The organism is Novosphingobium sp. Sphag1I (genome assembly GCF_056279125.1).
Genome location: NZ_JBWBQS010000003.1, coordinates 169704 through 358179, shown reverse-complemented (window position 1 = coordinate 358179; position 188476 = coordinate 169704). Strand labels below are relative to the sequence as shown.

Annotated in this window: 152 protein-coding genes, 2 tRNA genes and 1 other RNA gene (1 of these 155 running past the window's edge); 97 read left to right on the top strand and 58 right to left on the bottom strand. The window is 61.6% G+C overall.

Annotation, left to right across the window (positions count from 1 at the left end; all coding sequences use genetic code 11):
- Window positions 1-299: 299 nt before the first annotated feature.
- Together ACZ9HU_RS05155 and ACZ9HU_RS05150 are read left to right on the top strand one after the other, a co-directional pair.
- Window positions 300-2087, top strand: coding sequence for a transferrin-binding protein-like solute binding protein (locus tag ACZ9HU_RS05155; RefSeq protein ID WP_476103057.1), 1788 nt, complete (start codon window positions 300-302; stop codon window positions 2085-2087).
- A gap of 137 nt (window positions 2088-2224) precedes the next feature.
- Window positions 2225-3451 carry a surface lipoprotein assembly modifier gene (locus tag ACZ9HU_RS05150; RefSeq protein ID WP_476103055.1) on the top strand — a complete coding sequence of 409 codons (1227 nt, stop codon included), beginning with the start codon at window positions 2225-2227 and terminating at the stop codon, window positions 3449-3451.
- An 828-nt stretch (window positions 3452-4279) separates the two neighbouring features.
- Here ACZ9HU_RS05150 and ACZ9HU_RS05145 read toward each other — a convergent pair.
- Window positions 4280-4507, bottom strand: coding sequence for a hypothetical protein (locus tag ACZ9HU_RS05145; RefSeq protein WP_476103053.1), 228 nt, complete (start codon window positions 4505-4507; stop codon window positions 4280-4282).
- Here ACZ9HU_RS05145 and ACZ9HU_RS05140 point away from each other — a divergent pair.
- The 4 genes from ACZ9HU_RS05140 (at window position 4464) to ACZ9HU_RS05125 (ending at window position 15138) form a co-directional block, all read left to right on the top strand.
- Complete coding sequence (locus ACZ9HU_RS05140) at window positions 4464-9683, top strand: hypothetical protein (protein ID WP_476103051.1); 5220 nt, start codon at window positions 4464-4466, stop codon at window positions 9681-9683. The two genes, ACZ9HU_RS05145 and ACZ9HU_RS05140, sit on opposite strands and share 44 nt — an antisense overlap.
- A 547-nt stretch (window positions 9684-10230) precedes the next feature.
- Window positions 10231-13008: a methyl-accepting chemotaxis protein gene (locus ACZ9HU_RS05135; RefSeq protein WP_476103049.1), complete on the top strand. Its 2778-nt coding sequence runs from the start codon at window positions 10231-10233 to the stop codon at window positions 13006-13008.
- A 23-nt stretch (window positions 13009-13031) separates the two neighbouring features.
- Window positions 13032-14480, top strand: a complete 1449-nt coding sequence (locus tag ACZ9HU_RS05130) for a chemotaxis protein CheW (protein WP_476103047.1) — start codon at window positions 13032-13034, stop codon at window positions 14478-14480.
- A gap of 157 nt (window positions 14481-14637) precedes the next feature.
- Window positions 14638-15138, top strand: a complete 501-nt coding sequence (locus tag ACZ9HU_RS05125; RefSeq protein WP_476103045.1) for a DsrE family protein — start codon at window positions 14638-14640, stop codon at window positions 15136-15138.
- 39 nt (window positions 15139-15177) lie between these two features.
- Here ACZ9HU_RS05125 and ACZ9HU_RS05120 read toward each other — a convergent pair whose 3' ends face one another.
- Both ACZ9HU_RS05120 and ACZ9HU_RS05115 read right to left on the bottom strand, forming a co-directional pair.
- Entirely contained in the window at window positions 15178-16683 is a 1506-nt protein-coding gene (locus ACZ9HU_RS05120) for a hypothetical protein (protein WP_476103043.1), read from the bottom strand.
- A gap of 45 nt (window positions 16684-16728) precedes the next feature.
- A complete protein-coding gene (locus tag ACZ9HU_RS05115) occupies window positions 16729-18720 on the bottom strand; it encodes a putative bifunctional diguanylate cyclase/phosphodiesterase (RefSeq protein WP_476103041.1) in 1992 nt (663 codons plus the stop codon).
- A 318-nt stretch (window positions 18721-19038) separates the two neighbouring features.
- On the opposite strand from ACZ9HU_RS05115, the gene ACZ9HU_RS05110 reads away from it, so the two are divergent.
- Complete coding sequence (locus ACZ9HU_RS05110; RefSeq protein WP_476103039.1) at window positions 19039-20040, top strand: LacI family DNA-binding transcriptional regulator; 1002 nt, start codon at window positions 19039-19041, stop codon at window positions 20038-20040.
- Here the strand turns inward: ACZ9HU_RS05110 and ACZ9HU_RS05105 are convergent.
- Genes ACZ9HU_RS05105 through ACZ9HU_RS05095 form a run of 3 tightly spaced genes read right to left on the bottom strand, consistent with a single transcriptional unit; the run spans window position 20037 to window position 23145 of the window.
- A complete protein-coding gene (locus tag ACZ9HU_RS05105; protein ID WP_476103037.1) occupies window positions 20037-20669 on the bottom strand; it encodes a TadE/TadG family type IV pilus assembly protein in 633 nt (210 codons plus the stop codon). The genes ACZ9HU_RS05110 and ACZ9HU_RS05105 overlap by 4 nt on opposite strands.
- A complete protein-coding gene (locus ACZ9HU_RS05100) occupies window positions 20666-21253 on the bottom strand; it encodes a TadE/TadG family type IV pilus assembly protein (RefSeq protein WP_476103035.1) in 588 nt (195 codons plus the stop codon). Before ACZ9HU_RS05100 ends, ACZ9HU_RS05105 begins: the two co-directional genes overlap by 4 nt.
- The gene (locus ACZ9HU_RS05095; RefSeq protein ID WP_476103033.1) at window positions 21253-23145 is read right to left on the bottom strand and encodes a TadE/TadG family type IV pilus assembly protein; all 1893 of its coding nucleotides are present in this window, start codon (window positions 23143-23145) and stop codon (window positions 21253-21255) included. The genes ACZ9HU_RS05100 and ACZ9HU_RS05095 overlap by 1 nt, the downstream gene beginning before the upstream one ends.
- A gap of 277 nt (window positions 23146-23422) precedes the next feature.
- On the opposite strand from ACZ9HU_RS05095, the gene ACZ9HU_RS05090 reads away from it, so the two are divergent.
- Window positions 23423-23794, top strand: coding sequence for a hypothetical protein (locus tag ACZ9HU_RS05090; protein ID WP_476103031.1), 372 nt, complete (start codon window positions 23423-23425; stop codon window positions 23792-23794).
- Window positions 23795-23811: 17 nt separating this feature from the next.
- On the opposite strand, the gene ACZ9HU_RS05085 is transcribed toward ACZ9HU_RS05090, so the two are convergent.
- Window positions 23812-25017: a patatin-like phospholipase family protein gene (locus ACZ9HU_RS05085; RefSeq protein WP_476103029.1), complete on the bottom strand. Its 1206-nt coding sequence runs from the start codon at window positions 25015-25017 to the stop codon at window positions 23812-23814.
- A gap of 191 nt (window positions 25018-25208) precedes the next feature.
- On the opposite strand from ACZ9HU_RS05085, the gene ACZ9HU_RS05080 reads away from it, so the two are divergent.
- From ACZ9HU_RS05080 to ACZ9HU_RS05020, 13 genes are all read left to right on the top strand, one after another.
- Window positions 25209-26285: a PLP-dependent cysteine synthase family protein gene (locus ACZ9HU_RS05080; protein WP_476103027.1), complete on the top strand. Its 1077-nt coding sequence runs from the start codon at window positions 25209-25211 to the stop codon at window positions 26283-26285.
- A gap of 34 nt (window positions 26286-26319) precedes the next feature.
- Window positions 26320-28326 carry a M3 family metallopeptidase gene (locus ACZ9HU_RS05075; RefSeq protein ID WP_476103025.1) on the top strand — a complete coding sequence of 669 codons (2007 nt, stop codon included), beginning with the start codon at window positions 26320-26322 and terminating at the stop codon, window positions 28324-28326.
- A 3-nt stretch (window positions 28327-28329) separates the two neighbouring features.
- Window positions 28330-29403 carry an alpha-hydroxy acid oxidase gene (locus tag ACZ9HU_RS05070; RefSeq protein WP_476103023.1) on the top strand — a complete coding sequence of 358 codons (1074 nt, stop codon included), beginning with the start codon at window positions 28330-28332 and terminating at the stop codon, window positions 29401-29403.
- A gap of 1 nt (window position 29404) precedes the next feature.
- Window positions 29405-30088: a Fe2+-dependent dioxygenase gene (locus ACZ9HU_RS05065; RefSeq protein ID WP_476103021.1), complete on the top strand. Its 684-nt coding sequence runs from the start codon at window positions 29405-29407 to the stop codon at window positions 30086-30088.
- 21 nt (window positions 30089-30109) lie between these two features.
- Complete coding sequence (locus ACZ9HU_RS05060) at window positions 30110-30751, top strand: FABP family protein (RefSeq protein WP_476103019.1); 642 nt, start codon at window positions 30110-30112, stop codon at window positions 30749-30751.
- A 105-nt stretch (window positions 30752-30856) separates the two neighbouring features.
- Window positions 30857-32029, top strand: coding sequence for a urate hydroxylase PuuD (locus tag ACZ9HU_RS05055; RefSeq protein ID WP_476103017.1), 1173 nt, complete (start codon window positions 30857-30859; stop codon window positions 32027-32029).
- A gap of 116 nt (window positions 32030-32145) precedes the next feature.
- Window positions 32146-34080, top strand: a complete 1935-nt coding sequence (locus tag ACZ9HU_RS05050; RefSeq protein ID WP_476103014.1) for a potassium transporter Kup — start codon at window positions 32146-32148, stop codon at window positions 34078-34080.
- Window positions 34081-34098: 18 nt separating this feature from the next.
- Entirely contained in the window at window positions 34099-35511 is a 1413-nt protein-coding gene (locus tag ACZ9HU_RS05045; protein ID WP_476103012.1) for a sensor histidine kinase, read from the top strand.
- Window positions 35508-36182 carry a response regulator transcription factor gene (locus ACZ9HU_RS05040; protein WP_476103010.1) on the top strand — a complete coding sequence of 225 codons (675 nt, stop codon included), beginning with the start codon at window positions 35508-35510 and terminating at the stop codon, window positions 36180-36182. Before ACZ9HU_RS05045 ends, ACZ9HU_RS05040 begins: the two co-directional genes overlap by 4 nt.
- Before the next feature lie 51 nt (window positions 36183-36233).
- Window positions 36234-38243, top strand: coding sequence for an acyltransferase family protein (locus ACZ9HU_RS05035; protein WP_476103008.1), 2010 nt, complete (start codon window positions 36234-36236; stop codon window positions 38241-38243).
- 69 nt (window positions 38244-38312) lie between these two features.
- Window positions 38313-39089: a molybdate ABC transporter substrate-binding protein gene (gene modA, locus ACZ9HU_RS05030; RefSeq protein WP_476103073.1), complete on the top strand. Its 777-nt coding sequence runs from the start codon at window positions 38313-38315 to the stop codon at window positions 39087-39089.
- Entirely contained in the window at window positions 39070-39774 is a 705-nt protein-coding gene (gene modB / locus ACZ9HU_RS05025; protein ID WP_476103006.1) for a molybdate ABC transporter permease subunit, read from the top strand. Before modA ends, modB begins: the two co-directional genes overlap by 20 nt.
- On the top strand, window positions 39764-40387 hold the full coding sequence (locus ACZ9HU_RS05020) for a molybdenum ABC transporter ATP-binding protein (RefSeq protein WP_476103004.1): 624 nt from the start codon (window positions 39764-39766) through the stop codon (window positions 40385-40387). Before modB ends, ACZ9HU_RS05020 begins: the two co-directional genes overlap by 11 nt.
- A 4-nt stretch (window positions 40388-40391) precedes the next feature.
- On the opposite strand, the gene ACZ9HU_RS05015 is transcribed toward ACZ9HU_RS05020, so the two are convergent.
- Entirely contained in the window at window positions 40392-41720 is a 1329-nt protein-coding gene (locus tag ACZ9HU_RS05015; RefSeq protein WP_476103002.1) for an amidohydrolase, read from the bottom strand.
- 128 nt (window positions 41721-41848) lie between these two features.
- On the opposite strand from ACZ9HU_RS05015, the gene ACZ9HU_RS05010 reads away from it, so the two are divergent.
- Together ACZ9HU_RS05010 and ACZ9HU_RS05005 are read left to right on the top strand one after the other, a co-directional pair.
- Window positions 41849-43216: an L-serine ammonia-lyase gene (locus ACZ9HU_RS05010; protein ID WP_476103000.1), complete on the top strand. Its 1368-nt coding sequence runs from the start codon at window positions 41849-41851 to the stop codon at window positions 43214-43216.
- A gap of 94 nt (window positions 43217-43310) precedes the next feature.
- The gene (locus ACZ9HU_RS05005; protein ID WP_476102998.1) at window positions 43311-43994 is read left to right on the top strand and encodes a hypothetical protein; all 684 of its coding nucleotides are present in this window, start codon (window positions 43311-43313) and stop codon (window positions 43992-43994) included.
- 49 nt (window positions 43995-44043) lie between these two features.
- On the opposite strand, the gene ACZ9HU_RS05000 is transcribed toward ACZ9HU_RS05005, so the two are convergent.
- A complete protein-coding gene (locus ACZ9HU_RS05000; protein WP_476102996.1) occupies window positions 44044-46101 on the bottom strand; it encodes a tetratricopeptide repeat-containing sulfotransferase family protein in 2058 nt (685 codons plus the stop codon).
- Window positions 46102-46511: 410 nt separating this feature from the next.
- Between ACZ9HU_RS05000 and ACZ9HU_RS04995 the strand changes: the two genes are divergently transcribed.
- On the top strand, window positions 46512-49175 hold the full coding sequence (locus ACZ9HU_RS04995) for a TonB-dependent receptor (protein WP_476102994.1): 2664 nt from the start codon (window positions 46512-46514) through the stop codon (window positions 49173-49175).
- 100 nt (window positions 49176-49275) lie between these two features.
- On the opposite strand, the gene qhpE is transcribed toward ACZ9HU_RS04995, so the two are convergent.
- From qhpE to ACZ9HU_RS04950, 9 genes are all read right to left on the bottom strand, one after another.
- Window positions 49276-49938: a subtilisin-like serine protease QhpE gene (gene qhpE, locus ACZ9HU_RS04990; protein WP_476102991.1), complete on the bottom strand. Its 663-nt coding sequence runs from the start codon at window positions 49936-49938 to the stop codon at window positions 49276-49278.
- Complete coding sequence (locus ACZ9HU_RS04985) at window positions 49931-51550, bottom strand: ABC transporter ATP-binding protein (protein ID WP_476102989.1); 1620 nt, start codon at window positions 51548-51550, stop codon at window positions 49931-49933. The genes qhpE and ACZ9HU_RS04985 overlap by 8 nt, the downstream gene beginning before the upstream one ends.
- Before the next feature lie 74 nt (window positions 51551-51624).
- The gene (locus tag ACZ9HU_RS04980; protein WP_476102986.1) at window positions 51625-52506 is read right to left on the bottom strand and encodes a hypothetical protein; all 882 of its coding nucleotides are present in this window, start codon (window positions 52504-52506) and stop codon (window positions 51625-51627) included.
- Window positions 52507-52654: 148 nt separating this feature from the next.
- Window positions 52655-53767 carry a YncE family protein gene (locus ACZ9HU_RS04975; RefSeq protein ID WP_476102982.1) on the bottom strand — a complete coding sequence of 371 codons (1113 nt, stop codon included), beginning with the start codon at window positions 53765-53767 and terminating at the stop codon, window positions 52655-52657.
- A gap of 85 nt (window positions 53768-53852) precedes the next feature.
- Window positions 53853-54191: a quinohemoprotein amine dehydrogenase subunit gamma gene (qhpC, locus tag ACZ9HU_RS04970; protein WP_476102979.1), complete on the bottom strand. Its 339-nt coding sequence runs from the start codon at window positions 54189-54191 to the stop codon at window positions 53853-53855.
- Window positions 54188-55639 (bottom strand): quinohemoprotein amine dehydrogenase maturation protein, encoded by a 1452-nt coding sequence (gene peaB / locus ACZ9HU_RS04965; protein WP_476102976.1) that lies wholly within the window; start codon window positions 55637-55639, stop codon window positions 54188-54190. Before peaB ends, qhpC begins: the two co-directional genes overlap by 4 nt.
- Window positions 55636-57435, bottom strand: a complete 1800-nt coding sequence (peaA, locus tag ACZ9HU_RS04960; protein ID WP_476102974.1) for a quinohemoprotein amine dehydrogenase subunit alpha — start codon at window positions 57433-57435, stop codon at window positions 55636-55638. The genes peaB and peaA overlap by 4 nt, the downstream gene beginning before the upstream one ends.
- Before the next feature lie 213 nt (window positions 57436-57648).
- Window positions 57649-59859, bottom strand: a complete 2211-nt coding sequence (locus ACZ9HU_RS04955; protein WP_476102972.1) for a xanthine dehydrogenase family protein molybdopterin-binding subunit — start codon at window positions 59857-59859, stop codon at window positions 57649-57651.
- Window positions 59856-60344: a (2Fe-2S)-binding protein gene (locus tag ACZ9HU_RS04950; RefSeq protein ID WP_476102970.1), complete on the bottom strand. Its 489-nt coding sequence runs from the start codon at window positions 60342-60344 to the stop codon at window positions 59856-59858. Before ACZ9HU_RS04950 ends, ACZ9HU_RS04955 begins: the two co-directional genes overlap by 4 nt.
- 219 nt (window positions 60345-60563) lie before the next feature.
- On the opposite strand from ACZ9HU_RS04950, the gene ACZ9HU_RS04945 reads away from it, so the two are divergent.
- The 7 genes from ACZ9HU_RS04945 (at window position 60564) to ACZ9HU_RS04915 (ending at window position 66145) form a co-directional block, all read left to right on the top strand.
- Entirely contained in the window at window positions 60564-61232 is a 669-nt protein-coding gene (locus tag ACZ9HU_RS04945; protein ID WP_476102968.1) for a TetR/AcrR family transcriptional regulator, read from the top strand.
- Between the two features lie 69 nt (window positions 61233-61301).
- Window positions 61302-62552, top strand: a complete 1251-nt coding sequence (locus ACZ9HU_RS04940) for an MFS transporter (protein WP_476102965.1) — start codon at window positions 61302-61304, stop codon at window positions 62550-62552.
- A gap of 128 nt (window positions 62553-62680) precedes the next feature.
- Entirely contained in the window at window positions 62681-63859 is a 1179-nt protein-coding gene (locus tag ACZ9HU_RS04935; protein WP_476102963.1) for an amine dehydrogenase large subunit, read from the top strand.
- Window positions 63859-64431 carry a MauE/DoxX family redox-associated membrane protein gene (locus tag ACZ9HU_RS04930; RefSeq protein ID WP_476102961.1) on the top strand — a complete coding sequence of 191 codons (573 nt, stop codon included), beginning with the start codon at window positions 63859-63861 and terminating at the stop codon, window positions 64429-64431. Before ACZ9HU_RS04935 ends, ACZ9HU_RS04930 begins: the two co-directional genes overlap by 1 nt.
- A gap of 4 nt (window positions 64432-64435) precedes the next feature.
- Window positions 64436-65035: a thioredoxin domain-containing protein gene (locus tag ACZ9HU_RS04925; protein ID WP_476102958.1), complete on the top strand. Its 600-nt coding sequence runs from the start codon at window positions 64436-64438 to the stop codon at window positions 65033-65035.
- Window positions 65036-65078: 43 nt separating this feature from the next.
- Window positions 65079-65621 carry a methylamine dehydrogenase light chain gene (locus ACZ9HU_RS04920; protein ID WP_476102956.1) on the top strand — a complete coding sequence of 181 codons (543 nt, stop codon included), beginning with the start codon at window positions 65079-65081 and terminating at the stop codon, window positions 65619-65621.
- 17 nt (window positions 65622-65638) lie between these two features.
- Window positions 65639-66145 carry a c-type cytochrome gene (locus ACZ9HU_RS04915; RefSeq protein WP_476103071.1) on the top strand — a complete coding sequence of 169 codons (507 nt, stop codon included), beginning with the start codon at window positions 65639-65641 and terminating at the stop codon, window positions 66143-66145.
- A gap of 238 nt (window positions 66146-66383) precedes the next feature.
- Here ACZ9HU_RS04915 and ACZ9HU_RS04910 read toward each other — a convergent pair whose 3' ends face one another.
- The 4 genes from ACZ9HU_RS04910 to ACZ9HU_RS04895 all read right to left on the bottom strand — a co-directional run bounded on the left by ACZ9HU_RS04910 (window position 66384) and on the right by ACZ9HU_RS04895 (window position 70653).
- Window positions 66384-67400, bottom strand: a complete 1017-nt coding sequence (locus tag ACZ9HU_RS04910; RefSeq protein WP_476102954.1) for an inorganic phosphate transporter — start codon at window positions 67398-67400, stop codon at window positions 66384-66386.
- 29 nt (window positions 67401-67429) lie between these two features.
- Window positions 67430-68572, bottom strand: coding sequence for a DUF47 family protein (locus ACZ9HU_RS04905; RefSeq protein ID WP_476102952.1), 1143 nt, complete (start codon window positions 68570-68572; stop codon window positions 67430-67432).
- 92 nt (window positions 68573-68664) lie between these two features.
- The gene (locus ACZ9HU_RS04900; protein WP_476102950.1) at window positions 68665-69042 is read right to left on the bottom strand and encodes a winged helix-turn-helix domain-containing protein; all 378 of its coding nucleotides are present in this window, start codon (window positions 69040-69042) and stop codon (window positions 68665-68667) included.
- Window positions 69043-69093: 51 nt separating this feature from the next.
- A complete protein-coding gene (locus ACZ9HU_RS04895; protein WP_476102948.1) occupies window positions 69094-70653 on the bottom strand; it encodes a CYTH and CHAD domain-containing protein in 1560 nt (519 codons plus the stop codon).
- Between the two features lie 142 nt (window positions 70654-70795).
- Between ACZ9HU_RS04895 and ACZ9HU_RS04890 the strand changes: the two genes are divergently transcribed.
- Both ACZ9HU_RS04890 and ACZ9HU_RS04885 read left to right on the top strand, forming a co-directional pair.
- Window positions 70796-72337 (top strand): bifunctional aminoglycoside phosphotransferase/ATP-binding protein, encoded by a 1542-nt coding sequence (locus tag ACZ9HU_RS04890; protein ID WP_476102946.1) that lies wholly within the window; start codon window positions 70796-70798, stop codon window positions 72335-72337.
- Window positions 72338-72388: 51 nt separating this feature from the next.
- Window positions 72389-73243 carry a tetratricopeptide repeat protein gene (locus ACZ9HU_RS04885; RefSeq protein WP_476102943.1) on the top strand — a complete coding sequence of 285 codons (855 nt, stop codon included), beginning with the start codon at window positions 72389-72391 and terminating at the stop codon, window positions 73241-73243.
- 12 nt (window positions 73244-73255) lie between these two features.
- Here the strand turns inward: ACZ9HU_RS04885 and ACZ9HU_RS04880 are convergent, their stop codons facing one another.
- The 3 genes from ACZ9HU_RS04880 to ACZ9HU_RS04870 all read right to left on the bottom strand — a co-directional run bounded on the left by ACZ9HU_RS04880 (window position 73256) and on the right by ACZ9HU_RS04870 (window position 76736).
- Window positions 73256-74296: a sigma 54-interacting transcriptional regulator gene (locus ACZ9HU_RS04880; RefSeq protein ID WP_476102941.1), complete on the bottom strand. Its 1041-nt coding sequence runs from the start codon at window positions 74294-74296 to the stop codon at window positions 73256-73258.
- A gap of 386 nt (window positions 74297-74682) precedes the next feature.
- A complete protein-coding gene (gene rpoH, locus ACZ9HU_RS04875; RefSeq protein ID WP_476102938.1) occupies window positions 74683-75588 on the bottom strand; it encodes an RNA polymerase sigma factor RpoH in 906 nt (301 codons plus the stop codon).
- A 47-nt stretch (window positions 75589-75635) separates the two neighbouring features.
- Window positions 75636-76736, bottom strand: coding sequence for an RluA family pseudouridine synthase (locus ACZ9HU_RS04870; RefSeq protein WP_476102935.1), 1101 nt, complete (start codon window positions 76734-76736; stop codon window positions 75636-75638).
- On the opposite strand from ACZ9HU_RS04870, the gene ACZ9HU_RS04865 reads away from it, so the two are divergent.
- The 3 genes from ACZ9HU_RS04865 to ACZ9HU_RS04855 all read left to right on the top strand — a co-directional run bounded on the left by ACZ9HU_RS04865 (window position 76729) and on the right by ACZ9HU_RS04855 (window position 78634).
- On the top strand, window positions 76729-77148 hold the full coding sequence (locus tag ACZ9HU_RS04865) for a M67 family metallopeptidase (protein WP_476102932.1): 420 nt from the start codon (window positions 76729-76731) through the stop codon (window positions 77146-77148). The genes ACZ9HU_RS04870 and ACZ9HU_RS04865 overlap by 8 nt on opposite strands.
- A 66-nt stretch (window positions 77149-77214) precedes the next feature.
- Window positions 77215-77871: a histidine phosphotransferase family protein gene (locus tag ACZ9HU_RS04860; RefSeq protein WP_476102930.1), complete on the top strand. Its 657-nt coding sequence runs from the start codon at window positions 77215-77217 to the stop codon at window positions 77869-77871.
- Window positions 77872-77899: 28 nt separating this feature from the next.
- Window positions 77900-78634 carry an N-acetylmuramoyl-L-alanine amidase gene (locus ACZ9HU_RS04855; RefSeq protein ID WP_476102927.1) on the top strand — a complete coding sequence of 245 codons (735 nt, stop codon included), beginning with the start codon at window positions 77900-77902 and terminating at the stop codon, window positions 78632-78634.
- Window positions 78635-78901: 267 nt separating this feature from the next.
- Here ACZ9HU_RS04855 and ACZ9HU_RS04850 read toward each other — a convergent pair whose 3' ends face one another.
- Entirely contained in the window at window positions 78902-81853 is a 2952-nt protein-coding gene (locus tag ACZ9HU_RS04850; protein ID WP_476102925.1) for a TonB-dependent receptor plug domain-containing protein, read from the bottom strand.
- A 362-nt stretch (window positions 81854-82215) separates the two neighbouring features.
- Between ACZ9HU_RS04850 and rnpB the strand changes: the two genes are divergently transcribed.
- Window positions 82216-82630, top strand: an RNA gene (rnpB, locus tag ACZ9HU_RS04845) — RNase P RNA component class A.
- A 174-nt stretch (window positions 82631-82804) separates the two neighbouring features.
- Here the strand turns inward: rnpB and infC are convergent.
- Both infC and pdeM read right to left on the bottom strand, forming a co-directional pair.
- On the bottom strand, window positions 82805-83323 hold the full coding sequence (gene infC, locus ACZ9HU_RS04840) for a translation initiation factor IF-3 (protein WP_476102923.1): 519 nt from the start codon (window positions 83321-83323) through the stop codon (window positions 82805-82807).
- Between the two features lie 131 nt (window positions 83324-83454).
- Window positions 83455-84141 (bottom strand): ligase-associated DNA damage response endonuclease PdeM, encoded by a 687-nt coding sequence (gene pdeM, locus ACZ9HU_RS04835; RefSeq protein ID WP_476102921.1) that lies wholly within the window; start codon window positions 84139-84141, stop codon window positions 83455-83457.
- 69 nt (window positions 84142-84210) lie between these two features.
- Here pdeM and hemF point away from each other — a divergent pair, with 69 nt between their 5' ends.
- From hemF to ACZ9HU_RS04820, 3 genes are all read left to right on the top strand, one after another.
- Complete coding sequence (hemF, locus tag ACZ9HU_RS04830) at window positions 84211-85071, top strand: oxygen-dependent coproporphyrinogen oxidase (protein WP_476102919.1); 861 nt, start codon at window positions 84211-84213, stop codon at window positions 85069-85071.
- A gap of 60 nt (window positions 85072-85131) precedes the next feature.
- Window positions 85132-85668, top strand: coding sequence for a superoxide dismutase family protein (locus ACZ9HU_RS04825; RefSeq protein ID WP_476102917.1), 537 nt, complete (start codon window positions 85132-85134; stop codon window positions 85666-85668).
- Between the two features lie 281 nt (window positions 85669-85949).
- Window positions 85950-88043: a RelA/SpoT family protein gene (locus tag ACZ9HU_RS04820; RefSeq protein ID WP_476102915.1), complete on the top strand. Its 2094-nt coding sequence runs from the start codon at window positions 85950-85952 to the stop codon at window positions 88041-88043.
- 176 nt (window positions 88044-88219) lie between these two features.
- Here the strand turns inward: ACZ9HU_RS04820 and ACZ9HU_RS04815 are convergent, their stop codons facing one another.
- The gene (locus tag ACZ9HU_RS04815) at window positions 88220-89065 is read right to left on the bottom strand and encodes an XdhC family protein (protein WP_476102913.1); all 846 of its coding nucleotides are present in this window, start codon (window positions 89063-89065) and stop codon (window positions 88220-88222) included.
- Window positions 89066-89075: 10 nt separating this feature from the next.
- Window positions 89076-90716, bottom strand: a complete 1641-nt coding sequence (locus ACZ9HU_RS04810) for an alpha-glucosidase (protein ID WP_476102911.1) — start codon at window positions 90714-90716, stop codon at window positions 89076-89078.
- A gap of 338 nt (window positions 90717-91054) precedes the next feature.
- On the opposite strand from ACZ9HU_RS04810, the gene ACZ9HU_RS04805 reads away from it, so the two are divergent.
- The 10 genes from ACZ9HU_RS04805 (at window position 91055) to ACZ9HU_RS04760 (ending at window position 104685) form a co-directional block, all read left to right on the top strand.
- Window positions 91055-93496: a glycogen/starch/alpha-glucan phosphorylase gene (locus ACZ9HU_RS04805; protein ID WP_476102909.1), complete on the top strand. Its 2442-nt coding sequence runs from the start codon at window positions 91055-91057 to the stop codon at window positions 93494-93496.
- 31 nt (window positions 93497-93527) lie between these two features.
- Window positions 93528-95711 carry a 1,4-alpha-glucan branching protein GlgB gene (glgB, locus tag ACZ9HU_RS04800; RefSeq protein ID WP_476102906.1) on the top strand — a complete coding sequence of 728 codons (2184 nt, stop codon included), beginning with the start codon at window positions 93528-93530 and terminating at the stop codon, window positions 95709-95711.
- A gap of 1 nt (window position 95712) precedes the next feature.
- Complete coding sequence (gene glgC, locus ACZ9HU_RS04795; RefSeq protein WP_476102904.1) at window positions 95713-96978, top strand: glucose-1-phosphate adenylyltransferase; 1266 nt, start codon at window positions 95713-95715, stop codon at window positions 96976-96978.
- 15 nt (window positions 96979-96993) lie between these two features.
- Window positions 96994-98520 (top strand): glycogen synthase GlgA, encoded by a 1527-nt coding sequence (gene glgA / locus ACZ9HU_RS04790; RefSeq protein WP_476102902.1) that lies wholly within the window; start codon window positions 96994-96996, stop codon window positions 98518-98520.
- Window positions 98517-100169, top strand: coding sequence for an alpha-D-glucose phosphate-specific phosphoglucomutase (locus tag ACZ9HU_RS04785; protein ID WP_476102900.1), 1653 nt, complete (start codon window positions 98517-98519; stop codon window positions 100167-100169). The genes glgA and ACZ9HU_RS04785 overlap by 4 nt, the downstream gene beginning before the upstream one ends.
- Window positions 100169-101950: a glycogen debranching protein GlgX gene (gene glgX / locus ACZ9HU_RS04780; RefSeq protein ID WP_476102897.1), complete on the top strand. Its 1782-nt coding sequence runs from the start codon at window positions 100169-100171 to the stop codon at window positions 101948-101950. Before ACZ9HU_RS04785 ends, glgX begins: the two co-directional genes overlap by 1 nt.
- Before the next feature lie 42 nt (window positions 101951-101992).
- Complete coding sequence (locus ACZ9HU_RS04775) at window positions 101993-102709, top strand: PadR family transcriptional regulator (protein WP_476102895.1); 717 nt, start codon at window positions 101993-101995, stop codon at window positions 102707-102709.
- A 279-nt stretch (window positions 102710-102988) separates the two neighbouring features.
- Window positions 102989-103387 carry a c-type cytochrome gene (locus tag ACZ9HU_RS04770; RefSeq protein ID WP_476102893.1) on the top strand — a complete coding sequence of 133 codons (399 nt, stop codon included), beginning with the start codon at window positions 102989-102991 and terminating at the stop codon, window positions 103385-103387.
- Window positions 103388-103495: 108 nt separating this feature from the next.
- Window positions 103496-104191, top strand: a complete 696-nt coding sequence (locus ACZ9HU_RS04765) for a TonB family protein (protein ID WP_476102891.1) — start codon at window positions 103496-103498, stop codon at window positions 104189-104191.
- Between the two features lie 41 nt (window positions 104192-104232).
- Window positions 104233-104685, top strand: coding sequence for a DUF2721 domain-containing protein (locus ACZ9HU_RS04760; protein ID WP_476102889.1), 453 nt, complete (start codon window positions 104233-104235; stop codon window positions 104683-104685).
- Window positions 104686-104709: 24 nt separating this feature from the next.
- Here the strand turns inward: ACZ9HU_RS04760 and ACZ9HU_RS04755 are convergent, their stop codons facing one another.
- The 7 genes from ACZ9HU_RS04755 to ACZ9HU_RS04725 form a co-directional block, all read right to left on the bottom strand.
- On the bottom strand, window positions 104710-105726 hold the full coding sequence (locus tag ACZ9HU_RS04755) for a type II secretion system F family protein (protein ID WP_476102887.1): 1017 nt from the start codon (window positions 105724-105726) through the stop codon (window positions 104710-104712).
- A 13-nt stretch (window positions 105727-105739) separates the two neighbouring features.
- Window positions 105740-106711, bottom strand: a complete 972-nt coding sequence (locus ACZ9HU_RS04750) for a type II secretion system F family protein (RefSeq protein WP_476102885.1) — start codon at window positions 106709-106711, stop codon at window positions 105740-105742.
- Between the two features lie 51 nt (window positions 106712-106762).
- The gene (locus ACZ9HU_RS04745) at window positions 106763-108049 is read right to left on the bottom strand and encodes a CpaE/TadZ family protein (protein WP_476102883.1); all 1287 of its coding nucleotides are present in this window, start codon (window positions 108047-108049) and stop codon (window positions 106763-106765) included.
- Between the two features lie 3 nt (window positions 108050-108052).
- Entirely contained in the window at window positions 108053-108709 is a 657-nt protein-coding gene (locus ACZ9HU_RS04740; RefSeq protein WP_476102881.1) for a CpaD family pilus assembly protein, read from the bottom strand.
- Between the two features lie 20 nt (window positions 108710-108729).
- Window positions 108730-110412, bottom strand: a complete 1683-nt coding sequence (locus ACZ9HU_RS04735) for a type II and III secretion system protein family protein (RefSeq protein ID WP_476102879.1) — start codon at window positions 110410-110412, stop codon at window positions 108730-108732.
- Between the two features lie 17 nt (window positions 110413-110429).
- On the bottom strand, window positions 110430-111524 hold the full coding sequence (cpaB, locus tag ACZ9HU_RS04730; protein WP_476102877.1) for a Flp pilus assembly protein CpaB: 1095 nt from the start codon (window positions 111522-111524) through the stop codon (window positions 110430-110432).
- Window positions 111525-111606: 82 nt separating this feature from the next.
- Window positions 111607-112080 carry an A24 family peptidase gene (locus tag ACZ9HU_RS04725; protein ID WP_476102875.1) on the bottom strand — a complete coding sequence of 158 codons (474 nt, stop codon included), beginning with the start codon at window positions 112078-112080 and terminating at the stop codon, window positions 111607-111609.
- Window positions 112081-112273: 193 nt separating this feature from the next.
- Between ACZ9HU_RS04725 and ACZ9HU_RS04720 the strand changes: the two genes are divergently transcribed.
- Both ACZ9HU_RS04720 and ACZ9HU_RS04715 read left to right on the top strand, forming a co-directional pair.
- The gene (locus tag ACZ9HU_RS04720; RefSeq protein WP_476102873.1) at window positions 112274-113185 is read left to right on the top strand and encodes an alpha/beta fold hydrolase; all 912 of its coding nucleotides are present in this window, start codon (window positions 112274-112276) and stop codon (window positions 113183-113185) included.
- An 18-nt stretch (window positions 113186-113203) separates the two neighbouring features.
- Window positions 113204-114292: an NAD(P)/FAD-dependent oxidoreductase gene (locus ACZ9HU_RS04715; RefSeq protein WP_476102870.1), complete on the top strand. Its 1089-nt coding sequence runs from the start codon at window positions 113204-113206 to the stop codon at window positions 114290-114292.
- A gap of 154 nt (window positions 114293-114446) precedes the next feature.
- Here ACZ9HU_RS04715 and ACZ9HU_RS04710 read toward each other — a convergent pair whose 3' ends face one another.
- The 3 genes from ACZ9HU_RS04710 to ccmA form a co-directional block, all read right to left on the bottom strand.
- Window positions 114447-114887 carry an NTF2 fold immunity protein gene (locus ACZ9HU_RS04710; protein WP_476102868.1) on the bottom strand — a complete coding sequence of 147 codons (441 nt, stop codon included), beginning with the start codon at window positions 114885-114887 and terminating at the stop codon, window positions 114447-114449.
- A 101-nt stretch (window positions 114888-114988) separates the two neighbouring features.
- Entirely contained in the window at window positions 114989-115651 is a 663-nt protein-coding gene (locus ACZ9HU_RS04705; protein WP_476102866.1) for a heme exporter protein CcmB, read from the bottom strand.
- Window positions 115648-116250, bottom strand: coding sequence for a heme ABC exporter ATP-binding protein CcmA (gene ccmA, locus ACZ9HU_RS04700; protein WP_476102864.1), 603 nt, complete (start codon window positions 116248-116250; stop codon window positions 115648-115650). Before ccmA ends, ACZ9HU_RS04705 begins: the two co-directional genes overlap by 4 nt.
- 52 nt (window positions 116251-116302) lie before the next feature.
- Here ccmA and ACZ9HU_RS04695 point away from each other — a divergent pair, with 52 nt between their 5' ends.
- Window positions 116303-116581, top strand: a complete 279-nt coding sequence (locus ACZ9HU_RS04695; protein ID WP_476102862.1) for a 4a-hydroxytetrahydrobiopterin dehydratase — start codon at window positions 116303-116305, stop codon at window positions 116579-116581.
- Between the two features lie 104 nt (window positions 116582-116685).
- On the opposite strand, the gene ACZ9HU_RS04690 is transcribed toward ACZ9HU_RS04695, so the two are convergent.
- Window positions 116686-117303, bottom strand: a complete 618-nt coding sequence (locus ACZ9HU_RS04690) for a DNA-3-methyladenine glycosylase family protein (protein ID WP_476103069.1) — start codon at window positions 117301-117303, stop codon at window positions 116686-116688.
- A 128-nt stretch (window positions 117304-117431) separates the two neighbouring features.
- On the opposite strand from ACZ9HU_RS04690, the gene ACZ9HU_RS04685 reads away from it, so the two are divergent.
- The 27 genes from ACZ9HU_RS04685 to obgE all read left to right on the top strand — a co-directional run bounded on the left by ACZ9HU_RS04685 (window position 117432) and on the right by obgE (window position 145684).
- Window positions 117432-117749 carry a 2Fe-2S iron-sulfur cluster-binding protein gene (locus ACZ9HU_RS04685; protein WP_476102860.1) on the top strand — a complete coding sequence of 106 codons (318 nt, stop codon included), beginning with the start codon at window positions 117432-117434 and terminating at the stop codon, window positions 117747-117749.
- 83 nt (window positions 117750-117832) lie between these two features.
- Entirely contained in the window at window positions 117833-118840 is a 1008-nt protein-coding gene (locus tag ACZ9HU_RS04680; RefSeq protein ID WP_476102858.1) for a cysteine synthase A, read from the top strand.
- Between the two features lie 19 nt (window positions 118841-118859).
- A complete protein-coding gene (locus ACZ9HU_RS04675; RefSeq protein WP_476102856.1) occupies window positions 118860-119183 on the top strand; it encodes a hypothetical protein in 324 nt (107 codons plus the stop codon).
- Between the two features lie 497 nt (window positions 119184-119680).
- A complete protein-coding gene (locus tag ACZ9HU_RS04670) occupies window positions 119681-120184 on the top strand; it encodes a division/cell wall cluster transcriptional repressor MraZ (protein ID WP_476102854.1) in 504 nt (167 codons plus the stop codon).
- Window positions 120181-121152, top strand: coding sequence for a 16S rRNA (cytosine(1402)-N(4))-methyltransferase RsmH (rsmH, locus tag ACZ9HU_RS04665; protein ID WP_476102852.1), 972 nt, complete (start codon window positions 120181-120183; stop codon window positions 121150-121152). Before ACZ9HU_RS04670 ends, rsmH begins: the two co-directional genes overlap by 4 nt.
- On the top strand, window positions 121149-121673 hold the full coding sequence (locus ACZ9HU_RS04660; protein WP_476102850.1) for a hypothetical protein: 525 nt from the start codon (window positions 121149-121151) through the stop codon (window positions 121671-121673). Before rsmH ends, ACZ9HU_RS04660 begins: the two co-directional genes overlap by 4 nt.
- A gap of 98 nt (window positions 121674-121771) precedes the next feature.
- Window positions 121772-123484 (top strand): peptidoglycan D,D-transpeptidase FtsI family protein, encoded by a 1713-nt coding sequence (locus ACZ9HU_RS04655; RefSeq protein ID WP_476103067.1) that lies wholly within the window; start codon window positions 121772-121774, stop codon window positions 123482-123484.
- The gene (locus ACZ9HU_RS04650) at window positions 123481-124947 is read left to right on the top strand and encodes a UDP-N-acetylmuramoyl-L-alanyl-D-glutamate--2,6-diaminopimelate ligase (protein ID WP_476102848.1); all 1467 of its coding nucleotides are present in this window, start codon (window positions 123481-123483) and stop codon (window positions 124945-124947) included. Before ACZ9HU_RS04655 ends, ACZ9HU_RS04650 begins: the two co-directional genes overlap by 4 nt.
- A complete protein-coding gene (locus tag ACZ9HU_RS04645) occupies window positions 124947-126434 on the top strand; it encodes a UDP-N-acetylmuramoyl-tripeptide--D-alanyl-D-alanine ligase (RefSeq protein ID WP_476102846.1) in 1488 nt (495 codons plus the stop codon). Before ACZ9HU_RS04650 ends, ACZ9HU_RS04645 begins: the two co-directional genes overlap by 1 nt.
- A gap of 13 nt (window positions 126435-126447) precedes the next feature.
- On the top strand, window positions 126448-127521 hold the full coding sequence (gene mraY, locus ACZ9HU_RS04640; RefSeq protein ID WP_476102844.1) for a phospho-N-acetylmuramoyl-pentapeptide-transferase: 1074 nt from the start codon (window positions 126448-126450) through the stop codon (window positions 127519-127521).
- Window positions 127518-128888 carry a UDP-N-acetylmuramoyl-L-alanine--D-glutamate ligase gene (gene murD, locus ACZ9HU_RS04635; RefSeq protein WP_476102842.1) on the top strand — a complete coding sequence of 457 codons (1371 nt, stop codon included), beginning with the start codon at window positions 127518-127520 and terminating at the stop codon, window positions 128886-128888. Before mraY ends, murD begins: the two co-directional genes overlap by 4 nt.
- On the top strand, window positions 128888-130126 hold the full coding sequence (locus tag ACZ9HU_RS04630) for an FtsW/RodA/SpoVE family cell cycle protein (RefSeq protein WP_476102840.1): 1239 nt from the start codon (window positions 128888-128890) through the stop codon (window positions 130124-130126). Before murD ends, ACZ9HU_RS04630 begins: the two co-directional genes overlap by 1 nt.
- On the top strand, window positions 130123-131304 hold the full coding sequence (gene murG, locus ACZ9HU_RS04625) for an undecaprenyldiphospho-muramoylpentapeptide beta-N-acetylglucosaminyltransferase (protein WP_476102838.1): 1182 nt from the start codon (window positions 130123-130125) through the stop codon (window positions 131302-131304). Before ACZ9HU_RS04630 ends, murG begins: the two co-directional genes overlap by 4 nt.
- On the top strand, window positions 131301-132710 hold the full coding sequence (gene murC / locus ACZ9HU_RS04620; RefSeq protein WP_476102836.1) for a UDP-N-acetylmuramate--L-alanine ligase: 1410 nt from the start codon (window positions 131301-131303) through the stop codon (window positions 132708-132710). The genes murG and murC overlap by 4 nt, the downstream gene beginning before the upstream one ends.
- The gene (gene murB / locus ACZ9HU_RS04615) at window positions 132710-133609 is read left to right on the top strand and encodes a UDP-N-acetylmuramate dehydrogenase (protein WP_476102833.1); all 900 of its coding nucleotides are present in this window, start codon (window positions 132710-132712) and stop codon (window positions 133607-133609) included. Before murC ends, murB begins: the two co-directional genes overlap by 1 nt.
- A gap of 23 nt (window positions 133610-133632) precedes the next feature.
- The gene (locus ACZ9HU_RS04610) at window positions 133633-133827 is read left to right on the top strand and encodes a hypothetical protein (protein ID WP_476102831.1); all 195 of its coding nucleotides are present in this window, start codon (window positions 133633-133635) and stop codon (window positions 133825-133827) included.
- Window positions 133824-134765 (top strand): D-alanine--D-alanine ligase, encoded by a 942-nt coding sequence (locus ACZ9HU_RS04605; protein ID WP_476102829.1) that lies wholly within the window; start codon window positions 133824-133826, stop codon window positions 134763-134765. The genes ACZ9HU_RS04610 and ACZ9HU_RS04605 overlap by 4 nt, the downstream gene beginning before the upstream one ends.
- Window positions 134766-134768: 3 nt before the next feature.
- The gene (locus ACZ9HU_RS04600; protein ID WP_476102827.1) at window positions 134769-136085 is read left to right on the top strand and encodes a cell division protein FtsQ/DivIB; all 1317 of its coding nucleotides are present in this window, start codon (window positions 134769-134771) and stop codon (window positions 136083-136085) included.
- Window positions 136085-137371: a cell division protein FtsA gene (ftsA, locus tag ACZ9HU_RS04595; RefSeq protein WP_476102824.1), complete on the top strand. Its 1287-nt coding sequence runs from the start codon at window positions 136085-136087 to the stop codon at window positions 137369-137371. The genes ACZ9HU_RS04600 and ftsA overlap by 1 nt, the downstream gene beginning before the upstream one ends.
- 146 nt (window positions 137372-137517) lie before the next feature.
- A complete protein-coding gene (gene ftsZ, locus ACZ9HU_RS04590) occupies window positions 137518-138993 on the top strand; it encodes a cell division protein FtsZ (RefSeq protein ID WP_476102821.1) in 1476 nt (491 codons plus the stop codon).
- A gap of 50 nt (window positions 138994-139043) precedes the next feature.
- Window positions 139044-141023, top strand: coding sequence for an SPOR domain-containing protein (locus ACZ9HU_RS04585; protein WP_476102817.1), 1980 nt, complete (start codon window positions 139044-139046; stop codon window positions 141021-141023).
- 217 nt (window positions 141024-141240) lie between these two features.
- Window positions 141241-141750, top strand: coding sequence for a type III secretion system chaperone family protein (locus ACZ9HU_RS04580; RefSeq protein WP_476102814.1), 510 nt, complete (start codon window positions 141241-141243; stop codon window positions 141748-141750).
- A 2-nt stretch (window positions 141751-141752) separates the two neighbouring features.
- Window positions 141753-142571 (top strand): pyrroline-5-carboxylate reductase family protein, encoded by an 819-nt coding sequence (locus ACZ9HU_RS04575; protein WP_476102811.1) that lies wholly within the window; start codon window positions 141753-141755, stop codon window positions 142569-142571.
- 166 nt (window positions 142572-142737) lie between these two features.
- A complete protein-coding gene (locus ACZ9HU_RS04570) occupies window positions 142738-143481 on the top strand; it encodes a Bax inhibitor-1/YccA family protein (RefSeq protein ID WP_476102808.1) in 744 nt (247 codons plus the stop codon).
- Between the two features lie 265 nt (window positions 143482-143746).
- Window positions 143747-144316, top strand: a complete 570-nt coding sequence (locus ACZ9HU_RS04565; RefSeq protein WP_476102806.1) for a hypothetical protein — start codon at window positions 143747-143749, stop codon at window positions 144314-144316.
- A gap of 121 nt (window positions 144317-144437) precedes the next feature.
- Window positions 144438-144513: transfer RNA gene (locus ACZ9HU_RS04560), tRNA-Ala, on the top strand.
- A 94-nt stretch (window positions 144514-144607) separates the two neighbouring features.
- Window positions 144608-145684, top strand: a complete 1077-nt coding sequence (obgE, locus tag ACZ9HU_RS04555; RefSeq protein WP_476102804.1) for a GTPase ObgE — start codon at window positions 144608-144610, stop codon at window positions 145682-145684.
- Window positions 145685-145701: 17 nt separating this feature from the next.
- On the opposite strand, the gene ACZ9HU_RS04550 is transcribed toward obgE, so the two are convergent.
- From ACZ9HU_RS04550 to cobA, 7 genes are all read right to left on the bottom strand, one after another.
- Window positions 145702-146628 (bottom strand): NAD-dependent epimerase/dehydratase family protein, encoded by a 927-nt coding sequence (locus ACZ9HU_RS04550; protein ID WP_476102801.1) that lies wholly within the window; start codon window positions 146626-146628, stop codon window positions 145702-145704.
- Window positions 146628-147761, bottom strand: coding sequence for a glutamate 5-kinase (proB, locus tag ACZ9HU_RS04545; RefSeq protein WP_476102799.1), 1134 nt, complete (start codon window positions 147759-147761; stop codon window positions 146628-146630). Before proB ends, ACZ9HU_RS04550 begins: the two co-directional genes overlap by 1 nt.
- A gap of 63 nt (window positions 147762-147824) precedes the next feature.
- On the bottom strand, window positions 147825-148613 hold the full coding sequence (locus tag ACZ9HU_RS04540; RefSeq protein WP_476102796.1) for a phosphoadenylyl-sulfate reductase: 789 nt from the start codon (window positions 148611-148613) through the stop codon (window positions 147825-147827).
- Window positions 148614-148617: 4 nt separating this feature from the next.
- Window positions 148618-149055 (bottom strand): DUF934 domain-containing protein, encoded by a 438-nt coding sequence (locus tag ACZ9HU_RS04535; protein ID WP_476102793.1) that lies wholly within the window; start codon window positions 149053-149055, stop codon window positions 148618-148620.
- Window positions 149048-150703 carry a nitrite/sulfite reductase gene (locus ACZ9HU_RS04530; protein WP_476102790.1) on the bottom strand — a complete coding sequence of 552 codons (1656 nt, stop codon included), beginning with the start codon at window positions 150701-150703 and terminating at the stop codon, window positions 149048-149050. The genes ACZ9HU_RS04535 and ACZ9HU_RS04530 overlap by 8 nt, the downstream gene beginning before the upstream one ends.
- Window positions 150703-150993, bottom strand: a complete 291-nt coding sequence (locus ACZ9HU_RS04525) for a DUF2849 domain-containing protein (protein ID WP_476102788.1) — start codon at window positions 150991-150993, stop codon at window positions 150703-150705. The genes ACZ9HU_RS04530 and ACZ9HU_RS04525 overlap by 1 nt, the downstream gene beginning before the upstream one ends.
- Window positions 150990-151766, bottom strand: coding sequence for a uroporphyrinogen-III C-methyltransferase (gene cobA / locus ACZ9HU_RS04520; RefSeq protein WP_476102786.1), 777 nt, complete (start codon window positions 151764-151766; stop codon window positions 150990-150992). The genes ACZ9HU_RS04525 and cobA overlap by 4 nt, the downstream gene beginning before the upstream one ends.
- A 213-nt stretch (window positions 151767-151979) precedes the next feature.
- Between cobA and ACZ9HU_RS04515 the strand changes: the two genes are divergently transcribed.
- From ACZ9HU_RS04515 to ACZ9HU_RS04495, 5 genes are all read left to right on the top strand, one after another.
- A complete protein-coding gene (locus ACZ9HU_RS04515) occupies window positions 151980-153044 on the top strand; it encodes an ATP-binding protein (RefSeq protein WP_476102783.1) in 1065 nt (354 codons plus the stop codon).
- Between the two features lie 182 nt (window positions 153045-153226).
- Window positions 153227-153382, top strand: a complete 156-nt coding sequence (locus ACZ9HU_RS04510) for a hypothetical protein (protein ID WP_476102781.1) — start codon at window positions 153227-153229, stop codon at window positions 153380-153382.
- A gap of 38 nt (window positions 153383-153420) precedes the next feature.
- On the top strand, window positions 153421-154491 hold the full coding sequence (locus ACZ9HU_RS04505; RefSeq protein ID WP_476102779.1) for a sensor histidine kinase: 1071 nt from the start codon (window positions 153421-153423) through the stop codon (window positions 154489-154491).
- The gene (locus ACZ9HU_RS04500) at window positions 154484-154906 is read left to right on the top strand and encodes a response regulator (protein ID WP_476102777.1); all 423 of its coding nucleotides are present in this window, start codon (window positions 154484-154486) and stop codon (window positions 154904-154906) included. Before ACZ9HU_RS04505 ends, ACZ9HU_RS04500 begins: the two co-directional genes overlap by 8 nt.
- A gap of 18 nt (window positions 154907-154924) precedes the next feature.
- On the top strand, window positions 154925-156949 hold the full coding sequence (locus ACZ9HU_RS04495) for a response regulator (protein ID WP_476102774.1): 2025 nt from the start codon (window positions 154925-154927) through the stop codon (window positions 156947-156949).
- 47 nt (window positions 156950-156996) lie between these two features.
- On the opposite strand, the gene metC is transcribed toward ACZ9HU_RS04495, so the two are convergent.
- The 3 genes from metC to ACZ9HU_RS04480 all read right to left on the bottom strand — a co-directional run bounded on the left by metC (window position 156997) and on the right by ACZ9HU_RS04480 (window position 160775).
- Window positions 156997-158229, bottom strand: coding sequence for a cystathionine beta-lyase (metC, locus tag ACZ9HU_RS04490; RefSeq protein WP_476102772.1), 1233 nt, complete (start codon window positions 158227-158229; stop codon window positions 156997-156999).
- Window positions 158230-158346: 117 nt separating this feature from the next.
- Window positions 158347-159210, bottom strand: coding sequence for a 3-mercaptopyruvate sulfurtransferase (gene sseA / locus ACZ9HU_RS04485; RefSeq protein ID WP_476102769.1), 864 nt, complete (start codon window positions 159208-159210; stop codon window positions 158347-158349).
- A 140-nt stretch (window positions 159211-159350) separates the two neighbouring features.
- Complete coding sequence (locus tag ACZ9HU_RS04480; protein ID WP_476102767.1) at window positions 159351-160775, bottom strand: hypothetical protein; 1425 nt, start codon at window positions 160773-160775, stop codon at window positions 159351-159353.
- Window positions 160776-161022: 247 nt separating this feature from the next.
- Between ACZ9HU_RS04480 and queF the strand changes: the two genes are divergently transcribed.
- From queF to ACZ9HU_RS04450, 6 genes are all read left to right on the top strand, one after another.
- Window positions 161023-161505: a preQ(1) synthase gene (gene queF, locus ACZ9HU_RS04475; RefSeq protein ID WP_476102765.1), complete on the top strand. Its 483-nt coding sequence runs from the start codon at window positions 161023-161025 to the stop codon at window positions 161503-161505.
- Window positions 161506-161616: 111 nt separating this feature from the next.
- Entirely contained in the window at window positions 161617-163818 is a 2202-nt protein-coding gene (locus ACZ9HU_RS04470) for an RNA degradosome polyphosphate kinase (RefSeq protein ID WP_476102763.1), read from the top strand.
- Between the two features lie 11 nt (window positions 163819-163829).
- Window positions 163830-165347, top strand: a complete 1518-nt coding sequence (locus ACZ9HU_RS04465) for a Ppx/GppA phosphatase family protein (RefSeq protein ID WP_476102761.1) — start codon at window positions 163830-163832, stop codon at window positions 165345-165347.
- Between the two features lie 166 nt (window positions 165348-165513).
- Window positions 165514-166392, top strand: a complete 879-nt coding sequence (locus ACZ9HU_RS04460) for a UDP-2,3-diacylglucosamine diphosphatase (RefSeq protein ID WP_476103065.1) — start codon at window positions 165514-165516, stop codon at window positions 166390-166392.
- Window positions 166389-167456, top strand: a complete 1068-nt coding sequence (locus tag ACZ9HU_RS04455) for a glycosyltransferase family 4 protein (protein ID WP_476102759.1) — start codon at window positions 166389-166391, stop codon at window positions 167454-167456. Before ACZ9HU_RS04460 ends, ACZ9HU_RS04455 begins: the two co-directional genes overlap by 4 nt.
- A gap of 73 nt (window positions 167457-167529) precedes the next feature.
- Complete coding sequence (locus ACZ9HU_RS04450) at window positions 167530-170919, top strand: PAS-domain containing protein (protein ID WP_476102757.1); 3390 nt, start codon at window positions 167530-167532, stop codon at window positions 170917-170919.
- Window positions 170920-171184: 265 nt separating this feature from the next.
- Here the strand turns inward: ACZ9HU_RS04450 and ACZ9HU_RS04445 are convergent, their stop codons facing one another.
- Both ACZ9HU_RS04445 and acs read right to left on the bottom strand, forming a co-directional pair.
- On the bottom strand, window positions 171185-171814 hold the full coding sequence (locus ACZ9HU_RS04445; protein ID WP_476102754.1) for a LuxR C-terminal-related transcriptional regulator: 630 nt from the start codon (window positions 171812-171814) through the stop codon (window positions 171185-171187).
- Window positions 171815-171996: 182 nt separating this feature from the next.
- Window positions 171997-173946 (bottom strand): acetate--CoA ligase, encoded by a 1950-nt coding sequence (acs, locus tag ACZ9HU_RS04440; RefSeq protein WP_476102752.1) that lies wholly within the window; start codon window positions 173944-173946, stop codon window positions 171997-171999.
- Window positions 173947-174190: 244 nt separating this feature from the next.
- Between acs and ACZ9HU_RS04435 the strand changes: the two genes are divergently transcribed.
- From ACZ9HU_RS04435 to ACZ9HU_RS04415, 5 genes are all read left to right on the top strand, one after another.
- Complete coding sequence (locus tag ACZ9HU_RS04435) at window positions 174191-175675, top strand: DcaP family trimeric outer membrane transporter (protein ID WP_476102750.1); 1485 nt, start codon at window positions 174191-174193, stop codon at window positions 175673-175675.
- A 51-nt stretch (window positions 175676-175726) separates the two neighbouring features.
- Window positions 175727-177457: an MFS transporter gene (locus ACZ9HU_RS04430; protein ID WP_476102748.1), complete on the top strand. Its 1731-nt coding sequence runs from the start codon at window positions 175727-175729 to the stop codon at window positions 177455-177457.
- Window positions 177458-177594: 137 nt separating this feature from the next.
- Window positions 177595-178116 (top strand): GNAT family N-acetyltransferase, encoded by a 522-nt coding sequence (locus tag ACZ9HU_RS04425; protein WP_476102746.1) that lies wholly within the window; start codon window positions 177595-177597, stop codon window positions 178114-178116.
- Window positions 178117-178157: 41 nt separating this feature from the next.
- Window positions 178158-180047, top strand: a complete 1890-nt coding sequence (locus ACZ9HU_RS04420) for an AMP-binding protein (protein WP_476102743.1) — start codon at window positions 178158-178160, stop codon at window positions 180045-180047.
- A 388-nt stretch (window positions 180048-180435) separates the two neighbouring features.
- Window positions 180436-182745 (top strand): TonB-dependent receptor, encoded by a 2310-nt coding sequence (locus ACZ9HU_RS04415; protein ID WP_476102741.1) that lies wholly within the window; start codon window positions 180436-180438, stop codon window positions 182743-182745.
- A gap of 169 nt (window positions 182746-182914) precedes the next feature.
- Here the strand turns inward: ACZ9HU_RS04415 and ACZ9HU_RS04410 are convergent.
- From ACZ9HU_RS04410 to ACZ9HU_RS04390, 5 genes are all read right to left on the bottom strand, one after another.
- Window positions 182915-182989: transfer RNA gene (locus tag ACZ9HU_RS04410), tRNA-Thr, on the bottom strand.
- 40 nt (window positions 182990-183029) lie between these two features.
- The gene (locus ACZ9HU_RS04405) at window positions 183030-183899 is read right to left on the bottom strand and encodes a hypothetical protein (RefSeq protein ID WP_476102739.1); all 870 of its coding nucleotides are present in this window, start codon (window positions 183897-183899) and stop codon (window positions 183030-183032) included.
- Complete coding sequence (locus ACZ9HU_RS04400; RefSeq protein ID WP_476102737.1) at window positions 183900-185228, bottom strand: replication-associated recombination protein A; 1329 nt, start codon at window positions 185226-185228, stop codon at window positions 183900-183902.
- Window positions 185229-185514: 286 nt separating this feature from the next.
- Window positions 185515-186687 carry a glycosyltransferase family 4 protein gene (locus tag ACZ9HU_RS04395; protein ID WP_476102735.1) on the bottom strand — a complete coding sequence of 391 codons (1173 nt, stop codon included), beginning with the start codon at window positions 186685-186687 and terminating at the stop codon, window positions 185515-185517.
- 229 nt (window positions 186688-186916) lie between these two features.
- The gene (locus tag ACZ9HU_RS04390) at window positions 186917-187360 is read right to left on the bottom strand and encodes a hypothetical protein (RefSeq protein WP_476102733.1); all 444 of its coding nucleotides are present in this window, start codon (window positions 187358-187360) and stop codon (window positions 186917-186919) included.
- 268 nt (window positions 187361-187628) lie between these two features.
- On the opposite strand from ACZ9HU_RS04390, the gene ACZ9HU_RS04385 reads away from it, so the two are divergent.
- Window positions 187629-188476, top strand: partial view of a sulfotransferase family 2 domain-containing protein gene (locus ACZ9HU_RS04385; RefSeq protein ID WP_476102731.1) — the 5' portion only. 364 nt of this gene lie beyond the right edge of the window; only the first 848 of its 1212 coding nucleotides appear in the window; its start codon is at window positions 187629-187631; the stop codon falls past the right edge of the window.

The window sequence follows — 188476 nt, the reverse complement described above, 5'->3', positions numbered from 1 at the left end:
CTTAAAATCTTCACTATGCTTCATCATCTCGTCGGTCTCCTGTTGCGAGCATAAAACGCTCAGGTGACCGGCACAAATCCGTTACAAGTCCATTCCTTTGGGAGGCAAAAAGCGATAAGTTGATGTTCTCGCTGGCCGACGCTACCGTCAGCAACGCGCCCAAGCTCGAACCCACCGAGTGCCCCCTATGGTGAGGCCTCACTATAAATGAGGGGCATTTTTTCAGACTTTAGCCGCTGAGGAATAATTGCTAAGCTGATGATACGCTAGCTTAAAGGCTTTAATAAATTTGGGGATTTATGGGGCGTCAGGTATTTTCGGTTTCGATGGTGGCTACATGGGCAGGCTTGAGCATGGCTCTTGTAGGTTGTGGCGGTGGCGGCGGGGGAGAGGTAAATTCCACACCCGCCCCTGTTCCATCCAGTACTCCGACACCTGCGCCGACACCGCTTTCCTCGATCCTGCCATCTGCGGTTCAAAAGGCGCTTGCGAGCGGATCTCTGGCCACCTATGTGGCCTTCAACGACGGCACGGTGCGCTATGCCAGCGGCGCGATATCCTATAACCAATCGAACAATACTTACACGTTGTCAAACGTCTATACGTCCCCTGTGAGCTTCGGAGATGCAAATGCTACGTCGGGGTCTGCGGCAGGCTACAAATATTACAGTGTGACGGACCCAGTAAACGGTGCAGTCAAAGATACTATTCTTGTTTATGATAACACGCTTGCAGCATCGCCGCTGAAATACACCAGCCTAGCCTTTGGGATCGTGCCATCTTCCTCGACCCAGCCGCTGATGGCGATAGCGTTCGGTACACCCACCCAGACCTTGCCGACCACAGGCACCGCCTCTTATTCCGGCATTGTCGGCGGGCTGGCCAGAGATAGTTCGAACACCTATGCCTTGTCAGGGAATTCCGGTCTTTTGGTCGATTTTGGCAGCGGTTTTGTCACGACCACGCTGAGCTATAGCGGCACGAATATGCAATCGGGTGGCGCCGCGCTTGCCAGGCAGAATTATTTCGGGACAAGCACTTCCGCGATGATTGGCAATCAGTTCACCGGTAAGCTGAGCAGCGCTGACGGCACATCCAACTCAGGTGTGTTCGCGGGTCGTTTCAATGGCCCCAACGCCGATGAATATGGCTATACGTTCAGCATAGCGGGCAATGGCCTCTCGGTTGCCGGGGCAGCGGCCGGTTCGCTGCAATCCTCTGCTGCGCCCGCGTCGCTCGTGCCTCAACTGCCCGCTGGTCTACTGGGGGCGAATAGCTCCTACAATATCTCCGTGAACGGCAACGCTCTGACCAATGTGTTAGATGGCTATACCGCTATAATGCAAGGATATACCCTCTTTGGAAGTGGTATAAATAGTTCAGGGACAACGCTGGGATACAATGCCACGACTGGAGCCTATGTAACAGGCGATCAATATCTTAGTCAGGGACGTAACGCTCAAACCTTCGGTTCCTATACGACGCAAGATTTGAAAAGCTTTGACGGAAATTACTCCACCTACACAAAAAACGACCCGACTTTCAGCGGATTGAAAGACTTGTTCGTGTTGTACACGCCGCCCTATAATACGCCCTTGTCTCTAACTTATACCGGTTTCAGTTTAGCCACCGTGCCGGGCGATCAGACATCAACGGTTTATTCAGTGAATGTTCTTACCGGAAGAAATATCGTCGTCACATTGCCAACATCGGGCACAGCCACCTACAACGGCACTGTTGCCGGATTTGCTCGTGATGCGGCCAATACCTCCTATAGCCTGTTCGGAAATGCCTCATTGTCGGCCGACTTTTCCAATAGGACCTATTCGACAAACCTGTCCTTTTTTGGCGCCCCCGCAAACGGCACAACGACAACGACCCAGAATTATTCAGCAAATGGCAATATCACGCCCTCCGGAAGCGGGCAGATTTTCAGCGGAAATCTCTCCGGGGCAAACGGAACGACCGGATCGGGATTCTTGACAGGCATGTTCACCGGCCCGAACGCTACAGAATTTGGCTATATCTTTTCGACATTGGGCGGCGGGTTGCAGGCTGTTGGTGTCGCCGTTGGCAAGAAAAACTAAGTCCTAGCCGACGATTCTGGATCATGCCTATTCCAGCCCCGCCTGCACTGGAGACCAGCGTCAATGTGCCCGTCTCTGGCTTGGCCCAATGCCAGCCCGAAGAGGTTGGATGCCCGCAAAACATCCAGCTTTCAGCTGTGCAGGTCTTTGCCATTGCCGAACAGTTAGCTCAGAAAGATAAAGTGGATGAGGCAATTCGCGTGCTCAAGGTCGTCAATCAGGACAAGAATCCTGATTACCGCGCCGAAGCCCGTGTCCGCATCGCCCGCCTGCTGGTACGAAAGGGCGACCTGTATAGCGCGGCGCAATGGTATCGGCGCTTGCTCGATGAAAAACCCGGCGCAGCCTCTGTGCGGATAGAATTGGCTCAGGTGCTAGCCAAGCTAGGCGACGAGCGAGCAGCTGCAGCTCAGTTACGCCGGGCGCAGTCTGCGCGCGGCTTGCCCGAACCGGTTGCCCAAGCCTTGCAACGCTCGGTCAGCTACTTGCGCTCACAGGCCCCGGTCAGCCTCGATGTTTCGCTCGGGCTGGCGCCCGACACAAACATCAACGCCGCCACCAGTGCCGATACTGTGACCATCTGGGGCCTGCCCTTCACGCTCGACAAGGCGGGGCAGGCAACTTCGGGCATTGGCGCAACCTATTCGGCACAGATAACCTCAAGGATTGCGATGGCTCATGGTGCGCGCTGGGTCACGCAGGCTGGATCAAGCGGCAATATCTATCTTCATCATCAGTTCGACGACCTTTCTTTTTTTGCCAGCACCGGGCCTGATATCAGTCAAGCTCTCGGCTCGATCCGCCCCGCGTTGACGGTCGGCCAACGGCTATATGGTGCGCATGTGCTCTACAATTTTTATGGCGGTAGCATAACCGCGCTAATCCATCAGGGGCGCAAGGGGCAATTCACTTTGAACGGCTCGATTCTTCAGTTCAACTATGCCCACGCGCGCTCCTATCAATCGGGTATCACCCGCAGTGTCAGCCTGTCCTATGACCGCGCACTCAGCCCGGTGCTGACAGCTCATGCCGGAGTGAGCACCAGCCGCGCCAATGCGCAATATCCCAACTATGCTCTTTCCAGTGCTTCTACCGAATTGGCCTTGTCGCGGGATTTCAAGCCCTTCACCTTATATGGTCGCATCGGCTACACCCATGCTTGGGGAGATGCCGAATATCCTCCTTTCGCTGTTCCTCGCAATGATAGCACTTATGAGGGCAATGCAGGGGTCATCTTTCGCCGGATCAGCTTTCGCGGTCTCTCGCCCCAAATCAAGGGCAGCTATGTCCGTACGGACAGTCCGATCACTCTATTCTCCTACAGTCGCCTGCGCGGCGAAATCTCGCTGGTCGGCAGTTTCTAATCGGAAATTCTGCAATCCTGTCGCCCAGTTCCACCCCGCAAGCTGGAAAAATCTATTTCGATCCAAGTCCCATCATGTTCATGTGAAGAATGGGCCGTAAGTGGTAACTGCAATCAACTGAGCCCGGCGCGTGGAATGGCCGTTGTTGGCGTAGACCGACACCCCCTGCGCTGCATCGGAACGTCATAAGCTGGTCGGCCGCTGCCTTTATGCTGCGATATGACACATGCTGCTCTGCTCCGACACTTCGAGTTCAGATGATGCTTGGTAGATCTTCCCCCTTGCATTCCCAAGGAAGGAGCAATCGCATTTCTCCCCTGCTCCGCCCCTTGGGCCTTTGCGGCCCGATGCGGCTTGAAGCGGCCCGCAGGGGCGGGGGAGGGCGGAAGAAAATCGCACCAAGCGGTTCTGATCGTTCACAAAAGTGCTGCTGCGTAGCTGAGCGGGGCAGGGATACACGGGCTTTTAATCAGTAGGTCGCTGGTTCGAATCCAGCTGGGCTCACCAAAGAACATATTTCATGAATTTGGTGGTTTGATCTGGCGGACTTTTGAAAAGTTTCGCCATAAACGGATTGCGAGGGCGGCCGTGGTTTGCGGTGCCGCCAGCCTTTTCAATGCGGAGGCACTGGGCATTGCGCAGGCCGTGGCTGCTGCGTTCGTTCCGGTCCGCCAAGGCGCCGCGTGTGCGGCACCAAAGCTTAAGCCGCAGACCATCTTTTATTGCATCCAAAACCTATCCTATTTTTGGTGACAGGGATTTTCACTTCAAATATCACCTTATGAACATTGAAGAAATGGGGTGATTAGTGATTCAGGGGCAGAATTTTCACCGCTCGCGCAGAGCGGTGTTTTTGGGTGCGCAAATCAGCTTGACCGCTTTGACTTTTGCAATTCCGGCGCAAGTCTGGGCGCAATGCTCCCCCGATCCCCCACAGGCCAATACATCCGTCACCTGTTTAGGCGTCGACAGCAACGGTATCACGATCAGCACAAGCAATTCACCACTCACGGTGAACGCCGGTGCCATCGTCACGAATTCCGGCGCGGCGGCCATCACGGTTTCGATCCCGGCAAACAACAGTTTCAGCCAGCGATCCGCCTCGATCACCGTCAACGGTGCGGTGTCGGGTAGCGGCGCGCCGGGGATAGTTGTCACCTCTGGCGCAGCTTTCGGCTCGATCTATGACCCTTCCGGATCCTATGCCGGCATCACCGTCGGTCAGGGAGGCTCTGTTTCAGGCACCACCGGCATAACCCTGTCCCAGACGCCGGGGATCTATTCCGCTTTTGCGCCGGTTACCGCCAACATCGACAATGCCGGATCAATCACGGGATCGAGCGGCATCGCGGTCAGCGCCAGCATCAGCAATGCCAATATAAATTCCATCACCAATCGCTCCACCGGAACAATCGGGGCCATCGTGGCCAATTTCGGCACCATCGCCAATGATGGCGTGATCGAGGGGGGAAGCCTCTCGGCGATAAGCCAGACCAACAGCGGGGCAAATTATAGCATCGGCAACACCGGCTCGATCCATAATAATGGTGCCGCCGCCACGGTTTCCGGCGCACAAAGCGGCAATTCCTACGCCTATGTGATCAATACGATTACCAACACCGGCACCATCGCCAATGACGGCTCGGGCGCGGCGATTTCGACCGGTAATCAGACGACGCTGAACAACAACACCGGTGGAACCATTTCCAGCAACGGGGCGATCACAATCGCCAACAGCCAAGCGCTGACACTGGCCAACACCGGCACCATCACCAATGGCAGCAGCGGCGGCTCTGTCATCCAAGGCGTGTACCTGTCCGTTGCCAACGCAAAGACCGGCCTCATCAGCGCCGCGTCCGGCAGCGCCGCGATCAACGCTTCCTCCACGCTGAACCTGACCAATGCGGGCACTATCAACGGCAATATCATAAGCACGTCCGCCACCAGCGGCGCCAGGATCGATTCCACGGCGGGCACCATCAACGGCAATGTGACGCTTGGCGCGGCCAATGACATATTGGTTGCGACATATGCGAATGGCGCTTTGACCACCGGCATCACCGGCACGATCGACGGCGGCGGCGGCACAAATGCGCTGCTGGTGAATTTCAACGCTAATACCACGCTGGCCAATGCTTTGCCGCTGCCCACCAATTTCACGGTACTTGATGCCAATATCGCCAGCGGCGCTACCCTCACGCTGAACAATGGTTTTTCCTCCAGCAACGGGCTGGGCGTCGATGGACCCGGCTCGCTGGTCAACAACAGCGCCCTGAACGGCACGGTACAGATCGGTGCTCAGGGTTACAATCTGGCCTCGTTCACCAATAATGGCACGATTACGTCATCGGACACGGGCGTTTACGATCTCAACGCAAAGAGCCTGAGCAACACTGGCACCATCCGTTCCACCGGCGGCATCGGTCTGGTGTTGTCCCAAACCAATGGCGTTCCCAACCGCAGCAACACCAACAGCGGCGCGATTGTCGGCGCAACAGTCGGGGCCAGCCTCTATTCTTCCTCGCTCGTCAATACCGGGACCATCAGCGGGGCGACCGGGGTCTTGCTCGATGCCAATTCGGTGATTAGCAATGCCGCCGGGGGGGCAATCAGCGGATCAGGCGCGGCTATTTCTGCCGCCAATGGCAGCTATCTTCTCTCGGTTGTCAACGCCGGCACCATCAATGGCAATGTCAATCTCGTCTCGGCCAATCCGGGCTATTACGGCTCGTATAACAACTATTGGGCGCAGACAGGGGGCGTCCTCAACGGCAATCTTTCGCTGGGTTCAGGCGATACGCTGATCACCTCAATTTCGGGCAGCGGCACCAGCGGCTATGCCGGGATAAATGGCACCGTCAATGCGTCCAATTCGGCCCTGCGTTATGATGTAACCAGCAACCAGAGCGATATAGTGACCAGCCATGCGGGCTTCACATCGCTTGGCTATCAGGTGGGCAGCGGCGCAACGCTGACTCTTGGCACCAGCGGCACCATGAACACCACGCTCAATCTGGCCGGGCAGGGGACCATCGTGTTCAACGGGGCGATCGCGACCATGAATGTATCGGCGGTCAATACGCTTGGCGTGCTTCAGCCGGGCGTGAGCAGCGTGGCGCCCTCGACCTACACTCTGGTCAATAACGGGACAATCGCCGCCACGCGCAGCAATTCGACAACTTCGCCGGGGGCCACTCTCTATCTGACGCAGGCCAACGATGTGATCAATAATGGCAGCATCGCCTATGTCGATCCCATCACCGGCGCAGGCACATTCTATGCGGTCTATACCGTGGGCGCTGTCACCAACTCTGGCTCCATCAACTCAAGCGGCTATGGCGTCAGGGCCTCACGCGTGACCAACAGCGGCACGATCCGCGCAGGCAATTACGCGGTGCTGGTCGACAGCGGTGCGATCGTGAACAGCGGCACGATTACCAGCACGGGCACGGCCGCCATTGGCGACACCAGCAATTTTGGCACAGGCTACACGCTGACCAATCTGGCAGGCGGGGTCATCACCGGCCTTGGCACCGCCATCCAGACCATTGGCGGCACGGTCGACAATGCCGGGACGATCAACGGCAACGTCAATCTGAACTATTCGGACTATGGCTACAACGGCAGATCCGGCACCTATATCGCCAATGGCGGTGTGCTGAACGGCAATCTCACTTTTGGCAGCGGCACCGACTTTCTGGTGGAAACCGGGTCGGGCTATGGCGTGACCGGCACGATCAATGGCGGGGCGGGCAGCAACTGGATCGGCCATCAGCGCAGCGGCACCGGCACAGTAACGTTGGGCGGCGCGCTGCTTACGGGCTTTACCCGCGAACTGACGCTGGCCGCAGGCGCGTCCTCGCAAGTGACGCTGACGGGGCCGTCGGCCTATACCGGCAATCTTTACGTGGGCGGCGACGGCGTGATCATCAACCAACTGGCCACCACCGGCGGCGTTTATGGGGTGAGCGCGATTGGCTATACGCCTTATGCGACGACCGAAATGGCCGGTTTTTCGAACCGGGCCAATGTCGCCAGCGTGTCATTGACCACCAGCGCGTTTGATAATTCGGCTTCGATCGGTTCATCGGATCTGGTCAATGCCGTGGCGCTGACTACCGCCAAGGGCTTTTCTTTCAGCAATTCCGGCACCATTACCAACAGCCGCAGCGCGGCGGCCGTATCTCTTTATGCGGCCAGCACCAACGCCAGCAGCAACGCCAGCAGCACTATCACCAACAGCGGATCCATCAATGGCGGCATCGGCGCCTCCATCACTGCTGCCTCTGGTACAACTGTTGATTTCGCCAATTCCGGTTCGATCACCAGCTATACTACCAGAGGGTATGTTTTCGATCCCACGACTTTTACTTACCGCCTCGTCACTTCCTCCTACGCCCTTCGGGCCTCGGTCGACGGCGCCAGCAGCCTCAACCTGACCAACAGCGGCACTATCAGCGGCGATGTCTGGCTAAGCGGCACCAATGTCGGGCTGGTCAACACAGGGTCGATCACCGGCAATATCATCACCGGCGCCGGCAATGACAGCTTTGCGATGAGCGGCGCTTTTGCAGGCTCGCTCGATGGCGGATTGGGCACCAACACGCTCTCGATCAGCGGCGGCAATCAGAGCTTTTCGGCCATCAGCAATATGGCCACACTGACGCAAAGCGGTGGTTTTGCCTCGGTATCGGGTATCGCCACCCTTGGCGCGGTCAGCATGACCGGCGGGCGGCTGGTCGGGCTGGGCGGCTCAACCATCAATGCGTCCGGCATCACCGTGGGCAGCGGTGCGACGTTCGGATCGGCGGGCACGGTCAATGCCAACCTGTCTGTCAGCGGTATCCTGAGCCCCGGCGCATCGCCCGGCACGATGACGGTCAATGGCAATGTGATGCTCAACAGTGGTTCGACCGCGCTGTTTGAAATCACGCCCACTGCGCAGGACAAGCTGGTCGTCAACGGCAAACTGGCCATCGCTTCGGGCAGCACGCTGCAGATTGCCGCCACGACCCCGATCAAGGCGGGCACGACGCTGAACCTTATCAGCGCATCGGGCGGGACCAGCGGTAGCTTTGATTCCGTGACGGGCCTGCCCGGCGTGGTCAAGGTCAAGGCCAATGGCGATCTGGACCTGCTGGTGCAATTCGCCAATCCGGCCAGTTTCAATCCACAGGTACAACGCGCCATCGGCTATGTGAACAATGCGATGGTTTCAAGCAATGCGCCTGCTGCGTTGTTCCCCGCGCTTTCTGCGCTGCAGGATGGCAATGGCACACCCATCGCATCCAATTTTGCGCGGCTGACGCCCGAACCCTATGCCGACGCGATGGAAATTGGCGCTGAAACTGCGCTTTCGCTGGCCGCAACGGCGCGCACGCTGGGGGCCGGTGAAGATCGCGGCCCGGACCATTTCTTCAGCTTTGGCCAGGCGCTGGGCAGCCTGCGTCAGTTTGCCGGGAATGATCGTCAGGGCATCAGCCGGGCGACGATCAATGGCTATGGCGTGCTGGGCGGGCTTGGCGTTGCGGGTGAAGGTTATGCATTGGCCGGTTATGTCGGCTGGGTCGATCAGACCCAGTCGGTGGCGGCCATTGGCGCGTCGGCCAAGGCGCGCGGCGTTGTCGGCGGTGTGGCGCTGCGGCTGGGCAATGCGGCAACGCATATCACCCTGTCGGCGGCCTATGATGCGGCGCGGGCAACCATGCAGCGTTCTGTGCCCGATGCGGGCCAGATTTCGGCCAGCTATACCTTGCCGACCGTGTCGTTCGATGCCTCGATCAGTCACGCCATTGCGCTTTCTCAAAGCTGGCTGTTGCGTCCGCATCTGGGCGCGACATGGGTAAAAACGCGTCATGGTGCCTTTACCGAAAACAGCGCACACCCGTTTGCGCTGAGCCTTGCCGAGGCGGATCGCAAGCAGGCATTTCTGGACGCGGGGCTGGGCTTTGAAAGCCCGGAAAACGCCAAGGGGGCCTGGCGCCGCTTTCTGACGCTGGGCATGCGTTATCGGCTGCAAAGTGATCCGGTAAGCGCCACGGCGGCGTTTGCGGGCGGCGGCTATAGCCTTGTCGCCTATGGGGTTGGCCGCAATCGGTTCAGTGCCACGGCGGCCATTGGCGCGGAATATCGTTTGGCGCCCGGCGCGGCCCTGTTCTTCAGTGCTTCGGGCGAACTGGGCGAAGCAGGTAAGCGCGAGAGCATGACGACGGGCCTGCGCTTGCGGTTTTGAGTGCCGGCACAGCGGTAAAGTTGAAGTCATGCGCCATTTTTGTTTCGGCGCATGGCTTCGTCAGGCATTCATGCGGAGCCGATTTTCCGGCCACGCTTTCGAAACTGAAAGCGCAGTGCGGGTGAGCCTCGCGCGCTGGTTCTCCTGCTCCAATCACCATCGGTTCGATTCAGCCTTTGCCGGTAGAACCCCGGCAGAGGCATTTACGCGCCCCGTCTGAGGCATGAACATGCCCCGGCGCGCCAATTCATAAGCAATTGGCCGGATGCATGATCCAACGGAATGCAATCACGTGAAGTGTAAGGAGGGACCGTGACGGGGAGCCGTCATTGTGGGGGATGGATTTCTTCATCAGTATTTCCAAAGATGCTGCCAGCATGGTTGCATGGTCATTTCATCAAATAATTATTTAACAATTTCTCATTGTTCATGTGATTAAGATATATTCCGTATTAAAAGGAAATTTTCTTAAACCATCTGAATAAATTCAAAAATTATTCGGTGAAAATATTTTGTGCAAATTCTGATGTAAAGCAAGGTGAGGGGGATGACGATGCAACCTGTTGGCCTTGATCTTACGAGCAAGACCATGGCGCTGTTGGCCGATGACGCTTTTATTTTGTCCTTTGACGCCAAGAGCGGCGTTGCGGTTTGTGCCAATGATGCCGCCCAATCGACATTGGGCGAAACACAGCTTGCCTCGATTGCCTTTGCCACCACATTTGCCAATGGCGCGATCGCGTGGGAAAAGGTGGTTGCGGGCGAAACCGTGCATATCAGCGGCGGCATCCCACAGTCGGACGGCTCGTTCATGGGCATCCATGGCATCGTCAAAATGGCCGACGGACGGGGCGGTCAGGTCCATTTCCTTGGCGTGCGCAGTTGCCGCGGCGAAGGCGATGTGGCCCTGTTGACCCATCGTTTCGAAGCGATCAACCATGCGCTGGCCATTTGCCAATACAGCCCGGACGGTTTCATTCTGGCGGCCAACGAACGCTTCTCGAACAGTGTTGGCGCCCAGCTGGATCAACTGGTCGGCAGACCGTTTACCGCGCTTTGGCATGGCCCGGATCGGCCTGCGGACCCGGCGGCCTATTGGGCGCGTTTCGCCACCGGACAACATGACCTGCTGGTGCGCAAACACCGCAATACGGCCGGACAGGATATTTGGCTGCGCGAAGTCTTTGTGCCGACCATGGACGGGGACCGGCTGGTTTCGGTCCTGTCCTATGCCATCGACATTTCCGAAGAACAGAACGCCCGCGCCGACAGCGCCAGTCGCCTGTCGGCCATCGATCGCGCCTTTGCCCTGATCGAATTCGATCTGGAAGGGCGCATCCTGACGGCCAACGACAATTTCCTCAACCTGATGGGCTATACGCTCGAAGAATTGAAGGGCGCGCATCACCGCACCTTCTGTGATCGCGATTATATCGGCAGCCCTGCCTATCGCCAGTTCTGGAAAAAGCTGGGCAGCGGTGAATTTGATCAGGGCGAATACAAACGCATCCGCAAAGATCGCGCAGAGGTTTGGATTCAGGCCAGCTATAACCCGATTCTGGATGCCGACGGCCACCCGTACAAGATCATGAAGGTGGCGATGGATGTCACCGAACAGCGCAAGGCGGCCATCGAAGCCGAAAGCAAACTGAACGCCATCGATCGCAGTCAGGCCGTTATCGAATTTGATCTGAGCGGCAATATTCTGTCTGCCAATGGTAACTTCCTGAACGCCGTTGGCTATCAGGCCGACGAAGTTCTGGGACGACATCACTCGATGTTCTGTGATGCCGGATTTGTGGCCAGCGATGAATATGCCGCTTTCTGGCAAAAGCTGGGCCGGGGCGAATATATCAGCGGCGTGTTCCGCCGCAAAGGGCGCGGGGGCCGCGATGTCTGGATCCGGGCAACCTATAATCCGGTGCTGGATCTGGACGGTCAGGTGGCCAAGATCGTCAAATTTGCCACCGACATTACCGAAAGCCACGAACTGGCCATCGAACAGGCGGAAAAGATCGCCGCCATCAACCGCAGCCAGGGTGCGATCGAATTCGATCTGGATGGCAATATCATCTGGGCCAACGAGAATTTCCTCAACGTAACTGGCTATCGGCTCGATGAAATTCAGGGCCGACATCATCGCCTTTTTTGTGACCCCAAGGACGTCGGAGGCGCCGACTACGCCAATTTCTGGGAACGCCTTGGTCGCGGGGAATATGTGTCGGGCGAATTCAAGCGTCGCCGAAAAGGGGGCGAGGACTTCTGGATTCAGGCCTGTTACAACCCGATCATTGGCGCGGATGGCAAACCGATAAAAATCTGCAAGATCGCGACCGACATCACCGACGCCAAGGTTTCGGCCAATGAATATCAGGCAAAAGTGTCAGCCATCGGTCGGGCGCTGGCGGTGATCGAATTTGATCTGGACGGCAATATTCTGTCGGCCAATGACAATTTCCTTTCCACCATGGGTTATTCCCTGCGTGAAGTGGTGGGCCAGCATCATTCGATTTTCTGTTCGCCTGATTATGTGCGCAGCCGTGATTATGCCGATTTCTGGCTGAAACTGAACCGCGGTGAATTTCATGCGGGGCGGTTCCACCGGGTGGGTAAATATGACCGCGATGTGTGGATTCAGGCGACCTATAACCCGATTCTTGACCTGCATGGCAATGTCGCGCGGATCGTCAAATATGCCTTTGACATCACCGATCAGGTGCAAATGGAAAAGGAAATCAGCGAGCGCGCTACCGATCTTGGTGGGTTGGTCGACAAATTGTCGACCTCGATTTCCTCGATCATGGCCGCGACGACGGCGGCCTCTACCCTTTCGCATTCCACGCGAACGGACGCGGAAAAAGGGAACGACTCGCTGGGCAAGGCGATCGAGGCGATTGAGCTGATCCAGACATCGGCGGCAGGCATTGCCGAGATCGTCGGCATCATCGGCGAAATCGCCGGACAGACCAACCTTTTGGCCTTTAACGCCGAAATCGAGGCCGCGCGTGCGGGCGAACATGGCGTCGGCTTTAGCGTGGTGGCGGGCGAGGTTCGCAAACTGGCCGAACGTTCCAGCACCGCGGCGCGCGACATCAGCCGTCTGATCGAGCAATCCATCGGCCGGATCAGCATGGGCACCGATCGCTCGCGTGAGGCATCGCACGCCTTTGCCGGGATTGTCGATGCGGTCCACAAGACCGGCGGCGCGATTGAGGAAATCAGCGCTTCGGCCCAATTGCAGGATCAGGTTTCGGCCCAGGTCGTCACCTTGATCCAGCGCTTGGCGGCGACGGCGGCCAAACCCTCGTCCGGCCTGATGAACTGAAGGGCAGGGCGGCGATGGGCACCATGGAACAATTGATCCCGGGGCTAGGGGGCAAGCAGGTTCATGACCAGTTCGGCCTGGCCCGCATGGGTGCCTTGTACCTTGCCTTTCCGATCAACAGCATCCGCGAGGTGGTGCCCTATCCCGAAACACTGACCGCGATGGCGGCCACCATGCCCAAGGTGCTTGGCTCTATTGATCTGCGCGGGGCGATTGTGCCGGTGCTCGATCTTGCCGCGTTGCTGGGCACGGGTGCGCAGGATCAGGACCGACCGGGCATCATCATTGTCCTTCGCGTAGAGGGCAAAGTTATTGGCGTGGGTGTCGATGAAATTTGCGGCGTGGTGACTTTGGCGCCGGAAAACCGCACCGAATTGACCATTCAATCGGGCGGTTCCTTGGCCACCAGCGGTATCCTGAATGCAGGTTTTTCACGCGATGGACGCAGCGGAATCGTCCTGCGCACCGATGCCTTTGCCAATCTGCCCGGCATTCCCTTGGCCGAGGATCGGATGGTCGCAGCGATCAGCCGGAATGTGCGCGGCGCACCATCCTTGCTGGTGACGGTGGGGGATTTTCATCTGGGCCTTCCCGCATCGATCATCGAGGCGACCGTGCCGCTGCGCCCGATCAAATCCAGCCCGGTGGACGATGGCCTGTGGGTGGCGCGGGTCGATTACAATGGCGCGGTCATTCCGGTGGTCGATACGCTGTGCCTGCTGGGATTGGGCCGATTGCCAGAGGCGCGCGAAATGGCCTCGGTTCTGGTGCGGACGGGGGAAGGGCGGCGGGTCGCGTTGCGGATCGATTCGGTGCTGGACATGCTGCGCATCGCCCCGGAACAGACTGCCGCGATGCAGGGCTGTCATTTCGGCAATGGCAATCTGATCGGCGGCATGTTGCCCACGGCCAAGCCCGTCCTGCTGCTTGATGGCGATGCGTTGCAGACTTGTGATGATCTGCTCCGCCTTTCGCGGCTGGAGGAAAAATCCGGAACGTCATCGGTCCAATCACGGCTGGTCACGGCCCAGGTCGAAGCGGCCAAGACCATCGGCAAACCCTATCTGATCTTCAATATGGGCGAAGGGCAATATGCCGTCCCGCTGGAACAGGTGACCGAGATCCTGAATTATTCCCAATGCGCTTTGGTCAATTTGCAGGGCAGTTATGGCCTGTGCGAAGCGATCCTTTCCCATCGTGGTTTGGCGATCCCGATCTTCAATCTTGCCGGCCTGCTGGTGGCCTATTCGCCTGAGCAGCCCCATTTCCTGCTTCTGGTGACCGATGGAGAGCGCACCTCCGGTTTCGCCTTGCAAGGGTTGAGCGCGGTGGAGCGCATGGTCGAGCGCGCCGTGGGCCGCGCGGGGGGGGGCGACCGGGGCCTGGGCGCCGTGGTTATGACCAGCGATGGCAAGACCTGCTCGGTTCTGGATCTGGCCGGATTGCCCGCCGTGGCGAATTTCGGCAAGTAGGTGCCACCGGGCATTTGGGCCTTTGTCTCGGGTCAATCCTTGCTCTTGAGTATGGTGGCGCAATGCCGCAGCATGGGCAAAGGAGAACCAGATTATGCGACAAGCCGTATCTCACTGTGCCTTTGTCTTGGGTGTCATTTGTCTTTCACCCGCGGCCATGGCGGCCCAACCGCGGGTATGGCCCGAACCGACCCCGCCGGCGATTGCGGGCAGCAACGGTTATGTTGAAATTCCGCATGCGGCCGTCACCCGCGATCCCAAGCGGCATTACAAGGCCTTGTTCGATACAGGCAGCGCGGCGCCTGATCCGAAAAAGCCCCTGCCGGCGTTTCAGCGCGTGGCATTACAATTGAACGGATTGATGGCGGCCAAGGTGCCGGCCTCGAACATTGCCTTTGTCATGATCCTGCACGGCCCGGCCGCCGATGCGGTATTGTCGGATGCGGAATATCGCCAGAAATATGAGGTCGATAATCCCAATAAGGTGATCTTTAACGCCTTGCGCGCGGCTGGTGTGCGCATGCTGGCGTGTGGCCAATGGGCGGCGGCGCGCAATGTATCGCGCGAACAATTGCTGCCCGGTGTCGAAATTGCCGAGGCCGCGACCCTTGTTCAGATCACTTATGCCAATGACGGGTACGCGGTCCTGCAAAATTGAACCCAGAGCAGGAATAGGTCCACCGGCCTGTCTCTTGATCTATTCACGCCCCGGATGGGTTTGCACATCGCGCCCATCCACCGCATCGGGCCATGCCCCTTGCCAGCATCGCGCGGGATCTTGCGGCTTGATCAGGGTCGGGTCGGGGCGGATCGGCGTGGGGAAACGTGACAGCGGGGCGATATAGGTGGCATAGCCCCCCGGCACGACGCCGTAATAGCCGCAATCCACGGCTGGCGCGCGCGGCCATGCCAGCGCCCTGCCGATTTCGCCCAAAGGCGTGGCAAGGCCGACCGCCCAAGCAAGCAGCGCCACGCGCGCGGCGGGCCTCCATGTCGCATCCTGTGCCGCCCGCACTATGATTTCGCCCACCATCACGGCCAGAATGGCCAGCGCCGGAATGCTGGCGCGCATGGCGAAATCCATGCCGTTGCCGATTCGGCCAAAGGGGATGATAAGCAGCGAGCCGACCGTGATCCATGCGGTTGCCGCGCCAAAGGAACCGGCATCGGGACGCAGCCGCAGGGCAAGAAGATAGGCGCCAATTTCCAGCAGGATGAATATGGGATAGGTGGCAAAGGAAACCGGCACCGCCGAGGCGCCCACCGAATCCCCCGCCACGATCAGATAAAGCAGGCCGGGCAGAGCCGCGATACCCGTCAGCACCGGCCACCCCATGTCGCGCCATATCATGCCCTTGCGCAGACAGGCATAGGCGGCAAAAGGAACGCAACCCACCGCCGATAGCGGCGAGAGCAGGGCAAGCAAGGGCAACATCACGGCCAGAACCGTCTTGGGCGCCATGCTTCTTTGCCATGCCAGATAGGCAGCGGCAAAGATCCAGCCCGCCAACCCGTGTTGCGGCACCCAAAACATCTGGGTGATATGGGCCGAAAACTGAAACACAACCCATTGTTCCAGATGCAGCATCAACGGTTGGCCCGCCATCGCTTGTCCGATGATGTCCATGCCGCTGAAACCCAGAAACACGCCAAGGCCGATCAGCTTTGCCCGCCCGCCCGTGAACAGCGCCGAACCTGCGGCAAGGGTTAGGCTCAGCAACAGGCTGTTTTGCAGCCAGAGGGCGAGTTCGGCGGCATAGGCCCCGCCCATCCATTTTCCTGCGAGGGCAGGGATCAGATACATGCCCAAAGGCGCGCGCAGCACCGTCGGACCGCCGGCCACATCATAGGCAAAAGGCCAGGGATTGATGGTCATGTCGCGCAAAACCGCCAGACGCACCTGCCAATCCGTGTTGGCATAGGTCAGTCGCCCTTCACCCCCCAAGGCAAGGACAAGCGCGGCCACCGCGATGCAGAGGATCATGTCGCGCCATGGGATCGATCCGCGCCACCCCGGCATGCGCGCCAAACCGACCGTCGCGGAGATCAACAGCACCCCGCCCGCGGCGAACCACCAAAGAGGCAGACCTAGGAATGCCCACAGCCCGGCCTGCATCACCGCCAGGCCGATGATCAGTGCGAGGATGACCACACGCAGGGGCAATCCGCTTGCCTGTTCTTTCGGGGCGACGCCTTTGTCCATGCCGCCACGATAGGGCGGGCATGCGCAAATTTGGTTAATGACCGCTCACGCGACGGCGGACTTGCCGGTTCCGTTCAGGCCGTTGGCAATGTCTGAAATAAGGCACTGGCCACCGCTGCAATGGGGCAGCAGTTCTTCGAGCGGGACGGGTTTGCTGAAAAGATAGCCTTGGCCATATTCGCAACCGGTGCTGGCCAAAATCTGGCGTTGCGCCTCGGTTTCGACGCCTTCGGCGACACAGGACAGGCCAATCGTGTGGCACAAGGTGATGACCGCCGAGGTGATCGTGCCGCCATCCTCGCTGTCGAGTGCGCTCACGAAACTGCGGTCGATCTTGATTTTGTCCAAAGGCAGGCGCTGGACATAGCCAAGGCTGGAATAGCCGGTGCCGAAATCGTCGAGCGCGATGCCGACGCCAAGGTCGCGAAAGGCCTGAAGCGCCTGTGCGGCGGCGTCGGCATTGCGCATCACGGCGGTTTCGGTGACCTCGATCCAGATGCGGCCGGGGGCAATGCCGGCCGATGCAATCTCATTGCGGATAAAGGACAAAGTGCAGGCCGATGTCAGATCACAGGCCGAAATATTGAACGACACCGCCACATGTTCGGGCAAATGCTGCGCCGCCTTCAGACCCTTTTTGAACACGGCGCGGGTGATGGAATGGATCGCGGTCGATCTTTCGGCAATGGCGATGAATTCCATCGCGGAAATTTCGCCCAACATCGGATTGGACCAGCGGGCCAGAACCTCCACCGCGTTCAATCGCCCGCTGGACAATTCGACGATAGGTTGCAGGACGATCGAGAGTTCGTCTTCAAACGAACTGGCCTGCAAGGCGGCCTCGATGGCGCGGTCGGCGCGGACGGCGGTTTCAAGGCTGGGCGTGAAAAGGCAGGCGCCCCCTCCATTGACATGCTTGGCGTGATATAGCGCATAATCGGCGCGGTCGAACAGGTCGGCCGCCTTGGTCCCGGCATCGGGATATTGCGCCATGCCCAAAGAACCGCCGACCGAGAGCACAATTTCGCCAATGCGCAAGGGCGCGCGAACCTGTTGCAGCAGCCTTTCACAGGTGCGGGTGAAATCATCGACATTGGAATCGATCAACCCGAATTCATCGCCGCCCAGCCGGTAAACCCGCACCGAAGGCCCCGCCGTCGCCCGCAACCTTTGGCCAATCGCCGCCAGCAGACGGTCGCCGACCTGATGGCCATAGGTGTCGTTGATTGGTTTGAACCGGTCCAGATCCAGCACGCCAACGGCAAAGGGTTGCGGCGCGCTGTTGGCCACGGCGTCGGTATAGGCGTCCAGATCGGCATAGAACTGCCGCCGGTTGGCAAGGCCGGTCAGGCTGTCGGTCATCGCCAGCCTGCGGTTTTCATCGTTCAGGCGCTGCAATTCCTGATGCTGGGCGGCCAGGAGGCTGCCCGATTTCACCTGCTTGCTGAAATGTTCAAAACTGATGAAAAGAACACGCATCAGGACGGCCAGCACCAGCGCGACATTGATGCCGATTGTGGCATAGATCAGCATATGTCTGCTGAGGCAAAAGATGATGAAGGCGGGCAAAACCGAGATGGCTACCAGCAGGGCCGCCTGGGGCAGGACAATCAGACAGAAGATGCAGCCGATGACCGTGGTGGAAATATACAGGCCGACATGGGCCTGTTCAAAGGGCCCGCCATAAGGTGCCAGCGAAAGCGCCCATGCGGTATAGGCCACGGCAATCGGCGCGGCGACCAGCGTGACAAGCTGTAACTGGCGCTTAGCGGCGGCAGGGGTGGTCATGCCATTGCGCGATGCACGGAACCAATGGATCATGCGCACAACCGAAACCGTAAACAGCACGGCGGGCACGCTGACGGTCAAGGCGATGGGGGCTTGCGTGCGGTGCGTGATGGCCACGGCCATCGAGTTGATGAGCAGCAGACCATAAAGCAACGGCACCTGTCGTTGCAGGTTCGTCGCTTGGGAAACAGCCAGATCTGGGTCCGTTCCGACTTGGGTAAACCATCGGACCAGGCGCGAAAGCTGCAAGCGCCATCTCCTTTTCATGCCATTCCTTTGCCCTTGATCCCTATGGCCCACGAATTGTGAAAAGCCCTATAGTGTCTGCCTAGGTTGACTTGCTGATAAGACTGGATCGAAAGTGGTAAAATGTCCAGTAAACTGGGGCTGGCGGCCGAATTCCCCTTAATGGAGCGCGATCTTGGCAGTCTTAGGATGACGTGCCCATGCGATGCTCCCCCGCTCTTGTCTTGTGATGGAGGGAATGAGGCGAGACCGAGGCGCGATTTGCTTGCCAATTGCGGCGATTCCTGATGATGTCGCCGCCGGGTTAGGGTGGAAACAAAAATGAGCAGGGTTCGGAACATCAAGGAACTGGCCCAATTGGCCGGCGTATCGGCGGGCACGGTGTCGCGCGCCTTGGCCGGATCGGAGTTGATCAGCCGCGCAACAAGGGAACGGATACAGCAATTGGCGCGCGAACATGGGTTTCGGCCCAATGTCATGGCGCGCAATCTGCGTATTCAAAAGACCGGGGCCATCGGCGTGCTGATCCCTTTGGGCCACGAGGCGGGACAGCCGATTTCCGACCCGTTCTTTATCACCATGCTGGGCCTGTTGGCCGATACATTGACCGAGCGGGGCTATGACCTTTTGCTTAGCCGGGTGATACCGCAGGATTCAGGCTGGCTGGAACTGATGGCGACATCGGGGCGGGTCGATGGGTTGATCGTTTTGGGCCAATCGGATCAGGCCGCCGTGCTGGACGCAGTGGCGCGGGAATACCGCCCGCTGGTGGTTTGGGGCGGCCATAATGAAGGCCAGGTCCATTGTTCGGTGGGCAGCGACAACTATCTGGGCGGGCAATTGGCCGCGCGCCATTTGATTGCGCGGGGGTGTCGCCGCATTGCCTACTTTGGCGATCCGCGCGCGCTGGAAATGGCGCAGCGGCTGGACGGCGTATCCACCGCCATGACCCAGTCCGGCATGGAGCCGCCGCAGGTAGTTCCCGCCCATCTGGTGGCCGAATTGGCCTATGCCGATATCAAACGCTATCTGGAACAGGCCGAGCAGCGGCCCGATGGCATTGTCGCGACATCCGATGTCATTGCCATGACGGCCTTGCGCGCCCTGTCCGAAGTCGGCCTGGCGGTGCCGGGCGATGTGCGGGTGGTGGGGTATGACAATCTGCCCGTGTCGGAACATACGGTGCCGTCTTTGACCACGATCAGTCAGGATCTGGTGTCAGGGGCGCAGCATATGGTCGACCTGTTGATGCGCCGCATTGCGGGCGAAGATACGCAAAGCATCATCATGCCGCCCGAATTGATCGAACGCATGTCGGCTTAACAGGTGGCGGTCTTTGTGCCCGAAAGGCCCGCAGTCAGATTGCGGGTGTCGCGGACCATATAGGCCGCTTCCTGATGCAGCGTCATGGGTTTGACGAACATCGATCCGAACAGGCCCTTTTGCTGATACCACACCTCGACAAACATGACGGCGACATCGCTGGTGGCGGTCACCTGATTGCCGGTCGGGCCAAGGCCGGTGACAACCGCGCCTTCGACGCCATAGGCAGACGCGGCGGTCATGCTGCCGGTACAGCGTTGCCAATGGATATACTGGTTGTTCGTTGAATTCATCTCAAGGCTGGAGATGATCACCTTGCCCTTGGTGTTCAGGCTGATGCCCGCGCCTTCCTTTGCGGCGCCCGACAGGACGGAATTGACCTCGGCCTCGGTGACGGTCGGGCTGACGCTGGATGAACTGCCCTGTTCAAGGCGTGATGCATTGTCGGCGGCCGACATGGCGATCTGGCTGATTTGCAGGCTGACAATGGTCAGATTGGCCATTTCGATGCCGTACAGACCAATGACCAGCAGCACCGGCATGGCGGCGGCCAATTCGATGATCGACACACCGGATTTGTCGCCCCTTAAACGGCGTAAAAACCGCGAAAGCCTGTGCCGCGTGGTCATGAGCAAGTCTTTGTCGCGCTGCCATAGGCCGTTTGGGCGGCCCAGGGTTGATTGCGTCGGATGGCCGATGACGTGATCGATACCCGGCCCCACATGTTCCGCATGAAAGGGACATTGAACAGCGGGCTGTAGGTTGCCGTCACGGTATAGAGGATGACATCGCCCGCATCACCATTGCCGGCTTCACCGATGTCGGCATTCCACGAACCGTCGCCATTTTCATCGGTATAGGGTTCGCCATTGTCGCAAACGCGATTGTTATTGGAATCGGTCCACTTCTCGGCGCGGCCAATGTCGGTGAAATCGTAATAGGCTTTGCGCGTCGATGTAACGGTCACGCCGGGCAAGGCGGGGGAAATGACGTTCTTCACATTCTGGTCAAGGGTGGTCGTGCTGGCATCTTCCAGTGTGGCATCGCGCGCGGCCTGACGCACCGCGCCATTCAACAGGGCGCGGCCATAGAACATCTGGCCAAAATAGCCGGTGCCCATCACGATCAGCATCAGGATCGGCAGAACGAAGGCATATTCGATCGCCGTCGCCCCGCGATTGTCACACCCAAGATGACGCAGCGCGCGCCGCATCAGCTTGACACCCGCAAGGCGCTGGCCTGTTTGGCAATTTCCTGAAACGCGCTGTTGATCTGGTCATCATTGTTTGCGGTGAAGGAACTGCTGGGCGATGCGCAATAGGTCAGGTCGCTGGTCAGGCTGGTTGCATAGCCGATGACCCAGATACGAATGCCGCGCCCCTTGATGGCGTCACAAATGGCGCGGAAACGCGAAAGGTGGCGGGCGTCGTCGCTGGAATAGCCATCATCGGTGATGCGCCTGTCGTTCCATTCGATGCCATAGGCCTGTTGAATGCCGTTCGATGCCTGTTGCGCGCCGTCGGTCATAAAGATGACGTGGCGGGTAACGCTGCCGCCATTGGTGGGTGTTGCGGTAACGTTGCTGGAAAACATGCCGGTCGAAGACATCATGCGGGCGGCCCACAACATGCCAATGTCCTGATAGGTTGCCCCGGTGGCGTTCATGTTGTTGACAAACAACTCATAATCGGACTGCGACATTTCGGACAGCAATTGCGCGCTTTCCGGACAAAAAGACTGCGCCTTGTAACCGGTGGTGCTGAGCACGCTGGTGTTGGTGCCGCGATAATAGGCCATTTCGGGCCACATCGGCGCCCATCGCGTGGCGTCGCTCGACGGGGCGGTGTCGATGTCCAGATCGAGCGCGGTGCTGGGCGTGATTTTGTTGGTGCCGGAACTGTACGCGAAAGAGGAATCCGAGACAGTGCTGCGTTCCTCGATGCAACCGTCCCAGGTTGATGATTCCGCCGCCCCGCTGGAGCCGGTGTTGGTCGAAACGGCGCTGAATGCCTTATATGCACTGACGTCCCGGTTCACCAACATATAGTCGAAGTGATCGAACACGGTCGATGTCGTGGTCGAACTCGGGCTGGACGAATACGTGTACGTATTCTGGGTCATATAGGCGTAGAAGCGATACTGGTAATAGGAATCGCCCGATCGGGTGCAGGTATAGATCGACTGCACCTTAGGCTGTGACACGGTGGTGCCATAGGCGCTGATGCCGTTGGTGTTTATATTGCCCGTGCTCGTACTGGACGAGCCATTGTTGCTCCATGCCGATTCCGCGGGCAGGGCGGCAAAACAGGCGGCCTGACTGCTGTAGGCGGTGCTGGAATAGAGCGACGCGTTGGAATTGGGCGTGGAATTATAGATCTGCTCGCTGGTTTTCAGCGTGTATGAACCGAATTTCCCATAAACTATCGTTTCAAACCGCGCCACGCGCGACTGCATGGCATAAGAGTCGACTAGCCAGCTTGGGTCGGTGCTGTACAGGATATTCCCGACATTGACCGAGCTGCTGTAGGGCACAAAGCCATAACGCACGCGCGCATTGGTGCCTTGCACGGCATGTTTGATCGTGTTCTGAAAATTCTTCAGCGCGATTTTCAGGGCAACGATCTTGGACTGGCTGAATCCGGTGGGCGTATCGGCCATCGACCCGGTGTTATCCAGAACGAACATGATGTCGACATTGCCGATGCTCTGGGTCGAACCACAGGTGACGGTGAGATTATAGGTGTAACGGCCGAACAGCGACATAATGCGCAGCGGAACCGTGGTGGTGGCCGTGGCGTTGACGGTGACGCCATTGTCGGGCGTTGACCATGTCAGGGTCGTGTTCTTGGTGCCCTGCTGGCTGTCGACATAATTGACGTTGAAGTATTTCGCCCCTTGCGTCTGGGCCGTATTGTCCAATCCGTTGTTATCCACCGCGCGCCGCGCGGCCAGAACGCCCGCGTCGCAGGCCCCCTGAAGCCGGTTTTGCGCGCGATAGACAAGGCTGAGGTCAACCGCGCCGCCGATCAGGGCCGTCATCACGAACATGATCGCCGCGGTCAGCAAAAGGACGTTACCGCGCCGGTCGCCGGCCAGTTGACGCAAGAAAGGCTGTGCCTGCGGCATAATGATGGGGGCCTTGTTTCAGCGCGCGACGGACAATTCTAGTGGATTTGACCTAGTGGTTAACGCTTAAAGAATCATAAATTGCGGGTGCGTTGCACCGCGCCGGCGTGATCCGATCATCCTGTACCGGTTTTGCAACCGTGCATGCAGGAATCGAGTTTGAGTGCCGCAGAAATCGGCGTAAATCGGCGCTACCCCGATTTGGCCGCCGATCAGCGCTGAACGCTTAAGTCGGCTTCCTAGCATGGAGATTGTCATGAAGAACATGTGGGCTTTGGCTATTGCCGCGTCGCTGCTGTCTGGCGCGCCTGTGCAGGCCGCCGGGTCCGGTCTGGACTTTCATCTTTTTGAAAACAATTATGTCCGTTACGGATCACCCGATGCCGGATATGATGCCGTGCGCCGCGTTGTGCCGGTGGGTATGGATGCACAGAGCGGAAAGGACATGCTGCGTCAGGCGGGCGCCCATTGCGGCGCGATGCGCGATGGGCGGGTCGATTGCTTTTACCGCGAACGCATTTCGGTCGATGATGTCGTGGACACGATCGCCACCTGGGACGTTCAACTCAACCTTGCCAATGGCAAAGTGGCCGATGTCGCCATTGCGCGCAGCGTGGAACAGCGTTGATCACGGCGCAATGCCGATCAACGCGCATGGTGGCTGTCGCCGCCCGGACTGGTGAAATCAAAAATTGACAGGCCCGATGGGTCGCATGGCAATTCCAGCACCTCGCGATGGGCCAGCGTATGGGCGGCGTCCTCGTAACCGCTGCGCCAATGGTCCTCCATCGTCTGGCGGCTGAATTCATAGTCCTTGTAATCGCCCTCGTAATTGGGCGATTGATAGACCATCTGGACGATGTTGTAGCGGGCCGGATCGCTGCGTTCCATCAACAGCTTGCCTTCCGGGCTGGCCAATTGTTCGGGCGACATCGTCTCGGCCAGCTTGCGGAAGGCATTGCGCAATTCCTGCCTTTCGCGGAACATGTCGGTGGCGGCGCGGGTGCGGCTGGAATACTGGATTTCCTTCATGCGCGAGGCCACGCTGGCCATATCGCCGGGCAGATGGCCGCGCGCGCTCCACAAATCGACCTGAAACACCAGCGTGTCCAATCGCGAGTCCGATGACAGCACCCAATCGAGCGGCGTGTTCGATACCATGCCCCCGTCCCAATAGAATTCGCCATCAACCTCGACCGCCGGAAAACCGGGGGGCAACGCGCCCGATGCGACGATATGTTCGGGGCGGATGTCGCATTGGGCATTGTCGAAATATTTGAAATTGCCGGTGCGCACATTGACTGCGCCGACGCTGAAGCGTGTCTGGCGCGCATTGATGCGGTCAAAGTCGACAAGGCTTTCCAGCGTCGAATGCAAATGGCTGGTGTCATACCAACTGGTGGCTTCGGCCATGCCGTCGGGCTGGAAAAAGGGCGGGATCATGCGCGGGGTGAAAAATCCCGGCGCGCCCTGCATCAAGACCTGCGCCGCGGCCATCTGGTTGATGGCGCCGCGCAAATGCGGGTCCACCGCCAAATGCGACAGGCCCAATGTGGCCAGCCATGGCGCCCATGCGGTCGAACGGCCCGACACGCCTTCCCAGAACCGGCGCAATTGGCCCACGCGCTTTTCAGGGGCGTTGCCCGCGATGATGGCGCTGTTGATGGCGCCGATGGAAATGCCCGCGATCCATCCCGGCTCGATATCGCGCTCGGCCAATGCCTCATAAACGCCCGCCTGATACGCGCCCAGCGCCCCTCCGCCCTGCAGCAGCAGCGCCACCGTTTCAAAGGGCGTGCCATTACCGCGAGCATGGGTGACGGGGGCTTTCCAGCGGCGCATTTGGGACATGGCGTGCAGGCTCCTGTTGGTCGCCCCGGCAGGGTAGCCGAAGGCAAGCGGCAAATCAAAGCGCGAAGATCAATCCTTTATCGGCTGGGCCATGCCTGATGGATGGCGCCTGAACGGGGCAATTCGTCCCACCCCTGGCAAATTGGCGGCTGGACGGTTGACGCGGGCGCTTCACCGGATAGGGAAGGGCGATGACGCAAAAACCCTGTCCCAACTGGGTCAATTGGGCCATCGGGCGCATCGACGCGGATTATACGCGCAGCGCCGATACCCATCTGATCCCGGTGCCGCTGCCCGCTCTGCCGCATATCGCGATTTATCTGAAGGATGAATCGAGCCACCCGACGGGCAGCCTGAAGCATCGCCTTGCCCGTTCGCTGTTCCTCTATGCGCTGTGCAATGGCTGGATCGCGCAGGGGATGACGATTGTCGAGGCATCCTCCGGCTCAACGGCTGTGTCCGAGGCTTACTTTGCGCGGATGCTGGGCCTGCCCTTCATCGCGGTGGTGCCGCGCAGCACGGCGCCGGAAAAAATCGCCGCCATCGAGGCGCTGGGCGGGCAATGCCACAAGGTTGACGGCGCAGGCGCGGTTTACGGCGAGGCCTCGCGTTTGGCCGAGGAGTTGGGCGGCCATTACATGGATCAGTTCACCTATGCCGAACGTGCCACCGATTGGCGCGGCAACAACAATATCGCCGACAGCATTTTCAGCCAGATGGCGCGTGAACCCCATCCGATCCCGGCATGGATCGTGACCGGCGCGGGCACGGGCGGCACCTCGGCAACGATTGGCCGTTATGTCCATTATAACCGCCACGCCACACAGGTCTGCGTGGCCGATCCGGCGGCATCGGTGTTCCACCGCAATTGGCATGACGCCGCCGTCACCACCGCCGATGGCCCCACCAGCCGGATCGAAGGCATTGGCCGCCCTCGCGTCGAGCCCAGCTTTATCCGCAGCGTGATCGACCGGATGGAAGTGGTCGAGGACAAAGCCTCTATCGCCGCCGCGCGGGTTTTGTCCCGTTATCTGGGGCGTCGCGTGGGCGGGTCGACGGGCACCAATCTGGTGGCCATCGCCCGCATCGCCACGCAAATGGCCGATGCGGGGGAAAAAGGCTCGATCGTCTCGATCCTGTGCGATGCCGGCGAGCGTTATGGTTCCACCTATTACAACGATGAATGGCTGATTGCGCAGGGGCTTTTGGACGAGGCCGAGGAAGAACGCATGGCCGCCTTCCTTGCCAGCGGGCGTTACGCTTCCTAAATTGCCTGAACACAATTCTCATTTGCAGGATCCTATGTCGAACAATCCGCTGCTGGCCGCCGATGCTCTGCCCGATTTTGCCGCGATCCGGCCCGACCATGTCGTGCCCGCGGTCGAGGCTGCAATTGCCGCCCATGCCGAAGCGATGAAGGCTTTGGCGGCGCGGCCCGGCGATCCGGCGCTGCTGGCGGACAAGGATGCGGCGGACGTTGCCATATCGCGCGTCTGGGGGGTGGTCAGCCATCTGGTGATGGTGGCCACGAACCCGGAACTGCGTGAGGCGCATGGGCAGGCCCAACCCCTGATCGACGCGCATTTCAGCGCGGTGGGACAGGACAAGGCCCTGTATCAGGCGTTAAAGGCCATCGACCCGCAGGCTTTGCCGCAGGATCAGCGCCGCGCCCTGTCACTCGCGCTTCAGGATTTTGAAATGTCGGGCGTCGCGTTGGAAGGGCAGGCGGCGCAGGATTTCGTCGCCAACCGGATCGAGATGGGCCGCCTTTCGACCGAATTTTCCAATGCCGTGCTGGACGCGACCGAGGCGTGGACGCTGGAAATCACCGATGAAGCGTGCCTTGCCGGTATCCCCGAGGCCGATCGCGCGGGGATGCAGGCCGCCGCCCAGCGTGCGGGCAAGGAGGGCTGGCTGGTCACACTCCACGCGCCCAGCGTGATGGCGGTCCTGTCCCATGCCGAAGACCGCGCTTTGCGTGAAGAAGTCTATCGCGCATGGAACACCCGCGCATCGGACCAAGGTCCGAATGCGGGCCAGTTCGACAATGGCCCGCGCATTGCCGAAATCCTTTCGCGCCGCGGTCAGGCTGCATTGGCGCTGGGGTTTGAAGATCCGGTGGCGGTCTCGCTCTCGGCCAAGATGGCGCGGGATGGGGCAGAGGTTGACGAATTCCTCTCCAGCCTTGGCGCGGCGGCGCGGCATCAGGCGGCGCGTGATCTGGCCGCTCTGGCCGAATTTGCGAAGGCCGAACTGGGTATCGCGGACCTGCGCCCATGGGACGTCGGTTTCGCCAGTGAGCGGATGCGGCGCAAGCTGCACGATCTCGATACGTCCGAAATCCGCCGTCATTTGCCGCTACCCCGGGTGATGGAGGCTTTGTTCGGTCTGGTGCGCGAATTGTTTGGCGTCGAATTCCGCGCAGGCCAGGGCGTGCCGGTGTGGCATGATGATGTGCGCTATTTCACCCTGCATCGCGACGGGCAAGAGGTCGCCTCGCTCTATGCCGATTTCTTTGCGCGCGAGGGCAAGCGCGGCGGGGCATGGATGGATTCAGCCCGCCCGCGTCAGGGCGCGGTGACGCCGGTGGCCTATCTGGTGACGAATTTTGCGCCGCCGGTGGGCGATGGCCCGGCCTATATCACGCATAATGACATGGTGACGCTGTTCCACGAAATGGGCCACTGCCTGCATCACTTGCTGGGCGAGGTCGATTTGCCCAGTGTGGGCGGCATTGCCGGAGTGGAATGGGATGCGGTGGAACTGCCCAGCCAGTTTCTTGAGAATTTCGCATGGGAACCGGCCACTCTGAAGGCCGCCAGCGCGCATGAGGCAAGCGGTGAGCCTTTGTCGGATGCCATGATCGGGCGGATGCTGGGCGCGCGTAAATTCCTTGGCGCGATGGGATTGGTGCGTCAGGCCGAGTTTGCGCTGTTCGACCTGCGCCTGCACCGCGCGGCGGGCGGTGATAATGCGCCCGATTACCGCGACGTTCTGGCGCAGGTGCGCCGCGAAGTGGCCGTCATCGACTATCCCGAATGGCACCGTTTCCCCACCAGCTTCAGCCATATTTTCGCGGGCGGCTATGCTGCGGGCTATTATTCCTATCTCTGGGCCGAGCGCCTGTCGGCCGATGCCTATGCCGCGTTTGAGGAAGGCAATGCCACCCGCGCTGACCTTGGCGAACGGTTCCGGGCAGAGGTTTTGTCGCGTGGCGGAACGCGCCCTGCGATTGAAAACTTCACCGCCTTCCGCGGGCGTGAGCCGGAGAATGAGCCGCTGCTGGAAAGCTGGGGGATCGCGGCCTAAGGCATGAACCTGCCGCCGCATCTTTACGCCCTTGCCGATTATGCGCGTGAGGCGCAGGCGCGGATCGATCCGGCGGTCTGGGCCTGGCTTGAAGGGGCAAGCGGCGATGGCGCAGCGCGGCGGCGTGAGGAGGCAGGTTTTGCCGCCCATGCCATCCTGAACCGGCCCTTGTCGGATGTGCGCGGCGGGCATACGCGGCGGTATTTTCTGGGGCTGGATCTGGCGCATCCGGTGATGTTGTCGCCTTTGGGCTATCACCAACTGATGCATCCCGAAGGCGAATTGGCCACGGCGCGTGGTTGCCTTGACACACTCATGTGCGTTTCGACCATGGCCAGCCAGCCTGTCGAAGCCATCGCGCAGGTGGCCGCAGGGCCGCTGTGGTTTCAGCTTTATGTACAACCCCGGCGCGAAGACACGCTGACCCTGATCCGCCGTGCCGAGGGGGCGGGGGCCAAAGCGATTGTCGTGACGTTGGATACCGTGGCGCAACCGGCCAGTCCGCAGGCCATGCGCGCCGGATTTTCCATCCCGCCGGGGGTAGAGGCGGTGCATGTCGCCGGTTTTGCGCCCGCGTCCGTGGTTCGGGGCGATTGGTATAATCCGGCGCTCTCCACCCTGACCGCCGCCGCGCCGGGGTGGGATGATATGGCGTGGTTGAGGGATCAGACAGGCCTGCCTTTGTTGGCCAAGGGCGTGTCGCATGTCGATGATGCGGCGCGTTTGATGGCGTTGGGCTTTGACGGGGTTGTCCTGTCCACCCATGGCGGGCGGGCGTTGGAACAGGCGCCGCCGCCGTTGCGCCTGTTGGCCGCAATGCGACGGGCGTTGGGGCCGGATGCGGCGATCCTGATTGATGGTTCGGTTCGGACGGGGGCCGATGTGTTCAAGGCTCTGGCGCTGGGCGCGGATGCGGTGATGGTGGGGCGGCCCCAATTGCATGCGTTGGCCGTCGGGGGCAGTCTGGGCGTGGCCCATATGCTGAAAATTCTGCGCGAGGAATTGGAGTTGGCGATGGTGCTGGCGGGATGCGCGACATTGGAAGGCATCGGGCCGGATGCGTTGATTGGGGTGTAACGTGATGATCGTGATCGAAAAACTCTTTACCCCCGGTGAGGCGGCGGCGCTGCGTGAACGTTTGTTGTCCGCGCCATGGGCCGATGGCGGGGCGACGGCGGGCGACCGCGCGGTGCAGGTCAAGCAGAACCTTCAGGTGCCTATGGACGACCCGGTCGGGCAAGAGGTCGGGCGCGCCATCCTGCAACGTTTGGGCCAGCATCCGCAGTTTCTGTCGGCGGCCTTGCCGGTGACCATTCATCCGCCGCGTTTCAACCTTTACCGCGATGGCGGCCATTATGGCGCGCATGTCGATGGCGCGCTGATGCGTATGCCGGGCGAGGATCGTTTGCTGCGTACCGATCTTTCGGCCACGCTGTTCCTGAACGATCCGGCCGATTACGATGGCGGCGAATTGACCATCGAGGGCCAGTTCGGTGGCCAGAGCGTCAAACTGCCCGCCGGCGATATGGTGCTTTACCCTTCCTCCAGCCTGCACAAGGTGACGCCCGTCACGCGGGGCATGCGGATCGCCAGCTTCTTTTGGATGCAAAGCGCGGTCAAGGATGGCGAGGCGCGCACGATGCTTTATGACCTTGATCGCTCGATCCAGGCGCTTAGCCCGGGGCGGGGCAAGGATGACGGCGACATTGACCGCTTGATGCAGGTCTATCACAATCTCCTGCGCCGCTGGGCACAGATCTGATTCTTAAAGGCCTTTACGCCCATGACGAAATTTCCTGCCCATCTGTTTGCCGAACCCGAACCCGATGTCGATACGCTGGCCAATCTTGGCCCGCTGGCGCCGATGGCGGGCGTTTGGGAAGGCGTTAAGGGGCGCGACGTCAAACCGACCGAGGATGGCGCCGAAGAACAGACCTATATCGAGCGGATGACCATTCAGCCGATCGACCCCCAGATGAACGGGCCGCAATTGCTCTATGGCCTGCGCTATCACACCGCGATCACCAAGCCGGGTGAGGTCGAGATGTATCACGATCAGGTCGGCTACTGGCTGTGGGAACCGGCGACCGGGCGTATCCTGCATACGCTGACCATTCCGCGCGGGCAAACGGCGCTGGCCAAGGGCGAGGCGGCGGCGGACGCGACCACTTTTACCCTGACCGCGCAGCGGGGCAGCACCGAGAACGGCATTTCCTCGGCCATTTTCCTTGAGGAGAATTTCCGCACCGACAGTTTCTCGATCACCGTCACCGTCGATGGGCCGGATCAGTGGAGCTATGCCCAGACCACCATGCTGACGATCCGCGGGGTGGATGAACCGTTTGAACATACCGATCGCAACACATTGCATCGCGTGGGGCCGGCTGTGCCCAATCCCTTGGCGCGCGAAGAAGCGGCGGCCTGAGCGAGGCGTTCTGTTTTTTGCGACAGAGGGAGCGAAATTTTGCGCTTTATCGAACGCCCTGCGATCAGCATGGAGACATGACCGCACAGCGATAGGGGACGCGCGATGGATATCACCGAATGGCTCAATCTGGGGCTGCGCTGGCTGCATCTGATCACCGGCATCGCGTGGATCGGCTCGTCCTTCTATTTCGTCTGGCTCGACAATCACCTGAAACCGCCCAAGGAAGGCGAGGCTTCGGGCGAGGTATGGTCGGTCCATGGCGGCGGATTTTACCATAAACAGAAGTATCAGGTCGCCCCGTCCAAAATGCCGGACGAACTGCACTGGTTCAAATGGGAAGCCTATTTCACATGGGTCAGCGGCTTTTCGCTGCTGGTTCTGGTGTACTATGTCGGCGCGCGGGCTTTCCTGATCGACACGGCCAAGGCGGCGCTGGAACCGTGGCAGGCGGCGGGGATCGGCATCGGCGCGATTGTGCTGGGCTGGGTGGTGTATGACGGGCTTTGCCGCAGCGCGCTGGGCAAGAATAATCGCCTTTTGGGCATCATCTGGTACGCGTTTCTGGTGCTGATGGCCTATGCTCTCAACAGCGTGTTCAGCGCGCGCGGGGCCTATCTGCATATTGGCGCGATTGTCGGCACGGTGATGGCGGCCAATGTGTTCATGATTATCATCCCCGGACAGCGCAAAGTGGTGAACGCGCTGATCGCGGGAGCCGAGCCTGACCCGGCTCTGGGCGCGCGGGGCAAGCAGCGCTCGCTCCACAACAATTACATGACCTTGCCGGTGCTGTTCATCATGATCAGCCACCATTACCCGATGACCTTTGGCGCGGAGCGGCCCTGGCTGGTGCTGGCGTTGATGTCGGCGATGGGGGTGGCGATCCGCCATGTGTTCAACCTGCGCCACAAGGGGGCCGATCCGCGTGCAACCATGGCGGTGGCGGCGGCGCTGGGTCTGGTTACGATCACCTATGTCACGCTTGAAAAGTCGGGGGAGCAGCAGGCGGGCGGCGATCTGGCCTATGCCGATGTTCAGCCGATTTTGGCCAAACATTGCGTGACATGCCATGCGCCCCATCCGACCAATCCGGCCTTTGCCGCGCCGCCTCTGGGCGTGTTGCTGGATACGGGCGAACATGCCTCGGCGGCCGCGCCGCGCATCAAGAAGGTGGCGGTGGATGCACAGGTCATGCCTTTGGGCAATATGACCAATATGACCTTGGAAGAACGCCAGAAACTGGGCGCATGGATCGCCGCCGGGGCCAAACCGTAAGGGGCTATTTTACGCAGACTTTACGCCCATGGCCCGCCTTGCCCATGGCGATTTAATGCCCATTTGCATGATGCGTCAGGTTCCTATTCCCACAGGCGAACCGACGCATCATGTTGATGACCGCATCCCAAACCCATGATCATCCCGCCCCGGCACAGGGGCACCATGGACCATCCTCGCTCTGGGCGCTGACGATTGGCGCGATTGGCGTGGTCTATGGCGATATCGGCACCAGCCCGCTTTACGCCTTTCGCGAGGCGCTGGCCCAGACCGCGCAGGGCGGGATCGACCGGGGGGAAATCCTTGGCGTTCTGGCTCTGGCGCTATGGGCGCTGATTATCGTGGTGACGATGAAATATGTGCTGTTCCTCAGCCGGATGGACAATAATGGCGAAGGCGGCGTGCTTTCACTGATGGCTCTGGCGCGGCGGGCGACGGGGAGCAAATGGCTGATCGTCCTGTTGCTGGGCGCGACAGGGGCGGCGCTGTTCTATGGGGATGCGATCATCACGCCCGCGCTCTCGGTGCTTTCGGCCATCGAGGGGATGAAGACCGTTCCCGGTCTTGAAAGCATGAGCGAACCGGTGATCCTTGGCCTCTCGCTCACCATCCTGATCGGTCTTTTCGCGCTTCAGGCCCGCGGCACGGCCAGTGTGGCGGGCCTGTTCGGCCCGGTATGCGCGCTGTGGTTCATCGCGATCGGGGCCTTGGGACTGTGGCATATTTTTGAAGCGCCCGATGTCCTGTCCGCCTTTAACCCGATGTGGGCGGTCCGTTTCATGATGGGGCACGGCATCGCGGGCCTGTTCGTGCTGGGCGCGGTGTTCCTGACCGTGACGGGGGCCGAGGCGTTGATTGCCGACATGGGCCATTTCGGGCGTCGGCCGATCCAGCTGGGCTGGCTGACCTTTGTCTGGCCCGCCCTGACGCTCAATTATCTGGGGCAGGGGGCGCTGGCCCTGACCGCTCTGGCCAAGGCGCAGGCCGGTGGACAGTTGTTGCAGAATGCCGACTGGTTCTTTCTGATGGCGCCCGATTCTTTGCGCGCCCCGCTGGTGGTATTGGCCACGATGGCCACGATCATCGCCAGCCAGGCGGTCATCACCGGCGCCTATTCACTGACGCAGCAAGCCATTGCACTGGGCCTGATGCCACGCCTTGTCATCCGCCAGACCTCTGCGGCCCAGATCGGTCAGATCTATATGCCCGGCGTCAACTGGATGTTGCTTTTGGGCGTCATCTGCCTCGTCTTTGCCTTCCGTTCCAGCAGCGCGATGGCCGCGGCCTATGGCATTGCCGTGACGGGGACGATGGTGGTCACCACCTGCCTTGCCTTTATCATCGCGTGGAAATTCTGGGGCTGGAACCCGCTGGGCAGCGCCTTGTTGATCGCGCCCTTCCTTGCGCTCGACCTGTTCTTCTTTGGCGCCAACATTCTGCGCGTGGCCGAAGGCGGCTGGGTGCCTTTGCTGGTTGCGGGCATCATCGGCCTGATCATCTATACATGGCTGCGCGGGCGCAACGCCGCGCTTCAACGCGCCAGTGAGCAGGGCGTGGCGCTGGATGAACTGGTCAAGGCGCTGGCCGCGCGTTCGCCGATGATCGTGGAGGGCACCGCCGTTTTCCTGACGCAGGACGCCAGTGTTGCCCCTTCGGCGCTGTTGCATAATCTCAAGCATAACAAGGCGCTGCATCGCACCAACATCATGTTGACGGTGGAAATGCAGTCGACGCCCTATGTTCAACCGGAAAACCGCCTGTGCCTTGAGCGTTTGGACGAACGCTTCCTGCGGGCCAAGCTGCGCTATGGCTATATGGACAAAATCGACGTACCCAGCGATCTGGCGCGGGAAAAGGGGCTGCTCACCGGCACGGGCGGCACGTCCTTCTTCGTCGGGCGCAGCGCGATCCGGTTCGGCAGCCGCCCCTGTATGCCGCGCATCATGGTGCTGCTCTATCAATTCCTGCACCGCAATGCGTCCGACCCGACGGCCTTTTTCGCCATCCCCCCCAACCGAGTGGTCGAATTGGGCACACAGATCGAGCTTTGATCGCTATAGGTTGCCGCCATGTGGCGCGTTCTGACCTCTTATGCGGTCCCTTTGCTGGGCATTGCGCTGGTGACATGGATCACCAGCGCAATGCTTGACCAATGGGGGCTGGCCAGTGCGGCCCTGCTTTTCCTTTTGCCGGTGCTGCTGGGCGCGGCGCGGGGAGGGTTGGGGCCGGGGTTGGTGGCCGCGCTGGCCGGGGCGGGGGCGTATAATTTCTTCCTCCTGCCGCCGTATTTCAGTTTTCATGTCCATGGGCCGGACCATGCGGTTTCGGTGCTGGTGCTGGTCATTGTCGCGCTGGTCACCAGCCGCCTTGCCACCCGCCTGCGCGAACGTGAGGAGGAAGCCCTTGCCCGCGCCGGGGCCAGCGATGAACTGGCGCAGATTTCCGCGATACTGGCCAAGGGTAATCCGGGCGATGGGCTGAACAGGGCGCGCGAATTCGTGGCGCAGCACTATGGCCCGATGCGTTTCATGGTGGACGAAGGCGCGCAGGATGATCTCTCCTCGCTTGATCAGGCCGCCGCCGCATGGGCCATGCATAATGGTGACGCCACCGGCCATGGCACCGGCGTGATGGCGGCGGCGGAATGGAGCTTTTTGCCCATGTCGCCAAAGGGGCGCGGGACGCATCCGCTCATCGCCCTTGCCCGGCCGGAAGATGGCCGCACCCGCCCCTTGGCACAGATTGAACATTTGCAGCAGGTCGCGCGCCTGTTGGGGCAGGGCTGGGACCGCATCGCGCTGGAGGATGAACGCCGCGCGCGTGAGGCTCTGGCCGAGGGCGACCGTCTGCGCCGGACCTTTCTGGCCAGCATGGCGCATGATTTCCGCACGCCCCTGACGGTCATCACCGGGCAATTGGAGGCGCTGTCATCCCGATCCGACGAAGCGCGCGAAGCGCTGGCCGCCGCGCGCAGGCTGGAGCGGACGATGAGCGATCTGATGGCCGCGGCGCGCATCGAGGATGGTTCGCTGCGCCCGCAATGCGAAAGCCTCGACCTGATCGATGCGGCCGATGCGGCCTGTGGCGGGGTGGTGGTGCCGGCAGGGGTTTCCTTGGGCCATGCCATCCCGGCTGACCTGCCCTTCGTGCGTGCCGATGCGGTGCTGCTGCATCATGTGCTGCTCAATCTGATCGACAATGCGCTGCGCCATGCGGAATCGCGCGTCGAATTGGGCGGCGCGGTCCATGGTGGCGAGGTAGCCATCTGGGTCGATGATGACGGTCCGGGGGTCGCGCCAGAAGAGCGTTATCGGATCTTCGACCGTTTTGTCCGTATCGAAGGCGGCGACCGGACACAGGGCAGCGGTCTGGGTCTTGCCATCGTCAAGGGATTTGCCGAAGCGATGGACATGGCGGTCGGCGTGGAACAGGCCCCCTTGGGCGGGGCGCGATTTACTTTGCGAATGAAGGGCGTGGCATGAACCGGGTTCTGGTGGTGGATGATGAACCGGCGATCCTGCGCCTGCTGGGCGCGGTTTTGGGGCGCGGGGGTTATGAGGCGGTTGGCGCCCCCACGGCATCGGCGGCCTTGGCGCAAGTGCGGCACGGGGGATTGGCGGCGGCGGTGCTGGATCTGGGCCTGCCCGATCGCGACGGATTGGAATTGATCCCGATGTTGCGCGGGGCGGGGGTGCCGGTCATCGTCCTTTCGGCGCGTGATGATGTGGGGGAAAAGGTGGCTGCGCTTGACCTTGGCGCGTCCGACTATGTCACCAAACCCTTTGACGGCGAGGAATTGCTGGCCCGTCTTCGCGTGGCCTTGCGTCAGGCTGGCACTGTGGCGGCGCATGAAGTGCTGTCCTATGGCCCGATCCGCATCGACACCGCCCGGCACGAGGCCAGCGTGGATGGCCGCCTGCTCCCCCTGCCGCCCAAGGAGTTCGCCGTGCTTCAGGCTTTGGTCGAGGCGGGCGGGCGGATATTGACCCATGCGGCCTTGCTGGAAAAAGTATGGGGCCGCGCGCATGTCGAGGATGTCGAATATCTGCGCGTTGCTATCCGCGCGCTGCGGTTGAAAATCGAGGCCGACCCGGCCCATCCGCGCCTCATCCGCAACGAACCGGGCATCGGCTATCGCTTGATGGAGGCTTAAGGCCGCATCCAGTCTTGACCACCTGCCCGCCTTCTGTGCAGGGCCGGGGGTATGTCTGGCCATCCCAAACTCTATCACCGCGCCGATATTGACGGATTGCGCGCGATCAGCGTTGCGGTCGTCGTCGCCTTTCACGCATGGTGGCGGCAGGGCTTTGGCGGCTTTGTCGGGGTGGACATCTTCTTTGTCATCTCCGGCTATCTGATTTCGGGCGCGATTTTTGATGATGTGCGTGCGGGGCGGTTCTCGCTTCGTGCGTTTTACGGGCGACGGGTGCGGCGAATCTATCCTGCGCTGATTACGGTGCTGCTGACCACTTTTGCGGTTGGCTGGGTGCAATTGTTCGATGAACGCTTTCAACAATTGGGCGCGCATCTGGCCGGGGCGGCGGTTTTTGCCTCCAACCTCGTTCTTTATGCCGAAAGCGGCTATTTCGACGCGGCTTCGGACGCCAAACCCTTGCTCCATCTCTGGAGCCTTGGGGTAGAGGAGCAGTTCTATATCCTCTGGCCCCTGGCAGTGATGGGGGCTTGGCGGTTTTGGGGGCGACGGGGTGTCGTGTGGGCACTGGTTCTGGGTTTTGTCGCCAGTATTGCGCATGAGCAATTCCTGATGCGGATCGACACATCAGCGGCCTTCTACATCCCGACGGCGCGTTTCTGGGAAATGCTGGCCGGGGCCGCTCTGGCTTTGGCCGAGCGGCGGACCGCCTTGCCCATGCCCAAACAGATGGGCGACGGGCTCAGCCTGATCGGCTTTGCGCTGCTGCTGGGCAGTTTCCACTTTATCGTCGAGGGGCAGACGCCTTTCCCCGGATGGGCGGCGATGGCGCCGGTGGGCGGGGCGGTGCTGCTGCTGGCGGCGGGGCCAAAGGCGCTGATCAACGCCCGCATGCTCAGCATCAGGCCGATGCGCTGGCTGGGTCAGATTTCCTATCCGCTCTATCTCTGGCACTGGCCGATATTGGTGATCGCGCGGACATCGGGCTGGGTTGATGGATATGCGATGCTGGCCTGTGTCGCGCTGGCGGTGGTGCTGGCATGGGCGACGGCGCGCTGGATTGAACCGCCGCTGCGTTATGGCGGGGCGGGCGGGGCCAAGATCAGGGGCTTGCTGGCGGCGATGGCTGTGCTGGGCCTGTCGGGGCTGCTGGTGGCGCTGGCCCATCTTCCTTCGGCCACCCATGCGCGGGTGGAGCCTTTGACGCGCCAGATCGGATGGACCATCCCGGTGGGCAGCGAGGAACAGGGGCGCGCCTGCGCAGCCCTGATGCCGGGGCGCGGGGCGTTGGTTCCGGGGCTGGCGGGCAATGATTTCTGTTATTTGCAACATAGCGGCGCCCCCGATGTCGCGCTGGTGGGGGATTCGCTCAACCTCAGCCTGTTTCCCGGTCTGGCGTCTTATTCCGACATCAACGTGCTGGTCGCCTCGGCCAGCGAGGCCGCGCCCTTTTACGACACGACCACGACCGAGAGTTTCGACCGAACCCGGCTCAACAATTGGAAATTGACCAATCAGGCGCTGGATTATGCCGTCGCCACGCCGTCGATCCGGGTGGTGGTGCTGTCTTATGCCAATGGCGATCAATTGCTGCGCGCCTCTTCATCGCATGACATGACCGACCGCGCCGATCCCACACCCGCATCGCCAGAGCTGCGGCTGGAGCGCGCCATGCGTCGCACGCTGACGCGGCTGACGTCGGCGGGCAAGGGGGTGATCATCGCCTTGCCCAACCGGCGCATGGGGTTTGATCCGGGCGATTGTCTGACCGACCTGCGCCCGTTCCATGGCGCGGCCTATCGCCACCCCTGCGGCGAACCGCGTGGTGGCGGGTTGGAGCGGGGGCAGCATGCCTATGCTGCGCAGGTGCGCAAGGTGGCGGCGGAATTTCCGGGCGTGGCCGTGGTCGATCTGGCCGCGCCTTTGTGCGATGCGCGCCTGTGTTATGCCATGCGCGATGGCCAGATGTATTACCGCGACCGCCTGCACCTCTCGCAGGCTGGATCGCGGGCCGTGGCGCCGGTTCTGCATGATGCGATCAAGGCGATGCTGGCGCGCTAAACCGCTTGCCCGCGCGATGTTTCGATATACATAGCGATATTGAAAGGGGCGCATCCGTTGAGTGTTCGCATGTTTGGAAAGGCGTTGTGCTTCGCTATGGCGCTGTCGGGCGCGACGGCCATGGCGCAACCCGTGCGCGGGCCGGTGGTTCTGGCGGCGGCGAGCCTTCAGGAATCGCTCAATGCCGCCGCCGATACATGGGCGGCGCAGGGGCATCCGCGCCCGGTGCTGTCCTTTGCCTCCTCCTCGGCCCTTGCGCGGCAGATTGAGAATGGCGCGCCCGCCGATCTGTTCCTGTCGGCGGATGAAGAATGGATGGATCATGTCGGCCAAGCCCCCGGTCGCCCCGGCGGCTGGATAAAGCCGGGCACTCGGATCAGCCTGTTGACCAATTCTCTGGCGTTGATCGCGCCTGCGTCCAGCAAGATCCGTTTGACCATCGCCCCCGGCTTTCGGCTAACCCCGGCGCTGGGGTCGAACGGGCGGCTGGCCATGGGACAGGTGACATCGGTTCCGGCGGGCAAATATGGGCGTGATGCGCTGATCGCCCTTCGCGTATGGCCCAGTGTGCAGGCGCGCGTCGCGGGCGCCGACAGCGTGCGTTCGGCCATGGCGCTGGTTTCGCGGGGAGAAGCGCCGCTGGGCATCGTGTATGCCACGGATGCGCGGGCCGACAAACGGGTGCGCGTGGTGGGAATTTTTCCGACCAATTCGCACAAGCCCATCGTTTATCCTCTGGCCCGTTTGGCAACCTCGACCAATCCCGATGCCGAAGGGTTCCGCCGCTTCCTTGCCTCGGCGCAGGGCAAGGCGATATTTCGCGCCTATGGCTTTGGCACCAAATAGCATCAGCCCCGAGGAATGGGGCATCATCTGGCTCTCGCTCAAGGTCAGCATGGCCGCGATGGTGGTCACGCTGCCGATTGGCTTTGCGTTGGCTTGGGCGCTGGCGCGGGGGCGGTTTCCGGGCAAGGTGTTGCTGGACGGGGTGGTGCATCTGCCGCTGGTCCTGCCGCCGGTGGTGACGGGATGGCTGCTGCTGCTGACCTTTGGCGGACAGGGGGTGGCGGGGCGCTGGCTGGAGGCGATGGGCATGCCGGTCATGTTCCGCTGGACCGGGGCGGCGCTGGCGGCATCGGTCATGGCGCTGCCGTTGATGGTGCGGGCGATCCGCCTGTCGCTGGAAAGCGTGGACCGCAGGCTGGAGGCCGCGGCCCGGACGCTGGGCGCATCGCGGGCGCGGGTGTTTGCGACGATCACCTTGCCGCTGGCCCTGCCCGGCGTGCTGGCGGGCATGGTGCTGGGTTTTGCGCGCAGCCTTGGTGAATTTGGCGCGACGATCACCTTTGTCTCGAACATTCCGGGCGAGACACAGACCTTGCCGCTGGCGATCTATTCCGCACTGCAAGTGCCGGGGCAGGAGGGGGTTGTGACGCGACTGGCGCTGATTTCGGTGGGCCTGTCGCTTCTGGCGCTGGTGGCGTCGGAATTGCTGACGCGGCGGATGGGGGCGCGTGGCCATGTCCTTTGATGTCGATGTCGCCATCACGCGTGGCCAAACGCGGATCGCCGCGCAATTCGTCGCCGGGCCGGGGATTACGGCGCTGTTCGGCCGGTCCGGGGCGGGCAAGACCAGCGTGCTGGACATGATCGCAGGGCTGGCGCGGCCTGATCGCGGGCGGATTGCAGTGGGCGGGCGCGTGTTGTTCGACGCCGACGAAGGCATCCATCTGCCGCCGGAGGCGCGCGGATGCGGCTATGTGTTTCAGGACTACCGCCTGTTTCCGCATATGAGCGTCGAGGGCAATTTGCGCTATGGCTGGCGATTGGCCGCACCCGATGCGCGATGGATCGGGTTTGAGGCGGTGGTCGAATTTCTGGGCCTTGGCCGCCTGCTGGCGCGCCGACCCCGGCAATTGTCCGGGGGGGAGGCGCAGCGTGTGGCGATTGGCCGCGCTTTATTGTCGGGCGCGAGGTTTCTGCTGATGGATGAACCGCTCTCCTCGCTCGACGCGGCGCGGCGCGAAGAGATCATGCGCGTGATCGAGCGAATCCGCGATGAACTGGCCCTGCCGATCCTCTATGTCAGCCATGACAGGCGGGAGGTCGAGCGATTGGCGGGCCAGATCGTCGAGATGGACTGACCCTTTACTTTCCCGCGACCGACAGGACCGAGAGCGTCAGCGCCTGAACCCCGGCGCGGATCGACGGCCCGGCCAAAGGCGCAAAGAAGGGCGAGTGGTTGACCGGTACCGGCTTTCCTTCCGCCTTCAGCTTTTCCAGCATGGCCGGATCGCTGCCGCCGATGGAAAAGAACACCGATTTGGGAATGCCCGCCAGCACGAATTCGGAATAATCCTCGCTGGCCGTCCATCCGGGCTTATACGCCGGCTCCAGCCGGACCGCGCCGGGAAGGCCAGCTTTGGACAGGACAGCATAGGTGCTGGCGGCAAGGGCGTCATCATTGACCACGCTGGGCAAGCCGTGGCGGCGGATCACTTCGGGTGCGGGGGCGCGCGACATTTCGGCCACCGCCTTGGCGGTGATATCGACGCCATCGTTCAGCAATTTGCGCGTGTCCGGGTCGAAGGAACGCAAGGACAGGCCCAATTCCGCCGTGTCGGGAATGATGTTCGACACCGTGCCCGACCGGAAATAGCCCACCGTCACCACGCCGAATTTCTGGGGGTCTTTCTGGCGGCTGATGACGGTTTGGACATCCGAAACAAAGCGGGCGCCCATGACGATGGGGTCGATGCTCATGTTGGGCATGGAGCCATGCGCGCCTTGGCCGTGAAAGATCACGCGGACCGAATCGGAATTGGACGTGGCGACGCCCTGCTTGACCTCGATATCGCCCGCCCGCGCCGGGCCGACATGGGCGGCAAAGGCATAGTCGGGCTTGGGGAAACGGGTCAGAAGGCCGTCGTCGAGCATGGCCCGCGCGCCTTCGCCAATTTCTTCCGAAGGCTGGCCGATCATGATCAGCGTGCCTTTCCACTGATTCTTCATCGCCACCAGCGCCTGCGCCGTGCCCAGCCACCATGCCATGTGAATGTCATGGCCGCAGGCGTGCATGACATAGGTCGTCTTGCCCGAGGCGTCGGTTTGCTGCGCCTTGCTGGCCCAGGCAAGGCCGGTCTTTTCCTCCATGGGCAGCGCGTCCATTTCCACGCGGACCATCACCACCGGGCCGGGGCCGTTCTTCAACACGCCGACAAGGCCGGTCTTGCCCACATGCTCTGTCACCTCAAAACCCAGTTTGCGCAGCTTCTCGCTCAGGATCCCGGCGGTGCGGACCTCTGTAAAGCCGACTTCGGGATGGCTATGCAGATCCTTGTAAAGCGCTTCGAGTTCGGCCCAGTTCTTGCTGGTCTGCGCCTCGATCTGGGCCGATGTGCCCGGTTTGACGGGGGCGGCATGGACGGCCATGCCCGACAGCAACATGGGCAGGCTCAGCAACAGGGCGCGGCGCATCGGTGTCTCCTTGAAATTTCTGGCGCGGATAAGGCTTTACTGGCACCCCTTCGTCAAGGCGCGTATTGCGCATTGGTTGGGACGCGTCAGGAAAGGCGCGCATTCACGGTCGCGGGAAGAGAAGCCAGATGGCAGTCAGCGTTTTCGAATTGTTCAAGATCGGCGTGGGGCCATCCTCCAGCCATACGATGGGGCCGATGACGGCGGCCTGCCGCTTTGTTGCGGCGCTGGGCGATGGGATGGCGCGTGTGGCGCGGGTCGAGGTGTCGCTTTACGCCAGCCTTGCGCTGACCGGGCGGGGCCATGCGACCGATACGGCGACAATCGTGGGCCTGCACGGCATCGCGCCCGAAGACGCCGATCCCGACGAGGCGGTGGCGTTGATTGAACAGGTGCGCTCCAGTGGCCGCCTGATGCTGGGCGGGCGACAGGATATTGCCTTTGACGAACGCGGCGACATTCTGTGGCTGGGGCGCGAAAGCCTGCCGTTTCATCCCAATGGCATCCGCTTTGCCGCCTTTGATGCGGATGGACAGGAGGTTCTGACCCGCACCTATTTCTCCATCGGCGGCGGCTTTGTTGTGGACGAGGATCAGACCACGGCCAATGCCCCGGCGGAGGATCATGACGAACCCTATCCTTTCACCACGGCGGTCGAATTGCTGGAGATGGCGCAGCGTGACGGGTTGACCATCGCGGGACTGGCACTGGCCAATGAGGATGCGCGGCGGCCCCGCGTGGAAACCGAGGCGGGCATTGCGCGCATCGCCGCGGCCATGGACGCTTGTATCGAACGCGGCATGAGCCAGCGGGGCGAATTGCCCGGCGGGTTAAAGGTGCAACGCCGCGCGGCCCATTTGCGCGAACGTTTCTATGCCCGGATCGAGCGGGTTTTGTCCGATCCTCTGGCCACGCTCGATCTGGTCAACCTCTGGGCTATTGCGGTCAATGAGGAGAATGCGGCGGGCGGCAAGGTGGTGACATCGCCCACCAATGGTGCGGCGGGGATCATCCCGGCGGTGCTGCGCTATGCCGAGCGTTATCACGGGGCCGATGACGGGGCCAAGGCAACCTTCCTTTTGACGGCCACGGCAATTGGCGGGTTGTACAAACGCAACGCCAGCATTTCCGCCGCCGAGGTCGGGTGTCAGGGCGAGGTCGGGGTGGCCTGTTCGATGGCGGCGGCGGGGCTGACCGCGATCATGGGCGGCACCAATGCCCAGATCGAGAATGCCGCCGAAATCGCCATGGAACATAATCTGGGCCTGACCTGTGACCCCATCGGCGGACTGGTCCAGATCCCCTGTATCGAGCGTAACGCCATGGGCGCGGTCAAGGCCATCGATGCGGCGCGTCTGGCGCTGGGCGGGGATGGGACTCATCTGGTCAGTCTGGATCAGGTGATCGAAACCATGCGCCGCACCGGGGCCGATATGATGAGCCAGTATAAGGAAACCTCGCTTGGCGGGCTTGCGGTTTGCGTTCCGGCTTGCTGATCGCTCAGGCTGTGGATTTGCGACAAAATCGCGCTTGCCTATAGCCATCGAGTATCTATCAACACGCGCCACGGGTTCGCAGGAGATTTTGTCCATGAAAAGATTGGTGTTGGCGGTTCTGGCATTGCTGGCGGTGGCCGCGCCTGCCGAGGCCCGGCATCATAAAGCCCAGCCCAAGGCCACGCATCACGCGGCCAAGGTGGTCAAGGGCAAGAAGAAGCCGGTGGCTCATGTGGCCAAGGCGCATTCGGGCAAGGCGGAAAAGCTGAGCCGGGGCAAGAAGGGCAAGGTCGAAGCCAGGAAATTGAGCCGCGCGGAAAAGCGTGCGCTGGCCCGTGCCGAAAAGCGGGGCAAGAAGCCTGAAGCCAAGCTGACGCGGGCGCAGAAGCGCGCCCTTGCGCGCAGCGGCGGCAAGCCCAAGGTTGAGGCGAAGCTGAGCCGTGCGGAAAGGCGCGCGCTGGCTCGGGCCGAGAAGAAGGGGAAAAAGGGCAAGCTGACGCGGGCGGAAAAGCGGGCTCTGGCCAAGGCGGAAAAGGCCAAGGCGGCGCCGGTTTCCAAGCATCGTATGACCCGCGCCGAACGGCGTGCAGCGGCACGCAAGTCGCGTGGTTCTTCACGCTACGCCTCGCGTCGTTCGACCTCGCGCCACAGTTCGTCGCGTCAGGCGTCGCGCGCCCCCTATGTGCCGCCGCATTACACCGCCCCAGCCCCGGTTTCGAGCGGGCCGAGCAGCGGTTTCAACGCGGCCTTTCGGGACATCCACCCCAACGGCCAGTAAGCGTTTGAACATAGCGTAAAAGGAAAGGGCGCCCAAACCGGCGCCCTTTTTATTGTCCGATATGTGCCGCCCAATCCGACGGCGGGGCCGGAAACGCATGCACCACCGGGCCAAGCGCATCGCGCAAAGGCCCCAGCCATGCGTCATAGTTCAGCCATTGCTCCAACCCGTCGCGATAGATGGGCTGGCGTACCTGCTCGCTGCTGGCGGTGCGGACGGCGCGCTTGTTTTCCCAGAAGGAGAGGCAGGCTTCCTCAAAATCCACCCCGACATAGGCGAGCAGGCGGGTCACTTCGGCCTGTGTATCGGCCACCATTTCTTCATAGATCACGCGGTGGACAGCGCCGGGCATTTCCTGATCAAAGGCCGTCATCTGCGCCACATAGTCGCGGTAATAGGCACCAATATCGGCCAGATCATAGGAAAACGCCTGGCCGCGCGCGAAATGTTGTTTCCATCCCGAAAAACAGCAGGCCATAGGATGACGGCGCGCATCAATGACCTTCGCCTTGGGCAGGATCAGGCGGATGAGGCCGGTATTCTGCCAGTTGTTGGGCAATTTATCGATGAACATCGGCCGGTCGGTCTGGCGATGCACCCGCGTCAGGTCGATATATTCCTCACCCAGCCTTGTCCGGTCGGCGGGGGACAGCGAGCGCAGCAAATCGCCATAGGAGGCAAATTCACCTTGGTCGGCGCGCGCCTTCAACCGGCCCGCAATCATCATCATTTCGGGCAATTCGTGGGTGCCCTCGATCATTGAATGGCTCGAGAGGATCTGTTCCACCAGCGTCGAACCCGAGCGAGGCAGGCCAAGGATGAAGATCGGATCGGGTGCCATACAGCCTCCATCTCCATCGCGGGCGGCATAGAATGGCGCGGTAAAGGCGGCGGCGTGTTCGACCGCTGCGTCATGCGTACCCTTTGCATTATAGGGCAATTCGGCGCGGCGCAGGGCGTTGGCGGTCTGGTAATGCCGGAACGAGGCGGCGTAATCGCCCGCATCCTCCAAGGCCTTGCCCAAGGCAAAGTGCAGGTGGAACAGATCCTCGCCGGTCGGGCCGCTGGCAATCGCAGCCTCCATCGCGGCGCGGTCTTCTGCGGTGAATTTGACCGTCTTCAAATTAGCCAACGACCACCATGCCTCGCCCATCGTGGCGGTGACGGCGATGGCGCGGCGATAGGCGTCGACGGCGGCGGGCTGATCGCCCAGCGTTTTGCGCACATGGCCCAGATTTTGCCAGACATGGGCATTGTCGGGTGTTTCCAGCAAGAGTGCGTCATAGATCGCGCCCGCGCCTTCCTGATCGCCCAGACGCACCAGCACCGAGGCTTTGAGCAGGCGGTGGCCGGGGCTTTGCATCGGGGATTGGCATAGGAGTTCAACCTGATCCTTCGCCTCATTCAAACGGTTCGTTTGCAGCAAAAGGCGGATCAGAAAGTCGCGGGCCAGATCGAAACCGGGCGCCATGGCCAAGGCTTTTTCCACCCAATCCATCGCGGCGGTCAAATCGCCCTGACGCCACAGGATCTCACCGATCAAACGTGTCGCGCTGGCGTCTTCAGGCAGGCGTTCAAGCCGCGCCATCAACATGGCCTGCGCCTCATCAAACCTGCCTTCGTTCATGGCCACGGCGGCCTTGATCAGTTCGGGATCAGAGGATGAGGCGTGGATGGCCGAGAGGTCGGCGCGCCAGGCTTTTTCCGTTTCCCCGATCTTGCGCAATTCCCGCGCCAGCAGATACCAGCCGCTGGCCACTTGCGGTTGTTGCCGGGTCAGCGTTTCGAGCGCGGCTACCGCTTTCCTGTTTTCCCCCAGCGCGCCGGCCGATTGGGCCAGTTCCCACAGGATGGGCGGCACGCCCGGTTGGCCGCGATCCAAAGCGATCAGGCGGGTGAGGGCCAATTGTTCCTTGCCCAATTGACGCAGCGCCTGACACGCGATCAATTCGGCAGGGGGCAGTTTTCCATCATAGGACTTGAGAAGGGCCTCCGCTTTGGCCAGCGCCTGGGCCGGATCGGTGCCCAGCAAGCTTGCAGCATCGGCCAGCGCCGGTCCCGGTATATTGCGGGCAACGGGTCGAGCAGCGATGGTCCCTGCAGCCATGGACGTCCTTTCAACGGGCCATTTCGGACCCACGTTCAAGGCGATGTTGTCGCGCGCTGCACCTGCGTAATCATATACGTCAGACGACGTAACCCCTCGGGACATCTTGCGCAGTTTGCGCCCTTGACTCGCCAAGTACCTATGACATTCTTCGAAACCGGACGACCGTACTAATTGCTGCATATGCGTCAGGGGCACCAACCGCAGTTGCAGCATTCAGGTCGCCATGGGGTCCAATGACGTTTTCGGCATCGGGTGGATGCATCGGTTCAAACCATGTTTGGGCCGGGTGATCCTGCTTGTCTGGCGCAATCGCCGGGACCTTTTGGCGTGTCCGCAAAACGCGTGAGTTTTGGAAATCGCGGGCGAGGATTTCGGGGCAAATGGCCAGTAATGGGGGAAGCATTACGATGATTTCAGAGTTTTCAAAAAGATCGCGCCGGGCAATTGCGCTGAGCGCCGCGACATTCCTGACGCCGTTTGCCTTGGCAGGCGCAGTGCATGCGGCCGAAGCAGAACCGGCGGCCGAACCTGCCGCAGCGGCGGAACAGGGCGGCGGTCTTGGCGACATCGTGGTTACCGCGACCCGTCGTTCGGAAAGCGTCCAGAAAGTGCCGATTTCGATGCAGGCGCTGTCGATGGAAAAGATGGCCGAACGCAACGTCAAGGGCCTCTCCGACTTTGCCGCGCTTATGCCTTCGGTGTCCTTTGCCGGTCTTGGGCCGGGCCGACAGACCGCCTATTTCCGCGGCATTGTGCCGGCGGGCGGTAACTATGCCTCGGTTGGTTATTACCTTGACGATATTCCGATCACCGGCACCAGCGTCCCCGACATTTTCGTTTACGACATGGAGCGCGTCGAAGGCCTTTCGGGTCCGCAGGGCACGCTTTACGGCGCAGGCTCGCTGGCCGGGACGATCCGTATGCTGACGAACAAGCCCAAGTTGGGCAAGTTCGAATGGGGTTATGACACCGACCTCAACAAATATGGCAAGGGCGCCATGGGCGGCCAGTTTGCTACATATGCCAACATCCCCTTTGGCGAAAAAATTGCCGCCCGTGTGATGGCGTTCTATCGCAAGGAAGGCGGTTACATTGATAACACGCCCAACAATGGCAAATTCAACAATGGTGCGTCTTCGACCTTGAATTTGGGCGATAACAATCCGTTGACCAGCTACACGCTCGACAATTCCAAGATTGCCAAGAAGGATTACAACCCGGTCACCATGTATGGCGGCCGTGTCACGGTTCTGTGGGAACCGACCCCTGGTTGGCAGATCACGCCCCAACTGGCGGCCCAGTCGCAGACCGCCTATGGCTATTTCGGTTATGACCCGCGCGTGGGCGATCTTCAGGTGCATGACTATGACCTGACCCGCCGTATGGACTCGTGGTATCAGGGCGCCTTGTCGGTCCATGGTCATATTGGTGACTTTGATGTCGTATCCTCGACCGGCTATTTCGGCCGCAAGGTTCACCTGCAGAACGACTATACCTATTACACCGTGACCTATGACGGTTTCGGCGCCGGTTATGAAAACTATCTCCAGTTCTTCAGCAAGGATGGATGTACCGGTTCGGGCGCATCGATGAAGTGCTCGAAGCTGATCAATCCGCAGCAATATTATGAAGGCTGGCGTTACGAAGAGAAGTTTACGCAGGAATTGCGCTTCTCGACGCCCAAGAGCTGGCCCTTTGATGCGACCTTCGGTGGTTTCTATCAGTGGCAGAAGACCGAAATTAACAATGACTACGGCATCCACGGCCTGTCGAATATCGCAGGCTATACGATGTCGGGCGGCGGTGACAGCAACCCTGCCGGATTTGGTATTCCCACCTCGGCGGGCGGCACGATGGTGCTGGGTACGCCGGCGGTCAAGCGCGATGCATTCTATCTCAGCGAGTCAAACAGCTATACCAGAGACGCGGCGATCTTTGCCGAAGCGCATTACAACATCACGCCCAAGCTGAAGATCACCGCCGGCATCCGTTATTTCTGGACGGACCTCAAAACGCTCGGCTTTGGCGGCGTGATGGCCACGGCCCGGAATACGACCACGACGCTTTACACACCGACGGGTGCTTATGGTTGCCCCACGCCTTTGCCTGACAATGTACGCCTGACCTGCCTTAACACCAATATGCTCGATCCACAGAGCATCGGGCGGTACAAGGAACAGGGCGAAACCCACAAGGTCGCGATCAACTATCAGTTGACGCCGTCCAAGATGATCTATGCCAACTATTCGACGGGTTTCCGTCCGGGTGGTTACAACCGCCCGCTGCGTATTCGTCGCACCGGCTTGCCAACGGTTGTGGCCTCGGTTGATCCGTTCAAGTCGGAAACACTGACCAACTACGAAATCGGCTTCAAGACGACGTGGAACAATATGTTCCGCTTTAACGCCGCCGTTTACATGGAAGACTGGAACAATATTCAGTATTCCGTGGTTATTGCGGGCACTCAGGGTGCGGGCATGACCGGCAATGCCGGTAAGGCGCGCGTTTATGGTGTCGAATATGACGCCGACCTAAAGCTGGGCAAGGTCACCATCAGCACGGCAGGCGCTTACAACAATGCCAAGTTGCAGGGCAACTTCTGCAACTTTGCGTATGACTCGACTTCGAGTTCGATCTCACAGCTGCCCTCGTGCTCTGTGGGCCAAACCACCGGGTCGCCCCCGGTCGCTACGGTGGCCGCCGTTGATGGCACGCGCCTGCCGCGTCAGCCGATCTTTAAGGGCACGACATCGATCCGTTATGACACGGATATTGGTGATTACCGCGCTTACTTCATGGGTGCCGCGCTGTATCAGACCAACGCGACCCAGGATCTCAACACGTTCAACAATCAATTGTTGGGTAATACCGCCGGCTTCACCACGTTCGATTTCACGGCCGGTATCAAGAAGGACACCTGGACGCTCGACATCTATCTGCAGAATGCTTTCGACAAGCGTGGTGGTCTGACGACCAACACCTTCTGCTCGATCACATTCTGTTCGGGTTCGTCGCGCACCTTTACGGTCCGCCCGCAAATTTTCGGCATTAAGTTCGGCCAGAAGTTCTGATCAATACACTTCTGACCTGATCCAGTTCACCCTGCGAAGGTAAACTAAAACCCCCATGGTTTGCGCCATGGGGGTGTTTTTTCAGATTGGCATGTGGTGTTCAGGCCGAGAGCGCGGCGATCAATGCGGATCGGTTGGGATTGGGCATGTCTTGGGCCAGTTTTGCGGCAAGACCGCTGGCCTGCGCAACGGCAAAGCTGATGCCATAGAGATTGCGCCTTTGCGGCACACCGGGAATGGGGCGAGGGTATCCGCTGGCAAAAAGCTGTCCATCCCGCCATTGCCAGCTTTCGCGCGCAATATCCCAATCCAGCCCGACGCCCAGTACACCGGGCAGGGATCCAGGCAGGCAAGACGCGCCATCCGCCTCGGCCGCAGCCAGAATAAGGGCGTTGGCCGCCTTGGAAATGGCCGTCGCAAACAGCGGCGCGTGCGCCACATTGGTGGTGCCAAGGCTGAGATTGATGATCGTGGCGCCTTGGCTGGCGGCAATGTCTATCGCGGTGACAAGAGCCAGCGCGCTGCCCCTCAAGGCATCATGGAACACACGGATGGGCAGGATGTCGGCCTCGGGCGCCTTTTCCTGAATGGCGGCGGTGACGGCCGTGCCGTGACCCAGGCGGTCCAGAGGTATGGCGCCTTGTTCAAGGATCACGCCGTCCGATCCAATGGCGAAACCGGGGCACAGGCGGTCCGCCATGATATGGGGGTGATCGGGATGCACGCCGCTGTCGATCACGGCGACCAGAACGCGATCAGCCATCGATCGTAACGCCATCCTTGAGCGTAATGGTCATATCGGCCAGTTGCGTCAGCGCCGGTTTGTGGGTGATGACGATCAACGTGGCATCGGGCAGGGCGCGGCGCAGGCTGGCGGCGATCAGCGCTTCGGTTTCTCCATCCAGCGCGGCGGTGGGTTCATCAAGGATCAGCGCCGAAGGTTTGCGCAACAAGGCCCGCGCCAAGGCTACGCGTTGCCTTTCCCCCGCCGACATGGCCAGACCGCGTTCCCCTACCGGGGTTTCCAAACCTTGCGGCAGACGGGCCAGCAAGCCTTCCAGCCCCGCATCATGGGCGGCGGCCACAACCGCTTCGTGGCCCGGATCGTCAAGACCAAAGGTGATATTGGCATAGAGCGTCGCGTTGAACAGGAAAGGCGTCTGTTCCACCAACAGCATCGCGCGGCGCAGATCACCCAGCGCCAGATCGCGCAGATCATGCCCATCAATCGACACCCGCCCGCCATCGGGATCGATCATACGCACCATCAGATCCGCCATGGTCGACTTGCCCGCCCCGCTTGGCCCAAGGATCGCGCAAAAGGCGCCCGCCGGAATGACGAAATGGGCGTCGCGAAGCACCGGATTGCGACCGTGCGACAGCGTGACATGTTCAAACCGAATCTCGCGCGTAATGGCGTTAAGGGGATGCGGGTTTTGCGCCTCATCCACCTCCGGCTTTGTGTCCATCAATTCAAAGATGCGGGCCAATGCCACCCGCGTCTGGGCCAATGTGGCGGAAAGGCCGAGCAGACCCTGAATGGGCGCAAAAAGCCGCTGCTGATAGGCCAGAAAGGCAACCAGCGTGCCGATTGTCATGCGCCCTGCGGTGATCTCATAGCCGCCCCACAGCATCGCCCCTGCGGTTGATGCGCTGAGCAAAGTTCCCGGAACAGCGCCAGATAGGAAAGACGTCACCTGCATCCGCAACATGGCGCGCACAAAACCACCATTGGCGGTGGCAAATCTTTGACGCTCACGCTGCTCCGCGCCCAGCGCCACGACAGTCCGCATGCCCATGATCGTATCGACCAGAAGGCTGCCGATATCGGCCCCGGCCTCGCGCATTTGCCGCGACAAGTCGGTCAGACGCTTTTGCGCGCGCAGGAAAGCCCCTACCGCCAGCGGCACCAGCACCACGCCCACAATGAACAGCCGCCAATCGAGCCATAGCATCAGCGCCACACTGCCGATCAGGAACAGCAGATTGGCAAGGGCGGCCAGCAGCGTATCGCCCGCCACGCGCTGAATGTCCGACACGTCGCTGTTAAGGCGGCTCATCAAATCGCCAAGGCGGAAGCGGCCAAAGAAGCGGGGCGACAGCTTTTGCAAATGCGCCAGCACCGCGACCCGGATGTCGAACAGCATCGCCGCCGAGAGCGAGACATGCAGCCAACTGGCCAGAATGTTGAGGACATAGGAGCCGACCGTGGCCCCCAGCATCAATCCGGCCACTTGCCACAGCACGTTCATGTCGTGGCGCATAAGCGCGCCATCGATCATCAGCTTGGAAATATAGGGTTGGGCCAGACTTAATCCCGTTGCCGCCAGACTGACCAGCACGACTGCGGGCAGGCGCGGAAGATAAGGCCGCAAATAGGGCCATAACCGTTTATAGGCGGACCATGGGGCAGGAGGTGGAGAGGCGTGTACGGCGTTATGCGGCGCGTTCAGGTCGCGGCCTCCCGTTCAATCAGTTGAAACCCGCGCAACAGATAGCGCGGCTCTGGCAAATGCGCCAGTTGTTGTGTGGTCCACGCATAGCCTTGGGACAGCGCGGCAACCTGTTCTCGCCACCATGGCGTATCGCCGCCTGTGGCATAAAATTGGCCCGAAATCTGGATATGTCGGCGCAGCGAAGCGGTCAGCATGGAATGGTAATGCGTCGCCAGCGCATCACGATCACCCCGATGGGCGATGACGGCGGCGGCCAGAATCGCCTCGCGCACGGATTGCGCGCTGCCATCGCCGCAGATCGGGTCAAACGCGATGGCCGACATGCCGCAGGCCAGCCAGTCCGGCCCGGCAAGGCGCGCCAGTTGCCGCGGGGCGGTTTCAAATCCGGGCGAACTTTCCCCCAATCCGGCAATTTGCGGAGCCACCAAAACGCTGTCTTCGAGCAATTTTTCGAGCGGCGCGCCAACACCCAGCAGCCAGCAGTCCTTCGGCCCCGAAGGGATCAGAAACAGCCAGCCCCGCGCCACAGCCTCGACATGGCAACAGGCATAATCGGCCCCGGCGCGAAGCAAGACGCGCGCCGCCATGGCCCGCCTTTGGCCAAAGCGCATCAGGTTTTCTTCGGGAAAGGGCGGGGCGCAATGTAGCGCCATGATAGGCGCAGCGACATCCACATCCGCCACCAGTTCACCGCCCAATGCCGAAATCAGGTCATTTTCCGAAACCACCACCGCGCCATGCGGCATGGTGACCGCATCGCCGCCCCAACGCACCACGCGGGTGGTGATGCGGTGATGTTGCGCAAACAAATCCTGACGGCCAAAGGCATCGCGGATCAGGCCGAGCGCCGCATCGGAAAGCATGATAACCGGCACGGGTGAACGCCGTACCGGTTCATGCGCAATCGCAAATCCGTGCGCGCGCAGCAAATGCGCGGCGCAAGCCCCTGCCAACCCGCCGCCACGCACCAATATGCTTTGGCTTGAGGACGTCGGCGAAAGGGGCTCCTCCTGCAACATGGGATTATTGCGCGAAAACCATGCCCGCCATCGTGGCGTCAGCGTCCAGGTTCCACGTCTTGTCCCATTTCAGCGTCTTGGCGTCATAGACTTCGATGTCATAGCTGGCGCCATAGATGTAGAGCTTCTTGCCATCGCTCGACATGCCGAACTGGAAACGCGAACGGCACGGGAATTCGGCTTTGTCCACGACCTTGTTCGCGCCAAGGTCAAAGTGCCAGAATTCGCAGCGCTTGTTGCCGGTCGTGCCCTGGGTGGTGACGGTATAGCCGTCCTTGCCATCGGGCGTGATTTGCAGACCCGCCATCTGATACGGAGCCGGGCCGATGGGGGTGAAATCAAAGCTCTTGGACGCCAGTTTGAAACGGCCGATGCCAAAGATCTTGTTGTGAATATACGGGTCGGCTGCGGTGAACAGCGAGACATATTCGTCATTGTTGCGCAGCAATTCCACGCCGCCGCCAAAGCTGTTCTGCTCCAGCCCCGAACCTTCGGGCTTGGCCATGTCGATGCGATCGACGACCTTGAAGTCAGAGGTGTTGAGGATGATCACCTTGTCGCGGAACAGATAGAGCAGCTTGCCATCGGGCGAGACCATCATATGTGCGCGCGCGGCGTTGAGCGTATTGTCCTCGTCGGGCAGGTCGACGGTCTTGACCACCTTCTTCTGCGCCAGATCGATGGTGGCATATTGCCACTTGCTCACCTTGTAACGATCCACCGCTTTGTCGATGGTCATCATGATGGTGTAGTAATATTTGTTCGAAGGATCGGGCACGCCGCCGGTAAAACGATATTTCGTCGTCGGCGTGTTCAGGCTGAACTTGTTGATCACCTTACGCGTCGCGGCGTCGAGAACTTCGATCCCGCCGGTCGTGTTGGTGGTCACATAGATCCGCTTGTGATCATTCGACATGCGCAGGTTGGTGGGCAGGCCCGTATCAAGCTTGATATGCTCGTTGATCTTGCCCGTGGCTTCGTCCACCACAAACAGCTTGTCGGGATAGGTGCCCATCACGATGGGGGCGGCGGCGGCGGCCACCGGCAGCGTGGCGAGCAAGGCGCCGGCCAAACGCCGCGAGAGGCGGAAAGAAATGCCAGAGCGAGAATACGTCATGCGGCAGGCTCTTTCATAAGAAAGGTCGCGAGAATGACGGGAGCAGCGCGCGGCCCGGCGTAACCCGACCGCGCGCACCCCCTCATCACGGAAAGATGATGTCCAGGCTGCGCCAGTCCTTGGCCGCCGCCGAGCAATTGCTGGCCCAATCGGGCGAGTAATTGACGTGGTCGGGCACCTGAACCGGCCAGAAGCAGGTGACGTAACAGTCATAAATGTCACGTTCGACAGGCTGGCACAGGCCCGCTGTGCCGCCGCTGGCATCCACTTCCCAACCAGGCGAAAAGGACAGGGTACAGCCCATCGGCACATGCGGGCGAACCTGTTGCAGGGCCACGACATCGTCCTGCATGGCCGCGGTTTGCGCGGTCACGCTTTCGTCAATCGCCTTGGCCTTCTGGTTGATGGGGCGCAAATGCTTCATGACAGGCCCTTTCTTTCGGCAAACTTTTCAAGGAATTCGGGATTTTGCACCGCCAGCGCCCCCTGAATTTTCAGGCAGGTGTCGGTCCATTCGCGGATCCAGTCGCAATAATGCAGATTGGCATGGCCCGTGTCGCCATAGCGGACAAAGGCTTCGTGATGGCATCCGCCCGCGCACAAAGGCCGCGCCCAACAGGACTGGCATTCATACTTGGCGCCGACATGGCCCTTGGTCAGGAATTCGCCCTGCGCCTTGCGGTCGATACCCGATGAAACGTGGCCCATCACATGGCTGTCGGCATCGGTAAAGCGATGGCAGGGCGACAGATCACCCGAAGGCGAGACGCCCAACAGGCCCAGACCCGCCCCGCAGGGGTGGCTCTTGTTGGTGCCCTGAACCAGTTCGCCAATGGTTTCCGATACGTTGGAAAAGCCGTGCATCCGGCCCTTCAACGCATAGTCCAGCCATTCGTCGGCCAGTTGATGGAATTGCTCCAGCACCGTCACCATGCCTTCTTCGCCCAGCGAATAGGCCTGTTCACCCGATTCCGTCACCGGAGCGAACCCGACTTCGTGGAAACCAATGTCTTCGCGCAGATGGCGGAAAATCTTGACCACATCGGTCACGCCCTGGCTCAGCGTCACGCGCGCCGTGATGGCGCGGGTGCGGTGGCGGGCGATCAGCTTGCGCAGCTTGGGCTCGATGACATCATAGCTGCCCTTGCCGCTTTTATAGACGCGGCGCTTGTCCTGCATCTCCTTGGGGCCGTCGATGCTGACCGTGACGCCGATTTGTTCGGTCGCCAGAAACTCGATGATCTCGTCGGTCAGCAGCGTGGCATTGGTGGTCAGGCTGAAGGTTATGGTGCGACCCTGGGCCGTGGCCTGATCCGTTGCATAGGCGACGACTTGCCGCAAAAGCGGAAAGTTCATCAAAGTTTCGCCGCCAAAGAAGGTAATATGCACCGCCGGGCGACCGCCCGATTGTGCCAGCAGCAGATCGACCGACGCTTTGGCTGTATCGATCGTCATATACTTGGGCTTGCCATTGGGCGTGGCGATCTTGTCCGCGCCAAATTCATAGCAATAGGTGCAGGCCAGATTGCACTGGTTTGTGATGTTGAGCACCAGTGCCTGAAGCGGATAATCGCCCTCCGGCTTGGCCGGGGCGGGGGCCGCGACGGTCTGATCCGAAACGATCACGCGGGCAAGGCGAAGCTCGCGCACCAGATCCTCGGCATCCACCGCGCTGTAACCCGACCCGGTCAGAGCGGCGATCAGATCAGCATGGGCCATTTCGCCTGCGTCCAGCATGGCCAGCACTTCGCCCACCGCACCGTCGAGCGCAAAGATGGCGCCCGCCGAAACGAGGTAGATGAAATCCTGACCCTGGGCGTCAAAGCGGTGGACTTCGCCGCTGCGATAGGTGTGGTTCAAAGGAACGCTCACTGATTCACCTCCGGCTGATCCCAGCGCTTATAGGCAGGCACGGTGACGACCATAAAGGCCTTGGCGGTTAGGGGCTTGCCATCGGCGCCCTTTTCCGTCTTGGCGGTCGCGGTCACCCAGACTTCGCCATAATTGTTGCGGTTCCACTTGCGTTGCGGATTGGGGCCATCGATGTTCGGCGTGAAGAAGCCAGCGGTCGAAAGCTTGCCGACGAAATTCACGTCATCATCGTAATAGACCGAGGGGAATTCACCCATCGAGAAACTGGCGTCGATCGGCCCGATCGCCACGTCATCGGCGGTGCCTGCCTTGCCGTCGGCGCCCTTGTCATAACCAATGGCTTCGAATTGCAGGTATCCCTTGGGGTGCTTCTCGCTGCCACCCAGACGCGCCAATGAGGTTTCCGGCGTGACCTTGATGTAATCGACCTTTTTATAGATCGGCAGCGCCTTTTCCAGCACCGCGCCGCCAATGGCCACGTCATGCGCGCCCACGGTGGCATCGGATGCGACATCGACGCTCAGCACGATCTCATCGGCGCTGGCCGACACGATCTTTTTCGCCACGACGCCCTTGCCCAGCGTGATGTCCGACAGGGCCAGCTTGGTGGGCAGTTTGTCGCCGATGATGTGCAATTCGGCGCCCGCCGTGCCCACCTTGACCGCGTCGGGCGTGACGCTGGCGATGGTTGGTTCGGCGGTGGCGCGGGTCAGTTTGACGTCAAAGCCGAACTCTTCATACGCGCCCCAATACCAACGACCGGCGGCCGACTTCTGATCGGGGGCGAACCACATGGTTTCGCGGGCTTCATGCGCCGGAGCGTCCGGGGCGGTCATGTCGCCCGTGCCCTTGGACTTGCCGCGCCATGAATAGCCCGAATAGACGATGCCCGTCCCCGTGCGGGTCAGGGTCGAGCCATCCTTCAAAGATTTCAACGTGATCGTGGTGGTGAAATCATCGCCTTTGGGCGCGATCACCATGGAACCGGCATAGCGACCCTTGCCCGGCAGATCGGCGGAAACCAGCCATTTGCCCGACAGAGCGGCGGGGCGCATACGCGCGCTCCACGATGCCCATTCGGCCGAATGCAGCGGGGCGGTCTTGCGCATATATTCCAGCGCGACTTCGCCCGGCGTCGGCCCCTTGGATGCCGGTGCGCCGTAACCTTGCGGCATGCCATGTTCGTCGACGCCGCGGCGATATTGCACCTCGGCCTGCGAATAGAGCGCGACGTGGAATTCCTGAAGCAGCTTCCATTCATTGGCCGACCGGCGCCAGCTCAAAGGCTGGGCAAAAGCGTGGCACGAGGCGCAGGCCGCACGCACAGTTTCATTGGGAATGTTGGTTTCATCCAGCACCCGCTTTTCGGTCAGATACATGACCGGCTTTGCCTCGTCCGGGGCCAGACCATGGCTGGCCGAGAGCGAGCGGATGACCTTTTTGGCGTCCTCGGCGGTGATGACCAGACCGTTGAGCTTGACCATGCGGTGGATCGCCTGTGCCCACCCTTCGGGCGTGGTGCGCATCCACGAAATGCGCGACAGGTTGCCCTTGCCGTCATTGGTGTGGCACGCGCCGCATTTGTCGATGACCAGCTTGTCGGTGACGGGAATGCCCGCTTCCTTTTCACCGGCCTGTTCGTCGGCCTGTGCCACGGCGGGGGCTGCGCCATGCAGAACCGCCATGCCCAAAGCCGTTGCGGTCAGCCCCAGCAGGGCCAGGCGACGACGCGCCCAAAGGCCGGGTGTCGATGGCGCGGTGGCGCCGTTATCCGAGGGATCGGACGGGAAGGCCATATCGTAAAATTCCCCCCAAGCTGGAATTCGCAAGCTGAAAGACTGTCGCGATGAATCGCCGCTTCGGGGGAAAGATTGGACGGGTGTCAAAATTCGTTCAAGCGCCTTTTCTCCTGATACGCAGTTTGGCGCAAGCCATGCCGAACAGCCCAAGAAAAAGCCCGCCTCACGCTTCGTTTGGGGCGGGCTTTTACGTTTTGTAATTCAAGGAGTTCAGGTCAATTTCAGCGGCAAATCGCGCAACCTCTTGCCCGTTGCCGCATAGATCGCATTGGCCAGCGCCGGGATCACCGGAGGCAGCGAAGGTTCACCAAGGCCCGTTGGCGGATAATTGGTTTTAAGGAACTCGACCGCAATTTCACGGGGCGCCTGCTCCATGCGGATCAAGGGGAAGTCGCCAAAGCTTTCGGCCTGAACCACGCCCTTGATTTGCTCGATCTTCTGTTCGATCAAGGCTTGCCCGATGCCTTCGTTGACGGCACCCTGAACCTGATGACGGGCGTTGATCGGGTTGATGATCTGGCTGCCAATGTCGCCGCATGCCCACACCTTGTCCACGCGCACGGTGGTGGCGTCGGTCAGGGTGATATCGACCACTTCGGCAAAATAGCCGCGATGACAGAAGTAGAAGCCAAAGCCGCGCCCGCGCTTTTCACCCTTGGCGCCGGGGGCCAGTTTGCCGCCTTGCCAATTGGCCATTTTGCACACGCCATCGATAACGGCGCGGGCGCGGCCCGAATGCATGATCGGGCGGCCCGGCACGACCGGCAATTCACGCGGCGCGCCCAATGTCCGGCGCATCAATTCGGGCAGATCAATCCAGGCGGCTTCGGCCACTTCGTCCATAAAGCTTTGATAGACAAAGGCCATGGCGTTGGATGTCGGCGCGCGTAGCCATCCCGTCGCCAGATTGGTGGGCAGATAGGTGACGCCGATTTCGGAATCGGCCAGAACATTGACCGGAAATTCGAACGGGCTCATTTCCGCCGCGCGGATCGGTTTCCCATCCTTGCCAAAGCTGACGAAATGGTCGCGGAACGCCACCAGATCGCCCTTGGCGTCCAACCCTGCGGTAAAGCGGTGCCAGCCTGCGGGGCGATAGTAATCGTTGCGCAGATCGTCGGTGCGGTCGAACAGGATCTTGACCGGCTTGCCCGGCATGGCCTTGGCCACTTGGCCCACCATGACCATATAGTCATTGAGCAACCGTCGCCCAAATCCGCCGCCGATACGCGTCTGGTGGATGGTGATATCCTCGCCCTTCATGCCCAACATGGCGGCGGTATCATTGCGGCCATTGTTGGGGGCCTGACTGGGCGCCCAGATTTCCAGCTTGCCATCGACCCAGCGGCCCGTGCAATTTTGCGGCTCCAACGTGCCATGGGCAAGGAAGGGATAGGAGTAGTCGGCGCTGACCGTCTTGGCGGCGTCTGCCAAGGCTTTGGCCGCATCGCCATTCTTGGCATGGGCCACCTGCGGCCCGGCGATAAAGGCGGCGGCGGCGGCCTTGTCGTAACCCTCGGTTGAGAAGCCGACTTGGGCTGCATCGTCCCACGTCACTTTGACGGCATCGCGCGCGGTCTTGGCGGTCCACCAACTGTCGGCGACGACAACCAGCGTGTCGAATTTGCCGGGAGGCACCGAATTGCTGTTGACCGGGATGACCGCCAATACGCCTTTACGCTTCAGCGCAGCGCCGGCGTCATGGGTGGCGATGGTGGCGCCATGGGCAGGGGCCTTGATAATCGCGCCATGCAGCAGGCCCGGCATATCGACGTCAATGCCGAACAGGGGCTTGCCCCGCGTGATGGCCACCGTGTCCACGCCGACTTTGGATTGCCCGATGATGGTAAAACGCGAGGGATCTTTCAGCGCGACCTTGGCCAGATCGGGCGCGGTTTCGCCCGCCGCGCCGCGCGCAAAGGCGGCATAGGGTGCGCTGCGTCCCGATGCCGCATGGGTGACTTTACCCGCCGCCGTGGTCAGTGTGCCAACCTCGACACTCCATTCCTTGGCCGCCGCGTTCAGGATCATCGCCCGCGCCGCTGCGCCGACTTGCCGCATGGGCAGCCAGTTGTTGGGCGTCGAATTCGACCCGCCCGCGCTTTGCACGCCAAACACCTTGTCATTGGCAAGGGTGGGTTCGATCACCACCTGATCCCACGCCAGATCGAGTTCCTCGGCAATCAGCATGGGCAGCATGGTGCGCACACCCTGACCAATTTCCGGGTTTTTGGCGCCGATGGTCACCTTATTATCCGCGCCGATGCGGATAAAGGCGTTGAGCGGCGTTTGCGCCAAAGCCGCCCCCGGCGTATCGGCCAGCGCGACATGCGCCTCGAACGCCAGCGCGCCTGCGCCAACCAGCGATGCGGCCATAAAGGCGCGGCGGTCCAATGCCGGGTTGATGGTGGGGGCGCTCATGCGGCGTCTCCCGTCACATCGGCCATTCCGGCCGCTTTCCTGATGGCGCGACGGATGCGCAAATAAGTTGCGCAGCGGCACAGGTTGCCATTCATGCCCGCATCGATCTCCTCATCACTGGGCTTTGGGTTGGCCAGCAAGAGCGCGGTGGCCGAGAGGATCTGCCCCGCCTGACAATAACCGCATTGGGGCACATCGATCTCCTGCCACATCTGCACCAGTTTGGCGCCTTGGGGCAGGGCGCTGGCGCCTTCGATCGTGGTGATCTTATGGCCCGCCGCCGCCGAAATCGGCGTCTGGCACGAACGCACCGCCTGACCGTCGAGCAGGACCGTGCAGGCCCCGCAAAGCCCCTGACCGCAGCCGAATTTGGTTCCCGGCATCTTCAATTCTTCGCGCAGCACCCAAAGCAGCGGCTTGTCCGCATCGGCGGCCACGCTCACCGGCTTGCGGTTGATGGTCAGGGCGTATTTTCCTTGGCTCACGGTTCAAGGCTCCAGCTTGGGCTTACGTCGGTTGCGGGCCGGGCGCATCGCGCACGGTTCTGCGGGTCAGGCAGGCGAAAGAACGCCGCGCAACAAAACCTGCGCCTCTCCCCTTGCGGTGATACTGGACGTGCTTCAAGATTTCGTCAAGCCGGGTGGCTGTGAAGGTTGCATCATGTGCAAGCCGGTGGCATGGCGCCGCCAGGAGAAGGAAGCCCCATGGATCTATCGGAAGACATCGTCAGCACCGCGCGCCCCGGCACCTATTCGCGCGGGACCGAGACGGTGGATGCGATCCTGAAGGCGGCTCTTTCGGTGTTGATCGATGAGGGTGCGGCGGCTTTCACGATTCGGCGCATTGCCGCGGCCTGCGGGATGAAGGTGGGCAACGTCTCCTATCATTTTCCGCGCAAGGAAATGCTGGTTCAGGTGTTGCTGGATGAATTGCTGGCCAATTATGAAAAGGTGTTGGAGGATCGCGTCCGCCAACCCGATCTGACCACGGAAGAGCGGTTGCGTCTGCTGATCGTGATCTGTCTGGAGGACATTGCAGGCAAGCGCACCACGCGCCTGTTTACCGAGCTGTGGGCGCTGGCCAATCACAATGAATTCATCGCCGACCGCGTGCGCGGGTTCTATCAACGGGTGCATGATTTCATTGGCGAATATGTCGCCGTTCTGAACCCGGCCCTGTCCGAGGATGAGGTGCGCACCGTTGCCATCTATATCAGCGCCAGCATGGAAGGTTCGACACCTTTCCTTGGTTTTGAAAAGCCTTGGGCCGACCGGATGGTGGCCTATACGTCAATTGCCGCCCATGCGCTTGTTTCACTTGCCAAAACGATCACTTCGGCAGAGATTGCCGGGATAACAAGCCAGACGGCCTGATCCGTCGGCGCCTTCCAACGCAGGAACCAGCCCGTTGCGATTGTTCGCGGTGGGCAAAGGGGGTTTGCCATGCGTTTGGGACTCATGCTTGGAAATCGGGTTGCGCCACAAGTGGGCTGGCGATGGGCGCGCGGTTGCGCCTTGCCGGTGGCCGCGGTTCTTGGCTGTGTGCAGCCTGCGATTGATCCGGTTTTCCTGACGCTGCTTTCCTCGGCCACGGGATTGGACACGGGGCATCACGGTTGGGTTGTGGGCATGACCCAGACCGCTTCGGCCATCGCGGCGCTATGTGTTTGGTGGCTGGGGCCAAGGCTGCCGATGCGCGCGGTGATCGTGCTGGCGCTGGGGGCGATGATGGCGGCGTTTCTGTCGCCACTTGCCTTGGGCCTGCCGGGCGTTCTGGCGCTGCGCGCGATGTATGGGTTGGGCATGGGGGCGGTTTATGCCCGCGCGATGGGCGGCTTTGCGTCCCGGCGGCCAACGGGTGCCTATGCAATCGTATTGTTGGTGCAATTGATGCTGGCCACATTGCTGTCGCTGGTCCTGCCGGAAATGGCGGGGCGGATGGGCGCGGGGGCGGCTTTGGCCTTTCTGGCGCTGGTGCCTCTGGGCGCGGTTCTGGCCTTGAGCGTGGCGCCCGATGAAGGCGCGGTGAAAGTCAGGTCTATGGCGCAAGGCGACACCACGCCGCGTGCGGGCTGGGCTTTGGCATGGGCCAATTTCTGGTTCATTTGCGCGACGATGATGGTGTGGAGCCTGTCAGGCGCCTTGGCGGTTCAGGCGGGGCACAGCGAAGGGCTGATCGGGCGGGCGGTGGCTATCGGCTCGCTGGTTGGCGCGGCAACGGCGATTGCGGTCATGCGCGAGCGTTTGCGGGTGCCCTTGCCGGTGACGGCCTGTCTGGTGGGGGCGGCTTTGCTGGCGCCGCTGTTCCTGACCCGGCCGGGGGACGCTTTGGGTTTTGTGCTGGCCATGGTCTTGCTCAATATCGGATCGACGGCGATCATCATCCGATGCTCGGGATTGGCCAGTGCGCTGGGACTGGACCCAAGGTTTCGCGTCTTTGTCGCGGCGACCCATAATCTGGGGATGAGCGCAGGGCCGGCGCTGGGGTCGGGCATGTTGTGGGTCTTGCCGGACGGTGGATTGTTGTTGGGCGCAGGGTTTGCGGTGGTGGCCGGTGTTCTGGCCGTGATCGTGGCATGGGTCTGGCCGGGGGCAAAGGAAGCGGGTGGTTTACGCCATTATGCGCATTGGGCAGGGCCTCGCTCTGAATCGGCGCGTTTCGTGTCATTTGCGCGCGATAAGGGGCTTGATTAAATTTTGACGCTCGTCCAACCTTTGCGAGTCTGATGCATCTTCGGGGGGATAGGCGCGGGGCAGAACACATTGCGATGCCCGCCAGTTTCCGCCGCAAACAGATTACTTTCAAGGAGGGTTACGGCCAGATGTCTCGCCAAACTTCGCAAGCTTTCGCCCTTCGCGCGGCCTGTCTGCTGATGGCCGGTGCGGGGCTGGCCATCGGGGCGGCAGGCGTCGCGCCTGCGGCTGTTCCGACCGAGCCGGAAACCGCCACGGTCGCCACGTTGCCCGCGCCCAGCCCGAAATGGTTCTATGTACGCGGCGGGTTTGACAGCGCAGGCACGCAGATCGTGGACAGCACCACCGGCAAGATGGTGGGCATGGTCGATACCAGCCGTTCCTCTGACATGGCCATCGATCCGGCGGGCAAGTTCTATTACGTGTCCGAAACCATCTGGTCCAAGGGCAATCGCGGGACGCGTCAGGATCTGTTGACCATCTATGATGCCAACAGCCTCAAGCTTCAGACCGAAGTGACCTTTCCGGGCCGCCTGATCATTGGCGCGCAGGTCAACAATTTCGCGCTCTCCGAAGATGGCAAGAGCGCCTATATCTTCAACCTGACCCCGGCGGCTTCGGTCAACATCGTCGATCTGGTCAAGCGCAAGTTTTCGCGCAATGTGGAATTGCCGGGCTGTGCCGGGCTGATGCCGATCCCCGAAGGACTGGTGTCGGTCTGCTCGGATGGTTCGCTCGCCTCGCTTAACCTGAGCGGGGGCAAGGCGGAGATCACCCGCAGCGCGCCGTTTTTTCACGCCACCAATGATCCGGTGTTTGACGCCTTCAATTACTCGATCAAGCGCAAGGAAGCTGTGTTCATCAGCTATACCGGCCTGATCTATACCGCGAAAATCGGTCTGAAGCCGGAAATCGCCGCACCCTTTTCCATTCAGGCCGCCGCCGGCCTGCGTCCGGGCGATACCAAGCCGCTTGACGTGAACTGGCTGCCCGGCGGGCGTCAGCTGACCGCGTGGCATCATGCCAGCAACCACCTTTATGTGCTGATGCATATGGGCGAATTCTGGACGCAGAAGGATCCGGGCGAGGAAATCTGGGACGTCGATTTGTCCACGAAGAAGGTGGTCAAGCGTTTCCCGCTGGAAGATCACATCGACAATATCGCTGTGACGCAGGGCGACAAGCCCAAGCTGTTCATCAACACCATGCGCAATGATGGCTATATCCTCGACCTGTCCACCTGGACGCTGGGGCCAAAGATCGGCCAGATCGGCGGCGGCATTATCGGCACGGTGGAGGCGCCCTGATGCAGGCATCGGCCATGCTTCTGTCGGTGGTGATGCTGGGCTTTGCTCTGGGGGTGGGGCTGATCTTCACCTTTGCCGGGTTGAGCCATTGGCGCCATCGCCGCCTGTTGTCGGGCGTGGTGGCCAATTATCGCCTGCTGCCTGATGGACTGGTCAATCCGGTTGCGGCGGTGTTGCCTTGGGCGGAGTTGGCGCTTGGTCTGGGGTTGCTTCTGTCGCCCGTCATGCCGGTTCTGGGCCGGGGTGCAGATTTGGTCGGGGGCGCAGTCCTGCTCCTTTTTGGCTGGGCCATGGCGGTGAACCTGCGGCGCGGGCGCGGGCATATCGATTGCGGTTGCGGTCATGCCGAATTGCGTCAGCCGTTGAACTGGTTGCTGGTGTTTCGCAATATTGCGCTGGCTCTGCCTTTGCTGGTTCTGGCGGTGTCGGGGGCGGAATTGCCCGGCGGCATGGCGCTGATGGCGGTGATCGTTGCGGCGCTGGCGGTTTGGTTGGGCTATCATCTTTTCAATGCACTGGCGGCGCTGCAATCCAGCCCGCTTTCGGCCACTTTGCTTCCCACTCGGAGATAAGAGAATGATCCTTTCGCTGGTCATTTCACAGGTTGTTTCGTGGCTGGTTATCGCCGGTCTGGTGGTGGCGCTGCTGGCGCTGGCGCGCCAGGTGGGGGTCTTGCACATGCGGGTGGCGCCGGCGGGCGCGCTGACCACGGCGGGTGGTCCCGCCGTCGGTTCGGGCAGTCCGGTGATCGAGGCCGATGACATCAATGGCCGCCATGTCCACATCGGCGGCCCGGCCAAGGATAAGCCGCTGCGCCTGTTGATGTTCGTTTCGGCCATGTGCCCGCTGTGCAAGGGGCTGATCCCTGTGGCGAAGAGCTTTGCCAAGGATGAGCGTCTCGATCTGGCCTTTATCGGTGACGATGATGTGGCGGTCCAGCGCAAGCTGATCGCGCAGCAGGGGCTTGAGGCTTATACTTTCGTCAACGGCCCGGATGTGGGTCAGGCTTTCGCCGTGGGCAAGCTGCCCTATGCGGTGTTGATGGATGCCGATGGCGTGGTTCTGTCCAAGGGGCTGGTCAACAGCCGCGAGCATCTCGAAAGCCTGATCATCGCGCATGAAATGGGCGTGAAGAGCGTGCAGGACTACATCGCCTCGCTCAAGGTCGTTGGCTGAGGCCGTTTTTTTTAGATTTTCAGCTTCCTACGGGGGTTTGCCGATGAAACTGTTCAATCCCGATGCCGCCGCCGAAAAGCTGCTGCGCCGTTTTGCCGGCGGCACGTCGCGCCGGGGTATGCTGGCCCGGTTGGGCACGGCGCTGGTCGCGGCGCCTGCTTTCCCGCTCTTGCCCGTCAGCCGCGCCGGTGCCGCCAAGCCCGATCGCAGCCCGGAGGCCAAGACCAATTTCGCCCGAAAAGCGCAAACGGTCGATGACACCAAATGCGATTACTGGCGCTATTGCGCGATCGACGGGGCGCTGTGTTCGTGCTGTGGCGGTGGTATCCACACCTGCCCGCCGGGGGCGGAATCCTCGCCGGTGTCGTGGGTTGGCACCTGTATCAATCCCGAGGACGGCAAGGCCTACATGATCGCCTATCGCGATTGCTGCGGCAAGCCGATGTGCACCCAGTGCATGTGCGACAATCAGGATCGCGAAACGCCGCTCTACGTGCCGCAACTCAACAACAACATCATCTGGTGTTTCGGTACGCAGAGCATGGAATATCACTGCTCGACGGCGGTGATGGTCGGCCCGGCTTGAGGATTGGGCGGGTGAGTATGGTCAAATGGATCGGCGCTGGCTCCTTGCTGGCGCTGCCTGTTTTGGCGGCGACGGTGGCGGCGACGCCGGACACGGCCAGAGGGATCAGCGATCCGGAACTGGCGCGGTCTGATTTTGTTGAACATTGTGGCGGTTGCCATGGGCCGGATGGGCGTTCAGCGCCTGCTGCTCTGCCCGAATTGCGGGGCAGGGTGGGGTGGCTGATGTGTACGCCTGCCTCGCGCGCCTATCTCATCCGCCTGCCCAATATCGCGCATAGCCGGATCACGGATAATGCTGAATTGGCCGACATGCTCAATTACATGATCTTTGTCGTGGGCGAACATAGCGCGCCGGTCGGGACACAGCCCTTTACCGCCGAAGAAGTGACCCGCGAGCGGGCGCATCCGATGGTCTCCGGCTCTCTGACCGCCGCCCGCGCAAAGCATGTGTCCGATGCCATTCGACAGTGTCATGCGCCGGTGTCGTTGCGGTTGAATTATCCGGGGGAGAAGAAGAGCTAGAATTTGCCTCCGGCGGGCAAAGGGCGGGGGCCCTTTGCAATCCCGTTATTGAGTGGCGCATGGTTTGCGTGCGTTGTGCCGATAAAATGAAAGCCTGCGGCGCGGAGAGGCCTAGCCCCAAAGCGCCGCAGGCTTTTAAATTTGAACGCTGCGCAGATCAGATTCCGCCGAACCCATCACGCAACAATGACAGTATCGGGAGCGCGAGGGTCTAGACCCTCGCATCATCCCTTACCCCTTAAAACGCGTGATCGATCAACACAGCCACCTGATAGAACACCGCACCGACGATCGCGGCCGCCGGAATGGTCACCAGCCATGCCACAACCAGACGCTGCGCCACGCCCCAGCGGACCGCGCTGGTGCGCTTGGCGGCGCCGACGCCCATGATGCAGCCGGTGATCGTGTGGGTGGTGGAAACCGGAATACCGAAAGCCGTGGCGCCAAACAGCAGCAGCGAACCGCCCATCGAGGCGCAGAAGCCCTGATGATGCGACAGCTTGGTGATGCGGCTGCCCATGGTTTCGATGATTTTCCACCCGCCCGACAGCGTGCCCAGACCCATGGCGACATAGCAGCCGATCACGACCCAGCCCGGAACGTGGAAGCCACCTTCGAGCATACCCTGTGAATAGAGCAGCACGCTGATGATACCCATGGTCTTTTGCGCGTCATTGGCGCCGTGGCCCAGTGAATAGGCCGCGGCCGACACCAGATGGAGTTTCTTGAAGACGCCTTCCGCGCTCTTGGCGGTGGCCTTCATGAAGATCCACGAGGTGATCATCATCAACGTCATTGCCGCCATCATCCCCAGCAAAGGCGCCAGAGCGATGAAGGAGGTGGTCTTGATGATCCCGGCCCACACGACCGCATTGGTGCCCGCATGCATCACGCCGGAACCCACCAGACCGCCGACCAGCGCGTGGCTGGACGAAGACGGAATACCCTTGATCCAGGTGAACACGTTCCACGCCATCGCGCCCACCAAGGCGCCGAAGATGACATGCGGCGTCACCACATCCTTGTCGATGATGCCTTTGCCTACGGTTTCGGCGACCTTGAGGCCAAAGAACCAATAGGCGGCAAAGTTGAAGAAGGCGGCAAACAGCACCGCCTGCACCGGCGTCAACAGTTTCGTCGACACCACCGTGGCGATGGAATTGGCCGCGTCATGCAGGCCGTTGATAAAGTCGAATGCCAGCGCCAGCGCCACAAGGGCGATGATCAAGGGCATGGCCACGATCACATGGTCCATGATGTATCAGCCTCCTTGGGCCAGTGATCTTAGGCGTGGTCGATCACGAGACCGTCGATCTCGTTGGCGACGTCCTCGAAACGGTCCACCACCTTTTCCAGGTGAATGTAGATTTCGCGCTGGATGAAGAAGGTCAGCGGGGCGCTCTGGCCATGCTGCTTGAAGGTCTTTTTCAGGCCCTTGGCATGGATTTCGTCCGACTGGCCTTCCATCTGCACGATACGCCCGGTCAGCTCATGCAGGCGCGCCGCATTGGCGTGGACATTGCGCAGCAGCGGCATGGCTTCGGCCAGAAGGCGCGAGCAATCGACGATGATGGCGGCCATGTCGCGCATTTCCTGCTCGAACTCGGTCACTTCATACAGGCTGACCGCGCCGGCGGTCTGCTGCATCTGGTCGATCGAATCGTCCATCGAACTGATCAGGCTGGTGATCGCGCTGCGGTCGAAAGGCGTCAGGAACGTCTTGCGTACCGTGGTCAGCACGTCGCGCGTGATATTGTCGGCTTCTTCTTCGCGCTCGACAATCTCGCGGATATGTTGGTTCATGCCGGCGCCGCCCTGAAGCAGGCGGGCCAGAGCGTCGCTGCCAGCGGTCAGCGTGGCAACATGGGCTTCAAACAGCGCGAAGAAGTTGCCCTGCTTGGGGAGCAGCGCCTGAAACCAGTGAAACATTCGAACAGTTTCCCTCATCAGTGCCAGACTGCGGCCCACGATTGGCTTGCCGGACGAATCGGCAAAGTCGGATGGCCGAAACCGGACCATCAGCGCGCGCAGTTCTGGCTCATCAACAAGGCCCGCCGCTTCGGAAAGCGGGAACCATTGCCGTGTCCGCTGCCCTGCTTCGGGCCATTCGTCAAGTTCGGTTGTGACGGCCAACGGAAAAACCCTCACATCCACAAGGAGTGAGGCACCCGACTTTAACTGTTTGCGATACCGGTAATCGCCCAGAGGAACTGGGCAAATCGCGCCTTCCAGCCCTGCTTCCTCAAACGCTTCCTGCGCTGCGGCGGCATGGGCGGACAGACCCTTCATCGCATTGCCTTTGGGCAAAACCCAACGCCCGGTGCCCCGCGAAGTAACCATAAGTACCTCAACAGGTGCGTCGAGCGAATCACCAACGCGTCGATAGGGCAGGCTGGCGATCTGACGAATGGGTACTATCCTTGTCATTAAAATGAAACAATAGCCAATTTGCCATGTCTCATGAGGCTCTGATCCGAACCTTGTTTTAGCCTGCAAACCTTGCCAGACACAAGCGGGCGCTATTGGTGTTCACGCGGGATGGGCAGGAGGGCCGCCTGCAACACCTTCCACTGTGCGCCGCCCTCGACCATCGCGGCGCCTTTTTGCACCGCGCGATAGGCGTCCAGAACCTTGCGCCCCGCCTCGCTCAACCTTGCGCCGGAACGGGCCGCGCCATTGGGCATGGTTTCAACCAAGGGCTGCGCCCAGCATCGGTTCATCGCATCGACCAGCAGCCACGCCCGGCGATAGCTCATATCCATCTTGCGCCCGGCGGCGGAAATCGACCCGGTGGCATCGATGGCCTCCAGCAGGTCGGCCTTGCCCGGACCCATGGCGATTTCATCGCCGCACATCACGCGGACCGAAATTTTCAGGCGCAGGTTGGACTGGTTCATCGTAATACCTCTGCGCCGTCTTGCGTCAGGCCATGATGCGCGACAAGCCCCCTAGAGCGCTTTCCACCAGCCGGCACAGGCCTTTTCCCGCTCCAACCCTTCGCGTGCGCGTTCCAGCGCCGCATCGCGCCCATGGCTTGACAGGCCCAACCCCGCGTCGAGTTGGGCCTGAAGGAGCACCGCCTCACGCCGGGAAAGGTCGAGCAGGCGTGCGATTTTGGGACCGGCCTGCACCGCGCTGGCCGTATCCTGAATATCGCCCAATGCGTCCTGAACCTGTTCCAAGGCTTCCTGATGCGCCCGCGCGACACGGCTTTTATCCAGCGGTTGAAAAAAACTGGCCGAGTAGCGCAGCTTCTTCACGTCCTTGCGCAGATCGTGCAGCGCGCCATCGCTCATGTGTGACAGGTGTTTGCGGGCGCCGCGAATGGCCTTGCGCTGATGTTCGATCATGCTGGCGGCCAAAGGTTCGACCGCCGCCCCGGCCATGGGAGAATTGAGATAGGCGCCCACCTCGAGCCACAGCGCAAAACGCAGCCACAGGCTTTGAAAACGATGCTCGCTCAGCGCTTGTTGCGCCCGCGCGGTTGCCACGGCCTCGGCACGCAGCAGCGCATGGGGCGGTTCGCCCATCCCGCGCGCCAGCACATGGAGGTCACGGGCAGGCGACAGCAACAGCGCCACCTCATGCAATTCCTTGCGCAGGGCCTTGGCCTGATCATCCTGTGCCAAAAGGTCGCGGCCAAACAGGGACAAGGCCGCCCGCATTCGCCGGATTGCCACACGCAGCTGATGGATCGCGGCCGGATCACCGCGCGCGATGACCAGCCCCAGATTGCCCACCGCATGGACCAGAGCGTTCCAGCCTATCGTCTGAAAGGCGCGCCCGGCGCTCATCCCGCGCGTTACGGCGACCGTGGTGGCGGCGACGGCCTGCGGCCCGCTGCCCTTGGCCAAAGCCTGCGCCCGGTGCGCCTTGGTGCTGATCGACCAGCCCAGTTCCGGCCCCAGCGGCATTTCCAGCGCCAGATGCAAAAGATCGGCCAGCCGCCCTTCGCACAATTCCAGTTCCAGTTCGGCAATGGGTTGGGGCGTTGTCCCGCCAGCGCGGATTTCACCTGTGTCAAAGGCCACCTCGATCACGGCCTTGCCGCGATGCAGCAGCCTTGTTTCGCGCTCGACCGCCAATTCGGCATAGGGCATCAGGCCGGAGCCTTTGCGCATCTGCTCCAATGCCTTGGCGGCGGGGGTGGGAAAGGCGGATGGGTCGGGCGTTTCCGCCTTGGCGTCAAGCGGCTGGTTCCATTCGCTGCGCTGCATCTGGCCTTTGCGGCCCAGCGCGATCTTTAACGTCTGTTCGCAACCCTTGGCCCGGCGGCGCACCCGCAAACTGGCTTTGCCCGCGGCCAGCGCACCATCGGCCGTGTCGAAATAGGTGGTGCGCAGGCTGTCACATTTTCCCGCCCCGGCCAACGCTGGGTGGTGCCGCAATTGTTCCAGCATCTTCGCGCTGGCGGCCAATTTGATTTCAATTTCTTCGGGCGCGGGATCGAGCGCTGCATCAGGCTTGGCGGCATCCTTCATGGCGTCAAGGGCACCGGTCTGGTTCATGCGATTTCCCTGGCTTTGGCGCGATCAGGATCATCCCATAGCACCGCCCATGGACCTGATCCAGCCAGCCTTGTTGATGAGGCGCATGTCGCGGCGCGATATGCTATGCAAAAGTCTGGCCATACAGCATAAAGGCGCATCCATGCCCGGTGAACAGGATCAGAGCGCGACGGTCGCCTTTTTACAGGCGCAGGGCGATGGTGTGGAAAGGATCGACACGCATGGCGCGATGATCTTTCTGGCGGGCGATCATGTTTTCAAGCTCAAGCGGGCGGTGGATCTGGGCTATCTCAATTTCGCATCGCTGGCGGCGCGAGAGGATGCTTGCCGCGCCGAATTGACGCTGAACCGGCGGACCGCGCCCGATCTCTATCTTGATGTTCGCTCCATTCGCGCCGGGACGGATGGCGCGCTGAACTGGGATGTTGGCGATGTGGTCGACTGGGTGGTGGTGATGCGCCGCTTTCCCGCAACGGACTTGTTGACCCATGTGGCCGAGCGGGGAGAACTGACCCAAACCTTGCTCCATGCGCTGGCCGATGGGGTAGCGGAGTTTCATGCGCGGGCGGAAATCATGCCTGTTACTGATGGCGCGGGGCGGATGCGCGATGTGATCATGGGCAATGAGCGTTCGTTTGCGGCGGTCCCGACTGGATTGCTCCCCGCCGCCGATGTTGCGCGGTTGCAGGAGGCCACGTTGCACGAGCTGGAAAAGGTCGCCGGCCTGCTCGACCAGCGCGCGCGGCAAGGCAAAGTGCGCCACGGCCATGGCGACCTTCATCTGGCCAATATCTGTTTGTGGCAAGGGCGTCCGGTTGCCTTTGACTGCCTCGAATTCAGCGCGGAACTGGCTACGACGGATCTGCTGTATGATCTGGCCTTTCTGTTGATGGATCTGTGGCAAAAGGGGCATGTCGGGGCGGCCAATCTGATCGCCAACCGCTATGCCGACCGCGTGGGGGAGGAGGATGGCTGGCCTGCCTTGCCGCTGTTCATGTCGGTGCGGGCGGCGATCCGCGCCCATGTCGGCGGGGCGACGGCCGCACGGATGGCGGGGGCGGCGCGCGAGGAAAAGGCCGGGGAGGCGCGGGCCTATCTCGATGCGGCGCTGCAATTCCTGACGCCCGCCGCACCGGCCTTGATTGCGGTGGGGGGATTGTCGGGAACGGGGAAATCGACACTGGCGGGCGCCCTTGCGCCGAAAATGGGCGCGGCGCCGGGCGCGCGTTGGCTGCGTTCGGATGTCATGCGCAAGGTTTTTGCCGGGGTCGCGCCCGAAACGCGCCTTTCCCCCCAATCCTATACGCGCGAGGCCAGCGCGCAGGTCTATGCCGCGATGACGGATCGTGCCCATGTCATGCTGGAAAGGGGATGGCCGGTGGTGGTCGATGCCGTTTTCGCTGCGCCCGACGAAAGGGCCGCCATCGAAGATATGGCGCGCAAGGCGAATGTCCCTTTCCTTGGCCTGTGGCTGGAGGCCGATGGGGCGGTGATGCAGCAAAGGGTCGATGCGCGGCGCGGCGATGCGTCGGACGCGGATGCGGGCGTGGTGGCGCGGCAAATGACCTATGATTGCGGCGACCTGTCGGCTTGGCGCAGAATTGCGGCGAATGGATCGCGCGATGCGGTGGTCGCACAGGCGCTTGCCGCCACACAGCACCTGTTCATCTTGCAAAAGTCATAAGTCTCACCAGATCACGTGACGGCGCTCCTTGCGCTTTATGGAGTGAGAAAGATGAAAAAGTCTGGCCTGTGGCTGTTGGCCCCTCTGGCCTTGATGATGGTTTCAGCGCCTGTTCTGGCCGCCGAACCCAGCGTGCGCGATGTCTATGCCACCGCCCGCGCCGGACAGGTGGACAAGGCCGTCACCATGATGGACGAGGTGTTGAAGGCCCACCCCAACAGCGCCAAGGCCCATTACGTTCAGGCCGAATTGATGGCCAAGCAGGGCCGCATTGCCGACGCCCGCACCCAATTGGCGGCGGCTGAAAAGCTGGCGCCGGGATTGCCGGGTATTCAGCCGCAATCGGTGGCCGCTCTCAAGGCCCAGTTGAACGGCGGGTCGGTGGGAAACGGCGCCGTCACCACGACTGAGGCCCCGCGCCCGGCGCAATCGCGCGGGATTTCGTGGGTTGGCATCGTGCTGATCGGCGCGCTGGTCTTTGGCGTGCTGGCCTTTTTCCGTCGTCGCAGCCGTCAGGCAGAGGCCTATAACGCGTCCATGGGCGGGGGGTATAACCCCAATGTCGGCCCGATGGGCTATGGCCCCCAGGGTGGCCCCGGTTTCGGTGGTCCCGGTTTCGGTGGTCAGGGTTACGGCGGCTATCCTCCGCAGCAGGGCGGCGGCATGGGTTCGTCGATCCTTGGCGGTCTGGCCACGGGCGCGGCGGCCGGTGCGGGTTTTGCCGCGGGTGAGAAAATCATCGACGGCATGTTTGGCGATCACAAGGATGAAACGCGCCGCGCCGTGCGCGATGAAAATACCGGTTGGGGTTCGGGCAACACCAATCAGGACATGGGCGGCAGTGACTTTGGCATTTCCGACGACAGTTCCTGGGATTCCTCGGACGATAATGGCGGGGACTGGTAAGCCCCGCCGAAATCAGGCCGAACGCTGGGCCTCGTTCCAGCGTTCGCGCTTGCGATAAAGCGTCGAGGGGCTGACCCCCAGAATGCGCGCGGCGCCCGGAAGGCTGCCATGCGCGGCCTGAATCGCCCCTTCGATTGCCAGCTTTTCGATTTGATCCAGCGTCAGCCCCGCCAGCGCCTTGTAGAGCATTTCATGATCGGTGGCGGCAAAGGCGGGCGCTTCTGTGCCGGGTTCAACGGCCTGGGGCGTTTGGCCCACAGGCGTCGGCGGCACAGCGGGCAGAGCGCGCAGAGGCAATTCCGGTCCATCGAACAAAAGGGCGGCGCGGCGGATCACATTTTGCAGCTCATGCAGATTGCCCGGCCACGAATAGGCTTCGAGCGCAGCAATGTGGTCCGGGCCAAGCGCATTGAATTTCTTACCTTGTTCACGGGCAAAGCGGCGCAGGAAACTCTGCGCCAGCGCCTCGATATCGCCGCCGCGATTGCGCAGAGGGGGCAATTCGAGGGGGACGACCGCCAAGCGGTAATAGAGATCCTCACGAAATTCGCCGGAGGCCAGTGCCGGCAGCATGGGGCGGCTGCTGGAACAGATCAGGCGGACGTCGACCAGCGTGCGCCCGACCATCCCGCTTTGCAGGAAACGCAGCAGGCGGCTTTGCAGGGCGAGGGGCAGCGCGCCTACTTCATCAAGAAACAAGGTGCCGCGGTCGGCCGCCCGCAGGGCGCAGGGTCCGCTTGACGCAGTAACATCGGCAGCAGGGTCGCCAAAAATGTGCCGCTCGATCTGTTCGGGCGCCATCGCGTGGCAGGACACCGTGACAAAGGGGGCCGATGAACGTGGCGATGCGCGATGGATCGCTTCGGCGCAGGCGTGTTTGCCGGTCCCGTTTTCGCCCATGATAAAGACATTGGCCCGGCTGGAGCCCAGATATTTGATCTGGGAATAGACCTCGCGCATCGCGCTCGACCCGCCGATCAGGCCGTAAAGGCCCGATGCCGGGGAATCATCATGAATGGTTTCGCCATGCGAGGGGGGGGGCTCGATAGCCATGGGTGTATCCTTGTCCGTGTTTTACGCGTGCCACGCGCGCACGCATCAACCATTAAGGATCCTTAATGCAGGTAATTGTCCTAATAAATTGCAAAGCATTTTGGCAATCTAGTATAATAAATGCCTAATGTTCTAAGCGCTTTCACCCAGTGCGGATACAGTATGAATTATGGATTCGGTAAAATGAGCAAGTAGCGCGACCAAAGGTTTGACGAAAACAAAGGCTTTGAACGTCGCCAAGCAGGCAGGCAAAGCATGCCCCGCGGCCCGTGACAAAGCGGCATAATAAGGGGGCATGTTTTGACCGTGAGCGCAGGTGCCCTAAATGGCCGCGCAAAGGGTAGGCCGTCGAAATTGGGGCAGAGGTCTGTCCGCCCCAATCGAATTTAGGCTGCTGCGACCAGCATTCTTTCGCGCGCGATGGTCTGCATCGCCTTTTGCAGCTTTTCAAAGGCGCGCACCTCGATCTGGCGCACACGTTCGCGGCTGACATTATAGGTCTGGCTCAATTCTTCCAACGTCTTGGGATCATCGGTCAGACGGCGTTCGAACAGGATCGCACGCTCACGTTCGTTCAGGCTTTCCATCGCCTCGGCCAACAGCGCGTGGCGCCATTGGGCCTCTTCGGCATTGGCGACGGTTTCATCCTGCAACGGCCCCTGATCGGCCAGCAGGTCTTGCCATTGCCCTTCGCCTTCCTCGTTAAAGGAAACGTTGAGCGAAGCGTCCCCGCCCATCATCATCCGGCGGTTCATATTGACCACTTCGGCCTCGGACACGCCAAGGTCGGTCGCGATCTTCTTTACATCGTCGGGATGAAGGTCGGTGTCTTCAAAAGCGTCGATGTTCTTCTTCATGCGGCGCAAGTTGAAGAACAGCTTTTTCTGTGCGGCCGTCGTGCCCATCTTGACCAAAGACCACGAACGCAGGATGAATTCCTGCATGCTGGCCTTGATCCACCACATGGCATAGGTGGCCAGACGGAAACCCCGGTCGGGTTCGAATTTCTTGACGCCCTGCATCAGGCCGATGTTGCCTTCGGAGATCAGCTCGCTCATCGGCAGGCCGTATCCGCGATAACCCATCGCAATCTTGGCGACCAGACGCAGGTGGCTGGTGACAAGCTGACGCGCGGCATCGGGGTCCTGATGCTCGGCATAGCGCTTGGCCAACATGTATTCCTGCTCCGCCGTCAATACGGGGAACTTGCGGATCTGCGCCATATAGCGGTTGAGCCCGTCCTCACCAGAGGGGAGTGCCGGCATGGCGGGCAAGTTGCTGTCCTGAGTCATAGCAGTCATCGTCCTTCAACTTTGTCAGCACGCGCATTGACGGACCCTTAACAGGCATCCCTCGGCGGCGGCCACGGTGAGCCTTCCTTGCCCCCCGGCCCAATGGCACCGGAAAGCAGGGAAGATACCGGCTGGTCAGCTAGACAACTGCCCAACCGGTCAGAGAGTTCCCGCATGTCGGCGGGCAATTCGCTGGTAAAGCGTAGTGTTTCACCAGTAACCGGGTGTAGGAAACCGAGAACAGCAGCATGCAATGCCTGACGCGCAAAGCCAAGCTCTGCCAGGATTGGTTTTTGCGATTTCTGTGATCGGGCGTACACGGGATCACCCAAAAGCGCGTTGCCGATGGATGACATATGCACGCGCACCTGATGCGTGCGCCCGGTTTCGAGCCGGCATTCGACCAGGGCCGCCCGATCCAGCGACTCGAGAACGCGGTAATGGGTGACGGCATGTTTGCCGCGCCTTGGGCTTGCGTCATCGCCCTCAATGGTTTCGCCGCCCGGTTTGATCAGGATTTCGGGCATCAGGGCCATACGCTTGCGGTCGGTGGGGTGGCGCGCGATGACGCCGCGCAACGTGCCGCGCGGCGGATTGGGAATGCCCTGTGTCAGGGCCAGATAGGCGCGTTCAATCGAATGGTCGGCAAATTGTCGGGCCAGCCCTTCATGCGCCAAATTCGTTTTGGCCACGACCAACAGGCCCGATGTGTCCTTGTCGATGCGATGGACGATGCCGGGGCGGGCCACGCCGCCGATGCCCGACAATTGCCCCTTGCAATGATGCAGCAGCGCATTGACCAATGTGCCATCGGGATTGCCCGCCGCCGGATGGACGACAAAGCCTGCGGGCTTGTCCACCACGATCAGATATTCGTCCTCATAAACGACGACCAGGGGAATATCCTGCGCCACCGCATCCAGCGTGGCCACTTCGGGCAGGGTAATGGTAAAGCGTGCGCCGGGCGCGACCTTCATCGATGTTTGCGATACGGGGCGGCCGTCGACGGTCACTCTGCCTTCCCCGATCAGCGCCTTGATTCGCTCTCGCGACAAGGCTGCGTCGGGCGGACAACTCTCTGCCAGCGCGCGGTCCAGACGGCCGCCGCTTGAAATTGTCCCTTGTACGATGCTTTCCCCCATGCTCATTCTGCTGCAAATGGGCATGGAAATTCACTTGGCAAGAGGAATCGTTGCCGCAATCTGTGGAGAGGCGGCCAAGACCCACCCCTTAGAGGCCTGCGGCCTGTTGCTGGGCCATGGGGGGCGGGTGGCGGAAATCCGCCCTTGCGCCAATGTCGCGCCCGATCCTGCGCGCCATTTCGAGATCGATCCGCAGGCTTTGATTGCCGCCTTGCGCCATCAACGATGCGGCGGGCAACAGGTCATCGGCTATTATCACTCGCACCCCACGGGCGAATCCCTACCCAGCGCGACGGATGCCGCCATGGCCGCGCATGACGGACGCGTCTGGGCAATTTGTGGTGGAGAAACGGTCAGTTGGTGGCGCGATGGGGCCAATGGCTTTGAAGTGCTTTCCACGCGCGAAGATGAGAGTTAAGGGATGCGTAACGGCGCCCTGTTACATCCGGGTCATCATCGGGCGCCATCCGGGAAAAAGTAGAAAATGTCCGATACGATCGACCGTGCCATTGCCCTCGAACTTGCCAGCCTTCTGTGTTCGCGCCTGTGCCATGATATGCTCAGCCCGGTGGGCGCGCTGTCGAACGGTCTTGAATTGCTGGCCGAGGAAAAAGATCCGGCGATGCGCGAGCGTTGCTTTGAATTGCTGGAACAATCGGCCCGTACCAGCGCGAACAAGCTGAAATTCTATCGTTTGGCCTTTGGCGCGGCGGGCGGTTTTGGCGATATGATTCCCGTGGCCGAACCGCGCGCGCTGATCGAGGCTTTGCTTTATGGCAAGGATCGCGTCAGCGTGAATTTCGCGCTGGGCAATGACATGTTGCCCAAATCGGCGGTCAAGACGCTGCTCAACTTTGCCCTGATCGCGATTGACGGTCTGGTGCGCGGCGGCACGATCGATATCGCCGCCGAAGTGCGCGAGGGCGCGGCCGAATTGGTGGTGCGCGCCGCTGGCCCGCGCATCGCCTTTGATCCTGCCATCGGTCTGGCGCTCGAAGGGCGGCTTGAACCGGGCGATCTGTCGAGCAAGACGGCCCCTGCGGCCATGTTGCAGGTGATGGCTACCGGCCTGGGCGGCAATATCCAATATGCGCTGAGCGATGAAGCGCTGGTGATGGGCGCGGTGATCCCTGTCGGCTGATGATATTGGAAATGGGGAGAATTAAGGCATGAGCGAATTGGTCCACCGCGAATGCCTCTCGCCCAATTGCAATGAACGCAAATTGCCGATCAGCATGGTCGTGCTGCATTATACCGGCATGCAGACCATGCAGGAGGCTCTTGACCGCCTGTGTGATCCGGCCGCCGAAGTGTCGGCGCATTATCTGATCGATGAGGATGGCACCATCATCCGCCTTGTGCCCGAGGAAAAACGGGCATGGCATGCCGGGCGTTCCTATTGGCGCGGCATCACCGACGTGAATTCGGCCAGCATCGGCATCGAGATCGTCAATCCCGGCCACGAATTCGGCTATCGCCCCTTTACAGATGCGCAGATGGAATCGCTGATCCCGCTGCTCTCCAGCATCATGGCGCGGCATAATATAGAGCCGGCCAACGTGGTGGGCCATTCCGACGTGGCCCCGGCGCGAAAGCAGGACCCGGGCGAATTGTTCGAATGGGAATTGCTGGCCCGCTATGGTCTTGCCCTGCCTACGCCCAAGCCGCGCATCCGGCTGCTGCATGAAAATCCGGGGGCGTTCTACCTGTCCCTCGAACGCTTTGGCTATGACATCACCGATGGGCGCGCCGCGGTGGCTGCATTCCAGCGCCGTTTCCGCCCGCGTATCGTCGATGGCGAGTTGGACGGTGAGGTGGGGGCTTTATTGTTCGAACTCCTGATCGCGCGGGACGCGGCTGAGGGCGAGGATTGGGAATGTGGGGAGGATGACTTTCCCTATTAAGGTTTAGGGTGCCTCCGGCGGGCAAAGGGCGGGGGCCCTTTGCAATCCCGATAATGTCAGCGTTGCGCCGGACGCTGCGTAGAAGTTTTAAAGCCTGCGGCGCGGAATGCTCTTTCCTATCCGCGCCGCAGGCTTTCTATCCTGACCCACTAAATCCGCCTCGGCAAACCATCCCCCAAAACAAAAAAGCGCCGCCTCCACACAGGAAGGCAGCGCCTTTTTTCCAACCCGCAGGCCGGAGGCCAAGGCCCCCGACCCACGCGATGATTACATCTTGATGTTCACGCCCGCGCGGAATTCGCGGCCCACCAGACCGGCATAGTGCCAGGTGGTGAGGAAGTTCGGCGCGCTGGAGTAGGCGGCGGGAGCCACCGGAGCCTTGGCGTCGAACACGTTCTTCACAATGCCATAGACGGTCATGCGATCATTGATCTTGAGCGTCGCGTTGAAGTCATTGTTGATGAACGGGCTGACATAGCAGAAGTTGTTGCCGGTGCCGTACAGGTTCTGGGCACAGCTGGTGTCCGTGCTGGCCTGGTCAGCCGCGGTTTGCTTGATACGGCCCACATAGTAGGTCGTCAGGCTGAGCGAGAGCTGACCGATTTCCAGCGTGTTCTGCCAGTTGCCACGGATGCGCGGCGTGCCATTGCCCGACGACAGATCGTAAGGGCCATAGGTCCCGGCATAGCGCTGGAGCGTGCCGCCATTGTTCAGGTCATAGCGGATGACGTAAGTGGCTTCGACGCGGCTGGACCACTTGATGTTATGCGGCAGGTTGATCTTGGCGGTGGCTGAGAAATCAAGGCCCGACGTGACCGAGTAGTTCGCATTCACATAAGGCACATTGATGATCAGCACGCGCGGCAGAGCGTTCGGATAGAGCGGGTCGATCGAATCGACCGAGTTCACCGAATAGCCCGGACCAACGGCGGCCACGGCGGCCTGGGCGTCGGCCAGGTTGGAGGCGCCGAAATAGGCGTTCACGGCCTGACCGGCGAGCGGACCCGACACGATCAGGTTCGACTTCTTGATGTTGTAATAGTCGGCCGTGAAGCTGAACCAGCGCGTCGGCTGGGCGATCATGCCCAAGGTGAAGCTGCGCGAGTTTTCCGGCTTCAGGTTGGGATTGCCAACCGAACCGCGACCCAGGTTATAGACGTTGTTATAGGCGTTGTTCGCCGCTGCGCCGCCATGCTGGTTGACGAAGTTGGCCGGCGGGGTGGTCGAAACGAAACCGGCATACTGGCTGCGCGGGCCCGATTCGGCAAAGGTCGGGGCACGGAAGCCTTCCGAATAAGTGCCGCGGAAAGCCAGCGCCTTGATCGGCGTGAACTTCACCCCGATCTTGGGCGAGAACTTCGAGAAGCCTTCCGAATAGTGGTCGAAACGGCCCGAGAAGTTGGTGTCGAGCATGCGCGAGAAGGGAGCGTCGATTTCGAAGTATGCCGCCGACACGGTGTGCTGGCCATAGGCCGAAGCCGTGGTCAGGCCATAGGTGTCGAGCGCCGCGTTCTGATTGCGGTTTTCCAGCTTTTCAGCGCGGATCTGACCGCCGATAGCCAGCTGAGCCTTGCCGCCGGGCAGATCGAACAGCGCACGCGTCATCGAAGCGTCAACGCCATACATTTCCGAATAGGAAGGGGTCGTCTTGTCGGGCGCAATGAAGTTGCGCACGGCGTTGCTGTTCAGCGACGGGTTGACGAAGTTGTAGGCGCCCGTGTTGATCGCGTTCATCAGGTTGGCGATGTTGAGCAGGCCGTGCTGAGTCAGCTTCAGGTTGTCGCGGGCATAGACGCCTTCAACGCGCCAATCGGTGCTTTCGCCGATCTTGCCGTTCAGGCCCGAGGTGAAGCGATACACATCATTGGTGCGTTCGCTGCCGGCGGCAATGTCGCCGAACATGTAATAGATGCGGGCCGCGTTCGTGGCCGGGTCCACCGATGTCGATGTCGCATAGGGGTTGTTCGGGTTGAGCTGACGATCAGCCGCCGTGGCGCAGTTCACGCCCGCCGCGCAGATGTAAACCGGCAGCACGATGCCCGGGTTCGACGAGGCCAGCGTGGGCGAACCGCCAAAGGGCTGGGTGGCGCGGATGGCAGAAGGCGTGCCCATGATCGACACATAGCTGCGGCTCCAGCTGCCGGTGACATAGCCTTCGATGCTGTCCGAGACGCGGAAGCTCAGGCGGCCGTTGATCGAATAGCGTTCCTGAAGCGGGGCGATCTGGCGATACTGGTTGACCAGATCGTATTTGCAGCCCGTGCCGTTCGACGCGGTGAACGTGCCGCCGGCGCAATTGGCGAGGCCGAGCGCCGTGTATTTCGCCGAAGTGCCGTCGGCCAGAGCAACGCCGCCGGAAAGCGGGTTGTTCAGGTCGCTCTGCGTGGTGCGGGCGACATAGGCAGTCGGCACGTTGCGGGTCATCGAGGAGTCGTCGGCATTCTTGTCGAGACCGCCGATCGAGCGAAGATCCTGGGTGTTATAGGGGAAACCGCGGCTCTTGTTCGAGATGCGGCCGTTGTACTGGTATTCACCGTTCAGGTAGAAGTTCCAGCCGTCGTCCTGATAGTTGCCAAAGCCGACCGTCGCGCTCAGGCGGGTGTAGCGGCCATCGCCACGCTCGCTGATGCCGCTTTCGGCATTGCCTGCCACGCCGTTGAACTGCTTCTTCAGCTTCAGGTTGACCACGCCGCCGATCGCATCCGCACCATAGCTCGACGAAGCGCCGTCCTTGAGGACTTCGATCTTGTCGATCAGGCTGAAGGGGATCGAGTTGAGGTCGACATAGGCGTTGTGCCCGTCGTCGTTCAGCGGGAAGTTGGCCGAACGCAGACCGTCAATCAGCACCAGCGTCGAGGACACGCCCAGACCGCGCAGCGAAACGGCCGAACCGCCCGCCGAGAAGCCCGACTGGAAGCCCGAACCGATCGAGCCGGCGCCGTCAGCCGAAATCGAGCGGATCGCGTCGGCAGCGGTGGTGATACCGGCCTTGATCAGCGATTCCGACGTCAGCACGGTGACCGGCGAAGGGGTTTCGGTGTTGGTGCGGCGGAACATGGTGCCGGTCACAACAATGGTTTCGGGTTCGGCGCTGACGGCGCGGCCCGCAGCGGGTGCGGCCTGCGCAAACGCGGGGGCCGAAGCCAGCGTGGTGACGAGCGAGAGAGCAGCCACGCCATTGCGCAGCCAAGCCCCACGAAGGTGCTTAGATTGGTTCATAATTGGTCTGTTCCCCTGAAAACGCGTACGAAAACGGACAAGGCCCCTTTGCGTTTTCTTCAGTACGATGGCGCTCTAGACACGCTGTTTGGGGGGCGTTGCAATCAGGATTCGTCACATTTGGAAACATGTCAGTAATAGTGTGTCGCCGCTGCAACATAAGTGTAATGCGGTATGGGTTTATTCTGTCGGCGTGGCGACACGGTGTTGCGTGGTTAAAAATCGCAGAATTCCGCCATTTACTGACGTTAATGTTAGTATGAGTTTCGGGTGTTTTGAATTGGTCTTCAAGAAATCCACAAGTTTTTTTCACCTGCCCGATGACTTCCTTTCGCGCCCAAACGCTGCTAGCAGCGGCGGCGTCAGGGGGCGGGGCAGCCGCGTCAGGAGTGATTCCTGCCGAGGAAAGTCCGGGCTCCACGAAACAAGGGTGGCGGGTAACGCCCGCCGGGAGGAAGGAGCAATCCGACCTTCAAGGGAAAGTGCCACAGAGAGCAAACCGCCGAACGGGCTCTGGCCTCAAGGTAAGGGTGAAAGGGTGCGGTAAGAGCGCACCGCGATTCTGGCGACAGAATTGGCAAGGCAAACCCCACCCGGAGCAAGACCGAATAGGGGCAACGCGTCCATCAGGACAGGCGGGTTTCGCGCCAGTTGCCCGGGTTGGTTGCTAGAGCGCACTGGCAACAGGGCGCCAAGAGGAATGGCTGCCGCTGGCCGCCGCGTCGGAAACGATACGAGCGGACTTCACAGAACCCGGCTTACAGGCCCCCTGACATATACGTTCCAGCGCGCCGGTGCCGCAAACCTTGGCCGGATGGTCAAGATGCACCCAACAGGCCAAGAAAAAGGCGCCGGAACCGTTAAGTTCCAGCGCCTCTTCGTAGATCCTGCCGGTCAGCCTGTTTGGCCGGGAATGGCCGCAAAACCAGCGAGGCAGGGTCTTTTATAGCCTTATTTCGGCGAAAGCACCATCAACATCTGACGGCCTTCCATGCGCGGATAGGCTTCGACCTTGGCCAGTTCGGCCGCATCTTCCTGCACGCGCTTGAGCAGGTTCATGCCCAGCTGCTGGTGCGAGAGTTCACGGCCGCGGAAGCGCAGCGTCACCTTCACCTTGTCACCTTCGCCGATGAACTTGTGAATGGCGCGCATTTTCACGTCATAGTCGTGATCGTCGATATTGGGACGCATCTTGATCTCTTTGATCTCCTGCGTCTTTTGCGACTTGCGGGCAAGGTTGGCCTTCTTCTGTGCCTCATAGCGGAACTTGCCCACATCGAGGAACTTGCAGACTGGCGGATCGGCGTTGGGCGACACTTCGACAAGGTCAAGCCCGGCTTCGAAAGCCTGCTCGATCGCCTCGCGCGTGTACATGATGCCGAGGTTTTCGCCCTCGTCATCAATCACGCGCACGCGTGGCACATTGATCATCTCGTTATAGCGAGGCCCGCTTTTCACGGGGGGCGCCATACTGCGCCGGGGAGGGGGGGCTATAGTCTACTCTCCATAAGACATTTCTGGATGAGCGCCTTTAGATCGAATCACACGACCATGAAAGCGCAATTTCGCCACAGGCGCGGCAAAATCGCGAAACTTTTGTTTCAAATGGTCCAGACGGGCATGGTGACCGCTTTTTGTGCGGCGCACAAGATCGCTTCGGCGCGTTTTGCGGGCTGTATGGCGGCAATCAGATCCGGATCGGCGGCGTCCATGCCCCCTGTCAAAGTGCCAAAAGCGGGAAGGATCAGCCGATTCTCGCTGCGCAGCGCGCAGGGGCGGCTGATCATGCGCCCACGGACCCGCAAACGCAGCTTGGGATGATAGTGGCCCGAGATTTCCATCCCCGTTTCGCCTGCCATGGCCTCATGGCGCAGGGCGATGCCGTCGATCCGCAATTCATCGACAACATCCCCGGCCATCGCATCGGCCAGATGCGGGTCGTGATTGCCCACGATCCACACCATGTCGAGTCGCCGCGAAAGTTCGGCCAGCAGGCTGCCTGCTTCGGGCTGCATTCGGGCGGGGCCTTCATCATCGTGGAAATTGTCGCCCAGACAAAATATCCGCCGCGCGCCTGTCACCGTCGCTGCCGCGCTCAACCGCTCCAGCGTTTCCTGACTGTCATAAGGGGGCAGCATCTGGCCGCCTTGTGCGTACCAGCTTGCCTTTTCCAGATGGGGGTCGGCGACCAGCAACGCTCCTTGCGCGGGCCAATAGACAGCCCGGCTGTCGGATATCATCCATTCCTGATCGGCAAAGGAAAAGGGGGCAAACTGCATCGCGGCCATCCGGCCCTCTTGCCGCGCCCGCCCGGCGGTGGCAAGCGGAGGCGCAATCTATCCCCATGAGAGGCCAATGTGACCGACTGGACCCCCTATACGCAGCGCGCCAAGACCTGGTTCGAAGCCTTGCGCGATGCCATTTGCGCCGAATTTGAAAAGATTGAGCGCGAGGCGGGTTCCGACGCCAGTTTCCAATACAAGCCGTGGACCCGCGATGCGGTGGCGGGCGAGGCTGATACGGGCGGCGGCGTTCAGGGCCTGATGAAGGGCAAAGTGTTTGAAAAGGTCGGCGTCAATGTCTCGACCGTCCATGGCGCGTTCAGCCCGCAATTCGCCGCCACCATCAATGGTGCCAGCGTGGAAAACCCCGGCTTTACCGCCACGGGGATCAGCCTTGTCGCGCATATGGCCAATCCGCATGTGCCTGCCGTGCATATGAACACGCGCTTCCTGACCACGACCAAGGCGTGGTTTGGCGGCGGGGCCGATCTCAATCCGCCCTTGCCTTATGATGAGGATACGGCTGATTTCCACGGGGCCTTCAAGGCGACCTGTGATGCCCATGGCGAGGGTTATTACGAGCGATACAAGGCATGGGCGGACGACTATTTCTATATCCCCCATCGCAAGGTCCATCGCGGGGTGGGCGGCATTTTCTATGACCATCTGGAATGCCCCGATGAAGCGGGCTGGGAAGCTAATTTCGCCTTTACCAAGGCGGTGGGCGAAACGTTCCTGTCGATCTTTCCGCAACTGGTTCGCCGCCGGATGGGCATGGAATTTGACGCCGCCCAGAAGCAGCAGCAGCTTGAATGGCGCGGGCGTTATGCCGAATTCAATCTGGTCTATGACCGGGGCACGTTGTTCGGGCTGAAGACCGGGGGCAACATCGACGCGATCCTGATGAGCCTGCCGCCCGAAGCGGTGTGGAGCTGATACGGGAGCAAAAGCTGGGCTGTTGCGTTTAAGGCGCGGATAATCGGAAAGGATCGGATGATGGGTAAGGTTTTGACGGCTCTGGCTTTGGCCGGAATGGTGGTTCTGCCCGGCGTTGCCACGGCCAAGGTTGCGCCCAAGGACAAAGTGTTGGCCAGCGCGGCCTTGATGAAGGGCGATGCGATGCCCGCCGGCCTTGCCTCGATTGTCGAGAGTAAGGGCAAGCTGGGCCTGAAGCTTTCCCTTTCCGGCCTGCCTGCCGGCGTTCATGCGGTCCACCTGCACATGCGCGGCGTTTGTGAAGTGCCCGGCTTTACCTCGGCGGGCGGCCACCTGAACCCGGCGGGGCATCAACATGGGCGCGACAATCCGATGGGCGCGCATATGGGCGACATGCCCAATGTCACGGTTGGCGCCGATGGTACGGCCGTCGTGACCTTGCCGCTGGAATATAAGGCTGACGATCTGCTGACCGCCTTGTTCGACAAGGATGGCGGGGCCGTGGTCGTCCATGCCGCGCCCGATGACTACAAGACAGACCCCACCGGCAATGCGGGCGGGCGGATCGCCTGCGGGGCGTTTGTTCGGGGGAGTTGAGCGAGGGTTAAAGGCAAGGTTTGCCTCCGGCGGGCAAAGGGCGGGGGCCCTTTGCAATCCCATTATGGGGTGGTGCCATGGTGGCAGGCGTTAGGTGATCCGCGAAGCGGTTTATATAGCCTGCGGCGCGGCGAAGTTGCGCATCGGAAAAGTCCGGCGCGCGACGATGACGGTATCGGGATTGCAAAGGGCCTTCGCCCTTTGCCCGCCGGAGGCAATTCCTTCTTCCGGGCACAAACCCCCTTGCCCTTACGCTTTTCACCCCCCACAGTTATCCAACGATGTTGCGCCAATATGAACTTGTCGAAAGGGTAAAGGCTTACGCGCCTGATGCGGATGAGCAGATGCTCAACCGCGCCTATGTTTATACCGTCCAGAAGCATGGCAGCCAGAAGCGCGCCAGCGGCGACCCCTATTTCAGCCACCCGGTCGAGGTGGCGGGCCTGATGACTGAGCTGAAGCTGGATCAGGACACGATCATCACCGCGCTTCTGCACGATACGGTCGAGGATACGCTGGCCACGATTGACGAGGTGGAAAAGCTGTTCGGGCCGGATGTGGCACGGATGGTCGATGGCGTGACCAAACTGTCCAAGATCGAGGCGATGAGCGAGAAGGAGCGCGCGGCCGAAAACCTGCGCAAATTCCTGCTGGCCATGAGCGAGGATCTGCGCGTCCTGTTGGTCAAGCTGGCCGACCGGCTGCACAATATGCGCACGCTCCATTACATCAAGAGCGAGGACAAGCGCCGCCGCATCGCCAAGGAAACGATGGATATCTATGCCCCGCTGGCCGAGCGCGTGGGCATGTATGAGTATATGCGCGAGATGCAGTTGCTGGCGTTTCAGCAATTGGAACCCGAAGCCTATGCCACGATCACCGGCCGTCTGGCCCAGATCCGCAGTCAGGATCACGGGCAGGTGGACGCGATTGCCCTGTCGATCAGCCAGGCGCTGACCGAGGCGGGGTTGAAGTGCAAGGTATGGGGGCGTGAAAAACACCCCTATTCGATCTGGCGCAAGATGGCCGAACGCCATGTCAATTTCGACCAGATCACCGACATCATGGCCTTCCGCGTGCTGGTCGATAATGTCGAGGATTGCTATCGCGCCATCGGCCTGCTGCACACCACGTGGCAGGCTTTGCCGGGGCGGTTCAAGGACTATATTTCGACGCCCAAGGTCAACGGCTATCAAAGCCTGCACACATCGATGATCTATGAAAAGGCCATGCGGATGGAGGTGCAGATCCGCACCTGGAATATGCATGAAACCAATGAATACGGTCTGGCCGCGCATTGGAGTTACAAGCAGGGCGGCGTGATGCCGGACTCTCAGGTCGGCTGGCTGCGTGATCTGGTCGAGGTGCTGGAGGCCAGCAACGACCCGGAAGAACTGCTCGAAAACACGCGGATGGCGATTTATCAGGATCGCATCTTCGCCTTTACGCCCAAGGGCAAGCTGTTCCAATTGCCCAAGGGCGCGACCCCGATCGACTTTGCCTATACGGTCCATTCCGATCTGGGCAGCATGGCTGTGGGCGCGAAGATCAACGGGCGGCATGTGCCGTTGCGGACCGCTTTGGCCAATGGCGATGTGGTGGAAATCATCAAGAGCCGCAGCGCCAGCCCGCAACTGGCATGGTTGGGCTTTTGCGTCACGGGCAAGGCGCGGGCCGCCATCCGCCGCGCGGTGCGTTTGAAGGAACGCGCCGAATTGGCCAGCATCGGGCGCAAGCTGTTTGACGAGATCATCGAGCGCCTGCCGACCAAGGTGGGCAAGAAGGCAACGGCTGAGGCGGTTAAGCGTCTGGGCCTGAAGAATGAAGAAGAGCTGATGGCCGCCATCGGCACGGCCAAGCTGGACGACCGTCAGGTGATGGAGGCGCTGGTCCCCGGATCGGCGCGCGACATGCCCGAACCGGAAAGCTGGCCCAAGCAGGAGCGGGCAATCTCGATCAAGGGGTTGACGCCGGGCATGGCGTTCCACCTTGCCGAATGTTGTCACCCGGTGCCGGGCGACCGCATCGTGGGCCTGCGCAAACCGGGCGTCGGGGTGGAGGTCCACTCGATTGCCTGCGACGTGCTGATCGAAGGCGGAGACAAGGACTGGATTGACCTGTCATGGGGCGACCGCAGCGTCGGGGCCGTGGGGCGCTTGCGCTGTATCCTCTATAACCGCCCCGGCACTCTGGCCGAGGTGACGGGGATCTTTGCCGCCAACAAGGCCAATATCACCCAGTTGCAGAATGTTCAGCGCGACGAGCTTTTCGGCACCTATGAGGTCGATCTGGAAGTCAGCGATCTGGCCCACCTGACGCGGATCGTGTCCAGTTTGCGGGCCAGTGATGCGGTGTCGCAGGCGGATCGGTTGTAGGGTTTAGATTTTGCCTCCGGCGGGCAAAGGGCGTGGGCCCTTTGCAATCCCGTTTTGGGGTGGTGGGTGGTTCGGGATGTCTGTTTTTGGGCGATGAATTTAAAGCCTGCGGCGCGGTAAACTTGCGTTGAAAAGGGCCCCCGCCCTTTGCCCGCCGGAGGCACCCCTTTCAAACCCTACCCCAACAACCCCTCATAACACCCAACCACCTCGGCCAGCACCGACAGGGCCAGCACCGACGGCGTGCGCGTTGCCGGGATCAGGCCGATGGGGGAATGCAGCCGCGCCAGATCATCCGCCCCAAAGCCCAGCGATCCCAAAAGTTCGAGCCGATTGGCCCGCGTTTTGGCGCCGCCCTGTGCCCCGACATAGAAGGCACCGGTTCCCATTGCCCAGGGGACAAGAGTGCGTTCCCATTCATGGTCGTGGAACAGGACGGCGACAGCGGTCCATGCGTCGGGCGCCCATCCATCGGGCAGGGCGGGGGGCTGTCCCAAGGACATCGTGGCATCGCCCGCCTGTCCATGGGGCGTGGCCAACATGACCTCGATCCCCTGCGCACGTCCCATGGCGGCCAGAGTGCTGGCCTCTGGCCCGCTGCCCAAAACCAACAATCGCAACCGGGGGAGGTAGCGGCGGATGAACCCTTCGCCCAACGGCAGGTGGGCAATCTCACGGCGGTTTAAAGCGGCCATTGCCTGATGCACGGCGGCGGCATCGGGCGCGGGGTTGACCATGACCTCGACACCCGATCCACAGGGCAGGCGGATGTCGATGAAGGGTGATCCCGCGCCATAGCGCAACACGCGCGGCGGCCCGCCCGCCTGCGCCTCACGCATCAGCGCCGCTTCGAGACAGCCGTCCGCCAATGACCCGACCATCGTACCATCGGGCAGGACGGCCAATTGCGCGCCCCATCGCCGTGACCAGCTGCCATCGATACCGACAACGCTGCACAGCGCGCCGCCATGGGCGGCCACCGCCGCCAGCGCGGCATGATCATCATCTACATGCAAAGACATGAGCGGCGTGTTAGCCCATCGCCTTGCGGATGAAAACTGCGCTGAAGGGCGGCAAATGCGCCGCGCCGCCGCCATTGACCGAGAGCATCAATTCGCCGCGCGGACAGGCGTGGCGAATCGCATGATCGCCAAGGTTGAAGGCGCAATGGACATGTTCATCGCCAAACCGGCGCGTGAAATGCAGCAACATGCCATGGGTATGCACATCCTCCATCGCCCCCATCCGCAAGGCATCGCACCCCCGGCGCAGCGCCAGCATCGCGCGGGTCCAGTTGAGCGGGCTGGCCGGATCGGCCTCCTGCGTGGCGGCGGCGCGAGCGATATTGGCCTCGGACAGGGGGAGCCATGGTTCGCCGGTGGTGAAACCGCCATGGGGCGCGTCCGATTGCCACGGCATCGGCGTGCGTACCCCGTCGCGCGACAGGGTCAACGGCCAGTTGGCGATTGCCTCTGGGTCTTTCAGCAGATGGAACGGGATTTCATCCTGCGTCAGCGCCAGTTCCTGTCCCTGATAAAGAAAGATATTGCCGCGCAGGCTGATCAGCAGCGCCATGGTCAGGCGCGCATAGGCCGTCAGATTGCCTTCTCCCGCCCATCGCGAGATGTGGCGCGGCGCATCGTGGTTTTCAAACGCCCAGCTGGGCCAGCCCTCGCCCGGCACATCATGCCATTGGGCCAGCGACCCCTTAATCCGCTGCGGCGTCAGTTCGGGGGCGTAGAGAAAGTCGAAGCTGTAGGCGCTGGAAAGGCGCGCATCGCCCGCCGTGTAATCCTTCATCAGCGCGACGGCGCCATCGCCGCCAACTTCGGCCACGGTAAAGATCGCGCCATATTCCCCGCAAAGCGCGCCGATCCGTTCGACGAAGGGAACGGCGGCGGGGTGGTTCTGGCTGTGGATCTTGTCCTGAAAGTCAAAGGGGCGGGTGCGTTGGTGGTGGCCCTTTGACACGGGATTATCGCGGAATTCGGGATCGAAAAACGCATGGTTGAGCGCATCGAGCCGGAACCCGTCCACCCCGCGATCCAGCCAGAAGCGCATGACGTCAAGGCAGGCGTCCTGAACCGCGGGATTATGGGCGTTGAGCTGGGGCTGTTCTTTCAGGAACTGGTGATAGTAATATTGCTGGCGCCGGGCGTCCCATGTCCATGCCGGGCCGCCGAACACCGATTGCCAGTTGTTGGGCGGCGTGCCGTCGGGATTGGCATCGTGCCAGACATACCAGTCGCTATAGATGCTGTCTTTCGAGGCGCGGCTGGCGGCAAACCATGCATGTTGATCGCTGGTATGGGCAAAGACGAGGTCGATTGTCACCTTGATGCCCAATTCATGGGCGCGGGCGATCATCGCGTCGAAATCGGCCAGCGTCCCGAAAATGGGATCAACGTCGCAATAATCGGCCACGTCATAGCCATAATCGGCCATCGGGCTGGTAAAAAACGGGCTGATCCAGATCGCTTCGGCGCCAAGTGAGGCGATGTGATCGAGATGCGCCGTAATGCCGGGAATGTCGCCAATGCCATCGCCATTGCTGTCGGAAAAGCTGCGCGGATAGATTTGATAGATTGCCGCGCCGCGCCACCATTGCGCGGGCTTGGGTGCCCAATCGGGTGCTGGCGCTTCGACATGTTCGACGGGAAGAGACTCAGTCATCGCTCGGCTCCACAATAGGAGGGAATGGGGCGGCCAAGGCGGGCCTGAACATGCGCAATGTGGCATTGCTGCGCCGCAGCGCCAAGTGCATTGCATTGCGGCGGCATACGTATGACCGGCCCATCATGATCGACAGTACGAGAAATTGCGACAATAGTTTGCATGACACCTTGTCGTTCCGGGCAAAGCTGGCCTAGTCTCGATAAACGGAAGCGACGCGAATACACCTGTGCGGCAAGAAGAACGCAAGGCGCGACGTTGAAGGGGGGGAGAGGACAGGACGTCAGCGTCTCGGGCGGCCATTAGGCATGTTCGGGCGTCATGGGGAGTATCGTTGCATGAGCCAGTCCCAAACCAAATCCCCCGCAGGCACCGCGCCATTGTCAGGCACGCCTTCCATCAGCGATCTGATCATCGATGTCCTGCGCCACCGTGTGGGCAAGGATGAACGCGCCGCCAAGCCCCATGACTGGTTTCAGGCCGCCGTTCTGTCCGTGCGCGACCGGATCATCGACCGCTGGTTTGAATCGACCCGCCGCACTTATGAAGAAGAAGGCAAGCGCGTCTATTACCTCTCGATGGAATTCCTGATCGGGCGTTTGATGCGCGATGCCTTATCCAATCTGGACGTCACGCGCGAAATGGAACATGCGCTGCGCGACCACGGTTTCGAATTGTCGCAGCTTGAAGAACTGGAGCCGGATGCGGCGCTGGGCAATGGCGGTCTGGGGCGGCTTGCGGCCTGTTTCATGGAGAGCCTGGCCAGTCTGGACATCCCGGCCTATGGCTATGGCATCCGTTACGTCAACGGCATGTTCCGTCAGCGTATCGATGATGGCTGGCAGGTGGAATTGCCCGAAACATGGCTGGCGCATGGCAATCCGTGGGAATTTGACCGCCGGGAAAGCGCCTATCGCGTGGGCTTTGGCGGTGAAGTGATCGAGGGCAATGGCGGCGTCGTGTGGCACCCGGCCGAACAGGTCGAGGCCAGCGCGGTCGATACGCCGGTGGTCGGCTGGCGTGGGGCGCGGGTCAATACGCTGCGTCTGTGGACGGCTTGGGCGCTCGATCCGCTGCGTTTGGATGCGTTCAATGCGGGTGACCATGCGGGCGCTTTGGCCGAACAGGTCAAGGCTGACAGTTTGGTGCGCGTTCTGTACCCCGCCGACAACACGCCTGCGGGTCAGGAATTGCGCCTGCGTCAGGAATATTTCTTCTCCAGCGCATCTATTCAGGACATTTTGCGCCGCCATCTTCAGGCCGACAATGATGTGCGCAATCTGCCCAAATATGCCGCGATTCAGTTGAACGACACCCACCCCAGCGTGGCCGTGGCCGAACTCATGCGCCTGCTGATCGACGTGCATCATCTGGAATTTGATGAAGCGTGGGAGGTGACCAAGGCCACCATCGGTTACACCAACCACACGCTGCTGCCCGAGGCGCTGGAAAGCTGGCCGCTGCCTTTGTTCGAACGACTGCTGCCGCGCCATATGCAGATCGTCTATGCGATCAACAGCCGCGTGTTGCGCGAGGCGCGCCGTGCGGGGATGGGAGGGGAACAGATTTCCTCCATCAGCCTGATCGACGAACATGGCGAACGCCGGGTGCGTATGGCCAATCTGGCCTTTGTCGGCGCGCATTCGATCAATGGCGTGGCGGCGCTGCACACAGATCTGATGAAGACCACGGTCTTTTCCGACCTTCACAAGCTGTATCCCACGCGCATCAACAACAAGACCAATGGCGTGACCCCGCGCCGCTGGCTGCAACAATGCAATCCGGGCCTGACCAAGGTGATCCGTGAGGGGATTGGCGATGCTTTCCTTGACGATGCGGAAAAGCTGGCCGATCTCAATGCTCTGGCGGGCGACGCGCAATTTGGTGAACGCATTGCCGAGGTGAAGCGCGCGAACAAGGTGGCGCTGGCCAACCATCTGAAACAATTGATGGGGGTGCGGCTTGATCCTGACGCCTTGTTCGACGTTCAGATCAAGCGCATCCATGAATATAAGCGCCAATTGCTCAATCTGGTCGAAACCGTCGCGCTGTACGACCAGATCCGCAGCCACCCGGAAAAGGACTGGGTGCCGCGCGTCAAGATCTTTGGCGGCAAAGCTGCGCCAAGCTATCACAATGCCAAGCTGATCATCAAACTGACCAATGACATCGCACGGCGCGTGAACAGCGACCCCAGCGTGGGCGGGCTGCTAAAAGTTGTGTTCGTGCCCAATTACAATGTCAGCTTTGCCGAACGCATCATCCCGGCCGCCGACCTGTCCGAACAGATCAGCACCGCCGGCATGGAGGCATCGGGCACCGGCAATATGAAATTTGCCCTGAACGGCGCGCTGACCATCGGCACGCTGGATGGCGCGAATATCGAGATCAAGGACCATGTGGGCGATGAAAACATCGTCATCTTCGGCCTGACCGCGGATGAGGTGAATGACAAGCGCGCCAATGGCTATAACCCCCGCGCCATTATCGAGGGCAACCGCGAATTGCGTCAGGCCGTCGAAGCCATCGCCAGCGGCGTGTTCAGCCCCGATGACCGCGATCGCTACAAGGGATTGATGGGCGGTCTTTATGACAGCGACTGGTTCCTGGTGGCCGCCGATTTCGAAGCCTATGCCCAGGCCCAGCGTGACGTCGATGCGCGCTGGCTGGACGAGGCGGCATGGCGCAAGGCGGCCATTCACAACATTGCCAATGTCGGCTGGTTCTCTTCGGACCGCACGATCGGCGAATATGCGCGCGATATCTGGGGCGTGAAGTAAAGCCCTCGAATACATAAGGACAAAATTTTACGTGAAGCCCGACAAAACCGCCATTGCCGCTCTGCTCGATGGCACGCATGCTGACCCCTTTTCCCTGTTGGGGCCGCATGAAGGGCCGGGCGGCACATTTGTCCGGGCGATCCTGCCCGGCGCGCAGGTGGCCTTTGCCTGCGCGCTGGACGGGACGGAATTGGGCGAACTGGCGCTGGTCGATGATCGGGGCCTGTTCGAAGGGGTGATTGAGGGGGCGCCTCAACCTTTGCGTTATCGCGTGGGGGCCTTGGGCGCGCATTGGTTTGTCGAGGATGCCTTTTCCTATGGCCCGGTGCTGGGGCCGCTCGACGACTATCTGATTGCCGAGGGCAGCCATCTGCGGTTGTTCGACAAATTGGGCGCGCATTGCATCCGCCACGAAGGCAGCGATGGCGTGCATTTCGCGGTCTGGGCGCCCAATGCCTCGCTGGTTTGCGTGGTGGGGGATTTCAACGATTGGGACCACCGCAAACATCCGATGCGCCGCCGCGCCGACATTGGCGTCTGGGAAATCTTTGTCCCTGGCGTGGGCACGGGCGCGGCCTATAAATTCCGCATCGTGTCGGCTGATGGCACGGTCCTGCCGCTCAAGGCCGACCCGTGGGGCATGGCCAGCGAATTGCGCCCGTCCACCGCCAGCGTCACCGCCCATCCGGTAAAACTGGATTGGGGCGATGAAGGCCACCGCGCCCATTGGGCCAGTATCGACCCCCGCCGCGCGCCCATCAGCATCTATGAAGTCCACGCCGGATCATGGATGCGCGATGATGAGGACTGGTTCCTCGATTGGGACGCCATGGCGGAAAAGCTGATCCCCTATGTGGTGGAAATGGGCTTTACCCATATCGAGTTTCTGCCGATTGCCGAACATCCCTATGATCCGTCATGGGGTTATCAGACGCTGGGCCTGTTTGCCCCGTCGGCGCGTTTTGGCCCGCCCGAAGGTTTCGCGCGTTTCGTCGATGGCGCGCATCGGGCCGGGGTGGGCGTGATCGTCGATTGGGTTCCGGCCCATTTTCCCACGGACGAACATGGGCTGGCGCATTTCGACGGCACTTCGCTGTATGAGCACGACGACCCGCGCCTTGGTTTTCACCCGGACTGGAACACGGCCATCTACAATTTCGGGCGGCGCGAGGTGTCCTCGATGCTGGTCAACAATGCGCTGTTCTGGGCCGAGCGCTATCATGTCGATGGCTTGCGCGTCGATGCGGTGGCCTCGATGCTGTACCGCGATTACAGCCGCAAGGCGGGCGAATGGATCCCCAACGATGCGGGCGGGCGCGAGAATTGGGAAGCGGTGGATTTCCTGCGCGCGGTCAACCGGGCGGTCTATGGCCAGATACCGGGCTTTTTCACCGTGGCCGAGGAATCGACGGCTTGGCCGGGCGTGACGCTGCCTGCGGTGGATGACAATCGCAATGCACTGGGCTTTGGGTTCAAATGGAACATGGGGTTCATGAATGACACGCTGCGCTATATGGGGCGTGACCCGATCCATCGTCAGCATCACCACAATGACATCACCTTTGGCCTGATGTACGCCTTTGCCGAGAATTTCGTGCTGGCCATCAGCCATGACGAAGTGGTCCATGGCAAGGGCAGCCTGATCAACAAGATGGCGGGCGATGAATGGCAGAAATTCGCCAATCTGCGCGCCTATTACGGTTTGATGTGGGGTTATCCGGGCAAGAAACTGCTGTTCATGGGGCAGGAATTTGCCCAGCTTCGCGAATGGAGCGAGGAGCGCAGCCTCGATTGGGACCTGTTGGCCAATCCCGCGCATGAAGGGATGCGCAGCCTCGTGCGCGATCTCAACCATGCCTATCGCGCCACGCCCGCCTTGCACGCCCGCGATTGCGAGGGTGAGGGTTTCCAATGGCTGGTGGTTGACGACGCCCTGGCCAGTGTTTTCGCATGGGCGCGCCATGCCGGAGATGAAGCGCCCGTTGTGGTGGTCTGCAACATGACGCCGCAGGTGCATGGCTCGTACCGCCTGCCTTTGCCGCGTGATGGTGTGTGGCGCGAAATTATCAACACCGATGCAACCATTTATGGGGGCAGCGGGTTGGGCAATATGGGTCAGGTTGTGGCCGAAAACGGGGCGGCATTGGTCACGCTGCCGCCATTGGCCACGATTATGCTGGAATGGACCGGGGCAGCATCAGAAGCGGGAGAGTAAAATGCGCGATAGTTACAGCCAGCCATTGGCACGCGAAGCCATGGCCTACGTTCTGGCTGGCGGGCGGGGAAGCCGTCTGAAAGAAATGACCGACAATCGCGCCAAGCCTGCGGTCTATTTCGGGGGGATGAGCCGGATCATCGACTTTGCCCTGTCGAATGCGATCAATTCAGGGATTAGACGCATCGGCGTGGCGACCCAGTACAAGGCGCATAGCCTGATCCGGCACATGAACCGTGCGTGGAATTTCATGCGCCCGGAACGTAACGAAAGCTTCGACATTCTGCCCGCATCGCAGCGTGTGTCCGAAACCCAGTGGTACGAAGGCACCGCCGACGCCGTTTATCAGAACATCGACATCATCGAGTCTTATGGTCCCAAATATATGGTCATCCTGGCGGGCGATCATATCTATAAAATGGACTATGAACTGATGCTGCGCCAGCATGTGAACAGCGGCGCGGATGTGACGATCGGTTGTCTGGTCGTCCCGCAAAAGGAGGCCAGCGGTTTTGGCGTGATGGCGGTGGATGGCAATGACGTTATCACCGAATTCGTCGAAAAGCCGATCAATCCGCCCGAAATTCCGGGTAAGCCGGGTTGGTCACTGGCGTCGATGGGCATTTATGTGTTCGACACGAAATTCCTGTTCGATCTTCTGCGCGAAGACGCGGTCAACCCGATCAGCACGCATGACTTCGGCAATGACCTGATCCCCCAGATCGTCAAGGGCGGCAAGGCGGTTGCCCATCGCTTTACCGAAAGCTGTGTTCGTGCGGCCGACGAAATCGGTGAATATTGGCGCGATGTGGGCACGCTGGACGCCTATTTCGAGACCAACCTCGATCTGACCGATACGGTTCCCATGCTCAACATGTATGATCGCGACTGGCGCATCTGGACCGATCAGGTCGTGGCCGCGCCTGCCAAATTCGTCCATGATGATGAAGGGCGCCGGGGCCATGCGATCCGCTCGTTGATTTCGCAGGATTGCATCGTGTCGGGGGCGACGGCCTATCGCTCGCTGCTGTTTACCGGGGTGAAGATGGGCAGTTGGTCCGAGGTGAATGAAGGGGTGATCCTGCCTTACTGCAACATCGGACGCCATGCTAAACTCTCGCGCGTCATCATCGATTCGGGTGTCCGCATTCCCGAAGGGCTGGTGGTGGGCGAAGACCCCGAATTGGATGCCAAGCGTTTCCGGCGCACTGAAAATGGCGTTTGCCTGATTACCAAACGGATGATCGATGCGCTCGATCTTGATTAAGGGAAAACTGACGGCATGACCCTTCGTGTCCTTAGCCTGGCTTCCGAAGCGGTGCCCTTTATCAAGACCGGCGGCTTGGCCGATGTGGCGGGCGCCTTGCCCGCTGCGGTTGCCCCGCATGGCGTGACGATGAGCGTGATGTTGCCGGGATATCCGGCGGTGATGGCCCGGTTGTTGAACCAATACCCGGCGCCCAAAGGGAAACGCAGCAAATCGGCGCCCAAACATGGCGAGCCCAAGGTTTTGCATGTTTGGGATTCGATTTTTGGCCATGGCGCGCGGCTGCTGGCCGGGACGCTGGATGGCACGGCCGATGGTCCGTTGCTGCTGGTTCTGGATTGCCCGGAACTGTTCGATCGTCCCGGCGGGCCCTATGGAAATCAGGCGGGACAGGATTGGTCCGATAATGGCCTGCGCTTTGCGGTCTTTTCGCGGGCGGCGGCCGATGTCGCGGGCGGCGCGGTGGAGGGGCTGGAATACGACATCCTCCACGCCCATGACTGGCAGGCGGGTCTGGCCCCGGCCTATCTCAAATTCGCGCCCTATGGTGGCCGTCATGTGCCCAGCGTGATGACCATCCACAATATGGCGTTTCAGGGCCATTTCCCCGCCGCGCTGTTCCATCAGATCGGCCTGCCGACACAGGCATGGGCGGTGAACGGGGTGGAATATCACGGCGGCGTGGGTTTGTTAAAGGCAGGGCTGGAATCGGCCCATGCCATCACAACCGTTTCGCCCACCTATGCGCTGGAAATTCGTGAGCCGCATTTTGGCATGGGCCTCGAAGGACTGATCCGCAGCCGTGGCGCGCAGGTGCATGGCATCGTCAACGGTATCGATCCGGTTGAATGGAACCCGGCCACTGACACCGCCATTAAAAGCCAATTTTCCGCCCGCGCTCTTGGCAAAAGATTGGCCAACAAGCGCGCGCTGGAGGCTGAATTCGGCCTTGATCGCGACGATGGCCCGCTGTTCATCGTGGTCAGCCGGTTGACCTGGCAAAAGGGCATGGATGTGCTGGCGCAATGCCTCGATCATCTGGTCGGGCTGGGCGGGCGTCTGGCACTGCTGGGGTCGGGTGATGCGGCGCTGGTGGGTGAATTGTCCGCCGCCGCCGCGCGCCATCCGGGGCGCATTGCGGTGCACATCGGCTATGACGAAGCCTTGTCCCACCGGATGCAGGCGGGCGGCGATGCCATCCTCGTGCCCAGCCGGTTTGAACCTTGTGGCCTGACGCAACTCTATGGGCTGGCCTATGGCTGCATTCCGGTGGTGGCGCGCACGGGCGGGCTGGCCGATACGGTGGTTGACGCCAATCTGGCCGCCGTCAAAATTGGGGCCGCCACCGGCGTCCAATTCGAAAAGGTTGATTATTTATCGCTTTCGGGCGCAATCACCCGTGCAATCTCGCTCTATTCCCAGCAAGATGTGTGGCGCGCAATGCAAAAGGCGGGAATGTCTTCCGACTTTACTTGGCGTCAATCAGGTGCCGCCTATGCGCATTTATACAGATCCATCGCTTTGGAGAATTCGCCAGCATGACCGCGACGACTATCACTGCCCAAGTGATCACCCATGAAACCCAGCCGATTGCCGGGCAAAAGCCGGGCACATCCGGTCTGCGCAAGAAGGTGAAGGTTTTCGCACAGCCCAATTATGCCGAAAACTTTATCCAAAGCGTGTTTGACGTGGTGGAACGCCCGGCCAACGCGACTTTGGTGATCGGCGGCGATGGCCGCTATCACAACCGCACCGTGATCCAGCAGGCGATCCGCATGGCCGCCGCCAATGGCTATGGCCGTGTCCTGGTGGGGCAGGGGGGGATCCTTTCGACCCCGGCGGCCTCCAATGTGATCCGTCAATATGGCGCCAGCGGCGGCCTTGTCCTGTCGGCCAGCCACAATCCAGGCGGCCCGGACGAAGATTTCGGCATCAAATATAATATCGCCAATGGCGGCCCAGCGCCCGAAGGCGTGACCGAGGCGATCTATCAGCGCACGACCGAGATTACGCAATGGAGCGCGGTGGAAACGCCGGACATTAATCTCGACACGCTGGGCGTGGTCGATGTGGCGGGCATGGCGGTCGAGGTGATCGACAGCGTGGCCGATTATGCGGCGTTGATGGAAAAGCTGTTCGATTTCGACGCGATCCGCGCGGCGGTGGCGGGCGGCCTGACCATGAGCTTTGATGCGATGCACGCGGTCACTGGCCCCTATGCGCATGAAATTCTGGAAAAGCGTCTGGGTTTTGCGGCGGGGACGGTGAAGAATGGCGTGCCGCTGGAGGATTTCGGTGGGCATCATCCTGATCCCAACATGGTTCACGCGCATGAATTGTTCGAAACCATGTTCGGCGCCGATGCGCCCGATTTTGGCGCGGCATCGGATGGCGACGGCGACCGCAACCTGATCGTGGGCAAGGGCATTTTCGTCACCCCTTCGGACAGTTTGGCGATGCTTGCGGCCAATGCGCATCTGGCGCCTGCCTATGCGGGCGGGTTGAAGGGTATCGCCCGTTCGATGCCGACCAGCGCGGCGGCCGATCGCGTGGCGGAAAGCCTTGGCATTCCTGCGTTTGAAACGCCGACGGGCTGGAAATTCTTCGGCAACCTGCTGGACGCCGGCATGGCCACGATTTGCGGCGAGGAAAGCGCCGGGACCGGCAGCGACCATGTCCGCGAAAAGGATGGCCTGTGGGCGGTGCTGCTGTGGCTCAACATTCTGGCCGTGCGCAAACAGTCGGTGGTGCAGATTGCGCAGGAGCATTGGGCAAAATTTGGCCGCAATTACTATGCCCGCCACGATTATGAAGGTCTGCCGACCGAGGCTGCCAATGCGCTGATGGCCGAATTGAACGCTGCGCTGGCCGCTTTGCCGGGGCAGGTGTTCGAAGGGCTGACGGTCGAAACCGCGGATAATTTTGCCTATACTGATCCGGTCGATGGTTCGATCTCGACCAATCAGGGCGTGCGCATCCTGTTCGTGGGGGGCAGCCGCATTGTTTTCCGCCTGTCGGGCACGGGGACCGAAGGGGCGACCCTGCGCGTCTATCTGGAACGTTATGAGCCGGTGGGCGGTGATCTGGCGGGTGAAACGCCGATCAAGCTGGCCGATCTGATTGCGGCGGCTGATGGTATTGCGGGCATCACGCGCCACACCGGGCGGACAGAGCCGAGCGTCATCACCTGATGGCGCGATACGGCGCTTGGGTCGATGGGGGCGCGACGCATTTTGCGGTACGCGCCCCCTTGGCCGATGCGGTCTGGCTGTGCCTGTTCGAGGGGCGGGCCGAGGTCCGTATGGCGATGGAGCGGGCGGGTGCCGATTGGCGGCTAACCTTGCCGGGGGATCGTGCCGGCGCCCATTACGCCTATCGCGCCAGCGGGGCGTGGGACCCGCAGAATGGCAAGTGGTTCGACCCCGCCAAATTGCTGGTCGATCCCTATGCGGTCGAATTGGACCGCCGCTTTGTTCAAGATCCGCGACTGGCGCGATATGAGGCTGAAACCTGCGACATCGTCCCACGCGCGATCGTGCCGGGCGAAATGGCGAAAGTGCCGCTGCAAAAGCCGTGCTTTTCCGCTGGCGGGTTGATTTATGAGGTCAATGTCCGCGGCTTCACGCTGCTGCACCCCGACATTCCAGAGGCGCAGCGCGGGACGGTGGCGGCGCTGGCGCATCCTGCGATTATCGCGCATCTGAAAAAGCTGGGTGTGGGCGCGGTCGAATTGATGCCGATCACGGCGTGGATCGACGAACGTCATTTGCCGCCCTTGGGCCTGCGCAATTTCTGGGGCTACAATCCGGTGGCGATGATGGCGCTGGACCCCGGCCTGTGTCCGGGCGGCGTGGCGGAATTGCGCGAAACGGTGGCGGCGCTGCGGGCCGAAGGGATCGGGGTCATCCTTGACCTTGTGTTCAACCACACGGGGGAGAGCGACGTTCTGGGCGGCGTTCTGTCACTGCGCGGGCTGGACAATGCGGCCTATGCCCATGCGCCCGCCGGTTATATGATCAATGATACGGGATGCGGCAATACGCTGGACTTTGCCTATGCGCCGGTGCGGGAATTGACGCTGGCGGCGTTGCGGCATTTTGTCGAATATGCCGGGGTGGACGGGTTCCGGTTTGACCTTGCGCCGGTGTTGGCGCGGGGGCCGGAATTTGACGCCCACGCGCCGATCTTTGCCGCGATGGCCGCCGATCCGGTTTTGGCGTCCCGTGTGATGATTGCCGAGCCGTGGGATATCGGGCCGGGCGGTTATCAATTGGGGCGGTTTCCGGCTAATTGGCTGGAATGGAACGATGCGTTTCGTGATGATGTACGCCGGTTCTGGCGCGGCGACGGGGCGCTGGGTTCGCTGGCCACGCGCCTTGCGGGCAGCGCGGATGTGTTTGGCGAGCAGCATTGCCGCAGCGTCAATTTTCTGGCTGCGCATGACGGTTTCACTCTGGCCGATCTGGTCAGTTACGAACATCGTCACAATCTCGCCAATGGCGAGGGCAACCGCGATGGCCATGGCGAGAATCTGAGCTGGAATTGCGGGGTTGAAGGGGCGAGCGACGATCCGGCGATTCTGGCCAAACGGGCGCAGGACATGCGCGCTTTGCTGGCCACGCTGTTTGCATCGACCGGGACGATCATGTTGACGGCCGGCGACGAATTTGGCCGCAGCCAGCAGGGCAACAACAACGCCTATTGTCAGGATAGCGCGATCGGTTGGGTCGACTGGTCCGGGCGGGACGAGGCGCTGGAGGATTATGTCGCCCAATTGTCGGCCCAGCGCAGGGCGGGGGATTACGCGCAATTTCCGCGTGTTGGGCGATGGTTGCGGGCCGATGGCGCGCCGATGCAGGCCCATGACTGGGAAGCGCCGGGGGCGGGCTATGTCGCCTATGTTTCGGATGACCCCGACAGGTTGCGCGAATTCTGTATCGACCGCGAAAACAGGCGCGTGGAAATCATTTAAGATATATCTTGAATGATTTTTAAAACCTCCTACATTCGGCTCATGATCGAATTCAAGGAGTATGACATGTTCGGAATGAACATCGGAAAGCACAGAGGCCGCGGCGGTCGCGGTTTTGGCGGGCGCGGATGCGGGCCTGAAGGTTGGGGGGGCGAACATCGTGGCCGGTTCGCCGCCGGTTTCGACGGAGGTTTTGAAGGTGGTCCGTTTGGCAAGGGCGGCTTCGGCGGTGGTCGGGGTGGCTTTGGCGGCGGCGGCGGCTTTGGTGGCGGTCGCGGTGGATTCGGCGGCCGCCGGGGCAAGCTTTATGATGGCGATGAATTGCGCCTGCTTGTCCTCTCGCTCTTGGCCGATGCGCCCCAGCACGGTTACCAATTGATCCGCGCCTTTGCCGAAAAATCGGGCGGTGCCTATCAACCCAGCCCCGGCGTCCTCTACCCGTTGCTCGTAATGCTCAGCGAAATGGAACTGGTGGTCGAAGTTGACACCGCCGGCAGCAAGCGTCGCCTTTTCGCGATAAGCGAAACGGGCCGGGCGGAAATCGAGGGCAAAGGTGAACAGATCGAGGCTCTGTTTGGCCGTCTGACCGCTTTGGCGGCACAGGCCGAGCGGACCGATGGCGCCCCGGTTCGGCGCGCAGTCCACAATTTGCGTGCCGCGGTGATGGAACGTTTGGGCCGCGACGGCGCATCGTCGGAATTGCCGTTTGAAGTGGCGCGCATCATTGATGAAGCCACGCAAAAAATCGAACGGCTTTGATGAAAACGGGCGCCGAAAATCTTCACCTCTCGGCGTCCAAATCATTCCTATTCAGCGCGCTGACAGCCAATTTGTCCGATAAGCGGGAACAGCGCAAAATTGCGCATTGTGGGGCCGGGGCCGGCAAAGCCAAGGAACAGTGGAGTTTGCGTTGATTCTTGGCGCAGATCACCTTTTCTGATGCTTGCTTTTCCCGCCACTTTGCGGGCATGAGCGCCCACGAAATTGAGGGGCGGGATGATTCTGAAATCCCGATCCTTTCGCTTGTAAGAGGATGGAATGACGATGTCGCGACTGTTTACCCCCGCTGCCGCGCTGTTGGCTGCTGCCACGATGGCCATCGGCTTTGCCGCTCCTGCTGCTGCTGCCGGTGACCCGGCCAAGGGCGCGGCTTCGTTCAAGACCAAGTGCCAGCTGTGCCACGTCGTTGGCGCGGGCCAGAAGGGCACGATGGCTCCCAACCTGCTGGGCGTGGTTGGCCGCAAGGCTGGCGCCACCGATTTCGCGATGTATTCGCCCCAGCTCAAGGCTTTCGGCAAGGCCTGGACGCCTGCTCTGATCGATCAGTGGATTGCTGGCCCGACCAAGCTGGTCCCCGGCAGCCGTATGGCGATGGTGGTTCCCGATGCGGCCGAACGCGCCAACATCGTGGCCTATCTGGGCACGCTGAAGAAGTAAGCCTTTTTCAGGTTTCGGAAATTGGGGGCGGGTGGCTTTGGCTGCTTGCCCCCAATTTCGTTTGCGGACCCTTTGGCATGATGATGGGCGGGTGCTAAACAGGCGACGATGGAAAGAGGCTCCCCTCGGTCGCGCATGGGCGCAGCGGTTCTGGCGGCCGGGGTTCAGGCGCTGGTGCTGATGGCCTTGCTTGCCTTGGGCGATGGCGTCCATGGATTGCAAAAAGGCGCGGCCAGCGTGCTGGAAAGCGTCGATTTTACCCTGCCGCCGCCAGAAGCCAAACCGGAGCCCAAACCTTCACCCCAACCTCGGGCCGCCGCACCCAAAGGCGCCGCAGGGGAAAAGGCCGTACCGCGTCCTGTCATCGCGCCCAAACCTGTCATCATCCCGCACCCTGTCGTGGCCCCGCCTGTTGCCAGCACAGGCGCAGCACTATCATCAGGCGCCAGTGTGGGCAGCGGCACGGGCGCTACGGCTGCGGGCGACGGCGGCGGGGCGGGAGGCAGCGGTCAGGGGCAAGGCGGCGGCGGTCCGGCGGTCAAGATAGCCGGAACGATCACCGCCCGCGACTATCCCCGCGAAGGGCGCGAGGCGCGGATTGGCGATTATGTTATCGTCGCCATCACGGTGGGCGCGGACGGCCGCCCCACCGCATGCCGCATCCATCGGTCCAGCCGAGATCCGGCGGCGGATACGTTGACATGCCGGATGGTGATGGAACGGTTTCGTTTCAATCCGGCCCGTGACGGCAACGGGCGCGCCATTGAATCGATCTTTGGGTGGAAACAAAGCTGGTTCCTGTGAATTGGAATTTGCGGCGCTTGGGTTTGCCGCGCGCTTGAATTATGAACGAGCGTATGATCGCCCATACTATCCAGCTTGCCCTTGCCCCGGTTTTCGTCCTGGTGGCGATTGGCAATATTATGAACATCCTTTCGACCCGCCTTGGCCGGATCGTGGATCGTGCCCGCGCGTTACAGAAACTCTATGGCGAAACCACCGGGGCGGCGCATGACATTGTCGTTCTGGAAATGCGTCAGGTCGATCTGCGTATCGAATTGAACACCAAGGCCATCCGCCTTTTGGTCATGTCGGGCCTTGCCATCGGGACGACGGTGGCGATCCTGTTTCTGGAAGAGATGGTCAATGTGCCGTTGGAACGGGTGGCGGCGGGGGGGTTTCTGGTCGCGGTGCTGTTGCTGATGTGGGGCCTGTGGCTGTTTCTGCGCGAAACACAGGTGGCGGCGGCGATTTTGCGAATCCCTGAAAAATATCTGGAAACGCACCGCGAATTGTAAACCGTTTGCGCCGCGTTCCCGTGCTTACTTATTGGTCGCCGCAGGGCCGCTGCTGAACGCGTCGGCGATCGAACAGGCCGCTGGGCCAAGGATCACGATAAACAGCACCGGCAGAATGAACAGGATCAGCGGCACCGTCATGATTGCGGGCAGGCGTGCGGCCTTTTCTTCGGCGCGCATCATGCGCTCGTTGCGGAATTCGGCCGACAGCACGCGCAGAGCCGAGGCCAGTGGGGTGCCGTAGCGTTCGGTCTGGATCATGGTGGTGACCACGCCGCGAACCGAATCGAGGTCGACGCGATAGGCAAGGTTTTCAAAAGCCTGACGACGCTCGGACAGGAATGACAGTTCGATGGCCGTCAGCGCGAATTCATCGCCCAATTCGGGATAGGCGCGCCCCAATTCCTTGGCCACGCGGGTAAAGGCGGCGTCCACCGTCAGACCCGCTTCGGCGCAGATGACCAGCAGGTCGAGCGCGTCGGGCAATCCTTTGCGAATGGCGGCGGTGCGTTTGGTGATCAGGTTCTGGACGTAAATGTCCGGCCCTTTATAGCCCAGGCCCACGGCGGCGGCGAAACCCATGAACTTTTTAAAGTCGGTCCATTCGGGAAAATAGTTCATCCAATAGATGACAATGGCTGCCAGCCCGCCCAGAATGATGGGCGCCACCATGCGGCCAAAGATGATGGCAACGGCCCATTCCTTGTTGCGGATCCCGCCCTGCGCCAACTTTTGCTGGGCATCGGCCAACTGGCTGTCCTGCAACACTTTCAATTTGTTGAGGATCGAGCGGATTGCATCGGTCGTGTCGGAACGGCGCACGATCTGGGCGCGCTTTTTGGGGGCATTCGAAACGATGCCCGCCTTTAACTGTTCGCGGCGTTCGTTAAGGGCCTTGACCCGCTTTTGCATCGGATCGCGAACGGTCAACGCCGCATAAATGGCCACCATGACCATGACGGCGGCCACCGCGGCCAGAAACGTGCCAACAACGATAACGTCAAAGCCCAGGATATGAGGGTGTGCGACAGTCGGTTGCATCACATGCCCCCCATCAGATCTCGAAGCTGACCATTTTGGCCATGATGAACACGCCAATGCCCATCCACGTCAGCCCGCCAAGGCCCGTGATGATCAGGCGATCATCGGCAAAGAAACCGGCCAGATATTGCGGATTGACCCAATTGATCATCATGAAAACCATGAAGGGCAGCGAGCCGACGATATAGGCCGAGGCTTTGGATTCCGAACTCATCGCGCGGATTTTCAACTTCATCTGGGCGCGTTTGCGCAGCACATCGGCCAGATTGCCCAGCGTTTCGGCCAGATTGCCGCCCGTTTCGCGCTGGATCGCGATGGTGATACAGAAAAAGTTGAATTCGGCCATGTTCAGGCGGTCGGCGGTGTCCTGCAACGCCTCGTCCATGCTGCGCCCGATCTTGATGCGTTCGGTCACCAGCTTGAATTCCTGACCCACCGGGCCGGGGATTTCGGACGAGACGATGCCCAGCGTTTCCGTCACCGGCAGGCCAGAGCGCAGGCCGCGCACCAGCAATTCGATGGCGTCGGGAAATTTCGTGGTGAAATCGTCATAGCGCTTCTTGATGAGATAACCCACAACCAGATGCGGCAGGCCCGCACCCGCCATGACGCCCACCATCAAGCCCAGCATCAGCGATCCGGTCTTCATCCACAGCAACAGCATAATGACCAGCGCCAGCCCGGCCGAAACCTGAATATACTGCTGAACTGTCCACGGCTTTCCGGTGCGATGCAGGCGAAGCGCCAGCATTTCCATCTGCGAACGCTGACCATCGCCGCTGCTGACCATCGGCTTGCGCTGGGCCAAAGCGCGGCGCATCTGGGCCTCGACCTTGTCGGTTGCGCTTTCGGAATGGCGGAAACGCACCGATTGCAGACGGCGCGCACCTTCCTTGGCCGGCGACGGCCCGCCAAAGGCCAAGGCGAGCAGCATCAGCAGTCCGCCCGCCCCAAAGGTGATCAGCAATATCTGGACCGTGTCCATCGCCGTGCCTTATCTGCCTTGCGGAACGGCCATGCCGCCCCGGTTTGAAATTCAGGCTTTCGCCTTGTCCTTGGCGCTGTCTTTCTTGCCCAGCAACGCCTTGAAATCGATCATGTCGAGCAGCGATTTACGCTCACCGCCGCCCTTTTCATCCTTGGTATCGGCATCGACCAACGCCTTGACCGACAGCGCCAGTTCGCGCAGCGCCGAGCCCGCCTTGGTCGCGCGATTGGCCTCGGCAAAGGTCTGGCCCAATTTGGCGCAATGGATCGCGGCCTTGATGTCATAGGGAATGACGACATTGATTTTGCGTTCGATCGAGGCTTCGAAATCGGCGCGGCTGATTTCTGCCATGCCCGTTTGAACGCGATTGGCCACCACCATGATCTGGGTATGGGGCGCATTGGCGCGCAGCCAGGACAGGATGCGGATCGCATCGCGCGCACCCGCCAGCGTCAATTCCGTCACCAGCAGCACGACATTCACATCGGCCAGCAAATGCGGAAAATTGATCAGCATGTTGCGCGGCATGTCGATGACGGTGTGTTCAAAGGCGTGGCGGAATTCTTCCTCCAGCCGGACAAAGGCCGAGCCATCGGTCAGTAACGGATGGCTGATCGGCGCCTCGGCCGACAACAGCGAAAGGTGTTCGCCCGCCCGGATCATCGCCCGTTCGATGAACAGTCCGTCGATACGGCTGGGGTTTTCGATGGCGTCGGTCAAACCGCGCCCCGGCTCCAGATCCAGCGCCAGCGCGCCGGTGCCGAAATGGATGTCCAGATCGAGCAGGGCGGTGGGTTGCTTGTGATCGGCCGAAAACAGCCAAGCGATCGAACTGGCGATGGTGGATGCGCCCACGCCGCCGCGGGTGCCGATGACCGCCGTGCTCAGATGCGGCGTATCGGTGTTGTTTTCGGCCTGACGCGGGGCGCTCAGCATGTTCTGCGCCTGAACCAGTGCATCGCGCATCAGGCCCGATGACAGGGGTTTGAGCAGATAGTCGTGAATGCCGCTGCCCAGCAGGTCGCGGTAGAGGCGCACGTCATTGACCTGACCGATGGCGATCACCACCGTGCCGGGTTCGCATACTTCGGCCAAGGCATTGATATCGCCCAGCGGGTCACCGCTTTCCGACAGGTCCACCACCAGGATCGAGGGTGATGAGCTGACCGAGAGCGACTGAATCGCGCTGCGCAAACCGCCACGGACGCATTTTTCCGGCGGCCAACCGAAATCGGCGGCCAATGGGCGCATGACATCCAGCGTCGCCTCGTCGCAGACATAGGCGGCAAAGCTTTCGCGATTTTGCGCCGATCCCGGCTTCCATGGTGCGTTCATGGCTTAACTGCCCCCTCCGGTTGAAACCTTCTTGACCGAACTGCCGCCATCGCCCGACGGCTTGGCCGCGCGATAGGCATCGATGGCCTTGTTGCTGGTCATCACGACGGTTTGCCCATTGGATTTTGCCCCGGCCAGCAGGTGGTCGGGATCGGCCACCATCGCGGCCAGATTGCCGTTGACCGCACAGCCGTAATTGTGGCTGGTGGCATTGTTGAAATTGGTTTCGCTGTTGTCGGCCCAATTGGGGCAATTGGGGACGCTGGCCACGGCGCGCGTCACGACGATGCGGGCCAGTCCCGCATTCACATTGCCTTCGCCGATGGGCACTTCGCGGCTGATCTGAATGCCGCGGCGCGACACCAGTTCGGACAGGGCCAGCATGGTTGCCTCGCTTTTGAGCGGATCATCCACCGCCACGCGGTCGCCATAACGCAGGCCAAGGGCGTCAAACCAACCCGACACGCGTTTCGATTCGGCATTGGACAGGCCGCCCGGACCCGTGATCACGTCCAGCGAATAGCTGTTATGGCTGACAACCGGCTGGTTGACGCTGGTCAGCATCCGGTTGGTGGGCACGCCGCCGCATCCGCCCAGCGCCGCGATCAGCCCCAGCGTCACCCCGCCCATCATCAGGCGATGCCGCGAAGAAGAAGTCATCTGTTTCATCATCGCCTCGCTCAATTCAGGCTAAAGCCGGGTTGGCTGATTTCGCTGGCCACGGCGCGCTTGCCCGCCTTGGTCTTGGCGGCGGGCTCGTCGGCCTCGCTCACTTTCTTGGCGGGGGCGGCAGGGCTTTCCGAGGGTTTGAGGGTCGGTTTGGGGCGATCCTCGCCCTTTTTGCCGTCGCTCAGCATGTTGGCCGCCACCTGTTGAATGTCATTGGCCGTCTGCATCCCGTCGGTGGGCAATTTGATGTCGCCATCATTGACGGGTTTGACCAGATAAGGCGTGACCACGATCACCAATTCGGTCTCGCCCTTCACAAAGCTGGTCGATTTGAACAAAGCGCCCAGCACCGGCAAATCGCCCGCGCCCGGCATTTTCTGGATCGAATTGCTGGCCTTATTCGACAACAGGCCGCCGATCATCATGCTTTGCCCCGAACCCAATTCGACCGAGGTTTCGGTGCGGCGGGTGGACAGGGCCGGGATCGTATAGCCGTTGAGCGTGACAGAACCCTCGCTCGACAATTCCGAGACTTCGGGACGCACGCGCAGGCTGATCCGGCCATCGGACAGGACCGTGGGGGTAAAGCTCAGGCTGACGCCATATTTTTTGTATTCGACCGAAACCGTGCCCAGACCTGACGAGATGGGAATGGGAAATTCACCGCCCGCCAGAAACTCGCCCGTTTCGCCCGACAGCGCGGTCAGATTGGGTTGGGCCAGTGTGGTGACCAGACCGATCTGTTCGCCCGCATCCAGCGTGCCCAGAATGTTCAGACCGAACAATGAACCTGCCCCGGCCAATGTGGTGGCGGTCGAAAGCGCAGAAATCGAGGTGCCGCTTGCCGTCGCGCCGGTCGCATCGGTATAGGTGGTCTTGCCGCCCACGCCCATCGGCGAACCGGGGACATAGGTCGAGGCCGCCGAGCGACCCTGCGACACGCCGAACTGGAACCCGTTGCTGCCATTGGCGATGCTGGTCAGGTTCACGCCCAATTGCTTGGACAATGAGCGCGAGACTTCGGCGATGCGGACCTGAAGATTGACCTGAAGCGGGGTGGCCGTTTTCAGGCGGGTGATGACATTGGCTTCCTTGCCAAGGAAGGCCGTGACAAGGCGCTGGGCCTCTGCGGCGTCTTCGGGGGCGGCGACGGTGCCGGTCAGAAGATAGGTGGCCGAGCTGAGCGTGGCGACATTGATGCGCGATTCGGGCATCGCGACTTTCAGCATCTGATCGACGCTGTCGATGTTGCTGGCCACGCGCACATTGGTGGACCAGATCACCTGCCCTGCGGCATTGCTGGCATAGATCGTGGTTTCGCCCGCGCCGCGACCATAGACGTAGAGCTGATTGTTCGATTTGACCTGAACATCGGCGATCTTGTCATCGGCGACAAAGACATCCTTCATCGCCGAGGGCAGATTGACCAACTGGCCGCGGCCAAGGGCCACCGCCATCGCGTTGGACGGCGCAGAGATCGACACCGGCGAATAGGAATGGGTCATCACCGGGCGGCTGGGCGGATTGGCCGGGGCGTTGACGGGCGCGGATCTGGCGACCGTCTTTGCCGCCACCTTTCCCTTGGCCGGGGCCGCGACCAGAGCGGCAGGCGCAAGGCCCGCAAGGCACACGGACGCCAGAGCCAGAGCGGTGAGGGGGCGCTTTTTAAAGCGAGCGTTGAGGCGGGGATTCATCGGATAGCCTCTCAATCTCAAGGTTGGCCAAGCGGGCCGACGGCGCCGCTGCCAAATGCATTGCCCGCAGCGCCCATGCCGTTGGCAACCGCGCCGTTCTGGACGCCGAAGGAAACGCTCTGGCTGTCACGACCGCGCATCACGCGAACGCCATTGTTGTTCATCGGGCGGGCCACGGCCGGGCCGCCCATTGCGGGGGCCGCCGATGCGATGGCGGGCGTCATCGCGGGCATGGTGCGCTTTTGAAAACGCGAAACTTCGCCGCCGGTGGTGACGGTGTCGCCGCTCATTTCCACCGGACGGCGGGTGGCGGCGGCCAGAAGGCGGCTTTCGTCCGCCTTGGTTGCGCCATCGGGCAATTTCACTGCGCCATTGGCAATTGCACGGTCCAGATCGCCCTGATTGTCGGCAAGGCTGCGCAGCGTCAGGCTGAGCGCGCCCACGGCCTGGGCCACTTCGATCTTTTCGGCGATCTTGGGCGTGACTTCCAAGGTGACGGTGTGGAACGTGCGCACCACGGTCTTGCCCTCGGCGCTCTGATTCTCGGTCGATTGGTCGGTGGCCAGAACGCGCAGATTGCGAAGCACGGTTTCCGTCACGTTAAGCGCCTGGGCATCGGAACCGGCGCCGCGAATGGTTTGCGTGAGCATGATATCGACCCGGTCGCCCGGAAAGATGAACCCGGCCACGCCCGACTTTTCCGACACGGTGATTGTGACCGCACGCATCCCCGCGCCAAGCGCGGCGGCAAGGAAACCGCGATCGCCGGGCGCCACCAACGAACCCTGCGTCAAGGGCTGGCCCGCGGTGATGGGATAGCGCACGACCGTGCCGATCAGCTTGTTCATATCGACATTGCCGTCGACGAAATAAGCTTCCTTCATCAGGTTCTTGGGCCATTCCTGAAAATTGACCGCATCGGCCGTGATGATCGTGCCGGGGGGCAAGGCGCGCTGGGCCACCAGCACCTTGGGGCCGGTGGGCGCGACGGGCAGGGCGGCCTGCACCGTAGGGGCCACGTTTCCGCCCGACAGCATGCTGCGCGCAGCGAGCGCTGTGCCGATCGCGATGACCATCGCGCCTATCAACAGCATCAGCCTACGTCTATCCATCGCGGAACAAGCCCCTTACGCATTATCGGCAGAACGACCGGAAATATCCGGTAAATTGGTTAACATTCGATCACTCATGTGATCACCCGGCCAGAACGGTTCCCGTTGCCGGAAATAAATAGCCCGAAGCGATCACCCACAGCCCGCCAAGGGCAATGGCAATCCCATAAGGAACAGAGGGTTTGTGCTTGTCGCGGCGCGCCACATGCCATGCGGCCAGAACCACCGTCAGCACGCCCCCCGACACCGCCATCACCATCAGCAATTGCGCAAACCACACAGGCTTGATCCACAAGGCCAGCGCGACCAGCAATTTGACATCGCCGCCGCCCATCGCCCCAAGGGCAAAAAGCCCCGCCAGAACCACAAAAGCCCCGCCCGCCAGCGCCAGTTGCCACCCGATTTCGGCCAGCCCCATATGACTGGCCCACCAGAACAGCGGGGCGGCCAAAGCGATGATGGCGTTGAGTTCATTGTCGATCTGACGCCGCCGCATGTCCGTATAGGCCGCCACCAGCAGCGCGATTGCCAAGGCGGCAAGCAAACCGTAGGACATAGAGAAGGCGGGCATGCGGTTACCTCTGAACGTATCAAAGGCTCGCTTTAAAGGTCATCACTTACCAAACAGTAACCAACGCAAGGCCCGTAAATGCTGGACAAGGGCACCGACCGGGGGGTCATGCTGCAAAAGGCGAAAAGAGGCGCTAATGGAACTTCCTGATGGCTGCGTTGAACAACTATGGATAAGTTTGGATGGGTGGCCTATTCGCCGGATCGACCTTTTCCCGACGCATGAGGTGCGCGGCAGCCTTTTGTTCATGCCCGGACGGGGCGATTTTTATGAAAAATACCTCGAATCGCTCGAAGAATGGCGCGATTCGGGCTGGCATGTGACCAGTCTGGACTGGCGCGGACAGGCCGGGTCCGGGCGTTTGGGCATGGATGCAACGACGGGCCATGTCGATGACTTCGCCGTCTGGATCGAGGATCTGGCGGCATTTTGGCAACAGTGGCGCGCAGAACGCATCGGGCCTGTAGCCTTGATCGGCCATTCGATGGGCGGACATCTGAGCCTGCGCGCTCTGGTGCAAGGGCGAGTCGATCCCGATGCGCTGGTGCTGTCGGCGCCGATGCTGGGCTTTGCGGCGGGCGGCGCGCCGTTCTGGGCGCAAAAGGCGTTGGGCTGGACCATGCTGAAATTGGGCGATGCGCGGCGCCCCGCGTGGAGCGGCGGCGAAAAACCGGCCAGTTCGCTCCATGCGCGCAAAGGTCTGCTGACCCATGACGCAAGGCGGTATCAGCAGGAAGCGGACTGGCGCGAGGCGCGGCCCGAATTGGCGATGGGCCCGGCCAGTTGGGGCTGGATGGTCGCGGGTTTGCGGTCGATGGAGACCTTTATGGCGCGCGGCGCGCTGGAACGGGTCGAAACGCCGGTGTTGATCCTGTCCACGGCCGCCGATGGTCTGGTGTGTCATAAAGCGAATCTGAAGGCCGCCCGCCGATTGCCCCATGGCGAGATTATGGCTTTCGGGCGCGAGGCCGCGCATGAAATCCTGCGTGAGGTGGACGCGGTGCGCGGCCCTGCCATGGCGCGGATCGAGGCATTTCTGGACACCCATGTCGCCAAACCGGTCAGCCCGGACTTGACCCACGCGCTGTGACCGGCTTGGGATAAGGGAATGAGCCAGAAGTTTGATATTGCGATCGTGGGCGCCGGTATGGCGGGGGCTTCGCTGGGCGCGCATTTGCTGGCGCGGGGCGCGGGGTCTGTGGTCATGCTGGAGGGCGAGGATCGCCCCGGATACCATTCCACCGGACGCAGCGCCGCCTTTTGGCAGGAAACCTATGGCGGGCCGCAGGTTCAGCCATTGACGGTGGCCTCCGGGCCGGTGCTGGAAGAACTGGGGTTCCTGCATCCGCGTGGTGGGCTGCATCTGGCGCGGGCGGAGGATGTGCCCGCGCTTGACGCCTTTGCGCAGGAATTTGCCGAGGTGGGCGTCGATCTGCCCCCCGTGGATCGCGCCGGGATGGAGGCGCAGGTGTCTGGGCTTGATCCGCAATGGGTTGCGGGTTTGGAAGAGCCGTCATGCCGAGACATCGACGTGGCCGGGTTGCATCAGCATTACCTTGGCGCCTTTCGCCGCGGTGGTGGCGAAGTCTGGACCCGCGCGCGTTTGGCCTCGGCCCGGCGTGAGGGTGATTGGGTGCTGGGCCTTGAGGATGGGCGCGAGATTCGCGCCGGGGTGCTGGTCAATGCGGCGGGCGCCTGGGCCGACGAGGTCGCGCAGATTGCGGGCGCGAAACCCGTGGGCATCCAACCGTTACGGCGCACCATGGCCCAGATCCGGGTTTCTCCAGAGGCGCGGGGCGATATGCCGCTGATCATGGATATGGCCGGGACGTTCTATTTCAAGCCAGAGGGCGGGCGGCTGTGGCTGACCCCGCATGATGAAACGCCCGTGCCGCCCTGCGACGCCGCGCCCGAGGAAATTGATGTGGCGATTGCCATCGACCGGTTCGAAGGCGTCGTCGACTGGCGCGTCGAGGCGGTCGAGCATCGCTGGGCGGGGTTGCGCAGTTTCGCGCCGGATCGGTTGCCGGTTTACGGTTGGGACCCTGTGGCTGAGGGCTTTTTCTGGTGCGCGGGGCAGGGTGGGTTTGGTATTCAAACCGCACCTGCTGCGGCGGAGATGGCGGCGCGGTTGTTGTTGGGGCAGGAGGCCGGTGAGGTCGATCTGGGGGTGTTTGGGCCGGGTCGGTTTGTTTAGAGGGGTTTAGGTGCCTCCGGCGGGCAAAGGGCGGGGGCCCTTTGCAATCCCGTTTCTGTTTTATGGCGGCGGCGTGGTGTATTGGGGTAAAGTGGCGGATTTTGAAGGCCGCTTCGCGGCTGGAGAATGGCGGGAAAGTTAGCGGGAGTGGACCCTATTTTCCATGAATTATGCTCAGGACTGTTCCGTTGCGGCGACAGAGCCGTATGATTGCCACGCCACCATCCGAAGCAGGCGGAAGATGGCCCTCAACAGTCCAAACGCCATCTTGAAGTTTTGCGGTAAGGGGAAATTCGGCTAGAATTTTTTGAGCGCCATAGACCTCCCCAAGATATATATTCGCGATGTTTTTGGCGATTGTTCCTGTAGGGATGACACCGCGCTTAGGCGTGTAAAGCGCAACAGCTTTCACGCACTCCACAGGCTCGGCCTGCACAGCTTGCGGCAGAAGTAACATTGATGCCAAGAGTAATTTCTTCACCTGCGCCCCCTGCTGCCACACGTTTTTTGCATGGGTAACAAACGTCCGAAATAGCACCGCGTCCAGACTGTTTCTTTTCGTCCCGCGCAGCGGTTTATCTGTCTTTTCCGACATCGCCTCCAAACGCAACTCGGCAATTCCGCCGCCACGCCAACAGTAACGGGATTGCAAAGGGCTGTCGCCCTTTGCCCGCCGGAGGCATAAACCAAACCGGCCTACCGCCCCGCCCGCAACGCCGCCGCGCCTGCAAAAGGCGTCAGCGCCACCAGCACCAAACTCGCCGCGCCCGCCAGCGCCAAGCCGCTTTCGCCGCCGATGGCCAAGGAACCCGCGCCGAAGATCAGGATCGGCACGCACAGGGGGATGAACAAAAGGCCCGCCAGCGCCGCGCCGCCTTTTAGCCCTGCGGTGATGGTGGCGACGGATACGCCCACGGCGGCGAGGCCCGGCGTGCCCGCCAGCAGGCCCAGTTCGACAAGGGCGATGGTGCGCGCGTCGAGGCCGAGCAGCGCGGCGGCGGGCAGGGTGGCCAGCATGAGGGGCGGGGCGAAGGAGAGCCAGTGGGCCAGCAGGCGCAGGGCGACGATGACTTCCTCGGAGATGCCGCGCAGGGACCATTGCTCGAAGAGGCCCGCCTCGCGGTCGGGTTCGATCAGGCGGTCGAGCGGCAGGATCGCGGCCAGCAGCGCGGCCAGCCAGATGACGCCGCCGCCCACGCGGGTGAGGAGTTTAGGGTCCGGCCCGACGGCAAAGGGGAAGATGATGGCGACGGCCAGGAAGAAGAGGATAGGCAGGATGATCCCGCCTCCGCCACCATTACCCAGCACCAGAAGGCGCAGATCGCGGCGCAGGATGGCGAAAAGCGCGGCGCCTTTCACAGCGCGTAATCCGCAAGATTGAGCTGGGTCAGATCAGCGATCCTCAGAGATTGGTGTGAGGCGATGATGCATGCGCCGCCTTTCCGACAATGACGGGCGATCATATCCTCCACCATGGCGCAGGCGGCGACATCCAGCCCGTTGAGAGGTTCGTCCAGCAGCCAGTTGGGCGCGTCCTGTCCCACCAGACGAGCAAGCGCGGCGCGTTTTTTCTGACCGGTGGAAAGGTAGCGTACCGGCACATCCAGAAGATCGGCCAGCCCCAGCGAGGCCAGCACATCGCGCTCCACCGGCCCATCGACCCGCGCCCAGAAATCCAGCGCCGCGCCCAATGGCTGGCCCAGGTCCAGCCCGTGACGTTCATCCATCAGCGCCAGCGCCCCGTCCCACGCGATCGTGCCGAGTATGCCGGTGGCCGGGTCATGGTTGGGCGGCAAAAGACCCGCCAGCATCCGCATCAGGCTGCTCTTGCCCAAGCCGTTGGGGCCAAGCACGTGCAGCGCCTGTCCGCGCGCCAGCGTGAAGGAAAGGCCGGAAAACAGCCAGCGGTCCCCCCGGCGGCAGCACAGATCGGTGGCGGTAAGGGCGTTGGCTTGCATGATGGCGTGGCGATAGGCAAAACTTGACGAATTGCCAAGGGATCAGGGCCAATTGTCAGAGGGACTTATGGACGAAATTCAGGGATGGCGGATAGAGAATGGCGCGCTTTGCCGCGACTTTACCTTTGCCGATTTTGCGCAGGCGTTTGGCTTTATGGCCCGTGTCGCCTTGGTGGCGCAGCAGCAGGACCATCACCCCGAATGGACCAATGTCTATAACCGGGTGTCGATCCGATTGTGGAGCCACGATGTCGGGGGCGTCACGGGGCGGGATCGGCGGTTGGCTTTGGCGATTAATGAGATGGTCGAGAGTTTGCCTCCGGCGGGTTAAGGGCGGGGGCCCTTAACAATCCCGTTTTTGGGGTGGGTTTGATACGGGCGTTGTTTTGGCGGATTGAAAGCCTGCGGCGCGGTGAACTTGGATCTGACCTGCTCTTACAAAGCCGCATTATTATAACAATGCCACGTAAAGATTGCCGCCGCCCCCCGATGCGGTCGCCATCCTTCGGCCAGCACGCGGGTCTGCTTCTCACTGGGCCGCTCGTCCAGTCTCAGCAATTTGCCCAGCCCGATCTGCACCGCAAGGTCGCCTGCGGGCCAGATGTCGGGGCGCCCTTCGGCAAAGAGAAGATAGATTTCCGCCGACCACCGCCCGATGCCTTTGATGCGGGTGAGTTGGTTGATCGCTGCCTCGTCATCGGCGGGCAGCAAGGTGAAGTCGAGTTCGCCCGCCAGCACCAGCTCGCACAGGGACCTTGCATAGGACTGTTTCTGGCGCGAGAGGCCGCAGGCGCGCAAAGTGTCAAAATCGGCAGACAGCAGGGCCGATGGATCGGCTTCCTCACCCACGACGCCCACCAGTTTGGCCCACATGGATGATGCCGCCGCCACCGAAACCTGTTGCCCGACGATCGTGCGCAGCATGGTGGCATGACCCCGCGCCCGGATGCGCGGTTCGGGAAAACCCACGCGCGACAGCGCATCGGCAATGCCCGGCGTCGTTTCGGCAATGGCCCGCAGGCCCAATTCAATCGCTTCGGCAGAAAGTCCCATTGGCGCCCGTTTCATAAATCAGAATGACAAAATTTTGCGCGATGCCGCCAGTTGCAAAAGCGGCTTCTTGCCGATAGCAGCCTTGTCAAAGCGCCGGTTGCTTTGCGCTTCATACAGAGGGATTTGATATGCCGAAGCTGGTGATCGTCAATAGTGCGGGTGAAGAAAAGGAAATCGAGGCCCAGACCGGCCGCACCGTGATGGAAGTGATTCGCGATGCAGGTTTCGATGAAATGCTGGCGCTGTGCGGGGGCTGCTGCTCTTGCGCGACGTGCCATGTGCATATTGATCCGGCCTTTGCGGACAAGCTGCCCGCGATTGGCGAAGATGAAGACGATCTGCTGGACAGCAGCGACCACCGCGACGGCAATTCGCGCCTGTCGTGCCAGTTGCCCGTCACGGACGCCATCGACGGCATGCGCGTGACGATTGCCGAACCGGACTGATTGGGCCGGACTAAAAGCCTGACTTTAGGGGTGCCTTGCGCAAATGCATTGCACGTTGCGTAAGGCACCCCTACCTAGGGCGCATGACGAAAGCGCCCGTTTATCAAAGCACCCTCGATCTGATTGGCAACACCCCGATGGTCCTGTTGAAAGGGCCAAGCGAGGCGGCAGGTTGCGAGATCTGGGGCAAGTGCGAATTTGCCAATCCGGGGCAGAGCGTGAAGGATCGCGCCGCCTTGTGGATCATCCGCGATGCGGAAAAGTCGGGCGCGTTGAAGCCCGGCGGCACAATTGTCGAAGGCACGGCGGGCAATACGGGCATCGGCATTGCGCTGGTGGCCAATGCACTGGGGTACAAGACGATCATCGTCATGCCCGAAACGCAGAGCCGCGAGAAAATGGACACTTTGCGCGCGTTGCGGGCCGAGCTGGTGCTGGTGCCGGCGGCGCCTTTCAGCAATCCGGGCCATTTCGTGCATACGTCGCGCCGTCTGGCCGAGGAAACCGAGGGCGCGATCTGGGCCAACCAGTTCGACAACACGGCAAACCGCAAGGCGCATATCGAATCGACCGCACCGGAAATCTGGGCGCAGATGGAAGGGCGGCTTGATGGCTTCACCTGTGCGGCGGGGACCGGGGGCACGCTGGCGGGCGTGGGCCTTGGGCTGAAGGCGTTTGACGAGAACATCACCATTGCCCTGACCGATCCCTATGGCGCGGCGCTGTACAACTATTACGCCCATGGCGAGTTGAAGGCCGAAGGCAGCAGCGTGGCCGAAGGTATCGGGCAGGGGCGCATCACCGCCAATCTGGACGGGGCGCCGATCGACACGCAATTCCGCATGTCGGACGCCGAAGGGCTGGAATGGGTTCGCCGCCTGTTGGCCGAAGAGGGTCTGGCGCTGGGCCTGTCGAGCGGGATCAATGTTGCGGGCGCGGTGGCGCTGGGCCGCAAGCTGGTGGCCGAGGGCAAGCAGGACGCGCGCGTCGCCACGATCCTGTGCGACACGGGGCTGCGTTACCTTTCGACCCTGTACAACAAGGCATGGCTCGAAGCGAAGGGGCTGCCGGTCTTCCCTTGGTTGGCGTGATAGGGTATCATAGGGCGTAATGATGGACGCCACCCGCCCCACTCCGGCCGATCCGGCCACTTCGGAATTCGAGCGAACCCCGCGCGAAATCCGTGCACAGATGGTGCAGCGGCTTCAGGTCGGGCTGTTCGGCCTGTCGCTGATGCTGCTGTTGGTGGGTCTGGCCAACATCATCATGGACAATGCGCGGCGCAATGACGCCGCCGTTGCCAGCGCGCAGGCCAGCACCAGCGCGGGCACGACCAGCGATCCTCTGGCCGATATAGGGGTCATCCCGTCGCCTGACGCGGGCAAGCCCGATGCGGGCGCTTCGCCGCATGTAACGCCCGCCGCGCCGCGCTGATAAGGGGCTGGCGCGGGAAATCCTGCCCCATCGGGGAAATCATGCCACTTGTGGGAAAGCCTGCCACCGGATGGATTCCGGGCGTGCTTGCGCGATTCCGGCTTTTACGCGCGGGAAAAGGTGGGAATCGCGCGGGAATCGCGAATCTGTGATGCGGGAATCGGCGGGAAGAGGCGTTCGACAGCCTTTCCAGTCTTGGGGAATTTGCGGGAGAGCAGCGCCGAATGGGTGTGTTTCCGGCGCTTTGGTAAGATTTTGGTAACATATGAAGATGGTGAATATCTAATTATATCATTGAAAAAATGACTTTTTTTCATTCTTTTCCACAAAGTGGCAGATTTTCCCGCAAAGTCCCTTTTCTGCCCGCAAAACCCGCGATACAACATGATTATCGGGTAGAGTTTCAGCCGTCCTAATTGGGGCTTACGGTGTGGCCACTGCGCTGCGCCTTACGGCGAAGCTTTGTCCGAACGTGTGGGGCTTTCTTCGCAAAGGTATTGGGCAAAGTGACTGGCTTTCCGGTCATTTATATGGGGCAGGGCTTTTCGCCGAAGGGCGACAAGGAACGCTTCGTCCTGCCCGCCGATATCCGCAAGATCGTCGCCGAAGCCAGCGACAACATCAACGAAATGCTGGTGGCACGCCATGAAGAATGGCCCTGCCTGTTTGCCTGCGGCACGTCGTACAAGACCCAGCTTGCCGAGGAAATCCGTGTGAAACATGCTGCCGATGTGGCCGCCGGTCGTCCCTCTACCCGGGCACGCGACGCGCTGGTCTTCGGCAATCTGACGCGTGTGGCTTTTGACAATTCGGGCCGTTTCATCCTGCCCGCCCATATGAAACAGCAGGCCAGCATCACCGACGCGCTCTATATCCACGGCACGATGGATTATTTCACCCTGTGGTCGCCCGAGGTTCTGGCCGACATGGCGGGCGATGAATGGATCGGCCCCAAGGCGAGCTGTGAGTCCTATATGGCAGCAGCGAGGGGCCGCAAATGAGCCTTTTGGCCGCCATTCCGCATGACGCCCCGCACATTCCCGTGCTGCTCGATGAAGTCATCGGCGCGTTGGCCCCGGCAGAGGGTAAGGTCATTGTTGACGCGACGCTGGGCGCGGGCGGCTATACGCGCGCGCTGCTTGAAGCGGGCGCGACGGTGCATGCATTTGACCGTGATCCCGATGCCATTGCGGCGGCGCGCGAATGGGGTGCGGCCTATGACCGCCTGATCCTGCACCCGCGCCGCTTTTCCGAGGTGGGCGATGCGCTGATGCAGGCGGGCGTCACGGCCATTGACGGTCTGGTGGCCGACATTGGCGTCTCCTCGATGCAACTGGACCAGCAGGGCCGCGGCTTTGCCTTTTCCAGCGATGGTCCGCTTGACATGCGCATGTCGCAGGAAGGGCCGAGCGCGGCCGATTTCTGCAACGAGGCGGCCGAGGAAGAGATCGCCAACGTCCTTTACAACTATGCCGAAGAGCGCCAGTCGCGCCGCATTGCCCGCGCGATTGTCGCGGCGCGCCCGTTGGAAACGACCGGGCAACTGGCCAATGTCGTGCGTCGCGCACTGGGTTATAAGCAGGGTGCGCCCAAAGATCCGGCCACGCGCAGCTTTCAGGCCATCCGCATCCATGTGAACGATGAACTGGGCGAACTCGAAGCGCTGCTGGCAACGGCGGAAAGCCTGCTCAATCCGGGCGGGCGCCTGGCCATTGTCAGTTTTCACAGCCTCGAGGACCGCATCGTCAAGCAGTTCTTCAAGGACGCCAGCGGTGTGGCCAGCGCCACATCGCGCCACATGCCGATGACCGCAAGCGCGGCACCGGCTGTCTATACCGCTATTTCCAAAGCCATCCGTGCAGGCGAAGTCGAATTGACGCGCAACCCTCGCGCGCGTTCGGCCACCCTGCGTTTTGCCACGCGCACCGAAATTCCCGCCCGCCCTGTCCAGCCCCGGAGGTCCAAGTGAATCTGACCCGCGATCGCATGCATACGATCGGCTGGGGCATGTCCCTGGTCATTTGCCTTGCGCTTACTCTGGCGCTGACGTTCCGCGTCAATGCGGTGAAAAGTCAGGTCCGTCTGGCCGAAAGGCAGATCACGCAGTTGAAGCAGGAAAAGCTGTTTTTGGAGACCGAGTTCGAAACCCGCGCCAGCCAGCAGCAGCTTAAAGCCTTCAACGACGTGGATTTCGGTTATCAGGCGCCCACCGTGGGCCAATATCTGGAAAGCGAGCGCCAGTTGGCCGCTCTTGGCAAGCCGCGTTCGCCCGATGCGCCCGATCCGATCCGCGTGGCTTCGGCCGATGCGGTCAACGCTTCGGTGCGCACAATGATGGCCGTCGAAACCAAGCCGGCCTCGCCCTTTGCCGCCCTGACCATGGAGAGCAAGTCGGAGGCCACCCCCAAGAAGGGTAAGAAGACTGCCGATATTGCCGCCCAGCTTGCCCGTTTCTCTGGGCGCGGGTCGCAAACGGGGCACCGTGAATGAGCGCGCTGGTGGTCAGGATGAAGGATCATATGGTCGGTGGTGCCACCCCGGCGGGCGCATCGCCCCTTTCCGGTCAGGCTCCGGGGCAGGCCCGCGTGATGAAGAATTTGCGCAGCCTTGCTCTGGCCCAGGCGCGCTTTCGTGCGCTGTGGGTGCTGGTCGGCTTTGCCATGCTGATGTTGGTGGCTTTGCTGCGCATCGCGCATCTGGGCATTTCTGATCCGGGCCGTCCGGGGGGCGATGGTGCCTTGGCGGGCCTGCCGGATCGTGGTGATATTCTGGACCGTAACGGCGTGCCTTTGGCGCGCGCCTTTCCGGCCTATGCGCTCTGGTTCAATCCCAAGGCGATGGGCGAGGGATCGCCTCTGGTGCGTTCGCCTGCCGAACTGGCCGCCGCGCTGGTCAAGATTTTCCCTGATGAGGATGTGACCGAACTGACCCAGCGTCTGGCCTCGGGCAAGGCGGGCTATCTGCGCCGCCGTATTCTGCCCGAAGACGCCAACCGCATCCATGCTCTGGGTGAACCCGCGCTGGAATTCCCGCGTGAGGCCGAGCGTTATTATCCGCAGGGCACAATGGCCGCGCATATCCTTGGCTATGTCGACAGCAAGGGTGTGGGTCAGGTCGGCATGGAGGCGGTGTTCCAGAAGCAATTGACCGATCCGGCCACGCGTGGCCAACCTGCAACGCTCTCCATCGACGCTCGTGTACAGGGCGCTCTTGAAGACGAATTGATGTGGGGCATGACCCGTGCGCAGGCCAAAGGCGCGGCGGGTATCGTGCTGGACGTGGACACGGGCGAAGTGATGGCGCTGGCCTCGCTGCCCAGCTTTAACCCCAACAACCTGCGGCCGCAGGATATTTCGGACAGCGATCCCACCAAACAGGCCAATATCTTCAACCGCGCGACCAATCAGACCTATGAACTGGGCAGCGTGATGAAGCCGATTGCGGTGGCCAGCGCGATTGATGCCGGTATCATCACCAATCTGGCCAAGCGTTATCCCGCGGGGCCGCCGCTGGAAATTGCCGGGATCACCGTGCATGACCATGAAAACTATGGTTCCAGCCTGAATATCATCGAGGCGCTGATCCATTCCTCGAACATCGTTCTGGCGCAGGTCGGCGATCAATTGGGCGCGCAGCGGATGCAGTCGACGCTTAAAGCGCTGGGCTTCAGCGAGCGTCCCTATATCGAATTGCCTGCCCGTGGCCGCCCGACCTGGCCGCGTGGGGACAAGAATGGCGTGTGGTCGCGCGTGACGACGGTGACGGCCTCCTATGGCCACGGCTTTGCCATCACCCCGTTGCATCTGGCCAGCGCCTATGCCGCGATGGTCAATGGCGGGATCTGGCGCCCGGCCACGCTGCAAAAGGTCGCGCCCGATCAGGTGCCCGCCGGTCGCCGTGTGTGGCAGGCCTCGACCAGCGCGCGTATGCGGCAATTGTTGCGCTCGATTGTGGATGTGGGCACGGGGCGTACCGCCAATGCCGTCGGCTATCGCGTGGGCGGCAAGACCGGCACCGCCGAAATCGGCGACGCGCAGGGCTATCACCATGACCGCGTGGTGGCGACCTTTGCCGCCGCGTTCCCGATGGACCGCCCGCGCTATGTCGTGATCGCCACGCTGGACCAGCCCAAGGCCAACGCCGCCACCAGTTTCCAGCGCACCGCCGCGTGGAACGCCGCCCCCATCGTAGGCCGCGTGATCCCGCGTATCGGGCCGCTGCTGGGCGTGATGCCGGATGCGACGCGCGATATCGACATCAGCGATATTGCCCCGCTGATCGCCAATGGAGATGGCGAATGAGATTGTCCGACCTGATGCAAGGCATGGACAAGGTTGAGGCCGGTGACGTGGACGTCACCGGCTTTGCCATTGATAACCGCAAGGTTGCGCCGGGCAATGTGTTCGGCGCTTTCGTTGGCGCCACGGTCAATGGCGAGGATTTCATCGAGCAGGCCGTCAAGGCAGGTGCCGTGGCCGTCGTCGCCCGCCCGCAGGCTCGCGCCGACATCGAGGCAGCGGGCGCGATAGCCCTTGTCGATGAAAACCCGCGTCGTGCCTTTGCCCGTCTGGCCGCGCCTTTCTTTGCGCCCTTGCCCGAAACCGTGGTGGCCGTCACGGGCACCAATGGCAAGACCAGCACGGTTGAGATGCTGCGCCAGATCTGGCGCATGGCGGGCCATAGCGCGGCCAGTATCGGCACTCTGGGCATTACGACTGCCGATGAGGTGACCTATACCGGCCTGACCACGCCCGATGTCGTGACCTTCCTTGCCAATATGGCGGGCCTTGCGCGCGAAGGGGTCAGCCATGTTGCGTTTGAAGCATCGAGCCACGGCCTGTCGCAATATCGCAGCGAGGGGCCGCGCGTCATGGCGGCGGGCTTTACCAATCTGAGCCGCGACCATCTCGACTATCACGCGACGATGGAGGATTATTTCGTCGCCAAGATGCGCCTGTTCGACGAAGTGGTGGTGGATGGCGGAACCGGCGTGATTTGGGCCGATGATGCGTGGAGCGAGCGGGCCATCGCCCATGTCCGCCAACGTGGCCTGCGTTTGATGACGGTTGGCGCGGCGGGCGATACGATCCGTCTGCTGGGCCGTGAACCGGGGCCGTTGGGGCAGGTTTTGACGATTGTCCATGATGGTGTGGAGCGGAAAATCAACCTGCCGCTGATCGGCGCCTATCAGGCGGCCAATGCGCTGGTGGCGGCGGGATTGGCGCTGGCAAGTGGTTTGACGGCGGGCCAAGTGTTTGATGCTTTGGGGCGTCTTGCCCCGGTGCGTGGGCGGTTGGAGCGCGCGGCGATCAATGGCGCTGGGGCGCCTGCCTATGTCGATTACGCCCATACGCCCGACGCGCTGGAGGCGGCGATTGCCGCCTTGCGCCCGCATACAAAGGGCCGCTTGATCGTTGTGTTTGGTGCGGGCGGCGATCGTGACGCGGGCAAGCGTGCCCCCATGGGCCGCATTGCCGCCGACCTGTCCGACATTGCGATTGTGACCGATGACAACCCCCGCGGCGAAGACCCCGCCGCCATTCGCGCCGCGGTGATTGCGGGCGCTCCGGGCCGTCTGATCGAGGTCGGCAATCGGCGCGATGCGATTTTTCAGGGGACAGCGCTGGCGAAAAGGGATGACATCCTGCTCATCGCAGGCAAAGGGCACGAACAGGGGCAGATCATCGGGCGCGGCAACGAGGCCCGTGTTCTGCCATTTGACGATGTGACCGTGGCGCGCGAAGCGTCCGGGGAGAAAATGTGATGGCGGCAAAAGCGAAACTGCGGGAATGGCCTGTGACGGCAGAGGATGGCAAACCTCTGGCGCTTTGGACTTTGGCGCAAGTGGCCGAGGCCACGGGCGGCGTGGCCCATGGCGAGGCGCAGATTTCCAATGTCGCCACCGATTCGCGTGAAATCGTCGAAGGCGGCCTGTTCTTTGCCATGCGCGGCGAGGCGATGGACGGGCACAAGTTTATCGACAAGGCGTTCGAATTGGGCGCGGTGGCGGCTGTTGTGGAACAGCCGATCGACCGCCCGCATGTGCTGGTCAAGGACAGCTTTGCCGCGCTTCAGGCTCTGGCCCGCGCGGCGCGGGGGCGCATCCTGCCCGAAGCGCGGGTGATCGGCGTGACCGGGTCGGTCGGCAAGACCAGCGTCAAGGAAGCCATCTTTGCCGCGCTGGAACGTTCCAGCCATGGCCGCGCCCATCGCAGCGTCAAAAGCTATAACAACCATGTCGGCGTGCCTTTGAGCATGACCCGGATGCCGCAGCGCACGCTGTATGGCATTTTGGAAATGGGCATGAACCACGCGGGCGAGATCAGCGATCTGACCGCTTTGGCCCGCCCGCATATCGCGGTAATCACCACGATTGCCCCCGCGCATATCGAAAATCTGGGCAGCGAGGAGGCAATTGCCGACGCCAAGGCCGAGATTTTTGAAGGCTTGCAAGGGTTTGAAGGTGCCGAAGGCGGCATCGCCATCATCCCGGCCGACAGCCCGCATTTCGAACGTCTGCGCGATGCGGCCGTGGCGCGCGGGGCGCAGGTCATGTCCTTTGGCCGCGCGGCCCATTCCGATATCCGTTTGCTCGATGCCTTGCCGGGCATGTTGGGCGGGACGCTGGTGACGGTGGATCTGGGCGATTCGCGCCTGTGCTATTCGGTGGCGATGCCGGGCGAACATTGGGTCATCAACTCGCTGGCCGTGGTGGCGACGGTGCGTGCGGTGGGCGGCGATCTGGGCGCGACGGGCCTTGCCTTGGCCGAGATGCAGGGGTTGGCCGGGCGTGGACAGCGCAGCGGCATCCGCACCGCCGATGGTGGCAAGGCGTTGATGATCGATGAAAGCTATAATGCCAATCCGGCCTCGATGCGCGCTTCGTTGGCGGTGCTGGGGGCCGAACATGGCGTGGCGACCAAGGGGCGCCGCATCGCCGTGCTGGGCGCGATGAAGGAATTGGGCGATTTTGGCCCCTCGCTTCACGCTGCTCTGGCCGAGCCGATGATGGCGGCCAAGGTCGATTTTGCCGTTCTGGTGGGCGATGAAATGGCCGCTTTGGCGCAGGAGTTGGGGAAATCAGCCCAAAGCGCGCTTGGCAAGGCCATCCCCTTCGCCCATTGCAAAAATGTACAGGAAGCCGCGAGCGCTCTGGCCGACTATGGTTTGGTCAATGGTGATGCGGTGCTTGTCAAAGGATCAAACTCGGTGGGGCTGGGGGCGTTGGTTTCCTCGCTTGCCAAACAATAATTGACGGGTCGCCATGCTCTATCTCCTTGCCCAATGGTTCCATTTTCCGGGTTTGGCCAACCTGATCCGCTATCAGACGTTTCGCGCGGGCGCGGCTCTGGCCACGGCGCTGCTGATCGGTCTGATCATTGGTCCGCGTTTTATCAACATGCTGCGCATGAAGCAGGGCAAGGGACAGCCGATCCGCGAAGATGGGCCCAAAACCCATTTGGCCAAGCGCGGCACGCCCACGATGGGCGGGTTGATGATCCTGATCTCGCTGATGGGCTCGGTCTTTTTGTGGATGGATCTGTCCAATCCGCTGGTCTGGGCGTGTATCGCGGTGACGGCGGGCTTTGGCCTGATCGGTTTCCTTGACGATTATGACAAGGTCAAGAAGCGTTCGACCGCAGGCGTTTCGAGCAAGGCGCGCCTGATCGGGGAATTTCTGGTCGCGGGTGTGGCCAGCTGGATCATGGTCGCCCATATCGGCAAGACCGACCTCTATCTGCCCTTTTTCAGCAAGGTCTATGTGCCGCTGGGGCCGATCTATTTCCTGTTTTCCGCCTTTGTCATCGTGGGCGCGGGCAATGCGGTCAACCTGACCGATGGGCTTGACGGTCTGGCGACGATGCCGGTCATTATCGCGGCGGGCACTTTTGCGATCATCGCCTATCTGGTGGGCCGCGTGGACTATGCTGCTTACCTTGGCATTCCCCATGTGCCGCGCGCGGGCGATCTGGCGATTTTCTGTGCGGCCATCATGGGGGGCGGTCTGGCCTTCCTGTGGTTCAATGCGCCGCCGGCGGCTGTGTTCATGGGTGATACCGGGTCGCTGGCGCTTGGCGGCGCTCTGGGCGCGATTGCCGTGGCCAGCCATCATGAAATCGTTCTGGGCATTGTGGGCGGCCTGTTTGTGCTGGAAGCCGTATCGGTGATCGTTCAGGTTTTCTGGTACAAGCGTACCGGCAAGAGGGTTTTCCGCATGGCACCGATCCATCATCACTTTGAACAAAAGGGCTGGGCCGAACCGACGGTGGTGATCCGGTTCTGGATCGTGTCGATCATTCTGGCCCTGATCGGCCTTTCGACGCTGAAGGTACGATGATTACCGCGCCTGCCATGACCGGGGCCTTTGCGGGCAAACATTATGCCTTGCTTGGGCTGGCGCGCAGCGGACAGGCGGCTTTGGCCTCGCTGCTGGCGGGGGGTGCCAGTGTCATGGCGTGGGACGCCAAGGAAGAACCGCGCGCCGCCGCCGCCAGCGCCCATGCGCAAGCGGTCGAGGAAGGGCGCCTGACCTTTGGCGATCCGGTTGCGGCGGATCTGAAAGGTTATGCCGGGGTTGTCGTCTCGCCCGGTGTGCCGATCAATCGCCACCCCATCGCCGATGCGGCCCGCGCGGGCGGTGCGCCTTTGGTCTGCGATATCGAATTGTTTGCGCAATGCCGCGCATGGTTGCCCGCGCATAAGGTGATTGGCATCACCGGGACCAATGGCAAATCCACCACGACGGCCCTGACGCGCCATTTGATCGAGGCGGCGGGCATCCCTGTCCTGATGGGCGGCAATATCGGTCTGCCGATTTTGGGGCAGGAGGCGCTGCCCGCTGGCGGCGTCTATGTGCTGGAACTCTCCTCCTATCAGATCGACCTGACGCAGAGCCTCGATTGCGAGGTGGCGATGTGCCTCAACGTCTCGCCCGATCATCTGGATCGCTATGATGACGGCTATCCCGGCTATGTCGCGTCCAAGGCGCGGCTGTTCGGAATGCAGGCGATCGGCAATCTTGCCATTGTCGATTATGCCGCCGAGATGGAGGATGACATCCTGCGTTTCGCGCCGCAGGGGCAACCGTTCCAATTTATCGATGGCGTCGATCTGCCCGGCAATCAGGCCGAATGGCCATCGCTGCAAGGTCCGCATAACCGCGCCAATGCGCAGGCGGCGGTGGCGGCGGTGCGCGCGCTCGGCGTCGATGATGCGGTGATCGAGGCGGGGCTGAAAAGCTTTGTCGGACTGCCGCACCGGATGGAGCGGGTGGGGCAGGCCGACGGCGTCCTGTTTATCAACGATTCCAAGGCGACCAATCCTGCCTCGACCGCGCCCGCTCTGGCGGCATTTCCGCCTGCCGATGGGCATAAGCGCATCCATTGGATTTGCGGCGGTTTGCCCAAGGGCGATGATCTGGACGAATGCGCGCCGTGGTTCGGCAATATTGCGGCGGCCTATACGATTGGTGATGCAGGGCAGCGTTTTTCGGAAATCCTCTCGCCCTATATGCCGGTCGCACGCGCCGAAATGATGTGCGAGGCGATCCGTCTGGCCAAGGATGCGGCGCAACCGGGCGATGTCGTCCTGCTGTCCCCGGCCTGCGCCAGTTTTGACCAGTTCCGCGATTATGAGGCGCGCGGCGAGACGTTCCGCCAGATTGTCGAAGTCCTCACCTCGCCCGAAGGCGGAGATTGCGTCTGATGGCAAGCCTGCCCCACGAAGATCCGGCGGCCAGCACACGCTATGTTCCCGGTTCGCGGGGCGGCGCCAAACAACGCAAGACAAGGCGCACCGACTGGATCGTGTGGTGGCGCGAGATTGACCGCGTGCTGCTGGTGCTTGTGCTGGCGCTGATGGCGATCGGCACGCTGGCCGTGGCGGCGGCAAGTCCGGCCAGTGCGCGCCGCCTGTCCACCGCCAAGGTGAAGCTGGACGACCTCTATTTCTTCATGGCCCATATTCGGTGGCAGGCGCTGGGCCTGATCGCGATGCTGGGCGCCTCGCGGCTCAGCCGGGATATGGCGCGGCGTTGCGGCATCGTGCTGGGCATTGCGATGATGATCGGGCTGTTGTTGGTGCCGATTGTCGGCACGACGGTCAATGGCGCCAAGCGCTGGCTCAATCTGGGCATTTCGCTTCAGCCTTCCGAGTTTCTGAAACCCGCCTTTGCCATCACGCTGGCGTGGGTGGTTTCGTGGAAATTGCGCGATCCGCGCATGCCGGTGATAATGATCTGTACCGGGGTGATGGGGCTGGTCGGCTTGCTGCTGATGCTTCAGCCTGACTTTGGTTCGGCGGTGCTGTTTGGCGCGGTGTGGTTTGTGATGATGCTGATCGCGGGCCTGCCGGTGCGTTGGGTGCTGGGGGTGATCGGCGGCGGCGTCGCGCTGATCGGTCTGACCTATGCTTTTTACGAAAACGGGCGTCATCGTATCGATGCGTTCCTTGGCGGCGGCACGGCCTTTGACCAGGTTGACCTTGCGCGCCACACGCTGGTCGCAGGCGGCTGGACGGGCAGCGGACTTTGGCTGGGCACGAAGAAGCTGGGCCTGCCCGAGGCGCATACCGACTATATTTTCTCGGTCATTGGCGAGGAATTTGGTCTGTTGATGTGCGCCTTGGTGGTGGTGCTTTATTTCGCGGTGGTGGCGCGGGTGCTGATCCGCCTGTCGGATGAGGAAGACCTGTTCACCGTTCTGGCGGCCAGCGGCCTTGTCGCGCAATTGGGCGGTCAGGCCTTCATCAACATTCTGGTGAACCTGCAACTTTTCCCGTCCAAGGGCATGACCTTGCCGCTGATTTCCTATGGCGGCTCCTCGACGCTGGCGCTTTGTCTCAATGTCGGGTTCCTGCTGGCCATTACGCGGCGAAACCCCTATCTGAAACGCGATCCTTTCGCCCCGAAAGGGCATCCTGCGATCCTGAGCCTGTTCAAATGACCATGCAAAATGAACCCAGAGTTTCCCGTCATTACGTTCTGGCCGCAGGGGGCACCGGGGGGCATCTGATCCCGGCCTTTGCGCTGGCGGCGGAATTGCACGCACGCGGCCACCATGTCGCGCTGATCACCGACGAACGCGGGGCGGCCATTCCGGGCAAGCCGGATTATTTGACCGCGCATGTGCTGCCTGCGGGCCGGTTGCAGGGGAAAAACCCGCTTCTCTGGATCAAGGGGCTGCGCGCGATCTGGGCGGGGCGGGCGATGGCGTTGCGCCTGTTCGACAGTTTCGCTCCGGCCTGTGTGATTGGTTTTGGCGGTTATCCGGCGTTGCCCGCTTTGCTGGCGGCGACTTCGGCGGGCATTCCGGCGGTGATCCATGAACAGAATGCGGTGCTGGGCCGGGTCAACCGGTTCCTTGCGGGCCGGGTTCAGGCGATTGCCACCTCTTGCCCCGATGTTGACCGATTGGACGCCAAGCATCACGCCAAGGTCGCTCTGGTTGGCAATCCGGTGCGTGAGGAAGTGCTTGAGCTGCGTGATCAACCATTCCCGGCCTTTGGCGAGGATGGCTTGCTGCGCGTGCTGGTGACGGGCGGATCGCAGGGCGCGCGTGTCCTGTCTGAAGTTGTGCCCGATGGTCTGGCCATGTTGCCGACCGCTTTGCGCACCCGGCTTCAGGTGATCCAGCAGTGCCGCCCGGAAGACATTGACGCAGTGCGCGAACGTTATCGCGCCCATGACATTCCCGCCGAACTTGGCACCTATTTCGAAAATATGGCCGAGCGTCTGGCCGACGCGCATCTGTTCATCGGGCGCGCCGGGGCCAGCACCATTGCCGAATTGACCGCCGTTGGGCGCCCCGCGATCCTGATTCCGCTGCCCATCGCAACCGACGATCATCAGGCCGCCAACACGCGTGAGATCGTGTCGGCAGGCGGCGCGCGGGCAATCCGTCAGGACAAGTTTTCCGCCGTTGAATTGGCCAAGCAAATTCAGGCCATCGCCAAGAGCCCCGAGGCCTTGGCCAATGCCGCCCATGCGGCGTGGAATTGCGGTCGGCCCCACGCGGCCACCGATCTGGCCGATTTGGTCGAAGGTTTTGGGCAGGCGCCCTTGATGGATGTGATCCGGGTCGGCCACGGGGCCGAAGCTGGTTTTAAGGAGCAAATTGCGTGAAGGGCGTCGCGACCGATATTGGCACTATCCACTTTGTCGGCATTGGCGGCATTGGCATGTCCGGCATTGCCGAGGTGATGGCCAATCTGGGCTATAGCGTCCAAGGGTCGGACATCGCCGAAAGCTATGTCGTCGAAGGTTTGCGCAAGCGAGGCATCAAAGTGATGATCGGCCACGCGGCGGAAAACGTCGGCGATGCGGCGGTGGTGGTCACCTCTACGGCGGTGAAGCGTGAGAACCCGGAAGTGGTGGCCGCCCTTGAGGCGCGCATCCCGGTGGTGCGCCGCGCGGAAATGCTGGCCGAACTGATGCGGTTGAAAAGCACGGTGGCGATTGCCGGCACGCATGGCAAGACGACGACGACCTCGATGGTGGCCGCGCTGCTGGATGCGGGCGGGGTGGACCCCACGGTCATCAATGGCGGGATCATCAACAGCTACGGCTCGAATGCGCGTTTGGGCGCGTCGGACTGGATGGTGGTCGAGGCGGACGAATCGGACGGCTCGTTCCTGCGTCTGGACGGCACGATTGCGGTGGTGACCAATATCGACCCGGAGCATCTCGACCATTACGGCTCGTTCGACAAGGTGAAGAGCAGCTTTGTCGAATTCATTGAAAATGTGCCGTTCTATGGCGCGGCTGTGCTGTGCATCGACCATCCCGTGGTGCAGGCGATCATCCCCAAGGTGCGCGACCGCCGCGTGATCACCTATGGTTTTTCGGCCCAGGCCGACGTGCGCGGTGAGGCCGTGACCCCCTATCCGGGCGGCAACCGCTTCACCGCCGTGCTGCGCCAGCGCGACGGCAGCTTCCGCCGGATCGAGGGTATCGAATTGCCGATGCCGGGCCGCCACAATGTCCAGAATGCGCTGGCGGCGGTGGCGGTCGCGGTGGAAATGGGCGTTTCGGAAGATGTCATCCGCACCGGTTTCGCCAAATTCGGCGGGGTCAAGCGCCGCTTTACCAAGGTGGGCGAGGTTGATGGCGTGACCATCATCGACGATTACGGCCACCACCCGGTCGAAATCCGCGCCGTTCTGGCCGCCGCGCGCGAGGGCGTGCAGAACCGCGTGATCGCCGTGGTTCAGCCGCATCGCTTCACGCGCCTGCGCGATCATATGGATGATTTTGCCGCCGCCTTTAACGATGCCGATATCGTCTATGCCGCGCCGGTCTATCCGGCCGGTGAACAGCCGATCGAGGGCGTTGATTCGGCGGCTCTTGTCGCGGGCATCAAGGATCGCGGACATCGCAGCGCGCATTTGATTACTGGCGCTGACAATCTGGCGCAGGCTCTGGCCGGACAGGTTCAGCCCGGCGATATGGTCGTGTGCCTTGGCGCGGGCGATATCACCAAATGGGCGGCGGGATTGGCCGACGCCATTCGCGCGCAAAAGGCGCTCTGATGGCTTTTCCCGAAGTTGGTCAGATCAAGGTTGCGGGCAAGCTGACGGCGGATGCGCCGTTGGCTCCTTTGGTGTGGTTCAAGAGCGGCGGGCGGGCCGAATGGCTGTTTGAGCCCAAGGATGTGGCCGATCTTTGCGCATTTTTGGAGCAATTGCCGCCGCCGGTGCCGGTGATGGCGCTCGGCTTGGGGTCGAACCTGATCGTGCGCGATGGCGGGGTGCCGGGCGTGGTGATCCGGTTGGGCAAGGCCTTTGCCCGCGTGGAAAAGGTTGACGATCTGACGCTGGAATGCGGCGGGGGGGCTTCGGGCATTCTCGTTTCGTCCACGGCGCGCGATCATGGCATTGCGGGGCTGGAGTTTCTGCGTTCGATCCCCGGCACGGTGGGCGGATTTGTCCGCATGAATGGCGGGGCTTATGGGCGCGAGGTCAAGGACATTCTGGTCGATTGTGACGTGGTGATCCGCAGCGGTGAGATCGCAACCCTGCCTTTAAGCGAGTTGGGTTACACCTATCGTCATTCCGATCTGGTTGATGGCTGCACCGTGGTGGCGGCGCGGTTTCGCGGCGTGCCGGGCGAGGCGCAGGCCATTCAGGCCGAAATGGACCGCATCAGCGCTTCGCGCGAGGCCAGCCAGCCCTTGCGGTCGAAAACCGGGGGCAGCACGTTCAAGAACCCAGATGGCGCGCGCGCATGGGAACTGGTCGACCGCGCCGGTTGCCGGGGCCTGACCCTAGGCGGGGCACAGGTCAGCGAAAAGCACACCAATTTCCTGATCAACACCGGCGAGGCGACCAGCGCGGAGATCGAGGCGCTGGGCGAGGAAGTGCGCCGCCGGGTGCTGGACCAGTCTGGCGTCAGCCTTGAATGGGAAATCAAGCGGGTTGGTGAGCCGTGAGCTATCGCCTATGGTTGCGTCTCATGGGGCTGGGCCTTCTGGCTTTGGTTCTGTGGGGCAGCCTTTGGGCAGGGTTTGAGAATTTCAATATTTTAAGCGCCATGGGCAGAACGGATTGGCCGACTGCTCTTGCCTATGTTCTTGTCAACTTTGCGTTTGTCGCTTTGGCACTTTGGATGCTGCGCGGCGGGCCAAAATTAATTCGGGAAAAGAAGTGAGCATCCCCAAACTTCATGTCGCGGTATTGATGGGCGGTTGGTCGTCCGAGCGCCCTGTCTCGTTGATGAGCGGCGAGGGCGTGGCCAAGGCGCTGGAATCGCGCGGGCATAAGGTGACGCGCGTCGATATGGGCCGCGATGTGGCGCAGGTTCTGTCCGCCGCCGCACCCGATGTGGTGTTCAACGCTCTGCATGGCACGCCGGGCGAGGATGGCACGGTGCAGGGGATGATGGACCTGCTGGGCCTGACCTACACGCATTCGGGGACAACGACCTCGGCCATTGCGATTGACAAGGAATTGACCAAGCAGTTCCTGGTGCCCCATGGCATTCCGATGCCGGGCGGGCGGATTGTGAAGTCCTCGCAATTGTACGAGGCCGACCCTCTGCCGCGTCCCTATGTGTTGAAACCCGCCGCCGAGGGCAGCAGCGTCGGCGTGGCGATTGTGACGAATGAGGGCAATTACGGCAATCCGATCGCCCGCGATGTCGAAGGGCCGTGGCAGCATTTCGATGAATTGATGGCCGAGCCTTTCATTCGCGGGCTGGAATTGACCACCGCTGTGATGGGCGACCGGGCGCTGTGTGTGACCGAGTTGAAACCCAAGACCGGTTTTTATGATTTCGACGCCAAATATACCGATGGCCTGACCGAGCATGTTTGCCCTGCGCAGATCCCCGACGAGATCGCGGAAAAGTGCAAGGAACTGGCGCTGCGTGCGCATCAGATCCTAGGTTGCAAAGGCACCAGCCGGTCCGATTTCCGCTGGGATGATGAAAAGGGCGTCGATGGCCTGTTCCTGCTGGAAATCAACACCCAGCCGGGGATGACGCCCTTGAGCCTCGTGCCCGAACAGGCGCGCTATCTGGGCATGGATTACGAAACTTTGGTGGAAGCGATTATCGAAGAAGCCCTGAAAGACGCCGGAAAGCTTTAATCTATGAGCCAGACCATCCGCCGGGGCGGATCGAGCGCCCGCAAGGTGGCCGCCAAGGCCCAATCCGCCCGCAAGGTGGAGGCCGCACGCGCGCGCACCGGATCGGTGATGGATCAGATCATGGCCCATTTGCCCATTACCGAGGCGCAGTTGCACAAGGTTTTTCTTGTGCTGATTCTGGCGGCGGCGGGTGTGGTGCTGTGGGTGGTGGCCGGGCTGGCGGGGGTGCCCTCTCTGGCCGAACAGCGCGCGGCCAGCCTTGCCACGCAGGCGGGTTTCGCGGTGCGCCGGGTCGAGGTGCATGGCGTCAAGCAATTGAACGAGCTGAAGGTTTACGAGCGCGTTCTGGGCACGCAGGGCCGTCAGGCGATGACGCGCATCGACCTTGAGGCGATCCGTCAGGATCTGATGACGTTGAGCTGGGTCGAGGATGCGCGGATTTCGCGCCAGTTGCCCGATACGCTGATCGTCGACATTACCGAGCGCAAGCCGCAGGCGGTCTTGAAGCAGCATAATGAAGATGGCAGCGACAGTTTCGTGCTGATCGACGCGACCGGCCATGAATTGCAGGGCATCAGCGCGGGCCGTGTCGGCGGGCGTCTGGTGCTGGCCGGTGATGGGGCAGAGGGGCAGATGGCCGCGCTCGAAACCTTGCTGGAGGCGGCGCCCGCGCTGCGCGGTCAGGTGGCCGAGGCAGAGTGGGTCGGGCATCGCCGCTGGAACCTGACGTTCAAGAGCGGTCAGACATTGGCCTTGCCCGAAGGGGCGGCGCAGGGTGCCAAGTCTTTGCAGGCCTTTGCGCGGATGGACGGCACGAACCAGTTGATCGGCGGCAAGGTTCTTGCCTTTGACATGCGCACGGGCGACCGGATGTACATGCGTTTGCGCGGGGATGTGGACCCGAACAATCCGGCGGCCTCTTTGGCGACCGGTGGCGCGCCGGTGGCTTCAACAGCGGCGCCCGTGATTGCGGGCGCGGCGGCCGGGGCGGTTGCGGCCAAGGCGGTGGCGGTCAAGAGCGAGGCGCCCAAGGTGGAGGCTAAGCCGGTGGTTCACAAGGAAACCGCCAAGCCAGCGATTAAGCCTGCTGCCAAAGCCCCAGTGAAACCTGCAGCCAAACCAGCGGTCAAGCCAGCTGTTCATAAGGAGGCTGCTAAACCGGCAGCCAAGGCGCCTGCGAAGACTATTGCGAAACCGACGGTTAAGACTGCGGTTAAGCCTGCTGCCAAGGCCGCGACCAAACCTGCGACGAAATCCGTCGCCAAGCCGGTGGCGAAAACCACCGCCAAACCTCATGCCAAGAGCGGGGAGAAACACTGATGCCCGCACCGCGCATCGCCCGCGTTTTTGGCGCGGTCAATATTGGTTCGTTTCGCATCTCGGCCCTGATCGCAGGGCGGGCGGAAAATGGCGACCTGATGGTTTTGGGCAGCGCGCATCGCGCCGCACAGGGGGTCAAGCGTGGCTATGTCGTGGATATGCCTGCGGCCACCTATGCCGTGCGCGACGCGATCGAGCGCGCCGAAAAAATGGCCAACACCAGCGTTTCTGGCGTATGGGTCGGGTGTTCGGGCGCGGGTCTGGCCAGTCGGATCGCGCATGTTGAAAATGAGATCGGCGGACGGCGCATCGAATCGGATGATATTCAATCGCTGCTTATTGGCGCGCGTGAAGTGATCCAGCCGGAAGGGCGGATGGTTTTGCACGCCAGTCCGGCGCATTATACGCTGGATGGCGCGCATGGTGTGACCAATCCCAAGGGGCTGCACGCTGAAAAGCTGGGCGTGGATATTCACGTCATGTTGGCCGACGGCGCGCCGGTGCGCAATTTGACTGAGTCGGTTCAGAACGCGCATCTGGACGTCGAGGCGGTTGTGGCCAGCCCGATGGCCACCGCTTTGGCCTGTTTGTCACAGGAAGAGCGGGAACTGGGTGTCGCATTGGTCGAATTTGGCGGTGAGGTTACAACCGTTTCGGTTCATATTGCCGGGATGCTGCTCGAATTGCGCACGATTCCGATGGGGTCGGGCGATATTACCGACGCCATCGCGGGCGCATTGGGCATCCGCCGTTTTCAGGCCGAGCGTTTGAAATGCGTCAATGGTTCGGCCATCGCCAGCCCGGCGGACCATCGCGAGATGATTCCCGTCCACGGTCCGGGCGAAGAATTTACCGGACAATTGGCGCGCCATGCCGACGAGAAAAACCGCATCCCGCGCGCCGAATTGATCAGTATCATCACGGCCCAACTTTCAACCTTGATGGATGAAATTTCCAAAGTGTTGAAGCAAATGGGTTTTGCCGGAGTGAAAGGCGCGCAGGTCGTGTTTACCGGCGGCGGGGCCGAACTGGCGGGGCTGGCCGATTTTGCGCAAGGGGCGCTGGGCCGACCGGTACGAATCGGACGCCCGGCCAATGGTCTGCTCAAAGGCTTACCCGAAGCCCATGCAACGCCCGGTTTTTCGACTCTGGCGGGGCTTGCGCTCTATGCCGCATCCGATCCGCAGGACATTCGCACCATCGGTCCGGCCCGTTCGGGGCGCAGCGGACCCGGCGGGATGGGCATGTTGACACGGTTTTTCCACGCGATGCGCGATTATTTCTGATAGGTTGACCCACCAAGCGCAGAAAACCGTCGCAGTTCTGTGGACAAATGGCGCAAACGCTTTGCTTCACGGCTTCGATCTGTGCAATTTCGCTCGATACGGTGCCTATCTTTTAAATCGGATTACGCACCCGGCAGGAGAAGGCAATGAGCATCAATATTGGCCCGGCCACCGTTGAGGAACTGCGTCCCCGCATCACCGTGATCGGGGTGGGCGGCGCCGGTGGCAACGCCATCGCCAACATGATCCGCGCCGAGATTGAGGGCGTGGACTTTGTGGTGGCCAACACGGACGCCCAGGCGTTGAACAATTCCATCGCCGAGCATCGCATCCAGCTTGGCCCGGAAATCACACAGGGCCTTGGCGCGGGTTCGCGCCCCGAAGTAGGGCGTGCGGCGGCTGAGGAAACGCTGGCGGAAATCGACCGCCTGCTGGACGGCGTGCATATGGTGTTTATCGCGGCCGGCATGGGCGGCGGCACCGGCACCGGCGCGGCCCCCGTCATTGCCGAGGCGGCGCGCAAGAAGGGCGTGCTGACGGTGGGCGTGGTGACCAAGCCGTTCCTGTTTGAAGGCACGCGCCGTATGCGCAGCGCCGACAGCGGCATTGAAGAGCTGCAAAAACACGTCGATACGCTGATCGTTATCCCGAACCAGAACCTGTTCCTGGTGGCCAAGGCGGAAACGACCTTCAAGGAAGCGTTCCAGCTGGCCGACGAAGTGTTGCAACAGGGCGTGCGGTCGATCACCGACCTGATGGTCATGCCGGGCCTGATCAACCTCGACTTTGCCGACGTGCGTTCGGTCATGGCCGAAATGGGCAAGGCGATGATGGGCACGGGTGAGGGCGAAGGCGCCAACCGTGCGCTTGAGGCCGCCGAAAAGGCGATCGCCAACCCGCTGCTCGACGGCGTGTCGATGCAGGGCGCGAAGGGTGTTATCATCTCGATTATCGGCGGCGACGACATGAAGCTGCTGGAAGTCGATGAAGCGGCCAATCATATTCGCGAACTGGTCGATCCCAACGCCAACATCATCTGGGGTTCGGCCTTTAATCCCGATCTTCAGGGCAAGATCCGCGTGTCGGTGGTGGCCACCGGCATCGAGCAGACGGCTGTTCAGGCCGAAGAAGCCTCGCGTCCGTTCAGCATGCAGGGTTCGCGCGCTCCGGCTCGTCCCGGTTTTGTGCCGCAGCAGCAGGCTCCCGTTGCTGCGCCTGCTCCGGTTGCGGCGCCTGCACCTGTTGCCGCGCCCGCTTTCGCGCCGCTGGTTCAAGAGCCGGTGGCCTATACCCCGCCTCCTTCGCAGGAGCCGCTTGATCTTGGCGCACTGGGCGGTGCGATTGAGCAGGCCCCGGCGCCCGCGCCTGCCGCCCCGCCGCGTGATGAGCTGCTGCTCGATGCAAGCCGTCTGGCCGAAGAAGATGATGCGCCGATGATCGCGCGTCGCCCGCTTCCGCCGCAGGCCCCTGCGCCGCAGCCCGAAGCGCCGCGTTCGGCCGGAACTTTGTTCGAGCGTATGGCCAACCTTTCCGCGCGTCGTCGTGACGACAATGACGCGGGCGGGGATGAAGGCGGTTCGATCAACATTCCGCGCTTTCTTGGGCGTCAGAACAATCAGTGATGAAAGGGGCCGGGCAGGCATCGTCTGCCCGGTTTATAGGACGCGGCGAGATGATCGCAGTATGGCCTGAACCGCAGCTTTTGCGGGCGATGGTGCGGGCAGGGGGTCGAGCAGGGCTTGCTTTTGCCTTGCTTGCTTCCGGATCGGTATTGGGTGCCGGCGCTGCTTTGGCGCAATCTTCCTATCCCGTGGTGCAACAGGTGGGCACGCAGGGGGAAGGGATGGACCCCAATCGTGCGATGTCCGCCGCGCTGGCCCGATTGGGCCGCAATCCGCGCGATGTCGAAGCCTTGTTGCAGGCGGGCGAATCCGCTCTGGCGATGGGTGATACGCAGGCGGCTATTGGTTTTCTGAGCCGCGCAGACCGTTTGCAGCCCTATCAGCCGCGCGTGATGGCCAATCTGGCCTCGGCGCGGATGCGGATGCAGGACCCGGTGACGGCGCTGGGCCTGTTCGACGATGCGGCCAAGGCGGGGCAATTGTCCGGTGAGCAGATCGCCGACCGTGGTTTGGCCTATGATCTGGTGTCCGACAATCTCACGGCGCAGCGCTACTATCGCGAGGCTTTGGCCGCGGGGGCGGGTGATGAAGCCGCGCGTCGTTTGGCGTTAAGCTTGGCGATTATGGGCGATCGGCGCGCGGTTGAAACTGTGCTCGCGCCTTTGCTGCAAAAACAGGACCGGGGGGCGTGGCGCATTCGTGCCTTTGCCTATGCGATTTTGGGGCGTGAGGAGGAGGCGGTATCCATCGCCAATTCGACCATGCCACCTGAAATGGCCAGCGCGATGGCGCCCTATTTGCGATACATGCGCCAGTTGACCCCGGCGCAGCAGGCAGCGGCGGCCAATCTGGGCTTTTTCCCGCAACCGTCGCAGATCGGGCAGGAAAACGCCCGTATCGCCGATTATATCGCCAGCCAGCATTTGAAGCGGCCCACCATGGCGGATCAGGGGCTGGTGCCTGCTGGACAGCCTTTGGGAACTCGTCTGGCCAGTGCAGAACCAGTTTCCCGGCCCGGCGCGAAGGTGGAAAGGGCGCCGCGCAGGGGCAGCGAGGAATTGCCTCCGCGTGGTGAACCTGCGCCGCCTGAGCCGAAGCCTTCGCGCGTGGATGAGCCTGCGGTGCCGGTGGAACTGGCGGCTGCGGCGCCTGCAACGCGTCCTGCGGCGCGGGTGGTGGAAGCGCGGCCTGCGCCTTTGGCGGCGGCCCCTGCGGCCGTCACCAGTTTTGATTTGTCGCGCAGTGCGGCCCGTGCGCCGCAGGTGGCGACGGTGGCGGAAACGTCCGAACCGGTGGTTGAACCGGTCGCGCGCGTGGTCCCTGTTCGTGCAGAGCCCAAGCCGGAGCCGGTTAAGCCCGCGCCCGTCAGGCAGGGCGTCAAGCCAGCGCCGGGCAAAAAGCCCAGCTTTGCCGAATTGTTCGAGGATTTCGGCAAGGCGTCAACCGCGCCGACACCCGCCAGCGGCGCGGTGGATATTCGCAAGATCCAGCCTGCCCACACTGCTGCCGCGCCTGTGGCCAAGGAGGTTCCGTCGAAGGAGCCCCCGGTGAAGGAGCCTACTGCCAAGGAACTGGCGGCTAAGGAGCAGGCAGCCAAGGAATTGGCGGCGAAGGAACTGGCCGCGAAGGAAAAATCCACCAAGGATAAGGCTGGTAAGACTGGCAAGGAGAAGCTGGGCGCTGAAAAGGTGCTGGCAGAAAAGGCTGTCGTCGAAAAACCAGTCAAGGAAAAGGCCAAGGAGGCTCCGGCCGTGCCCCAGCATCCCAGCCGTATCTGGGTTCAGGTGGGCGTTGGTCGTGACAATGACCGTATTTTGTTCGACTGGCGCAAGTTGCAGCGCAGTGAAGCCGAGTTGTTTAAGGCCCAAAGGCCGTCGATTTCTGACTGGGGCCGCACCAATCGCGTGTTGGTCGGGCCGTTTGATACAGAAGCGGCGGCCAAAGCCTTTAATGAAAAGGCGCATAAATCCGGCCATAATGACAGTTTCGTCTGGATCAGCCCGGCGGGCCAAGTGGTTGATTCACTGTAATCAGTCACGTTTCGTCTCATAATGGGGCGCCGTTTGTCTCTTTTCCACAAGCTGTAAACAGGCTTATGGAGTTATGCGCAGGCCATGAAGGTTGCGCGGCTTGTGCTTGGGCCCAAGAGTGCCCCATGCAAGCGGCGTATCAATAGGCCTCCCGCGCTTCAGGTCTTCGGCTTGGGTCGGGGGCGCGCCGCATCGGGTTCTTGAGACTGGAATGAGCATGATGAGGACAGGCGAGGGCGATTTCGGGCGGCATGAAGATTGCGCGCCGGTCGAGATGCTCGGACAATTGTTCGAGGCGCGGGGCTGGAATTATGAATTCGTCGGCGACGATGAAATCACCGGCGAAGTGCAGGGCAGTTGGGCAACCTATCAGTTGCGCGCGGTGTGGCGGTCGGAAGACAATGTGCTGCAATTGCTGTGCCTTCCCGACATTCGCGTGCCCGATGACAAGCGCGGCGCGATGTTCGAGGTGCTGGGCCTGATCAACGAACAGCTTTGGCTGGGCCATTTCGATATCTGGTCGAACAACACGATGCTGCTCTATCGCCACGGCTTGTTGCTGGGCGATGATGGGCTGCTCAGCCTCAGCCAGGCGCAGATGCTGGTAGAGGTGGCGGTTGAGGAATGCGACCGTTTCTATCCCGCGTTTCAATTCATCCTGTGGGGCGACAAGAGCCCGTCCGAGGCTTTGGCCGCCGCTCTGGTCGACGCGGCAGGGGAGGCTTGATCATGGCGGCGAACTGGCCTGCGACGGTTTTGTTTATTGGTTGCGGCAATATGGGCGGCGCCATGCTGACCGGATGGCTGCGGGGCGGAGTTCCGGCGGAGCGCTTCACGGTTTACGACCCGTTTCTGGCCTCGGCGCCCGATGGCGTGGAATTGCTGCGTGAATTGCCGGAAGGACGGGTTTTTGACCTGATGATTCTGGGCGTCAAGCCGCAGATGCTCGATGGCGTGGCCGGGGCGCTTACGGCTCTGGCTGGGCCGGATACGGTGGTTCTCTCGATGCTGGCCGGTGTCGAAATGGCCAGCCTTTCGCTGCGTTTCCCTGATGCGCGCGGGTTGGTGCGGGTCATGCCCAACCTTGCGGCTGCCTTGGGCAAATCGCCGATCGGCGTTGCCGCGATGGGGATGGATGAGGCCGCGCGCGAATGCGTGATGGCGTTTCTGGCGCCTTTGGGTACGCCCGAATGGGTCGAGGAAAGCCTGTTCGATGCGGTGACCGCGCTGGCGGGGTCGGGTCCGGCCTTTGTCTATCGCTTTATCGACGCGCTGGCCGCGGGCGGGGCGCAGCTGGGTCTTGATCCGGCACAGTCGCTGCGTCTGGCGCTGGCGACGGTGGATGGGGCGGCGGCGCTGGCGGCGGCTTCGGATGTGGGGCCGGGCGAGTTGGCGCGGCGGGTATGTTCGCCGGGTGGGTCGACCTTGGCCGGGGTTGCGGTGCTGGACGCAGGTGATGCGTTGGCCAAACTGATGCTGGATACGCTGACGGCTTCGCGCGATCGCAATGTCGAATTGGGCGCCATGGCGCGCGAAGCGGCGAAGTAAGTCAAGCGCGCGTACCATTTGGCGGCAAATTTTACACAATTTGCGCCAGAGCAACACTTTGATACCAATTTTACACTACGCCCCGCTTGAAAGCGTGGGGCGTAAGGGCGATATTCCCTGAGTGCGCCGCAGGTTTTGCTGATCGGCGCTATATGGAGTGAATGACATGGCCATCTGGAATGACCCCCAGCCCACGCAGACGGGCTTTGGCGCGTCTTCGAGGATGAATGCTGGGTATGTTGACGCAGCAACCCTCGATATGGGGCTGCGCAAATATATGCTGTCGATTTACAATTACATGGCATCGGCCGTGATGCTTTCGGGCATTGTCGCGCTGTTGTTCGTGCAAAGCGGGATCGCAGCGCAGGTTTTCGTAACGCCGCTGCGCTGGCTGATCGTTCTGGCGCCTTTGGGCTTTGTCTTCGCGATGAGCGCGGGCATGGGGCGGATGCAGACCGGCACGCTTAAGGCCTGCTTCTGGGGCTTTGCCGTGGCGATGGGGCTTTCGCTCTCCTCGCTGCTGCTGGTTTACACCGGGGCTTCGATCGCGCTGACCTTCTTTGCCACTGCCGGCGCTTTTGCTGGTCTTAGCCTTGTGGGTTACACGACGAAGAAGAGCCTGTCGGGCATGGGCAGCTTTCTGATCATGGGCCTGTTCGGCCTGATCATTGCCTCGCTCATCTCGATGTTCTTCCACGTGCCGGGTCTGGGCTTTGCCATCTCGGTGCTGGGCGTGCTGATCTTTGCGGGTCTGACCGCCTATGACACCCAGCAGCTCAAGCACAGCTATGTGCAGGTTGCGGGCACGCCTTATGCCGAACGCGTGGCCATCATGGGCGCGCTGACGCTGTATCTCGACTTCATCAATATGTTCCAGTTCCTCCTCAGCTTCCTGGGTGATCGCCGCTAAACCTTTCATCAGGAAGCCTGGGAACAGGCAAATTATCGTGCCCGAGGAGCCATCCGGCGCCTCGGGCATTTTCTTTGCACCCCGCTTGGGGTATTTGGATTAAACTTTGCGCCGTGATCAGGGACCGGCGCGTGAAATGAGGTGGCAGGTGAATCGTATCCGGTTGGCATTGATGGGTTTTGGTTTGGCTGTTTTGGGGGCCTGTTCGGCGCCCCCCCCACCGCCGCCTCCGCCGCCTCCGCCGCCCCCTCCGCCCAAGGTTGTGGTGATCCCGCCCCGTCCCAAGGCGCCCTTTGGCGCAGCGGGCAATGTGTCCATCCCCAGCATCGGGGCCGATGGCGTGCGTCACACGATTCTGGTCGATTCCGTCGATTCTCAACTCGTGTGGAATTTGCGTGCGGCCTATAATGTTGCCGCGCTCAACTGTAACGGCCCGGCCTATGTCGAAATTGCCGACAATTACCGCGCCTTCCTCAAGAGCCATGCCAAGCCGCTGGCCCGCGCCAATGCGGGCGTGGATGCCACGTTCAAGGCCAAGTATGGTGCCAAGGACTATATCCGCACGCGCGAAACCTATATGACGCAGGTCTATAATTACTTCGCCTATCCGCCGACTTTGACCCATTTCTGCGATGCGGCGCTGGTGATGAGCCGCGAGAGTGCGGCGATCAAGGCGGCCGACTTGCCCGATTTTTCCAAGCGCAGCTTTGCCAATTTTTCGCGCGTCTATGAAAACTTCTATCGCGCCTATGAACAATACCGTGTCGAATTGGCCGAATGGGAGGCCAAGTATGGCACCCCCGGCGCGCCAAAGCCCAGCCTCGGCACCAATTGACCTGGGCGTGGGAAGGTAGAGATTTTTCGGGTTTGACGAAATTTTCCCCTTCCCACCCCGTGGCGCTTTCGCTAAGGGGTCGCGACCCAAGGTGTTTTTGCACTAAGGACTGCACTGGAACGGGGCCGTAGCTCAGCTGGGAGAGCGCGTCGTTCGCAATGACGAGGTCAGGGGTTCGATCCCCCTCGGCTCCACCAAGTGCCATGCGATAAGCGATTGGGCCGTCGGCTTTTTTGCCAGACGGCCCTTTTCGCATTGAATTTTCATACGTTTTTACGCCGGATTTTAGCCATGCATTTTCTCGACCAAGCCAAGATCTATATCCGCTCTGGCAGCGGCGGCCCCGGTGCGGTCAGCTTTCGCCGCGAGAAATATGTTGAATATGGCGGCCCCGATGGTGGCGATGGCGGCAAAGGCGGCGATATCATTTTCGAAGCGGTGGCGGGTCTCAATACGCTGATCGACTTTCGCTATACCCAGCATTTCAAGGCCCCGCGCGGCGGCGGCGGCGCGGGCAAAAACCGTACCGGCGCGGGTGGACAGGATCTGGTGATCAAGGTGCCGGTGGGTACCCAGATCCTTGATGACGACCGCGAAACCGTGCTGCTCGACATGACCGAGGCGGGCCAGCGCGAGGTGTTCCTGCGCGGCGGTGACGGTGGACGGGGCAATGCTTCGTACAAGTCATCGACCAACCGTGCGCCGCGTCAACATGGTCCGGGTTGGCCGGGCGAGGAAATGTATGTCTGGCTGCGGCTCAAGCTGCTGGCCGATGTGGGTTTGCTGGGTCTGCCCAATGCGGGCAAATCGACCTTTATCAACGCGGTGTCGAATACCAAGGCCAAGGTGGGCGCCTATGCGTTCACCACGCTGCGTCCGCAATTGGGCGTTGTTCGGCACAAGAACCGTGAATTCGTGCTGGCCGACATTCCCGGCCTGATCGCGGGCGCGGCCGAAGGGGCCGGTATTGGCGACCGTTTCCTTGGTCATATCGAACGTTGCCGCGTTCTGATCCATCTGATCGACATTGCAGGCGTTCATAAGGACGGTACGCCGGTGGAACCGGCAGAGGCTATGCAGATCATCGAGGAAGAACTCGAAGCCTATGGCGCGGGCCTTGATGAAAAGGCACGTCTGGTCGTGCTGAACAAGATCGATCAGGCCGATGACGAACTGGTTGCGGCCTATCGTGAGGAATTGCTGGACGCGGGCGCGGACGAAGTCTTCGCGATTTCGGGCGCCAGCGGGGCCGGCATCGGCCAGTTGTTGGACGCCGTGATTTCCTATCTGCCCGCGGCAACGATCACCGAACGCCCGGTGGGCGAACGTGAAGAAACCGACGACACGCCCTGGTCACCCTTGGGCTGAACCCGATGGGGCTGGCCCTAGAGCCAGCCCTCACGGCGATACCATTCGGCCGTACCCGTCAGGCCGCCGCGCGTTTCAATCAGCGGCCGCCAGATGTCGCGGGGCGGAGCGGCGGCCGGGCTGACCACCCAATCGGGGTGGGTCATATAGCCTACGCGATCAGGCGTCAGCTTGGCCTTTGCCCCGCGCAGCATCCCGTCAATTTTGGCCCCCAAACGCAGGAAAGCCGGCTTTAGGCCGATCACCCACGGACGTTTGCCCAACGCGGCGCCAATGGCGCGGGCCATGTCTTCATTGGCCCAACCTTCGGGTACGCCGTCATCGGGTTCGAACACGTGGCCGTTGATCGCCGGCCCGCCCGGAATCAACGCCAACAACAGCCGCGCCAGATCCTCGACATGGATCATGCTGGCGCGGCCACCGGCGGGTACAGGCACCACGCCCCATTTGGCCGCGCGGAACAATTCGAACATTTCCGCGTCACGCGGGCCATAGACGGCGGGCGGACGAATGATCGTCCAATCCAGACCACTGGCCTTGACCAGCATTTCGGCCCGCGCCTTGCTGGCCCCATAGGCCGACAGTTCGGGTTCACGCGCCGAAAGCGAGGAGACGAAGATAAAGCGCGGCACACCAGCGGCGCGCGCGGCCTCGATCATGTTCATCGTGCCCAGCACATTGGCGCGTTCGAATTCGTCCGGGTCGGTCGTGTTGACCAGTCCCGCGACATGGATCACCGCCTCGGTCCCGGCCATCAGATCGTCCAGCGCGCTGCGTGTGGACAGATCGCCCGCCACCCACGCAACATGGTCCCTTGCGGCCTGCGCGCGGCGGGCCAGCGCCTTGACAGTGATGCCGCGTGATTGGGCGACCTCGATGACCATCTGGCCCACAAAGCCCGTGCCTCCGGTCAGCGCGACCAGAGGCCGATCCTTGCGCACCATCAGACCATCACCAATTGATCGCGGTGGACCACGGCGGGGCGGGGCGCATAGCCCAGAATTTCCGCATGATCGGCCGATTGGTGCCCTTTGAGCACGGCGCATTCGGCGGCTTCATATTCGACCAGTCCATGGGCCAGCACCGCGCCGTCGGCATCGCGGATGGCCACGGCATCGCCGCGGCCGAATTGCCCCTCAACCGCCGTGATCCCGGCGGCCAGCAGGCTGGCTCCGCCGCGTAGGGCCTTGACCGCCCCGGCATCGACCGACAGCGAGCCCTTGAGCCGCAGCCGTCCGCCCAGCCACGCCTTGCGCGCAGGCTTGCGCGAGCGGGGCAGGAAGAGCGTGCCCACGCCCTGTTCCATGATCCGGCGCAGTGGGCTTTCCACCGTGCCATTGCCGATGACCAGCGCGATGCCCGCCATTTCGGCAATTTCTACGGCCTGAAGCTTGGAAATCATGCCGCCCGACCCCATGCCGCTGCCCGAAACGGGGCTGGCCATGGCGCGGATTTCGGGGGTGATGCCTTTGACCAGCGGGAGCAATTGTGCGCCCGGTTCGCGCGGGTGGCGGTCGTAAAGGCCGTCAATGTCCGAGAGCAGCAGCACCGCATCGGCGCGCGCGGCCTGTGCTACGCGGGCGGCCAGGCGATCATTGTCGCCAAAACGGATTTCCTGGGTGGCGACCGAATCGTTTTCATTGATCACCGGCACCGCGCCCGCATCCAGCAGGCGGGTAAGCGTCGCCGTGGCGTTCAGATAGCGCCGCCGATCCTCCAGATCCTCCAGCGTCAGCAGCAATTGCGCCGCCGTCAGACCATGCGCGCCCAGCAGTTCGGCCCACAGGCCCGACAGCGCGATCTGGCCCACGGCGGCGGCGGCCTGCGCATCGGCCAAAGACCCGCGCCCGCCCTTTTCCAGCCCCAGACGCCGCGCGCCCAGTGCAATCGCGCCGGACGACACCACGATCACATCCTGCCCCCGCGCCTTGGCCGCGGCAATTTCGGTGACCAGTGCGGTCAGCCATTCGCGACGCGCCCCCGCGCCATCCACCAACAGCGATGATCCCACCTTGAGCACAAGGCGGGGCGTGAGCGCGGGATCGGCAAGGTCGGAGAGCTGGGATATGACAGACATGGCGCCAGCGGATAGGGCAAAGCGGGCGGGGGAACAAGGCCCCGCCGCCCGCTATTGGTCCGGTTAAAACGCCGGTTCATACCCCGGCGGCAGATCGGAAATATTGCTGGCCGCGCCATCGACATGGATGCCGCATTCGGTCTTGTCCCAACCGCGCCAGCGGCCCGAACGCGGATCTTCACCCGGCGCAACCTTGCTGGTGCAGGGCATGCAGCCAATGGACGGATAACCCTGCGCCACCAGCGGATGGCGGGGCAAATCATGTTCGTCCATATAGGCCGACAGACGCGCCGCATCCCAATCGATCAACGGGTTGACCTTGAGCCGGCCCGCCGCATCGGTGGTGTCGAGTTCAAAGATCGGCAGGCCAGCGCGGGTGGCGGCCTGAAAACCCTTGCGCCCCGTCACCGAGGCGTCAAACCCGGCCAGCGCCTTGGCCAGCGGGATGACCTTGCGGATTTCGCAGCAGCCATCCGGGTCATAGGACCAGCGCAGACCCGCATCGTCCTTCTTGGCCAGCACCTCGGCGTCGGGCGTCAGGTTGATGACGCCCGTCAGCCCCAGATGCGCGATCAACGTGTCACGATAGGCCAGCGTTTCTGGAAAATGCTTGCCGGTTTCGAGGAAAAGCACCGGGGCGTCAGGCGCAATGCCCGACACCAGATGCAGCAGCACAGCGCTTTCCGCGCCAAAGCTGGACACCAGCGCCACGCGCCCGGCGACGCCTTCGACCAGCACCGCGCGCAGCACCTCTTGCGTGCTGGCATCGGCATAGCGGGCGTTGAGCGCGGCGACATCCTCGGCCGTGAAACGGGCCGAGGTGTCGATGCGGTCGACCGGGCGGGAGGCCATCGCCTTACAGCCCGTGCCGCAGGGCCCAGATGGGCTTGCGGCCATCGATCACCGTCGCCTGATAGACCTGGGGCCAGGTCTTGAGCGCGGTGTCGGCTTCCTTGAGGTCGAGCGGATGGTTCGGCGCAATCGCGTCGAAACCGCAGCGGTGCAGGTGGCTGAGCATATCGACGCCAATGTCGCCGCTGGCACGCAATTCGCCCGTATAGCCGGCTTCACGCAGGATGCGGGCCGAGGAGAAGCCGCGACCGTCGGTGAAGGCCGGGAAGGTCACTTCAACCAGCGAAAGGCGATCGAGATGGGGGATCAGCGCGCGCGCGTCCTCGCCCGGCTGGATCACCACGGCGGTGGCATTGGTGTCTTCGGCAAAGGCCGAGAGAGCGACAGTGGGGGCCGAAACGGCCTCTTCACCTTCGCGGAACAGGAACTGGACGTCAGCCATAGATCGCTTCCTTGAACGGGTTCATGCCGATGCGGCGATAGGTGTCGAGGAAGCGTTCCTCGCCTTCCTTGTTGGCCAGATAGACTTGCGTTGCCTTTTCGACCGCGCCCACGATGCCGTCTTCGTCAAAGCCGGGGCCGACGATCTTGCCAAGCGAGGTGTCCGCGCCTTCGCAGCCGCCGAGCAGGAGCTGGTAATTTTCCAGCCCCTTGCGGTCGACGCCCAGAATGCCGATGTGGCCCGCGTGGTGGTGGCCGCAGGCGTTGATGCAGCCGGAAATCTTGAGCTTGAGCTCACCGATTTCCTCGGCCTTGTCGGCCATACGCTCGGCGATCTTCTGCGCAACAGGGATCGAGCGGGCATTGGCCAGTGTGCAGTAATCAAGGCCGGGGCAGGCGATGATGTCGGTGATCTTGTCGAGATTGGCCTCTGCAAGGTCTGCGGCGACCAGCTTTTCCCAGACCGTGAACAGGTCGGCCTTGCGCACATGGGGCAGGACGATGTTCTGGGTGTGGGTGACGCGCAGCTCGTCAAAGCTGTAGGTCTTGGCAAGGTCGGCCATCACGCGGATCTGTCCGCCAGTGGCGTCGCCCGGAATGCCCGCTTCCTTGGTCCCATCGGCCAGCACCTTGATCGGCTTGAGGCTGATGTTGACGATGGCATAGCCCGGCGTCTTGTGCGTGGCGGTGTTGTTGCGCACCCATGCGGCAAACGCCGGGTTCGACAGGTCGAGATCATCCGACAGGCCCGCTTCATAGGCCGGATCGGCAAAGAAGGTCTTGATGCGCTCCAATTCGGCCAGCGGCGGTTCAATCGCCAGCGTCTTGAGATGGGCGAACTCTTCCTCGACCTGACGGCGATATTCCTCAACGCCCAGTTCGTGGACGAGGATCTTGATGCGCGCCTTATACTTGTTGTCGCGGCGGCCATAGCGGTTGTAAACGCGCAGGCACGCCTCGGAATAGGTGATCAACTCGTCCAGCGGCACGAAGGCCTTGACCAGCGGCGCGATGAAGGGGGTGCGGCCCATGCCGCCGCCCACGTAGAACGCGGCGCCGATTTCGCCCGCTTCGTTGCGAACGATCTGGATGCCGATGTCGTGCAGGCGCATGGCCGCACGGTCGGTGTCGGACGCAATCACGCAGATCTTGAACTTGCGCGGCAAAGCAAGAAATTCCGGGTGGAACGACGACCACTGGCGCAGCAGTTCGGCATAGGGGCGCGGATCGATCAGTTCGTCAGCCGCCGCCCCTGCATACTGGTCGGCGCTGATGTTGCGGATGCAATTGCCCGATGTCTGGATCGCGTGCATTTCGACGCTGGCCAGATCGGCCAGAATGTCGGGCGTGTCTTCCAACTTGATCCAGTTGTACTGGATGTTCTGGCGCGTGGTGAAGTGGCCATAGCCGCGGTCATACTTGTCCGCGATATCGCCCAGCATCTTCATCTGTGCGCCCGAGAGCGTGCCATAGGGCACCGCCACGCGCAGCATATAGGCGTGAAGCTGGAGATAGAGGCCGTTTTGCAGGCGCAGCGGGCGGAACTTTTCTTCCGACAGCGTGCCTTCGATGCGGCGGCGGGTCTGGTCGCGGAATTCGGCGACGCGGGCATCCACCATCGCCTGATCATAATGGTCGTAAAGATACATCAGAGCACCTTGGATGGGGTTGCAGTGGGGTCGAGAGACAGATCAAGGCGGACCGTCGGGCCCAAGGCACGGATGCGTTCCTTGATATGCGCGGGGCGGATGCCGTCGGCACTCTGTTCCGCATCGATGACATAGGCGCCATTGACGCGGCGGGCGGCTTCTTCGGCGGCGATCACGGTGGCGGCTTCTTCGCCCACATCCACCGCATCGTTGACATGAAGCGACCATGCCGCCCCATTCCACCAGGTCACCGCCCCGGATTTCAGGTCATTGCCCGTGATAATCTTCACTTTAAAGCCTCCAGCGCCAGATCGCGCAGTTGGGATGAAGCGCGGGCTGTGACCGCGCCGATGATGATAAGGGCAGGGCTTTGCACCCTCTCACGCTCGACCAGATTGGCCAGAGCGGCCAAGGGAGAGCGCAGCACGCGCATATCGGGGCGCGTGGCATTTTCAACCACGGCCAGCGGGGTTTCCGGGGAAAGCCCGTCGGCAATCAGTTTTTCGGCAATCTGGGCCGCGGTGGCCAGACCCATATAAATGACCAGCGTGCGTCCGACCCCTGCAAGGCCCGCCCAGTTCTGATCGGTCAGGCCCTTGCATTGGCCCGAAACGAAGCTGACCACGCTGGCCGCATCGCGGTGGGTGAGGGGCAGCAGCGCGGCCGCGCCTGCGCCGACCGCCGCCGAAATGCCGGGCACGACCTCAACCGGGACACCTGCGGCTTCGCAGGCTTCTGCCTCTTCGCCGCCGCGGCCGAAAATGAACGGGTCGCCGCCCTTCAAACGCAGCACGTCACCGCCCGCCAGAGCCTCGCGCACCAGCAGGGCGTTGATGTCATCCTGCGGCATCGAATGGCGGCTGCGGCGCTTGGCCACGCTGATCAGGCGGGCCGTCGAGGGCGCCATGGCCAGAATGCGCGGATCGACCAGACCGTCATGCACGATCAACCGCGCCGACATGATCAGCCGCGCCGCCCGCAAGGTCAACAGGTCGGGATCGCCCGGACCGGCGCCGACAAGCCATACCTTGCCATAGGGGCCATGAGAGGTGGTTCGATTCATGATTGCCCCCATGATCCTGTCCGCGCAAGGTTGAAAGGCAGAATGGCTTTGGCCGGGGGTAGCGAAACTTTTGCCCCGAAAGCGAGGCGGTTTCGCTGGCCATCCCGGTGAATGCGTAGGACAATCCTTAAATGGAATTAACGCTGGTTTGTCATGCTTTGACAATAAAGACAGACTGCGGAGGCGGATTTGAAGCATCACCTGATTTTGATCGTGGATGATGACATTCTGTCGCAAGCATTGGTCAGCGGAATTATCGCCGCAGCCAAGCCCAATTCGCGCACCATCACGGCCAACTGCGGTCGGGAAGCGTTGACCATTTGCCGTGAACAGCCGGTCGATTGCGTGCTGGTCGATTATGAAATGCCCGACATGGACGGGCTGACGCTGGTGCGGCATTTGCGGGAACAATATCCGTTCCTGCCCATCATCCTATGCACCGGGGCGGGGGACGAATTGCTGGCCGCCGAAACGTTGAAAAGCGGGGCGACCGATTATTTCCCGAAAAACCGTATGTCGCCCGTGGCGTTGCGCCGGGCGATCAATACGGCGATTGAATTGAACGGGCGGTTGAAAACCATCAACGATCAACGCGTAGAAATCGAAGCTTTTGGCTTTGCGCTGGCTCATGATTTCAAACAGCCGGTGCGACAGATCATAACCTTTTCCGACATGATCGGTCAGGAAACGCGGCGCAATAAGAGCGAGCGCCTGCCCCAGATGCTGAAATTCATGAATGATGCGGCGCGGCGCCTCGACTCGCTGGTCGATGTGATGGTGCAATATACGTTGTTGCAGCAGGCGCCCGAATTGAAGGTCTGCGTCTTCTCCGAAATCCTTAAGGAAACGATTGCGTCTTTGCAGGAATTTATCACCACAAAGAATGCAAAAGTGAATTTCCGGGGTGACGCTCTCGTGGTGGTTAACGCCTCCTTTCTTTCACAGGTTCTGCAAAATCTGATCACGAATGGGATCAAGTATAATAAGAGCGAAGAGCCGACGGTCGATATTGTCGTGACACAGAATGGCGATACCGCCATGGCCAAGATCACCGACAATGGCATCGGTATAGAAAAGCAATATCTGGAACACGTGTTCAAGCCGCTGACTCGTTTGCACAATCGCACCGAATATGAAGGATCGGGCCTTGGCCTGACGCTGGCGCGCAAGGCGGTGGCGGCGATGGATGGCGAAATCCGCTGCGAATCCACCCCCGGCGTGGGCAGTACCTTTACCGTCACGTTAAAGTCGGCCTCGGCCCAGGACGAGGCGGCCTGAGACGGTTTGAATAGAACCGGAACGGAGCATTACTGGTACGACTTGGGTTAATCCACGGTTTGACGCCAATACTTATCGGCCATTAATATAAAGTCCATCGCATAGGAACAAAGTGACCGCCATGAAGGAGGTTATTTGCGCCGATTGGTAAAAATAAAAAACTACAGAGGGGCGAACTGGGGATGAAGGCGTTCAAAAGTTCTTTTTGCGATGGCGTGGTGATTGAATTCTTTCCTGTTGCCGGATTGGCGGCGAAAATAGACGGTTCTGGCGCGAGCGTGATGGTGGGCCATGATTGGCTCCCCGCTTCTGATCATGCGGAGGCGTTTATACTATGATTGGAGAACCTACGGCCGTGGACTTTCAGGCGTCAGATATGGATAGCGCCTTTCGTGCGCTGTTTGCCTCGTCGCCTTGCGGCCTGATCCTGCTGAATGACAAGGGCCGGATTGTCGAAGTGAATGAGCGGCTGGAAAAAATTTTTGATTACAGCGCAAAAGAGTTGATCGGCCAGCCCATCGAGATCCTGTTGCCGCACCGTGATCGTGCCCATCATGTGGCGCTGCGCGATGGATTTATTAAAGAGCCTGAGGTCCGCCCAATGGGGCTGGGGCGTGATCTGGCCGGTCGGCGGCGTGATGGGATGGAAGTCCCGGTGGAAATCGCGCTGACCTATGTCGACACGCCGCAAGGTCGGCTGACCTGTGCGTTGGTCATTGACATCACCACCCGCAAGCGCGCTGAACTGCGCCTGCGTGAGGCCAATATTCAGCTTGAGGAATTCACCCATGTCGCCTCGCATGATTTGCGCAGTCCGCTGCGCGGCATCGCCAATCTGATCGAATTTATCGAGGAAGATTATGGCGAACTCGCCCCGCCGGAGGTGCGCCGAAATCTGGGCCGGATGGCCGACCGCGTGGCGGCGATGGAAAGGTTGATCGACGACCTTTTGACCTATGCCCGCGCGGGGCGCCGCACGATCAAGACAGAGCCGATCGACCTGAATGCGATTGTGCAGGAAGTGATCGACATGGAGGCCACCGGCGAAGGTGTGCATATCGAGGTTGATGTCGATTGCGAAAGTTTTGACGGCGTGCGTGTGCCGATCACAACGGTGCTGCGCAATCTGGTGTCCAATGCGATCAAGCATCACGACAAGGATGAAAAGAATATCCAGATCCGTTGTCGCGCCGAAGGCAATATGTGCGTGATCGATGTACGCGATGACGGTCCGGGCATTGCCGAAGCGGCGCAGAAGCGGGCCTTTCGCCTGTTCCAGACCGTGTCGAGCGCCGGGCGCGGCAATTCCGGCTTGGGCCTGGCCGTGTCGAAACGGTTGGTTGAGGCCCACGGTGGCAATATCGAACTGATGAGTGATGATGGACGGCGCGGCTGTCATTTCCGCATCTATTGGCCGCGCTTTGCCCGGAGTGACCTTGATGACTGAGATCGTCAATATTCTTGTGGTGGATGATGACGACGTGACGGCCGAAACGGTGCGACGTTCATTGCGCAAGATTGGCGGCCAGTTTCAGGTGGTTGAGGCCGCCGATGGGCAGGAAGGGCTGGACATCCTGCGCGGGAAATCGCCCAAGAAACTGGACCGGCCCTATATCACTTTGCTCGACCTCAACATGCCCCGGATGAACGGGTTTGAATTTCTGGAATTGGTGCGGTCCGACCCAAGTTTGGCAAGCTCGGTCATATTTGTGCTCTCGACATCAGATTCCGATGCCGACCGGACCCGTGCGTATAAAGATCAAGTGGCGGGCTACATGATCAAATCGGCCATTGGTCCGCAAATGGTGCGCCTGACCACGTTGTTGCATGATTATGCGCAGTCGGTCCGGCTGCCGCTCTGACGGAGATGGTGATCGGTCATGACCGAAATTACCCCGCAATCCATCCTTCTGGTCGATGATGACGATGTTGATCGCGAAGTGTTCATTCGCGCGCTCGACCGGATGGGCATGTTTTCCACCATTGCCGAAGCGAACAGCCTGAGCGCGGCGCGGCAGCAATTGCGCAAGCATCAGTTCGACTGCGTGCTGCTCGACTATCATCTGGGCGGTGAATTGGGGACGGACCTCATCCCCGATGTCCATGCGCACAGGGAAGAGCCGTGCCCGGTCATTCTGGTCACTTTGCGCGATGCCGAAGAGGTGTTGGCCGATTCCATGCGGCGCGGCGTGTCGGACTATGTCGCCAAATCCAGCGTCAGCCCGGACCGCCTGCGCGAAGTCATCACCAGCGCGATCCGGCGGGCCGAACTGGAACATGCCACGCGGTTGGCCGATGAACGGTTGCGTCTGGCGACCGAGGCGCTGCGGGACGAACATGAGCGTTCGCTGCAACGCGCGCTGGACGAGGCGCAATCGGCCAATCGTGCCAAAAGCATGTTTGTGGCCAATATGAGCCATGAAATCCGCACACCGCTCAACGCCATCATCGGGCTGGGCTATCTGCTGGAGCGGACGAAGCTGGACCCGCAGCAGTCCGACCTGTTGGGCAAAATCAAGGCGGCCAGCCGCGCTCTGCTGGGTATCGTCAATGATGTGCTGGACATTTCCAAGATCGAGGCGAACCAGATCGATCTGAATATCGCAACCTTCAGTTTGGATGAGGTCCTGCGCAGCATCGAAGGGCTGGCGCTGGTACAGATCGGCACGCGAAAGCTGAAATTTGCGCTCAAGCGGTCCACGAACCTGCCCGATTTGCTGGTGGGTGATGGTGGGCGCCTGCATCAGATCCTGCTGAACCTTGTCACCAATGCCATCAAATTCACCGAAAGCGGACAGGTGGCCCTGACGGTCAGCAAGATGCACGGCAATGACGAGATGGCGCATCTGCGCTTTCAGGTGGACGACACCGGCATCGGCATTGATCCGCAACAGATTGTTCGCCTGTTCCACCCCTTTGAACAGGGCGACACATCGACCACGCGGCGCTTTGGCGGCACCGGATTGGGGCTGGCGATTTCGCGCGATCTGGCGGTGTTGATGGGCGGCAACATCGATGCGGCCAGCGAGCAGGGCAAGGGCAGCCGGTTCTGGGTCGATCTGCCGTTCGAATTGGGCAAGGGCGATTTGGTCCAATATGCCGATGTGGGCGATGAGGTTGGCGCGCCTCGTTTGCGCGGGGTGCGTGTGCTGATTGTCGATGACAGCGAAATTAATCTGGAAGTCGCGCGCCATGTTCTTGAACTCGAAAGTGCAATCGTTACCACGGCGGAAAATGGCGCCCGCGCGGTGGAAAAGGTGATTGCCGAAAGGGGCGGCTTTGACGTTATCCTGATGGATATTCAAATGCCGGTCATGGATGGGTATGAGGCATTCCGACAGATTGAATGGACGCTTGGCACGTCACGCCCGGCGGTGATTGCGCTGACCGCCGGGGCGGCGCCTTGCGATGATCGCGATGCGACGCTGGGGCGAATGGATGGGATGATCACCAAACCCTTTGACGCAAAGACGTTGATCGAGGCGATCCGTCAGAAGGTGGTGGTGGGGCTGGTCGAACTCGAAGTGGCCAAACCGGCGGACGGGCCGGGCCAATCGGCCAATGAATGGCCGGTGATCGACGGCGTTGATGTTGAAGATGCCCGCGAAAGGCTGGCAGGTAACAAGACACTGTTCCTCAACTCGATGCAGCGGTTTCTGGACGAAAATGACTCGATCGCCTCGCTGGACGAGCCCAACACGGCGATGTTGAAGCGGTTGCATCGGATGAAGGGCAATGCCGGCCTTTTGGGCATGCAGCGCGTGCGGTTGATGGCGCAAAAGGCCGAGGCGGCGCTGGCGCGTAACGATGGGGCGTCGGGCAAATCGCTGCTGCTTGAACTGGACGCGGAACTAAAAGCGGTTGCGGCCAGCCTTCATGCCTATCGCCTGCAACAGAATGGATAGGCGTTCGGGGGGCAAGGTTGAGATGGCCTTGCCCCCCGAACCATAGTTCAGGCGCTGGCCCAGACCGCCAAAGCCTGTTCCAGATCGGCGATCAGATCGCGCGGATCTTCCAACCCGATGGACAGGCGCACACCGAATTTATCCTCGACATCCATGCCCGACAGCGGCCATGCGCTGGCCGTGCGGACGCGCGCCGGGTCGAGCGGGGTGGCAAGGCTTTCAAACCCGCCCCATGAATAGCCAATGCCAAAAAGCGAGAGCGCATCGATCAACGCGTCCCGCGCCGCGCCCGATCCCCCGCGCAGGACAAAGCTGAACAGGCCGCAGCCGCCGGTGAAATCCCGCTTCCACAGATCATGCCCCGGCGCGCCGGGCAACATCGGGCAAAGCACTTTGGCCACTTCGCTGCGCTGTTCCAACCATTGCGCGATGGTCAGCGCGCTGGCCGTTTCGCGCTCCAGCCGGATCGACAGTGTGCGCAAGCCGCGCAGCACCAGCGCGGCATCATCGGGGCTGACCACGGTGCCCAATTGCTGGGCATGGCGGCGCAGGCGGTCGTACCATTCCGGGCCGGCGCTGGCGCTGCCCATCATGACGTCGCTGTGCCCGCCCGCATGTTTGGTCAACGCCATCAGCGTGATGTCGACGCCATGGGGCAGGGGGGCAAAGCCAAGCGGGCTGGCCCATGTGTTGTCGATGATGCTGGTGATGCCCCGGTCGCGGCAAATGGCGGCAATGGCGGGCACATCCTGAACGTCGATGGTCAAACTGCCGGGGCATTCCAGCAGGACGGCGGCGGTGCGATCACAGATTGCCGCCTCGAAACTGGCCAGATCAGTGGGGTCGAACCAGCGGGTTTCAACGCCAATGGTCTTGAGGATGCCATTGCCCAGCGTGCGGCTGGGTTCATAGGCATTATCGGTCATCAACAGCACATCGCCCGGCTTCAGTACTGCCAGCAGCACGCCCGCAATGGCGGCAAGCCCGCTGGGGTATAGCACTGTGCCCGCCGCGCCCGGTTCGATCTGGGTCAGTGCTTCGGCCAGCGCCCATTGCGTCGGCGCGCCACGACGCCCGTAATAGAAACGCCCGTCCTCATTATACGCATGGCCCGCGCGCAACGCCGCCATATCGGGATAAAGATGCGTCGATGCGCGCCACACGGCGGGCGTGACCACGGCGGAGGGGTGATTTTCGATGCCTGTCCATTCCGGACGGCGGCCTGCCAGCGTCAGGTTGGTGTCGCTATGCAGGGTGGATGTGTCGATATTCTTGGCCATGGGCGCTGCTTTGGCGCGTTTTGGCCGATCCGCAAAGGGTGTTTGTGGGAATAAGTATAGGTCTATTCCCGAATTTTGCCGCGACCAAGAGCATCAAGCCCCGGTCGCGGTGAAAATTCAAACCTTGGCCGTATGGTTCTGTGCCGGGCCGGTTTCCTTGGGCAGGGCGGGGTCTGCGCCCCATTCGGCCCAGCTGCCGTCATACAGCGCCACGTCATCCTTGCCGATCAGGTGGAGGGCAAAGATCAGCACGCAGGCGGTCATCCCGCTGCCGCAAGAGGCGATGATCGGGCGTGACAGGTCGACGCCCGCATCCTCAAACGCGGCGCGGATGCCCTTGGCGTCCTTGAACGTGCCGTCGGCCTTGTACATCTGGGTATAGGGTACGTTGAACGCGCCGGGAATGTGCCCCGCGGCCATGCCGGGGCGCGGTTCGGGGGCGTTGCCCTGAAAACGGGCGGCCCCGCGTGCGTCCACAACCTGTTCGGCCCGCGATGTGATATTGGCCAGAATGGCCACCTTGTCGCGCAGCTTTTCGGCCGATTGCCATGCGGTATAGTGGCGATGGCGCAATTGGCGGTCGCCTTCTTCGACCTTGCGCGCTTCGGCATGCCATTTGGCCAGACCGCCATCGAGGATGGCGACATTTTGTGCCCCAAACAATTTCAGCATGAACCAGCCGCGCGCGGCCGAATGGATGGCCGAATCATCGTAAAGCACGATGCGGCTGCCATCACCAAGGCCAAGCGTCTGCATCCGGCTGGCGAAACGCTCCGGGCTGGGCAAGGTATTTTCCACCGATGCCCCCGGATCGACCAGATCGGCCAGATCCATGAACACGGCGCCGGGGATATGCCCGGTTTCGTAATCGTCCCTCGCGTTGCGACCCGCGTCGGGCAGGTGGCTGCTGGCGTCGACGATACGCAAATCGCATGCCGCCATATCATCAGCCAGCCATTGTGTTGTCACCAGGCTGTCCATTCGCCCGCGCTCCTCCTTCGCTGCGAAAGCGAAAAGGGTAAGCCTGAAATGTGATCTAGGCAAACAGTTTTGTCGCGAAATTCGCTGGGATGAAGTCCGTACTGGCCTAAAGTATTATATTGCAAGTGCGAAGGCTTGCATTAATCCTGATCGGCTGAAACGCTTTGTACCACCAGATTGTCGTGGACCCTGGCCACGCCGTCCAGGGGAATCGGCGCCAGCCGCCCCCCATCTTCGGGCAGACCGATCAGGAAAGTCATCTCGCTGGGCTGATCAATCGGATCACCTTCCAGAACAGCCGCAATGCGCGCCGTACCGACCAGCAACCGCATCGTGCCAAGCCGCAAGACCGGCAAGCTGTTGAGTGGAACGCGCCATTCTTCGCTGATGCTTGCCTCTTCGCCGGGCAACAGGCCGACCAGCCTGTGTTCCTGAAGCGTTTCGGGCATGTCACCCTCGGTCGTGCCCATACAGGCCTCGACGCGGATCTGGTGCAGCGGAATGGGGCAGTCATTGCGCAGAGTGATGCGAAAACGCAATTCGATCCGCGACAGCGTCATGGTCAGCCGCAAGGCCTCGAACCCGATGGTCAGCGGGTCGAGCGGGGCAACCGGCCTTTGCCTGATCGGCGGGGCTTCATCAATCCGGCTGAACAGCGCCGAAGGTTTGAAAACGCCGCGTTCCGTCGGCGGTTCGGAATGGTCCGATTGTGGCACGGGCTCTGGTTCCTCTTCCGACTCAGGCAAAAGGGTTGTCTGGTGCGCGGCTTGGGCGGTGGCGCGGGCGGCCGCATGAACACCGCGCAAATGCCGGGGCCGCGCGGCGCGCAGGGCGGGCAGGGGGATTTCATCGGGCGCAATTTCCCGCGCCGGGGCAAGGGCGCCCGCATGGGCGGCGCTCAACTCGACAATGACATCGGCGCTCTCGTGATCATCATGGCCGACCTTGGCCGGCCCGGGGCGTGTATGAGGCGTGGGCGGTTCTGCCATATCGTTGGATAGGCCCACCCCTTGCGCGGCCGCATCACGGCGTTTGCGCATTGTATAACCCAGCAGGCCCAATCCCCCCGCGAGCACCAGGCCCATGCCCAGCGGATAGAGCAATTCATCCCCCATCGCGAGCAAAGGATCAGACGGTTCGGCTGATGCCTTCTTTATGGGAGCCGGGGGCAGGAACGGCTTGGGCGTGGTCGCCTCAATCAAGACAGGCTTGGCCGATACAGTGGGCGGGGCCGAGGACGGAGGGGCGGGTTTGGGGGCCGCATCCTGCTTCTTGGCCGTGGGGGGGGCTTGTTCGGACTTGACGCTTTTCTTTTTGTCCTCGCGCTCCTTGCGCGTTTGTTTTGCCTTTTCTGACTGCTCGCGCTTCAACTGGGCGCGGCGTTCTTTGCGCGCGCGCAATCTGGCGTTGGCTTCGGCATCGGCTTGCGCATTGGCGCTGACCCATGTTGATGCGGTGGGCGCGTTTTCGACCTGCTGCGCCTGTGCCGCGCCGACGTCCAGCGCCCAAGCGCACAACAGCGCGCCGCCTATCAACCATGGCGCCACCTTTCGGCGCAGCGGCATGGCTGTCGCGGTACTTTCAAAACCCAATTTTCCGAAAACCTTGCGCATCGAGCGGGCATCACTCCCTAAACGTGACGCAGGAATAAACCGGGGGGCGGGGTAATCCTAGTTGTGACTTGCACCTATCTGGTTGTGGTTTTTCCTTAATCTTGCGGTGACGGTTCGATGGAGGTGGGGGGCGTGGCAGGGCTTTTTGACCTCATCGCGACGCTTGTTTCGCAGGCGCGGTGGTGGCATGGGAGAGGGCATGAGCAATCCCGACACTTCTTCTGGCGGCGCGCCGCTTGCCCCCAAATTCCTTGGCCAGAACACCGGCCTTCCGGCTTCTCCGGACGAGGCGGTGCTGGATTATGTGCCCAATCCGCGGGTTGGCAGCCTGTATCTGACGCGTTTTGCCGCGCCCGAATTCACGTCCCTGTGCCCGGTAACCGGCCAGCCTGACTTTGCCCATATCGTCATCGATTACGCTCCCGATCAAACGATTGTGGAGAGCAAGTCGCTTAAACTGTTCCTCGGCTCGTTCCGCAACCACGCCGGTTTTCACGAGGATGTGACCGTGGGTATCGGGCAAAAGTTGTTCGATGAAATGCGTCCGAAATGGCTGCGCATCGGCGGTTACTGGTATCCGCGCGGGGGCATCCCCATCGATGTGTTCTGGCAATCGGGCCCTGCGCCCGAAGGTCTGTGGGTGCCCGATCAGGGCGTCGCATCCTATCGCGGACGTGGTTGATCTGGGCCGGATTGTTTTGGCAATTTGCCCTTGCGGCCCCGTGCTGTCATTCTAGTGTAACCTTATGTCAGGAGGGCGGGCCCGTGCCTGCCCCCCTTGTCGAGGAATATCATGGACGCTCTTGCCGCCAGTAACGCCGAAGCCCCCGCCGTCAGCAACGATCTGGCGGCGATCAAGGCCATTCCCGACCGCTTTTTCAACCGCGAGCTTTCGTGGCTGACCTTTAACCAACGCGTTCTGGAAGAGGCGCGGCGGCTGGAATATCCGTTGCTGGAGCGGCTGCGTTTCCTGTCGATTTCGGGCAACAATCTGGACGAATTCCTGATGGTGCGCGTCGCGGGTCTCGCCGGACAGGTGCGCCGCCATATTGCCGAAGTGTCGATTGACGGCCTTGCCCCGCCGCAGCAATTGGCCGCGATCCGCGACGAGGTGATGCGCCTTGAATCGATGCAGCAGGACATCTGGCTCGAACTGCGCGAGGCGCTGGAGGGCGAGGGCATCTTTGTCGTCGGGGACCGTGCGGGGCGCGACCTTGATCCGGTTCAGGCGCGCTGGCTGCGCGACTATTTCCTTGACCGTATCCTGCCGGTGATTACGCCGCAGGCCATCGACCCTGCTCACCCATTCCCCTTTGTCACCAATGGCGGCATGGGCGTGATGATGAGCCTGACGCGGATTGCCGACGGCGCGCAGGTCATGGAAATGGTGCTGATCCCGGCTGCCTTGCCGCGCTATGTCCGCATTCCCGGTGATGGTGAAGCGGCCTATGTCTCGATTGCCGATGTCATCTGGTTGAACGCGGAAAGCCTGTTCCCCGGTTTCGAAGTCTTGGGCCACGGCGTGTTCCGCGTGCTGCGCGACAGCGACATCGAAATCGAGGAAGATGCCGAGGATCTGGTGCGTTATTTCCGCACCGCCATCCAGCGCCGCCGCCGGGGCAGCGTCATCATGCTGCAACTTCAGGGCGATTTCCTGCCCGAGGCCGAGCAATTGCTGCGCGATCAATTGCGGCTGGACCATGCGATCATCATCCGCAGCCATGGGCCTATCGACATGGCAGGCCTGTCGGCCATTGTGGACGAAAAGCGGCCCGAACTGAAATTCGCGCCCTATTCTCCACGCTATCCCGAGCGCATCCTTGAACATGATGGCGATATTTTCTCGGCCATCCGTGAAAAGGATCTGGTGGTCCACCACCCGTATGAGAGCTTTGAAGTCGTCATCGACTTCCTGCGTCAGGCCGCCGCCGACCCCGATGTGGTGGCGATCAAGCAGACGCTGTACCGCGCGGGCAAGCAGTCCTCGATCATCAACGCCCTTTGCGCCGCCGCCGAGGCGGGCAAATCCGTCACGGCGGTCGTGGAGCTCAAAGCCCGTTTTGACGAAGAACAGAACCTGCATTGGGCCAGCCAGTTGGAAAATGCCGGGGTTCAGGTGATCTATGGCTTTGTGGACTGGAAAACCCACGCCAAGATCAGCATGGTCGTGCGCAGCGAAAAGGACAGCGAAGGGGCCGATGCCTATCGCACCTATTGCCACTTTGGCACGGGCAATTACCATCCGATCACCGCGCGCATCTATACCGACCTGTCCTATTTTACCGCCGATCAGGCGATTGGCCGCGATGCGAACCAGATCTTCAACTTCATCACCGGCTATGTCGAACCGCGCCGCACCGCTTTGCTGGCCGTGGCGCCGGTGTCCTTGCGCGAACGCCTTTATGGCAGCATTGAGCGCGAGATCGCCAACGCCAAGGCAGGCAAGCCGGCGCAAATCTGGGGCAAACTCAACTCGCTGACCGACAGCCAACTCATTGACCGGCTGTATGAGGCCAGTTGTGCGGGGGTTGAGGTGCGATTGGTCGTGCGCGGCATTTGCTGTCTGCGCCCCGGCATTCCGGGCCTGTCGGAAAATATCACCGTCAAATCGATCATCGGGCGGTTCCTCGAACATACCCGCGTCTGGGCCTTTGCGGGCGGGGCGGCCTTGCCCAATCCGCGCGCGCGCGTGTTTATCTCCAGCGCCGACGGCATGAGCCGCAACCTTGACCGCCGCGTCGAGGTGCTGGTGCCGATCCGCAACAAGACCGTGCATGATCAGGTGCTCGATCAGGTGATGATGGCCAATCTGCTGGACAGCGAACAAAGCTGGCTGCTGGGCGCTGACGGGCGCTACAAACGCGCTGAACTGGGGGAACAACCCTTTAACGCGCATCGTTATTTCATGACCAATCCTTCGCTTTCCGGGCGCGGGGCATCGCTGGGTTCGGGACGTAAAGTGCCCAAACTCGCGCTGCGTCGGGGCCGGGCGTAAAACGGAAACTTATGATCCGCCTTCCCACCAGCTTTCCCGCCGCGCAGGACCAGCGCGCCATCATCGACATCGGTTCGAACACGGTGCGCATGGTCATTTATGGTGGGCCGCCGCGCACGCCCGTTGTGCTGTTCAATGAAAAGGTGACGGCGCGATTGGGCAAGGGCGTGGCGGAAAGCGGCGTCCTGTCGACCAAAGGCATGGCATCTGCGCTGGCGGCTTTGGCGCGTTTCGCGATCATCCTGAAATTGCGCAATGTCACCGATGTGCAAACCGTGGCGACGGCGGCGGCCCGTGATGCGGCCAATGGCGGCGAATTTCTGGAACAGGTGGCCGCGCTTGGCCTGTCGCCGCGCCTGTTGTCGGGCGAGGAAGAGGCCGTGGCCAGCGCGCGCGGCGTGCTGTCGGCCTTTCCGGGCGCCTGCGGGATTGTCGCGGATCTGGGCGGCGGCTCGCTCGAATTGATCGATATTGAGGGCGATGCCCATGGCGGTGGTCGCTGTACCCATGGGATTTCGTTGCCGCTGGGCACATTGCGTCTGGCCGCGATGCGGGCCGAGGGCAGCGATAAATTCGGCCGCCGCATCCATCGCATGTTGAAGGGCAAGGATTGGGACGCCCATTCGGGTCAGGTCCTCTATCTGGTCGGCGGTTCGCTGCGCGCCTTTGCCCGATTTGCGATGGTTCAGGCCGATTGGCCGATTGACGACCCCCATGCCTATGAACTCTCGCCCGAAGAAGTGCTCTCGGCGGTGCGCGCGCTTCAGGCCAAGACCGCGCGCGGCGTGCCGCTGACCCCGATCAGCGGTGTATCGGGTTCGCGCCTGACCAGCCTGCCCGATGCGGGGGCTTTGCTGGGCCAATTGGTCAAGGAATTGCACCCTTCGCGGGTGATCTTTTCGGGCTGGGGCCTGCGTGAAGGTCTTTTGGCGGGGGCCATGGGGCAAAAGACGGCCTCGCAGGACCCGCTGCTGGCCGGGGTTTCCGCCTTTGTCGAAATGCAGCAGCCGGGCCTGTCCTCGGCGGCCGAACTGGTGGCGCGCTGGACCGGGCGGCTGGGTTATGACGGGCCGGACAATCTGCGCCGCGCGGCGGTGATGCTGGCGCTGGCTTCCTTGCGTTCCGAACCGAACCTGCGCGCCGAACAGGCCGCGCAATGGGCGCTTCGCAAACGCTGGCTGGGCGTGGACGAGGCGGGGCGCGCGATGATCGCCATGGCCGTGCTGGCCAATAGCGGACAGGCCGATATCCCAACCGAATTGCCCCGTCTGGCGCCTTTGCAGGATTTGCGAGAGGCGGTGATCTGGGGCATGGCCACGCGCCTTGCCCGCCGGTTCTGCGCCGGGGCGGGTGAGGTGCTGGAGGCATCCTCGCTGAGCATTTCGGGGCGCAAGCTGGTCTTGGCCACGACACACGCCATGGCGCCGCTCTACACCGACGCCAGCGCCAAGGATCTCAAAATCCTGGCCGAGATGATGGGCCTGACCCCCCACCGGTTGAGCGTGGAATCGGTAAGCGACCTGCCATAGGGTCGGTTTTGTCACAGATTTGACTTGGCCGCGTCATGGCGATGCAATTTCCCTGATGTAACCCGCGCGTATCGGGTTTTATCGGGGGTTTGCCATGGCGCGCGCCGCTTTTGCTTCGGGGCTTGATCCGGCCCAGCATGCCTTTCTGTTCGGCGAAGATGGCGCCATGCCGGTTTCGGTCAAGGGTGGGATCGCCTCGTGGCTTGACCTGCCCGAAACGCCCGACCCCAAGGGGCTGCGTCCCAAGCGGCGCTATCGCACGGTGTGGATTTCCGACGTGCATCTGGGCACGCGGGGCTGCAACGCGGATATGCTGGTGTCTTTCCTGCGTTCCATCGAGACCGAGACGCTCTATCTGGTGGGCGACATCATCGATGGCTGGCGGCTGAAAAAGGGCTGGTATTGGCCCGATGCACATAATGAAGTGCTGCGGCGCATTCTGAAAATGGCGCATCGCGGCACGCGGGTCGTCTTTATCTGCGGCAACCATGACGAGATGCTGCGCCCCTATGCCGGCCTGACCTTTGGCGGGGTGGAATTGCTGCTCGATGCGGTCCACACAACGGCCGATGGGCGGCGGTTGCTGGTGGTGCATGGCGATGCGTTTGATGCCATCGTTCTTTACCATCGCTGGCTCGCCTTCCTTGGCGACAAGGCATATGAGCTGATGTTGCGGGTGAACACGGCCTTCAACGCGGTGCGGCGCAAAATGCATCTGCCTTATTGGTCGCTCTCAGCTTACCTGAAAAAACGGGTTAAGAACGCGGTCCAGTTCATCGGCCGCTATGAGGAAGCCGTCGCCCATGCCGCCGCCGAGCGTGGCGTTGACGGGGTGGTATGCGGCCACATCCATTCCGCCGAAATCCGCCAGTTCGGCGCCGTCACCTATTACAATGATGGCGACTGGGTTGAAAGCTGCACCGCGCTGGTCGAGGATTTCGCGGGTCAGATGAGCATCATCGACTGGCTGGCTGAATTGAAGAAGAATGCCGCCGAACGCGCGCCCGCGCCCGTTGATGTCGATCCGGTGGCGGTCCCGGCATGAACGAATGCCCCAAAATCGCCATCGCCAGCGACGCCTGGTTTCCACAGGTCAATGGTGTGGTGCGCACATTGAACGCCACGGTTGAACATCTGCGCGCGCGCGGGGCCATGGTCGAGATGATCACGCCTGACCGTTTCCTGACCCTGCCCATGCCCGGCTATGCCCAGATCCGTTTGGCCGTCGCACCGCGTTTCAATGCGCGCCGGATGCTGGACGAATATCGCCCCGACATCGTACATATCGCCACCGAAGGGCCGATCGGTTGGGCCGCGCGCGGTTGGTGCCGTTCGCGCGGGGTGCCTTATACCAGCGCCTTTCACACGCGTTTTCCCGAATATCTGGCGCTGCGTTCGGGGTTGTCGGCGGAATGGTTCTGGCCGGTGATGCAGCGCTTTCATGGCGCCTCGCGGGCGATCATGGTCGCCACGCCCAGCCTTGATGTCGAACTGGCCGCGCGCGGGTTGCATCAGACCCGGCGGTGGAGCCGAGGGATCGACCATGCGCAATTCACGCCCACCGGGCCAATCTTGCCGGAAATGGCCGATCTGCCGCGCCCGATCCTGCTTAATGTCGGGCGCGTCGCCCCGGAAAAGAACCTAGAGGCCTTTTGCGAACTTAATACACCGGGCAGCAAGGTCGTGGTGGGCGACGGGCCTGCATTGGCCGAAATGCAGCGTCGCTATCCCGATGTGCATTTCCTTGGCGCAAGAAGCGGCGCGGCGCTGGCATCGGCCTATCGCGCGGCGGATTGTTTTGTCTTTCCCAGCCGCACCGACACATTCGGTCTGGTGATTATCGAGGCTCTGGCCTGCGGCGTGCCGGTGGCGGCCTATCCGGTGGCCGGGCCGCTCGACATTCTGGGGCTGGATGGCCGGGGCGAGGGACAGGTTGCCGATCAGCCGGTGGCCGCGCTGGACGAAGACTTGGGCGCGGCGGTGTCGCGCGCTTTGACCATGTCGCGGGACGGGGCGGCGGAATTTGGCGCTCGCTTCACATGGGAAAATGCGACGGACCAATTCCTCGCCGCCATCGCCAGCGCGCTGGAATGGACACAGGCCGCCTGAAACCCGCGCATAAAGTCGATCTTTGCCATGCCCATCCGATTGGTTTAATCCCCTGCTGACAAGGGGATTGAGCATGGGATTGGGTACGGCGGCGCTGTTTGCCTTGGGCTGGATCGGCCTGTTGTTTGCGGTGGCGGCCGTTGCCGAGGCCTATAGCGAATTGCCGCGTGGGCGGCGGCGCCTCAAGAACCTGCGTCTGGGCGCCTATACGCTGGCGCTGGGGGTCTATTGCTCCAGTTGGACCATCTATGGCGCGGTGGGCAGCGTGGTGCGCGAGGGGTGGAATTTTCTGCCCATTTATCTGGCGCCGATTGGTTTGCTGGCGCTGGCGCCGGGTTTCTTGCGGCGCTTGTCCCAAACCTTGCGCGAAACACAGGCGACGACGCCCTCGGACTTTATCGCCGCACGCTTTGGCCATGATGTGGTGGTGGCGCGGCTGGTCACGATCATCGCTCTGGCGGGCAGCGTCCCCTATATGGCGCTGCAATTGCGCTCCATCGGGACGGCGGTGGCCATCATTACGGGCAAGGATGATACGGTGGTCGGCCCGACCATGCTGGCGGCGGCGGGGTTGCTGGCGCTGTTTGCGATCCTGTTCGGCGCGCGGCGGTTTGAGCGTGCGGGGCGTTCCGAAGGCATGGTTTACGCCATCGCGCTGGAATCGGGGATCAAGCTTCTCGCGCTGTTTCTGGTGGCGGCGCTGGCCATCGGCATTGTGGTACAGGCCGATGAGGCGCGCGCCGCCGATGGTCTGGCGCAATTGGCCCGCCATTTCCGGGCCGAGGATATTTCGCTGGAAACATGGGTCATCGCCCTGATTTCGGCCTGCGCAATCCTCGTCCTGCCGCGACAATTCTATATGGCACTGGTCGAGGCGCGTGAAGTGGACGATCTGCCGCGCGCACGCTGGGGCGTGGTGGCCTATGTTCTGGCCATGGTGGTGTTGGTCGTGCCGATTGCATGGGCTGGGATCATCGCGCTGGGCCGGGGCGTCGCGCCGGATTTCTATGTGCTCTATCTGCCGCTGGCCTCGGGCCATGGCCATATTGCGGCGGCTGCCCTGATCGGCGGGATCAGCGCGGCGGCCGCCATGGTCATCACCGATGCAACCGCTCTGGCCGCGATGGTGTCGAACGATCTCATCTTCCCCTCGGTCCTGCGCACCGGGGCGGGGGCCGAGGCCGGCGTGCTGGGGCGGCGGATGCTGCTGGTGCGGCGGGCCTCGATCGTGGGCGTTATTGCGCTGGCGCTGGTCTGGGCCGAAATGGTTTCGCCGCGCCAGTCACTGGCCTCGATCGGGCTGGTGGCCTTTGCGGCGATGGCGCAATTTACGCCGCATATGATTTTGGCGGTGTTTGGCGGCAATCGCGATGGCATGGCCGCACGGGCCAGTCTGGCGACGGGGCTGGTGCTTTGGCTATATACGCTGGCGTTGCCGCCGGTGATGCCAGAAGGGTGGCGGCTGTGGTTGGCGGCGGGGCCGTTTGATCCGTTGCGCCTGCTGGGCATGGGCCATGCGCCGCCGCTGGTCCATGGGGTGCTGTGGTCGCTGGGGGCCAATCTGGTCATGTTTCTTGCGGTCTCTGCGCGGCGCGGGGCGGGCAATCCGCTGCCATCGCTGATGGGGTGGCAAAGGCAGGTGTCGGACCTGTCGGACCTCAAAGACCTGACCGCCAGTTTTATCGGACATGAGCGGGCCGAACATGAATTTGCCGATGCCCGGCGCGGCATGGCCATTGACCGCCGCTCGGCACAGCGCGCGCGCAAACTGATCGCCACCGTGGTGGGCGCCAGCAGCGCCCGCGCCTTGGTGGCCAGCGCGATGGCGGGGGGGACGATGAGCCTTGCCGCCGTGACGCGCCTGCTGGACGAACGTGGGCAGTCGCTGACCTTTTCGCGGCAATTGCTGGCCGCGACCTTTGAAAATATCGAGGCGGGGATCAGCGTCGTCGATGGTCAGCAGAAATTGGTGGCGTGGAACACGCGGTATGAGCAATTGTTCGATTATCCGGTGGGGCTGCTCTATGTCGGCGCGCCGGTGGCCGACCTGATCCGCCACAATGCGCGGCGCGGCGATTTTGGCGCGGGCACCGATGTCGAACATGAGGTGGAAAAGCGCCTGCGCCATTTGCGCCGGGCGCAGGAATATACGTTCGAACGCCACCGCGCCGATGGTCAGGTCATCAAGATGGTGGGTGGCCCCATGCCGGGCGGCGGCTATGTCACCAGCTTTATCGACATTACCGCCGAAGCGCAGGTCCGCGCCGAATTGAAGCGCACGCTGGCCGGTATGGAAACCCGTGTGGCCGAACGCACCCATGAATTGTCCGAGGCGAACCAGCGCCTGGCGCAGGCGGATCGGGACAAGACGCGCTTTCTGGCCGCGGCCAGCCATGATCTGTTGCAGCCGTTGCATGCCGCACGCCTGTTTACGGCGGCGCTGGCGCGCGATGTGCCGGATCATTCGCGGATGCTGGTCGGGCGGGTGGACAATGCGATTGTTGCGGCCGAGGATCTTCTGCGCGCCTTGCTCGACATTTCCAAGCTGGACGCGGGCGGGGTGCAGGCGCGGCCAGAACCCTTGCTGGTTGAAACGTTCCTGCGCGATCTGGTCGAGAATTTTCGGCCCATGGCGCAGGAAAAGGGGTTGGAACTGCGTCTGGCCCGGATGAGTGTCAGGCCGATGGTGTTGCGCACCGATCCGGGCCTGCTGCGTTCGCTGTTACAGAATTTCATCACCAATGCGCTGCGCTATACGCTTGATGGTGGGGTTTTGGTGGGTGCGCGATGGCGGGTCGGGGCGCAGGGCGATGAATTGCGCATCGATGTGATCGATACCGGCGTTGGTATTCCCCCGCAACAACGCGAGGCGATTTTTGGCGAATTCACCCGCCTTGGTGAGGTGGAGGCCGAGGGGCTGGGGCTGGGCCTTGCCCTGTCGCGGCGGATCGCGCGGTTGCTGGGGGCGCGGATCGAGGTTGCGTCCAATGTCGGGCGCGGCAGCCGGTTCAGCCTGACCCTGCCCGCCGCGCAGGATGCGGTGCGGATGAGCCTGCCGCAGGCCGCGCCTGTGCCCGGCAGCGTTGCGGCCCATGTTCGGGCGCTTGACGTTCTGGTGCTGGACAATGATCCGATGACGGTGGAGGCGACCGCCGCGCTGCTGACGGCGCTGGGCCATCACCCCCATGCCGCCGATGATGGCGATGCGGCGCGGGCGATCCTGCGCAAAGGGGCGGTGGATGCGGTGCTGGCCGATTACCGGCTGGACACGGACGAGGATGGGTTGAGCGTGGTGGAAAGCCTGCGGGCGATGCGGTCGGGTTTGCCCGCCATGTTGATTACGGCGGAAACCAATCCGGCGATCCGTGAACGCGCCGTGGCAATGGGCGTGGTGATGATGGCCAAGCCCGCGAATGTCGCGGGGATTGAAGGGTTTTTGGCCGGGGTTGAGAAGGGGAATTAATGCGAGGGGCTAGACCCTAGCGCTCCCTTTACTGTATGCGTTGTGTCTAGGGTTCGGCGTTTTGTGTCGGACGCAACGTTTGAATTTTGAAAGCCTGCGGCGCGGACAAGGATGCATTCTCCGCGCCGCAGGCTTTAAACACCCCAACGCAAACTCCATCCTTCGCCAATTTGGCGCAACCCCATAACGGGATTGCAAAGGGACCGAGTCCCTTTGCCCGCCGGAGGCACTTTCAAACGCCCGCCGGAGGCAAAAACCACCTCGATCAAACCGCCTTCAAATCCAGCCCCAAAGACCGCGCCACCAAGGCCGCCTGTGTCCGGTTGCGCACGTCCAGCTTGCGCATGATGGCGGTCATATGGGCCTTGACGGTGGCCTCTGCGATGCCAAGGTTGTGGGCGATCTGCTTGTTCAATTGTCCGTCCAAAACGGCCAGCAGCACTTTCAACTGCGTCGGCGTCAGGCCCGCGACCTCACGGCGGATGTTGTCGAGTTCGCCGTTATCTTCATGCGCGCCGGGTTTGGCCGCGCCCAGTGTTTCCGCAATCTTGGCCTCGATGGTGGACAGATCGCTGTCTTTGGACAGGAAACCGATGGCACCAAAGGCGCGGGCTTCCTGCGGTGCGGCGGTGCCTTCGGCGCTGGAAACGACGAGGATCGGCACATCGGGTTTTTCCGCGTGCAGCAATGCAATGCCCGAATAACCCACCGCGCCGGGCATTTTCAGGTCCAGCGTGATCAGCGCCAGATTGTTGGCCTCGGCGGCGGCCTTGGCGGCGGCGGTCAATGTTCCGGCCTCGATAATGCGCGCCGATGGCAGGATCCGGTTGACGGCGAGGCTGAGCGCCTGGCGGAACAGCGGGTGGTCATCGGCAATCAGGACAGTCTGGGTCACTACAATCGGGCCTTTGGGCAATGATGCTGCCGACTCGCCTTGTCTTATGGGCTGTCGGTTCTGCGCTTTATGATAGACCCCCACGCCATCGCGGCAAGCCCTGAACCGGCCAAAAACTACGGGGCCGCCAGCTTTCGCCAGCGGCCCCGCGTGAAAGAGGGTTCGATTTTTGAGCCCGCCGATCAGGCATGGGCCATGTGCGGGCGGTTGGCCAACAGGTGATCAACCACCGACGGGTCGGCCAGCGTGCTGGTGTCGCCCAGATTGCCGACGTCATTTTCCGCGATCTTGCGCAGGATGCGGCGCATGATCTTGCCCGAACGGGTTTTCGGCAGGCCCGGTGCGAACTGAATGACGTCGGGCGTAGCGATGGGGCCGATTTCATGGCGCACCCATGCGACCAATTCCTTGCGCAGCGCCTCGTCGGGTTCGACGTCCGCGTTGCAGGTGACATAGGCATAGATGCCCTGACCCTTGATCTCATGCGGCATGCCGACAACGGCGGCCTCGGCCACCTTTTCATGGGCGACCAGCGCGGATTCGATTTCCGCCGTGCCCATGCGGTGGCCCGAGACGTTGATGACATCGTCGATGCGGCCGGTGATCCAGTAATAGCCGTCCTCGTCGCGGCGGCATCCGTCGCCGGTGAAGTAATAACCGGCAAAGGTGGTGAAATAGGTCTGGAAGAAGCGATCCGCATCGCCCCACACGCCGCGCATTTGCCCCGGCCAAGAGTCGGCGATCACGAGGCAGCCGTCGCCGGGGCCTTCCATCACCGTGCCGTCATTGTCGAGCAGCAGCGGCTGAACCCCAAAGAACGGACGCGAGGCCGAGCCGGGCTTCAACGCCGTGGCGCCGGGCAGGGGGGTGATCATCGTCCCGCCCGTTTCGGTCTGCCACCAGGTGTCGACGATGGGGCAGCGCCCTTCGCCCACGACCTTGTGATACCATTCCCAGGCTTCGGGGTTGATCGGTTCGCCCACCGAGCCAAGGACGCGCAGCGACTGGCGGCTGGTCTTTTTCACCCATTCATCGCCTTCGCGCATCAACGCGCGCAGGGCGGTGGGGGCGCCGTAAAAGATCTCGACCTGATATTTATCAACCACTTGCCAAAAGCGCGAGGGGTCGGGATAGTTGGGCACGCCTTCGAACATCAGCGTGGTGCCGCCGTTGATCAGCGGGCCATAGATCAGGTACGAATGGCCCGTTACCCAGCCCACATCCGCCGCGCACCAGTAAATCTGGCCCGGACGATAATCGAAGACATATTGATGCGTGGCCGAAACCCACACGCTGTATCCGCCGGTGGTGTGCAGCACGCCTTTTGGCTTGCCGGTCGAACCGGAGGTATAAAGGATGAACAGCGGGTCTTCGGCGTTCATTTCTTCGGGCGTGTTGTCGGGCGATGCGGCGGCGCAGGCCGTGTGCCAGTCGATGTCGCGGCCCGGCACCATGGGCACATCGCCCCCGGTGCGTTTCAGCACGATGACCTTTTCGATGCCCGGCGCATGGACCGTTGCTGCATCGACGTTCTTTTTCAGCGGAACCTTCTTGCCCCCGCGCAGACCTTCGTCGGCGGTGATGACGATGCGGCTGCCGCAATCCTCGACGCGGCCTGCCAGTGCTTCGGGGCTGAAACCGGCGAACACGATCGAATGGATCGCCCCGACGCGGGCGCAGGCCAGCATGGCCACAGCCGCTTCGGGCACCATAGGCAGATAGATCGTCACGCGGTCGCCGCGATTGACGCCCTGATCTTTCAGCACATTGGCAAAGCGGCAGACCATTTCGTGGAGTTCACGATAGCTGATGCGGCGCTCGGCCTCATCCGGGCTGTCGGGTTCCCACAGGATGGCGATCTGGTCCGCCCGCGTCGCCAGATGACGATCCAGCGCGTTGGCCGACAGATTGAGCGTGCCATCCTCGAACCAGCGGATGCCGAAATCCTCGGCATGATAGGACGTGTTCTTCACCTTGGTAAAAGGCTTGATCCAGTCGATGCGCTTGGCTTCCTGCGCCCAGAAAGCGTCGGGGTCGCTTACCGATTGCTGATACATGGCGGTATAGCGTGCATCGTCGACAAGGGCCTTTTCGGCCCAATCGGCGGGAACGGGATAGATGGCTTCGCCCATCGTCAGCACTCCTCTCAAAACTTGTTCTGATGGACGTAACCCGAGGGAGGCCCTCGTGCAGCCCATTCTTTGGACCAATACTATGTCAATATGGCGCAGGTCGTATCCCTTACCAAGGTCGTACACCGTGGGAGGATAAATAAACCATGGTCGGGATGGTGCCATGCGCCATTTCGCGGTGATCTTTGCATCACGGTCCGGACTGTCCACCGCAAAAGGATGGCCGGAAGGATGGAGAGGATCAATGACGGTTTTTCGTCAAAATGCGCGCGCACCGATGCGTGCCATGGCACTGTTGCTCACGGCATCGTCGCTGTTGGCACCCGCCGTTGCCATGGCCCGCGCGGCGTCGGCTTTGACTGCGCGTGAGGCGGCGCTGATGGAGCGGCTGGAAAGGCTGGAGGCCGAAGTGCGCCAGTTGCGCGCCGATGCCGCCGCCTCGCGCCAGCAGCAGGGCGAGGCCGTGGCCGCCGCCGTCACACAGGCCAGCGCCGCCACCCAGATCGCCCAGAGCGCCGTCACCCAAGCCAAGGCCACCAGCGAGCGCGTTGCCGTCGTCGAAAAGAAGCCCGAACCCGAAGGCATGCGCGTCGGGTCGAGCCATATCCGCATCGGCGGCTTCATCAAATTCAACGCTGATTACAGCCATTTTGACGGCGGGACCGTGGCCACCAACACGCTGGGCCGCGACTTTTACCTGCCCCAGGCAATCCCGGTGGTGACCCCCACCAGCCGGGGCAGCACCGACACCGATTTTTCCGCCAAACAGACGCGGCTGTGGTTCAATCTGGATACGACGGTGGCCGGGCACACGTTGCGCGGCTATCTGGAAACCGATTTTCAAACCACTGCCAGCGCCGCCGCCAATGTCGCGGGCGGGGGCAGCCAGCGCACCACCAATGGCTATACGCTGGCGCTGCGCCGGGCTTTTGTCCAATTCGACAAATGGACCTTTGGACAGGAGTGGACGACGTTCCAGAATGTCGCGGTCCTGCCCGAATCGACCGATTTTGTCGGCGCGACCGAAGGCACGGTTTTCGCCCGCCAGCCTCAGGTGCGTTATTCGACACCTTTGAGCCGCGCCGCCACGCTGCATATCGCGGTTGAAAATCCGGAAAGCGCGACCGCGACGGCGGGTTCTGCGGCGCTGGTGGAAAATGGCAGCGATCATCTGCCCGATTTCATCGCGCGCCTCAATTACGCGACGCGGCGCGGCGAGTTCACTTTCGCCGCATTGGGCCGTCAGGTGCGGACCGAAGTGTCGGGTTCGGGCGTGACCCGTCCGGGCTTTGGCGGATCGGTGACGGGGCGAATTGCGCTCAATGAAAAACGGACCAGCGACCTGCGTTTTTCGGCCACCTATGGCCAGAATATCGGGCGCTATGTCGGGCTGAATTTTGCCCCCGATGCGGTCTATGTGCCGGGCAGCAACAGTTTGGCCGATGTGCGGGTCTTTGCCGCCCTTGCCGCCGCCCGCGTGGCGATCAGCCCGGTTCTGCGCATCAATGTCATCGGTTCGATGCAGATGGTCGATTATGATGCCTCGCTCAATCCGGCGGCGATTGCCGCCTATAACAAGCGGGCGTGGTCGGGGGCGGTCAATCTGTTCTACTCGCCGGTGCGTGCGGTGGATCTGGGCATCGAATATCGCCACGGACAGCGCGAAATTGTCAGCGGCCAGAAAGGCAATATCGACCGCATCGAATTTGCCGCGAGATATAATTTCTGATTTAATCCAAATCATAAAACGGGGCCAAAGGCCCTTATGGGAGCGCCTGCCATGTCAATTTTACATGAGACGGCACAGGATCTGGGCAAATTGCCCAAACATCATGTGGCAACCCACGATGAAAAACTGGTCATCACGGCCAGCTCGCTGGGTACGGTGTTTGAATGGTATGATTTCTATCTCTACGGCCTGCTGACCGCGATCATTGCGGCGCAATTCCTGACGGGCCTGAACCAGACCACGTCGTTTATCATGGCGCTGCTGGTTTTTGCAGCCGGGTTCATCGTGCGGCCTTTTGGCGCGCTGGTGTTTGGCCATATCGGCGATCTGTTCGGGCGTCGGTACACGTTTATCATCACACTGACGGTGATGGGGCTTTCGACCTTCCTTGTCGGCTGTTTGCCCACGTATAAGCAGGTGGGCGTGGCCGCGCCGATCATGCTGGTGGTGCTGCGCATGTTTCAGGGGCTGGCGCTGGGCGGCGAATATGGCGGGGCGGCGACCTATGTGGCCGAACATGCCCCGGCCGGAAAGCGCGGCCTTTACACCAGCTGGATCCAGATCACCGCAACGGCGGGGCTGGCCATGGCGCTGTTGATCGTCATCACCGTGCGTTCGCCCGTCACCGGTGTGGGTGAGGAAGCGTTCAAGGAATGGGGCTGGCGCGTGCCCTATCTGATTTCGGGCCTGTTCCTGGTGTTGGGCCTGTGGTTGCGCCTGAAACTGCATGAAAGCCCGGTGTTCCAAAAGATCAAGTCGGAAGGAACAGGGTCGAAGGCCCCGCTGAAAGATGCGTTTGGCAAGTGGTCGAACCTGAAAATCGTGCTGATCGCTTTCTTCGGCGCCATCGCGGGGCAGGCGGTCGTGTGGTACACGGGCCAGCTTTATGCGATGTATTTCCTTGAAAAGATGCTGAAGGTTGACGGTTTGACCGCCAATACGCTGATCATCATCGCATTGGCTCTGGCCACGCCTTTCTTTCTTTTCTTCGGATCGTTGTCGGACAAGATCGGGCGCAAGCCGATCATCCTGACGGGCTGCGCTCTGGCGGCGCTGACCATGTTCCCGGTGTTCCACGCCTTGACCGAAGCGGCCAATCCCGCGCTGGCCCATGCGCAGGCCAATGCGCCGGTCAAGGTAACCGCCAATCCGGGTGAATGTTCATCGCAATTCGACCCCGTTGGCGCCAACAAGTTTGACACCACCAGTTGCGACATTGTCAAAAACGCCCTGGCCAAGGCGGCAATCAATTACGAGAACGTCGAAGCGCCCGCAGGCACCACCGCCAGCGTGTCCATCGGCAACACCACGATCACCGCCCCCGATCCGGCCAAACTGACCGGAGAGGACAAGAAGGCGGCCATCGCTGCGTTCACCACCGCCCTTGTCGGCAAACCGGCCAAGGATGATGCCCCCGCCGTCGTGGGTGAACTGACCAAGGTGGGCTATCCCACCAAGGCCGACCCGGACCAGATCAACAAGCCGTTGGTGGTGGTGATCCTGTTCTATCTCGTTCTGTTGGTGACGATGGTTTACGGGCCGATCGCGGCCATGCTGGTCGAACTCTTCCCCAGCCGGATCCGCTATTCGTCCATGTCCTTGCCCTATCATATCGGCAATGGCTGGCTGGGTGGTCTGTTGCCCGCCATCGGTTTTGCCATGGTGGCGGCCAATGGCGATATCTATCACGGTTTCTGGTATCCCGTGGTGGTGGCGGCGGCTACCTTCTTCTTTGGCCTGTTCTTTTTGCCCGAGACTTTTCGCCGCAACATCGATGAATAATACTTAAGTCCTACTCCCTTGAAAGTCGCGTCATGATCAGGCCTATTTGGTCCAGATCAAGGCGCGACTGTTCTTTTGCGCCCAAAGGCGCGTTCATCCTGCCTCCCGTCAATCCCTGCTTTTTGAGGAGACTTTCGATGACCACCGATACCGCGATCAGCCACCAGCTTACCACCCGCGACGGCGTGGTTCTGGACGTGCGCCCGGCCACAGAGGCGGACGAGGCCGCGCTGACGACTTTCTTCGATTCGGTGTCCGAACAGGACCGCCGCTTCCGCTTTTTTGCCGCGGGCGAACATGTCAGTCATGATCAGCTCGATCCTCTGCTCCACGCCGACCATTTCCGCAGCGAAAGCTATATCGCCTTTGACCATGTGACGGGCGAACTGGTCGCATCGGGCCTGCTGGCCTGTGATGGCAAAATGGATACCGGCGAAGTCGCCGTTTCGGTGCGCGCCGATTATCGCGGGCGCGGCGTGGGCTGGGCGATGCTCGACCTTTTGGCGCGAGAAGGGGAACGCCGGGGCGTGCGCCGCGTGATCTCGATCGAAAGCCGCGACAACCATGCCGCCATCGAGGTGGAGCGCGACAAGGGCTTTACCCCCGAAGCCTTCGAAGGTGATCCGACTTTAGTCGTTCTATCGAAAACATTCCGATAAGCTGATAGTCATGGCCATAAATCATAAAAACGAGGATGGCCATGAGCGAGCTTTATACTTCTGCTTGGAAAGAAAGTATCTGTAATCGCGAGGCATTTTGGGGCCGCGCAGCGGATGCTGTTGAATGGATGGATCAACCGTCGCGCGCATGGGACGATGCGCGCGGCTGGTTTCCCGATGGGGCGTTGAACACCGCCGTCAATGCGATTGACCGCCATGTTGTGGCCGGGCGCGGCGATGCCGCCGCCATCATTTATGACAGCCCCGTCACCGATACCGTCGAAACCTATTCCTATGCCGATCTGGCACATGAGGTTGGCCGCGTCGCCGCGATGTTGGCGCGATTGGGCGTGGTCAAAGGTGATCGGGTCATCCTCTATATGCCGATGATTCCCCAGACGCTGTTTGCCATGCTGGCCTGTGCGCGGTTGGGGGCGGTGCATTCGGTGGTGTTTGGCGGGTTTGCCGCCCACGAATTGGCCAAACGCATCGATGACGCCACCCCGCGCCTGATCCTGACCGCCAGCGCGGGGGTCGAAGGTTCGCGCAAGATTGCCTATAAGCCGATGGTGGACGAGGCGCTGCGCACATCGTCCCATCAGCCCGACCATGTGGTGCTGTTCCAGAGGGAAGCCTTGCAGGCCGACCTTGTCGCCCCGCGCGATTTGGATTGGGCCGCATTGATCGAGGAAGTCCGCGCCGATCCCGTTCCGCCGCCTGCGGCCATGGCGGCCGATGACCCGCTTTATATCCTTTACACCAGCGGCACCACCGGCACGCCCAAGGGTGTCGTGCGCGAAAATGGCGGTCATGCGGTGGCTCTCATATGGAGCATGGCCAATATTTATGATGTCGGTCCGGGCGATGTGTTTTGGGCGGCCAGCGATCTGGGCTGGGTTCTGGGCCATTCTTATATTCTCTATGCGCCGCTGCTGGTGGGCGCGACGACGGTTCTGTTCGAAGGCAAGCCGGTGGGGACGCCCGACGCGGGCACGTTCTGGCGCACGATCAAGCGCCATGGGGTCAAGGTGTTCTTCACCGCCCCCACTGCGATCCGCGCCATCCGCAAAGAGGACCCCTCGGCGTCTTTCCTTCGCGACATTGGCACGGGGCCGTTGGAGGCGGTCTTCCTTGCCGGGGAACGGGCCGATCCTGACACGATCCACTGGCTGGAGGAGCATAGCGCCCTGCCGGTGATCGACCACTGGTGGCAGACAGAGCTGGGCTGGCCCGGTGTTGCGACATGCCATGCGATGGGCGACACGCGCCGCCGCCCGGGCAGCGCGGGCTTTCCGGTGCCGGGTTATGAAATTGCCATCCTGGGCGATGATGGAAAGCCGGTGGAGACGGGGCAGTCCGGCTTTGTCGCGGTGCGCGAACCTTTGCCGCCCGGCGCGTTCCGAACGTTGTGGAACAACAAGGCGGGGTGGGAAAAGAACTTTGCCGCTTTCCCCGGCTGGTATGAAACGGGCGATGCGGGTTTTATCGATGCCGACGGCTTTGTCCATATTATGGGCCGCACCGATGATATCATCAATGTCGCGGGCCATCGCCTTTCCACCGGCCAGATGGAGCAGATTGTCGCAGCGCAAGATGGCGTGGCCGAATGCGCGGTGATCGGCGCGGATGATGCGATCAAGGGGATGGTGCCCATCGCCTTTGTCGTGCCGCGCGCCGGGTTTGATGCCGATACATCCTTGTCCATGCGGGTGATTGCCGCAGTCAGGGAAGAATTGGGTGCGGTGGCCGCGCTCAAGACCGCCTATGTTGTCGGTGCCTTGCCCAAAACGCGGTCGGGCAAGATTTTACGCAATCTTTTGCGCAAGATCGTCAATGGTGAGGCATGGACCTGTCCGCCCACGATTGATGATCCAGCGATTCCCGAGGCCATTGAGGCCGCGATCCGGCACGATTCGGCGCAGGTGGCGTGATAGGTTGAGGCAGGGAGGAATCTCTGCCTCGCCCGTCCAATTTGGTGGGCGAGTGTCACAATAGCGAGCCAAAATATCGGATGAAACGCCGGTGGAATGATGAGTCCGCCGTCATTTTCGCTGTCACAATGGCGGAAAGGCCGGGTTTTGGTGTTTTAAGTCTGCTTGTGAAATGCTGAATAAATCACTGTATTGTATGTGATTTTCGATCTTATGACATGGCCATGTGTGTCATTTGTGCACCACATTGCAATGTCATGGTTCTGTCATATTCCCGTCAAAAAAGTGCAACCCCCTCCACCTATTGGCGGCCTCAACACAGCACCGAATACCTAGGCCGGATGGGGAATTCTCCCATTCTCCCACTGGCCAACCTGATGGGGGTTTTATGTTTTCTGCTTCTCGTTTCCTCGCCGCGGCAAGTCTGCTGGCCGTCGCCGCTCCTGCTTATGCCGCCGATGCTGCTGCTGACGCTGCCGCCGATGCGCCCACCAGCGGTTTGACCGACATCGTGGTGACCGCAACCAAGCGCGAAACCAACCTGCAAAAGACGCCCATTGCCATCGCCGTGATGAGCGCCGACGAAATCAAGAAGCGTCACGTTCAGAGCCTGATGGATCTGGCCGACGGTTCGGTGCCCTCGCTGCGCATCTCGACCTTTGAAGCGCGCCAGTCGGCTCTGACCGTGGGTATCCGCGGTATCGTTCCCGACGACGCGAACCAGCCCGCCCGTGAACAGGGCGTCGGCATTTATCTCGACGGCGTCTATCTGGGCCGTCAGCATGGCCTGAACGCCAGCCTGTACGATCTGGAGCGCGTCGAAGTGCTCAAGGGCCCGCAGGGCACGCTGTTCGGCCGTAACACCGAAGGCGGCGCCGTTTCGATGGTCATCAAGGCCCCCACCGGCCGCGCCGAAGGCACGATCAACGGCGGCGTAGGCAACTATGGCGCCTATAACGCGCAGGCCCACATCAACCTGCCCGAATTCAACAACATCTCGATCAAGCTGGACGGCGTGCTTCAGCACCAGGATCCGACCGTGAAGAACCCGCTGGCGGGTCAGGCCGGTTTCAACCAGTATCACCGCGCCGGCGGCCGCATCACCGCCCGCTGGAAGCCGATCGAAGGTCTGACCGTTGACCTGTCGTATGACAAGTCGCGCGACGAAAACACCCCGTTCTATACCCAGCTCGTGACCATCGCCCCCAGCGCTCTGGCCACTCTGCCCAAGGACAGCAGCGGCAAGTCGCTGATCACCTATGGCCGCGGCCGCATGGACACCGCCGACATCGGCGTGCCCCAGAAGCCCAGCATCGACATCTCGCAGGGTTTCACCTCGCGCATCGCCTACAAGGTTGCTCCTTCGCTCGAACTGCGTTCGATCACCGCATGGCGCACCGTGAGCGATGAACAGTGGGACAACTCGGGCGGCGCGCACCGTACCCCGGTTTGGGGTGCTAACACCAACTTCAGCCGCTACTCGCTCTCGTGGCTCGACCAGCGCCAGTTCAGCCAGGAGCTGCAGCTGGTGGGTAGCGCGGGCAAGTTCGACTATGTCGGCGGCCTGTACTATTTCAGCGAACGCGCCAATGACTCGGCCCGCACGCCCAACACCAACCGTTGGAACGCGACGATGACGGGTTACACGATCAACGATCCGTCGACCTATCTGCAGGCGACCGTTGCCCGCGCCTCGATCGCCTGGGCCAAGAGCTATGCCGCGTTCGGTCAGACGACCTTCCACGCCACCGACGCGCTGAACCTGACGGTTGGCGGTCGTTACACCAAGGACAAGAAGAACGGTAACCTGTTCACCGTCAACGGTGCGGCCACCAGCTTCACCTTTGCCCAGGAAAACAACCGTTTCGACCCGCTGGTCGTGCTGGCCTATCAGGCAAACCGCGACATTAACGTCTATGCCAAGTTCTCGACCGGCTATCGCGCTGGCGGCGCCAGCTCGCGCTCGCTGAACTATCGCTCGTTCGGTCCGGAAGAAGTCAAGGCGTATGAAGTCGGCTTCAAGTCGGAATTCTTCGACCGCAAGGTGCGCTTCAACGTTGCCGCCTACATGATGGATCGCACCAACACGCAGGTCGACTTCAACTACTTCATCCTGCAGTCGAACGGCACCGTGCGTAACACGCTGGAAACCGTGAACGCCCAGGGCACCACCCGCATCCGCGGCGTGGAAGCCGACCTGACCGTGCGTCCGATGGAAGGCCTGACCGCCAACGTTTCGTATGCCTATACCTACACCCACGTTCCGCTGGCGCGTAACACGGTGCAGGAAGCGCTGAACGTTCAGCAGTATGGCACGACCGCTGCTGTGTATGAGCCGGTGTACATCCTCTATACGCCCAAGAACGCCTTCTCGGTGTCGGCCGATTATACCCGTCCGGTTGGTCACAATGGCGCGGAAATCCGTCTGCACCTCGATGGCAACTACAGCGATCCGGTTCACTCGTTCGTCAGCGAACAGCTGATGACCGACAAGAGCTTCATCGTGAACGGTCGTCTGGCTCTGGCCGATCTGGAACTGGGCGCGGACAAGCGCAAGGTGACGCTCTCGCTCTGGGCTCGCAACATGCTCAACGAACAGCACATCTATCGCCGCAGCGGTGCCAACACCTCGCTGGGTGACTATGCCAACTACAACGCACCGCGCACCTTCGGTATCGATGCTGCTTTCAGCTTCTGATCTGAATTACGCGAAGCAGATTGTTTCAAAGATGGCCGCTCAACCGAAAGGTTGGGCGGCCATTTCTATTGGGGATATAGGCAGAAGTGACCGCGCCAAGCAGCGCAACGCAAATCTGCGTTTCGCGCTTTGGTCTATGCTGGAAAGTGGCGGAAACCTTGGGAAATCATGGTGCCGGATGAGGGGATCGAACCCCCGACCTTCGGTTTACAAAACCGCTGCACTACCGCTGTGCTAATCCGGCCCATGAATGGCGCTATCTGGCGCGCGAAAGCCCCATAGCCTCAAATTGCGCCGAAGGTCCAGCCCTCGGTTTGCGCAATTTTGGGATTCATGACGGATGGGTGCCATAATTCTTCGCGATGGGCGTGGATGCGTAGCCATGCGGCCGTGATCAGGGCGTCGGCGGCATGGTCGGTGACGCGGTCTGGCAGCGCGCCGGCTGTACAACCCAGCGCGGTCAAGGCTTTGGCCAAGGCGTCCGCGTCGCGGATCTTGCTGTTGCGGGCGCTGCGGCCTGCGGCGATGGCGGCGATGGTGGTATAGATTTCGACCACGACCTTTCCCGCGCCGGGCAAAGGATCGATCGGCCAAACCGCAATGTCGCGGGGCAGGCGGTTGAGCAGCCTCATGCCCGACAGCGATCCTTTGCCAACCTGCGCCGCGCCCACCAGATTGAAATTGCTGGTGGGGGCGCATCCCATCAGACCTTGCGCCCATTCGGTTGCCCGAAAACGTCCGCGACCGCCGCCGAACAGGTCGCCTTCTCGGCTGCCATGGCGGCGGAAATGGCGGGCAATCTCCGGGTGATCGACAAAGGACGATACGCCCAGATGCGGATCAGAGGCACATAGTGCATCGACCATCGCCCAAAGCGAGCGTGCATCGGGCGGGCTTTCCGGCCATCCGGGAAAGAATGCACCGGCATCGACAAAGGGCAGCGATTGGCCAAGGTCAAAGCCGAAAAGCGCGTGCGGCGGCGTTTCATGGACCAGCCATTCCAGCACTTCACCGCGCGACCAGGCATGATCGGGGCGCACAAGTTGCGGGGCGGGATCATCCAGAGCCATGATCGCAACGGCAATCCCGCTATGGCGTTCTCCCGCTGCGCCGGACCAGTCGATGGCGGCGAAATGGGTGAAGCGGGGCGGCATTTACTCGCCCGCCCGTTCACGCCTTTTGCGGTCCCACCATTCCAGACGCTTGAGGATTTCGCGCTCGAAACCGCGTTCCACCGGGCGATAGAATCGCTGGGGCGCCATGCCTTCGGGCCAGTAATTGGCGCCGGAAAAAGCATCGGGCGCGTCGTGGTCATAGGCATAGTCCGCCCCGTAACCGATCTCTTTCATCAGCTTTGTCGGCGCGTTCAGGATGTTGGCGGGCGGCATCAGCGATCCGGTGGCCTTGGCGCTGGCGGCGGCCTCTTTCCATCCCTTATAGGCCGCGTTCGATTTGGGCGCGCTGGCCAGATAGAGGCAGGCCTGCGCGATGGCCAATTCGCCCTCCGGGCTGCCCAGAAATTCGAACGCATCCTTGGCCGCAAGGCATTGTTGCAACGCCATCGGATCGGCAAGGCCAATGTCCTCGGACGCCATGCGGACAAGGCGGCGCAGCAGATACATCGGATCTTCGCCCGCGGTCAGCATCCGCGCAAGGTAATAAAGCGCCGCCTGAGGGTCGGACCCGCGCACCGATTTGTGCAGCGCCGAGATCAGGTTGTAATGGCCGTCGCGATCTTTGTCATAGACGGCGACGCGGCGTTGCAGGAATTGGCCCAATTCGGATGGATCGAGCGGAGATGCGATCTGCGCATTGTACAAGGTCTCAGCCTGACCCAGCAGGAACCGCCCGTCGCCATCCGCGCTGGCCACCAGAGCCTCGCGCGCAGGGGGCGTCAGGGGCAGGGGCACGCCCTCGGCTTCCTCCGCACGGGCCAACAGGTGACCCAGCGCTTCGGGGGAAAGCCGGTGCAGGATCAGCACCTGCGCGCGGCTGAGCAAAGCGGCGTTGAGGGCGAAGGACGGGTTTTCGGTGGTTGCCCCCACCAGCGTCACAACGCCTTGTTCCACATAGGGCAGGAAGCCATCCTGCTGCGCCCGGTTGAAACGGTGGATTTCATCCACGAACAACAGCGTCCGCCGCCCCGACAGCGCCAGCGCGCCTTCCGCCTCGGCAAACATGCGTTTCAGGTCCGCAACGCCGGAAAAGACCGCGCTGATTGCGGCATAGCGCATGCCGACTGCCGCAGCCAGAAGGCGCGCGATGCTGGTCTTGCCCGTTCCCGGCGGCCCCCACAGGATCATGCTCGACAGGCTGCCCGCCGCCACCATCCGCCCAATCGCGCCGTTTGGGCCGGTCAGATGTTCCTGTCCGATGACTTCATCAAGGCCGGTCGGGCGCAGGCGTTCGGCCAAGGGAATCGCGCCCGTCGGGATGGCGCGGGGCGTGGGCGCGGGATCGTCGGCGGCAAACAAGTCGGGCATGGAGGGTATGTAGGAGGGAATGAAAGGAAAAGGAAGGTTTGCCTCCGGCGGGAGGTTTAAGGTGCCTCCGGCGGGCAAAGGGCGGGGGCCCTTTGCAATCCCGTTATGGGGTGGGGATGGTTGGCGGCGTTGCGTTGATGCCAGATGTTTGAAAGCCTGCGGCGCAAGTGAATTGGCGCCGCAGGCTCTAAAATTCAAACGGCGCGCCCGACACCAAACGTCAAACCCATAGCGCAACATAGACAGTAACGGGAGCGCGAGGGTCTAGACCCTCGCACCTAAACCCTTACTTGCCCACCCGCGCCTTCTGTCGGATCAACCGCAGATAGGTGTCGGCCACGGATTGATTGATCCGATCCCACGAGAAATCGCGGCTGCGCGCTTCCCCGGCGGCGCCATGGGCGGCGCGCAGGGCGGGGTCTTCGATATAGGCGCGCACGGCCTGAGCAAAGGCGTTGATATGGCCGGGCCGGACCAGGCGGCCCGAATGGCCATTGTCGACCAGGCTTTCCGACCCCGTCGCCTCGGCGCAGACCACCGGCAGCGAGCAGGCCATCGCCTCAAGCGTGACATTGCCAAAGGTTTCGGTGATCGAGGGGAAGAAGAGGATATCCATGCTGGCCACGGCGCGGCCAAGGTCGGTGCCCGCCTGATAACCGGCAAAGACCGCGTTGGAGGGCAGGCGGTTTTCAAACCATTCGCGCGCGGGGCCATCGCCCACGATCAGCACGCGGTGCTTGACGCCTTTGGCCACCAATTGGTCGATCGTGTCGGAAAAGACATCGAGGCCCTTTTCCATGACAAGGCGACTGAACAGGCCCACGACCACTTCATCATCGGCAATGCCAAGGCTGCGGCGCCATGCCATGTCGCGGCGGCTGGCGTCAAAAATGTGGCGGTCGACGCCCCGGCTCCACAGCGCGATGTCGTAATTCATCCGCTGTTCGCGCAGGACCTGCGCCATGGATTCCGACGGCGCGACCAATCCGTCGCACCGGCGATAGAAACGGCGCAAAATGGCCGTGAGGATGGGTTCGACCCAGGCCAGATTGTAATAGCGTGGATAGGTATCAAACCGGGTATGCACGCTGCCCAAAACAGGCAGGCCGTGGTCGCGCGCCCATGTGACGGCGCGGTGGGCCGACGGGTCGGGGCTGGATACGTGGACGATGTTGGGCGCGAACGCCTCCAGATCGCGGCGGACCGAGGCGGGCAGGCCGGTGGCCACGCGATATTCGGTGCGGCCGGGAATGGCAAAACTGGGCAAGCTGACCAGATCGCCGGCCGGTTCAAAGGCGGGCACCGCGACGGTGGGCGAATAGACGCGCACCTGCGCGCCTTGCGCCAGAAGATAGCCGACCAGACGGTTGAGCGCCTTGTTCGCGCCATCGGTGACCATGTTGTAATTGCCGCTGAAAAGCGCAACGCGCAGGTCACTGGTTTTTGTTGGGAGAGTCATCGCGCGCGCCATAGCGAAACCAGTGCCTTTTGGCGAGAGGCCCGCGACAAAGGTTGGGACAAAAGGTCGGCGCATGGCGAGGGGAATGACCCGAAAGGTCGCTATCGGCCCGCCATGCGCCTGAAAGTTTGGCCCCGCCATGCTGCAGAGGGTGCATGGATGGGCTCTGGGAGAGAGGGGGCGGCGGGGTGCCAAGGGGAAGGAGACACCCCGCCAAATTTGTCAGGCTTTACCAGCCGCGACGGGGACCGTCGTAATAACCGCGGCGGCCATAATCGTCATAGGGGCGACCATCGCGGAAGTAGCGGCGGCCATGGTGGTCCCAGTAATAACCGTCACGCCATGCCCAGCTGCGTTCAACCACATAGACCGGCGGCGGCGGGGCATAAGCATAGGCGGGGGCATAGGCCGGAGCATAGGCGACCGGCGGGGGCGGCGCGTAAACGGGCGCATAAACCTGGCGGCGCGGGCGGTCAGAGGCAATGGCCGCGCCAATGCCCAAACCGATGATGCCGCCGATCACGCCGGCCGCAACGGCATCGCCGCCGCCGCGATGACCACCGTATCCGCCGCGGCCATAGGGGTCAGCCATCGCGGGGGTGGCGGCAAATGTGGCAATAGCGCTGGCGGCCAAGGCCACCGCAGTGATCGTCTTCTTCGTGAACTGGCTCATGTTACACCTCTCTGGGTTTGGCTTGGGGGGCCTTTACTTGAGGCTCCTTGTTGCCGTTGATTCGTGTTCTACGCCTCCCTTGCTGAACGGAATCGGGATGCAGTTTGCAGCCATTGTTCATCATGCCTTGGGGCGCAGGCTGGCAATTTGCTCATATTTGGAGGTGATCATGCTGGGCGGGAATAAGCGAATGTCCTAGGCCATGCCGGGGATAGGGAGGCGCAGCAGGTTTTGGGGCGGATCGCTCTGAAAGGGTCATGGAATTACAATGAAAATGCATTTTGCGCGGCTGATCTTTTGCCACGTGCCAAAGACCGCGGGTTCGTCCATCACACGTTTGCTGCGCGACAACTGGCCCGGCCCGCATGCTCTGGATGTATTCGAACAGGATGACAGCGGGGCCGATCTTTCCCATGCGATGCGCGATTCGGCCATGCTGGCGGGGCATCTGAGCCACGCCAATGTGTTGCGCGCCATGGATGCGGCCGGGATCGATGCCTATAAGCTGACCAGCCTGCGCAACCCGATCGATCATGTGTTGAGCACCTATTACCACATACAGGCCTATGCGGGGGATGCGCTGTCGGGCGACGGGCGGGTACGGGCGCTCAAGGATGCGGCATCCGGCATGAGCCTACTGGAATGGATGGCGGGGCGTGCGCGTGATCTCGACGGGTTTGAGACGATGTTTGATAATCCGCAGGTCCGTATGATTCTGGATAAACGGACCGGCCCGCTGACCATCGCCGATGCGCAGGAAGCGATTGCCATCATGGGGCGCTTTGACGGGGTCATCCTCTTCGAACGGCTGCGGGAATCGGTCTTTGCCGTGATGGCCGCGCTTGGGCTTGATCCAGGCAGCAGCCTGCCCCGATTGATGACCAATCCGTCAAAGGAGCGCAGCGTGATGACGCTGTCCCGCACGGAAATGCAGGCGATGATGGCGCTGACGCGTTATGACGCACTGCTGTATGATGTGATCAGCACGAGCTGGTGCGCCAAACTTGGCACCATGTCGATTGCGATGCCAAAGGCCCAGCCGACCGCCGCGCCCGAAGTGTTGCTGTCCGATGTGCTGCGCACGTCCAACGCGCAAAAGATTGAAGGCGGCGTGGT

What these genes read in the sequence shown, in the direction of transcription:
- ACZ9HU_RS05155 (WP_476103057.1), top strand. Translation starts at nt 300, where the DNA reads ATGGGGCGTCAGGTATTTTCGGTTTCGATGGTGGCTACATGGGCAGGC.
- ACZ9HU_RS05145 (WP_476103053.1), bottom strand. Translation starts at nt 4,507, where the DNA reads ATGGCCGCCGCGCCGGAATTCGTGACGATGGCACCGGCGTTCACCGTG.
- ACZ9HU_RS05135 (WP_476103049.1), top strand. Translation starts at nt 10,231, where the DNA reads ATGACGATGCAACCTGTTGGCCTTGATCTTACGAGCAAGACCATGGCG.
- ACZ9HU_RS05130 (WP_476103047.1), top strand. Translation starts at nt 13,032, where the DNA reads ATGGAACAATTGATCCCGGGGCTAGGGGGCAAGCAGGTTCATGACCAG.
- ACZ9HU_RS05125 (WP_476103045.1), top strand. Translation starts at nt 14,638, where the DNA reads ATGGCGGCCCAACCGCGGGTATGGCCCGAACCGACCCCGCCGGCGATT.
- ACZ9HU_RS05120 (WP_476103043.1), bottom strand. Translation starts at nt 16,683, where the DNA reads ATGGACAAAGGCGTCGCCCCGAAAGAACAGGCAAGCGGATTGCCCCTG.
- ACZ9HU_RS05110 (WP_476103039.1), top strand. Translation starts at nt 19,039, where the DNA reads ATGAGCAGGGTTCGGAACATCAAGGAACTGGCCCAATTGGCCGGCGTA.
- ACZ9HU_RS05105 (WP_476103037.1), bottom strand. Translation starts at nt 20,669, where the DNA reads ATGACCACGCGGCACAGGCTTTCGCGGTTTTTACGCCGTTTAAGGGGC.
- ACZ9HU_RS05100 (WP_476103035.1), bottom strand. Translation starts at nt 21,253, where the DNA reads ATGCGGCGCGCGCTGCGTCATCTTGGGTGTGACAATCGCGGGGCGACG.
- ACZ9HU_RS05090 (WP_476103031.1), top strand. Translation starts at nt 23,423, where the DNA reads ATGAAGAACATGTGGGCTTTGGCTATTGCCGCGTCGCTGCTGTCTGGC.
- ACZ9HU_RS05085 (WP_476103029.1), bottom strand. Translation starts at nt 25,017, where the DNA reads ATGTCCCAAATGCGCCGCTGGAAAGCCCCCGTCACCCATGCTCGCGGT.
- ACZ9HU_RS05080 (WP_476103027.1), top strand. Translation starts at nt 25,209, where the DNA reads ATGACGCAAAAACCCTGTCCCAACTGGGTCAATTGGGCCATCGGGCGC.
- ACZ9HU_RS05075 (WP_476103025.1), top strand. Translation starts at nt 26,320, where the DNA reads ATGTCGAACAATCCGCTGCTGGCCGCCGATGCTCTGCCCGATTTTGCC.
- ACZ9HU_RS05070 (WP_476103023.1), top strand. Translation starts at nt 28,330, where the DNA reads ATGAACCTGCCGCCGCATCTTTACGCCCTTGCCGATTATGCGCGTGAG.
- ACZ9HU_RS05060 (WP_476103019.1), top strand. Translation starts at nt 30,110, where the DNA reads ATGACGAAATTTCCTGCCCATCTGTTTGCCGAACCCGAACCCGATGTC.
- ACZ9HU_RS05055 (WP_476103017.1), top strand. Translation starts at nt 30,857, where the DNA reads ATGGATATCACCGAATGGCTCAATCTGGGGCTGCGCTGGCTGCATCTG.
- ACZ9HU_RS05050 (WP_476103014.1), top strand. Translation starts at nt 32,146, where the DNA reads ATGACCGCATCCCAAACCCATGATCATCCCGCCCCGGCACAGGGGCAC.
- ACZ9HU_RS05045 (WP_476103012.1), top strand. Translation starts at nt 34,099, where the DNA reads ATGTGGCGCGTTCTGACCTCTTATGCGGTCCCTTTGCTGGGCATTGCG.
- ACZ9HU_RS05040 (WP_476103010.1), top strand. Translation starts at nt 35,508, where the DNA reads ATGAACCGGGTTCTGGTGGTGGATGATGAACCGGCGATCCTGCGCCTG.
- ACZ9HU_RS05035 (WP_476103008.1), top strand. Translation starts at nt 36,234, where the DNA reads ATGTCTGGCCATCCCAAACTCTATCACCGCGCCGATATTGACGGATTG.
- modA (WP_476103073.1), top strand. Translation starts at nt 38,313, where the DNA reads ATGTTTGGAAAGGCGTTGTGCTTCGCTATGGCGCTGTCGGGCGCGACG.
- modB (WP_476103006.1), top strand. Translation starts at nt 39,070, where the DNA reads ATGGCTTTGGCACCAAATAGCATCAGCCCCGAGGAATGGGGCATCATC.
- ACZ9HU_RS05020 (WP_476103004.1), top strand. Translation starts at nt 39,764, where the DNA reads ATGTCCTTTGATGTCGATGTCGCCATCACGCGTGGCCAAACGCGGATC.
- ACZ9HU_RS05015 (WP_476103002.1), bottom strand. Translation starts at nt 41,720, where the DNA reads ATGCGCCGCGCCCTGTTGCTGAGCCTGCCCATGTTGCTGTCGGGCATG.
- ACZ9HU_RS05010 (WP_476103000.1), top strand. Translation starts at nt 41,849, where the DNA reads ATGGCAGTCAGCGTTTTCGAATTGTTCAAGATCGGCGTGGGGCCATCC.
- ACZ9HU_RS05005 (WP_476102998.1), top strand. Translation starts at nt 43,311, where the DNA reads ATGAAAAGATTGGTGTTGGCGGTTCTGGCATTGCTGGCGGTGGCCGCG.
- ACZ9HU_RS05000 (WP_476102996.1), bottom strand. Translation starts at nt 46,101, where the DNA reads ATGGCTGCAGGGACCATCGCTGCTCGACCCGTTGCCCGCAATATACCG.
- ACZ9HU_RS04995 (WP_476102994.1), top strand. Translation starts at nt 46,512, where the DNA reads ATGATTTCAGAGTTTTCAAAAAGATCGCGCCGGGCAATTGCGCTGAGC.
- qhpE (WP_476102991.1), bottom strand. Translation starts at nt 49,938, where the DNA reads ATGGCTGATCGCGTTCTGGTCGCCGTGATCGACAGCGGCGTGCATCCC.
- ACZ9HU_RS04975 (WP_476102982.1), bottom strand. Translation starts at nt 53,767, where the DNA reads ATGACGTATTCTCGCTCTGGCATTTCTTTCCGCCTCTCGCGGCGTTTG.
- qhpC (WP_476102979.1), bottom strand. Translation starts at nt 54,191, where the DNA reads ATGAAGCATTTGCGCCCCATCAACCAGAAGGCCAAGGCGATTGACGAA.
- peaA (WP_476102974.1), bottom strand. Translation starts at nt 57,435, where the DNA reads ATGGCCTTCCCGTCCGATCCCTCGGATAACGGCGCCACCGCGCCATCG.
- ACZ9HU_RS04955 (WP_476102972.1), bottom strand. Translation starts at nt 59,859, where the DNA reads ATGAGCGCCCCCACCATCAACCCGGCATTGGACCGCCGCGCCTTTATG.
- ACZ9HU_RS04945 (WP_476102968.1), top strand. Translation starts at nt 60,564, where the DNA reads ATGGATCTATCGGAAGACATCGTCAGCACCGCGCGCCCCGGCACCTAT.
- ACZ9HU_RS04940 (WP_476102965.1), top strand. Translation starts at nt 61,302, where the DNA reads ATGCGTTTGGGACTCATGCTTGGAAATCGGGTTGCGCCACAAGTGGGC.
- ACZ9HU_RS04935 (WP_476102963.1), top strand. Translation starts at nt 62,681, where the DNA reads ATGTCTCGCCAAACTTCGCAAGCTTTCGCCCTTCGCGCGGCCTGTCTG.
- ACZ9HU_RS04930 (WP_476102961.1), top strand. Translation starts at nt 63,859, where the DNA reads ATGCAGGCATCGGCCATGCTTCTGTCGGTGGTGATGCTGGGCTTTGCT.
- ACZ9HU_RS04925 (WP_476102958.1), top strand. Translation starts at nt 64,436, where the DNA reads ATGATCCTTTCGCTGGTCATTTCACAGGTTGTTTCGTGGCTGGTTATC.
- ACZ9HU_RS04920 (WP_476102956.1), top strand. Translation starts at nt 65,079, where the DNA reads ATGAAACTGTTCAATCCCGATGCCGCCGCCGAAAAGCTGCTGCGCCGT.
- ACZ9HU_RS04915 (WP_476103071.1), top strand. Translation starts at nt 65,639, where the DNA reads ATGGTCAAATGGATCGGCGCTGGCTCCTTGCTGGCGCTGCCTGTTTTG.
- ACZ9HU_RS04910 (WP_476102954.1), bottom strand. Translation starts at nt 67,400, where the DNA reads ATGGACCATGTGATCGTGGCCATGCCCTTGATCATCGCCCTTGTGGCG.
- ACZ9HU_RS04905 (WP_476102952.1), bottom strand. Translation starts at nt 68,572, where the DNA reads ATGACAAGGATAGTACCCATTCGTCAGATCGCCAGCCTGCCCTATCGA.
- ACZ9HU_RS04900 (WP_476102950.1), bottom strand. Translation starts at nt 69,042, where the DNA reads ATGAACCAGTCCAACCTGCGCCTGAAAATTTCGGTCCGCGTGATGTGC.
- ACZ9HU_RS04895 (WP_476102948.1), bottom strand. Translation starts at nt 70,653, where the DNA reads ATGAACCAGACCGGTGCCCTTGACGCCATGAAGGATGCCGCCAAGCCT.
- ACZ9HU_RS04890 (WP_476102946.1), top strand. Translation starts at nt 70,796, where the DNA reads ATGCCCGGTGAACAGGATCAGAGCGCGACGGTCGCCTTTTTACAGGCG.
- ACZ9HU_RS04885 (WP_476102943.1), top strand. Translation starts at nt 72,389, where the DNA reads ATGAAAAAGTCTGGCCTGTGGCTGTTGGCCCCTCTGGCCTTGATGATG.
- ACZ9HU_RS04880 (WP_476102941.1), bottom strand. Translation starts at nt 74,296, where the DNA reads ATGGCTATCGAGCCCCCCCCCTCGCATGGCGAAACCATTCATGATGAT.
- rpoH (WP_476102938.1), bottom strand. Translation starts at nt 75,588, where the DNA reads ATGACTCAGGACAGCAACTTGCCCGCCATGCCGGCACTCCCCTCTGGT.
- ACZ9HU_RS04865 (WP_476102932.1), top strand. Translation starts at nt 76,729, where the DNA reads ATGCTCATTCTGCTGCAAATGGGCATGGAAATTCACTTGGCAAGAGGA.
- ACZ9HU_RS04870 (WP_476102935.1), bottom strand. Translation starts at nt 76,736, where the DNA reads ATGAGCATGGGGGAAAGCATCGTACAAGGGACAATTTCAAGCGGCGGC.
- ACZ9HU_RS04860 (WP_476102930.1), top strand. Translation starts at nt 77,215, where the DNA reads ATGTCCGATACGATCGACCGTGCCATTGCCCTCGAACTTGCCAGCCTT.
- ACZ9HU_RS04855 (WP_476102927.1), top strand. Translation starts at nt 77,900, where the DNA reads ATGAGCGAATTGGTCCACCGCGAATGCCTCTCGCCCAATTGCAATGAA.
- ACZ9HU_RS04850 (WP_476102925.1), bottom strand. Translation starts at nt 81,853, where the DNA reads ATGAACCAATCTAAGCACCTTCGTGGGGCTTGGCTGCGCAATGGCGTG.
- infC (WP_476102923.1), bottom strand. Translation starts at nt 83,323, where the DNA reads ATGGCGCCCCCCGTGAAAAGCGGGCCTCGCTATAACGAGATGATCAAT.
- pdeM (WP_476102921.1), bottom strand. Translation starts at nt 84,141, where the DNA reads ATGGCCGCGATGCAGTTTGCCCCCTTTTCCTTTGCCGATCAGGAATGG.
- ACZ9HU_RS04825 (WP_476102917.1), top strand. Translation starts at nt 85,132, where the DNA reads ATGGGTAAGGTTTTGACGGCTCTGGCTTTGGCCGGAATGGTGGTTCTG.
- ACZ9HU_RS04820 (WP_476102915.1), top strand. Translation starts at nt 85,950, where the DNA reads ATGTTGCGCCAATATGAACTTGTCGAAAGGGTAAAGGCTTACGCGCCT.
- ACZ9HU_RS04815 (WP_476102913.1), bottom strand. Translation starts at nt 89,065, where the DNA reads ATGTCTTTGCATGTAGATGATGATCATGCCGCGCTGGCGGCGGTGGCC.
- ACZ9HU_RS04810 (WP_476102911.1), bottom strand. Translation starts at nt 90,716, where the DNA reads ATGACTGAGTCTCTTCCCGTCGAACATGTCGAAGCGCCAGCACCCGAT.
- ACZ9HU_RS04805 (WP_476102909.1), top strand. Translation starts at nt 91,055, where the DNA reads ATGAGCCAGTCCCAAACCAAATCCCCCGCAGGCACCGCGCCATTGTCA.
- glgC (WP_476102904.1), top strand. Translation starts at nt 95,713, where the DNA reads ATGCGCGATAGTTACAGCCAGCCATTGGCACGCGAAGCCATGGCCTAC.
- glgA (WP_476102902.1), top strand. Translation starts at nt 96,994, where the DNA reads ATGACCCTTCGTGTCCTTAGCCTGGCTTCCGAAGCGGTGCCCTTTATC.
- ACZ9HU_RS04785 (WP_476102900.1), top strand. Translation starts at nt 98,517, where the DNA reads ATGACCGCGACGACTATCACTGCCCAAGTGATCACCCATGAAACCCAG.
- glgX (WP_476102897.1), top strand. Translation starts at nt 100,169, where the DNA reads ATGGCGCGATACGGCGCTTGGGTCGATGGGGGCGCGACGCATTTTGCG.
- ACZ9HU_RS04775 (WP_476102895.1), top strand. Translation starts at nt 101,993, where the DNA reads ATGATCGAATTCAAGGAGTATGACATGTTCGGAATGAACATCGGAAAG.
- ACZ9HU_RS04770 (WP_476102893.1), top strand. Translation starts at nt 102,989, where the DNA reads ATGACGATGTCGCGACTGTTTACCCCCGCTGCCGCGCTGTTGGCTGCT.
- ACZ9HU_RS04765 (WP_476102891.1), top strand. Translation starts at nt 103,496, where the DNA reads ATGGAAAGAGGCTCCCCTCGGTCGCGCATGGGCGCAGCGGTTCTGGCG.
- ACZ9HU_RS04760 (WP_476102889.1), top strand. Translation starts at nt 104,233, where the DNA reads ATGAACGAGCGTATGATCGCCCATACTATCCAGCTTGCCCTTGCCCCG.
- ACZ9HU_RS04755 (WP_476102887.1), bottom strand. Translation starts at nt 105,726, where the DNA reads ATGCAACCGACTGTCGCACACCCTCATATCCTGGGCTTTGACGTTATC.
- ACZ9HU_RS04750 (WP_476102885.1), bottom strand. Translation starts at nt 106,711, where the DNA reads ATGGACACGGTCCAGATATTGCTGATCACCTTTGGGGCGGGCGGACTG.
- ACZ9HU_RS04745 (WP_476102883.1), bottom strand. Translation starts at nt 108,049, where the DNA reads ATGAACGCACCATGGAAGCCGGGATCGGCGCAAAATCGCGAAAGCTTT.
- ACZ9HU_RS04740 (WP_476102881.1), bottom strand. Translation starts at nt 108,709, where the DNA reads ATGACTTCTTCTTCGCGGCATCGCCTGATGATGGGCGGGGTGACGCTG.
- ACZ9HU_RS04735 (WP_476102879.1), bottom strand. Translation starts at nt 110,412, where the DNA reads ATGAATCCCCGCCTCAACGCTCGCTTTAAAAAGCGCCCCCTCACCGCT.
- cpaB (WP_476102877.1), bottom strand. Translation starts at nt 111,524, where the DNA reads ATGGATAGACGTAGGCTGATGCTGTTGATAGGCGCGATGGTCATCGCG.
- ACZ9HU_RS04725 (WP_476102875.1), bottom strand. Translation starts at nt 112,080, where the DNA reads ATGTCCTACGGTTTGCTTGCCGCCTTGGCAATCGCGCTGCTGGTGGCG.
- ACZ9HU_RS04715 (WP_476102870.1), top strand. Translation starts at nt 113,204, where the DNA reads ATGAGCCAGAAGTTTGATATTGCGATCGTGGGCGCCGGTATGGCGGGG.
- ACZ9HU_RS04710 (WP_476102868.1), bottom strand. Translation starts at nt 114,887, where the DNA reads ATGTCGGAAAAGACAGATAAACCGCTGCGCGGGACGAAAAGAAACAGT.
- ccmA (WP_476102864.1), bottom strand. Translation starts at nt 116,250, where the DNA reads ATGCAAGCCAACGCCCTTACCGCCACCGATCTGTGCTGCCGCCGGGGG.
- ACZ9HU_RS04690 (WP_476103069.1), bottom strand. Translation starts at nt 117,303, where the DNA reads ATGGGACTTTCTGCCGAAGCGATTGAATTGGGCCTGCGGGCCATTGCC.
- ACZ9HU_RS04685 (WP_476102860.1), top strand. Translation starts at nt 117,432, where the DNA reads ATGCCGAAGCTGGTGATCGTCAATAGTGCGGGTGAAGAAAAGGAAATC.
- ACZ9HU_RS04680 (WP_476102858.1), top strand. Translation starts at nt 117,833, where the DNA reads ATGACGAAAGCGCCCGTTTATCAAAGCACCCTCGATCTGATTGGCAAC.
- ACZ9HU_RS04675 (WP_476102856.1), top strand. Translation starts at nt 118,860, where the DNA reads ATGATGGACGCCACCCGCCCCACTCCGGCCGATCCGGCCACTTCGGAA.
- rsmH (WP_476102852.1), top strand. Translation starts at nt 120,181, where the DNA reads ATGAGCCTTTTGGCCGCCATTCCGCATGACGCCCCGCACATTCCCGTG.
- ACZ9HU_RS04655 (WP_476103067.1), top strand. Translation starts at nt 121,772, where the DNA reads ATGAAGAATTTGCGCAGCCTTGCTCTGGCCCAGGCGCGCTTTCGTGCG.
- ACZ9HU_RS04650 (WP_476102848.1), top strand. Translation starts at nt 123,481, where the DNA reads ATGAGATTGTCCGACCTGATGCAAGGCATGGACAAGGTTGAGGCCGGT.
- ACZ9HU_RS04645 (WP_476102846.1), top strand. Translation starts at nt 124,947, where the DNA reads ATGGCGGCAAAAGCGAAACTGCGGGAATGGCCTGTGACGGCAGAGGAT.
- mraY (WP_476102844.1), top strand. Translation starts at nt 126,448, where the DNA reads ATGCTCTATCTCCTTGCCCAATGGTTCCATTTTCCGGGTTTGGCCAAC.
- murD (WP_476102842.1), top strand. Translation starts at nt 127,518, where the DNA reads ATGATTACCGCGCCTGCCATGACCGGGGCCTTTGCGGGCAAACATTAT.
- ACZ9HU_RS04630 (WP_476102840.1), top strand. Translation starts at nt 128,888, where the DNA reads ATGGCAAGCCTGCCCCACGAAGATCCGGCGGCCAGCACACGCTATGTT.
- murG (WP_476102838.1), top strand. Translation starts at nt 130,123, where the DNA reads ATGACCATGCAAAATGAACCCAGAGTTTCCCGTCATTACGTTCTGGCC.
- murB (WP_476102833.1), top strand. Translation starts at nt 132,710, where the DNA reads ATGGCTTTTCCCGAAGTTGGTCAGATCAAGGTTGCGGGCAAGCTGACG.
- ACZ9HU_RS04610 (WP_476102831.1), top strand. Translation starts at nt 133,633, where the DNA reads ATGGGGCTGGGCCTTCTGGCTTTGGTTCTGTGGGGCAGCCTTTGGGCA.
- ACZ9HU_RS04600 (WP_476102827.1), top strand. Translation starts at nt 134,769, where the DNA reads ATGAGCCAGACCATCCGCCGGGGCGGATCGAGCGCCCGCAAGGTGGCC.
- ftsA (WP_476102824.1), top strand. Translation starts at nt 136,085, where the DNA reads ATGCCCGCACCGCGCATCGCCCGCGTTTTTGGCGCGGTCAATATTGGT.
- ftsZ (WP_476102821.1), top strand. Translation starts at nt 137,518, where the DNA reads ATGAGCATCAATATTGGCCCGGCCACCGTTGAGGAACTGCGTCCCCGC.
- ACZ9HU_RS04585 (WP_476102817.1), top strand. Translation starts at nt 139,044, where the DNA reads ATGATCGCAGTATGGCCTGAACCGCAGCTTTTGCGGGCGATGGTGCGG.
- ACZ9HU_RS04580 (WP_476102814.1), top strand. Translation starts at nt 141,241, where the DNA reads ATGATGAGGACAGGCGAGGGCGATTTCGGGCGGCATGAAGATTGCGCG.
- ACZ9HU_RS04575 (WP_476102811.1), top strand. Translation starts at nt 141,753, where the DNA reads ATGGCGGCGAACTGGCCTGCGACGGTTTTGTTTATTGGTTGCGGCAAT.
- ACZ9HU_RS04570 (WP_476102808.1), top strand. Translation starts at nt 142,738, where the DNA reads ATGGCCATCTGGAATGACCCCCAGCCCACGCAGACGGGCTTTGGCGCG.
- obgE (WP_476102804.1), top strand. Translation starts at nt 144,608, where the DNA reads ATGCATTTTCTCGACCAAGCCAAGATCTATATCCGCTCTGGCAGCGGC.
- ACZ9HU_RS04550 (WP_476102801.1), bottom strand. Translation starts at nt 146,628, where the DNA reads ATGGTGCGCAAGGATCGGCCTCTGGTCGCGCTGACCGGAGGCACGGGC.
- proB (WP_476102799.1), bottom strand. Translation starts at nt 147,761, where the DNA reads ATGTCTGTCATATCCCAGCTCTCCGACCTTGCCGATCCCGCGCTCACG.
- ACZ9HU_RS04540 (WP_476102796.1), bottom strand. Translation starts at nt 148,613, where the DNA reads ATGGCCTCCCGCCCGGTCGACCGCATCGACACCTCGGCCCGTTTCACG.
- ACZ9HU_RS04535 (WP_476102793.1), bottom strand. Translation starts at nt 149,055, where the DNA reads ATGGCTGACGTCCAGTTCCTGTTCCGCGAAGGTGAAGAGGCCGTTTCG.
- ACZ9HU_RS04530 (WP_476102790.1), bottom strand. Translation starts at nt 150,703, where the DNA reads ATGTATCTTTACGACCATTATGATCAGGCGATGGTGGATGCCCGCGTC.
- cobA (WP_476102786.1), bottom strand. Translation starts at nt 151,766, where the DNA reads ATGAATCGAACCACCTCTCATGGCCCCTATGGCAAGGTATGGCTTGTC.
- ACZ9HU_RS04510 (WP_476102781.1), top strand. Translation starts at nt 153,227, where the DNA reads ATGAAGGCGTTCAAAAGTTCTTTTTGCGATGGCGTGGTGATTGAATTC.
- ACZ9HU_RS04505 (WP_476102779.1), top strand. Translation starts at nt 153,421, where the DNA reads ATGGATAGCGCCTTTCGTGCGCTGTTTGCCTCGTCGCCTTGCGGCCTG.
- ACZ9HU_RS04500 (WP_476102777.1), top strand. Translation starts at nt 154,484, where the DNA reads ATGACTGAGATCGTCAATATTCTTGTGGTGGATGATGACGACGTGACG.
- ACZ9HU_RS04495 (WP_476102774.1), top strand. Translation starts at nt 154,925, where the DNA reads ATGACCGAAATTACCCCGCAATCCATCCTTCTGGTCGATGATGACGAT.
- metC (WP_476102772.1), bottom strand. Translation starts at nt 158,229, where the DNA reads ATGGCCAAGAATATCGACACATCCACCCTGCATAGCGACACCAACCTG.
- sseA (WP_476102769.1), bottom strand. Translation starts at nt 159,210, where the DNA reads ATGGACAGCCTGGTGACAACACAATGGCTGGCTGATGATATGGCGGCA.
- ACZ9HU_RS04480 (WP_476102767.1), bottom strand. Translation starts at nt 160,775, where the DNA reads ATGCCGCTGCGCCGAAAGGTGGCGCCATGGTTGATAGGCGGCGCGCTG.
- queF (WP_476102765.1), top strand. Translation starts at nt 161,023, where the DNA reads ATGAGCAATCCCGACACTTCTTCTGGCGGCGCGCCGCTTGCCCCCAAA.
- ACZ9HU_RS04470 (WP_476102763.1), top strand. Translation starts at nt 161,617, where the DNA reads ATGGACGCTCTTGCCGCCAGTAACGCCGAAGCCCCCGCCGTCAGCAAC.
- ACZ9HU_RS04465 (WP_476102761.1), top strand. Translation starts at nt 163,830, where the DNA reads ATGATCCGCCTTCCCACCAGCTTTCCCGCCGCGCAGGACCAGCGCGCC.
- ACZ9HU_RS04460 (WP_476103065.1), top strand. Translation starts at nt 165,514, where the DNA reads ATGCCGGTTTCGGTCAAGGGTGGGATCGCCTCGTGGCTTGACCTGCCC.
- ACZ9HU_RS04455 (WP_476102759.1), top strand. Translation starts at nt 166,389, where the DNA reads ATGAACGAATGCCCCAAAATCGCCATCGCCAGCGACGCCTGGTTTCCA.
- ACZ9HU_RS04450 (WP_476102757.1), top strand. Translation starts at nt 167,530, where the DNA reads ATGGGATTGGGTACGGCGGCGCTGTTTGCCTTGGGCTGGATCGGCCTG.
- acs (WP_476102752.1), bottom strand. Translation starts at nt 173,946, where the DNA reads ATGGGCGAAGCCATCTATCCCGTTCCCGCCGATTGGGCCGAAAAGGCC.
- ACZ9HU_RS04435 (WP_476102750.1), top strand. Translation starts at nt 174,191, where the DNA reads ATGACGGTTTTTCGTCAAAATGCGCGCGCACCGATGCGTGCCATGGCA.
- ACZ9HU_RS04430 (WP_476102748.1), top strand. Translation starts at nt 175,727, where the DNA reads ATGTCAATTTTACATGAGACGGCACAGGATCTGGGCAAATTGCCCAAA.
- ACZ9HU_RS04425 (WP_476102746.1), top strand. Translation starts at nt 177,595, where the DNA reads ATGACCACCGATACCGCGATCAGCCACCAGCTTACCACCCGCGACGGC.
- ACZ9HU_RS04420 (WP_476102743.1), top strand. Translation starts at nt 178,158, where the DNA reads ATGAGCGAGCTTTATACTTCTGCTTGGAAAGAAAGTATCTGTAATCGC.
- ACZ9HU_RS04415 (WP_476102741.1), top strand. Translation starts at nt 180,436, where the DNA reads ATGTTTTCTGCTTCTCGTTTCCTCGCCGCGGCAAGTCTGCTGGCCGTC.
- ACZ9HU_RS04405 (WP_476102739.1), bottom strand. Translation starts at nt 183,899, where the DNA reads ATGCCGCCCCGCTTCACCCATTTCGCCGCCATCGACTGGTCCGGCGCA.
- ACZ9HU_RS04400 (WP_476102737.1), bottom strand. Translation starts at nt 185,228, where the DNA reads ATGCCCGACTTGTTTGCCGCCGACGATCCCGCGCCCACGCCCCGCGCC.
- ACZ9HU_RS04395 (WP_476102735.1), bottom strand. Translation starts at nt 186,687, where the DNA reads ATGACTCTCCCAACAAAAACCAGTGACCTGCGCGTTGCGCTTTTCAGC.
- ACZ9HU_RS04390 (WP_476102733.1), bottom strand. Translation starts at nt 187,360, where the DNA reads ATGAGCCAGTTCACGAAGAAGACGATCACTGCGGTGGCCTTGGCCGCC.